This window comes from Nocardiopsis moroccensis, assembly GCF_055763695.1.
In genome coordinates this window covers 3,993,602-4,224,287 of sequence record NZ_CP199747.1, presented here as the reverse complement: position 1 = coordinate 4,224,287, position 230,686 = coordinate 3,993,602, and the positions used below count along the sequence as shown (strand labels likewise).

The following is a 230,686-nucleotide window of genomic DNA, read 5'->3' as shown; positions in this document are numbered from 1 at the left end:
TCTGCGGGCAGAGCGGCGCCGGAAAATCCAGCCTCCTACAGATCGCCGGATGCCTGGCCGAACCGACCCGGGGAACGGTGCGAGTCGACGGCGACGATGTCATCGGCATCGGCGCGAAACGCCGTGCTGACCTACGGCGCCGCCGCATCGGCTACGTCTTCCAGGAGTACAACCTGTTGAGCGTGCTCACAGCGCAGGAGAACGTCGCGCTCCCGCTGGAGTTGGAGGGCGCGCGTGAAGCACGGAGCCGCGCCCTGACCGCGCTGGAGGAACTGGGGGTCGACCGTCTGGCCGACCGATACCCGGGGGAGATGTCCGGTGGTCAACGTCAGCGTGTGGCGATCGCCCGCGCGTTGATCGGCCCTCGCCGGTTGGTCATCGCCGACGAGCCGACCGGTGCGCTGGATTCGGCGGCGTCCCAGGCGGTCCGGGAGGCACTGGTTGCTCGGGCGCGTGAACACGGTGCGGGTGTGTTGGTGGGCACCCATGACCAGGAGTGGTTGGCGCTGGCCGATCGGGTGCTGGTGATACGCGACGGCGCTCTCGGCCCGGCCCGGGGGGACATGCTGTGAACAGGCCGCTCAGTCTGGTCCTGGCTTGGCGCATGCTCAAACAGGACGGCAAACGTGCCCTGCTGGGGGCGGGGCTGCTCGGCTTGCCGGTGGCCGTCGCCGTGTTGGTGCAGATCCTCTACAGCACCGCCGTACCTACTCCTGAGGAGGAACGGACAGCGGCCATGGGCGCCGCCCAAGCGCGCGTGCACGCCGAGACGGACGAAGCCTCCCTCGCACGGCTGAGTCAAGCCCTCCCCGAGGGAGCGAGAGTCGTTGCGGTCTCCAACTCCGTGCTCCCTGTGGCGACCGGGCACGGTTCGGTTCCCACCTCGGTAGTCCTGACGGATGCGGCCGACCCGCTGACCCGTGGTCTGCTGGAGGTCGTCGAAGGTCGCGCCCCCGAACGCGGCGGTGAGGTACTGGCCAGCCGACACCTCACCGAAGCTACGGGGGCGGGGGTCGGCGATCGCCTGACCGTGGGCGAGGACAGCACTGTCACCGTCACGGGGCTGGCGGTCGATCCCACCGACTACGAGCGTGATTTCCTCGTCGCCCTCCCCCAGGGCGGGGTGTCGGCCGCCTGGGACGAGAACACCGGGCCATGGGTGATCGGGGGACTGCCCCCGGAGATGCGTGAACCGGAGCTGGTGGAGCTGCTCGGTCCACTCGGCTTCACCGTGGACCCACGCACTCCTGGCCCCACACCGGACGCACCACCGTCGGCCGAGGACACCACGGGTGACGATGACCGCGCGGTGCTGTTGTTCACCGCCCTGGGCCTGGGCGAGGTCGGACTGTTGGCGGCGGCCGTGTTCACGCTCTCCGCCCAGCGCCGCCGACGGGACATGGCACTGCTCTCGGCGGCCGGAGCCCGCCCCTCCCGGTTGCGCCGGGTCCTGATGACGCACGGTGTGCTGGTGGCGGCGACCGGGGCCCTGGCCGGAACGGCCCTGGGTATCGCGGCCGCGCTGATCGGACAACCGTTGGGAGAGCAGATCACGGGCATGTCCTGGGGGACGCCGGTGATCCGTCCGGATCAGCTCGTGTGGATCGTCCTCCTGGCCTTGGCGGCGGGTCTGGTCGCCGCGTGGCTTCCGGCGAGGTCGGCGGCACGCCGGGGCCCCGCCGTTGCGCTGCGGGACACTCCCCACGCCGTGATCCGTCGGCGCCGCGCGTGGTCGTGGCCGACCCTGGCAGCGGTGGGCCTGGTCATCCTCGTCGGCGGCACAGCAGTGGGGACCGTTCCGCTCGCTGGGGTGGGGGCCATCGCCTACGCACTCGGGTTGCTCGGCTCCTGCGGCTTGTTGTTGCACGCTTTGTCGGCGGTCGCCGCACACCTTCCGGTGCGGACACGGGTGGCGCTACGAGGCCCTGCCCGCAGCCGGTCGCGGTCGCTGCCCCTGGCGGTGGCGATCTGCGCGGTCACGGCCGCGGCCTCGGTGGCCGGAGTGCTCATCCACAGCGCCGACCAGTACAACGCACGTACCTACGTGCCCGAACTCCTCGAAGGGCAGGCCATGGTGAGCGGTCCCCTGCCCTCCGACGACGCCGCGCTGAGTCCACTCACCCAGGCACTGGGTGGAGCGGAGGTCGTCCGGATCCCGTACGCCGCGGCGACCACGCATGACGGTCCGGTGCGCCTCGTCCTGGACAACGCCGCGTGGCGGTGCTCGACCTCCACCGACGGGGGCAGCGCCCCACAGGAGTGCGCACAGGATCTGCCCGCGGGCCTCATACCCATCCAGCCCATCGCGGTGGGGGGCGAGAATCTGGTCTTGGCCCTGTTCCCTGAACAGGGCCAACGGGAACAGGCCCTCCGTGCGCTCCGGGACGGACGGGTCGTCCTGACGGACGATGCACTCCAGCACAGCTCCGGGCAGGCCCTCCTGCGTCCGGGGACCGGTCCCTCGGAGCAAGCCGTGCGGCTGGACGCAGAACTCGTGATCCCCGAGGGGGTCCAGACGCGACTGCCTCACGCCCTGATATCGCAGCAGTCCCTGGTCGAACACGGCCTCGTGGCCGGTCCGGTGCGTGAGGCCCTGCTGGTGACGGAGACGACGCCCACGTCCGGGCAGGTCGACGCAGCGCACGCTGCGGCCAACCGTCACCTGGGGGGTCACGCCAACCTCTACGTCGAACGCGGCTACGACGGAACGGAGATCTCCTACGTCCTGTGGCTGTTCACCGGGTTGGCCGCCGTCACGGCTGTGGGGACCGCGGCCATCGCGGGGGCACTCTCGGCTGCGGAGAACGCCCGTGACGACGAGGCCATGGTGGCGGTGGGCGCGCGGCCCCGGTTCGTGCGCCTCATGGTCGCAGCACGCTTGCTGGCCCTGGCCGTTCCGGCAGCTCTCCTGGGCCTGGTCGGCGGCAGTGTGGCGATGGCCGCGGCCCTGCAGGCGTGGGGCGACTGGCCACCTGCGATTCCCTGGGGGCCACTGGCCGCCATGGTGGCCGTCACCACCGTCGCCGCCTGGCTCACCGGCTACCGGACGACACGGCGATCCGCTGGGGCCGTATGAGGGACGTGTAAATCCCATGCCGCCATGGCAGCGGGCACGCCGAGCCGCTGGAGCAGCGACGGGACCCGCCCCTTCTCCGGGCACGACGGAGAACGGGCCGTGCCGACGGCCCGCAGGGTCGGGTAGGGAAGTCGGGGACAGGGGTCCCGGGGGTGGAGCGGCCACCGCCCGGGACACGGGAGTCGGAACTCGAAGGAGGACCGGAACGGGGAATCCGGAGGGGGGACCTCCCGTGCCCGGGCTATTCGACCTCGACGGTGACCGGCTCGAACTTGTAGCCCAGACCGCGCACCGTGACGATGTACCTCGGGTTGCCCGGGTCCTCCTCGATCTTCGCGCGCAGCCGCTTGACGTGCACGTCGAGGGTCTTGGTGTCACCGACGTAGTCGGCGCCCCACACCCGGTCGATGAGCTGCATCCGGGTGAGCACCCGCCCGGCGTTGCGCAGGAGCACCTCCAGCAGCTCGAACTCCTTCAGCGGAAGCTGTACGTTGTCGCCCCGCACCGTCACCACGTGCCGCTCCACGTCCATCCGGACGGGGCCGGCCTCCAGCGCGGCGGGCAGCACGACCTCGTCCTCGCCCCGGCGGCGCAGCACCGCGCGGATACGCGCCACGAGCTCGCGTGAGGAGAACGGCTTGGTCACGTAGTCGTCGGCGCCCAGCTCCAGACCGACGACCTTGTCGATCTCGGAGTCCTTGGCGGTCAGCATGATGACGGGGACGTTGGACTTCTGCCGCAGGGTCCGGCACACCTCGGTGCCCGACAGCCCCGGCAGCATCAGGTCCAGCAGCACCAGGTCGGCGCCGGTCCGGTCGAAGGTCTCCAGAGCGACGGTGCCGGTGGGGGCCACCGCGACCTCGAAGCCCTCCTTGCGCAGCATGTAAGACAGGGCGTCGCTGTAGGACTCTTCGTCCTCTACTACGAGTACGCGCGTCACTGTGCCGTCTCCTGGTGGTTGTCGTTCCGGGACGCGTCGAGCTCCCGGCTCTCGGGTCTGGGCAGACGCAGTGTGAACGTCGACCCCGACCCCTCCTTGCTCCACACGGTCACTTCTCCACGGTGGTGGGTCATGATGTGCTTGACGATGGCCAGGCCGAGACCGGTACCACCGGTGGCCCGGCTCCGAGCGGCGTCCACACGGTAGAACCGCTCGAAGATCCTCTCCAGGTCCTGCTGCGGGATGCCGATCCCCTGGTCCGCGACACTGATGTCCACGGTGGACCGGGAGACCTCCACGGACACCGCGACCCGCGTTTTCTTCGGACTGTAGGCCACGGCGTTGGCGATGAGGTTGCGCAGGGCGGTGCCGAGCATCGCCTCGTCGCCCAGGACCCTGACCCCCTCGGCCCCGCTGCCGACCAGCTCGATCCCCTTCGCGTCGGCGGGCATGCGCACCGTGTCGATCGCCTCCTCGACGACCGAGCCGAGATCCACCGGGGCGGGTTCGGCGATGGGTTCGGCGCCCTGGATGCGGGAGAGCGTGATGAGGTCCTGGATGACGGCGGTGAGCCGGGAGGCCTCGGTCTGCATGCGCTCGGTGAACCGGCGCACCGCTTCGGGGTCGTCACTGGCGTCCTGTACGGTCTCCGCCAACAGGGACAGCGCCCCCACCGGGGTCTTGAGCTCGTGGGAGATGTTGGCCACGAAGTCCCGGCGGACCGCCTCCACCCGGCGGTGTTCGGTCTGGTCCTCGGCCAGCACCAGCACCAGGCCGGTGCCGCCCAGCGGGGCGACCCGTACGGCGAAGGAGGTGGCGTCGGGTCCGAACTTGCGTACGGCCACCTCGATGTCGGTCTCCCGGATCACCCCGTCGCGCCGGACCTTGCGGGCCAGGGTGAGGAGTTCGCCGATGACGAGTTCCTCGCCCCGGACGATGCCGAAGGCCCGGGCGGCGGAGGAGGCGCGCAGCACCCTGTCACCGGAGTCCAGGACCACGGCGGAGGAGGGAAGCGCGGACAGGACCTCGGCGATCCCGGGTGGGAGCGTGCTGCCGTCGTGGCGCTGTGACGGCGGCTCCTCGCGCGCCCGGGTACGGAAGAGAGGGCTGGCGGCGACGACGCCGATGGCGACGCCCGCGACGAGCCCGATGATGCCGACAACAGCGGCGAGAAGTTCCCCTTGCACGATTCGATCGTAAACGTGCGGACTGGGGCTTTACCCGGTCAGGGCATGCGACACAACCGAGGTTCTTCCATCGTTCACCGAACCTTGGCCGATTCTTCAAACACAGACTGGGAGCATTGACGACATGCGCGATACCTACCATGAGGACCTCGACAGCCTGAGCGAACGCCTCGTCGAGATGACCAGGCTCGCCAGGCACGCCGTCGCGCGTGCCACCACGGCCCTGCTGGACAGTGACCTGAACGCGGCGCAGGAGGTGATCTCGGGCGACGAGGCGATCAACCAGCTCGACCAGGAGATCGAGGACACCGCCTTCAGCCTGATGGCCCGGCAGCAGCCGGTCGCCTCCGACCTGCGGACCATCATCACCTCGCTGTACATGCGCGGCGATCTGGAGCGGATGGGCGACCACGCCGTCCACCTGGCCAAGATCGCCAGGCGCCGCCACCCGGACTCGGCGATCCCCAAGCCGGTCCGCTCCATCGTCCTGGAGATGGGCCACCAGGCGGAGCTGCTGGTCACCAAGGCGGGTGAGGTGATCACCGAACGGGACGCCGACACCGCCCTGGAGTTGGACAAGGACGACGACCGGATGGACCGGCTGCGGCGCAAGCTGCTCCAGCGCATCCTCGCCCCGGGGTGGGAGTACGGGGTGGAGGCCACCATGGACGTCACCCTGGTCGGCCGGTTCTACGAGCGTTTCGGTGACCACGCGGTGCACGTCGCGGACAACCTGGTCTACATGGTCACCGGGGAGAAGAGCGAGGACTACGAGCCCGAGGCCTGACCGGGAACGGCGGTCCGAGCGGCCTCGGGGCGCGGGAGGGTCACGGCCGGGTCAACCCGATCCGAAATTGTGACCTATATCGCTGCGAGCTCTCGCGGAGGGTGTTCGGGCGGGTGCGAACCCTACCCTCCAAGCGCCCTCCGTGGGAACGCGCTTCGGCTGGCCAGCAGGGGTGGAGGCCTCTCCCGGTCCACTCCGGCCGGTTGTCCGACACTCCTCGGGTACACTTTGTCAAGCCCTAAAAAGTGTGGTCTGACCTGCGTGTTCGCAAACCTAATAGGTACGTTAAGTCATGGATTCATGGTATCCTTGTGGTAGCGGAAGGGGTACCTGTCACATGGCTTTCAAGGTCGGCGACACTGTTGTCTACCCCCATCATGGGGCTGCTCGTATTGAAGCGATCGAGACTCGCACCATTAAGGGCGAGGACAGAACCTACCTCGTTCTGAGGGTTGACAAGGGCGATCTGACGGTGCGCGTGCCGGCTGCGAACGCCGAGGATGTCGGCGTTCGTGACGTGGTGGGGCAGGAAGGCCTGGACAAGGTCTTCGAGGTGCTGCGCGCACCTCACACCGAAGAGCCCACCAACTGGTCCAGGCGCTACAAGGCGAACCTGGAGAAGTTGGCCTCCGGCGACGTGAACAAGGTCGCCGAGGTGGTCCGGGACCTGTGGCGTCGGGACAAGGAGCGCGGCCTGTCCGCGGGCGAGAAGAGGATGCTGGCCAAGGCCCGGCAGATTCTCGTCAGCGAACTCGCACTCGCGGAAAAGACCAACGAGGACAAGGCGGAAGCCCTCCTCGACGAGGTTCTGACGAACTGATAGTCGCGGAATCACGTAATTCATGACGAAAATGCCTCGGGTGGGCGTCGGAACCGACGTCCACCCGTTTTCTCCTGGACGAACACTTTTTCTCGCCGGTTTGGAATGGCCGGGAGAAGATGGTGTGAGCGGCCATTCCGATGGTGACGTCGCCGCCCACGCGGCGTGCGACGCGTTGCTGTCCGCCTGCGGGCTCGGCGACCTCGGATCCAACTTCGGCACCTCCGACCCGCGGTGGAAGGGCGCCTCGGGCACCGCACTCCTCGCCGAGACCGTCGCGCGGGTGCACGGGGCCGGTTTCGAGATCGGCAACGTGGCCGTCCAGATCATCAGCAACCGACCCAAGTTCGCCCCCAGGCGCGACGAGGCGGAGAAGACCCTCTCCGCGGTCGTGGGCGCGCCGGTGAGCATCTCGGCGACCACCACCGACGGTCTGGGCCTCACCGGTCGCGGTGAGGGCATCGCGGCCGTGGCCACGGCCCTGTGCGCGCCGCGGGACTGACACACGCACACCCGGGCGGCCGGGCACCGGAAGGATCGGTGCCCGGCCGCCCGCGTGCGTCCTGAGGCGTCCATCCACCCCGCCCACGGGTCGTCCACGGGCTCGGGGACGGGCCCGGCGGACCCCGGGCCGTGCACGCGGCGCCGGTTCCGGGGGATCCTTCGGGCCGGCACCCGCCCGGCCCCTGCTCCCGTCCGGGGTCAGTGTTCGTCCGGCGGCAGGGGCTCGCTGCGTACCCGGCGGGAGGGCGGGCCGGAGGCGAAATCCGACAGGGGCGGGCGCTTCGGTTTGAGGACCATCGGACGCTTCTCCACCGGCTGCCTCGGCTCGGGCCGGGCCGGTGCGGTCGGCTCCGCCACTGGTTCGTGTTCCGGCTCCGTGGACGCCGCGCGCCCGGCCGCCTGCTCCGGTTCCGGGGCGGGTTCGGGTTCGAGGTCCTGGGCGGGCAGTTGTTCGGGTTCGGGCAGCGGCTCCGGCTCGGGGGCCGCGGCACCGGGCGGCACCGTGTCGAAGCGGAATGCGGCGCGCACGTCGGGTCCGGTGTCGTGGTCCAGGGCCGGGGTCCCCTCCACGGAGGGCTCGGACGCCCTCTTGGCCGGGGAAACGGGATCGACGGGGTCGTCGTCCTCGGGCGGGGTCCACACCGGTGGCACGTAGTCGGCCAGGGGCGAGGGAGCGCCGTCGTCGGACGGGGGCTCCCACAGAGGTTCGGTCTCCGGATCGGCCTCCGGCGCGACCCAGCTCCCGGACGGTTCGGATTCCGGTTCGGATTCCGCTACAGGATCCGCCTCGGGTGCGGCTTCGGCCCCGGCGCTGGTTTCGGGCCAGGTCTGCCGCGAGACAGCCTCCTCCGAAACAGCGTCCCCGGGATCTGCCGACACGGGTGTGGGCGCCGGTTCGGTGTCCACGGGGGGTTCCGCGGCAGAAGGGTCGGGGGCCGGCGCCTCGGCCTCGTCCGTGCTGGGGTCGGCGACCGGGGAATCGTGCTCGAAGCCCTCGTCGGCCGGGTGTTCGGGGTCCGCGACGAACGGTTCGGTCCCCGGGTCCGCAGCGGAGCCGGCCCCGAGCCCGGGGCCGAGGGTGGAGGTCTCCTCCGGGGCGGGGGCCGCCGCCCCGGGTACCACCGGAGGCTCCTCGGCCGCGCGCTTGATCGGGTTGCCGCCGTCGCGGGACCGGCGGGGGAGAGGGAGGACGGGCACCGAGGGCTCGTCCGGCTCCTCCGGGTCCCCGGTCCGCTCGACGCGGCCCACGGAGCCGGCCTCGGCGCAGGTCCGGTCCCGAGCCTGTTCACTCTCGGCCCGTTCACGGCCCTCCGCGGCCTCGCGGTCCGCCCGTTCGCGCGTCTCGCGTTCCTCGCGCTCCCGCTCGGCCTGTTCGAGGTCCTCGCCTTCGCGGTTTTCCCCCTCCTCCTGCCCGGCGCGGTCCCGGCGCAGCGTGGAGGTACGGGCGGGCAGGGGCGGGGCCGTCCCGGCGGAGTCGGTCCCCCCTGCGGCGCGCGCCCCGTTCTCCTCCGCCTCCTCCGTCGGCAGGCCGGGGTCGGCGGGATCGTCCTCGTCGGAGCCCAACCGCAGCAGGCGGGTCTGGAGCGTCTCCGCGTCGCGCTCGTCCCGGGCCGTCTCCTCCGGGTCCGGCCAGTCCGTTCGGGCGCCGGTGCGGTCGCGCAGCACGGTGGTGCGGTCGTCGGAGGGCTTCGGGCGGGGGCGCGCGGTGGTGCCGCGCCTGCGGATGTGCGCCCGTACGGCCATCCACAGCAGGAAGGCCACCAACAGCGCGGCCAGCGGAGCGACCGCCACCACGACCTCGACGATCCCCCGATGGTCGGCCGCGATGCCGTCCACCAGGCCCCTGCTGTACAGCACCATCGGCACGGCCGCGGCGAGGACGAGCAGGGGGATGAGGACGAGGTCCACCCACAGGCGGTCGCCGGGCGGGGCCGACCGCAGCACGTAGCTCACCCAGAAGGCCATCAGGACCAGCAGGGTGAAGGTCACCGGGAAGACGTGCGCGAGGAGGGAGCCCCCGCCGTGCACGACCCGGGCGAACTGGTAGATGCCGTGGTAGGCGAGGACGAGAGCGCACAGGGCGATGACACTGACGAACACGGCGCCACCGACGAGAGCACCGGCTCCCGCGCCGCGACCCGCGGTCCGACCGTTACGCGTCCCTGTCTCGGGGGCTTTGTTGAAAGGGGCCATCGTCATCGCAGCGTAGTCGAGCCGGTGCCGCTAACACGAGATTCCGACCGATTCCGGCTGCTTCCCGACGCCGACAGATCAGGGCGTTATGTAGTGTCCTGTCGCAATTGGCAGAGGGTGTCGGCTGGTCCCCCGCCGAAGCCGCCCCGTAATTCCGGGTCATCTCACATGCGTACTCGCCTAATACGGCTCACCCCATATGAGTTCTCCGGACTGTCCTCAGTGCCTCCGGCCACGGCGGGGGGACGCGTCGGAGGGATAACGGTGTTGGCGGTGCCTGCTGGTTTGTGATGCTCCGGTGAGGGGAAAGCGGATAGTCTTGACAACGTGAGTCTGCGCTTCTATGACACCAGTGCCCGACAGGTCCGCGACTTCACCCCGCTGCGTGAGGGGTGCGCGTCCCTGTACCTGTGTGGTGCCACCGTGCAGGCACCACCCCACATCGGCCACATCAGGTCCGGGGTCAACTTCGACATCCTGCGCCGTTGGCTGACCCACCTCGGCTACGAGGTCACCTTCTGCCGCAACGTCACCGACATCGACGACAAGATCATCAGGGTCGCCGCCGACGAGGACGTCCCGTGGTGGCAGGTGAGCGAGCGCAACCAGCGCGCCTTCAGCTGGGCCTACGACGTCCTGGGCTGCCTGCCGCCCACCGTCGAGCCGCGCGCCACCGGCCACGTGCCGGAGATGGTCGAACTGATGCGGCGGCTGATCGACGCCGGGCACGCCTACGCGGCCGACGACGGTTCCGGTGACGTCTACTTCGACGTGCGCTCGCACCCCGCCTACGGCGAACTCTCCAACCAGCGCCTGGACCAGGTCGTGGAGTCCGCCGACTCCGACCCGGACCGGGACAAGCGTGACCCCCGGGACTTCGCCCTGTGGAAGGGCGCCAAACCGGGCGAGCCCAGCTGGGACACCCCCTGGGGCCGCGGCCGCCCCGGCTGGCACCTGGAGTGCTCCGCCATGGCCACCAAGTACCTGGGCCCGAGCTTCGACATCCACGGCGGCGGGCTCGACCTGGTCTTCCCGCACCACGAGAACGAGCAGGCGCAGTCACGCGCCGCGGGTGACGGCTTCGCCCAGTACTGGCTGCACAACGGCATGCTGAAGGTCGGCGGCGAGAAGATGGCCAAGTCGCTCGGCAACTCGATGCGGATCCCGGAGATGGTCCGCAAGGTCCGCCCGGTGGAACTGCGCTACTACCTCGGCCAGGCCCACTACCGCTCCACCATCGACTACTCCGAGGCCGCCCTGCAGGAGGCCGCGACCGCCTACCAGCGCATCGAGGGCTTCCTCACCCGGGCCGTCGAGGTGCTGGGCGCCGTCACCCCGGCCGCCGACGTCCCCGCCGAGTTCACCGAGGCGCTCAACGACGACCTCGGGGTCTCCCAGGGGCTCGCCGTGGTCCACGGCCACGTCCGGGAGGGCAACACCGCCCTGGGGGCCGGGGAGAAGGAGCGGACCCAGGAACTCGCGTCGGAACTGCGCACCATGCTCGGCGTGCTCGGCCTCGACCCGCTCAGCGAGCAGTGGGCCTCCGGCGGCGACCAGGGCCTCGCCGAGGTCGTGGACGCCCTCGTGGCCGTCGCCCTCGAACAGCGCCAGGCCGCGCGCGGCCGCAAGGACTACGCCGCCGCCGACGCCATCCGCGACCAGCTCGCGGAGGCCGGGGTGGTGGTGGAGGACACGCCGCAGGGCCCGCGCTGGGACCTGCGCCGCAGCTGAGAGCCCGGGTACGGCCCCGGCCCGAGGCCTCACCCGGCGCCGGAGGGCCCGACCGGCCGGGCCCCGCCGCCGCGGACGACGCGTGTGGTAGCGCGTCGGCACTAGGCTGGGAGTTTGCCGCCGCCCATCGGCGTCGCGGCTACCCCATCGGCCGGAAGAGCGCTTCCGGCATGCTCGCAACACGTATCGGGAGGCGGCGACCATGCCGGCGAAGAAGAGCAAGAAGGGCCCGACCAAGGGCAGCGGCGGCAAGAACCGCCGTTCCCTGGAGCCCAAGAGCGGCACCCTGCCCGCGGAACAGCGGCACTGGTACGACGGCAAGCAGCGGTCCAAGACCGCCAAGCAGCAGCGCGCCAAAACCGGAGGCCCGGACGCAGGTTCGGACAGCCCCCGCAAGGAGCGCTCGCCCAACCGCCCCGACAACTCCGACCTGCTGATCGGGCGCAACCCGGTCGTCGAGGCGCTGCGCGCGGGCATGCCCGCGATCCGCCTGTTCCTGGCCAACAGCCTCGACCCCGACGACCGCGTCAACGAGGCCGCCAAGCTGGCCGGCTCCCAGGGCGTGGACGTCGTCGAGGTGAACCGCACCGACCTGGACCGCCGCTGCGAGAGCAACGGCCTGCCCGGCGCCACCCACCAGGGCATCGTGCTCCAGGTCCGCCCGTACCAGTACTGGGCGGCCGAGGGCCTGCTCGACAAGGCGCTGGCCTCGGACACCCCGCCGCTGATCGTCGCCCTGGACGGGGTCACCGACCCGCACAACCTGGGCGCCATCGCGCGTTCGGCCGCCGCCTTCGGCGCGCACGGCCTGCTCATCCCGGAGCGGCGCGCCGCCAGCGTGACCATGTCCTCGTGGAAGACCTCCGCCGGGACCCTGGCCAAGCTGCCCGTCGCCCAGGCCACCAACCTGACCCGCACCCTGGAGGCCTACAAGAAGGCCGGGCTGTTCGTCGCCGGACTGGACGCCGGCGGCGACACCCAGCTGCCCGACCTCGAACTGGCCACTGGTCCGCTGGTGGTGGTCGTGGGCTCCGAGGGCAAGGGCCTGTCCCGTCTGGTCCGTGAGTCCTGCGACGTGGTCGCCAGCATCCCGATCAGCGGCGCCGAGTCCCTGAACGCCTCCGTCGCCGCGGGGGTCTCCCTCTACGAGGTCGCCCGCCGCCGCGGGGCCCGGGCCGAGTAACCGCCCCCGGGGCTCCGACGGGACGGTTTCGGTCGGTCCTGCGGGGCGACCGGGGCTGACGCGGCGCCGAGGGCGTTTGTGAGGCCGGTGCCGGTCTGGCAGATTCGGGACTATGCGCGTAGAGATGCTGGGGTCCTTCGGGGTTCGGGACGGTCAGGGGCGGCCGCTGGCCGTGCCCGGGGGGCGTGTGGTGTCCCTGCTGGCCCGACTGGCCCTGTCCCCGGGACAGGTGGTGCCCACCGGGGCGCTGCTGGAGGACCTGTGGGACGGGGCCCCGCCGGACGGCGGCCACAGCACCGTCCAGCGGCTGGCCTCCAGGGCCCGGTCCCACCTGCGCGACCAGGGCGTCACCGACCTCGGTCCGGTGGCGGCGCCGGGCGGGTACATGCTCGACGTCCCGTCCGAAAAGGTCGACTCGCACGTCTTCGAACAGCTGGTCGCCCGGGGCGGGGCCCTGCTGCGCGGCCACGACCCCCACGGGGCGGCCGAGACGCTGCGCCGTGCCCTGGAGCTGTGGCGCGACGAACCCCTGGTGGACGTGCGCGGGCGCTTTGCCGAAACCGAGCGCCAACGGCTGGCCGAACTGCGCCTGAGCGCCACCGAGGACCTGATCGAGAGCGGGATCCGTGCCGGGGACAAGGGCGATCCGGTGCCGGAGCTGCGGGCCATGTGCGACGCCCATCCGCTGCGCGAACGCTGCCACGGCCTGCTGGTGCTGGCCCTGCAGCGGAGCGGCCGCGACGGCGAGGCCCTGGCCGCCTACGAGCGCCTGCGCACCACGCTGGCCGAGGAGCTGGGGACGGAGCCCGCGCCATGGCTCCGTGAACTCCACACGAACATCCTGCGCGCGGTGGCGCCGCCCCGGCACGGCTGGTCCAACCCCTACCTCACCCGGTTCTTCGGGCGTGAGCGGGAGCTCGAATCGATCGGCGCCCTGCTCGGGCGCACCCGGCTGGTGACCCTCTTCGGCCCCGGCGGCGTGGGCAAGACCCGCACCGCGGCCGAGTTCGCCTCCCGCGACGAGGGCGGCGACCGCCCGGTCCACTTCGTGGAGCTGGCGGTGGTCCGCGACAAAAACGGCATCGTCGACGCGCTGGCCGACGCGGTCGGCGTCGGCGGCGGTTCGCTCGCGGTCGGCCAGGACCCGGGGCCCAGCCGCCTGTCCCAGGTGCTCTCCGCGTTCTCCGGCAGCCGGGCCCTGTTGGTCCTGGACAACTGCGAGCACCTGGTGGACGACGTCGCCGCGGTGCTCGTGGGCCTGCTCGCGCACTGCCCGCAGCTGCGGGTGCTCGCCACCAGCCGCGAACCCCTCGCGGTCAACGGGGAGGCGCTGATCTCCCTGGACCCGCTCGGGCTCCCCGAGGGGGACCCCCGGCGGTCCACCGCCGTGGCCATGTTCGTCGAACTGGCCTCCCTGACCAGCCCGGGCCTGGTCTTCGACGACGAGGCGATGGGGACGGTGGCGCAGATCTGCCGACGCATCGACGGGCTGCCGCTGGCCATCGAACTGGCCGCGGCGCGGACCCGGGCGATGTCCCTCCAGGAGATCTCCCGTCACCTGGAGGAGCGTTTCACGCTGCTGTCCACCACCCGCAGGCCGGTCGCGAACCGGCACCGCACCCTGCGCGCCGTGCTGGAGTGGAGCTGGAACCTGCTGACCGACGAGGAGCGCACCGTCGCGTGCCGGATGTCGGTGCTCCCCGGCGGTGTGACGGAGTCCGCGGCCGCCGCGGTCTGCTCGGGCAGCGGTGTCACCCCGGAGGACGTGCCGTTCCTGCTCGCGGGCCTGAGCGACAGGTCGCTGCTGCGCACCGCCGGCTCCCCGCAGGGCCGGACCCGCTACCGCTTCCTCGAAACGACCCAGGCGTACGCGCGCGAACGGCTGCTGGAGTCCGGGGAGTCGGAGAACGCGTGGGCCGGCGCCATCGCCCACCACATGGACCTGGTCGAGGACGCCGCCCGGGAACTGCTCGGGCGCGGACAGGCCGAGGCGCTGCGCTCCCTGGACGAGGAGTACGACAATGTCATGGCGGTGCTCCGGTACGTCTCGGAGCGGGGGGACATGGCGGTGGCCGCCCGCCTGACCCGCGGCCTGAGCTGGTACTGGGTGCTCCGCGGCAGGTATGAGGACGCCTCCCGGTGGACGGGGGAGGTCGCCGACCGGGAGGAGGAGCTCCCCGGGGACACCCGGGACGTGCTCCGGGCGCTGCGGGCCATGCTCCCGGCCCAGGAGGACGCGGGGCGGGACGACACGGGGCAGACCGACGCCGTGCGGCTCGCGACCGACACCGAAGCGCTCTCCGCCTACCCGCCGTTGGCCGTGATCGGTCTCAGGTGCGCGCTGGCCGCCGGGGACTGGGAGCTGGTCGGCTCGGTCATCGACGCCACCCGGGAACACCACCACCCCTGGGTGCGCGCGGCCGGGCTCTCCTACCGGGCGCTGTGGGCGGAGGCCCGGGGGGACTCGGAGAGGGCCGAGGCCGCCACGGAGGAGGCCGCCGGGGCCTTCCGTGCGGTGGGGGACCGGTGGATGACCGCCCAGCTCCTCAGGGCCCTGGCCGAGTACCAGTCGCTCCGGGGCGAGGGGGACCACGCGGTCCGCGGGCTGCGGGAAGCCCTGGAACTGACCGGCTCGGTGGGGGAGAGCGCGAGCCTGGCCGTGACCGTGCTGATCAGCCTCGGTACGGAACAGATGCGCGCCGGCCTCCTCGAGGACGCCGACACCACCTTCGCCCGGGTGCTCGGCGCCGAGCCGGCTCCCATCGTCGAACACCGGATCCAGTGCCTGGCGCGGATGAGCGATCTGGCCCTCGCTCGGGAGCTGACGGGGCAGGCGCGGAGACTGACCTCCGAGGCGCGCGCCCTGCTGGACGACGCCCGCCAGGACACCGCCTACCTGCGAGCCGAGGTGCTGCAGCGCGAGGCCGCGGTCGCTCTGGCCGAGGACGACCCGGAACGGGCCCGGGAGGCGGCCTCGGCCGCGCTGGAACTGGCGGTGGAGCTGGGGATGAACTCCTACTCGGCCTCCGTTCTCGAACTCGTGGCCGGCCTGGAGTCGGCCGGGGGCGACGCGCGTGCCGCGGCCCGTGCGCTGGGCGCGGCCGCGCACACCCGCGGGCGCAGGGACCAGGGCAGCCCCCGGGTCCGCGCTCTGCTGTCGCACCTGGAGAAGGAGCTGGGACGCGAGGAACTCGAGGCGCTCATGGCGGAGGCGGAGCGGGAGCCGCACGGTTTCCGGTGACCGTGCGGCCTACTTCCTGAGGTAGGCCAGGACCGCCTGGACGCGCCGGTGGCCGTGGCCCGGACCGGACAGGCCGAGCTTGCCGAAGATCGCCCCGATGTGCTTGCTCACCGCGGGCGTGGACAGGCCCAGCAGGGCGCAGATGCCCGCGTTGTCGTGGCCCTGGGCCATGAGGTCGAGCACCTGGTGTTCGCGGTCGGTCAGGGAGCTGAGGGGATCGCTGGCCGGGCGCCCGCCGATGAGCTGGTCCACCACCTCCGGGTCCAGGGCGACACCGCCCCGGGCCACCCGGGTCAGCGCCTCCACGAAGTCGCTCACGTCCCCGACCCGGTCCTTGAGCAGGTAGCCGACCCCGTTGGTGCCGCTGCCGAGGAGCTCGCCCGCGTACTCGTCGTCCACGTGCGCCGACAGGACCAGCACCGGCATGTTCGGGACCCGCCGCCGTATCTCGGCGGCGGCGCGCAGCCCCTCGTCGGAGAAGCTCGGCGGCAGGCGTACGTCGATCACGGCGGTGTCGGGCCGGTGCCGATCGAACAGTTCGAGGAAGGTCTCCGCGTCCTGTGCGGCGCCCACCATCTCGAAGCCCTCCACCTCCAGCAGCAGGGACAGGCCCCGGCGCAGGAGGGCGTCGTCCTCGGCGATCAGTACACGCATGGGAATCTCGCTTCCACTGTGGTGGGTCCGTCGGTCGGGCTGGAGATGCTCAGCTCCCCCTCCAGGGAGGCGACCCGTCGGCGCAGACCGGCCAACCCGGTCCCGGCGTGCTCGTCCGCTCCGCCGCGGCCGTCGTCGGTGACGCGGACGAGGACGGAGCCCTCGGTGCGGGTGAGGACCACCGAGGCATGGGAGCCGTGGGAGTGTTTGTGGACGTTGGTGAGCGCCTCGGCCACCACGAAGTACGCGGCGGTCTCGACGGCGACGGGGGCGCGGCCGAACCCGGCCGCGTCCACGGAGCAGGGCAGGGGGCAGCGGGCGGCCAGGGAGGAGACGGCCGAGGCCAGCCCCCGGTCGGCCAGCAACGGCGGGTAGATGCTCCGGACGACGTGGCGGAGTTCGCGCAGGGCCTCGTCGGCGGCGTCCTTCGCGGTCTCCAGCAGGTCCCGTGCCCGTTCGGGGTTCTCGGCCAGTACCCGTTCGAGGAGCCCCAGGTGCACGCGCATGGCGACCAGACGGTTCTGGGTGCCGTCGTGCAGGTCTCGTTCGATGCGCAGCAGTTCGGTCCGGTGGACCTCCAACGCGTCGTCGCGCGAGGCCGTGATCTGCGTGATCCGGGTGAGTAGCCCGCTGTCACCCCTGGTGAGGGTGCGGTGCGCCAGCCGGGCGTGCCAGAGCGCGAGCCGGGGGACCAGGGTCAGGTACAGGGTGAGGTAGACGAGGCCGACGAGCGGGGTGGCCGCGGCCGCCAACCAGGAGTCGACCCGGTACAGGCCCGGGTTGACCGCGTACTCGGCGGGGAGCAGCCACCACCACAGCGGACAGGTGAAGGAGACGACGGCCCCGACACCGAGGACCATCGTCACACAGCCGACCACGGGCCCGGTCACCGAGTTCACCAGGGCCCAGCGCATGGCCGCGAGAAAGGCGGGGCCCTGCTCCCCCCTGCCCTGCGCGCCCGGTTTTTCGTGGCCCTGTGCCCAGAGGTGGGAAACTGCGTATTCGCTGTCCCTGGCCGCGGTCCGGACGAGGCTCGTGCCGACCCATCGGCGCAGTGGATAACCGATGATGAGGGCAGTTGTGGCCTGGGCGAGAAGAAGGAGTACGAGAAGGACCCAGGCGTTCAGGCAGGAGTGGAAAGCGCGGACGACGTACAGGGTTTCCGCAATCGTCCGCCGCCGTACCTCGTGCAGGCGCGCCACTCTGACCGGGGGGATTGCTCTGGTTGCGGAGGGTGTTGTGCTGCTGGTGCGGCTCTTGGTCCTCAACATCTCCCCCTGCCGTCTCCACCTTTCCAGAAAAGGAACGAATCCCTGGAGGGTGTTTTTTGTTTCGTCTTCTGGTGTACGATTCAGGAAAGTCCAACAGGGGGTTTTAATGTCGCCGGTGCATGGGTCGGACGTCGCCGCTGAAAATGGTGGGGAAGTTATTTCAGAGGCGACTGCCAGCCTTCCGCTTCGAATGGACAGAGTGTATCGGAGATACGATTCCGCAGGGAGGTCGGTCACTGCCCTTGCGGATATTTCCCTATCCGTTGCCAAGGGGAGTTTCGTCGTGCTAATGGGCCCTTCGGGTTCGGGTAAGAGCACCTTTCTGCACTGCGCCTCCGGCATGGACCGGCCCACCGGGGGCGAGGTCCGGCTGGGCGGCGTCGCCCTGTCGGGGCTGTCCGAGAACGAGCTCACCCGGCTGCGCCGCGAGCGGGTCGGCTTCGTCTTCCAGGCCTACAACCTGCTGCCCTCGCTCGACGTGCAGGACAACGTCACCATGCCGCTGCGCCTGGCCGGAACACCGCTCGACCGGGACTGGGCCGACCGGGTCCTGGAACGGGTCGGCATCGCGGACCGGCTCGGACACCGGCCCGCGGAGCTCTCCGGCGGCCAGCAGCAGCGCGTGGCCATCGCCCGCGCGCTCATCCACCGTCCGGACCTGGTCCTGGCCGACGAGCCCACCGGCGCACTGGACTCCGACACCGGCGGACGCGTCCTGCAACTGCTCCGCGACAGCGTCGACGAACTCGACCAGACGGTCCTCATGGTCACCCACGACCCGGTCGCCGCCTCCTACGCGGACACCGCCCTGTTCCTCGCGGACGGCCGGATCGTCGACTCCCTGGCCCGGCCGACCGCCCCGGCCGTGGCCGAGCGGATGAGCCGCCTGAGGAGGGGGTGAGGGTGCTCTCCGTCGCAGCCAGGACCCTGCGCGCCCGCAAGGGCGCCTTCGCCGGGACGTTCCTCGCCCTGGCGTGCGCCTCGGCCCTGCTCACCGCCTCCGGAGTGCTGGTCGAGTCTGGACTGCGCGCCTCGGTGGAGCCCTACCGTTACGCCGGGGCCGACGCGGTGCTCGGAGGCGAAACGGAGGCGGACTTCGGGGGACGCCACCGCACCACCAGCGCCGCTCTGTCCGAACCCGTCGGCCTGCCTGCGGGGGCGGTCGGGGAGGCGGCGGCTCTTCCCGGAGTGCGCACCGCGGTGGGCGACCACCGGCTCGCCCTCGACGCCGTGCCCTCCGAACCGGACGAGGACGTGACACCGGTGACCGGGCACGGGTGGGACACCGCCCCGCTGGGCCCCTTCACGCTGGTGGAGGGGGAGGCACCCGGGGGCGCCGGAGAGGTGGTCGTCGACGCGCCGCTCGCCGAGGCCCTCCGGGTCGGGGTCGGTGGCCGGGTCGAACTGGTCGAAGGCGACGGGACCCGGGTCTACGAGGTGAGCGGGGTCGCCCGGCACGGGGACGGCGCCCGGGCGCGGGAGCAGGTGCTGTTCCTGCACACCGGCGAGGCGGCCCGGCTCGCCCCGGACCCGGACTCCTTCCACGCGGTCGGTGTGGTGGCCGCCGAAGGCGCCGACACCGACCGGCTCGCGGACGACCTGGCCGCCGCCGTACCCGACGCGACCGTGTACGACGACGGGGCCGCCAACCGCGCCGAGTTCGCCGACGTCGGTCAGGGGCGCTCGCTCCTGCTGATGGTGGCCCTCGCCTTCGGCGGCCTGGCCGTGCTCATCGCCCTGTTCGTGGTCACCACGACCCTCGCCCTGTCCACCAACCAGAGGTTCCGTGAGTTCGCCGTGCTCAGGGCGATCGGTGCGACCCCCCGACAGGTCGCCCGGATGGTGTGTGCCGAGGCGCTGCTGCTCTCCCTGGCCGCCGGCGTGGTGGGCTGTGTCCCCGGCGCACTGGTCGCCGAGGCCCTGAGGTCGTACTTCGCCCGCCTGGGCGCGGTTCCGGCGGACCTGCCGCTGGCCCTGGGGCCGTTGCCGTTCCTGATCGCCGTGCTGTCGGTCGTGCTCACCGCCGTCGCCGGAACCACCGCCGTGGCCGCGGGCGCGGCGCGTACCCCGCCGGTGGAGGCACTGCGCGAGGTGCGCGCGCCGACACCGCCCGAGCTCCCCGCGTGGCGCCGGAGCCTGGGCCTGCTCTGCCTGGTCCTGGGTGTGAGCGCCGCGATGACCCCGCTCGGCATGCGGACCGAGGCCGGTTCGGCCGGTACGGGCGGGGCCGCCCTCGTCCTGGTGCTGGGCATCGCCCTGCTCGGCCCGGCACTGACGCGACCGATCCTCGGTGCGGCCGGGCGCCTGCTGCGGAGGTCGCCGATCAGCGGGTTCCTCGCGGCGGCGGCCGTCACGGCCGATCCCCGCCGGTTCGCGACCCTGCTCACCCCTCTGGTGCTCTCGGTCGGTTTCACCCTGACCATGGTCACCACCCAGACCGTCCTCGCCGCCGGCGCCGAACGGCAGGTCGAGCAGGGCATGGGCGCGGACGCGGTACTGCGCGCCACCGGGGTCTCCGGGATCGCCCCGGAGACGGCCGCGCGGGTCCGGGCCCTGCCGGAGGCGGGATCCGTGTCGGTCCTGCGGGAGACCTCCGTGATCGTACGGACCAACCTGTTCGGGGACACCGAACCGATGGAGCTCAGGGCGCAGGGTGTGGCCGCCGGTGCCGCCGGGACGCTCCTGGACCCCGGCGCCGGCGAGGGGGACCTGGCCGACCTGGCCCCCGGGACCGTCGCCTTGGAGCGCTCCAGCGCGAACCTGGCCGGGGCGCGGGTCGGCGACGAACTCGAGGTGGTGCTCGGGGACGGGACACCGACCACCGTCCGGCTGGTCGCCGAGTACGAGCGGGGGCTGGGCTTCGGCCAGGCACTGTTCCACGAGGAGGACCTGGCGGGGCACAGCGGCCCCCCGCGGCGCCTGCTGGTGGGCGCCGCCGAGGGGCACGGCCGGGGGCAGCTGGACGAGGCCCTGGCCGCGGTGGTCGCCGACCGCCCCGGCCTGGAAACGGAGGGGACCGACGGCGTCGCCGGGGACAGCCGGCCCGAGGCGCGTGTGGCCGCCTGGATCAACTTCGCCGGGCTCGGCGTCATCCTCGCCTACGTCGCCATCGGTGTGCTGAACTCCCTGGTCATGGCCACCTCGGGGCGATCCCGGGAGTTCGCTCTCCTGAGGTTGATCGGCACGGAGCGCCGCGTGGTGGTGCGGATGGTCCTCCTGGAGGCCGCCGTACTGGTGGCCGTGGCCGTGCTGCTCGGCACCCTCGTCGCCCTGGTCCCCCTCTCCTTGCTCAGCGTCGCCTTCCTCGGCACGCCGTTCCCGCCCGGGCTGGGAGGCCCGTACGCGGTGGTGGCGGGTGCGACCGCGCTCGTCGGCGTGGTGGCGGTCCTGGTCCCCACCCTGGTCGCACTGCGCGCCCACCCCGCCGAAGCGGTGGGTGTCCGCGACTGACGGAGTGTCAGTGCAGCTCGCAGCGTTTTCCGTCGGTCCGCGGACACCGCGGCGGTCACTGCCCGGACCAACCGGTCACGGGTGTCCGCGAACTGACCGGGCACTGACCGCGCGCTCTGTGAGAGTTCCTCCGTACAGAAGGAGGAACACCCATGAACACCTGTATCCAGGCAGAGGGCCTGGTCAAGCGGTACGGGGCGAACACGGCCCTGGACGGGGTCTCGCTCGGTATCCCCCGAGGAAGCATCCAAGGCGTGCTGGGACCGAACGGCGCGGGCAAGACGACCACGGTACGCATCCTCGCGACGCTGCTGCGGCCGGACGAGGGGACCGTCTTCGTCGACGGCCACGACGCGCTGCGCGACCCCGTCTCCGTGCGCGGGATCATCGGGCTGACCGGTCAGTACGCCTCCGTCGACGAGGAACTCACCGGGATGGAGAACCTCGAACTGGTCGGGCGCCTGCTGGACCTTTCCGGACGTCAGGCCCGGGTCCGCGCCCGCGAGCTCGTGGAGCGCTTCGAGCTGGTCGACGCCGGTGACCGCCCGGTCAAGACCTACTCCGGTGGTATGCGGCGCCGTATCGACCTCGCCGCGAGCCTGGTCGGCCGCCCCCGCGTGCTCTACCTGGACGAGCCGACCACCGGGCTGGACCCGCACAGCCGCAACCGCCTGTGGAGCATCGTCCACGGCCTCTCCGACGAGGGCACCACGATCCTGCTCACCACGCAGTACCTGGAGGAGGCGGACCAGCTCGCCGACCGGGTGACGGTCATCGACCAGGGGCGCGTGGTCGCGGAGGGCGCGCCCAAGGAACTCAAGCAGCGCGTGGGCTCCCAGACCCTGCACGTACGCCCGGTGGACCCGGCCGACGTGCGGCGCACCGAGGAGATCCTCACGGAACTGCTGAGCGGGGTGCGCCCCAGCGTCGACGGCGAGCGCGGGCTCCTCAGCGCCCCCGTGGAGGACCCGGTCCTGCTTTCCGCACTGGTGCGGAGGCTGGACGACGCCGCGATCAGCACCGACGAGCTCGGCCTGGGCCTGCCCAGCCTCGACGACGTCTTCCTCACCCTGACCGGCCAGAAGGCCGGCAAGGCAGAGCCGACCGCCGCAGAGAAGGGAAGCAGCACATGAGCGCCACGGCCACCGTCGACGCGCGCCCGTCCGTGGAGCCGAGCCCCCGGATCCGGATCGGCCCCGCCACCGCGGCCAGGCACGGGATGATCCTCGCCAGCCGCAACATCCGCTACCTGGTCCGTACGCCGTCGTCCCTCATCGACACCGTCATCCAACCCATCCTCTTCCTGGTGGTCTTCGTCTTCCTGTTCGGCGGGGCCATCGCGGGGGACTGGCAGGCCTACCTCCAGACACTCGTCCCCGGCCTGATGGTGCAGATCACCATGTACGCCAGCATCGGGACGGGCATGGCCCTGAACACCGACATCTCCAAAGGCGTCTTCGACCGCTTCCGGAGCCTGCCGATCGCCCGCTCCGCACCGCTGGTCGGCGCGGTGCTCGGCGACGTGCTCCGCTACGTGGTCGCGCTGACCGTCCTGTTGCTCCTGGCCTTCGCACTCGGCTTCCGGATCCAGACCGACCCGCTGTCGGCACTGCTCGCCTGCGCGCTGGTCGTGGTCTTCGGCCTGACCCTGTGCTGGATGTCGGTGATCATCGGCATGGTCGCCACCGGGCCCCAGGCGGTGCCCGGCATCGCGATGGCGGTCATCCTGCCCCTGACCTTCGGCAGCAACATCTTCGCCGCACCCGAGACCATGCCCCGCTGGCTGGAAGTCTGGGTCGGGATCAACCCGGTCACCTACTTCGTCGACGCCGTCCGCGGGCTGATGCTCGGCGGTCCCACGGTCATGCCGATCCTCATCAGCCTGGGTGCCGTGGCGGGCATCCAGATCGTTCTCATGCCGCTGGCCCTGCGGGCCTACCTGCGCCGCGTGCGCTGATCCGGCCGCCGAACCGGTCGGTCGAGGAGAAAGGAACGGAGCGTTGTCGAGGATTCACCTCTCCATGGAAGACATCGGTCGGACCCGTGTACACGGTGAGACCCCCATGCTGGTCGAAGCCGCCCTGGCGGCCGGCCCCCTGCGCGGTGACGGTGGCCGGGGCGGGGAGAACTGGGTGCGCCGTGCGCGGGCCGCCCTGTCGTCCGTGCCCGTGGTGCGCTCGGACCTGGAGAAAGTGGAACGCCTCGCCCCGGTGGTCCTGCCCGCGCTGTTGGAAGCCGCCGGCCCCGGTGCAGACGCGTCCCCCGGGCCGGTCGGCGAGGAGGCCCGCTGGGCACTCTCCGTGCTCGGCCGCCTGCACCGCTCCGTCCTGGCACCCGCTGGGGCGGTGCTGCGCGGCCAGCACTCCACCGCCGGGAGCCGGATCGGCCGGACGATGAACCTCTCGGGTGTTCTCGCGGGCCTGGAGTCCGTGGGCGCCCGCGTCCACAACGAGGGCGGGCTCGTGCTCACCGTGGACGACGGCGAGGACCGGACGATACGCCCGGAGGGGAAGGGCATGGTGCTGATGCCCTCGGTCTTCCTCGACGATGCTCCGAGGGCGGTGCACTGGACCGTCCCGCGCGCGGACGGCGACTCCGTCCGCACGGTCCTGCTGTTCCCCGCGCGCGAACCCGGAGAACACCTCGACACACTGCTCTTCGGCACCACCCCGGGGGCGACGTCCCTGGGGCGGCTGCTGGGAAAGACCCGGTCAGCGATCCTGGCCCAACTGGTGGCCCCCTTCTCCACCGGGGAGTTGGCCGCCGCCCTCTACGTCTCCCCGACAGTGATCAGCGAGCACACGGCGATCCTTCGGGAGGCGGGTCTGATCACCACGGCCAGGGAGGGGAACCGTACCCGGCACCTGGCCACCGATTTCGGGCTGGCCCTCCTGGGATGCGGCATCCACGCAGCCAGGACGGCCCCGCCCCGCGCGTCCTCCCGCGCGCGGGAGAGGCGGTGGGTGGCCGAAAAGGTCTGACCGCCCCTCAGCGGAACGGGGGAGGGGCGCCGTGCGAACCACGGCGCCCCTCGGGAGTCCACCGCCCGTCGCGGGCGCGGTTCCGACTCAGTCAGCCGGAACGGCCACCAGGCTGGCGGGCCGCATGTCCGTCCAGTTCCTCTCCACGTACTCCAGGGCCTCGGCCCGGGGGGAGGCGTCCAGAGCGATGTCCCAGCCGTCGGGGACCTCGGCGAAGACGGGCCACAGGGAGTGCTGGCCCTCGTCGTTGACCAGGACGAGGAAACGGGCGTCGTTGTCGTCGAAGGGGTTGCTCATGGTGGTGGTCCTTCCTTGTGGTCGGGTGTGGTTCGGATGCCGGACGGGAACGGCCGGCGTGCTCTGGGCCCGTTCACTCCCGGCGGGCTCGCCCGCGCGGACGCCGGCCGACCGTGTCGACCAGTTCGCGCAGCCCCGAGGCGAAGTCCTCGGCCAGCGCGCGCACGGTTTCGGGCCGGTGGCGGTGCTCGGAGTAGGTCCAGGAGAACACCAACCGGTCGTCGGTGACGCTGCCGGTCACGTCGAGCAGGCTGGTGCGCTCCTCCTCGGGCGCGTGGTCGCCGGCGGGGACCTCCAGGAAGCGGTCGATGAGTCCGCCCCCACCGTGGTCGCCGAAGCGGCCCAGGTAGTTGAAGGTGACCGGGACACGGGTCAGGGGCGCCAGCGGTGCGGCCAGCCGCTCCGGACCGAGATAGCGCAGCGCACCGAAGCCGATCCCGTCGGGAGCGGCGCGCAGCGCCTTCTTGACGGCGGTCACCGAGCGCGCCGCGTCCTGCCCCTCGGGCAGCTCCAGCAGAACCGGGTAGATGGTGGTGAACCAGCCGACCGTGCGGGACAGGTCGACCTCGTCGAACAGGTCCTCGCGCCCGTGGCCCTCCTTGGCGACGAGCAGGCGCGGCACGCCGCTCCACTCGGTGAGGGTCCTGCCCAGGACGGCCAGGAGCACGTCGTCTATCCGGCTGCGCAGCGCGCCGGGGACCCGGCGCAGGAGCAGGTCGGTCTCCTCCGCCGTCAGCCCCGAGGCGATCACGTGCTGGGAGGCGACGTCGTTGGGCCCGGTGTCCAGGTCCACCGGGACCGTGGCGTCCGCGCTCCGGGCGGCCAGGCCGGCCCAGTGCGCGGCGTCGGCGTCGAAACCTCCCTCCGCGGTGAACTCGGTGATCCTGTCCGCCCAGACCGGGAACGGGGTGGTCCCGGTGCCCAAGCCGACCGGAAGCCCGGAACCGAGCTGACCGTAGGCGGTGACCAGGTCCTCCAGCAGGATGCGCCAGGACACCCCGTCCACCACCAGGTGGTGCGCGCGCAGGAGCACCCGCGGCCCCAGAGCGGGACCGGCGTCGAACACCACGGCCTCGAACAGGGGGCCGTCCGCCAACCTGGACCGGGGACGCTCCCGCCCGGCCTCCCGCTCCACGGCGCGCTCCAGGGCAGCGGGTTCGGGAGGGGAGACACCGACCACGCGAACGGATCGCTCCGGGTCCGCGGCGCCGTCCAGGTGCTGGCGCGGCTCGGGCCCGTCGGTGCCGACCCGCAGCCGCAGCATGTCGTGGTGGGCGAGGACCGCCTCGGCGGCCCGGGCCCACAGCTTCGGGTCGGTGTCCGGAGCGGCTTCGAACAGCAGCGACATGTCGAAGTGCTCGGGGCGGCGCGGGTGGGTCTCGAAGAACCACCTCTGGACCGGGGTCAGCGCCACCTCTCCGGTGACCGGCGCGGAGGCTTCGGCGCTCTCCAGGGAACCCGCGCGCTGCTCCAGGGCCGCTGCCAGGTCCGCGACGGTCTGGTGCTGGAAGGTGTCCTTGGTGGTGATCTCCCACCCGGCCTGACGGACGCGGGAGACCATCTGGATGCTGAGGATCGACTCCCCGCCGAGGGCGAAGAAGTTGTCGTCACGCCCGACGCGGTCGATCCCCAGCAGTTCGGCCCAGATCTCGGCCAGACGGGTCTCGGTGGGGCCGCGGGGAGGGGTGTGCGCCGCGCCGTCGGACTCGGGCACGGTCGGCTCGGGCAGGGCCCGCCGGTCGACCTTGCCGTTGGCGTTGATCGGGATGCTCTCCAGCGGGACCACCGCCGCCGGGACCATGTAGTCGGGCAGGTCGGCGCGGAGCTGGTCGAGGACAGCCTCGGGACGGAGCTCGGCCCCCGGAGCCGGGACGGTGTAGGCCACCAGGGACCGTGCCCCGGAAGCGCCGCGGTGGACCTGGACGGTGGCCTGGGCGACCTCCTGCAGGCGCACGAGCGCGGCCTCGACCTCGCCGGGCTCGATACGGAAACCGCGCAGCTTGACCTGAGCGTCCGCCCGGCCCACGTACTCCAGCCGTCCCCCGTTGTTCCACCGGACGAGGTCGCCGGTGCGGTAGAGCCGCCCGCCCGGTTCACCGGGGTCGGCGACGAACCGTTCGGCGGTCGGACCGGGGCGGCCGTGGTAACCGCGGGCGACGTCGCCGCCGACGTAGAGCTCACCGACGGCGCCGACCGGGACCGGGCGCAGGGACTCGTCCAGGACGTGGAACCGGCTGCCGTCCAACGGGCGACCGATCGGAACGGGGTCCGGTGTGGGGCCCTCGGGGACGGTGTGGTGGGCGGCGAAGGTGGTCGTCTCGGTCGGGCCGTAGCCGTTGGCGACCGTGGTGCCGGGGCAGGCGGTGCGCACGAGCTCCACCGCGTGCGGGCTGGCCGCCTCCCCGCCGGTGATGACCTGGACCATGCCGGTGAAACAGGCCGGGTTCTGGGCCGCGTACAGGTTGAACAGGGCGGCGGTGACGAAGGTGGCGGTCACCCCGTGCCGGGCGACGACGTCGGCGAACCCGTCGGCGTCGAGCCGTCCGGGCGGGGCGACCACCACGGTGCCGCCGGTCAGCAGCGGAGCCCAGATCTCGTAGGTGACCGCGTCGAAGGCGTGCGAGGAGTGGAACAGGACCCGCTGCCCGTGGCGCCCGGACCAGCGCCGGTCGGTGGCCAGGCGCACCACGTTGCCGTGGGTGATTGCCACACCCTTGGGCCTTCCGGTGGAACCCGAGGTGTACATGACGTAGGCGAGCCGCTCGGGGTGGATGTCCTCCGGTTCGGGGACCCGGGCGCCGGGGCGCGGGTCCTGGGCGGGATCCGTCTCCTCCGCGTCCAGGTCGAGCACGGCGACGCCCTCCGCCTCCGGCACCCGTGAGGCCATCACGGCGTCGGTGAGCACACAGGGCGCGGAGGTCTCCGCCAGGAGGCGGCGGATCCGCTCGGGCGGGTCGTCGGGGTGGATCGGGACGTAGGCGCCGCCCGCCCGCAGGACCGCGAGCATCGCCGTCACCACACGTGGGCCGCGCTCCAACAGCAGCGGAACGGGGGTCTCCGACCGAACGCCCAGCCCGCGCAGCCGGTCGGCCAGGGACGAGGACAGTTCGTCCAGGCGGGCGTAGGTGAGCTCGGTCCCGTCCCACGCCAGGGCGCTCGCCTCCGGTGACCGGGCGACCTGCCGGGCGAACAGCTCCGGCACCGAGGTGACCGGAGCACCGGCCTCCCCCGTGCTCCAGTCGGCCAGGGCCGCGGCCTCGTCCGGGTCGGGAGCCGTGTCCAGGGCGCGCAGCGGCGCGCCGGGGTGTTCGGCCAAAGCGTCCAGGACCGCGCGCAACAGATGCCCGACCCGGTCCGCGGTGGCCGGGTCGAAGAGGTCGGTGTCGTACTCCACCGCGCCGAGCAGCCGCGCGCCGTCCTCGACGAACTCCACCGTCAGGTCGAACTGCGTGTGCTCCCTGGCGACGGTGTAGTCCGATCCGGACAGGCCCTCGGCCCGCCACGGGGCGCCGGGCGCGTTCTGCAGGGCCACCAGGGCCTGGACCAGGGTGGGACGGGACGGGTCGCGTTCCTGACCGGTCGCCTCGACGACCGTGTCGAAGGGGACGTCACCGTGTTCGAAGGCCGCCAGGACCGTGTCGCGCATGTCCGCCAGGAGGCGCGCACCGGTGTCCTCGGGCCGGACCCGGGCGCGCAGCGCGACCGTGTTGACGAAGAACCCGACGATGTCCTCCAGTTCGGAGCGGCTCCGCCCGGAGGTCACCGTGCCCAGGACGACGTCCCGCTGCCCGGTGAACCGGGACAGGGCCAGGGCCGTCGCCGCGGCCAGCACCATGAACAGGGTGACGCCGTGCTCCGCCTCGAGGACACGGACGCGGGCCATGACGTCCTCGGGGACCTCGAACGTGCGCGTGGCGCCCCGTCCGCGCCGCTGGGCCGGCCGGGGCCGGTCCGTGGGCAGGGCCAGGGGCTCCGCCCCGGAGAGCGCCTCGCGCCAGAAGTCCAGTTGCCTCTCGAAGCCCTCGCTGCGGCGGAACCGGTCCTGCCAGACCGCGTAGTCGGTGTACGCCAACGCGGTCTCGGGGAGCCCGGCGACCGGGGGGAGGTCCGCGGCCCGTGCGTCCGGACGGCTCCGGGCGGCCTCGTAGAGGGCGCCGAGCTCACGGACCAGCACGGACATCGACCACGCGTCGGTGATGATGTGGTGCATGCCGATGGCCAGCACGTGGTCGTCCTCGTCGACCCGGACCAGCAGGATCCTGGTCAGCGGGCCCGCCGCCAGGTCGAAGGGCCGGGAGTCGAACTCCGCCACGAGTTCGGCCAGGCGGTCCTCGCGTTCCGGGCCCGGGGCGCCGTCCAGCACGGTTTCGGACAGGTGCGGGTCCGTGTGCTCCAGGACGACCTGCCGGGGCCGGCCGTCCTCGCTGGGGAAGACCGTGCGCAGGGACTCGTGCCGCAGGAACAGCGCCTCCAGCGCCGTGCGCAGTGCCGTGACGTCCAGGTGCCCGGAAAGGCGCAGCGCGCCGCCGGAGTTGTACGCGGCCCCTCCGGGCGCGTACTGGTCGAGGAACCACATGCGCCTCTGGGCGGCGGACAGCGGGATCGGACCCTCGTGCTCGGCCCGGGTCAACGGGGGAGCGGACTCGCCGCCCCCGTCCTCGTGGAGCTCGGCGAGCCGGGCCACCGTGGGCCGCTCGAACAGGGCCCGGAGCGGAAGCCGGGTGCCGGTCCGGTCCGCGGCCCTGGCGAGCACGCGCACACCGCTCACGGAGTCGCCGCCGACCCGGAAGAAGTCGTCGTGCACGCCGACCCGCTCCAGTCCCAGGACGTCGCACCAGGCCTCGGCGAGCAGGCGCTCCGTCTCGGTGCGGGGCGCGACGTGCTCGGCCTCGGAACGCCCGGCCCAGTCCACGGCCGGAAGCGCGCGGCGATCGGTCTTGCCGTTGGGGGTGAGCGGGATCCGGTCGAGGACGACGAAGGCCGCCGGAACCATGTAGGAGGGGAGAGAGCCGGCCCCGGCCGCGAGCTCCTCGCTGGTGGGGGCGTGCCCGGGCGCGGGGACCACGTAGGCGACCAGCCGCCGTTCGGTACCCGTCCCGTCGACTGTCAGGACCGCCTGCTCCACGCTGGGGAGCGCGGTGAGGACGCCCTCGATCTCGCCCGGTTCGATCCGGTGGCCGCGGATCTTGACCTGGTCGTCCGTGCGCCCCAGGAACTCCAGCTCGCCCCGGTGGCGCCGGACCACGTCACCGGACCGGTACATGCGCCCGCCGGAGGCGCCGAACGGGTCGGCCACGAAACGCCCCGAGGTCAGACCCGGGCGGTTCCAGTAGCCGTACGCCAGGCCGTCGCCGGCGATGTGGAGCTCACCGGGGACGCCGTCCGGGACCGGGCGCAGCCACCGGTCGAGGACGTACAGGCGGGTGCCGGCCACGGTTCCGCCCAGGGGCGGTACGCCGGACCCGGCCAGGGGTTCGCTGATGGTCGCGCAGACCGTGGACTCGGTCGGCCCGTAGGCGTTGTACATCCTGCGCCCCCGGGAGAACCGGTCGACCAGCTCTCCGGGGCAGGCCTCGCCGGCGACGAGCAGGTGCTCGACCGGGCCGAGGTCGTCCGGTTCCAGGCTGGGCAGGAGCGCGGGCGGCAGGGTCACGTGGGTGATCCCGTACGTGTGCAGGGCCCGGACCAGGTCCTCACCGTGCAGGGACTCGCGGGGGAGCAGGACCGACGTGCCGCCGTTGAGGAGGGCCACGGCGAGTTCGGCGATGGCGGCGTCGAAGCTCGGGGAGGCGAACTGGAGCATCCGGGAGCCCGGGCCGACGTCCATCCGCTCGCCCTGGGTGGCGGCCAGCGCCGCCAGCCCGTGGTGCGGGACCAGCACCCCCTTGGGGAGCCCGGTCGACCCGGACGTGTAGATCATGTACGCGGGGTCCGCCGGGCAGACCGGCTCGCGCCACGGCTGCGCGGCGTCGAGGTCGCCCTCCGCAAGGGAGAGGAGGGCCGTCCCCTCGGGCAGCGGGGCGCCGTGCGCCTCCGGCCCGACCACCACCGCGTGCGGCGCGGCGTCCCGGACCATGTGGGCCAGCCTCTCGGCCGGGTACTCCGAGTCCAACGGTAGGTAGACGGCGCCCGCGTACATGATGCCGAGCAGGACCTCGCCCTGGCGGGCGTCGCGCTCCAGGCACACCCCCACGCGGTCGCCGCGGCGCACGCCGCGCGAGCGCAGGTGTCCGGCGATGCGGGCGGCCCGCGCGTCGAGGTCGCCGAACGTCACCGTGCGCCCGGCGTCCACCAGGGCGGGGGCGTCGGGGCGCAGGGCGGCCTGTTCGGCGATCATCTCCGGGAAGGTACGCGGCAGGGGTCCGGCGGGACCGCGGCCGGCCTCCTGGATCCGTCCCTCCAGGTCGGGGCCGGCCAGGGCCAGCGCCCGCAGCGGACGGTGGTCGGCGGCGGACTCCAGGACACGCACCAGGTCGTCCACGAGGCGGGCGACGGTGTCCCGGTCGAACAGGTCGGAGTTGAACTCCGCGCTCGCGGTGACGCCGTCCGGTCCGGGATGGAACTCCAGGGTCAGGTCGAAGACCGACTGTTCACGGCGGATCGGCACCGGGGTCGCGGTCAGGTCCCCCAGGGTGCCGCGTTCCCCCGCTCCGTCGACCGCGTTCTGGTAGACCACGGCGGCCTGCACCAGCGGCGGGACCGCCGGGTCGCGCTCGGTGAGGACCGTGTCGACGACGGTGTCGAAGGGGATCTCGGAGTGGTCGAGGTCGGAGAGGAAACCGGCACGGGTCCGCTCCAGCAGCGCCCCGAAGGAGAGGTTCTCGTCCACCGTCTGCCGCACGGCGAGGGTGTTGACGAAGAAGCCCATGATCCGGTGGAGGCGCTGGTCCTCGCGTCCCGCCGTGACGGTGCCGAGGACGACGTCCTCGGAGCGGCTCCAGCGGGCCAGGGTCACCTGGGCCGCTGTCATCAGCACCATGAAGAGGTTCGCGTTGTGCTTCTCGGCCAGGCGTTCCAGGGTGCGCGCCAGCGCGGGGCCCAGGGTGAACGGCAGGCTGTCGCCGTGGGTCCCGCGGGTGGCGGGGCGGGGGCGGTCCGTGGGCAGTTCCAGGACCGGTGGCTCCGCGAGCCTCTCGCGCCAGTAGGCGACGGAGCGGTCGAACGAGGCGCCGCCGAGCCGTTCCCGCTGCCAGGCGGCGTAGTCGACGTACTGGGCGGGCAGGTCGCCGAGCGAGGAGGCCAGTTCCGCCGGTCCTCGGCCGGGATTCTCCCGGGCTGCCCGGTAGAGGTGGTCCAGTTCGTCCTGGAGGACGCCCAGGGACCAGCCGTCGGTGACGATGTGGTGCAGGCACACCACGAGGACGCTGTGGTCGGCGCTCGCGACCAGCAGCCGCACCCGCAGCAGCGGGCCGGTCGTGATGTCGAAGGGCCGGGCGTACTCCCGGGCGGCCAGCTCCGCCAGCCGGTCGTCGTCGGCGTCGGGCACCGGGGTCCTGCCGAGGTCGACCTCGAAGGGGGCTCCGATGACCTGGCGGCCCTCGCCGTCGACCTCCACGAAGGTCGTGCGCAGGGCCTCGTGCCGGTGCACCAGGGCGGTGAGGGCGCGTTGCAGGGCCTCCTCGTCCAGGTTCCCGCGCAGGTCGAGTGCGAGGGCGGAGTTGTAGTCGGTCCGGCCGGGGATCATCTGTTCCAGAACCCAGAGCCGCCGCTGGGCGAAGGAGAGGGGGCTCGGTTCGTCCCGGGAGACCCTCACCAGGTCCCGGCCGGGTCTCTTACGGTCGCGCAGGCGCCGCAGGACCTCCTCGCGGGCACGTACGCGGTCGCCTCCGGTGCCGGTGCCGGTGCCGGCACCGGTGGTGTCGTTGACGGGCGCTTCGCTCATGGGTTCGTCCTCGTCGTCCGGTGCGGGATGGTCAGGCGTTCGGCTGGACGGTCCGCGCGCTGCGGCGGAGGGTGCGCCCGTTGTACTGAAGGGCCGTGACGCGTGCCGGGCCGGAGTGGTCGGTCAGGAAACGGCCGCTGAAGGAGGCGCCGCCGTACCGGTCGGCGGTGACGGAGAAGGTGGAGTCCGGCCCGGTTTCGAGGACGCCTTCGAACCCGTTGTCGACGGAGAAGCGGTAGGAGTCGCCGGCGGGGGTCACCCGCACCGTCAGTCCGCCGTTGCTGTAGCTCCCGGCGATCTCCGGGAGCTGCGCCATGAGGCCCGTCGAATCCGTGACGGAGGGCTGCCGGTAGTGGCCGACGTCGAGCCCGGCGCTGCGCAGTCCCACGAGGAGGTCTTCCCAGGCCTTGATGCCGGTGGTCGCGTTGGTGGTGAGGGCGAGGGCGGATCCGCCCTGCGGGTCCACCCGGAGGTGGCAGGTGGCGCCGTCGAGCGTGCCGTCGTGTCCGTACCAGAGGCGGTCCCCGGCCAGGTGCAGGGACCAGCCCGCGCCCCAGCCGTCAGCGAGCCCGAACGGGTCGGCCGCGGGGACGGAGCGTCCCATCTCGTGCAGGACGGCCGGCGCGGCGATGTCCCCGTCGAGCCCGGCGTCCCCGGGCTCCAGGAACGCGCGGGCGAAGTCGACCAGGGCGGTCGCGCTGGCGGCGACGCCGCCGGCCGGGGCGAGCGCGGTCTCGATGTGGAAGTCCACGGGGTGGGCGCTTCCGTCCGGTGTGACGGCGTGGCCGCCGACCAGCCCAGGGTCGGCGGAACCGGGCCGCGGGTCGGTGACGAAGGCCAGGTCCAGGCCGGTGGGGTCGCACAGATAGGACTCCACGGTCTCCCACCAGTCCTGCCCGGTGACGCTCTCCACCAGGTGGCCCGCGACGACGTAGCCGGTGTTGGAGTAGGAGAACGCGGTGCTCGGCGGGTTGATGCGGTCGTCGGCGCCGAGGGAGCCGACGTAGCGGCGCACGGAGTGGTCCGGGGCGCCGACCGGAAGGTCGGACACGAGCCCGGAGGTGTGGCTGAGCAGCTGGCGGGCCGTCACGTCGGCCAGCGGGTGGCCGGCCGAGACCGTGCCCGGCCCCAGGTGACGGGAGACGGGTGCGTCGAGGTCGATGTTGCCGTCCTCCACGAGCTGCATGACCAGGGTGGCTGTAATGATCTTGGACACCGAACCCAGGGGGAATCTGGAGTGGACCGTCGTCTCTCCTCCGGTGCCGGTCTTCTCCACTCCCACCGCGAACTGGTGGAGTTCACCGCGGTGGTAGAGGGTCATCTGGGCGCCCGGGACGTGGTTCTCACGCAGGGCGTCCCTGAGGATTTCCGAGAGCTGTTCGTGCCGCACGACTTCTCCTTCGGGGGGTGGGGAATGGAGGGAAACCTTTGGTGAAGACGGGTTTCCGGTGCGCCCGGCGGTGTTACGGCAGTTTGCTGCACCAGTCACGGATACTCACATATACCATTCTTTCTGGCAAGAGATTCGGATGTAACTTGAACTCGTGAGTAACAAGTGCCGGTGGGAGGGCGAGGTTATTGGGTCGTGTGCGGAGTCTGACCTCTGCTTTTGCGGATTCGCCGCTATCCGTGTTCCCGTGCCGGTCCGGTAGGGCCACTGCACCGCTTATGTGATCTTGGCCTGCGAAACCCCGGGTTTACCGCGCAGCCGAAAATTATCGGCCGGATGCGGCCATGTGACCTGGGGCACAGTAGCGAAAATGATCTTGTCGGCCGCCGTGTCTTGTTTTCGCATTTTCACCGAGAGTAATTCTGCGGCTACTGGAAGATTCGGGCCGCGGGCCGGGCTTTATGGTGCTACCCGCGCCGGGCGGACGGGAAAATACCAGAGGTAAAAGGTTGTCGAACACATGAAAACTCCGCCGCGAGGGCGGCGGAGTCGGTAGGCGGGGCTCGGGGGCGGCGGTTCCCTCCGCCCCGGGTGCTGGGTCAGCGCCGCCGGACGTGGTGGACGATCAGGGTGGCGATGGCCGCGACGGTCACGAGGCCGAAGCAGAGGCTGATCGCGGGGTGGAACCCGCCCAGTGACGTGACGCCGTTCCCGGCCAGGCCGAGAACGATGAGCACCCAGAGCAGGGCGCGCAGGCGACTGCCCGGGCGGGACCGCCGCGCGCTCGGGGCGGGGCGGTCGGCGGTGTCCTTGATGCGGTAGGGGTCGGTCATGGCTGCGCTCCTCGGACGGGGTGGCCGGTGGTGAACACGGGCTCCGCGCGTGCTTTCCGTCTTCTGCCTCCAAGGCTAGGGACGCCGGCGGCCCGGGGGCGATCCCGCGAACTGCCCCAACCGTGGTGGTGCAGGCTGTACCACCGGTCTCCACGGCTCCCAGTCGGGGCGCCCGGGGGGTGCCTGTTTCTCCGTCCGCCGTGTTTCCTTTGCGATCGGTCAATGAATACCGATGGGTGACCCTACTCGTTGGAAACATTATTCTCGGTGTTCATGTGGCCTCTTTCTCGTCGTGGTGCGCATCAGTGCGAACCGCATTTCCGGGTGCTGATGGTGGCGTTCCGGCGGTGTCCGGATGTCCTTTGGCGTGTTCCGAGTCACCCTCCCGGGCGGTCCGTCTTTTGCCCCCGGGCCTTCCGGGGCTGCCGTTCCACGGTCCGGGGCCGGAGGAATCCCGGACCGAAAGTGCAGTTCGCAGCGCTTTCCGGTGCTCTTGGTGGTCCCGCACCCGGGACCCGGTCGGGTGCTCTCTTTTTCCCGAGGTCATCAAGGGTTTTGCTGTCCTCTTTGTGGCCGGGTTCGGCCATTTGTGTCTCGCTGTACGGCGGGCGGACCGTCATCATGTGCCTGACCTGCGGAATGAGGATATAGCCGTATCTCTTGCTCTACCCAGGGGTATGGGTGAGTATCGGTTCTGGTCGAACCTGGCTGTCCTATGTCGCGTGGAGCGTCGGGCAATCCACTCTGCAGGAGAACGACAAGCAGCCGTTCCGATGTTTTTCACAGCCCAGTCGCACCTGAATCCAGGAGTTGTCATCGTGATGCCCTCCCAGGGAACCCAGCGCCCCGAGTACGTCGACCGAACTCCGCTGTCTGCTTCGGTTCCGGAGGTGTTTGCGGAGCAGGTGGTGCGGGTGCCGGGGGCGCCTGCTGTGGTGGGTGGTTTTGGTGAGGTGTCGTATGCGGAGTTGGATGCGCTGAGTGCGGGTGTGGCTTCGTTGTTGTGTGGTGGGGGGTTGGCCGCTGAGGGTGCGGTGGTGTTGGTGTTGGAGCGTGGTCCGCATGTGGTGACGGCGATGTTGGGTGTGTTGCGTGCGGGTGGTGCTTATGTGCCGGTGCATGGGGATGATCCGGCGGAGCGTGTGGCGTGGTTGGTGCGGGAGACGGGTGCGCGTTTCGTGCTGACCGATGCGGTCTCTCGTGGTCGGGTGCCGGAGGGGCTGGGTTCGGGTGTGCGGGTGGTGGACCTGGACGAGGAACTCACACCCGGGGCCTCGAAGGAGGGGACTCCGGCAGCGGCGGTGCCGGACGCGGCGGTGCCGGAGGGGCACGGGACCGCGCGGACCGATGAGTCGTGGCGGGAACAGCGGCAGGACCCCGCCTCCCTCGCGTATGTGATGTTCACGTCGGGTTCGACGGGGTTGCCCAAGGGTGTGGCGGTCACGCATGGGGATGTGGTGGCTCTGGCTCGGGATGGCCGGTGGGGTGGTGGTCGTGATGAGCGGGTGCTGTTCCATTCCTCGCATGCTTTTGATGCGGCGACGTATGAGGTCTGGACGCCGTTGTTGCGGGGCGGTGCTGTGGTGGTGGCGCCTGCGGGGCGGATCTCGGCGGAGGAGTTCGGGTCGGTGGCCCGGGAGTTCGGGGTGACGTCGACGTTTGTCACGGCGGCTTTGTTCAACCTGTTCACGGCGCAGGATCCGTCGTGTTTCGCGCCGTTGCGTGAGGTGATGACCGGGGGTGAGGCGGCGAATCCGTTGGCGGTGGAGCGGGTGGTGCGGGCGTGTCCGGGCACGGTGGTGGCCAATGGTTACGGGCCGACGGAGACCACGACGTTTGCTGCGCATTTCGCGGTGGATCCGGGTCGGGTGCCGGTGCGGTCGGTGCCGATCGGTAGGCCGTTGGACGGGATGAGTGCTTGGGTTCTGGATGGGTTTTTGCGTCCGGTGCCTGTGGGTGTGGTGGGTGAGTTGTATGTGGGTGGTGCGGGTGTTGCTCGTGGGTATTTGAATCGTCCGGGGTTGACGTCGGAGCGGTTTGTGGCTGATCCGTTTGGTTCGGGTGGGCGGTTGTATCGCACGGGTGATCTGGTGCGGTGGGACGTCCAGGGTCAGTTGGAGTATGTGGGGCGTGCTGATTCCCAGGTCAAGATCCGGGGTTTCCGGATCGAGCCCGGTGAGGTCGAGTCCGCTCTGTTGGGGTTGTCGGGTGTGCGCCAGGCCGTGGTGGTGGTGCGTGAGGACACCCCGGGTGTGCGGGTGCTGGTGGGTTACGTGGTGGGGGAGGAGCTCGACACCGAGGGGTTGCGCGCCCGCCTGACCGAACAACTCCCCGCCTACCTCGTCCCCTCCGCGCTCGTCACGCTCGACTCGATGCCCCTGAACCAGAACGGCAAGGTCGACCGGCACGCGTTGCCCGCCCCCGAACGCGACACCGCGGCCTACACGGCCCCCCGCACCGACACCGAACGCGTGATCGCGGACGAGTTCGCCTCGGTTCTGGGCGTGGAGCGCGTGGGAGTGCACGACGACTTCTTTGCCCTGGGCGGGGACTCCATCCTCGCTGCCCGGGTCCTGTGGCGCCTCGACGGCCTGCTGGAGACGGACTTCGGCCAGCGCGCCCTGTTCCGCCACCGTACGCCGGAATCCCTCGCGCAGGCGGGTGGGACCGACAACAGGAAGAGCCCCCTCCGGCGGGCCGGCCGGGAACACCCGCTCCCCCTTTCCGCGGCGCAGCGCCGCCTGTGGTTCCTGCACCAGATCGAGGGTGCCAGCGCCGAGTACTACACCGGTGCGGGCTTCCGCATCCGCGGCGCCCTCTCCCCGGAGGCCCTGCGCACGGCCCTCACCGACCTCCAACGGCGGCACGAGGCGCTCCGCACCACCTACGACACGGTCGACGGTGAACCCGTACAGCTGGTACGCGACCCCTGGAACGGGAACGAGCTGCTGTCCGTGGCGGACCTGAGCGGACTCCCCGAGGAGCAGCGCGCCCCCGCCCTGGACGAACACCTCCTGCGCGAGGTGAACACCCCCTTCGACCTGGTGCACGGCCCCGTGAACCGGGCACTGCTCATCGCGCTCGCAGAGGACGAGCACCTCCTCGTGCTGAGCACGCACCACATCGCCTGCGACGGCTGGTCCGTGGACGTCATGGCCCGCGACCTCGCCGCGTTCTACCGTGCGTCCCTCGAAGGGACCGAACCCGGGTTCGCGGAGGAGGAGCCCGACTACGCCGACTTCGCGGTCTGGGAACAGGGCCGCTGGGCGGAGCCGGACGTTCGGGAACGCCTCGCGTACTGGGCGCGCGAGCTGGAGGAGGTGCCGCCGCTCGCCGTGCCCACCGACCGGCCCCGACCGGCCCAGCGCACGACCTCCGGTGCCGTCCACCGCTTCACCCTCTCCCGCGAGCAGGCCCGCGGCCTGGCCGAACTGGGGCGGGAGCAGGGGGCGACGCTGTTCATGTCCCTGACCGCGATGACCCAGATGCTGCTCGCCAACGCCTCCGGAAGCAGGGACGTCGCGCTGGGGATCGCCTCCTCGGGGCGCGACCACCGTCAGGTGGAGGACATGGTCGGGTTCTTCGTGAACCCTCTGGTGATCCGCTCCCGGCTGGTCCCCGGCATGACCGTGGCCGACTTCCTCGGCTCCGTGCGCGACCGCATCGAGGAGGCATTCGAACACGAACTGCCCTTCGACCGGGTGGTGGACGAGGTCGTGGCCGAGCGTGACCCCAGCCGGGGGCCGCTCTTCCAGGCGCTGATGGTGTTGCAGAACGCGCACACCGGCGCACTCGACCTGCCCGGACTGGACGTGGAACCGGTCGAGCTGCCCAGGGCCTCGGCACTGTCCGACCTGGTTTTCGAGTACACGGAGCAGGACGAGGGCATCCGTGTCGCGATCGAGTACAACACCGACCTCTTCGACCACCGCCGTGTCCTCGGTCTGGCCGACGCCCTGTCCCGTCTGGTCTCGCTCGCCGTGGCCGAACCGGAACGGGGCCTGGCCGCGGTCGACCTCCGCACCGAGACGGACCGGGCCGAGCTGACCGCCTGGAGCAGCAACGAGGCCGCTTCACCGCCCGCTTCGGTTCCGGAGGTGTTTGCGGAGCAGGTGGTGCGGGTGCCGGGGGCGCCTGCTGTGGTGGGTGGTTTTGGTGAGGTGTCGTATGCGGAGTTGGATGCGCTGAGTGCGGGTGTGGCTTCGTTGTTGTGTGGTGGGGGGTTGGCCGCTGAGGGTGCGGTGGTGTTGGTGTTGGAGCGTGGTCCGCATGTGGTGACGGCGATGTTGGGTGTGTTGCGTGCGGGTGGTGCTTATGTGCCGGTGCATGGGGATGATCCGGCGGAGCGTGTGGCGTGGTTGGTGCGGGAGACGGGTGCGCGTTTCGTGCTGACCGATGCGGTCTCTCGTGGTCGGGTGCCGGAGGGGCTGGGTTCGGGTGTGCGGGTGGTGGACCTGGACGAGGAACTCACACCCGGGGCCTCGAAGGAGGGGACTCCGGCAGCGGCGGTGCCGGACGCGGCGGTGCCGGAGGGGCACGGGACCGCGCGGACCGATGAGTCGTGGCGGGAACAGCGGCAGGACCCCGCCTCCCTCGCGTATGTGATGTTCACGTCGGGTTCGACGGGGTTGCCCAAGGGTGTGGCGGTCACGCATGGGGATGTGGTGGCTCTGGCTCGGGATGGCCGGTGGGGTGGTGGTCGTGATGAGCGGGTGCTGTTCCATTCCTCGCATGCTTTTGATGCGGCGACGTATGAGGTCTGGACGCCGTTGTTGCGGGGCGGTGCTGTGGTGGTGGCGCCTGCGGGGCGGATCTCGGCGGAGGAGTTCGGGTCGGTGGCCCGGGAGTTCGGGGTGACGTCGACGTTTGTCACGGCGGCTTTGTTCAACTTGTTCACGGCGCAGGATCCGTCGTGTTTCGCGCCGTTGCGTGAGGTGATGACCGGGGGTGAGGCGGCGAATCCGTTGGCGGTGGAGCGGGTGGTGCGGGCGTGTCCGGGCACGGTGGTGGCCAATGGTTACGGGCCGACGGAGACCACGACGTTTGCTGCGCATTTCGCGGTGGATCCGGGTCGGGTGCCGGTGCGGTCGGTGCCGATCGGTAGGCCGTTGGACGGGATGAGTGCTTGGGTTCTGGATGGGTTTTTGCGTCCGGTGCCTGTGGGTGTGGTGGGTGAGTTGTATGTGGGTGGTGCGGGTGTTGCTCGTGGGTATTTGAATCGTCCGGGGTTGACGTCGGAGCGGTTTGTGGCTGATCCGTTTGGTTCGGGTGGGCGGTTGTATCGCACGGGTGATTTGGTGCGGTGGAGTGATGCGGGTCAGTTGGAGTATGTGGGGCGTGCTGATGCGCAGGTCAAGATCCGGGGTTTTCGGATCGAACCCGGCGAGATCGAAACCGCGCTCCTCGGCCTCGACGGTGTCGCGGAAGCCACCGTCCTGGTCCGCACCGCCCCCGCAGGCGGACGACACCTGGTCGCCTACGTCGTCGGGCACGATGCGGGCCTGACCCAGGAGCACGCCGACGAACTACGCGAACGGCTGTCGCGGGACCTGCCCGGGTACATGGTGCCGCACGCCGTGGTGGCACTCGACACCCTGCCTCTGACCCCGAATGGCAAGGTGGATCGGCGTGCGTTGCCCGCTCCCGAGGTTTCGGCGGGTGGTGATTCCTATGTGGCGCCGCGTTCGGAGGTGGAGCGGGTGCTGGCCGGGGTGTTCGCTTCGGTTCTGGGTGTGGAGCGTGTGGGGGTGCACGAGGACTTCTTCGCGTTGGGCGGGGATTCGATCCTGAGCATTCAGGTGGTTTCGCGTGCTCGTCGTGAGGGTGTGGTGGTCACTTCCAAGGAGGTGTTCGGTCGGCCCTCGGTGGCTGCGTTGGCCGAGGTCGCCCAGGTGGAGTCTGCCCAGGTGGCGGTGGGTCCGGTGTCGGGTCGGGTGGGTCCGACGCCGATCACGGAGTGGTTCTTCGCTACGCATCCGGTGGCTCCGGACCATTTCACGATGGCGGTGCTGTTGGATTTGGCCGAGCCGGTCGAGGTCCCGGTACTGGAGCAGGCGCTGGGTGCGTTGGCGCTCCAGCACGACATGCTGCGTTTGCGTGTGGATGGTCAGGGTCTGCGGATCGTGGAGGCGGGGGAGTCCTCGTTCGGTCTGGCGGTGGTGGACCTGGGCGGGGTGGCCCCTGGTGAGCGTGCTGGTGTGGTGCGTGAGCGTGTCGAGGCGGAGCAGGCTTCCTTGTCGTTGGAGCGGGGGCCGGTGGTGCGTGCGGTCCTGTTCCGGGACGAGGGTGCTGAGCGGTTGTTGTTGGTGGCGCATCACCTGGTGGTGGATGGTGTGTCCTGGCGGGTGTTGTTGGAGGATCTGGGGTCGGCTTATCGGCAGTTGGCTGCGGGTGGGGTGGTTGATCTGGGTTCTCGGAGTACGCCTTTCCCGGTGTGGGCGGAGCGTTTGGTGCGGCACACCACCGAAGGCGGCTTCGACGACGAGATGGACCACTGGTCCCGTACCGGCATCCGAGCGGAAATCCCCCGGGACCACGACGCCCCCGGCAACGGCCGGGTCGCGGACCAGTCCGTCGTGACCGTCTCCCTGCCGGAGCGTGTGACGGGGGAGTTGTTGCGTGAGGTTCCGGGGGTGTTCCGCACGCGGGTCAATGACGTGTTGTTGGCTGCTCTGGGCCGGGTGTTGTGTGGTTGGACCGGTGACGAACAGGTGTTGGTGGACCTGGAGGGTCACGGTCGTGAGGAGTTGTTCGAGGGGGTGGACACTTCCCGGACGGTGGGGTGGTTCACCAGTATGTTCCCGGTGGTGCTCTCCTCCGCGGATGGGTGGGAGTCCCAGGTCAAGGGGACCAAGGAGATGTTGCGGTCGGTGCCCCGCCGAGGTGTGGGCTTCGGTGCTCTGCGCTATCTGGGTTCGCCGGAGCAGCGTTCGGTTCTGGCCGGTCTGCCGACCCCGCGGGTGAGCTTCAACTACCTGGGCCGCTTCGACACCGGGACCGGAACGGAGAACCTGTACACCGGGTTCGAGCTCAACCCCGGCGGGGAACACGCCCCGGAGGAGGAGCGCCCCCACCTGATCGACGTCGTCGGCCGCTTCGAAGGCGACCGCCTCACCTTCGACTGGTACCACGCCGAAACCCACCACGACCGGGCCACCATCGAGGAACTCGGCGCGCTGCTCATCGACCGTCTGACCGACCTGGTCGGGTTCTGTTTGGGTGAGGGTGTGGGTGGTGCGACTCCGTCGGACTTTCCGTTGGTGTCGCTGGACCAGGTTCAGGTGGACCGGTTGGTCGGTGACGGTCGGGACGTGGCGGACGTGTGGCCGCTGACGCCGATGCAGCAGGGCATGTTCTTCCATACCTTCCTGGAGCCGAATTCGCCCTCCTACTTCGAGCAGGTGGTGGTCGAGCTCGACGGCGTGGACGACCCGGAGGGGTTGGGTCGTGCGTGGGGTTGTGTGGTGGAGCGGCATCCGGTGCTGCGCACCACGGTGGCCTGGCAGGGGTTGGACGAGCCGGTGCTGCTGGTGCATCGGCGGGTGGAGACCCCGGTGCGGCAGGTGGACCTGCGCGGTCTGGGCGAGACGGAGCGTGAGCGGGCGGTCGCTGATTTCCTTGCCGAGGACGAGGCCGAGGGGTTGGACCTGGTTCAGGGGCCGCTGCTGCGGGTGGGGCTGTTGCGTGTCTCGGACACTCGTGTGGTGGTGGTGTGGACGTTCCACCATCTGTTGTTGGACGGGTGGAGTCTGCCGCTGGTGTTGGAGGACGTCCTCACCGCCTACCGGGGAGCACCGCTACCGGCACGAGCGGACTTCCGCCCCTACCTCGAACTCCTCAGCGAGCAGGACCCCGCCGAGGGAATGCGCTACTGGTGCGAACTCCTGGCCGACGTCGAGGCACCCACCCCGCTGCCCTACGACCACACACCAGGAGACGTCCGCCAGGTCAGCTCCACCGGAAAGTCCGGGCACACCCTGACCCCGGCCCGCACCGATCGCGTGCACGGTTTCGCCCGTGAGCACGGCCTGACGGTGAACGCGCTGGTGCAGGGCGCCTGGGCGCTGCTGCTGGCGGCTCATTCGGGGGAGGACGACGTGGTGTTCGGTGCCACGACCTCCGGCCGGCCCGCCGACCTCCCCGGGGTGGAGTCCACCATCGGCCTCTTCATCAACACCCTGCCGGTCCGCACCGCGCTCAACCCCGCCGACCGGACCGTCGACTGGCTCCGCGACCTCCAGAACGGCCTGGTGGAGTCACGCCGCTACGAACACCTGCCGCTCAACAGGGTGCAGGCCCAGAGCGGACTACAGGGGAACGCCCAGCTGTTCGACAGCATCGTCGTGTTCGAGAACTACCCCGTGGACGAGAAGTCCGCCCGGGCGCACGGCATCACCGTGGAGAGCGTCACCGCGAGAGAGGCCACCAGCTACCCGCTGACCCTGGTCGCCTACGACGGCTCCGCCATCGACCTGCAACTCCGCTACGACCCGGCACTGTTCTCCGCGGCCACCGTCGACCGGCTGCTGGAGCGGCTCGCCCGACTGGTGGACGACATGGTCGCGCACCCCGACCGCCCCCTGGCCGGGCTCGCACTCCTCGACAGCGAGGAACACGACCGGGTCGAGGCCTGGGGCGACGGCGGAGCCCCCCGACAGCTCCGGACGATCCCCGACCTCTTCGCCGCCCAGTTGGCACACCGCCCGGACGCGACCGCGCTGGCCGCACCCGACCGGGAATGGACCCGGGCCGAACTCGACTCACGGGTTCGCGCCATCGCCCGGCGCCTGACTGACCGGGGCGTGGGTGCCGGAGACATCGTGGGGGTGCGCCTCGAACGCGGTCCGGAGCTCATCGCCGCCTTCCTCGGGATCATGAGCGCCGGTGCCGCCTACCTCCCGATCGACCCGAACTACCCCGACGCCCGCCAGCGCTTCATCGCGCAGGACTCCGGGGCGACCCTCGTCATCACCGGGACCGGTCCCGTCGACACCCTGCCCGGGGACCTGGAGCAGGTCCCCGTCGCCGACCTCTGGCGGGTGACGGACGACGGACACGAGGGGAACGGTGACGCCGCCCCCGCGCGGCCGGGATTGGAGGACCTCGCGTACCTCATCTACACGTCGGGTTCCACCGGCACGCCCAAGGGCACCATGGTGACGCACCGGGGCGCTGCGGAGCTGGCCGAATCCATGGCCGAACGCTTCGCCACCACGGAGGACACCCGGGTCCTGCAGCTGGCCTCGCCCAGCTTCGACGCCTCGGTGATGGAAGTCCTCATGGCACTGGGCGCCGGAGCCCCCCTCGTGCTCCCGCAACCGGGTCCGCTCGTGGGCGAGGACCTGGCGGAAGTCCTGCTGCGGGAGCAGATCGGGCTGACGATCATCCCCCCGTCCCTGCTGGCCTCGGTCCCCGAGGGGGACTTCCCCGCACTGCGCACCCTGGTGGTCGGCGCGGAGGCCTGCACCGAGGAACTCGTGCGGCGCTGGGCCCCCGGACGGCGCATGGTCAACGCCTACGGCCCCACCGAGATCACCATCGCGGCCACCCTCAGCGACCCGCTCGTCCCCGAGCGGACCCCGCCGATCGGCCGCCCGGTACTGGGCACCCGACTCCGGGTGCTGGATGGGTTTTTGCGTCCGGTGCCTGTGGGTGTGGTGGGTGAGTTGTATGTGGGTGGTGCGGGTGTTGCGCGTGGGTATTTGAATCGTCCGGGGTTGACGTCGGAGCGGTTTGTGGCTGATCCGTTTGGTTCGGGTGGGCGGTTGTATCGCACGGGTGATTTGGTGCGGTGGAGTGATGCGGGTCAGTTGGAGTATGTGGGGCGTGCTGATGCGCAGGTCAAGATCCGGGGTTTCCGGATCGAGCCCGGTGAGGTCGAGTCTGCTCTGTTGGGGTTGGCGGGTGTGCGCCAGGCCGTGGTGGTGGTGCGTGAGGACACCCCGGGTGTGCGGGTGCTGGTGGGTTACGTGGTGGGGGAGGAGCTCGACATTGAGGGGTTGCGCGCCCGCCTGACCGAACAACTCCCCGCACACCTGGTCCCCTCCGCACTGGTCCGCCTGGACACGGTCCCCCTGACCCCGAATGGCAAGGTGGATCGGCGTGCGTTGCCCGCTCCTGAGGTTTCGGCGGGTGGTGATTCCTATGTGGCGCCGCGTTCGGAGGTGGAGCGGGTGCTGGCCGGGGTGTTCGCCTCGGTTCTGGGCGTGGAGCGTGTGGGGGTGCACGAGGACTTCTTCGCGTTGGGCGGGGATTCGATCCTGAGTATCCAGGTGGTTTCGCGGGCTCGGCGTGAGGGTGTGGTGGTCACTTCCAAGGAGGTGTTCGGTCGGCCCTCGGTGGCTGCGTTGGCCGAGGTCGCCCAGATGGAAACGAGCAAGGCCTCGGTGGTGGGTCCGGTGTCGGGTCGGGTGGGTCCGACGCCGATCACGGAGTGGTTCTTCGCCACGCATCCGGTGGCTCCGGACCATTTCACGATGGCGGTGTTGTTGGACTTGGCCGAGCCGGTCGAGGTCCCAGTGCTGGAGCAGGCGTTGGGTGCGTTGGCGGTCCAGCACGACATGCTGCGTTTGCGTGTGGATGGTCAGGGTCTGCGGATCGTGGAGGCGGGGGAGTCCTCGTTCGGTCTGGCGGTGGTGGACCTGGGCGAGGTGTCCCCTGGCGAGCGTGCTGGTGTGGTGCGTGAGCGTGTCGAGGCGGAGCAGACCGCTTTGTCGTTGGAGCGGGGGCCGGTGGTGCGTGCGGTCCTGTTCCGTGAAGGGGATGCTGAGCGGTTGTTGTTGGTGGCGCATCACCTGGTGGTGGACGGTGTGTCCTGGCGGGTGTTGTTGGAGGATCTGGGGTCGGCTTACCGTCAGCTGTCCGCGGGGGACGTGGTTGATCTGGGTGTTCGGAGTACGCCTTTCCCGGTGTGGGCGGAGCATCTGGCTCGGCACACCACCGAAGGCGGCTTCGACGACGAACTCCCGTTCTGGCGGGCCCTGGCCGAAGAGTCCGCCGACCAACCGCCGAGCCGTACCGAAACCGACCAGAACACCAACGCGACCGAGGACGTCGTCTCGACCCGGCTGCCGGAGCGTGTGACGGGGGAGTTGTTGCGTGAGGTTCCGGGGGTGTTCCGGACGCGGGTCAATGACGTGTTGTTGGCTGCTCTGGGTCGGGTGTTGTGTGGTTGGACCGGTGAGGACCGGGTTCTGGTGGATCTGGAGGGTCACGGTCGTGAGGAGTTGTTCGAGGGGGTGGACACTTCCCGGACGGTGGGGTGGTTCACCAGTATGTTCCCGGTGGTGCTCTCCTCCGCCGATGGCTGGGAGTCCCAGGTCAAGGGGACCAAGGAGATGTTGCGGTCGGTGCCCCGCCGAGGTGTAGGCTTCGGTGCCCTGCGCTACCTCGGTTCGCCGGAGCAGCGTTCGGTTCTGGCCGGTCTGCCGACCCCGCGGGTGAGCTTCAACTACCTGGGCCGCTTCGACACCGGCGGCGAAGGGCTGCACACCAGCATGACCCTCACCGGAAGCGAGTCCCCCGACGAACTCCGCGCACACGAGATCGACATCGTCGGCAGGCTGGAGGACGACCGGCTGGTCCTCAGCGCGGCCTACTCCCGGGCGCTGCACGACACCGCCGCCGTCCAGGACCTCGTCGACCGGCTGGAAGCCGAACTCACCGATCTGGTCGGGTTCTGTCTGGGTGAGGGTGTGGGTGGTGCGACTCCGTCGGACTTTCCGTTGGTGTCGCTGGACCAGGTTCAGGTGGACCGGTTGGTCGGTGACGGCCGGGATGTGGCGGACGTGTGGCCGCTGACGCCGATGCAGCAGGGCATGTTCTTCCACACTTTCCTGGAGCCGGATTCGCCCTCCTACTTCGAGCAGGTGGTGGTCGAGCTCGACGGTGTGGACGACCTGGAGGGTTTGGGTCGTGCGTGGGGTTGTGTGGTGGAGCGGCATCCGGTGCTGCGCACCACGGTGGCCTGGCAGGGGTTGGACGAGCCGGTCCTGCTGGTGCACCGACGGGTGGGGACCCCGGTGTCTCAGGTGGATCTGCGCGGTCTGGGTGAGACGGAGCGGGAGCGGGCGGTCGCCGCTTTCCTTACTGAGGACGAGGCCGAGGGGTTGGACCTGGTGCAGGGGCCGCTGCTGCGGGTGGGGCTGCTGCGTGTTTCGGACAGCCGTGTGGTGGTGGTGTGGACGTTCCACCATCTGCTGTTGGACGGTTGGAGTCTGCCGCTGGTGCTGGAGGACGTCCTCACCGCCTACCGGGGAGCGGCCGTGCCCCCCAGGCCCGCCTTCGACGACTACCTCACCCGGCTCGTCGAGCAGGGCACCGAGGAGGGGTACGCGTTCTGGCTCCGTGAACTCGAGGACGTGGAGGGCCCCACCCCGCTGCCCTACGACCGCGCTCCCGCCCGGGTCCGGGCCGCCCGCTCCGTCGAACGCCGGGAGGTGTCCCTGCCCGCCGAGGACGCCGCGGCCGTCCAGGGTTTCGCCCGTGAGCACGGTCTGACGGTGAACGCATTGGTGCAGGGCGCCTGGGCGCTGCTGTTGTCGGCTCATTCGGGGGAGGAGGACGTGGTGTTCGGTGCCACGACCTCCGGTCGGCCCGCCGACCTCCCCGGTGTGGAGTCCACCATCGGTCTCTTCATCAACACCCTGCCCACCAGGGTCCGGACCGACCCCAACGCACCGGTGGCGGCGTGGCTCCGCGACGTCCAGGAGAACCAGGCGCGGGCCCGCACCTACGACCACCTGCCGCTCAGCAGGATCCAGGCCGGGGTGGGGCTCCCGGGGGACACCCAGCTGTTCGACAGCGTCGTCGTGTTCGAGAACTACCCCGTGGACGAGCGCCCGGCAGGCGATGACGGCCCGACGGCCAGGCTGGTCGCCGCCAACGAGGCCACCAACTACCCGCTGGCCCTCAGCGCCTACGCCTCCGACGGGGTCCGGCTGCTGCTCGGCTACGACCCCGCCTGCTTCGACACCGCCACCGTCGACGTCCTCCTCGACGACCTGGCGAGGATCCTGCTCTCCCTCAGCGAGGCCCCGGACCGCCCCCTGGGCCGGGTGGCCTCCGCGGACCCCCGCCGAGCCCTCGGGTTCAGCGCGGGCGAGGACCCCGACCCCCGTGCGGGGACCGTCACCGGGCTGTTCGCCGACCGGGTCGCCGAGCACCCGGAGGAGCTCGCGGTCACGGGCTCCGGCCGGAAGTGGTCCTACGCCGAACTCGACGCCGAGTCCGGGGAGCTCGCCGAGCACCTGTGCGCGCTCGGCGTGGGGACGGGGTCGAGGGTCCTCCTGCTGATGCCGCGTTCCCCGCGGGTGGTCGTCGCGATGCTCGCCGTCCTCAAGGCGGGCGCCGCCTACGTGCCGCTGCACGACACGGTCCCGACCGAACGGGTCGGGCAGATGGCGCACGGGGTCGGGGCGGACGTCGCGATCGCCGACCCCGCAATGGCGGAGCGCTGCGCCGGCCTCGGATCCGTGGTCCGGTACGGCCCGGACGGCCTGACCGACCCGGAACGCCGCCCCGTCGACCCGGTGACGGTCCCGGCCTCCGCGGCCTACACCATGTTCACCTCGGGCTCCACCGGGGTGCCCAAGGGAGTGGTGGTCGACCACCGCGACATCGTCGCGCTCAGCGCCGACCACCGGTGGACCGAGGGCCACGAACGGGTGCTCTTCCACTCGCCGCACGCGTTCGACGCCGCCACCTACGAGGTGTGGGTGCCGCTCCTCAACGGCGGGACCGTCGTGGTGGCCGACGAGACGGTGTCCGCACCGGTCCTCCGGAAGACGGTCACCGAACAGGGCGTGACCGCGGTCTTCCTGACCACGGCCCTGTTCAACCTGTTCGCCCACCAGGACCCCGCCTGCTTCGAGGGCCTGACGGAGCTGTGGACCGGCGGCGAGGCGGCGGACCCGGCCTCCTTCGTCCGGGTGCTGGAGACCTGCCCCGACACCAGGCTCGTGCACGTGTACGGGCCCACCGAGTCGACCACGTTCGCCACCTGCGGGCCGGTGGACCCCGAGGAGGCCCGCGCCGGGCTGTGCCCGATTGGCCGCCCCATGGACGGCACCGGCACCTACGTCCTCGACGGAGCCCTGCGGCCGGTGCCGCCGGGAGCGGTCGGAGAGCTCTACCTGTCCGGGGACGGTCTGGCCCAGGGCTACGACCACCAGCCCGCACTGACCGCCGAGCGGTTCGTCGCCGACCCCTTCTCCCGCGGCGGGCGGCTCTACCGGACCGGCGACCTCGTGCGCTGGACCCGGGACGGCCGCATCGTCTTCGTCGGCAGGGCGGACGGGCAGGTCAAGCTGCGCGGTTACCGGATCGAACTCGGCGAGATCGAGAGCGCCCTGCTCCAGGGGGAGGGCGTCGCCCAGGCGGTCGCCGTCGTGGCCGAGGCACCTTCCGGCGGACGGCAACTGGCCGCCTTCGTCACCGGGACCCCGGACACCACCGACCTCCGGGAGCACCTGGAACAGCGGCTGCCCGCCTACATGGTGCCGTCGGTGCTCACCGTGCTCCCGGAACTGCCGCTCAACCAGAACGGCAAGGTCGACCGCAGGCGCCTCCCCGACCCCGACTGGCAGGGCGCCGCGGCGCCGGTGCACGTCGCTCCGCAGACCCCCACGGAGGAGGCCGTCGCCGAGGTCTGGACCAACACGCTCCGCCTCGAACGCGTGGGCCGCGACGACAACTTCTTCGACATCGGCGGTGACTCGGTCCGCAGCCTCCAGGTGGTCCGCGAGATCGAGGAGCTGCTGGACGTCAACGTCCCCGCGCACCTGCTCTTCGACCACCAGACGCTGCGCGCCTACGCCGAGGCCGTCGAGGAGGTGCTCATGGAGCAGCTCTGACCTCGCAGAACCCGTGTGACCGGTGCCGGGTGCCGCCGAGTAGGCCACCCGGCACCCGAACCGGTACCATTCTGGTTGGACGCACCGGGGCCCGCCCCGGACGGTCGGCCGACGTAGCTCAATTGGCAGAGCAATCGCCTTGTAAGCGATAGGTTAGGGGTTCAAGTCCCCTCGTCGGCTCTCTCTTTGCCTGACCTGGGACAACACTCCAGGCGAGATCGCTACTGACTAGCGTCGACGCCTGGAGAGCTATCGCCTATGGGTGCTCGGCGTGTGGCCTGGACCGCCCCTGTCTCTGGTGGTCTCCGGAGCCACCACCCATGATCAGGCAGGACCTCCGGCCTCTGGTGCAGAGTGTCCAGCCGATCCGGTCCCACCCTTGGCCGCGGCGGTGCGAACCGGCCCAGCCGCACGGCGATAAGGGACACGACTGACCACCTGTGCCGCTGGCTCCGCGAACCGAAGCGCACACGCCGCTTGGCCCGCAAGGGAGCGGAGTCCTTCCAGCGGTTGGGGCGGCACCGGTGTCATGTCGAGCGGCCCTTGGCCTGGCTGGCCGAATGCCGCCGCCTTCGCCGCTGTTATCAGACGATTATTTCCTGGCCTTCACTGGCATCTCCCACAGGTTGTTCTGTTGCCGCAGGCCCGCCAGATGAGATGAGTGCTTAGGAGTGTAAACCCTTGCTCTCTTGGTGTTGAACCTGCATGCGGCAGGCAGTCGATACCAAGCGCATCCACTCTCCCCCGGATACGCCAATGCTCCCAATGTGTCTATTCTTCGAGTCGCGGACGAAGGCATCGCCGTCAAAGCAAGCGAACTCCACGCATTCTTCGGGATTCGAGTGACTGCTTGTGCGCCAAGAAATATTCGCACTACTGCTCTCCGGCATTCGCGCTCCTTAGGGGGAATATGGGGAAGCGGGACTTTCAGTCCACCCTTACCTATACCCACCCGTCGAGATCGTCCATGCATGGTGGGGCAGAGAAAGCAGGTCTGAAGCGAGTGGGACTCTGTGGCGCATGTTGGCTCGTGTGCTGCGAGGGGCTGACGTTCCCCTTGGAGGTTCGAGCAGTCCTCGGACGGTGCCCCACCGCGCCTGATGGAGTTAGGTGGCCAGAGATTGCTGAATATTTTTCAGCAGGTCGAGTGAATCAAACTTTCCAAGAGCGTAGTTGCTCATCAGGTCGCTGAAATTGTCTTTGCCTTTGCTTATTTCTTCTGGGTCTGAGGTGGTGGCGCAAGAATCGACTGACTCCTTGAAGAGGATGTCTTCAAGGTCGTTCGTGAATGTAAGAATCGTGAACGGCTGTGACATCCCAATGGTCCAGTCGGAATTTTGGGGAATGATGTGGAGTCGGATGTTTTGATCTTTGGGTAGATTTATCAGGTGCTCGATCTGCCTTCGCATGATGTTCGGGTCTTCGGATTTTCCGACATGGCGTCGAAGTGCTGATTCGTCAATGATGTATGTTTCTTTGGGGGGTTGAACTCGGCTGCGGAGATTATTCTGACGCTTTTGTCGGAGATCTACGATTTTTTCAATGACTTCTGGTGCCCTGCACGCGGTAGTGAGCACGCGAGCGTATTCGGGAGTCTGCAGCAGGCCGGGTACCACGGACATCTGTACCTGGCGGATCGAGTTGGACCCGGCCTCAAGGCCGACGAACCTCAGGTAGTCACGGCTTACGTAGGATCGGTAGCTCTTCCACCAAGCGGGCTGGCGTGCACCGTGGCCAAGGTCGACGAGTTCGTCCCCGATCGGGGTGTCCAGTACGCCGTATCGGCGCAGAAGTGCTTCCAGCTCCGTCTTGGGTAGCACCTGTTTGCCGGTCTCGAAGCGCATCATCTTGTGGTACGACCACCCCAGGTCGTCTGCCACCTGAGCCTGAGTCAACTCCTGGGCTTTGCGCAACTGGGTGAGCCGACGGGTCAGCTGTGCTTGCTGAACTGCGGGTCCGCTGTCCGAGGTCATGATCGTCCTTCCGGTTCGATACCTTTGGTGCCACCTTGTGAAGTGATACGTGGCAGGATAGGTATCGATAGGTTCATGGTGCTCTGGTGTCTACGCCGTTAGAAGGGGGTTATGCGTGTAGACCGCACCTGGGGGGAGCCTAGTGGCACGCTGCCATCTAGCACATATGGTACATCTGGTACTTGGAGCGGCCTCGGTGGGGTGGGAGACCCCTGAGTTCCACCGAGCGCGAGCAGGCAACCTGGAGGGCACACCCTCCCTCACGGTGGCCTCCTCCCGCAGCCCCTCCCCGAGCTGGCTCGCCACCCACGCTCGTTCCAGGGGTACAGGCAACGCCGCGTCCCTTCGAACTCCAGTTCGCTCTCTTGGCTTGAAGCCGTCGAGGCCAGCGACGTCGTTTCCCTGATCCGGAACGACGCCGCCGGCGTAGCCGTCTACTAACAGAGAGGAACTCGGATGAAGAAGCGCCGTGTCTGGTACGTGGGCCGCCACCGCAAGAAGCTGGGGTCCTGGGAGGTGCTCGGGTTGGCCGCTCTCTTCTTGGTGAGGCCACTCCTCATCGGAGCTGTTTCAGGCCTGGTCCGAGAGGTGGTCGGGCAGGATCTCGACCTTCAGGAGGTGATCGGATCGATTGAGTCGCTGCTGCCGGGCGGCGGCAGAGGACCCCAGGGGGGCCACTGAGAAGCGGCCTCCACCTGAGGTCCCGCGAGACGAGACCGCGCTCTAGTTTTCGCAGACCTGACGCGGAATCGTCCGTCTAATGCCCCGTGGTGCCTTGCGGCGCTTTGCCTGAGAGAGGCGAGCGACCCCCAGTGCCACGGGGCTCACTTACCATAACTCTCCGCTGGGCGCTGTCGATTCCACGTTTTTCTCAGAAGGGATCGACGGCGCCTTCGGCGTCGACAGATGATGACGTCGGGGCAGTGGGATCGAGTGTGGGTGCCGCGCTGCACCCCTGATGCGGTGTTACTGGCAGGTAGGCTACCGTCCTGCTGGATTTGGGACAACAGTACTACCTATTTTTTGGTGTCCAAAACCGGGGAATATTGGCTTATGGTTACGTTTCGTGTTGGGATCGACACTCTTGGGGTGTTAGTCGAGTCGTGTTTGTGCAGCTAGATCCCTAGAGCCCGCTCTTGGTGTGCCACGGGGCCTACCAATCGGTCCTTCCACTATCGGCCATTCAGGTTTGCCTCCAGGTGACCGAAACCCACGTTTGGGTGGGTCTGTTCTCCCGAGGTGCAGTGCACGAACGGACAGCGCAGTGACGGCTTCGTTGTGGTGCATCACACTTACGGGACATGACAACATAGTTCGCTACCTGGTACAGGACTCTCTGAGACTTTTTACGAAATCAACTGGGTCTCCTGGTGTCAGGTTCATGGGGCCCTTGGGGATGGTCCGTGTCTCGCCGCACGGGGACAAGGTCGCCCCTGCGCTGCTGTGGCTGGACTTCGTCCACGTCCTCACGGGCTTTCCGCCAAGAATCTCGGCTGCGGAAGTGAGGCCGACGGAGTTCCCTGCGCTCCGCCGTGCCCGGGACCCCGGACAGCTCGGCGTCGGCCGGGACGGCCCGCGACCGTGTGCCCGCTCCTGGGAGCGGGCACACGGTCGCCTCGGGCGGGGCCGGTGCGGACGGTCAGCCGCAGACCGTGCCGTTGAGGGTGAACCGTTCCGGGGACGGGACGTGCTCCGACGGGTTGTGGCCCACGAAACCGAAGGTCACCTCACCGCCGGCCGGGATCACGGAGTTCCAGTCCAGGCCGCTGGCGGTCACCACGCGCCCGGCCTGCGCGAGTTCCGAGCTCCACGAGCGGTCCACCGTCTGCCCGCCGGGGAAGGACCAGTCCAGCTCCCAGCCGCTGACGGGCTCGGTCCCGTTGTTGCGGACGGTCACCTGGGTGTTGAACCCGCCTGACCAGACATCGTGCGTCGAGTACTCCACCTCGCAGTCGGAGGAGGCGGGTACGGCCGCTGTGCCCTGGTCGGCGACGAAGCCGGACACCCAGGCCAGGGTCGAGTTCCAGTTGATCGTCAGCTCGTTGGTCGCCCACGCGTCGATGTGGTCGATGTAGCAGAACTGCGGCGCGCAGCCCTCCAGGTTGGCCCGGCTCACCGGGTCCCAGGTGCCGGTGTCGGAGTTGGGCCCGCCGGACAGGGTCCCCTTCGGCGGGTTGGGCAGGGCGGGGTCGAGCTGGTGGGCGTACCAGCGGCTGTGCTGGTTGACCGCGTCGTTGGTGCCGTAACCGGTGACGTAGGACTGGTTGAGCGCGTTGCGCCCCAGGACGTAGTCCATCCCCTCCAGCACGGCGTCGCGGTAGCGTTCGTCGGCGCTGATGTCGTACGCGGTGGCGAGCACGGCCATGTTGTTCAGGACCAGGTTGTTGGAGCCCCAGGCGAAGACCCCGCTCTCGGGGGAGTAGGCCAGGCCGTACGGGTGCTCGCGCACGTTCTCCAGGTACTGCTCGGCACCGTCGAGCACGGAGTCGCGCACCTCGTCGCGGTCGGCCAGAGCGCTGGGCACGGTGGCCAGCTGCAGGCGCCCCAGCGGCGCGGTCCAGCGCCAGTCGAAGCCGTCCGCGGTGAACACCTCGCCGGTGTGCAGGGCGGAGGAGGTGAACGCCTCCTCGTACTCCGCCCCGCCGGTGGCCAGGTAGAGCTCCGCGGCCGCCCAGTAGAACTCGTCGTCCACGTTGTCGTCGTCGTAGGGGCCGCCGCCCGCGCCCTCGGGGTCGGCGTAGCGCTCGGGCTCGGCCACGGCCGCCTCCCAGGCGGTCTCCGCCGCGGTCAGGCAGGTCTCGGCGAAGCCGGAGTCGTAGGGGGCGAACACCCGGGAGCACTGGGCCCCCGTGGCGGCCAGGTTGAGGGTGGCGGCGGTGGACGGCGGGTGCAGGTACCGGGGCTGCGGGTCGTCCGCGGGCATCATCGGCAGCCCCGTCCACTCCAGGTCGTGGACCTTGTGGTGGGCCATGCCGGCCAGCTCCTCGCCCTCGGGCACCTGCATGCTGAGCAGGAACTCCATCTGCCAGCGGGCCTCGTCCAGGACGTCCGGTGCCCCGTTGCCGCTCTCGGGCACCGCCAGGGCGCCGTCCCCGACCCGTCCGGGGTCTCCGGTCGGCGCGGTGTGGGTCCTCTCGTAGGCGCTCATGAGCTGGTGGACGGAAATGCCCCCGTTCACCACGTACTTGCCGTGGTCGCCCGCGTCGTACCAGCCGCCGGAGACGTCCAGTGAGTAGTCGCAGGGCGTGTCCGGGTGGCAGGTCACCTCGGTGTCGCCCTGATTCGGTTCGACACCGGTGTGACCGGCCGCGCGCCCGTAGCCGGGGGCGATCTCGTCGAGGATCTCGATGCCGCTGCGCTGCGTGTAGTAGAAGTTCAGCGAGTCCGTGGCCAGGGCGGCGTAGGGCTCGGCCGTGATGCCGAAGGGGTGGCTGGTCTGGCCGTCGGAGGTCAGCGTGTAACCCTCCCCCTCCGCGGTGAGGTGCCCGAAGTCGATGGTGTGCACGTTCTGCCCGGAGGTGGCGTCCGTGCCGCGGGGTGTGGACGTGCCCTCGGCGACGACTGTTCCGTCGGCGTCGGCGACCTCCCAGGGGAGGCCTTCGGCGGCCTCGGTGACGACCGTCGCCGCCTTGGGTCCCTCGGGCAGGTAGGCGACCTGGTTGACGCGCACGCGCGGTCCGGTGTCCGGCTCGTAGACGGGGGGTTCGGCTCCGCCGACGAGGGAGACCTCGTGCAGGCAGAACGTCCACGCCTGCTCGCTGCCGCCGATCTGGAAGGCCACCTGGGCGTCGTCGCGGTCGGTCGACGCGGTGAACACGTACTCGTGGGTGGTCGGCTCGGCGCTGAGGACCGGGCGCTCGTCGAGCTCGGTGCTCCAGGGGTCCACGGGCTCCTGTACGAGGGAGCGGATGGGGCGCCCCTCCAGGCCGGAGGCGGTGAAGGAGAAGCCGTAGGACTCACCGGCCGTCAGTGCGACGTCGTCCTGGCCGACGATCACCTCCCACGGGTCGCCGGTGCCCCCGGGGACGTCGACGCACAGGACCCCCTCGGCGGCGTCCATCTCCGCTCCGGGGCTGGCCCACCAACCGGCGGTTCCCTGGCTGAAGTCGCCGTTGGAGATCTGCTGGGGCGGTTCGTCGGCGTGGGCGGGGGCCGGGCCGAGCAGGCCCGCGGCGAGCGTTGCTACCGCGCTCAGGGCGACGGCTTTTCGAAGAGGCACGTGGTTCCTTCCGCTGGGGGGTGGCGGCATGGAGTGGGAGCGCTCCCAATAGTGTGATCATTGTTGTGTTCTGGCTCACGTTTGTCAACGGGGGCAACGGTGGCCGCCCCCTCCGGGTCGGGCCCTGTCGCTATGCCTCGCGACGGCATCCGGCGAGGAGGGTCGCGACCATGTGCTTGGCGTCGGCCCTGTCGTAGTCGGGGCCGGTGATGCAGAGGTTTCCGATGGCGCGCATGAGCGTGTAGGCGGTGATGCCGGGGCTGAGTTCGTCGGCGTCGGCGCAGGCGTCGAGCAGCGTCGCGCAGGCCGGGACCAGGGTGTCGAGCATGAGGGCGTGGAGCTTCTCCAGCCCTGGATCACCGGAGCCCAGGGCGGCGCTGAGGCCGTGCTTGGTCACCAGGAACTCCACGAACGCGTCCGCCCAGCGGGTCAGGGCGGTGAACGGGGAGGCCGATTCCTCCAGGAGCTGGGGCGCGAGTGCGGTGCAGGTGTCGATCTGGTGCCGGTAGACGGCGGTGACGAGGTCCGCCCGGGTCGGGAAGTTCCGGTAGATCGTGCCGACGCCGACGCCGGCGCGTTCGGCGATGTCGCGGATGGGGGCTTGGACGCCCTGGTCCACGAAGACCGCCGACGCTGCCGAGAGCACTCCGCTGCGGGTGCGCTGTGCCTGTGCCTGACGTACTCCGACCGGTTCCGGCACGGATCCTCCTTTGCTCGCGGAACAATGTTCCGCTAAGTTGGCGGAACGGCGCTCCGTCAAAGTATGGCAGAGCGATCCATGGAGAAAGCGCAGGTCTCCCATGTCTTCCAGCCACCTCGACCAGCGGATCGTCGCGGTCAAGCCCATCACCGTTCCCGCGCCCGGCCGCAGCCCCGACCTGCAGGTGAAGGTCACCGCCCCGCTGTTGGGACAGAACCTTCCCGTCATCGTGTTCTCCCACGGCAACGCATGGTCCCTGGACGGATACGAACCCCTCGTCGACCGGTGGGCAGCCGCCGGATTCATCGTCGTGCAGCCCACCCACCTGGACTCCCGCCGCAACGGCATCGCGTGGGACGACCCGCGCTTCGCCACCATCTGGCGCGTCCGGATCGCCGACCTCCACGCGGTCGTCGACGGCCTCGGCGACATCCTTCGCCAAGCCGGCGGCCTGGAGGCCCGCACCGACCATGAGCGCATCGCGGTCGTCGGCCACTCCTGGGGAGCCCAGACCGCCGGTGTGCTCCTCGGCGCGCGCGTGCTCGACGCTGACGGCTCTCCCGGAGAGGACTTCTCCCACTCCGCGGTCTCGGCCGGCGCGCTGATCGCCGCGACCGGAACCGGCGACACCCTCACCCCGTTCGCCGCCGAACACCTTCCGTTCATGAGGCCGGACTACTCCACCATGACCACCCCGGCCCTGATCGTCGCGGGCGGCAAGGACCAGTCGCAGCTCTCCACCCGTGGGCCGGAGTGGTTCACCGACGCCTACCACCTCAGCCCGTCCCCGAAAGGTCTGCTCGCCATCGCCGAGGGCGAGCACACCCTGGGTGGCCTCGCCGGCGAGATGGTCGCCGAGACCACCGACGAGGACCCCGCCCGCGTCGCCCTCGTCGCCGACGCGATCTCCGCCTACCTCCTCGACGCCTTCAAGCTCAACGACGATGCGTGGACCGCTCTCAACAACGCTGCTGCGACCGGCGACGGTACGTGGAGCATCACCAGCAAGTGAGCCCGGCCACGTGGCGGAGTCCCGGCGCGGGGCCGGGGCTCCTGTCCGCTCTTCGGTCGGACCGTAGCCGGTCCCGTTCCTTCTCAGTCCTGCGGTTCCCTGGGGTTCACCACGGTCTCGGGCCCCGGGTAGATGACCCGCTCCTCGCCGTCGGCGAAGCGGACCAGGTAGGGCGGGCCGTTGTCGGCCCCTCGGACCTCGATGATCTCGGCGTTGTGCTCGCCCTTGGAACTGGTGACCCCGTGCGTGTGCAGGCGGTCTCCGGCGGTCGCTCGCATCTGCCCTCCTGCTGTTCGACGACCGGCCTCCCCCGGGCCGGCCACAGTCGGGTGGTACCCGCGCCGCGGTCCGGATGAACCCTGTGGAACTGGTGAAACAGCGATCAACCGGACGTCCTACGATGTGCGGGTGAACAAGCTCTCCCCAGTCGTCGCGTTCCTCGTCTTCATGGGCGTGTTCGTGCTCTCGCGCACCGCCACCCGGGACTTCCTGGCCTCCTGGGTCGCCCTGGAGGGGGTGGTCCTCGGGCTGGCCTCCCTGGTGGCGTCCGTGCTCCTGGCCGCCCTCGCCGCGGGGGCGGTGCTCTACGTCTCCCGGCTCATCTCGGGGGAGTAGGCGGCGCCCGGCCGTCCCACCGGGCCTCCCGGCCCGGTGCCACGGGCCCGGTGGCAGGGCTGCCGCCGGGCCCGTGTTCTCTCCGGGGTCGTCTCCGGTTCCCCGCAGCGTCCCGGTTGCCGACTCCACGGAGTGCTGCCATTGATTTCTATCACCAATAGAATACTCTCTACCTGTCATAGAAAACGAAGACGGGGGCGGTATGCCGAAGGGCGAAGAGAGGTCCGGCGACTCCGAGCGGTCGCGCGGGACCAGGGGGCCGAAGGGCGCCCCGGGGACGAAGGACTCCGCACGCGGAACCGTGTCACCGCTGCTCCTGGGCGGCGCGGTCCTGCTCGCCCTGGTGGTCGCGGTGGCCGTGGGCCTGAACCTGGAGGGCGGCGGACGGACCGGGGAACCGGACGCGCCCGAGACCGCCTCCGCTGCCGACCGTGTCGACGAGGAACAGCGTGAGTGGGGCCAGGACCTGGCCCGCCGCACCGCCGACGACCCGATGGCCCTGGGCCGCGAGGACGCCCCCGTGGTCCTGGTCGCCTACTCCGACTTCGCCTGCCCCTACTGCGCGGCCTGGTCCCAGGAGACCCAGCCCGAACTGGTCGAACGCTACGTGGACTCCGGTGACCTGCGGATCGAGTGGCGGGAGTTCCCCTACCTCGGTGAACTGTCGCAGACCCTGTCGGCCGGAGCGGTCGCCGCGGGTGAGCAGGACTCGTTCTGGGAGTACCAGGAGGCCGTGTTCGAACGTCAGGAGGACCTCAAGTCCGCCACCGATCCGGACGGGGTCCTGCAGGAGATCGTCGAGGAGCTGGGCCTGGACGGCGACCGGTTCCAGGAGGATCTGAACTCGGACCGGAGCGGCATCGCCGTCAGCCACGACTTCGTCGAGGGCCAGCAGATCGGGGTGAGCGCCACCCCCGCCTTCGTCATCAACGGTGATCCCGTCATGGGTGCGCAGCCCCTCGACGTGTTCCTCCGCAGCATCGACGCGGCCCTCGCCGCGGCAGGGGAGTGAACACCGTGGACATCGGGTTCGTTGCCGCGGTACTCGGCGGGCTGCTGGCCCTGCTCAGCCCGTGCAGCGCCCTGCTGCTGCCGTCCTTCTTCGCCTACGCCTTCCGTGACCCGGGGCGGCTCCTGTTGCGTACCGGCGTCTTCTACACGGGCCTGTGCTTGACCCTGGTCCCGCTCGGAGCGGGTTCGGCCATGGTGAGCGTCCTCTTCCACGGCCACCGCGACCTGCTCGTCAACGTGGCGGGCGGCCTGCTCATCGCCTTCGGCGCCGCCCAGATCCTGGGGCTCGGCTTCACCTGGGGCGTCCTGGCGCGGGCACAGAGCCGGTTCGCGGGCGGCAGGGGAAACCTGTCCGTCCTGGGCCTGGGCGCGGTCTACGGCCTGGCCGGGTTCTGCTCGGGGCCGATTCTCGGGGCGGTGCTCACAGTGGCGGCGACCGGAACCCCGGGCCGCGGCATGCTCCTCATGGCCGCCTACGGGCTGGGCATGGTGCTGCCGATGTTCTTCCTGGCACTGCTGTGGGACCACTACGATCTGGGGCGCCGCCGCTGGCTGCGCGGCCGGACCGTGGAGATCGGACCGCTGCGCACGCACACGAGCGCGCTGCTGTCCGGGGGACTGTTCGTGGGGATCGGTGTGTTGTTCACGGTCTTCGACGGCACCGCCTCGATGGTCGGCCTCCCCGGCACCGGTTGGATGGCCGGGGTCGCCGACCGGGCCCAGGTGCCGCTCGCACGGCTGGGCGGCTCGACCGACCTGGTGGCCCTGGCGGCCCTGGCCGCGGCGGTCGCCCTGGTGGTGGGCGGTTCCCTCCTGGCCCGGCGCCGGAACCGGGCCGGGGCGGAGACCGGGCGGGACGCGGGGCCCGACGACCCGGAGGCCGCCGGGACCGCGGCCGAGGGGGCAGCCGGACGTGCGGAGTAGGAGCACGGTGCCCGTGGCGCCGACCGCCCCGGCCGCCCGGCCCGGCGGCTGAGCGCCGTGCGGGGATGCCTATTCTTGGACGGACAAGCGCACGAGGAACGGTGGGCCATGAGTAACACGGCTTCCGGGCTCGGATCACTGGAGTCCGCGGTCATGGCGGTCCTGTGGGCCGCCGGGCGTCCGGTGAGCGTGCGCGAGGTGGTCGAGGGGCTGGCCGACCGCGAACCGGCCTACACCACCATCTCCACGGTTCTGGAGAACCTGCGCCGCAAGGGCTGGGTCGACCGGGAGCGCACCGGTCGGCTGTGGTTCTACCGCGCCCTGCGGGACCGGGCCTCACACGCCGCCGACCGCATGCACGGCGCCCTGGACGACAGCGGGGACCCCCGGGTGGCCCTGCTGCGCTTCGTCGACCGGATGGACCCGGACGACCTCGACGTCCTCCGCGGGCTGCTCGCCGACATCCCCCGGACCGAGGACCCGTGACCTGGTCGATGGCGGCGCTCGCCGCCCTGGTGCTGTGGAGCCTCACAGGCCCCCGGGCGCTGCGCGCCCTCCACCGGGGCCTGGGCGCCACCGCCCGGACGATGCTCACCCTGTGGACGCTAGCCACCGCCACGTGGCTGCTGGCCTGCGCCGCCCTGCTCGCCACCCTGGCCACCAGGGTGATGGGTCCCGGAGTGAAGGCGCTGGTCTCCGCCTGCGCCGACCTGTTCCAGGCGGTGCAGCAGAACGGTGCGCAGAACGGGCTCGCGGTCGCGGGACTCCTCGGCGCCGCGGGGCTGGCCCGGCTCACGTGGACGGCCGTCGGACGCCGCAGGGTCCGGGCCGCCCGACGCAGGGAGTACGCCCGGGCCCTGGCCGCCGGAGGACGGCGCCGCACCCTGCACCTGGAGCGGGTCTGGCTGGTGGAAAGCCCCGAACCCGCCGCCTACTGCGTACCCGGCCGCGGGTTCGGTATCGTGGTGACCAGGGGAGCCGTCGACCGGTTGGCCGGGCCCGAGCTGCGCGCGGTCCTCGCCCACGAGCGGGCCCACCTGAATGGCCGCCACCACCTCCTGGTCACCTGGACGCGGCTGCTCGACACGGCCTTCCCCGGGGTGCCGCTGCTCCGCGCCGCCGCGGGGGCGGTCCCCGAGCTCGTGGAGTGGGTGGCCGACGACCGGGCGGCCGGGGAGGCCGGACCGCACGCACTGGCCCATGCCCTGGGGATCATGGCGGCCTCGGGTGCGGACGGTCCCGAACCCGCCCTGTCGGCATCGGGCGCCTGCCCGGTACGGCGGGTGCGCCGCCAGGTCCGGCCGGCGGAACCCGCCGCCGGCTGGGCCGCCCACGCTGGCGCGACGCTGTTCGTGGTGCTGCCGCTGGCCCTGGCGGTACTGGCCACGGTGCTCAACGTCGCCGTGCCGCCGTGCGAATGCGTGGGCTGAGGACGCGGGCCGGAGCCCGCCGGAAGGTGCCCTCGGCGCATCACCCGGCTGCGGCGTCCGCTTGGTCACAAAGTAGGGGTCGGGGGTGCCGGCCACCGGTGCCCGGATGAAAAACTCCGCCCATGCTCGGTATCACTGACCTGCCCACCTACCTGGCAGGACTCGTCCTGATCGTGCTCCTGCCGGGACCCAACTCGCTGTACGTGCTGTCCGTCGCGGCACGCGGCGGAACCCGCACCGGGTACAGGGCGGCCGCGGGCGTGTTCACCGGCGACGCCGTGCTGATGCTGCTCGCCGCGGTCGGCGCGGCCTCGCTCCTCCGAACCACCCCGTTGCTCTTCACCGTGGTGAAGTACGCCGGGGCTGCCTACCTGGTCTGGATGGCGATCGGGATGCTGCGGTCCGCCTATGCCCTGTGGACCTCCCGGCACCGGTGGGCCGAGGAGCAGCGGGCCGCCGACGCCGCTGCGGACACCGCCGCCGTCTCCGCGGGAGGTGCCGGGCCGGGCATCGGCGGAGCGGAGCGCCCCTTCCGCCGGGCTCTCGTGGTCTCCCTGTTCAACCCGAAGGTGATCCTCTTCCTGATCTCCTTCTTCGTACAGTTCGTCGACCCCGCCTACGCCTACCCGGCACTGTCCTTCCTGGTGCTGGGCCTCCTGCTGCAGTTCGTCAGCCTGCTCTACCTGTCGGTGCTGATCTTCAGCGGGACCCGGCTGGCAGCGGCCTTCGGGCGGCGCAGGCGGCTCTCGGCGGGCGCCACCTCCGCGGTCGGGGCCCTGTTCCTGGGGTTCGCGGTGAAGCTGTCCGTCAGCAGCGCCTGACTGTCCCTCCGCGCGGCGGTCGTCGGCGGTGTCCGAGCCGTCCGCCCGCCGGTACCGGACCTGCGGCCCGGCGGGCCGACGGGTCGCGCCCTAACCCTCCGGTGCCCGGCGCGCCCGGGCGAAGACGGGGGCGAGGGCGGCCTCGAAACGGTCCAGCCAGTCGTCGAGGCCGCCCTCCACCCACGGGCAGTCACGGACGAAGTGCGCCCACTCCTGTGGGTCGCAGCACCCCTGCCGGCGCAGGTAGGCCTCGTCCACCAGGTCGGCCTCCGCGCCCATCTCCGGGCGGAGCACCCGCATGAGCAGCTCGTGCGGGAGCGGGTGGGCCTCGGCGAGCAGGACGGCGTCGTAGAGGTCCTTGCCCTGGGGGTACCTGTCGGTGCACAGCCACAGCACCTTCCACGCCAACGACAGTTCGGGGCCCGCGGCCAGCACGGGGACGTCCCCGAGCACGGTGGTCCGAGGGGCTTCGGGCAGGGGCTCCTGGAAGACCACGTCGATCTGGACCGCGCCCGGCGGCAGGGCCGCCTGCGGGCCGGTCCCGTGCACCCAGGGGATGACGAGCCGTCGTCCCGAGGCGCGCTCGTAGGTCCAGATGCTCTCCCGGCGGGTGTGCGCCACGTCGAACACCAGCCCCGTGGGGGGTTCGGCCTCCCCGACCGCCATCACCAGGTCGTCGAGCATCCGTACCGAGTCGTGGTGTTCGGCCGACCTCGTCTCCGGCAGGGTGACGAAGTCCAGGTCGCGGGCCCGGCGGGCCCGGTCCCCGACCCACAGGGGCATCGTCGCGCTGCCGCGCAGCACCAGGCCCTCCGACCATTCGGTGCCGGAGACCGCGCGCAGGACGTGCTCCATGGCCAGCCGGTTGGCCTCCCACCAGCGTTCGGCGAGTGCCGCGTCGGCGAAGGTCGGTTCGCTGGCCCGGTAGGCGTGGCTGAAGTGTTTCAGGGCCGGGTCGAACACCTGCTCCTGGGTGGCGTGCGGTCCGGCGGTGACCGGCAGGTGGGTGGACGGGTAACCCGTCTCGTACCGGGAGTAGCGGAACTGGGGCGGAACCTCCACCGGGGCCTCGTCCAGCCATCCCGCGTCCAGTTCGAGGGCGCTGTCGTACACGACGAACTCCCGCTCGAAGCCGATCACCCCGTTCTCTCCGCTGAAGGCGGTTCCCAGCCCGTACGCCCGCAGCTCTTTCAGCAGGGAGAAGTACAGCTCGTAGGCGACGTGTTTGTCCACGCCGGAACAGCGCTGGGTGACGAACCGTTCCTGGCGCCCGTCCTGTCGGGTGCGTCGGGCGTTGCGGGACAGCCGGGCCCGGTGCGGCGCGACCAGCCGGGAGAGTTCGCCGAGGTCGGCGTCGGCGGGCAGCAGGAGTTTGAGGTGGGTCTCGAAGTAACGGCCCGGTCCGAGCGCGAGCGCCTCCTGACGGTCGTTCGGTACGTCCGCGTTGTGCGGGGAGACCTCGAACTTGACCCTCGTGACCTCGAACCCGCCCTCGGCCAGGCGATCGCCCCAGCTCTCGGCGAGCGCGTGCTGTCCGCTGAGGGTGCCGTGGCCGTGGTAAGTGACCATCGGCTGCGAGGGGCTGTCCCCCCGGTCGAGTTCGATGTGCGTGAACTTGAGCCCCTGCTCGGCCGCCCAGTCGGCGGCGGACGCGATCTCGGCCTCACTCTGCGCGCGCAGGGTCAGGTGGGTCTCGAAGTCACCGGCGAATTCCATGGATTCTTCTTCTCTTGGAGGGATCTGGGAGTTTACGGCCTCCGGTGTGGACGGCGCACCCCGGTTTCGGGGCGTGCCGGGATCGCAGGGGTGCGGGGGACTTCAGGCGGTGCGCGGACTGAGGCCGGTCATCAGGAGGTGGACGACCTCCCGCAGGCTCTCGTCGACGTCCTCGACGGTGTTGTTGGCGCTGAACGAGGCGAAGCCGTGCAGGGTCGACGCCACGGTGAAGGCGATGGCGCCGGGGTCGCCCGCGGTGATCTCCCCGGTGCGCTGGCCCTCGGCGATGGCGGACAGGACGACGTCGAGCATGTCGCCGACGGCCTCGGCGAGCTGGTCGGAGATGTCGCTGTCGTGCTTGCGCGCGTACATCAGGTCCAGCAGGGCGGCGTTGGACAGCGCGAAGTTCGTGTAGGCGCGGGCCAGGGCCAACAGGTACGCCGCGGTGTCCGGCGTGTCCTGGCCGGCCGCGTCCAGCGCTGCCCGCAAACGCTGGAAACCGCTCAGTGCCAGGGCGTCGAGCAGGGCCTGCTTGTCCTTGAAGTGACGGCCCGGGGCCGCGTGGCTGACGCCCGCCTCACGGGCGAGTTCGCGGAGGGACAGCGCGGAGGGGCCGCGCTCGGAGAGAGTGCGCTCGGCGCTGTCCAGCAGGGCGGCGCGGAGGTCTCCGTGGTGGTAGCGACGGTCAGCCATACCGGCCAGCATAGACCGATGTTTACGTTGACATCATTGTTGTCATTGACAACTTTGGGCGGATGCCCCTACTTTGGCCCCATGAGTGAAAACAACGTCAGCCTGCCCGACCTGGCCGGCACAACCGCCGTCGTCACCGGAGCCAACAGCGGCCTGGGCCTGGAGACCGCCAAGGTCCTGGCCGGACGTGGCGCCCGCGTGGTCCTGGCCGTCCGCGACACCGGCAAGGGCGAGGAGGCCGCCCGGCAGATCCGAGGGGAGACCGAGGTCCGCCGCCTGGACCTGGCCGACCTGGCCTCCGTCCGTGAGTTCGCCGACGGATGGAAGGGCGACCTCCACCTGCTGATCAACAACGCCGGCCTCATGGCGATCCCGGAGTCCCGGACCAGAGACGGCTTCGAGACCCAGTTCGGCGTCAACCACCTGGGCCACTTCGCCCTCACCAACCTCCTCCTCGAACACGTCACCGGGCGGGTCGTCACCCTCTCCTCCGGGCTGCACAGGTCGGTCCGCGGCATCCACTTCGCGGACGTCAACCTGGAGGGCCGCTACACCCCCTACCGGGCCTACGGGCAGTCCAAACTGGCCAACCTGCTGTTCACCCTGGAGCTCCAGCGCAGGCTGGACGAGGTCGGCTCGCAGGTGCTGGCCACCGCCGCGCACCCCGGCTACGCCGCCACCAACCTCCAGAGCCGCAGCGGTAAGCCGTTCCTGGACCGGCTGATGCGGATCAGCAACCGGGTCCTCGCGCAGAGCGCCGCCGCCGGGGCCCTGCCCACGGTCTACGCCGCCACCCAGGACGTCCCAGGGGCCGCCTTCGCCGGTCCCACCGGGCTGTTCATGAACGGTGCCCCCGGCCCCTCCAACAGGAGCGCCGCCGCACAGGACCCCGCGGCGGCCCGACGGCTGTGGGACCTGTCCGAGGAGATGACCGGCACCTCGTTCCCGCTGTGATCGGGGCGGCCCCGGAAACGGAGAAACGGCCCCGGGGGCGGCGGGGCCGCCTCCGGAGCCGTTCGCCGGGCCGGGGTGGTGGTCAGGGGACGAGGGTGAGCTCGTCCGTGCCGGCCTCCCGGACCGCCTCCTCGGTCACCGCCCAGGGCAGGGTCTCGCCCCGCGCCCACAGCTCCAACTGGTCGTCGTAGTTGGGGTGGAAGGCGTGGCCGGAGTTGCCGGTCAGGTGGATCCACCTGGAGGAGTCCCGGTCGGCCAGGTCCACGATCATGCGCATGGACGGCACCGCGGTGATCTCGTACCCCTCGGCCGCGTTCCAACCCGTGGCGTTCACGATGCTCGAACCACCGGAGCTCTCGACCGGGCCGCGGTTGAACAGCCACTCCACCGGGCCGATCCCCGAGGTCCCGAACGATTCGTGGGTCGCGGTGAGGGTGTGCAGCTCGCCCCAGCGCCAGTCGGCCGGGGTGTCGCCGAGCAGTTCCGTGAGCTCGGCCGTCGCCGCCTCCATGGCCGCGGCGAGCACCTCGTCCCGGCCGTCGGCCTCGCTCCCCTCCCACCAGGTGGACTCGGGGTCCTCCAACAGCCGGGTCACCACGTACATGCCGCGCGAACTGCTGCTCATGTCGAGTTCGCCGAGCTCGTCGAAGAGCAGCGGCAGCAGGTGGCGCCAGGTGGCGTTGTAGAAGGCGGCCCCGGCGGAGTCGGGTTCGTTGAAGCGGTCCCAGTCCGCCAGCAGGGCCTGGGCCTCGGCGGCGGTGCCGTCGACCTCCACGTCCAGCAGGTGGGGGGTGATCTCCTCCGCCGCACCGTGGTGGGAGTCCATGAGGACGCGTTCCATGTCCTCCACGTCCACCGGCCCGTCCGCGATCGCCTCGTCGAGCAGGTCGTTGATGCGCTGGCTCCGGTACCCGTAGTCCCAGTCCGCGGTCAGGAAGTGTTCGTACTCCTCGTCCACGGCCGACTGGTTGGCGGTGACGATCACCCCGGACTCGGGGTTGAGCACGCTGGGGAGCTCGTCGAAGGGGATGTACTCCTCCTCCCAGTCGTAGTCCGAGACCCAGCCGGGGGCGGGCCAGCGGCCGTCGCCCTCGCCGCGAACCGGGACCAGACCGGGTGCCTGGTAGCCGATGTTGCCCTCGTTGTCCGCGTAGACGAGGTTCTGCGCCGGGACGTCGAACTTGCTCGCCGCCTCGCGGAAGCCGTACCAGTCCCGGGACCGGTTCATGGCGAAGAGGCCGTCGGCCACGGTGCCCGGCTGGAGCGCGGTCCACCGCAGGGACACCTCGTAGGGGGCGTCGTCGCCCCCGTCCGGGTTCTCGCCGATCTCGCGCAGGTCGGCGCCGGCCTCGGTGGTCGACAGGATCGGGCCGCGGTGTGTGGAGCGGACGGTCAGCTCGACGTCCTCGCCGCCGGAGACCGCGATGGTCTCCTCGACGATCTCCAACGGGCGCTCCTCGCCGTCCACCACGTAGTGGTCGCCCTCGACCTGTTCCAGGTAGAGGTCCATCACGTCGGGGTTGAGGTTGGTGAAGCCCCAGGCGATGGACTCGTTCTGGCCGATGACCACGCCGGGCAGGCCGGAGAAGCTGAACCCGCTCACGTCGAACGGGCACTCCTCGGTGAGCTCCGTGCAGTGCAGCCCCATCTGGTACCAGGTGGAGGGCATCGACGCGCCCAGGTGAGGGTCGTTGGTCAGCAGGGGGGCGCCGGTGCCGGTGTGCTCACCGGAGATGACCCAGGAGTTGGAGCCCAGGTCCGGACTGGTGGACGGGCCGAGGAGGTCGGGGACGGCCGCGTGGATGCCGGAGAGCCCCTCGATCGCCGCGAGGGCCTCCTCGGACAGTTCGGGGGCGCGACCCAGGTCGGCCTCGGGGGCGGCCCCCCGGTGCTCGTCGGTGTCGGTGATGGGGGCGTGCTGCCCGGTCGGATAGGCCGGGTAGAGATCCTCGATCATGTCCTCGTCGAGGCCCGCGGCGAGCAGCTGGGCGCGTTCGGTCTCCGCCTGGAGGTTGCCGCCGAGGTCCCAGGCCATGGCCTTGAGCCAGGCGAGACTGTCGGTGGGCGTCCAGGGCTCGACGGTGTAGTCGTCCGCGGTGACGCCGAGGAGTCCGTACTCCAGGCCGGCCTCCAGGCCCTCGTTGTCGTCGATCCAGGCATTCACCCCGGCCGCGTAGGCGTCCAGGTAGCGCCGGGTGTCCTCCTCCAGGAGGTCGTACTCCTGCTCGGCGACCCGGCGCCAGCCCATGGTGCGCAGGTAGACGTCGGTCTCCACCTGGTCCGGTCCGAAGAGCTCGGCCGTGCGGCCCGCCGTGACGTGGCGGCGGAAGTCCATCTCCCAGAAGCGGTCCTGCGCGTGGGTGAACCCCTGCGCCACGAAGAGGTCCTCGGCGTTGTCCGAGTACACGTGCGCCACGCCCCACTCGTCCCGGAGCACGGTCACCGGTGCGGCGAGCTCGGACAGGGACAGTTCTCCGGAGGTAGTCGGGAACGATCGTCGAACCGCCCAGACGCCAAGCAAAGACGCGATCAGAGCAAGAGACGCAACAGTGGCGACAAACCCCAGAAGGACACGAAAAAGGACACGCTTCCGCAATACACCCATGGCGGAACCATAAGGTGTCCTGGCTCACGTGCTCTAGGTCTCAGGCCTGGCGTTCCGAATTGTTACCAACTGGTAGGTCCTTCTTTGTGGGCAGACGGGCCTGGTCGGGGGGCTCAGCGGGGCCCGAGGGCGGGGGTCCGGGGGTCAGCTCAGGGGAGGTCGAACCCGGCGAGATCGCCGGTCCCGGTGAGCTCCAGGGAAGGGAGCGCGGCGAGCTCGTCCAGGATGCCCGCGCGCGCATCCGCCCACCGGTCCCGAAGGTCCGGGACGAAGCTGTTCCACGCCGGGCCGTCGAAGGCCGACTCGGTGTTCGCGGCGAGCGCGGCTGGGTCCCCGTCGGCGGGCAGGAGCCGGGTGGGGCCCGGTCCGATCCGGGGGTGGACGACCGTCCGGGCCGGAACGCGCAGGCCGGGGGTGGCGGAGGGGAACCGCCTTCGGAAGGGGACCGGGTCCACCGCGTACTTTCCGTACGGGGAGAAGGCATGGCCCTCGGGCTCCCCGGTGGCCCCGGCGATCTCCGCCAGCCCGGGGTACTTGGCGACCGTCCCGTAGCCCAGGTGCGGGTAGTCCGGCCACCCCGATGCCAGCAGGGAGCCGTCCGGCTGTCGGCGCACGACCGTCTTGTCGCCGCTCATGATCTCGTGGCCGTGGTGCTCGACCAGTTCGAGCAGAACCGTGCTCTTGCCCGAGCCCTTGGCGCCGACGACCAGTACGGCGGTGCCGCCCCGGTGCGCGGAGGCGGCGTGCAGGACCACCGCACCCCGGTTCTCCTGGTCCTTCAGGAACAGCTCGCGGAGCAGTTCGACCGGTTCCAGCGCGGTGTCGGGGGTGACGGTGACGTCGATACGGCGCGCGGCGGGGTCGAACACGAAGCGGGTCCCGGTCCGCACACACTCCGTGTACTCGCGGCCCCCGGCAACGGCAAGACGGGCGGGGACGGTGAAGAAGGCGCTCGCGCTCTCCCGGACGAAACCGTCGGTCCAGGGGGTCCCGGGAGGAGGCGGGGGTGCGGGTTCCGTGGACACGTGCAGGGTGGCCAGGGGGCCGGGTCCGCCCCCGGGGACCGGGCCGGAGGTGACGTGCGTCCCCAGGAACCGCAGAGTCTCGGTGAGGTCCGCTCCTTGAGCGGTGCACACGTCCACGTGGGTGTCGAGGTAGGTCAGGCGCAGACTCACGCGACGAACCTACCGGGGCCGCCCGCCCGCGGGCGGCCCCGGGCCCCGGAAGAATAGCCGGGGACCTCCGAAAGGCGGGCCCTCAGGTGTGCGGGGAGCCCCGGAACCGGGCGCCCGCCTCGGCGGACTCGGCGTACAACCGGGCGACCAGCTCGGCAGCGGGCAGTTCCCGGGCCTGGCGGAAGCCGGTGCCCGCCCACAGGGCCATGCCCTCGGGGTCGCAGGCCCGGGCCGCGGCGGCCCGCAGCGGCTTGGTCATGTGGTGCACCTCGGGGTAGGCGGCGGGGGCTCCGGGGTGTTCACGCATGAAGCGGTTGGTCAGGCCGCGCGCCGGACGTCCGGTGAACGCCCGGGTCAGAGCTGTCCCGGTGAAGGCGGGGTCGGTCAGAGCGTCCTTGTGCGGGGGTTGCGCCCCGCTCTCCGGACAGCGCAGGAAGGCCGTGCCGAGCTGGACGGCGACGGCCCCGCCCGCCAGGGCGGCGGCCACGTCCGCGCCGGTCATGATGCCGCCGGCCGCGATCACGGGCACCTCGACGGCGCGCACGACCTCGGGCAGCAGTTCCAGGAGGGGGCGGTCGTCACCGTTGGCGGGGTCGAAGGTGGCGCGGTGCCCTCCGGCCTCCACACCCTGGACGCACACCCCGTCGGCACCCCGGGACACGGCGGTACGGGCCTCGTCGACGGTGGTGACGGTGACGACCGTGGCCGACCCCGCCTCCCGCAGACGTTCCAGGACCCCCGCCGACGGGCAGCCGAAGGTGAAGCTCACGAGTGGAACGGCCGCGGAGGCCAACAGGTCGACCTTGGCCTCCCAGGAGTCGTCGTCATGCCTGGCCGGGCCGACCTCCACCCCGTGGCGGCGGGCATCCCCGGCCAGCTCGGACCGGTAGTCGGCGACCACCGGCTCGGGCGCGGGGGCACCGGAGGGAACGAACACGTTCACGCCGAACACGTCCGTCCCCAGGCTCCGGACACCGTCGATCTGCTCGCCCAGTGCTTCGGCGGACAGGTATCCGGCGGCGAGCGACCCCAGGCCGCCCGCCCCGCTCACCGCGTGCACCAGAGCGGGCGTGGACGTACCCCCGGCCATCGGGGCCTGGAGGATCGGACGCGCCCTCAGGAGTTCGGGCAGGTTCATGGTCTCTCGCTTCCCCCCACGTCAGCGGTTCCCGCCTCACTTGGGCCGCAGGCTAACAGCCGGGGACGGACCGGCCCCGGACCGGGCCGGTTCAGGGGCCCTCCCCGGCGTCCTCCCGGGCGTTGTTCCGCCGTACGGCCCAGGTGAAGTCCGCGGACTCCGGGAAGAGCCGGGTGAGGACCATGGCGGCCACCGCCAGCACGAGGGCCACCACGGCCAACGCGGACACGGCGAACGGGATCCCCCACAGCTCCCACAGCCAGCCGAAGGAACCGGTCGTGGCGACGCTCCCGACCAGGGTCGCCACCGTCATCGCCGAGAACATGGTGTTCCGGTTGGCGTCGGTGAACATCAACTGGCTCCACACCCCGGACAGCACACCGCCCAGACCGATCAGGAACTCCGCGACCACCAGCCCGGCGACCAGCGGGACCGCTCCGTACGCGGCCAGGACCAGAGGCAGTCCGATCCCCGTCGAGACCAGCGGCCCCCACAGGTGCGGGCGGTCCCGGTCCACCCAGCGCGCACAGGCCGCCCCCGCGGTCAGGGACAGGCTCATCAGCAGGAGCACCAAGCCGTTCAGGCGCACGTCCTCGCCGCCGTACTCGGCCAGCAGCATCGGCTGCCAGGCCACTACGAGCAGCATCGTGGCCACCATCAGGGACAGCGCCAGGACCACCTGGGGGACGAAGCGCCGGGATGCCACCAGGAGCACCGACTCGAGGACGATCGCGCTGATCCTCCGGTCCGGCCGGCCGGGGGTGGCGGGGAAGCACCAGGGGGCAAGCACCGCCAGCAGCAGTATCAGCACACCTCCCAGGGCGATCATCGTCTCGGCCGGCAGCCACGTCCCCGCCACCATCACCGAGGCCGCACCCAGCACCGAGCCCGTTCTGGCGGACACCGCACCGACCCGCACGATCCGCGCGATCCGCCGGCTCCGGTCGCGGTCACCGACCCGGTTGACCAGGATCGCGATGAGGGTGCCGGACTTCAGGGACGCCCCGACGTTGCCCAGGCACACGCCCACCACGGTCAGCGCGAGCCCTTCGGCGGTCCCGAGGACCACCAGACCCGTGCCCCACACCGCCAGACCGATCGTCAGCAGGCGGCGGTGCCCGTACCGGTCGCCCATGGCTCCGCTGGGCGCCTCCATGAGCAGGCCGAGGAGGTGGCCCGCGGCGAGTGTCGCTCCCACGGCCCACGGGTCGGCGCCGCGCGCGATGATCACCGTGACGAAGACGGCGCCGAACGCGAAGTCGGCCAGGGTGTGGACCGTCGTGTAGAGGCTGAGCCGGGCGAGGAGCGGGAACCCGCCGCCCTCGCCGCTCGGCGGTCGCGGGGGTTCTCCTGGGGAGGGGGTGGTCGCCATGGGCGGTCCGCTTCCGTGTGGACCCGTGTGCGGGCCGGTGGGATTTTGCCGACGGTAACAGCGTCCGGCCCCGTCACTCCACGTGTTTTTCCGGTGGCTTCCCGGCTCGCGCTCCTCGGTTCAGCCGACGGTGGCGAGGTAGGTGCGGATCACCGCAGCGAGGTCGTCCATGTTGTCCGGGTCTTCTGACACGGGGCGTGGCGGATCCTGCGACGGGTTGGCCAGCAGGTCGCCTTCGGGTATCCGGGGGAGGGGAACCAGCGGTCGTGGTTCGGGCGGTGGGGGCATGTAGGGGCGGACCAGCGAGCTCGCGTCCTCGTCCGGGCCGGTATCGCGGTAGCCGTTCGCACAGCGTGCGGATGTCTTCGACAGTCGATGGTCGGGGAAGACGCCGGGTTCGCGCGCGAGGCGCGTCGGAGTGGGTGCGGCAGGCAACCGGGGACGGTCGGGCGCCGGTGGAAGCGCGGTCCGCTCCCACCTGGGTGTCTGGGGGACGAACACGAACGTCAGGGCCGCCGCCAGCAGTGTGGCGGCGACGGCCCATACCTGTTCGGCCAGGGTTCGACGTGGCCTGCGGTGTCGCCCGCTAGGCTGATGCATGATGGCCTCCTGCTTTCTCAGGTGGTTGTCGCGCCCCGGCCCGGTGCTCCTAACACCGGCTGGGGCATCTTCGTGTGTGCTGTTCGGGCGGGTGTCAATGGCCCCTCGGGGCTGCGCTTCCCGCCGATTCGGCGCTCGGGGTTCAGACGTCGTTGAGGTCGCGCTGGGGATCGATGAACGCCCACACCGTCAGCGGACCGTTGGGACGGTTGGTCCACCACCACTTCTTCGAGAGCGCAGTGACCACGGTCAGGCCGTACCCTTCGGCGTTCAGCTCCTCGGAGCAGTTGGGCACGCCGGGGTAGGTGGGCGGTCGGCCAGCGCGGGGCCCGTCGTCGGTCACCCTCATCAGGACGAAGTCGCCGGGCATGACCTCCAGGGTGATCCTGACCCGCCCGCATCGACCTCCGGAGGCCGTGTGCCTGACCGCGTTGGTGACCAGCTCGCTGGCGACAAGTACGACCGGAGCGGCCCGGTCCTCGTTGAACCCGGTGGCCTTCCGGCACCAGGCGCGGATGCGGGCGACCTGTTCCGGCCTCCCGTCGAAGTAGCCCGTGGCCTCCCCGCGCCAACGGTTCCTGGCTCGTGCCGCATCCCCGCGCGGCACAAGCTGGTTATTGTCTGGCCCGCGCCTCGGTCGTGGGATCTCGTATCCGGTCATCCATGCCCTCCGAGCGGCGGTAGGAGTTCGCTCCATCAGACGAAAGCGTGCGAGTTGGGCCCTCGCCGCGCAGAGAGGTCTCCGGTGCGCCAGATCGGTCAGCCGCACCTGAAGCCGCCCTGGGCTGTAACCCTGGGTGTGGAAGAGAACACGCTTGCGATCAGAACCATGATGCAGCTTGAAAATATTCTCTGCAACCTTCTCTAGAAAATATTTTCAGGAAGATGCAAGGGTCATGCGAGACAATGAGCGACGATCTGAGCCAAGCCCGAGCCGATCAGGATGGGTGCACTGATGACCGAACGCCATGCCCCGGCGGCCAGCCGCCGCAAGCTGGGGATACTGCTTCGGCAACTCCGGGAGAGCAACGACTTCACCGGCGAGCAGGTCGCGAAGCAGCTTCGCGTGCGCTCACCGAAGATCTACCGGGTCGAGGGTGGCAAAGTCGTTCCCACTCACCCCGAGCTGACCATGCTCATGGACCTCTACCAGGCCACGGAGGAACACCGGGAAATTCTCCTCCAACTCGCGGAGGAGGCGCGGCGCAAGGGCTGGTACGAGTCCTATGAGAGCGTCCTGCCGCCCAAGTTCGAGACCTATGTGGGCTTGGAGTCGGACGCCACGTCCCTGCGGGCGTACGAGCCCAGCCTGGTACACGGCCTGCTCCAGACGAAGGACTACGCCCACGCCGTTCTCACAGCGGGCAACCCGGCCGAACACCCCGACGACATCGATCTCCTCACCGACCTGCGGCTGCGTCGGCAGGAGCTTCTCACCCGTGAGCACGACCCGCTTCAGTTCTGGGTCGTCCTGGAAGAGATCGTGCTGCATCGTCCTGTCGGAGGTGCTCAGGTCCTCGCCGAACAATTGCGCCACCTGCTCGCCGTCGCCACGGAACTGCCCCACGTGACCATCCAGATCATCCCTACGTCTGTGGGGGCCCACGCGGGGCTCGCGGGCTCCTTCAGCATCCTGGAGTTCGAACCGTCGTCCCCTGAAGTGATCTACGTGGACAGTCACGGAGGCAACCTGACACTGGAGAAAACCCGCGATCTACGCCGCTGTAAGCTCCTCTACAACCACCTTCTCGCCGATGCCCTCTCCACGAAGGAGTCGGTCCAGCTCATCAAGGCCGCTTTGGAGGACACCCGTGAACCGTGAACCCGAAGCCCTCACTATTCAGCACACCGAGCCGGTCACCGCACCCTGGGTCAAGGCGAGCGCGAGCACGAGTGCCCAGGGCTGCGTCCAGGTGCGGGTTCCACGTGCGGGCCTGATCGAGGTCGGAGACACCAAGAACCCCGACGGCCCCACCATCACTGTCTCCGGCGCTGACTGGGAACACTTCCTCACCCGGGTCATCCGAGGCGACACCACCGGTTCCGGACGGCTGAGAGCTGAGTTCCTCCCTGAGGGCGGTTTCACCCTCACCGACACCGCCACTCCGAACTCGCCCGTGCTCGCCTACACCAAGGCCGAGTGGGACGCCTTCAAGCTCGGTGTCGACGCGGGAGAACTCCGCAGTGGCGCCCCGGACGGAACCCTTGTCGGCGGGCGATAGCTACGAACTGGTGCGATAGGCACGCGGAGAACTCGATGCGCGGCCTTGAGTGGCACAAGGGCGAGAGGTTCAGAGGCGCCAGGGTTTATCAGTCCCGGTCTCTTCCAGTCCCTGTCCACAAGCACGAGGGCGGGCCGCGGTACGCCCACCGCGTAGGGGCGGGCGCACCGCGGGCGTCGCTCATTCCATATCGAAGCGCAGGTTGGTGATGGTGGAAAGGTCGATGCCGTAGCGGGCGTAGACCTTGGTGGTGTTCTCCCCCGTCAGCTCCGCCTCGTCGTAGCCGAGCAGGGCCGCGACACGTACCACTTCGGCGCGGCTGTGTGCTTCTATCTCCAGATAGGCTGGGATTCGCGGCCAGGTATCGATCTCCAACTGTGCACCGTCGAGGGTGAAGCTGCGGCGACGGTTCTCCTGGTAGGCCTTGGGGGTGTAGCCGAGCCTGTCCAGGAGGGCGTTGGCGGTCTCGAAGTCGCCAACTTCCGTCTCGGTCTCGCGGGTGCCGCCGATCGCGTCGGAGTCGATCTCCTTGACCGTGAGCGTGACCTGGCTTCCGGTGTCGCGCAGGCGTACCCAGCGAGAGGCGTCGCCGGGTTCGATGTCGTAGACGTAGCGCCGTTGGAGTACTTCCCCGAGGTCGGAGCCGCCCTTGTCCAGGATGAGCCGGGCTACCTCCTCGGGTTCGATGTCCAGGGCTTTGGCCTCGTACTCGATCGCGCTCATGTCGTCGGGTTCCCTTCCTCGCGGTGCGCGGTCACCGGAGCGGTGATGGAGGTGTGTTGTGGGCAACTTCCAGCCTGTCACGGTCTGCCTGGCGGAAGCGGAGGATCTCGGTACTCACGGGCCCGTCGAGGAAGTCCTCGATCGGCTCGCACAGGTCCATGCGTTGCAGGCACACGCCGACCAGATGGTTGCCTGAGCGGTCCCGGTACAGGCGGAGTCCGTAGAAGCCTTCCTGGCAGTCGGCGTCGTTGTTGAACCGGCACCCCTGGCATGTGGTGGGCAGTCGCACGGGACGGATCCATTTGACGTGGATACGACGTCGTCCGCCGTCGATGCGGTAGGTGGTGCGCGCGCCGGAGGCTCCTGCCGTGAGGTGATGGGCCTCGGCTACCGCACCGCGTTGGTCCAGGACCTCGTTGATGGCGTCGATGGATGGCTGGCCGTGGTCGAGGGAGTTGAGCAGGCGCACGGACAGTTCCGGCGCGTAGGTGTCCAGGAGCCGGTGGACACGGCCGATGTGGGTGTGGTCGAGGACCACGATGTTGGCGCTGGCCCGGACTCCGCTGTCGACGCAGGCCTGGATGGAGGCGTTCAGGGCCTCGATCTTGGCTGCGGCCTTGGCTCGGTCACGGAAACGTGTGTGTTGGACCTGGGCGAGTTCTTCGGGGGTCGTGCCGAAGACGGAGAAGTTGACCCGGTCGAGCCCGGCGTCGGCGCAGGCGGGGATCTGCCGGGCCCCGTTCTCGCCGTTGGAGGTCATGCACACCCGGTATCCCTGGTCAGCGGCGAGGCGGACCAGGTCGGGCAGACGCGGGTGGAGAGTGGGCTCGCCGCCGGTGAGGTGGAGTTCGGTGAACCCCATGCTCTTGCGCAACCGGTGCAGGGCGTGGGCGAAGTCCTCGTCGGGTGGGATCGTGCTGGGCAGGAATCTAGTGCCGTTGGTGGCGGCGTAGATCGACGTCCTTCCGGAGCTTCCGGAGATCAGGAAGGGGCCGGGACCGCGGTGACGGTTGTCGACCACGACAGGTGTGCCCTCGTTGTGGCAGAAGGTGCAGGTCATCCCACAGGCGTCGAGGATCTTGACGCGCAACGTGGTGTCGGTGTCGATATGCGCCGGAAGTGAGTCGGCAGCTGAGGAATCATCCATGAACGGGCTCCTGTGACGGCGCTCGCGATGGAGCGGGAGGGTGCGTCACAGGCGACGATCCCGTTTCGGGTGCCGCCCTTCCCATTCCCAACGGATATCCCCCTCGGGATAATCGAGGCCGTGTCCAAGTTCGTCTCCGAAGGGATGGAAGGAAGCGATGCCTGGTCATTCCTGGGGGAGGATCGAAATTCCGGTCCGGGTATGGGAACGGCAGGACGTGCAGCGGCTCCTGCGTGAGCGTGACATCGCCGGCCTGTTCCGGCTGGCGCAGGCGCATGGAGCGAGCCAGACCCGGATCGCCTCGGCGACCGGCATCGCTCAGGGACGTGTGAGCGAGATCCTGAACGGGAGGAGGATGGTCAGCTCACTGGAGTTGATGGAGAGGATCGCCGATGGGCTCGCCACGCCTGACCCCTCCCGGGCACTGCTCGGACTGGCTCCCCGACAGACACCCCTGGCAACAGAGCGCTCTGCCGTCGCTGGAGACACCAACCCTGCCCCTCGTCCAAAGACCTCGGGCGTCGATGAACAGGTACGAGAGCGCCTGGAGATCGCGTCCATCGACAGCGCCCTCGTCCGCCTCTTCGAGGAGCAGACCCAAAACCTACGGCTGATAGACCGCAAGCTGGGTGCCCACTACCTCCTCGCCCAGAGCCAGGCCCATGTCCAGCAGATGCACGAACTGCTGCGTCAATCGATCCCCGGCACCGTGCGGCGCGGTCTGGCTCGTGCCCTGGCCGAGGCGGCGTCCCTGACCGGATGGCAGGCACTCGACGCAGGTCGGCTGGCGACGTCCTGGGGCTACTACGAGATCGCCAAGTCCGCTGCTCAGGAGAGCGGGGATCCGACCGTCCTGGCCCACGTGAGCGCCGAACAGGTCTACGTGCTCCTGGACAGCGGGCGAAACGGTGAGGCACTCGCGGTTCTCAGGGCGACGCATGACGGCGAGGGAAAGTCACTACCAGCATTGTTGCGCTCGTGGTTGTGGGCCGCTGAAGGGGAAGTACGCGCCTCCCTCGGCCAGGAACCGGAATGCCGGAAAGCCTTGGATCACGCCTTCTCGCTGCTTCCCCAACAGCCCGATGACCCATCGCTACCGTTTCTCATGTTGGACGACACCCATCTCATGCGCTGGCGGGGGCACTGCCTGGCGCGTCTTGGGCACAGCGAGGCGATCGAAGACCTCACCCGAGCTCTTGATGACATCGCCCCATTGGGGTTGGGTCGTGCCGAGGCCGGGCTGCGCACCGACCTCGCCGTGGCCTACTCCGCCAGCGGAGACGTCACCCAGGCCCAGCGGCAGGCACGGCGCGCTACCGAACTCTCCGAGCGGTCCGGTTCCGTCCGCCAACGTGCCCGCCTGACCCGGCTCCTGGGACCTTCGTCCCCGTCAGGAGGCCAGGAGGTGGAGCAGGGCGACGAGGGTTCCTGAGCTCTGCACCCGTCCCTCGGCGACCAGGCTACGGGCCTTGGTCAGGGGCACCCACTCGTAGACGCCCTCGTCGAACTCGGTCGGATCCGCCACCAGTTCGGCGCCGCGCCCCACGAAGACGTGGTGAGGGCTTCGGACCGTGCCGATCATCGGCTCGAACGTGGCCACGTGCTCCACCGAGGAGACTCGGTGCCCGGTCTCCTCCAGCGCCTCACGGGCAGCCGTCCGCTCCGGAGCCTCCTCGGGATCCAGTAGACCTCCGGGCAGTTCCCATCCCCACACGTCGGGCACGAACCGGTGCCGGTAGCTCATCAGGACGTGTTCTTCGGCCCGGTCCAGGATCGCGATCACCGCAGCCGATGGCAGGGTTACCGTGTGGTGCTCGAACCTGCTCCCCGAAGGCGTGGTGATGTCGGCCTTGCCCAGCCGTACCCACGGGTTGTCGTACAGGGTGCGCTCACCGTGCACCAACCAGCGGCCCTGGTCGTCCTCGCTGCTCTCCATGCCCCGAAACTACCGTTCGAAGGTGTGCGCAGAAGGACCTGGCCCGGCTCCGTCGCCCCCTTGAGACTGACAGACAGGGTCGCGGCTACCAGTTTCACTCGCTCTACCTTTCGGACGTCCTGAACTAAGCGAATGCCGACCCTGCCCGAGAGTTAATCGGTCGCGATCGACGGTGGCGCGGAACCATCTGGAGACTATGGGAAGGTCCTCATCTGATTGTCGAACATGTCATAGAGTGCGTTGAGAGGGCTATATGGTCTCGTGGCGTATGAGGATCGTCGGTGCTCTCGTCTGTTTCGCACCATCTTCTGCAACCCGACGTCCTGCGACAACAATGGGGAAGAGAACTGGGACTGAGCGTGACTTACGAAATCGCGGCCCCGGAACCGGGCGGCATGGTGGCCTCACTCAGTTCTCTGGGATATTCGCTGCCGGCCGCGATCGCGGACCTAGTCGACAACAGCATCTCCGCAGGCGCACGGAACATCGACGTCGAGTTCACCTGGCATGGACGGGACTCATGGATCGCTGTCGTCGACGACGGCAGGGGGATGACCAAGAAAGAGCTCGTCACCGCCATGACCGTGGCGGCGCGTCCGTTGACACCGCGGGCGCCCACCGACCTGGGCCGCTTCGGGGTCGGCCTCAAATCCGCGTCGTTCTCCCAGGCCAGACAGCTCACTGTGGCCACGGCCACCGAAGGCGTGTGGAACGTCCGGACATGGGACCTGGACGTCGTTGAGGAGTCCGGCGAGTGGCGGCTGCTGCACGGCGCAGACAGCGAGACAACGACGCTTTTGGAGAGGATCTGTCGCTCCCCTGTCAAAGGCACTGTCGTGCTCTGGCGAAAGCTCAACGGCTATCACGTCGACGACGTGACCGAGGACGACGAGCGGACCCAGGGCCAGTTCTACGGAGAGGCCAGACGCACTGAGTCGCACCTCGGCATGGTCTTCGCGCGGTTCCTCTCGGGCGCCCGGCGTCGCAACCTGAGGATTGCCGGTGAACCCGTCGAACCATGGGACCCCTTTCTCGCAGGTCACCCCTCTGTTCAGCGCCTCCCGGTCGAGGAGATCCCCGTCGGTGCCAACTCCGTACGGGTGGAGGCGTTCATCCTTCCCAGCTCCCAGCAGCTCACCGGCAACGACTACGGGAGCGCCGGTGGCCCCAGCGGCTGGTTGGACCAGCAGGGGTTCTACGTCTACCGCCTGAATCGCTTGATCCTGGCGGGTTCCTGGCTTGGACTGCGCGGCATGCGCCGTGAGGAGAAGTTCAACCTGGCCCGGATCGCTGTCGACATCTCCGCTGAGACGGATGCGGAGTGGGGCGTCGACGTTCGCAAGTCCAGTGTCGTACCACCCGTCGGCCTACGCCCACACCTTCGCCGGATCGCTCAGAGGGCACGGGCACAGGCCGCCGACGTCCTGCGTCACCGGAGCCAGATCGCTGCCCGTACACACGGAGATCCCCTTCTGTACGCATGGAAGGTCCGCCGCGCTGACAACCGGGTCACCTGCAGAATCAACCGAAGTCACCCTCTGGTCGCGGCCGCGCTACGTTCGGGCGGTGGTAGCCCGGAAGGCGTGCGGGCCCTGCTCCGCCTCCTTGAGGAAACCGTGCCGGTCACCGCTCTCCGTGTGATGCACGAGACCGACACCAGGGACGACCCGGAGCCTTTCGGGGGACGAGGGGAGGCCGACCCCGAGGCCACGGAAATCGCGCAGCGAATCTACGAGGCGATGGTGTCGGACGGTCGCTCACCCGCCGCCGCGAGGGAGAGACTGAGGGTCATGCCGCCCTTCGACCAACTCCAGGGGTTCTGGAGCGGATGAGTCCGCTGTCGGTGACTCCCTCTACCCTGATCGATACCGTCTCCGTCCCGTTGGAGGTCCCCCAGTGAGCGTCGATCCTGACGAGTCTCTCGAGTCTCTCACCACGGCCAAACGTCTGGTTCTTGCCATGCTGCCACCGGACCGCCAACCGAGCCCGGACGAGGTACAGGACGCAGTCAACTCGGTCTTCGGAATGTTGGCAGGGCAGGGAAGGGTTCTCGACCGGGATCAGCTGGTCAAGGAGATCGAGGTTCTGGCAGCGGTGTTCCAGGAGGGATCCTCGGGACTCCGGAGTGAAGAAGGACACGAGCCATGGTTGCCCGAGGCCAGGAACGACCGTACCTGGGACTTCTGGGATCGCTACAGGTGGTACCTCGAGGACGTTCGGCACATGCCGCGCCAAGTCGTGCGGCGGCTGGACCAGAGCACCGACGAGGTGCTGAGCGAGTTGGAGGACCCGTACCGTCCTGGCCCCTGGCGTCGAACGGGCCTGGTGATCGGTCAGGTGCAGTCGGGTAAGACCGGTCAGTACATCGGCCTCGCCGCGAAGGCCGTGGACGCGGGATACCGGTTCGTCGTGGTCCTCGCCGGTATCCACAACGACCTCCGGAGTCAGACCCAGCTGCGCATTGACGAGGGGCTCCTGGGATTCGACACACAGCACCAGACGCGCTCTAACGAGGACGGTAACTCTCGCCTCATGGGAGCGGGGAAGCTGCCCCTGACCAGGAAACTCGACATCGCCTCACCGACCAACAGCTCGGAGAAGGGGGACTTCGGTCGACAGGCGGCAGCCGCGGTCAACTTCCCCCTCGGGAGCTTTCCGGTCGTCCTCGTCGTCAAGAAGCACTGGCGCATCCTGGAGTACCTGCGCACATGGGTGACGGACGTACACGGTGAGGAGAACGAGGCGGGGCGCAGGATCGTGCGTGACGTCCCGCTGTTCGTTATCGACGACGAGGCCGACAACGCCTCGATCAACACGACCCGTGATCCCGAGGCGGATCCGACCAAGACGAACGCGGCGATCCGTGAGCTCGTGAACAGCTTCGACAAAGCGGCCTACGTCGGTTACACCGCAACTCCCTTCGCCAACATCTACATCGACCCGGACGTCAACCACGCCGATCTCGGAGCGGACCTCTTCCCCGACAGCTTCGTCCGCAGCCTTCCGTCACCCTCGAACTATCTGGGGCCCGAGCGGGTCTTCGGACTGCAGGTCGAGGACGACGACGAGGAGGACACACCGTCACTGCCGCTCGTACGCCACGTAAACGACGCGGATGTCTGGCTGCCGAGCAAGCACAAGTCCGGTTTTGTTCCGTCCGACGACCTTCCACGGTCCCTGCGCGACGCGATCTCTTCCTTCGTGCTCGCGTGCGCGGCGCGCAGAGCCCGAGGCCAGACGAAGGTGCACAACTCCATGTTGGTGCATGTCACCCGTTTCACCGCTGTGCAGGGCATTGTTCGTGACCAGGTGGACGACCATCTTCGACTTGTCGTGGACACGCTCCAGGACCGGTACGGGAAAAGCTCCGAACTCCGAGCGGAGCTCCGGGCCCTCTGGGAGAGGGACTTCGTTACCACCACGACCCACTTCCCTGCGGACGAGGCCGAGGTTCTGGACTGGGAGCAGGTCTCCGGACACCTCCTGCCAGCTCTTCGGAAGATCCAGGTCAAGACGGTGAACGGCACGTCGAAAGACGCGCTCGACTACCACGAGAACCGTAGGAGCGGCCTCTCGGTCATCGCCATCGGCGGACAGAAGCTCTCCCGTGGCCTCACACTGGAGGGCTTGACAGTCAGCTACTACCTTCGTGCCTCCAAGACGTACGACACCCTGCTCCAGATGGGCCGCTGGTTCGGGTACCGGCCGGGCCACGAGGACCTGTGTCGGCTGTACACCACACCCGCGCTCGAAGCCGCGTACGTCGAGGTCACCGCCGCCACCGACGAGCTGCGCAGGGAGGTCGAGGAGATGGCAGCGCTCAACCTCACCCCGAGGGACTTCGGGTTGAAGGTTCGCGCCTCCTCACTGGGCCTTGCGGTCACCGCCGCCAACAAGATGCGGCAGGGCACGAAGGTCATGCTCAGCTACTCCGGAGAGGGGCCGGAGACGGTGCTCTTCGACGTCGCTGACAGGACCGTCGAGCACAACTTCACCGCGCTCGAGAACTTCGTCCGACGGCTCGGGCTCGCCGCCGAACCTGACCAGAAGGTCGCGGGCGGCAACGTGGTGTGGAGGGATGTCTCCCCGGAGATGGTCTCCGACTTCCTCTCCGGATACGAGACCGACCGCATGGCGCAGAGGGTTCGTCCGAGATTCATCGCGAAGTACATCGACCAGTGCGTGAAGGTGGGCGAGCTGAGCAGTTGGACGGTGTGTCTGGTCGGCAAGGTTGCCTCGGACCATCTGCAGGAGATCGCCGGGCACACCGTCGGACTGGTGACTCGCGCACCGCTCAACCCCGGCTTCGAGACGGAAAGGCGGTACACGATCCGTCGTGTGCTCAGCCCGAAGGACGAAAGCCTCGACCTTGACGACGCGCAGTGGCACAGGGCACACCAGGCAGCGATAAAGGTTGCGGAGAAGAAGGAGAAGGAAACGATTCCGAAGGCTCCCTCGGGCAGTTACCTGCGGCGGCAGCGTCGGCCAGACCAGGCGCTGCTGCTTGTCTACCCGATCGAATTTCCGGGATCACAGCCTTCAGGGACGAGGAAGCCGCTCGTGGGCTTCCAGGCGAGCTTCCCCCGCTCCAGGTACCAGTCCGACACCGAGTACGTCGTCAACAGCACCTGGTTGCGAGAGGACATCTACACCGGCGACGAGGAGGACGAGGGGTGACCATCACCGAGGACGAGTGGCGTGAACTGGAAACCCCTCAGGACACCCCCGGGAGGTCCAGGATTCGTCTGTATCCGGACTCGTCGCTCGACATCTTCCTGTCCGTCTCCCATCCCGACCGGCAACGCATGCTTGTTCTCAGAGCCGATGCCCGTTCTGCGGACCACATCGTGCGATCTGTGGGGCGACTTCCGCGGGCGGCCGGACTGGAGATGACCCTGAGTGCGGTGTCCCGTACCGAGTACGAGCTCCAGGTGACCCTGACCGCGAACGAACTCCGCGAGGTGTTCAATCCTCTGGTCACCGACGTCGCCGACACCGCCAGGGCGGCTCCGAGTGCTGCTGCCGCCCTCACCGCCGCGGTGAACAGGTTCGAGAGGTGGCAGGATCTCCTACGTGCGGTCAACAGGAACGGTCTGGGCTTCGAAGCGCGTCTGGGACTGTACGGCGAACTGCTGCTGTTCAGAGACCACGTTCTCCCCGCCCTGGTTCAGGTGGAGGCCGTCGAGACGTGGACCGGGCCAACGGGGGCCAACCAGGACTTCCACCTCCCTGAGGTGGCGATCGAGGTCAAGGCCAGCACCGCCAAGCGCCCTCAGAGCATCCGCATCGCCAGCGAGAGGCAGTTGGACGGTACCGGAACGCCCGCGCTGCTGCTGGCGCTTGTGATGCTCGACGAGCGGCGCGGCGGATCGGGGGAGAGCCTGAACGGGATGGTGGACCACATACGAGAGCAGCTCACCGGTCCAGCCGGACGGGCCCGGTTCGACGGCCGACTCATCCAGGCCGGATACCTCCCCGGGCAGCGCGACCTCTACGACGAACCTCGTTACACCCTGCGCGAACTGCGGTTCTGGCAGGTTTGGGGAGATTTCCCCAGAGTCGTCGAGTCGACTCTTCCCGAGGGAGTCGGCGACTGCACTTACCACGTGAGTACCTCCGGGCTGGAGCAGTACCGTGCCACGACCGACGAGGTGACCGCACTGATCGGGGGAGCACATGCCTGAGACCAACCTCACCGAGTTCTCCCAGGGGCTTGTCGCGGACATCCAGGCAACAGCCGACGCCGAGGGAACCACCACTCCGGAGGCGTTCACACGTCGCGTGTTCGAGGACCTGGAACAGGCCGGCGTCGTGTCCAACACCTTCACCGCCTATCACCGGGCGCATGGACACGAGGTGCACGGGTACGGCATCGGGGAGTCCGGGGGATGTCTCGACCTGTTCGTCACGGACTTCCAGCTGAACCCGTTGGAGGACCGGCTCACGAAGAAGCAGACCGAGGCCCTCTTCAAACGACTCCTGAACTTCGCACGCAGGAGTCGGGACGGGCTTCGACAGCACGTCGACAGGTCCTTCGACGTCTACGACATGTGCGCGGCGGTCGAGAAGGCACTCGCCGAGGTGCAGAGGATCAGGCTGTTTCTGCTCAGCAACCGTGTCAGTACCTCCACCGAACTCCCATCCACCGAATTCGATGATCTCCCGGTCACCCACGAGGTGTGGGACTTGGCGCGGCTGCACCGCCACGAGACGTCCGGCAGCCTCAGCGAGCCCATCATGGTGTCCTTCGACCCGCCGTTGCCGTGCGTCTCCGCGTCCAGCACCGAGCCGGACCACTCCGTGGTCCTGTCGGTGGTGCCGGGGCAGAGGCTCGCCGAACTGTACGGAGAGTACGGCACACGGTTGCTCGAGCTCAACGTCCGCTCGTTCCTGCAGGTCCGTGGTGCGGTGAACCGCGGTATCAGGGAGACACTGCTGCACGCGCCTGGGAGGTTCCTGGCCTACAACAACGGCATCACGGCGACGGCCTCCCAGGTCGACCTCGTTCGCGGCCCGGACGGTGAGGCGACCGGTGTGGCCCGGGTACACGGACTCCAGATCGTGAACGGGGGGCAGACGACCGCCTCCCTGTACCACGCCCTGAGCCGAGACAGGGCGGATCTGTCGCAGGCCCAGGTGCAGATGAAGCTCACGGAGGTGGCCCCGGAGCGCCTGGCGAAGATCGTCCCGAAGATCTCCGAGTACTCCAACACACAGAACCGTGTGACTCTGGTCGACTTCAGCTCGAACCACGAATACCACGTGGCAGTCCAGCGCATCACCCGGTCGCTGTGGGCCCCGGCCATCGACGGGAGCGGGCAGGAGACACACTGGTTCTACGAGCGCGCACGCGGTCAGTACGCGGACGAGGTTGCGAAGGCCCGCACACCCGCGAAACAGCGCCACTTCAAGAAACTGAACCCAACCAAGCAGAAATTCACGAAAGCGGACCTTGCGAAGTTCGTTCACTCGTGGAACCAGTTCCCCTACCTCGTCAGCCGAGGAGCACAGAAGAACTTCTCCGAGTTCATGCTACGCATCGAGGAAGTGCCCCCTCGCGTCGACGTTCAGTACTGTCACCGCGTGATCGCGATGGCGATCCTGTTCAAGGCGGTGGACCGTGTCGCGGCGGCCCACGGGGCTGGCAGCTACAAGAGCATGGTCACCACCTACACCACGGCACGCCTTGCCCTCGCCACGGACAGGCGCGTCGATCTCGACAGAATCTGGCGGGAACAGCGGATCACCCCTGCGCTCGCGGACGCCATCGACAAACTGTGTCCCCGCGTCATGCGGGTTGTGACCAGGCCGAAGGCGGGCAATCACGCGGGTGAGTGGGCCAAGAAGGCCGAGTGCTGGGACGCGGTGTCCCGAATGCCCTGGACTCTGCCCCACACACTGGAGGCGGAGCTGCGGGACAGCCCTCTGGACGAGGCGGCGCTTGCGGGCGGTGCTGGGACCGAAGCGGGTGTGAGCGAGGACGTAGCGCTGATTCCTGTGGAGGAGTGGTACGCGATGGAGAACTGGGCCAAGGAGACCCGGAACCTCGAACCCTGGCAGCGTCAGCTCGCCCAGTATGTCGGTAGGCGACTCGAACTCGATCAGGAGATCCCCGAGACCCACGCACTGCAGGCCGTGCACGCGCGCCATGAGGCCTTGTCCCTGGGTTTCAACCCCTGCCCTTAGACGGTTTGGTGCGCACCCGTCAAAGCTGTTCCCAGCAGCTCGATGGAAGGTTCGGCACGAACTTGGTCGTCGAGCTTGAGGTCAGCTGGCTCCCAAACCAGGTGAAGGGTGTGGCACCCTCCTAATCGTAGGGTTGTCAACACACTGGGGCAGCGGGCATGGCATCAGGTGGTAATGCCGAAGGCGGACGGTGGGTCAGTACCGAAAAGGGCGAACACCTGCGTGGACGACGCGTTCGCGACACCGTTCCCGAGGTTGCTCTCAGGCGAGCTGTGCACAGGCTGGGGCTCAGGTTCAGGCTTCAGCGCAGGGTGGCTGTCCGTTGTACGGCTGACTTCGTCCTTCCAAGGTACGGCGTCGCCGTGTTCGTCGACGGGTGTTTCTGGCACGGCTGTCCCGTCCATGGTCCTACCGTGTTCAGAGGCCCGAACGCGCCTCTGTGGGTGGAGAAGATCGAGACGAACAAGGAGAGGGATCGCCGCAACACGGCGGCGGTCAAGGCCGCGGGGTGGACTGTCATCCGGATCTGGGAGTGCGAGATCCGCGCTGACGTGGGACGGGCTGCACTCAGCGTTGCCGCTCGGTGCACACCGGAATCTCCAGACCTGCGCAGACAGGGCCTTCCTGCTTCTAAAGCTCGCTCGGCGCGACGCTGAACAGGTCGTCCGAGATCTCATTCCTACGAGCGCAGACTGTACTCAGAGGACACTGCGAGCACAGGGGTTGCTTCGGTCGACAGATGCTGTTTCCGATCACACGGAGTGCAGCCATCCGCAGGGTGGCGTCATCACCCGCTCCGACCAGCTTCACCAGCTCAACGCGACCATCGCTGAGTCTGTTCACCTTGTCCGATTCGCTGTTGCTCAGCCTGGCGGCGACGCGCAGCGCTCCCTGGCCCACCCAGAGGAGGTCCACACCGATCAGCAGACGATACAGAGTCGCTTCTGACGGCTTCATGGCCAGATGTACGGGGAGGTTCTCCGGTGCGCTCCACACACTTGTTTCGCCCACTGTTGTGGCCAGCCGTTCGATGCGTGTCTTGGCCGCCGAAGTGGGGGCTGCGTCGAGAAGCGCCAGGTACGCGGTCTCGGTGAGTGACTCCCGTCCCTGGACGACCACCGCCATCTTCTCCAACTGAGCGGGTTTCAGCCTGGTTCCTGAAAGTAGCGCCATCACCGCCGCACTCGGAGGCGACTGAGAACCTCCCGGAAACTGATGCCAGTTGTCCGTCTCGCGCTGACGTTTCGCCCAGATGGTCAAGTCCTCGCGGACCCCGCGCCAGCGCGGCTGAAGCTCGTTTCCGCTTGTCTGGGTCTCGCCTGTGGGCAGCAGAACTTCGGCTGCGGCCTCGCCGAGCATGGGCGGTACAGCGTTGCCGATCTGCCGGAAGGCGTCACTACGCGTTCCCGCGAACCGGAACCGGTCGGGGAAGGTCTGCACCCGTGCGGCCTCCCGCACGGTCAGCGTGCGGTGCTGGTCCGGGTGGATGTACCAGTAACCGTCCTTGGCGATGTGCGCCGTGATGGACCTGCTCAGGTCCTCCCACCCGAGCTTTTTGTACTTGTCAGTGAAGTGGTCCGCCTTGTACCGCCGCTGAGACGCGTGAAGCTCCGAGTACAGGGTCCTGGAGTTCATCTCGGCGAAGATCTCCCAGTCGTCCTTCCTGACCCGCCTCGTCATGTGGTCCCAGACACGGTCTCGTGGAGCTCCCTTGCGCATGTCCTTCACGAATGAGGACTGGCTGGGGGGCTTGCCGTACGGCAGTTCGCGCTTGCCGATGCGCTCCCTGGGTACGACAGGCAGGACCGGCAGGTCACCGATCGCGTCCCGGAGGTTGGTGCGCTCTTCAGGCTCCAGGCTTGGTCGCCATTCGAACTTTTCCACGTCGTTCCTGGCCAGCAGGATCAGGCGTTTCCTGTGCTGTGGCACTCCATAGCGCCATGCGTCAACGAGGCGTACCTGTGTCGCGTAGCCGAGGTTCTCCAGCCGCTGCTCAATCATACGGATGACGACGAAGTCGTCAGTCAGGCCCATGTCAGGCACGTTCTCCATGAGAACCGCACGCGGTCGGATCCGCTCCACGACGTCGAGGTAGGCGCCCCACAGTTCCTTACGGCGATCGTGTGGATCACGTCCGTGGCGGTCGACGAGACTGCGGATCTTGCTTCGCCCTGCCCTGCTGAAAGGTTGGCAGGGGGGCCCTCCAGCTACAAGATCGATCTTTGCTGGTTCCACGAGGCTCACGAGCCTGTCGCGCTCGGCAGGGTCACCAAGGTCCATGTGAAGGCTCATGCCTGGGAAGTTCGCGGCGTGCGTTTCGAGCGCCCGCTTGTCGAAGTCGACCGAAGCCGCAACCGTCCAACCAGCTCGCTCCAAACCGAGACTCAGACCCCCTGCCCCGGAGAAGAGATCAACCGCGAGTCGTTTTTCACTACCGAGGGCATCCAGCCACTCGGGGAACTCCTCCGGATCACAGCTCTTCCGGTGCGGCTCAAGTCTGAGGTTGTCGCTCCGTTCGAGAGGTACGCCGTAGTACTGCTTGGTCACAGCGCAGGCCTCCATGGAAACGAGTTGAACGAGCACCAGGACATCACACATCCACTGGTGGAGCAAGAAACGCGGCAAGTGAAGACCGAAACAAGCCTGCAATCAACCGCAGAGTCGCCTCAGACGGCTGCGTGAGTAGGCGGGAACCAGTATCTGGCCAAGGGAAGGGGCCAGACCAGCTACTCCCTCCAATCTTAGTGGACGGCACGGACAGTTCGCATCCTGCCCCGATTGTTTGGTAGCAGGTCTGATGGAGGCTTTCGGCATGTAGCGGCTTCCACTCTCAGGGACTTCGCTGCGCCGTAGCTTGACGCCGCGCCCTCGTCATGACCTTGGGCAACAACGTGCTGTCTGCTGCCGATGGAATCAGCTCCACACGGCTGAGAAGGTGTACTTCGACGCCCTAGCCGAGCTCAACTCCGGGGTTGGGGCACCGTGTGGAAGAGCGGTACCAGGACCGTGTCCACGATCTCCACCACCAGATCGTCCGGTACGGGCTCCACCCGGAACAGGAAGTGGTTGCGCAGCAGCGCCTGGCCCACATCCAACCGGGGTCCCACCACGGCCTCGGCGGGGATCTCGCCCCGCGCCACGGCCCTTCGGGCGACCTCCGCCATCATCTGCCGCCCCATCCCTTGGGAACGGGAGCGGATCCGCACGGCGTGCTCCGGGTAGGTCAGCGCCTCCCCGAGCAGGCCGCGCAGGGCCTCACCCGCGGGCCCGGAGAGGGTCCGGGCGCTCTGGCGCAGCAGCACCAGCAGGTCGCCGCGGAGCTCCCCGGTGTCGGGGATGTCCGACGGGTCGGGCAGCAGGTGGTACACCGCGTCCATCACCAGCGTGGCGCGGGAGGTCCAGCGCCGGTACAGGGAGGCCTTGCTCGCCCTGGCCCGCTCGGCGACCCCCTCCATGGTCAACGCCGTGTAACCGTGCTCCGCCAGTTCCTCGATGGTGGCCTCGAGAATGGCGTTGACCAGGGCCTCCCCCCGACGTCGGGGGCGTTTTCGGTGATCGGTGCTCTCGGCGGACATGCTCGCATCCTACGAAGCCCTGCTGACGCGGCCGCTGCCGCCGTCCACGGTCACCGACTCCCCGTCGGTGAGGACGGTGGTCCCGGTACCGGTGCCCATCACCGCCGGGATGCCGTACTCGCGGGCCACGATCGCGGCGTGCGAGGCGATCGCCCCGGAGTCGACCACCACCGCCGCCGCCCGCTGGAACAGCGGGGTCCACGCCGGGTTGGTGTACGGGCAGACCAGGACGTCACCCTCGCGCAGACGGTGGAAGTCCTCGGCCCCGCGGATGACCCGGACCGGGCCGGTCACCGTGCCGGAGCTGGCGGGGGAGCCCGCGACCAGCGCGTCACCGGTGTCCCGGCGGGGGAAGACCCGGGCGTGGTCGATCAGCGCCACCCCGGACATCTCGGCGCGTTTGGCCGCCCGGCCCCGGGTCAGGGAACGCAGCCGCTCGGCCTGCGCCGCGGGGATCGCGGTGACGTCCCCGACCTCCACCACCTCCTCCAGCCGCAGGTGGAAGACGTCGAAGGCCTCCTCCAGGACCCCCGCGCCCCGGAGCCGCTCCCCGATCTCCAACAGGGAGCGGCGCAGGGTCGGCAGGCTCGCGGTGAAGTAGAAGTGGCTGTCCTCGCGGAAGGCCACCCCGTCCCGCGCGGCCCGCAGCCACCGCTCGACGCGGGCCCGGGCACGGCGCCCGCGCAGCAGCGGGTGTTCGAGCAGCCGCTCCAGCGCCCGCGCGGACCGGGAGGCGGTGTCCCGGGCCCCCTCGGGCTGGTCGAGCAGGGAGCGCACCAGGCCCAGCACGACCTCGGGGGACTCGACCAGCGTCGGCGGGCTGACCAGCAGCGGAGACGCGGTCTCCCGCCGCCCGTACTCGCGCAGGAAGGATTCGAGGCCGTCACGGAACTCCGCGAACCCGGTGCCGGTCCCCTCCCCGAGCGCGGCCAGGACCTCGGCCGGTTCCCGTTCGGCGAACAGTCGGCGCAGCCCGGGTACGGCCCGCGCCCGGTCGGCCAGCGCCCGCAGCGCCTCGTTCGAGTCCTCGGTACGGGTGCGGGCCCCGCCCAGCAGGTCGGCGAGCAGTTCCCGGCGGCCCAGGAGACGGGTGGCCAGCGCCATCCGGGCGAGGGCCAGCCCGCTGCCGGGCAGGTAGTCGATCCGCAGGTCCCGGCAGGGGGCCATCAGCGCCAGAGCCCGCGCGGGCACCCCGACCAGCTCGGCCCACGGCAGAGCGGGCAGGTCCAGGGCGTCCAGGGCGTCGGCCTCGGAGAGGAACCCCGCCAGCCTCGGGTCCGCGGTCCAGTCGGCGGTCCGGAACCGTCGGGCCCTGCGGGCCAGCCTCCAGGGGGTGAGCAGCATGCGCGGTCCCGGGCGCGGGGAGGGCGGGACGAGCTGGACGACCACGCCGTCCTCCTCGCGCAGGTAGTCCTCGAAGGTCCCCCTCAGGCCGTAGTACGAGGTGACCTCCCGCATCATCCCGGTGGGGCCGTGCTCCAGCCAGGTGCTCATGTCCATGGGGTAGGGGCGGACCGGGAGGTACTCGGTGAGGATGGCCGCCTGGAACCGCTGGCGCCGGTTGAGCGCTACGGGTGGCGGCGGCAGCGCGGTCATCGGCCGCGCCTGCACGATCCGGAACCGCTGGCCGGACAGGGCCCACTCGATGTCCTGGGGGCGCCCGAAGTGTTCGGCGATGGTCCGCGCGTGCGCGGCCAGGACGGACAGCTGCCCCTCGGAGAGCAGGGCCTCCCTCGCGCCCGCTCCGCCGTCGGGCGCGTCCGGCGCGCCGCCGGAGGCGGCCCCCGGCCCCCCGGAACGGGCGGGTTCCCCCGCCGACCGGTCCTCCTGGCGGACCCCGCCGCCCTCGACCGAGCGGATCACCACCTCACCGCGCCCCGGGGCCCACTCCACGACCCCGCCGCGCTCGTCCAGCAGGTAGTGGTCGGGGGTGACCAGCCCGGACACCACCGCCTCGCCCAGGCCCGCCCCCGCGTCCACGACGATCCGGTCGCGCGCCCCGCTCACCGGGTCGGCGGTGAACATCACCCCGGCCACCTCGGAGTCGACCATGGCCTGCACGACGACGGCGATCCGGACCTCCGTCTGGTCCACCGCCCGCTCCCGGCGGTAGGCCACCGCCCGGTCGGTCCACAGCGAGGCCCAGCAGCGGCGGACGGCGTCCACCACGGCCTCGGTGCCGACCACGTTGAGGTAGGTGTCCTGCTGTCCGGCGAAGGCGGCGCCGGGCAGGTCCTCGGCGGTGGCGCTGGAGCGGACCGCCACCGGTACGTCCCCGCCCAGGCGCCGGTAGGCGGCGACGATGCGTTCGCGCAGCCCCTCGGGCAGGGCTGCGCCCGCCACCGCGGCGCGCAGGTCCGCGGGCCCGGGCCGTGGACCGGGGGCCTCGCCGGTGCCCTCCCCGGCCCCGTCCTCCACGGCGGCGACCAGATCCGCCAGGCGCACGGACTCGACGACGGCGGCGTAGGCCTCGGTGGTCACCACGAAGCCCTCGGGTACCGGCAGCCCGGCGCGCAGCAGTTCGCCCAGGTTGGCGGCCTTGCCGCCGACGGTGGGGAGGTCGTCGGCGCCGAAGGCGTCCAGCGGCGCGACGAACGGGATACGGGTTGCGGCGGTGGATGTCACGGGTTCTCCTTGAGGAGTTCGGTCTGCGCACGGGTGCGCAGCGGGAGCGCCGGCAGGGCCAGCGCCAGGAGGAAGGCCAACCCCAGCAGGGGTGCCACGGTCAGGATCGCCGCCGGCACGGCGGCGCCGAAGGCGGTCTCCACCAGCTCCCGCGCGGGTGCCGGCAGTGCGGCGACGGCCTCCGGGGTGAGGCTGCCGCGGTCGGCGACCCCGGAGGGAACGCGTTCGGTGAAGGAGCGGGTGACCAGCGCGCCCATCAGGGCTACGCCCACGCTGGCGCCGACCTGTCTCAGGAAGAGCACGGAGGAGGTGACCGCCCCGAGGTCGGCGGGGTCGGTGGCGTTCTGCGCGGCGAGCATCACCACCTGCATCACCAGCCCGACCCCCAGACCGGTCAGGAACAGCATCGCCACCAGGCCGGGAACGCCCCCGGCGGGCCCGACCAGGCCGAGCAGTAGCGAGCCCAGGGCCATCAGCGCGGTGCCGGTGACCGGGGACCACCAGTACCGGCCGCTGCGGGTGATCAGCCGCCCCGAGACGGTCATGGCGATCAGCGCGCCCGCCATCAGCGCGGTGACCAGGAACCCCGCCCCGGTGGCGGTGGTACCCAGCCCCATCTGGGCGAAGGGCGGTACGTAGGTGAGGGTGCCGAAGAGCGCGAACCCCACCGTGAAGCTGAGCAGGACCGGGACGACGAACCCCCGACGGCGCAGCAGCCGGAGCGGTAGCACGGGGTCCCGGGCCAGGCGGGCCGAGACCAGCCACAGCAGCAGGGCGGTCAGGGTCGCCCCGGCCAGTGCCGGGGCCGCCCATCCCGGCCCTGGCCCGTTCCCGGCGAGCAGGTCGGCCAGGAGCACGGCGCCGACCACGGTCGCGGCGAGCGCGGCGGCTCCGAACAGGTCGACCGGTTGCCGGGCGGTCGGCCGGGGCAGGCGGAGGGTCAGGGCGAGAACGGCGAAGGCGATCACGCCCAGCGGAAGGTGGACGGCGAAGACCCACCGCCAGGAGAACAGGTCGACCAGCACCCCGCCGAGCAGCGGTCCGCCCACAGCGGGCAGCACGGCGAACACGCCGATGATTCCCAGGTAACGGCCGCGCTCCCGAGGGCTGATGATCTCGGCGAGGGTGGCCTGGCCGCCGATCATCAGCCCGCCGCCGCCCACGCCCTGGAGCACCCGGGCGCCCACGAACACCGGGAACGAGGCGGCCAGGGCGCACAGCAGCGCGCCGAGGACGAAGAGGGCCAGGGCGATCAGGAGCAGCGGTTTGCGTCCGAAGCGGTCACCGAGCCTGCCGTAGACCGGGAGCACGGCGGTGGCGGCGACCAGGTAGGCGGTGATGACGGCGGGCATCTGGTCCAGCCCGCCCAGTTCCCCCGCGATCTCCGGCAGGGCCGGGACGACGGAGGTCTGGTCCAGCGGGGCCAGCAGCATCACCAGCAGGAGCCCGGGCAGGGCGGGGGCCACGGATCTCCGGTTCTCCGCCGGTTCCACCGCGTTGCCAGCACTCACTGCGGACCTCCATTCCTCGTCTTTAGAGAACGGTGTGTTTCCTAAGAAGCTAGCCCAACGCTGTAGAAAACGCAACGTTTCCTATTGGGGAGGCGGGTGGCCGAGGAGGTCCCCCGCTTCCCGGCCGCTGCCGCCGACCGCGAACACCCGTTCCGGCGCCGGTCCCGTGGGGCACACCCGCCCCGCCCCCGGGTCCGGCCCCCGGATACGCTCGGCGCGACACCTGACCTTGGGAGGAACCACATGACAGCGACCGCGGTTGTCACCGGAGCCAGCAGCGGGATCGGTGCCGCCACCGCGCGCGGGCTCGCCGCCGAGGGCTACGACGTGGTCCTGGTCGCCCGCCGCGCCGACCGGATCGAGGCGCTGGCCGAGGAAATTGCCGAGAACGGCCACTCGGCCCGGGCTCAGGTCCTCGACGTCACCGACCGCGCCGCCGTCGACGCCTTCGCCGAGGCGCTGGACTCCTGCGACGTGCTGGTCAACAACGCGGGCGGCGCGATCGGCACCGAGACCGTCGCCACCGCCGACCCCGCCGACTGGCGGCGGATGTACGAGGTCAACGTCCTGGGCGTGCTCAACATGACCCAGGCCCTACTGCCCAAACTCATCGCCGGCGGCGACGGCACCGTCCTGCTCGTCTCCTCGGTGGCCGGGCACGTGGTCTACGAGGGCGGCGGCGGTTACGTGGCCGCCAAGCACGGGGCCCACACGCTGGCCGCCACCCTGCGCCTGGAGCTGTGCGGGGAGCCGGTCCGGGTGCTGGAGGTGGCGCCCGGCATGGTCAAGACCGAGGAGTTCTCCCTCAACCGCCTGCGCGGTGACGCGGACCGGGCCGAGGCCGTGTACGCCGGGGTGCCCGACCCGCTGAGCGCCGAGGACGTCGCCGACACCATCGTGTGGGCCCTCACCCGGCCCCCGCACGTCAACATCGACCTGCTGGTGGTGCGCCCCCGGGCCCAGGCCGCGCAGCACCGGATCCACCGGATCGAGGATTAGCGGGGGAAGAGCGGGGAGGGCCCTCGTCCGCGGGCCCTCCCCGCCCCGAGGCCGGGCGGCTATCGGGGGTCGAGCTCCTTGGCCAGCAGGTCGACGAGGCCGTCCAGGGCCTCCTCCGAGCCCTCGTCCGCACAGCTCAGGGTCACGCTCTCGCCGTGGGACGCGCCCATCGACATCACGGAGAGCACGCTGCGCGCGTCCACCGGCTGCTGGCCCCGACGGGCGACCGTCACGGGCAGGCCGGTCTCGTTGACCGCCTGGACGAACAGGGCTGCGGGCCGCGCGTGCAGGCCCAACTGGGATCCGATGACAACGGTGCGCTCGGGCATGTGAGTCCTTGGAGGGTGTCGGGCGGGCCCGGTACTTCCGGTCCCGGTCACAGCTTGCCGATCCACCACGGGGGATCGGGTCCGGCCGCCGGGGTGACGCCCTCGGCGGCCGCGTCGTCGGGTCGGGGGACGGTGGTTCCGGGCGGGGACGCGGCGGCGACCCACCAGGACGGAGCCCGGCACAGGCGCTCCCGGGGACGCTTCCCGGGCGGGGAAGCCCGCGAGCGCGCTGTCGCCCGCGCCCACGGTACTCCGGGTGCTCCCGATCCCGGTCGAGTTGTCCACAGATTCGGGATCCGCTCTGGCGGACCGGGCCGATTCCGGGTTGGCTTGGTGTGTCGGGGAATCCGGAGGACCCGACGACGCGGCAGGCGTCCCCGACCCGGCGCTCACCGTGCGCAGGCCGCCCCGACCGCCGCCCGACCGCCGCCCGACCGCCGACCCCAGCTGTCACAGGAGCACCCCATGGAGCAGACGGAACCCGTTCCGACCCCCGCCGCCGACGCCCCGCGCCCCGCTCCCGTACTGACGGGTATCGCGGCCGGGCCCGGCGGTGCCGTCGCCCCGGTCGCCCGGATGTCCGCCCCGCCGACGCTCCCCGACCGCGAACCCGAGGTCGCCGACCCCGAGGCCGAGGCGGGGGCCGCGCGCGACGCCCTGGATGGTGTGGCCGCCGAGCTGGAGGGGCGCGCCGCGGACCTGGGTGGCGATGCCGCCGCGGTGCTCAACGCCCAGGCGCTCATGGCCCGGGACCCTGAGCTGCGACGACAGGTCGAGGAGGGGGTACGGGACGGCCGCGCCGCCGCCTGGGCCGTGTGGGGGGCGTGCGGTCGCTACCAGGATCTTCTCCTGGCCGCCGGCGGTTACCTGGCCGAGCGCGCGGCCGACCTCTCCGACATTCGGGACCGGGCCGTGGCGGCGCTCCTGGGGCTGCCCATGCCCGGGCTGCCCGACCCCGGCCACCCCCACGTGCTGGTCGCCGAGGACCTGGCACCCGCCGACACCGTCCGCCTGGACGGTGACCGGGTCCTGGCGATCATCACGCGGCTCGGTGGCCCCACCAGCCACACGGTCATCCTCGCCCGCTCCTTGGGCATCCCCGCGGTGGTGGGCTGCGCGGGGGCGGAAAACCTGGCCGACGGCACGGTCGTGGCGGTGGACGGGGACGCGGGCACGGTCGAGACCGCCCCGGACCCGGAGGCCGCCGAAGGGGTCCGGCGGCGCGCGGAGCGGCGCCGGACCCTGCTCCGCGCGTCCTCGGGGCCGGGGCGGACCGCCGACGGAGTCCCCGTGGCGTTGCTGCTCAACGCCGGTGAGGGCGACCCCGGGGAGGCGGCCGCACACGACAGCGAGGGCATCGGCCTGCTGCGTACCGAGTTCCTCTTCCTCGACCGCGCCGAGCCGCCGACCGTCGCAGAGCAGACCGAGGTCTACACCCGGCTGTTCCGGGCCTTCGCGGGACGCGTGGTCACGGTGCGGACCCTGGACGCGGGCTCGGACAAGCCGCTCGCCTTCGCCGCCACCGGGCCGGAGGACAACCCGGCCCTGGGGGTGCGGGGGTTCCGGGCCGCGCGCGTCCACCCGGGCCTGCTCACCGACCAGCTCGCCGCGATCGCTGCCGCCGAGCGCGCCGTCGGCACCGCCGGGCCTGCGGCGCGGGTCCGGGTGATGGCGCCGATGGTGTCGACCCCCGCCGAGGCCGCCGAGTTCGCGGACCTGGCCCGCTCGGCCGGGATCGGGGAGGTCGGGGTGATGGTGGAGGTGCCCGCTGCGGCCCTGCTCGCGGACCGCCTGCTGCCCCGGGTGGACTTCGTGTCCGTGGGCACCAACGACCTCGCGCAGTACACGATGGCCGCGGATCGCACCCTGGGTGCCCTGCCCGACCTGCTCGACCCCTGGCAGCCCGCGCTGCTGAGCCTGGTAGGGAGCACGGGCGGGGCGGGGGAGCGGCTGGGGCGGCCGGTGGGTGTGTGCGGTGAGGCCGCCGCCGACCCGCTACTCGCACTGGTGCTGGTGGGGCTCGGTGTGACGAGCCTGTCCGCGGCACCGCCCGCACTGCCCGCTGTGCGCTACGCCCTGGCCCGGCACACCCGCGCCGAATGCCGCGAACTCGCCGAACTCGCACTCACCGCCGAGGGGCCCGAACAGGCCAGAGAAGCTGTCCGGGGTGCGGCCCACCCGGAGGTCGTCGGCCTCTGACCACCCGAGGGGCCGCGGGCCCCGCTACGGACGGGGCGCCCGGGGCGAGAACAGCACTGCATTCGCCCCGTCCGTCGGGATCGGCACCGCGGCACCGCGTGCCGGTCCCGGCGCGCGGTGCCGCGCGGGCACGCCGAGCGGCGCGGTTCAGGTCGTGTAGTCGGCGTTGATCCTGATGTAGCCCTCGGTCAGGTCACAGCCGTAGACGGTGAACGCACCCTCGGCGATGCCCAGGTCGACGCCGATCACCACCTCGTCGCCCTTCATATGCCGGGCGGCGCGCTCCAGGGTCTCCTCGGTGGCCTCTGCCGGGAAGGTCTCCACGTCCCCGAACACGATCCGTACGTTCTCCGGATGGATGTCGGTCTCCTCGGAGCACTTGCCCACGGCCATCGCGACCCGGCCCCAGTTGGGGTCGGCGCCGTGCACCGCCGTCTTGACCAGGGGCGAGTTCACCACGGCCTTACCGATCCGCTTGGCCTGCGCGTCGTCGCGAGCCCCGGTGACCCGGACCTCGACGAGCTTGCCCGCGCCCTCGCCGTCGGAGGCGATCATCCGGACGAGCTTCAACGCCACCTCGTACAGGGCGGCCTCGAACTCGGCGGCCTCCACCGGCCCGGCCAGTCCGTTGGCGAAAACCGCCGCGGAGTCGCTGGTGGAGGTGTCGGTGTCGATGCTCAGGGCGTTGAAGGTCCGGTCCACGACCCGGCGGAACACCGCGTCCAGAACCGGCTGCTCCAGCTCGGCGTCGGTGAAGAACCAGGTCAGCATGGTCGCCATGTCGGGCTCGATCATGCCGACACCCTTGGCGATCCCGGTGAGGGTCGCCCCGCCCACCGTGGCGGTCGCGATCTTGGGGTGGGTGTCGGTGGTCATCATGGCCGCGGCGGAGCGGTCCAGGTCGGCAGGGGGGAACTCCGTGGGCAGACCGTCCAGGTAGGAGCGGACCTTCTCCATGGGGTAGGGGCGGCCGATGACCCCGGTGGAGGCGATCAGGAGGTCGTCGGGGTCGACACCGGCGGCTCGGGCCACGCCCTCCTGGACCTCACGGGCGTCGGCCGTCCCGATCTGGCCGGTCGCCACGTTGGCGTTTCGGGCGATCACCGTGACCCCGCGGGCGTGTCCGTCCGCCGCGGCCGCCCGGCTGAGCCTGACGCTCGGGCCGGCGAACCGGGACCGGGTGAACACGGCGGAGACCACCGCCGGGGCCTGCGAGACCACCGCGAAGAAGTCGTCCTTGGGGTCCTTGATCCCGATGTTGCCGGCCACGCCGACGAAACCTGCGGGAACGGGGGTCTTGCTGCTCATCGTCCTCCTCGGAGCTTCGTGGGCGCAAGCCTACTTCGCCACGCCCAAAAGCCCCGGTTACGGCCGTGACCTGTGGGGGTTTCGTACTGTGCGGAGACGGTCCGGGTGTGACAAGGCGGAGCGAACGGGGTATCCGCCGAGTGTGGGGTAGACCGCTCGGGGGGAGGCGTGTTGTGCGTGATGGTGACTGGCTCACGGAGACTGGGGCGCGGATCCGCGGTGTCCTGAAGGTGATGGTGGACGCGGGCTGGCTTCCGGGCGGGACCGCCGTGGTCGGGACCGGGGGCATGTGGGAGTTCGTGGCGGTCGGGCGGACCGACAGCGAACACGACACGGCACCGGACGTGTCCTACGACGTCGCGAGCCTGACGAAGGTGATGGCGACCTGGCCCCTGGTGGGCCGGGCGGTCGCCGAGGGGGCCCTGGACCTGAACGCTCCGATGTCGGAGTACTTTCCGGGTGAGGACCTGCCGGGCGCCTGGGTGACGACATGGCAGATCCTCACCCACACGAGCCGACTCAACCAGGTCACCTGGTTGGAGCGCTACGTGGGCACCGACCAGGACCTGGCCGAGGCGATTCTGGCGGATCCGTTGGAGGAGCCCGGTTACCAGTACGTCGACCGCGGGTTCATCCTGCTCGGGCTGCTCCTGGAACGGTTGTACGGCAAGGGACTGGACCGGCTGGCCGCGAGCCTGTGGGACGACCTGGGCATGCGGTCCACCGCCTACGGCCCGTTGGCCAGGTCACCCAGCGTGGCGCCGACCGAGCGCCGCCTCGTCGGCGCGGCGCCCTCCTGGGGCGTGGTGCACGACGAGGCGGCCGCGCTGATGGGCGGCGTTGCGGGGCACGCCGGGGTGTTCAGCACCGCGATCGACCTGGGCGCCTACGCCCGGGAGATGCTCCGCCTGCACGAGGGCGGTGCCGGTGCCGTTCCCGGGTCGTTCGTTCGGGAGAGCTGGTCACCGCAGGTGGACGCGGGCGCTCGGCTCTCGAGAGGACTGGCCTGGTTGGTCACCCCGGAGGGGGTGGTCTACCACAACGGTTTCACCGGGACGAGCCTGTTCATGCACCCGGAGAGCGGACGGTACGTCGGCGTGCTCACCAACGCCGTGCACTACGGGCGCGACCGCACCGGGCTGGTGGACCTGCGCGCGGCCGCGCGTTCGGCGCTCACGCCGCAAGCCCACGAATCCTCTCCGTGAGGCGGCCGAGCAGTTCGGCCAGTCCGGCGGGTCCGGGGACGACCAGGTCGGCGGCGTCGGCCACCGCGGTGACCTCCTCGGAGGAGGAGCACACCGTCAGGCCGGACACGCCACGCGTACGCAGCGCGGCCACCGCCTCGAAGGCGGGCAGGTCGCCCAGGTCGTCACCGGCGTAGAGGACGTGGAGCGCGCCCCTCTCCTCCACCAGGGAGGTGAGGGCCGCACCCTTGTCCACACCCTGTGGGCGGAGCTCGAGCACCATCCGCCCGGGCTCCACCTTGAGCCCCGCGCGTTCGGCCAGCTCCGCCAGGGGACCGCCCAGCAGCTCCAGTGCCCTGTCGGGGTCGGCGGTGCGCCGGGTGTGCACGGCCAACGAGCGGCCCTTGTCCTCGATCCAGGTGCCCTCCGGCGCGCCGGAGGCGTCCACCAGGCCCGGGAGCTCGGCCCGGACCAGGGCCACCCCGGGCGGCGGGTCGGCGGCCACCACACGGCCGTCGGACCAGCGCTCGGCGCCGTAGTGTCCGAGCACGGTGATACCGGGTACCCGGTCCAGGCCGCCGAGGTCCACCGCGGTGGCGGCGCCGCGCCCGGTGATCACCGCGACGGTGCCCACCAGGTCGGCCAGCTCGGTCAGCGCGGCCACGATCCCGGGTTGGGGGGCGGAGTCGCGCGGGTCGGCGACGATGGGCGCCAGGGTGCCGTCGAAGTCGAAGGCGAACAGTGCCCGCGCGGGCTCGGTGAGCAGTGCTTCGAGCGCGGCCCGTCCGGTCGGGGTGGCGGGCTCGGGCAGTCCGTTCCCACCGGTCGGTTCGTTCTGTGCGTGCGGACCGCCCGGCCTGTTCCGCTCGGGCGTTCCGTGCTGTCGGGGCTGAGGCAAGGCAGGACCCTGTCGCTGTCGATGGGGAGGGCGCGCGTGTGCGGGCCCGGACGGGGCGGTGGCCGCCGACGGGGAACGCGCGGGTCGGTGCGTGCGGGCTCGGGGGTTTCCCGGGCGGCCGCACTCGGGACGCCGGTCAGAGGTGGATGCCCAACTGGCGCGCGTTGCGTTGGCGTCGGCGGTCGGCGCGCAGCCGACGCAGACGTTTGACGGTCATGGGGTCGAAGGCGAGCGCCTCGGGGCGCTCGACCAGTCCGTTGAGCAGTTGGTAGTACCGGGTCGCGGAGAACCCGAACTCGTCACGGATCGCCTGTTCCTTGGAGCCCTCGAACTTCCACCACTGGCGTTCGAAGGCGAGGATGCGCTGTTCGCGTTCGGCGAGGGCCGACTGACTGCCTTCGGGCGGACCGATATGCGGCATGGGACACCCCCTGGACGGGTAATTGGTTTGTCCGGATCGGCGCGACTCATGCTAGCGACTCGACATGCCGGATGAGGAACGGAAAACCCAGGACTGGCACCAGGGATACAGTTACGTTTCCTACCCTCCAAGCCACTTGTCCAAGCCTGAATCCTGTGCCCATGACAGAATTGCGAGGGTCCGGGGAGGGCCCGGCGGAATGCCGACCGCAACGTTCGAGGGAGCCTGACGTGCTCGGGGGCAACAGCCGTAACAGGACACACACGCGCCATCTGCTGGGCGCCGCGGCGGGGGCCTGCGCGGCGCTCACCGTACTGGGACTGACGGCGGTTCCAGCCGCCGCCGACGGGGTCCCCGACTTCCGGCCGGAGCAGTGGGCTTTGCAGTCCGTCGGGGCGCAGGAGGTCTGGGAGTCCACCCGGGGCCAGGGCCTCACCGTGGCCCTGCCCGGTGTCTCCGTGAACGAGGAACACCCCGATATCCGGGACAACCTGGAGGTGGACACCGAGTTCGGCGGTAACGGCACCGACACCGAACAGGGCACGGCCGCGGCCTCCCTGGTCGCGGGGCACGGACACGGCATGGACGCGGACGGCGGGGTCCTGGGCGTCGCCCCGGAGGCCGAACTGCTGGTGCTGCCCGGCGACGACCTGCCCGGTGCGATCCGCTACGCCGTGGACGCGGGCGCCCAGGTCGTCCTGTTGCCGGAGGAGATCGGTACCGACGAGGACCAGTCGGAGGCCACCGCGGAGGCGGCCCGCGGCGGGACCCTCGTCGTCGCCCCCGCCGGCGGTGAGCAGGACCCGAACGTCCTCGCCGTGGGCGGTGTGGACGAGAACGGGGAACTCGTCCCGGACTCGCCCGAAACCTCGTCCGTCGAACTCCTCGCTCCCGGGGCCGCACTGGAGGCGGCCGGTACGGACATGGGGCTGAACGAGGTGACCGGAACCCCCTACGCGGCCGCCGTGGCCGCCGGGGCGGCCGCGCTGCTGCGGGCCGAGTATCCGCAACTCGCCCCGGAACAGGTCCGTGAAGCGCTGGTCGGGGGCGCTCCGCAGGGTACGGAGGGGCTGCCGCTCCTGAACCTTCCCGGCGCTGCCGCCCTGGCCGCCGATGTGGCGCAGGAGAACCCGCTCCTCGACGAGGACCTGGTCGAGGAGGACTCCCCGGACGTGCCGGTGTGGATCTGGTTCGCCCTGGCCGGCGTCGTCCTCGCCATGGTCGTGATCCTTCTGGCGCTGTGGGTGCGCCGTTCCAGCAAGGACCCCTACGGCGTGGCAGCCGAGCGGCGGACCCAGGACGAGGAGCTGGCCGCCGAGCGGGCCGAGCGGGCCCGGGCCGAGGAGCGCCCCTCGCGGCGCAGGAAGGGCGGCCGGCGCCGCAGGGGGTAGGGGCGCGGGCGCCGCGGCGGACGGCCGCGGCCCCGTGCGGCCGACAGGGTTCCGAGCACCCGCCCGGGACGGTCCCAGGAGCCCTTCGGGTGCCCCTCCGGCTTTACCATCGCGTACGGTCATGCCTGGTCAACGGTCTGTCATGCAAAATCTGCGCGTGCATATGTAAGCGACACGGAGGGTCTTGACTCGCGCACCGCAGCGGACAAGGCTTTGTGAATGTCCTCCCTCGAAACGCCCTCTCTGCCCTCGCGAGGAGAAAAGGTGATCGGAGCAGACCCCCGGTCACACCATCTCGTGAACGGTCGTGTGCACATCTGCGACCCCGACCCGAAGTGGCCCTACCTGTTCAGGCAGGAGGAGGGGCGGCTCCGCGGCGTCCTGGGCGATCGGGTCCTGTCCCTGGACCACGTCGGGTCCACCTCTGTTCCCGGCCTGGCCGCCAAACCCTGCCTCGACCTGCTCCTGGCGGTCGCCGACTCCGCGGACGAGGCCGCCTACCTCCCCGACCTGGAGGCCGCCGGGTACTCCCTGGCCATCCGCGAACCCGACTGGTACGAGCACCGGGTCCTCAAGGGGCCGGGCGTCAACATCAACCTGCACGTGTTCACCGAGGGGTGCGCGGAGATCGACCGCATGCGGCTCTTCCGCGACCACCTCACCGAGGACACCGGGGCGCGGGAACGCTACACCGCCGTCAAGCGCGAGCTCGCCGAGCACACCTGGGACAGGATCCAGGACTACGCCGACGCCAAGACCGGCATCATCACCGAACTCCTCGACGAGGCCGAGGCCCGTCGGGCCGGGAGCGCCGGGACCGGCTGAGTCCCGGACACCGCCGCAGGGCGTGTCCGGTGAGGGACACGGCCCCGCGACCCTGCCCCGGACGGGCGGACCGCACACACCTCAGGAGCGCAGCCCCAGCGAGCGCAGCTGGTCCTGGAACCAGCGGCGCGGCGGCAGCGCCACGGCTGCCTCCGCCAACTGCTCCCGGCGCTTGCGGCGCTCCGCCTCGGGCATCGACAGGGCCCGGTGCAGCGCCTCGGCGGTCTCCACGGTGTCGTAGGGGTTGACCAGCAGCGCGCCCTCGCCCAGTTCGTCGGCGGCGCCCGCCTCACGGGACAGCACCAGCACGGAGTCCTGTTCGGACAGGACCGGCCCCTCCTTGGCGACCAGGTTCATACCGTCCCGGATCGGGTTCACCAGCAGCACGTCGGCCATCTGGAACGAGGCCAGCGAACGCGGGTAGTCGTCGTTGACCTCCAGGACCAGGGGCGTCCACTCGGGGGTGGAGAACTCCTCGTTGATCTCCTTGACGAGGCGGAGCACCGAGTCCGTGTACTCGCGGTACTCGGGCACGTCGCCGCGGCTCGGGTAGGCGAACGCCAGGTGGGTGACTCGACCCCGCCACTCGGGGTGCGCCCGCAGCAGCTCCCGGTACGCCTCCAGCCCGCGCACGATGTTCTTGGACAGCTCGGTGCGGTCCACCCGCACGATCAGCCGGGTCTCGCCCACCGCCTCGCGCAGCGTCCGGCGCCGGTCCGCCACGGCGGGCTCCGCGGCGCTCGCCCGGAGTCCCTCCTCGTCCGCGCCCAGGGCGTGCACGCCCACCTCGACGATCCGGCCCCCGTGCTCCACCGTGCGCTGTTCGAGGTCCACGTCGGCGCGCAGGATCTCGGCACAGCAGCGCAGGAACGCGTCGGCCCAGCGCGGGCTCAGGAAACCCAGCCGGTCCGCGCCCAGCATGCCCTCCAGCAGCTCCCGGGCCACCTGGGCGGGCAGCATGCGGAAGTACTCCGGCGGCGCCCACGGGGTGTGCGAGAAGTGCGCGATCCGCAGGTCGGGGCGGCGCGTCCGCAACAGGCGCGGTACCAGTGCCAGGTGGTAGTCCTGCACGGCCACGCGGGCGTTGTCGGCGGCACCGCTGACCAGGGCCTCGGCGAAGGCGTCGTTGTAGGCGGTGTAGTCCTCCCAGAGCTTGCGGAACTCCGAGCCGAAGGAGGGCTTGTTCGGGGTGTCGTACAGCATGTGCTGGACGAACCACAGGGTCGAGTTGGCCACCCCGGTGTAGGCGCCCGCGAGGGTGTCCTCCGGAATGTCCAGCATGTGAACACGCATGCCGTCGAGATCGTGCGCCTTGTCCAGACGGGCCTGCGGGGCCTCGGCCGCGGCCCGCCGGTCGGTGTCGGACAGGGCGGCACACACCCAGAGGCTGTCGATCTCGGTGGCCACGGAGATCATCCCCGAGACCAGGCCGCCACCGCCGCGCCGGTGCTCCAGGGAGCCGTCGTCGGCGGTGGAGAAGGAGACCGGCCCCCTGTTGGAGGCGATGAGGATCTGGGCCTTGTCCACGTGGTCGTCCTCTCGAGAAAATCACGGATGTGGTGGCGGGGAGTGGGACGCTTCCCCCGGGGCGTTACGCGGCGGGCTGTGCGCCCGCGGAACATGCCCCTAGGTCTCGCCTGTGGACAGGGGCCCCAAACACCCCCGAGGTCAATGGTGGAGACCGTCACAGGGCGGAAACACGGCGGGTACGGCGGCGGTCCCGCGACCGGCGCCGTCTCATCGCGTCTCACAATATGAGAAGGATGGTGTAATCCGGGTCACCCGTCGTGGAAAAACGGTCAACACGTCCGTTACAGTGACGGTGCGCTCCCCGAGTGGAAGTGCGACAACTTCATATTGCTCATCCAGAGGGGTGGAGGGACCGGCCCTGCGAAGCCCCGGCAACCATCTCGACATGTGGACGCGACCATCGCGGACCCCTCGAGGCAGGTGCCAACTCCGGCCTGGGGTCAAGGTGGCCACCAGGAAAGATGAGGGGAGACGCCTCGCCATGGCGATTACCGCCGCTGAACCCACCTCCGTTCGCGCCTTCGGACCCGGAACCGCCCTGTCCTGCCGGGAGTGCGGCGAGCGGTACGAACTCACACCGATCTTCGCCTGTCAGTTCTGTTTCGGCCCCCTGGAGATCGCCTACGACTTCGGGAACGTCACCCGCGAGGAGATCGAGAGCGGCCCCAAGAACATCTGGCGCTACCGCTCCCTCCTGCCGGTCCCCGACAACGTGGCCGAGCTGCCGAACATGAACCCCGGCTTCACCCCGCTGGTGCGCGCCGACCGCCTCGCCGCCGAACTCGGCCTGAGGTCCCTGCACGTCAAGGACGACTCGGCCAACCCCACGCACTCCTTCAAGGACCGCGTGGTCGCGATCGCCGTCGAGGCCGCCCGCACCTTCGGCTTCACCACCCTCTCCTGCTCCTCCACCGGCAACCTCGCCGGCGCCGTGGGCGCCGCCGCCGCACGGGCCGGCTTCGAGTCGTGCGTGTTCATCCCGGCCGGACTGGAGGAGGGCAAGGTCGTCATGGCCGCCGTGTACGGCGGCAAGGTCGTCGCCATCGACGGCAACTACGACGACGTCAACCGCTTCTGCTCCGAGCTCATCGGGGACGAGGCCGGGGAGAGCTGGGGCTTCACCAACGTCAACCTGCGCCCCTACTACGCCGAGGGCTCCAAGACGCTGGCCTACGAGATCGCCGAGCAGCTCGGCTGGCGCCTGCCCGAGCAGATCGTCATCCCGATCGCCTCCGGCTCCCAGCTCACCAAGATCGACAAGGGGTTCCAGGAGCTGATCAGGGTCGGCCTGGTCGAGGACCGCCCCTACAAGGTGTTCGGCGCGCAGGCCACCGGCTGCTCTCCGGTCGCCAAGGCCTGGGAGAACGGCCACGACGTGATCCAGCCGGTCAAGCCGGACACCATCGCCAAGTCCCTGGCGATCGGCAACCCCGCGGACGGCCCGTACGTGCTGGACATCGCCCAGCGCACCGGCGGCTCGGTCGAGCACGTGGGCGACGACGAGATCGTCGACGCCATCAAGCTCCTCGCCCGGACCGAGGGCGTCTTCGCCGAGACGGCGGGCGGTGTGACCACCGGCGTCCTGTGCAAGCTGGTGCGTGAGGGCAGGCTCGACCCCGAGGCCGAGACGGTCATCGTCAACACCGGTGACGGGCTCAAGACCCTCAACGCCGTCGACTCGGGCGTCACCGCCACGATCAAGCCGTCCCTGGACGCCTTCAAGGCCGAGGGCCTGGCCTGAACCGCAGCCCCGGCCGTATCCCGCCGCACCCACTTCCCAGGAGTACGAACACCATGAGCGCCAGCGTCCGCGTGCCGACCATCCTGCGCACCTACACCGACGACGCCTCCGAGGTCACCGCCGAGGGCGGCACCCTCGCCGAGATCCTCGACGACCTGGAGGCCAACCACCCGGGCATCCGCGCCCGCATCCTCGACGACAACGGCAAGGTCCGCCGCTTCGTCAACGTCTACGTCGGTGACGAGGACGTCCGCTTCGAGAAGGGCCTGCAGACCGAGGTCAAGGACGGCCAGCAGGTCTCGATCATCCCCGCGGTCGCCGGGGGCTGCTGATCACACGAACCGTGTGGAGGGGGCGGGTGCCGACGGCACCCGCCCCCTCCACGTGTCCGGGCCCCTACCCGCGGTGATCTTGCTACCAGGGGCGAAATCGGCGCCGAACTTGCTTCTGGTAGCAAGATCACCGCGGTTTGGCTGTTTCGGGAGCAGCGGGGTGGTGCCGGCGGCGGGTGCGCGCTCCCTGCGTCGCCTGAGCACCTGACCCCCGTGGCGCCTGCCCGGGGCCTTGACGGGGCCCGTGGGGCCGGTGGGACCTGTGGGCCCCACGGGGATCCCCTCGAGTGCGCGCCCAGGGTTCGTCATCTGTTCGCCGAACGCTCAAATCACCAGATAACAGGCTGTCTGTGCAGGTGGGAGGCATGCTCGGGGGTAGGGAAATCGTGACCACATCGTTTGCACTCTCCATGGCCGAGTGCTAAAAAAGGGAGTGGTTAGCACTCACCTCTACCGAGTGCTAACCGGATCGAGGCTGCGAGACCGTGGCCCTCCGGCAGCAGGGTTGCCGGCCAGGACGCGGTCGTCCGTCGCGGGCGCACGCCTCGTCCCATCGCGTATCAGCCCGGTCACGGGAGGACAAGAACTCAATGGCAGCCAAACTGATCGCGTTCGACGAGGAGGCCCGTCGCGGCCTCGAGCGTGGCATGAACCAGCTCGCGGACGCCGTGAAGGTCACGCTCGGCCCGAAGGGTCGCAACGTCGTTCTGGAGAAGAAGTGGGGCGCCCCCACGATCACCAACGACGGTGTCTCCATCGCCAAGGAGATCGAGCTCGAGGACCCCTGGGAGAAGATCGGGGCCGAGCTGGTCAAGGAGGTCGCCAAGAAGACGGACGACGTCGCCGGTGACGGTACGACCACCGCCACCGTCCTGGCCCAGGCCCTCGTCCGCGAGGGTCTGCGCAACGTCGCCGCCGGCGCCAACCCGATCGGCCTCAAGCGCGGCATCGAGTCCGCCGTGGCCCGCATCAACGAGGAGCTCGGCAACCTCTCGAAGGACGTCGAGACCAAGGAGCAGATCGCCTCCACCGCCTCCATCTCCGCCGGTGACACCCAGATCGGTGAGACCATCGCCGAGGCGATGGACAAGGTCGGCAAGGAAGGCGTCATCACCGTCGAGGAGGGGCAGACCTTCGGGCTCGAGCTGGAGCTCGCCGAGGGCATGCGCTTCGACAAGGGCTACATCTCGCCCTACTTCGCCACCGACCTCGAGCGCATGGAGACGGTCCTCGAGGACCCCTACATCCTCATCGTCAACTCCAAGATCTCCAACAACAACGAGTTCCTGCCCGTTGTCGAGAAGGTCCTGCAGTCCGGCCGCCCGCTGATGGTCATCGCCGAGGACGTCGCCGACGGCGCCCTGCAGACCCTCGTGGTCAACAAGATCCGCGGCACCTTCAAGTCCGTCGCCGTCAAGGCCCCGGGCTTCGGTGACCGCCGCAAGGCCCAGCTCGGCGACATCGCCGTGCTGACCGGCGGCCAGGTCATCACCGAGGAGGTCGGCCTCAAGCTCGAGAACACCGAGCTGGAGCTGCTGGGCCGCGCCCGCAAGGTCGTCGTCACCAAGGACGAGACCACCATCGTCGACGGTGCCGGTGACGCCACCGCCATCGCCGGTCGCGTGAACGAGATCCGCAACGAGATCGAGCGCACCGACTCCGACTACGACCGTGAGAAGCTCCAGGAGCGTCTCGCGCGTCTGGCCGGCGGCGTGGCCGTCATCAAGGCCGGTGCCGCCACCGAGGTGGAGCTCAAGGAGCGCAAGCACCGCATCGAGGACGCCGTCCGCAACGCCAAGGCCGCGGTCGAGGAGGGCATCCTGCCCGGCGGTGGCGTCGCGCTGCTGCAGGCCAGCGTCCCCGCGTTCGCGAAGCTGGAGCTCGAGGGCGACGAGGCCATCGGCGCCGACATCGTGCGTCGCGCCATCGCCGAGCCGCTGAAGCAGATCGCGGTCAACGCCGGCCTCGAGGGCGGCGTCGTGGCGGACCGGGTCAAGAACCTGGAGCCCGGTTTCGGCCTCAACGCCGCCACCGGCGAGTACACCGACCTGTTCAAGGACGGCGTCATCGACCCGACCAAGGTCACCCGTTCCGCTCTGCAGAACGCGTCCTCCATCGCTGGTCTGTTCCTGACCACCGAGGCCGTCATCGCCGAGAAGCCGGAGAAGGCGGCGGCCCCGGCCGGCGACCCGACCGGTGGCATGGGCGGCATGGACTTCTAGCAGGTCCGTGACACCCGGGCCCTCGGGCCCGTAGGCGCATGAGGTCCGGATACGCGACCTCGCCCGCGACGACCGGGCGGTCCCCGCAGGGGGCCGCCCGGTTTCGCCGTTACCGGGCCCGGCCGCCCGGACGGACCTCCTCGGCCAGCGGATGCCACCCCCCGGAGCCGGGGAGCGTCTGCGCCGACCCCGGTCCGTGGGAGCCGCGGGCGTAGGGTTGGGGCTCCGTCGCCAGGTCCACCACCGGATCGACGATCCGCCAGGACTCCTCCACCACGTCGAAGCGCACGAACTGCTCCGGGTCACCGGTCAAAGCCCCGTGCAGCACGTGGTCGTAGGCCTCGCGGCCCCGGCCGAGCTGGCGTCCGACGTCGGCGCCGAGCACCAGCCGTGCCGGGGAGCCGCTCTCCGCCCCCGGCTCGTTCAGCAGCATCTCCAAGGTCAGGCCCGCCCGCGGCTCCAGTTGGAACCGGACGAGGTTGGGCGGTCCCGGGTAGAGGTCGACGGCGGGCCGTTTGAGCTCGGCCACCGCCTCCCAGGAGGTGAGCGGCATGTGTTTGCCGGAGCGCACGTAGAACGGCACCCCCGCCCAGCGCGGGTTGTCCACCAGCATGCGCAGTGCGAAGAAGGTCTCGGTGGTGGAGCCGGGCCGCACCCCTGCCGTGTCGAGATAGCCGTGGTAGCGGCCGCGGACGGTGTCGGCCGGTTCGAGGGTGCGGACGGCGCGCAGCAGGCGCAGCTTCTCGTCCTTGAGCGCCGAGGGCCCGGTGGACACGGGGGCGTCCATGGTGAGCAGCGCGAAGACCTGGAGCAGGTGGTTCTGGAACACGTCCCGGACCGCCCCGGTGGCGTCGTAGAACGAGCCCCGGTCCGCCACCCCGAAGTCCTCGGCCATGGTGATCTGCACGTTGTCGACGAACCCCCGGTTCCACACGGGCTCCAGCAGGGTGTTGCCGAAACGGGTCAGCGGCAGCCCGCGCACGGGCTCCTCTCCCAGGAAGTGGTCGACCAGGTACAGGTGGTCAGAGGAGAAGCAGGACAGGAGTTCCCGGTGGAGTTCGCGCGCCGAGGCGAGGTCGTGGCCGAAGGGTTTCTCCACCACCAGGCGAGCGTCCCGGTTGAGCCCGGCCTCGGCCAGGGACCGGGCGACCGTCGTGAACAGGGCGGGGGGAACCGCGAGGTAGTGGGTGGTGTGGGAGTCCTCGTGCAGGGCCTCGCCCAGCTCGGCGTAGGTCCGGGAGTCGTTGAGGTCGCCCGTGACCATGGTCATCCGGTCGGTCAGCCCCTGGAGGACGGACTCGTCGGCGGAGTCGGGTCCGGAGGAGGACTCGGCGAGGTGTTCGGCCACCGCGTCGCGGGTCCGTCGGCGTAGGGCCGCGGTGTCCCAGTCGGACCTGGCCACCCCGACGATCCGGGCGCGCAGCTCGTTCCTCTCCTCCAGGCGGTAGAGGGAGGGCATCAGGTACTTCTTCGCGAGGTCACCGGTGATCCCGAAGACCACCAGGGTGTCGGTATCAGGTCCTGTGCTCATGCTCTCCCCCGTCGTCGGCCCGCGGTGCCCCCGTCCGGGCCCGCCCACGCTGGTCTGGGTACCCGAAGAGGGCGGGCGACGCGCCCAAGGGCGTGCCAAGATTCGGCGGAGCGGGCTCTGGGAACGGATCAGCGGCTGTCGAGCCAGTCCCGGACAGCCTCCCGCAACCGGGGGGTGAGGTCGCTGTCCGGGTACTCTCCGGCGGGCGCCCAGCGGAACGCGGTGTGTTCTCCGGACAGCACCACGGGGGAGCCGTCGTGGGGCAGGGCGAAGGTGAACTGGCGGGTGCGGATCCCGCTTCGGGAGTCGTAGTCGAACCAGGTGACGAAGGGGTCCAGGGCGGGCGGCCCCGGCGGGCGGCCGATCTCCTCGGCGAGTTCGCGCTCCAGTCCCTCGCGGAGGCCCTCACCGTGCTCCACCCCTCCGGAGGGCAGGTCCTCCGTCCCGGGGTAGGAGGTGTCGTCCGGTCGGCGGCGGAGCAGCAGGATCCGGCCGTCCCGGTGGACGATCGCGCCCACCGAGAACCGTCCGATCCCGTCCAGGCGCGCGTTCCCGACAAGCGTTGCGAGGTCCATGGCCCGACGTTAGCGGTACGGGAGCGTGAGGGCCCTCGGACGGTTCTCGGGGCCCGGCCCCGGGGGGCCGGACCCGGTGGTTCAGCGGGTGCGGGTGATGTGGACCGCCACCAGGGTGGCGAGTATCCACACGGCTCCGGCCAGGGCCAGTGTGACCACCGCGGGGGCTCCGGCGACGTGGGCCAGGCCGCCGAGTGCCAGCGGGGGGAGGACGGTTCCGGTCAGTGTGAGGAGCGAGGCCGACGCCCTCTCGGCCGTGGAGCCCGCCCTGGCCCTTCCGTGGAAGCGGCCCCAGGCCCCCTCCGTGCCGATGCCCGCCTCCATCCCGTAGGACACGGGGGTTCTGTCGAAGTCGACGTCGGCCCGCGTGCGCGGAGACTCGTCATCGAGACGGATCTCCTCGGTGTGGGTCTCAACCCGAGTCTCCCGCTCCTGCGGGAGCTGTCCCCGGGGTTCTCCCATAAACCAACCTCCAGCCGTCGAGGTACAGGGGGCGCCGTTCCGGGGTCGGTGGGGGCCTGTCCGTACGGCGCCGGTGACGCCTGAGCGCCGAGTGTCCACATCGTGCACATTACCATGGAGGCTCGTTAGATACATTGATCATGATGATGGAAGATGCATTGACAGCATCTCGTGTCAGGTTGATACACTCCTCCTAATCTGATCAATGACGTGGACAGGATTCCGGAGGGCGCATTGGCGGTGGACGAGTTCAGGCCGCGGGGGTTTCCCGGCCCGTGTGATGACGGGCGGGGTCCTCGTGGCGGGGCGCTGGCCGGTGGTCCGAGCCCTGCCGCCGTGCCCTGTCGGCCTGCGCTGCCCCGCCCTTCCCGCATGTCACCCGCGCGGTGCTTCCGGCTTTCTCCGCGGCTCCCCGCTGATCGAGTCCGCTGCCGTCAAGCCAGAGAACGAGGTTGTGTCATGTCACCCAGGAGCACAGGAAGCGAACTCACCGATGCCTCCCAGGGCCGCGGCCGTCCGGCCGGGCGCAGGACGGGCGCGCCCTCGGCGCGTGTCACCGTGAACCTGACCGCGCGCTCCACCAAGGCGTTGGAGGAGGCCGTCGCCACCACGGGTGACACGCAGACCGACGTCATCAACCGGGCCCTCCAGGTGTACGCCTACCTGGAGTCGGTCATGGCCCAGGGCGACCGCGTCTACGTCGAGAACGCCGAACGCCAGGAGCGGGAACGCCTGCGCTTCTTCTGAGGGCCGCACCTTTCGTGTGCCCGGAACCGGGTCATGTGCCCGGAACCGCGTCCGCACCCGTGGCCTGGCCGGCCACAGGCCGTGCCCGCCTGATCCCGCCCGCGACCACCCCTGCCAGGGGGGGGGGCAGCCTCCGGCCGTGAGCGTCGGGTGTCCACAGCGCCCGCTCCCGGTCGAGCCCCCTCACCCCCGCGCTCCCGGGGGCCGCGGTTCCGGGGTTCCGTCCCCGGCAGCCCGCGGGTGCGTGCCGGTGCGACCCCGGATCAGACCCGGAGCAGGGTCAGGTAGGCGAAGCCCATGGTCTCCCTCTGGCCGTGGACACGGGCGTGCCGGTGCCGGTCGGCCCGGTCGCGGACCTCCTCGAAGTCGGGGGAGCCGGGGTTCTCCAGGAGCCACTCCTCCCAGCCCAGGCAGTGCCGGTTCTCGAACTCGTCCCACTCGTCCACGGTGGTCTCCGCCAGCGCCAGCAGCCGGAAGCCGTGCGAGAGCGCGAAGTCCACGAGCTCGGGCAGCGGGCGGTACTGCTCACGGGGGATGAACGGCATGGCCGCCATCTCGGTTTCGGTCGGCGGTCGCCTCCAGTAGACCTCCCCGAACGCCGCCCTGCCGCCGGGCCGCACCAGGTCGGCCAGGGCCGCCAGGGCGTTCGCGGTGTGCGTGCGGGGATCTCCGCCCCACACGTGGGTGGAGCCGATGTTGAGCACCGCGTCCGCCGGTTCGCCCCGCCACCCGCCGACGTCCCCGGTCACCAGTTCGACCCGGTCGGCCAGCCCGCGCTCCTCGGCGTTGGCCCGGCCGAGCCGGATGTAGTCCTCGTTGAGGTCGATGCCGAACCCGGTCGCGGTGGGTTCACTGGCCAGGGTGCGCAGCAGGAGTTCGGCCCAGCCGCAGCCGACGTCCACGACGCGGCGGCCCTCCAGGGGGCCGAGTGAGCGGATCAGCCGGGCGGCCCGCTCGTCGTTGAGCGGTCCGTTGAAGTCGGTGTCCCGGTACAAGGGGGGAATCTCGGGGGTGGTCATCCGAGCAGGTTCACCCGGCCGGGTGCGGGCTGTCCACCTGTTTTCCGGTGCGAAGAGGAGGCGACCCCTGCTGTACGGCTGCGGCGGTGAGGCGAAGCCGGCCGTGAACGATGCTGCTCCAGCGAGGGGCACCGCGTTGGAACCACCTCTCGATCCCCGGCCGCGGGACGCGTTCAGTCCTCGCCGTGCCAGGCGTGCCACAGTCCGGCGTAGGAACCCCCGCGGTCGAGGAGTTCCCCGTGGGTGCCCAGCTCGCTGACGCCGCCGTCCTCCACCACCGCGACCCGGTCGGCGTCGTGGGCGGTGTACAGGCGGTGCGCGATGGCCACCACCGTGCGGCCCGCGAGCACACCGGCCAGGGAGCGCTCCAACCGGCGGGCGGAGCGCGGATCGATCAGCGAGGTCGCCTCGTCCAGCACCAGCACCCGCGGGTCGGCCAGCACCACCCGGGCCAGGGCCAGCTGCTGGACGTGCGCCGGATCCAGGGGGTCCTGCCCCGACCCCACGCGGGTGTCCAGGCCGTCCGGCAGCGAACGCACCCAGGCGTCCGCGCCCACTCCCGCGAGGGCTCGGTGTCCACTGTTCCGTGTGTCCGGTAGAACTGGATCGCCCCGATCTGACGACTCATGCCACGAGGTATCCCGATGGGACAGACCCCTAACCAACCGCAAGGCCCCTTTCCGTCGGAGCCGGGTCAGCCCCACGGCCCGTGGAGCGGGGGAGGCCCGCCCGCTCCGGGGGCGGCGGCGCCGAAGGGGCGCCGGGGGCTGGTCGTCGGCGCCGTCGCGGGATCCCTGGCGCTGGTGGCGGCCGTCGGTGGCGCCCTGCTGTGGGTGGACTCCGGGCGTGATCTCGTCTCGCTGCCGGACGACTGCTCGGAGGTGGTCGGAGAGGAGGTCCTGCAGGAGGCCTTCGACGGCGCCACCCCCGAGGTCACGGGCGGGTTCGACACCGAGGACACCGACGACCTGGGACTCCACGGGGAGCTGCGGTGCTCCGCGTCCCACGAGGGCGCGAAGTTGGCCGTCACGGTCCTGCTCTCCGACCGGGAGGACGAGAAGAGGCTGGACCTGCGGTTCCAGCAGTACGGTACGCCCGACGCCGAACTGTTCGACGGGGTGCCGGCCGGTGAGCTCACCGAGCACGAATTCGGGGAGGGGACCACCGTCGACGTCCTGTGGGACGAGCCCCCGCTCGGCGAGCGGAGCGTGGTCAGCGTGATCGTCCAGGACTCCGGGGAGGGGGGCTACTTCGTCATGGAGAGCGGTCGGGGCGCGGTGTGGACGGGCAACGCCGTCGTCCTGGTGGGCCTGGACAACTCGATGGCCCCGGAGCCCTCCGGCCTGGACGCGCGGAGCCTCCACGAGCGGGTCGAGTCCCTGACGGCCGCCGTGGTGGAGCAGGTGCCGCGGGTGGCCGAGAAGTAGGGCCGGAGCCGGGTCGTGGACCCGGGACACGGGCTGCTCCGGTTCCCGGGGCACCGCTCCCGGAGCGGTGCGCTACCGGGGCAGCTCGCCCCGTTCGTGCAGGACTTCGACCAGGTCCCGCACCGCCGGGGCGCACAGGCCCCGTTCGGCGTAGGAGATCCACACGGTCTCCAGGATCTCGTTGTCGGGCACGATCTCCCCGTCGTGCTCGGCCCCGTAGCAGAGCAGCCGCACCCGGGTCCCGGGGGCCTGGGCGTGCGCCTCCTGGTCGATGACCGCCACCCGGTGGAAGGTGCCGGGCCGCAGGGCCACGCTGACCTCCTCCAGGGTCTCGCGGGTCACCGCCTCCTCGTCGCTCTCGCCCGGCTCGCGCTTGCCGCCCGGCACGTACAGCAGGTCCTTGCCCTCGGGACGCACGCACAACAGGCGGCCGTCCCGGACGTGAACCCAGGCCAGGGCCTCGATGACGGCGGGGCCGCCGTCGGCGGTGCGGGCGGCGGGGGAGGGCGCGGGAGAGTTCGAGGACATGTGGCCACTTTAGGACGCGGCGGGTGGAGGCGAACCGCTGACCGACGGTGACCCGAGACACTAACCTTTCCGGGTAAGCGGTTGCGTACACGTACGGCCCCGCGCCCACGGCCGGGCCACGGCGAGAGCGGACGAACATGGCATCCTCCACCTCCGGCACCGAACCGGGCCTGGGCCCCGACCCCTCGTCCGGGAGCGCCGGCGAAGGGCTCCGACCGCTCCTCGCCGAGAGCTCCAGCGGCGGTGTGCCGCCCCAGACCACGGAGCAGCGCCAGGCGCGCGAACGCGCCTACAACCTCTACAGCGCCGCGATCGGCGCCTGTCTGGGCCGTCGCGACAAGGATCCCTCGCTGGCGGAGCGCGCCGCCCTCCTGCTGGCCGAGGAGGCCCGCCTGCCCTTCCTGACGCCCGACGAGGTCGCCCGGGCCAACAGCGAGCTTCCCGGCGTGGTCGCCGAGCTGCGCGCCGACCCGGTGCGCCCGCCGGTCGGGGCCGGTCCGGACGTCCTGGGGCGTGAGCTCGACGAGGGCGACCTGGCCGAGCTCTTCGAGCTGGCCCTGCGCGAGCGGCTCACCGGGGCCCCGCGTGAGCGCCCCCGCCTGCTGCTCCTCGGCGGGCAGCCCGGCTCCGGGAAGTCCACTCTCCAACGGCTCCTCCTGCCGGTCCTGCCGGAGGGGACGGTCAGTTACGACGGGGACGACCTGCTGCGGCTCTCGCCCGACTACGAGTGGGCGATGAGCGCCGACGACCGGCTGGCGTCCACCGCGGTGTCCGGGCAGGTGGGCGGTCTGCACGGGTACGCGATGGAGTACGTCCGCCAGGGCCGGTTCGACGTGGTGTGCAGCCACCCGTTGGGCCGCGCGGACTGGGCGGCCTCCTGGGTGCTGGGTTTCCGGGAGGCCGGGTATCGGGTGGAGGTCGCCTTCGTGGCCACCCACACCTCCAACAGCCGGTTCTCCATCTTCGACCGGTACGAGCGGGCCACCCGCGACCAGGGGTTCGGCCGCTGGCTGCCGGAGATCCACCACGATCGCTTCTACCTGGGGGTGCCGAACACCGTCGAGTTCCTGGAGACCCACCACCTGGCGGACTCGGTGTACGTGCTCTCCCGGGAGGGCGAGGTGCTCTACGCCAACCACCGCAGGGGCGGCGAGTGGCGTACCGAGCCGTTCGGCCGGATCGCGTTGGAGGCGGAGAGGGGCCGGCGCGAGCTATGGCACTCCGAGGACACGCCCTAGGAGGCGCGACCCGGGCGGGCCGCCTCCTCCGGGCAGCGCCGGGTCAGGTCTCCAGTTCGGCCATGGCGGCGCGGTCCTCGGCGCCGAACTGCTCCTCCAACTCCTCCGGGGAGGCGTCCAGGTCGATCCGGGCCAGCGGTACCCCGCGCGCGGACTCGATGGCGCCGAGACGGCGCAGGGCGCGGTTGCTCGCGTACTCCAGGAGTTCGCCCGGGGGGAGTTCGTAGCGCTGGAGGGCGGGGTCCCCGGAGGGGGTGTCGCCGCGTTCCACGGTCTCCATCACGTGCGGGAGCAGTTCGTTGAGGCGTTCGCTCACCACGTCCCAGTTGCCGTCGTCGGCGGCCACGTGGCGGCGGCAGGTGAAGGTGCCCCAGGCCATGTGGCGGCGCTCGTCGTCGCCGATCCTGCGGATGATCTCGCGCATGCCGGGGAAGATGTCGCGCACGGTGCACACGTGGTTCCAGGCGTAGTAGCCGGTCAGCGCGAGCGAGCCCTCGATGATGTGGTTGTAGGTGACCGAGGCGCGTACCTGGTTCCGGGGGCCGGGGTCGTCCAGGAGGGCCTCCAGCGATCCGGGGAGCTCCTCGTAGAACAGGGCGCGGTAGGCGGGGTTGGCGTCCACGAAGCCGTGCAGGTCGTCCCGGACGCCGATGGCGTCCAGCCACAGCCGGAAGGCCTGGACGTGTTTGGCCTCCTCGAAGGCGAACTGGGTCAGGTACATCTCGTCGCCCAGGCGGCCCTCCGCGGCCATGGCCCGCAGGAAGGGCTGGAGGTCCTCGGTGACCGCCTCCTCGCCCGCCACGAAGAAGGCGCACAGTCGCAGGATGCGGGTCCTGGCCTCCCCATCGAGCCGCTCCCAGTCCTCGGCGTCCCGGCTGAGGTCGATGTCGACCGGGTTCCAGAATCTGGCGTTGCCCTTGACGAACAGCTTGAGCGGGAGGGAGTCCCAGTTCAGGCCGCCGCCGCGGAGTGAGTGGAAGCCGCTGCGGTGCGCGGGGGCCGGGGCTTGCGTCATGAGGAGTACCTCCGTGGGGGGTGCACTGCACTCATGATTGGACACGGAAGGCTTTCGTGTAAACCCCTGGAGGTGTCCCGGGTCACTGCCGGCCCGCATGCGGGCCGCCCCGATCCGCCCGGGCCGGGGCGGGATCCCCACGGACCGGGGCGGGATCCGGCCGGAGTCAGCGGCGATCCGGCCCCGCCGAAACGGTACGGTCAGGGGAGTACGACCGCATGAACGATCCGATCGGGGGACGACGTGTTCTGTGGTGATCCCGGCAGTTCCGGTTACGCCGCGTGCGCCGCCCAGTCCCAGCTGTTTGCGCTGGCCTCGGTGATCCCCGCGCTGCTCGGCTTCGTGCTGCTGGTGGCCGCCTTCGCCGCGCCCTCCGTGCGGGGGGACCGGATGCTGCGCACCCGGACCCTCAGCTACTCCCTCATCGCCTGGGGCATCGCCGCCGGAACCTACGCCATCGGGGTCATGCCCTCCTTCTGAGCCCGCTCAGATCTCCTCGCCGGCGAGGAGATCGCCCGCGTCGGCGATCCGGTACGCGTAGCCCTGCTCGGCCAGGAACCGCTGCCGGTGGGTGGCGTACTCCTGGTCCAGGGTGTCCCGGGCGACCACCGCGTAGAAACGGGCGGTGCGGCCGTCGGACTTGGGGCGAAGCACACGTCCCAGACGCTGGGCCTCCTCCTGGCGGGAGCCGAAGGAGCCGGACACCTGGATCGCCACCCCGGCCTCGGGAAGGTCGATCGAGAAGTTCGCGACCTTGGACACCACCAGGGTGCGCAGCTCCCCCGAGCGGAAGGCGTCGAACAGCCGCTCGCGCTCCTTGTTGCGGGTCTCGCCCTTGATCACCGGAGCGCCCAGCCGCTCGCCGAGTTCGTCGAGCTGGTCGATGTAGGAGCCGATCACCAGGACCTGCTCCTGCGGGTGGCGTTCCACGATCTTGCGGACCACGGTCGTCTTCGTCTCCGAGGAGGCGCAGAACCGGTACTTGTCCTCGGGCTCGGCGGTCGCGTACGCCAGCCGTTCGGACTCCGACAGGTCCACCCGGACCTCCACGCAGTCCGCCGGGGCGATCCATCCCTGGTTCTCCATGTCCTTCCATGGGGCGTCGTAGCGCTTCGGTCCGATCAGCGAGAACACGTCGCCCTCCCTGCCGTCCTCGCGCACCAGCGTCGCGGTCAGGCCCAGGCGGCGGCGCGCCTGGAGGTCCGCGGTCATCCGGAAGATCGGCGCGGGCAGCAGGTGCACCTCGTCGTAGACGACCAGCCCCCAGTCCTTGGCGTCGAACAGCTCCAGGTGCGTGTACACGCCCTTCCGCCGGGCCGCCATCACCTGGTAGGTCGCGATGGTGACCGGCCTGATCTCCTTGCGGGTGCCCGAGTACTCACCGATCTCGTCCTCGGTCAGCGACGTCCGCCTGAGCAGCTCGGACTTCCACTGGTGCACCGACACCGTGTTGGTCACCAGGATCAGCGTCGTCGCCCCGGTCATCGCCATCGCGGCCGCTCCGACGATCGTCTTCCCCGCGCCGCAGGGCAGCACGACCACACCGGAGCCGCCCGCGTGGAAGCTCTCGGCGGCCTCCCGCTGGTAACCGCGCAGCTCCCAGTCACCGTCGGCCAGGTCGATCTGGTGGGCCTCACCGTCGACGTACCCGGCCAGGTCCTCGGCGGGCCAGCCGATTTTCAGCAGGGCCTGCTTGAGGTTCCCGCGCTCGCTGGGGTGCACCGCGACCGAGTCCTCGGCCAGCCGGTCGCCCAGCATCCCCTTGAGTTTCCTGGCCCGGACGACCTCCTCCAGGACGGCGCGGTCCGATGACTCCAGCACCAGGCCGTGCACCGGGTCGCCGACCAGCCTGAGCCGTCCGTAGCGGTCCATCGTCTCGGCGATGTCCACGAGCAGCGAGTGCGGCACGGGGAACTTGGAGAAGCGAATGAGCGCGTCCACGACCTGCTCGGCGTCGTGTCCGGCGGCACGGGCGTTCCACAGCGCCAGCGGGGTGATCCGGTAGGTGTGCACGTGTTCGGGTGCGCGTTCGAGTTCGGCGAACGGGGCGATGGAACGCCGGCACTCCGGAGCGAGTTCGTGGTCGATCTCTAGCAGGAGCGTCTTGTCGGACTGGACGATCAGGCAGGACACGCGGGACCTTCCAACATGTGCGGAGACGGGGGCGGCCCCAGGTGCAACACCGAAGGCCCTCCGATCATGCCCGCGACCCCGGCCTCCTGACCGTCCCCGGGCCCGCGACGACCCGGACCGGGGGTCAGGAGAGGCCGATCAGCCACGCGACGAGGAGGACGAGGAACAGCACCATGAGCACGGAACCCGCCCCGGTGGTGTACCAGGCGTACCGTGCGTGGCGTGCCGCCCGGTCGTGGTCCCGGACCTCGTCCAGGGAGACGGCGGCGAAGGCCAGGCCGCCGATGGCGAACGGGTTGAGGCACGCGACCGCCAGGATGATGGACACCACCAGGGCGACGACCGCGCTGGTCCGGCTCGGCGGGGGCGTGCCGTGGGGGTACGGGGCGGGGCCGGGTGGCGGACCGCCGTGTCCGGCGGGGGCGCCGTAGCCGCCGTAGCCACCGGTTCCGTGGCTGCCCGGGGCTGTGTACCCGCCGGCGGAGCCCTCGTACCCGTATGACGGGTCGTACGGAGGTCCGGGGGGTTGGCTCGGGGGTCCGTTCTGCCAGTGCTCGCTCATGAGGCTGCTTCCGTGTGCGGGCGCCCTCCGGGCTGCCCGTGGGGGGTCGGGGACGGTCAGGCACCGATGAGAAGGAACAGCACCGCGAGGGCGATCACCGGGACGAGGAAGACCACCGCGAGGGCGGTGTAGGCGAACGTGCACGCCCAGGTGTACCGGATGTACCTCTCCACCGCGGCGGTGTCGGGGATCCGGACCAGGGCCAGGATCCCCAGCACGATGCCGGGGACGTTGGCGGTCAGGACGAAGAACCACAGCCCCAGGGAAACACCCAGGACCGGGATCGCCAGGGTGCACACCGCCACGACCAGGGCCGCGACTGCCCCGCCCACGCGGGGCGGCGGGCCCGAGGGCGCCGGGCCCTGCTGGAACGAGGGCGGCGGTGCGGCGGCCGGGTACGCGGGCCCGGCCGGGTATCCGGCCGGTGCGGGGCGGGCTGGTTGTGCGGGGGCCGCCGGGGCGCCGGCCGGGGGAGCGCCCGTGGGCGGTCCGGTACCGGGAACGGAGGTCCCGCTCCGCTCCCAGAAGGCCCTGGGGTCGCTCCGGTCACCGTTCACCGCTGGTCGTGTCCCCTCACCTGGCCGTCTTCCGATGCTGTGCTCTGCGGGGCGTCCGCCCTCGGGACAGCCACCCTTTCAGTTCGCATACCCGTCCCACTCGGTGGGGACGCGGACGGGGTCGTACTTGTTCACCAAAAAGGGGTCAGAAGTTGACCACGGGGACGATCTGCTGGATCCAGTTCCCCGCCTGGGTGAACACCACGAAGGTCAACACCACCATCACGAAGAACATCACCGCCGCCGCACCCAGGCAGTACCAGGAGTACCGGGTGAGGACCTCGGCCTGTTCCGGGCGGCCCCGGTCACGGGCGTGCGCGGCCCGCACCGCGAAGGTGATCCCCGCGATGCCGAAGATCCAGTTGGCGCAGCACAGGGCCGTGACCGCGTGCAGGATCAGCGCCATGGTCGAACTGTGGGCCCCGCCGGTCGAGCCCGTGGGAGCGGCGTCCCGCCGGTCGTCGTCGCGCTCCCGCTCGGGCGCCCTGTCCCTGCCTTCCGGGGCCCGGTCCTCCAGCCCCCGGTCCCGGGGGGAGGAGGCTCCAGGGGGCAGAGATGCGTCGCTCATCCGAATCTTCCTCCGGCGTCCGGGGGCCAACCGATCTGAGGTCACTCTAGAGCCTGGGGGCCTTGCGGGCAGCGCGGGCCGGGCGGCCACCGGACACCGGCTCCGCGTTCGACTTCCGCGTTCAGCCGCCGTCCCCGAGTTCGGCCACACCGGTGACGCGATGGATCGCGAACCGGTGCACCGCGTCGCGGGTGGTGTCGTAGGCGGTCAGGAAACCGCCGTCCACCCGGGCGGGTTCCACGATCCGGCTGACCTGGCGCCCGTCGGTGTCGGTGTAGCCGATCCACACCCGGCGCCCGCCGTCGGCCGCGTCGGCCAGTACCTCCATGACCGCGTTGGCGCGGGAGCCCGCCGTCCCACCCTCCGGCAGGGACACCGGGATCCGGGCGACGTTCGCGGCCTCGTCGCCGGCCCGCAACGCGCGCACCGCGGCCCGGGCCAGCTCCGGGGCCCGGCCGCCCTCCTCGGGCACGGCGGGCTCGGGTTCGGCCCGGCGGATCTCGGGCCGGCTCAGCCGCATGGTTCCGTCACCGCTCTCGGGCACCGGGTGGTAGCCCAGCTGCCGGAGGCGTTCGGTCAGGGCTGCCCGGTTCAACCCGCTGACCACCACGGTCGGGGCGAGGAGCAGCAGTTCCAGGTCCTTGGCCCGGCGGTCCGCGACCAGCTCCGCCAACAGCGCGGGTTCGTCGCAGCGCAGGTAGCTGCCGGCCGAGCCGGTGCGCAGCCTCCCGTGCCTGCGTCCCACGTCCGAGACCAGGTAACGCAGTGCCTGCGGCAGCGGGGTGCGCGAATGGCGTTCCAGCAGCCCGGTGATGTCGGAGACCCCGCGCCCGGCGTCCAGTGCACGGCGGACCGACTCCTCGGTGAAGCGGTACACGGTGGCGCCGCCGGTGGACTCCACGTCGGCGACCAGGGCGAGTTCGCGGGCGAGCCCGGTGACGAGCGGGCCCGGTGCCACGGCGGTCAGGTCGCCCTGGACGAGGATGTGGTCCAGGGGCTGCGGCAGTTCGGCGGCCAGGACCTCGGCGGCGGCGTCCGTCCCGGCGGCGGCACCTTCCGCGGTGAGCAGGGGGCGCGTGTGCTCGGCGAGCGCTCCCCTGCCGGTCAGCCCGAGAGCGGCGGCCTCGGTCACTGCGGCCCCCGCCAGTTCGGTGTGCACGGGGGACTGGCGGCGGGGGCGCCGCCAGGCCAGCCGGGCGGCCAACGACCCTTCCTCCGGGGCCAGGCCCGGCTCGGCCTCGGCCATCTCGGTGAGGACGTCGAGGCGTGCCCGGGGCGCGGCCGGGCGCACCAGGCCGGGGCCGAGTACGTTGCGTACCCTCCCGCCCGCGTCACGCGAACCGGTCAGCGAGGCGACCCGGTCCGAATCCAGCCAGGCCAGGGCCAGCCGCAGCCAGCGGTGCTCCGGTGAGCGCTCCCGCCACAGGTCGTACTCACGGGTCGGCAGCCACTCGCCCGTCACCCGGTTGTCGGTGCCGATGAGCCCGGCGGCCCGCAGGACCTCCAGGTAGAGGGCGGCCGTGTCCTCGTCGGTGTCCATCGCCTGGGCGGCGCGGCGCAGGTCGCGCACGCCCAGACCGCCGTTGCGCAGGACGGCGGCGGGCTCCTGGGACCAGCGCTCCAGGAGCTCCTCCACGGCGCGCAGCACGGTGAAGGCCTGTCCGGCCGCGGCTCGGGCGACGGCCTCCGGGGGGACCCGGCGTCCCTCGAAGGCGGGCGGGGCGGTGCTGACTTCCTGGAAGAGCACCCCCGCGCGCAGGTGCAGGCCGACCTCGCGGGGCAGTGTCAGGGTGTCGTCCCCGGTGGCTACGAGCAGGCCGCGGGCGATGAGCTCCTCCACCGGCGAGGTGGCCGTGGCCAGGCCGACCTCCCGGCGGGCGTCGGAGACGGTGCCGTTGGGCGGCCCCCAGGCGAGGTTGTCCAGCAGGCGACGTGCGGGAGCTCCGACCTGGCCGACGAGGGCGGCGACCCGATCGGGGTCGGAGAGAGCGGTGGCGACGGTTTCCACGGGTGTGGTGGCGGTGCTGTGCGGTACCAGGTCGTCGGCCAGCCGTTTGACGGTTCCGTGCGGCAGCGCCGCCAGCAGGGCCCGGGCGGGGGGACCCAGCTGCGCGGGGTGGGGCAGGAGTTCACGCAGCACCTGGACGGGGCGCAGGCGGCCGTGGTCCGGCCAGACCAGGGCGAGGCGGAGCAGGGTGTCCAGCGCCTCGTCCAGCGGCTCCTTCCCCGCGGTGCCGGAGGGGGTCAGGCCGAGCCCATGGGCGATCTCGGCGGGCTGCGCCCCCACCGGCTCGGACAGCCGGTCGTCCCCGAGGGCGACCACGGACTCCAGGACCTGGAGGGTGAACCGGTCCAGACGCTCCAGGGCGCGCAGCGCCGCGTTGCGCGAGGTCGCGCGGTGGGCCAGGGCGCCGATGTCGGCGGGTACCGGTTGGGCCAGGTCGGGTCGGGCGGTCAGCAGGGCGGTGAGCTCGCCGTCGGAGCGGGAGCGCAGCCAGGAGGTGAACGTGGGGGGACGCCCCGGCGGGCCGCCGTCGGGGTCGTCGCTGCTCCGGCCGGGCCCGGGTCGTGCGTTGTCGGTCATCGGGTCAACGCTAAGCGATGGCGCTCCACGGCTCGTACCCGCTCCCCTTCGGTCCCCCGTTCACCACCTTTGGCGGCGGCCTGAGCCGTATCAGGGGAGAAGCCTCCGTCCGAAATTGGGAAAGAGGGGTTAAAAGGCAGGTCATTGTGGGCCAATATGGGTCCATGACCCAGCGCTCGGAACAATTGGTACTCGACTACCTCTCCGAGGTCGGACTCGCGCTGCACGGTCGTTTGACACCCAGGGAACGGACCGCCTACCTGAGGGGCCTGCGCGCGCGTATCGACGAGCGCCGTCAGGCGGCCGAGAACGACGAGGTCGACACCGTGCGGCGGATCCTCCGCGGCTTCGGCTCCCCCGAACACCTCGTGCGGGAGGAGCTCACCGGCCGGGAGCTCGACCTCGAGGACGACGAGATGATCCCGCCCAAACCCCGGCACGCCGACCGGCCGCCGCCGCCCTGGCGGGGCGGCCCCAGCCAGGGCTTCCTGGCCCTGCTGGAGGGCCCCGGCCAGACCGACCAGCGGATGGGCGGACGGACCGCCCGCAGGACCGGGGCGGTCCGCAACTACCGCCTGATCCTGAGGCACCACCCCGCCGAAGCCGTGGCCCTGGCCGTGCTCGTCCTGGCCGGGGTGTGGTGGGACGTCGCCTTCCTGTGGGTGCTCGGCGCCGTCCTGATCGTGCTCAGCCAGGTGTGGGGCGCCCGGGACAAGTGGATCGGCGCGGGTGTGCCCCTGGCGGCCTGCGTCGTCGGGACGGCCCTGTGGGAGGGAGAGGCGCAGTTCGTCGACCAGTACATCCAGCAGGCCCTGCCCGCCACCGGTGTCGTCGGGCTGGGGCTCGCCTCACTGGCGTGTGTGCTCTACCTCTTCCCGAAGGCCGCCCGCGCGGCCCGGGCGGCGGAGCGTGCGGACGGAGACAGCCCGGACCGTCATCGCTTGGCAAACCCTGAGGAATAACCTTTCCGGTCGGCCCGTTACCGGGCGTCCCCAGTGGTTGCTTCGGGTAGTCATATCGGTACACCGCCGCTTTCGCTTCGCGGCGGCCGCGTCGGGTGGTCCGGCCGCCAGCCCGGACACCGGCCCGTGGGCAGCGTCCCCGGCTCCGCCGAGTTCCGTCCCGTTTCTCCGCGCCCAGCGGGGCGGGGGCGATGCCGAAGCCACGGGGCCCGGGTGAGCCGTATCCGGGCCCCGTTCCGCGTGTTCGCGGTGCGGACGCGGGAAAGCGCGGGCACGAGCGCAAGCGCGGGAAAACGGCCCCGCCAATACCCTCTCGCGTTGACGAGCCCTCGGGGACTAACCTGGTGCGCACCCATGGAAACCAGGGGCCGCCCGGGGCGGAGGAAAGGGTGGACGGCACCGTTTCCGCTGTTCCCGCGGCCCGTCAGTGAAAGCATGAGGTCTCTACGTGCCCACCGGCAAGGTCAAGTGGTACGACGACGACAAGGGTTTCGGCTTTCTCACCCGGGACGACGGAGGCGAGGTCTTCGTGCACTCCACCTCGCTGCCGCCCGGAACCGCCTCGCTGAAGCCCGGCCAGCGGGTCGAGTTCGGCGTGGCGGAGGGGCGCAAGGGCGCCCAGGCGCTCCAGGTGCAGCTTCTGGAGACGCAGCACTCGGTGGCCAGGGCACGGCGCAAGAAGCCCGACGAGATGGAGCTCATCACCGAGGACCTCATCAAACTCCTGGAGAACCTCTCCAACGGTTACCGGCGCGGGCGCCACCCCGACAAGCGCGAGGCGGCCAGGGTCGCCGCCGTGCTGCGCGTGGTCGCCGACGACCTGGAGGCCTGACCTCCCCTCCGGGGCCGCGGCGGACGCCTCCGACTTCCACCGCGGCCCCGGCACCGCGAAACACCCGGACCGGTCCGGTGTTCCTCCCGGGTACAGAATGAACCGGACAAAAGGGAAGGATGGCCGCCCTCGTCGCGGAACCCCGGTGTCTCGGGGCGCACAAGACTCCGTCAAGAGGGTGTATCGGGCGAACCTTGACCCGCGTTATGGTCAAATCGGTGCCCGCGATCAGTGAGAATGGGGAACGTGAGCCCTTCTCGACGTTCTCCTGTACCGGACAAGGCATGTATCGACGCGGTGGATCTGGCCCGCTCGGTTGCGGCGGAGGTCGGGCGACCCGAATGGGTCGGTGAGCACCTCACTGCCCAGGCCGAGGACACGCGCCTGGTCACCCACTACTTCGAGTGCCTGGACCCCTCCTACCCGGGATGGACCTACTCCGTCACCGTCGTTCGCGCCTCGCGCGCCAAGAACGTCACGGTCAACGAGGTGGTCCTGCTTCCCGGCGAGGGTGCCCTCGTCGCGCCCGAGTGGGTGCCCTGGAAGGAACGCCTGCGCCCCGGCGACGTCGGTGTGGGGGACCTGCTCCCCACCGAAGAGGACGACGAACGACTCGTCCCCGGTTACGCGCAGGTGCCCGAAAACGACCTCGACGCCGAGGGCATGGACAAGCAGATGGTGTGGGAGCTGGGACTCGGCCGTCGCCAGGTCCTCTCCGAGACCGGACGCGAGCAGGCGGCGGAACGCTGGTACAACGGCGAGGCCGGACCGCGGAGCCCGATCGCCACGGCCGCCCCGGCACGCTGCTCCACCTGCGGGTTCTTGACCCCGCTCGCCGGGGAGCTGCGGCAGATGTTCGGTGTGTGCACCAACGAGTACGCCCCCGACGACGGCAAGGTCGTCTCACTCGACCACGGGTGCGGAGCCCACTCCGAGGTCCGCCGACCCGCCTCGCAGAACGAGCCGGTCGCACCGGTCGTCGACGAGGTGGGGTACGACCACATCGTCTTCGACGACACCACGGAACTGGAACTGGTATCCAGCGACTCCTGACCGAAACACCGGTCACAGCAGGCCGATCCACCGGACGAACGGGCCCCGTCGCCAGCGCGACGGGGCCCGATTCCGTCCCTGTCCGCGTCCGCGCCACGCACCCCGGCCAGAACCTGACCCGACCCCGCCGTCGGCTAGGGTCGACCTACCATCACGCTCGCCCTGCCCGGCCCGGTACGTGTCCGCGAACACGCACCGGGCCGATCGGACCGCGCGCCCAGCGCAGGAGGAGACCATCATGGCCGAGCCGGTGACCGCTTCGGCGGCCGACCCATTCAACACCGCCGAACTGCGCCGACGCGTGCTCTCGGCGTGGGCTGACGCGCCCGCCCGGTTCCGGGAGGACGCCAATGCCGAAGAGGACTTCGCGCTGGGCGGCTACCGGGACCGCGTGGTGGTCGAACTCGCGCAGAACGCCGCCGACGCCGCCCGCCGCGCGGGAGTCCCCGGCCGTCTCCGGCTGGCCCTGGACGGCGACCGCCTCACCGCCGCCAACACCGGAGCCCCCCTGACCCCGGAGGGTGTGGAGTCACTCGCCACCCTGCGGGCGTCCACCAAACGCGACGACCACGGTTCCGCCGGCCGGTTCGGGGTCGGGTTCTCCGCGGTGGTGGCGCTCAGCGACGACGTCGTCGTGGACTCCGGCGGTACGGCCGTGCACTTCTGTGCCGAACGCGCCCGCGCCGTGGTCACCGACCTGCTCGGCGCCGACGGCACCCACGCCGACCTCGCCGAGGAGGTGGGCCGCCGCGCGGGACACGTGCCGATGCTGCGCCTGCCGTTCCCCGCCGACGTCGTGCCGGAGCGCCCCGCCCCCGGATACGACACCGTCGTCACGCTGACGCTCCGCGACGAGAACGCCCGGGAGCGGGTTCGGGAACTGCTGGACCGCACCGGGGAGGCGCTCCTCCTCGCCCTGGACGGGCTGTCCGAGGTACGGGTGGCCGCTGACGGGGCCGAACGGGTCCTCACCCGCGAACCCGGGGACGAGGACGCCGGGATCGACCTGGTCACCACACACGACGACGGCAACGGCACCCGGGTCACCCCGTGGCGGACCGTCAGCCGCTCCGGCGAGTTCGACCCGAACCTGCTCGCGGACCGCCCCACCGAGGAACGCGACCGGGCCGTGTGGTCGCTGACCTGGGCCGTCCCGGTCGACCCCGACGGGGGAGCGGGCACGCTGCCCGCCGACGTCGAGCACGTCGTGCACGCGCCGACCCCCACCGACACCGAACTCGACCTGCCTGCCGTCCTCATCGGCACCTTCCCCCTGGGGTCGGACCGGCGCGACGTCCAGCCGGGCGCCGCCACCGACCTGCTGCTGATGGAGGCCGCCACCGCCTACTGCGCGCTCCTGCGCCGTTTCGACCCCCGGGCCGCACTCGACCTGGTTCCCGCCACCCGGGTGGGCGGCGGCGCTGTCGACGCGGTCTTCCGTGCCCGGGTCGCCGAGCCCCTCCTGGACACCCCGTTCCTGGTCACCGCGGTCGGGCTCCCCGTCGCCCCGCGTGAGGCCGTCCTGTTGGACACCGGCGGCGCGAGCGGCGCAGCCGAACTGGTCGACCTGCTCGCCGAGCTTGTCCCGCCGCTGCTGCCCGGCTCCTGGAGTCCCCGCCACCCGGCCATGGCCGCGCTGCGGGTGCGGCGCCTGGGCCTGGCCGACCTCGCCGACCTGCTCGGCGACACCCAGCGGCCGCCGCAGTGGTGGTCCTCCCTCTACGCCGCCCTGGGCAGTGCCGGGGGCGGTGGCGCCGACCTCGACGAGCTCGGCGCGCTCCCGGTCCCGCTGGCCGACGGCCGCCTCGTCCGGGGGCCGCGCTCGCTGCTGCTGCCCACCGAGGACTGGGTGAAGGTCGCCGACGCCGAGGGCAACCGGCTCGACCCCGCGGCCCTGGCCACCCTGGGCGTGCGCGTGGTGCACCCCGAGGCGGTCCACCCGCTGCTCCTGCGCCTGGGCGCGGTGGAGGCCGGGGCCGCCACCGTCCTGGCCGACCCCAACACCGAGGCGGCCGTCCGGAGCTCGCTGGACGCCGAGGACCCCGAGCCCGTCGCCGAGGCCGTCCTGGACCTGGTCGCCGCCTCCGGGACGACCGTCGAGGACGCGCCCTGGCTGTCCGAACTGGCCCTGCGCGACGACGAGGACAGCTACTCGATCGCCGCCGAACTCCTCGTCCCCGGGGCTCCCCTGGCCGGTCTGCTGGTCGAGGACGCGCCCTTCGGCACCGTCCACGAGGACCTCGTCAGCCGCCACGGCACCGACACCCTGCGCGCGGTGGGCGCCCTGTGGGGGCTGACCGTGGTCCGTGCCGAGGAGGCCGCGCTCGGTGAGGACCTCGCGGAGGCCTTCGACGGCGCGGCCGGGGAGGACGGCCCCGACGGCCTGGAGGACTGGGCCGACGAGGTCCTCGAACGCGTCGGAGACCCCGAACTCCCGCCCGTCGTCCCCGAACTGGTGTGCGTCGCCGACCTCGACTACATCGCCGACGAGGCCTGGCCCCGGGCCCTGGCCATGCTCTCCCGGGGGCCGCTCCGCGCGGCCGTCACCGAACCCGCGCGGCTGCTCATGCCGGACGGCCGGGTCGTCGACGTGCCCTCCTACACCTCCTGGTGGCTGCGCAGCAGGGCGCTGTTGGACGACCGGGCCCCGGTCGAGCTGCGCACCGCCGACGCCGAGGACGCGCTCCTGGGCCTCTACGACGAGGTTCCGGCCGAGGTCGACCCCGAGTTCGCCCGGGCGCTCGGCGTCCGCACGACCCTCGCCGACCTGCTCGCCGACCCCGACGGCGCCGACGACCTGCTGAACCGGCTCGCCGACCCGGCCCGCCACGTCGGCCGCACCGCCCTGCGCCGGCTGTGGACGGCCCTGGCCGACGTCGACACCGACCTGGTCACCCCGCCCACCGTGGTCCGCGCGGTCAGGGGAGGGGCGATCGTGGTGGCCGACGCCGAGGACGCCGTGGTGGTGGACTCGCCGGACCTGCTGCCGCTGGTGGCGGACCGTCCGCTGGTGCTGGCCGCCGCGGACACCGCCGAGCGGCTCGCCGACGTGCTCGACCTGGACCTGGCCTCGGAGAGCATCACCGGGAAGGTGAACTCGGCGGGGCGGATCCGTGCGGTCCCCGACGAGGCCGCGCTGTTCCTCGCGGGCGGTGACGAACCGGACCGCACCTACCTGCACCACCAGCAGCTCACGGTGGACGGCGTGGAGGTGGACTGGTACACCGGCGACGGCTCGGTGCACGCCTCGGGCACGGAGGGGTTGGCCCGCGCCCTGTGCTGGCGGGCCGGGCAGTGGTCCCGCCGCCACCTGCTCGCCGCGGTGCTGCGGGACCCGGAGCACGCCGCGTACCTGCTCGCCGAGGCCGACCTGGAGTAGGAAACGCCTCCCTTCCGCGGTGATCTTGCTACCAGAGGCGAAATGGGCGCCGAACTTGCCCCTGGTAGCAAGATCGCCGCTGTCAGGGGCGGGCGGTCCAGCGGGCGGGCAGGTCGCCGCCGGAGCGCAGCGCGTCGTCGAGGTACCCGAAGACCGCTTCGGCGGAGATCAGCCGGGTGACCGCGTCGGCGGCGAGGCCGGGATCGTTGAGGAGCCGGGTGAGCCGGTGGGCCAGGGTGTCGGTGTGCTCGTTCACGCGGCCACCTTCTTCCAGGCGGACTCCCAGGCCAGGTAGGGGCCGCGCACGATCTCCGTCTGGGGGAACTCCTCGTATCGGCTGTCCTCGACCGGCTTCCGGGGTGCGGGCACCAGCGGAGTGGGGTTCGTGGGTCCGGTGGGCTCGGGTGCGGTGAACGGGTGCACCGGGGGAGCGGTCGGCAGGAGAGCGGGTTCGATGGACGCGGACCCGACGGGGGCGAGCGCCTGGACGTAGCGGCGTACCCGGCGGGAACGGTTGCGCCGTGCTTCGGCTCCCAGCTCCCACAGGTAGCCGCACGGGCTGGTGTGCACTCCGCGGGAGGGCCTGAGAAGCCGTGCGAGCACGGCGAACGGGGACAGTAGGGTATTCACGTCTGCCTGCCTTTTCCAGGTGGACCGGGCCCCGGACGTGCCAGCGTCGCGGGGCCGCTTTCATATTCAAGGATCGATAATAGACCAGTTCAGATATAGCATGCTAGGCGTTCTTGGATTGCTGGGAATATGTGGTCTGCCTAGCGTGCTCAAGATGGAGTGGAAAGAAGGTCTCCCGCGCTGGGTTCAGATCACCGATGAGCTGGAGAGACGTATCCGGGCGGGCGAGTACGGGCCGGGGGATCGGGTCCCCTCCGTCCTCAGCATCATGCAGGAATACCAGGTGGCTTCCGCGACCGCGCAGAAGTCCCTGGTCGGTCTGCGGAGCCGGGGCCTGGTCGAGACCTTCCCCGGCATGGGCTCCTACGTGAAGCGCCCCGAATCCTGAGAGCCGGGGCCAGCGGGCTGAGCACGGACGGCATCCGCCCGCGGCACGGAACGGCCTCTGAGCCGAGCGGGAACCAGGGCTCGTAGCCGGGCGGGACCTGCGCTGCGGGCAGGTCCATCGGGGCCAATGACCGGGCGGTCAGCCGGTGGCCGCGGCCAGCCTCGGCCCCAGACCCTGCTCGGGCTCGGCCCACTCGGTGACGTCCAGGGCGTCGCCCACGGAGACGGTGCCGGGAGCGGTCACGGCGAACTTCGAACAGAACGCCACCCCGCCGTCGTCCGCGCGCCGGTACCCGGCCAGGGTGCGCAGCGGCTCGGGGCCCCGCTTCTCCCCGGTGCCCTGGTCGACCGTGGTGACCGCGCACCGGATGCACACCTTGGCGTACCCCAGCTCCGCGCTGCCCAGACGGACCGCCCGTACCCGGTCCTCGGTGTGCGCCTCGGGCCAGCCGGACACGACGATGTTGGGCCGGAAGCGGTCCATCGGTAGCGGGTCGCCGCCGGCGGCGAGGACGCGCTCGTTCAGCAGGTCCAGGGAGGACAGCGACGCCATCACGGCGGCGTGCCCGTCGGCGAAACCGGTGGTGCCCCGGGTGAGTCCGCTGGTCTCGCGCCGGTGGTCGTCGGGGACCCGCACCAGGCGGCTGGGTTCCCCGAGGAACTCGGTCAGCCACCCGGCGGCCTCCTCGCCCTGATCCACGCCCACCAGGGGCTTGCTGTGCACGGTCACCTCCAGGCGGCGGCCCCCGGGGTCCACGTCGACCTTCACCGGGGCGAAACCCTCGGTGTGCAGCACCAGCCTGCTGCCGTCCGCGTCGAGTTCGGGCACGATCCGCGCCATCCTGGGGTCCCTGCGCTGGCTGCGGAAGTCACCGGAGTCGTCGACCACCATGAACGAGCGGTCGTGGGCGATCCCGGCCGGGGTGATCTCGGCGGTGTCCAGGGCGAGCCCGGCGCACCCCTTGACGGGGTAGGCGGCGAGGGCGGACACGCGGGCCGTGGGAGTGGGACTCATGGCCGAAACGCTACCGGTACCGCCGACGGGGGGACCGCACCAGCCCGTGGGGAAGCGGCCGGAGGCGCCCCCGGTCGGACCGCGTCCGGGGCCCTCCGCCCCGGAAGATACAGTCACCGGATGCGACCGAGTGCGAGAACCCTCATCCCGGACATCACGGACACGCGGTTCGGGGTCGAGGGCGCGGGTGGGCGTCGGTGAGCGAGGCGATCAGAACGGGGGACCAGTCGGCGGACGACCGACCGCTCTCCAGAGCCAGGCGCTGGCTGGTCCTGGCCGCGGTCTCGGCCGGACTACTGCTCATCTCGGTCGACATGACGATCCTCTACACCGCGCTGCCGACCCTCAGCGCGCAGCTCGACGCCGGTGCCTCGGACCGGCTGTGGATCATCAACGCCTACCCCCTGGTGATGGCGGGCCTGCTGCTGGGCGCCGGAACGCTCGGCGACAGGGTCGGCCACAAACGGATGTACCTGATCGGGCTCGTGCTCTTCGGCGCGGCCTCGCTGACCGCCGCCTACGCACCTGACCCGGCCGTGCTGATCGCCGCACGCGCCTTCCTGGCCGTGGGCGCCTCGGCGATGATGCCCGCGACCCTGTCGCTGATCCGCATCACCTTCACGGACGAACGGGAACGCGGGATCGCGATCGGGATCTGGGGAACGATGGCGATGGTCGGTTCCGCGATCGGGCCGATCGCGGGCGGTGCGCTGCTGGAGTTCTTCTGGTGGGGCTCGGTCTTCCTGGTGAACGTGCCGATCGTGCTGGCTGCGCTGGTCCTGGCCGCCGTGGTCGCGCCGGGCGGCTCGGGCAGCCCCGACCGGCCTTGGGACCTGCCGGCCTCGGTCCAGGTCATGGCCGGTCTGGTCGGGGTGGTCTACGCGATCAAGGAGACCACCGGTCCGGAACCGTCCGCGCTCGCCGTCGCGGCGGCTCTGGCCGTGGCCCTCCTCGGCTTCTGGAGCTTCGTACGGCGCCAGCGCGGGCAGGTCCACCCGCTGATCGACTTCGCGCTCTTCCGCGACCCCCGCATCCTCATCGGTGTCCTCGCCGCGGGGATGGGGATGTTCGCGCTCGCCGGGGTGCAGCTGGTCCTCACCCAACGCCTCCAGCTGGTGCTGGGCTACTCACCCCTGCACTCGGGGCTCACCGTGGCCGCGACGGCGCTCGGCGCCCTGCCGGTGGGCGTCACCGTCGGCGCGCTGCTGTACCGGCTGGGCGCCCGGCCGGTGATGGGCGCGGGCCTGCTGGCCACCGCCCTGGGCACTGTGGGCGTGCTGCTGTCCACCTCGGCACCGCTGGTCTGGACGGTCGCGGGGCTGCTGGTGATGGGCGCGGGCACGGGTGCGGCGATGACCGCCGCCTCCACCGCGATCGTGGGCAGCGCCCCCGCGCACCGGGCGGGGATGGCCGCGTCGGTGGAGGAGGTCTCCTACGAGCTCGGCAGCCTGACCGGCGTCGCGGTCCTGGGCAGTCTGATGGCCGCCGTGTACACCCGGACCGTCGCTCTGCCAGGCCAGGCGCCCGTCTCGGCGGCCGAGGGGCTGGACGAGGCCCGCACCGCCGCCGAGGGGATGGACACGGCGGGCGCGCGGGCCCTGCTGGAGGCGGCCACCCAGGCCTTCGACAACGGCTACCGGGCGACGCTGGTCGTCGCCGCCACCGCGCTGTTGGCGGCGAGCGCCTTCAGCTTCCTGCACAAACGGGGCGCGCCCGTACCGCCGTCCCCGGCCCAGGACACGTACGGGGCGGCGGTGCCGGGCGAGTAGGCCGCGGCGGGCGCCCGGGTCGCCGGTCCCGCCGGCCGCCCCGGCCGTTCGGCCCCTCCGTCAGCGGGCGACGCGGAAGAAGCCCTCGGAGATCAGGGTGCGCAGGGCCTCCGGAGTGCGTTCGCGGAGCAGGGCCGGATCCTCACCCATGAGTTCGGCGATGGCGTCCAGCAGCGGGCCGACCGGCATGGTGCCGTCGCAGACGCTGGCCAGGGCCGCCTCCACGGTCCCGATGCGGGCCACCCGGCGCAGCCCCTCGCGCTGGCGCAGGACGATCTTCTCGGGGTCGGGCGCTCCGGGCACGGCCACGCGCTCCTCGACCACGCCCGGCGCCAGGGCGACGTGGGCGGACAGCAGGGCCGCGTCGGTGAGGCGGTGGGCGGTCATCGCCCCGTCCACCACGTCCGGCAGGTACGGCCCGACCGGCTGCTCGACCTCGTGCCTCAACTCCTCCACCTTCACGGTGGCGTCCTGGGCGACGTCGTTGCGCAGGCTGATCCAGCCGAAGCCGATGCCCTTGATGCCCTCGCGGTCGAAGTAGTCCAGCCAGGCGTCGTAGCGCCGGGTGTACTCGGGGGTGCCGTGCTCGCAGGAGTCGCGCAGCCACAGCTCCACGTACTCGGCGGGGTCCTGGACGTCGCGCTGCACGACCCAGCCGGAGCACCCGGTGCCGGTGATCCAGCCGCCGACCCGGTCCTCCCAGTCGTCGCCGTCGGTATGCGTCCAGTTCGCCAGGAACTGGGCCCAGCCGCCCTCGGTGAGGTGCGCGGGGGCCTGCCGGACCAGCTCCGCGCACACGGTGTCACCGGGCAGGTCGGACTCGCGGTAGGTGAAGCGGGCCGACTCGGGGGTGATGACGAACGGCGGGTTGGACACGATCAGGTCGAAGCGCTCGTCCCTGACCGGCTCGAACAGCGAGCCCTGGGCCAGCCGGGCGTCGGTGACACCGGACAGGGCCAGGCTGATCCCGGCCAGGCGCACCGCACGCGGATTGAGGTCGGTGGCGATCACCTCGCGGGCCCGGGAGGCCAGGTGCAGGGCCTGGACCCCGCAGCCGGTACCCAGGTCCAGGGCGCGTTCGAAGGGGCCGTCCACGATCAGCCGGGAGAGGTTGGCGGAGGCGCCGCCCGCACCGACCACGTGGTCGTTCCCGGGGACGGCTCCGCTGCCGGGGCGCACCTTGGGGTCGGAGACGACGAAGCCCGGGCGGTCGTCCTCCAGCTCCCAGGGGCCCAGGTGGACGAGGGCGCGGACGGCGGGCCCGTCGGGCCCCTCCTCCACGGTGACCAGCCCGGCCTCGGCGAGTTCGTCGACGGGGAGGATGGAACGGGCCGCGCGCGCCGGGATCGGGGTCTGGAGCCACCACAGGCGCAGGAGCAGTCCGAGGCGTTCCTCCCCGCCCGTGGCGCGCAGTGCGGGCACGAGCTGCTCGCGGGCCAGGGCCTTCGCTGCGGCGTCGCCGAGGCGGTCGCGGACACCGGACACCGTGTAGTCGGCGTCGACGAGGATGTCGCGTAGGCGGTCGGCGAGACCGCGCGGGAGTGGGAATTCTGTCTCAGACACCCGCCCATTATCGGGCAGGCGGCAAAGTGCCCCGGTGGGTGCGGCGATCCGGTTCAGCGGGCCCCGGAACCGTCGGCCGTCCGTTCGGTGACCCGATCCGCCGCCTCGTCGCGTTTGCGGAGCAGGCGCGGGATGTAGAGGAAACCGAAGACGCCGAGGGCGATCCCGGTCACACAGACGCCGATCCACCACCGCTCCGAGGAGGGCAGGCCGTCGCCCATGGCGAGGAGCACCACGAGCGCGATCGCCCATGCGAGGGTGCCGAGGGCCGCCGGAACGCGGTAGTCGCTCTCGTGGACTTCGGGGTCTGGCTGGCGAGGTTTGGGCACGGGACCAGGCTATCCGCTGGTGTGTCGTCAGGGGAGGGGAGCAGCCGTCGCCCCTGCTCGGGGCGGGGATGTGTTGGTCACAGCCAAGGAGCGGATCATCCCACCATATGGCGTTTTCTATGAAACCGATGTGAAACACGTGGCCTGTGTTGTACGAAGATGCAACTAATCTGGCGCAGAATCCTTGTTGTCCAGTAACACGACCAGGTCAGGCTGACGACGTGAACTCACCGAATCCATCCCCCTCCGACGTACCTGCCCAGGACCGAGTCCCCAAGGGCTCGGGCAGCTTCTTCCGCATCTCCGAGCGCGGCTCGACCCTGGGCACCGAGATCCGCGGCGGTCTGGCGACCTTCTTCGCCATGGCCTACATCGTCGTCCTCAACCCGCTGATCATCGGCACCGCCGAGGACGTCAACGGCGAGACCCTGGGCATCCCCGGCGTCGCCGCCATGACCGCCCTGGTCGCCGCGCTCTCCTGTGTCCTCATGGGCGTCGTCAGCCGCTACCCGTTCGCCATCGCGGCGGGCATGGGGCTGAACGCCGTCGTCGCCTACGGCATCGCGCCGCTCATGCCCTGGGCGGACGTGTTCCTGCTGATCATCATCGAGGGCGTCCTGCTCCTCATCCTGGTGCTGACCGGTTTCCGTACCGCGGTCTTCGCCGCGATCCCGCCCGGTCTGAAGGTCGCGATCGCCGTCGGCGTGGGTCTCTTCCTCGCCCTGATCGGTCTGGTCAACGCCGGTTTCGTGCAGGCCGGCGACGGCACCCCGGTCCAGCTCGGCTCGGGCGGCCTCAACGGCTGGCCGATCCTGATCTTCGTCATCGGCCTGCTGCTGAGCATCGCCCTCTACGTGCGCAACGTGCGCGGTGCCCTCCTCATCGGCATCGTGGTCACCACCGTCATCGCGATCGTGGTCGAGACCCTCCTGGGCAACGGCGGCGACCGCCTCGGCTGGGGCCTGACCGTCCCGAGCCTGCCCACCAGCGCGGGCGACCTGATCGCCCTGCCCGACCTCTCCCTCCTCGGCCTCTTCGCCGAGGGCGGTCTCGCGGGCCGCTTCTCCGACGTCGGCGTCGCCACCGTCGTGATGCTGGTCTTCACGCTGCTCCTGGCCGACTTCTTCGACACCATGGGCACCATGGTCGGCGTCGCCCACCAGGGCGACCTGGCCGACGAGGACGGCAACATCGAGGGCGCCCGCGGCGTCCTGACCGCTGACGCCTTCGGCACCCTCCTCGGCGGTATCGGCTCCGCCTCGGTCGCCACCCTCTACGCCGAGTCCGCGGCGGGCGTCGGTGAGGGCGCGCGCACGGGTGTCGCCCCGATCGTCACGGGCGGGATGTTCCTCGTCTCGACGCTCTTCACCCCGCTGGTCACCCTGGTCCCCTTCGAGGCGGCCACCCCGGTCCTGGTCATCGTCGGGTTCATGATGATGACCCAGGTGACCGGAATCGACTTCAAGGACCCGGCGATCGGCATCGGCTCCTTCCTGGCGATCATCATGATGCCGTTCACCTACTCGATCGCCAACGGCATCGGGTTCGGCCTGCTCGGCTACGCCTTCGTCATGCTGGTCACGGGGCGGGGCCGCCGGGTCCACCCCCTCCTCTGGCTGATCTCGGTCATCTTCCTGATCCACTTCGCGGAGGCGCCGATCTCCGCGTTGATCAGCTGATCCGGTCCCCGGGGCGGACCCTCCGCCCCGGGGAATGCGGGGCCCGGTGGACGGCGTTGGCACAGATGATGAGTCAACGCCGTTTACTTCTCTTTCCCCGAAACCACTCCACGGTGGTCGTTTCAGTCCCTCCCCGGCGCGGAGCCGCCACGGGGAGGGAGTGATGCGCCGTATCGCGATGTTCCGTTCCCTGGCCGTCCGCAACTACCGGATCTACGCCCTCGGCCAGCTCGTCTCCAACCCCGGCACCTGGATGCAGCGCATCGCCCAGGACTGGCTGGTCCTCCAGCTCAGCGGCGGCAGCGGCATCGCGCTGGGGATGACCACGGCCCTGCAGTTCCTGCCCACGCTCCTCTTCGGGCTCTGGGGCGGCGCCATGGTGGACCGCTTCGACAAGCGCAAACTGCTGGTCCTCACCCAGTCCACCATGGGCGTGCTCGCGGTCGCCCTGGGCGTGCTGGCCACACTCGGAGCCGCCGAGGTCTGGCACGTCTACCTGTTCGCCTTCGGCCTGGGCATGATCACCGTGCTCGACAACCCGGGACGGCAGGCCTTCGTCCCGGAGATGGTCGACCGGGAGATGCTGCCCAACGCGATCGCCCTGAACAGCGCCAGCTTCCAGCTCGGCCGGGTCACCGGCCCCGCCGTAGCCGGGCTGCTCATCGGGCTGATCGGTAGCGGCCCCGTCTTCATGATCAACGGGCTCTCGTTCGCCTTCACGATCGTCGCCCTGCTGCTGATCCGCACCGCCGACCTCAACCCCACCGAGCGCATGCCGCGGGGCAAGGGACAGATCCGGGAGGGGCTGCGGTACATCGGGGGCAGACACGACCTCGTTCTGCTGCTGGCCCTCGCCGCCGCCGTGCAGTTCTTCGGCGCCAACGTGCAGAACCAGATCGCCCTGATGGTCAACAACGTGTTCGAGACCGGGGCCGAGGCCTTCGGGGTCGCCGCCGCGGCGCTCGCGGTGGGTGCCCTGGTCGGCGCCCTCCTGGCCGCTCGCCGCGAGTACCCGCGGCTGCGGCTGGTGCTGATCGGTTCGATGGGCTTCGGCGCGGCCCAGCTCACTGCGGGCCTGATGCCCGGTTACGTGGCGTTCGTACTGGTCCTGGTCCCGATGGGGGTGCTCTTCATGACCTTCGTGACCACGCTCAACGCCACCTTCCAGCTCAGCGTCGACCCGCAGATGCGCGGCCGCGCGATGAGCATGTTCCTGCTGGTGTTCATGGGCGTGGCCCCGATCGGAGCCCCGGTGGTGGGCCTGATCGCCGACGCCTTCGGCCCTCAGACCAGCCTGACCGTCGGCGGCGTGGTGACCATCGCGGTGGTCGGTGTGATCTCCGTGCTGCTGATGCGGGTCAAGGACGTCCGGGCCCGGGAGCTGTTGCCCCGGAGACGGCGCGCTCCGCGTACCGGTGAGACCGGGAAGCCCGAGGTGCCCCGGGAGACCGAGACATCCGGCAGGCCCGGGGAGGACGGAAGAACCGGGCGGGCCGGGGAGGCCGAGCACGCGGCGCCGCAGCAGTTGCGCGTCCGACCTGTGGAAGAGGCCGCCGCCCGGGAACGCCCCGACCGGGGGACCGAGCCACAGCAGGGCGCCGACCTACGGCGTTGACGGCCCCGGTGGGAGGATGCTCCCATGAGCCTCTTCGTCGCGTTGTGGCCGGCGCCGCCGGTTCGCGGACAATTGGAGTCCGCGGTGCGCGCGGCCCGGCCCGCGGCCCGGGGACTGCGCTGGAGCCCTCCGCGGGAATGGCACCTCACCCTGGTGTTCCTCGGCGAGGCCGGGGACCGGCTCCCCGAACTCACCCGGGCGCTGGACCGCGCGCTGACGGGCCGCCCCGCCCTCGACCTCTCGCTGGAGGACTGGGGCACTTTCCCCCTCCGGGCCGATAGGGCCTCGGTGCTCTGGGCCGGGGTCGGCGGGGAGGGGCTCCACGAGCTCGCCGAGGTCCTGGGGGAGGCCGCCCGCGCCGCGGGCGTGCCCGTCGCGTCACGTCCCTTCGTGTCGCACATCACCCTGGCCCGGGCCAGGCCGCCCCGGGACGCCGCCGAGACCCTGCGCGCACTCGGCCCCGCGCCCTCCGCCGACTGGCCGGTGGACCGGGTCGACCTCGTGGAGAGCCGACCAGGAGACCCCGACCGCTACCGGACCGTTCGGACCTGGGGTCTACTCTGGGGTAGCGAATCCCAACGAGACCCGGAGCGGGGCACGTCATGAGCATGCTCACCAACAACCGCAAGCAGCGCTGGCTGCTGCCCGTGGTGCTCGGCTCGATCATGCTCATCGTGGTCCTGGGCACCCTGCTCGGCTGAGTCCGACCTCCACGCCCCGGCTCCCCACGCGGCCGCGCGGCCCCTCCCGGCTTGACCCTGACGCCGGTGTCAAGGTTCTAGCGTGCCGCCATGTCCACCCACACACTCCGCTCCGGCTGGCTGGCGTGCCTGGCCCTGACCGCCTTCGCGGTCGGGACCGACGACCTCGTCATCGCCGGACTCCTGCCGGTCATCGCCCAGGACCTCGACGTCGGCGTCGCCGTCGCCGGACAACTGGTGACGGTCTTCTCCCTCACCTACGCCGTGGCGGCCCCACCGCTGGCGGTGGCCACCGCGCGGGCACCACGCCGGTCCCTCCTCCTCGTCGGGCTCGCCCTGTTCGCACTCGCCAACCTGGTGACCGCCCTCGCCCCCACCTACGCCGTCCTGATGGCGATGCGCGTGGTTGCCGCGCTGATCGCCGCGACCCTCACTCCGGCCGCCTTCTCCATGGCGGCCAGGCTCGCCCCGCCCGAGCGGACCGGACGCGCCGTGGGGGCGGTCGCGGCGGGTCTGACCGTGGCCCTGTTCCTCGGGGTTCCGATCGGCGCATTCCTGGGCTCCGCCCTCGGATGGCGTTCGGCCTTCGTGGCCGTGGCCCTGCTCACCTGCGCGGTCCTCGCCGCCTCGGCCCTGCGCCTGCCCGGACTGCCCGGGGCACCGGAGACCGGGGTCCGCGAGCAGTTGCGCCACCTGGGACGCCCGGCTCTCCTGCTCTGCGTCACCGGCACCGTCATGGGCGCCACCTGCGGGTTCATGACCTACACCTATATCGCCCCGATCACCCTGGACCTCACCGGGGCCACCGGGGCCGCACTGTCCCCGTTGATCGCGGTGGTGGGGGCGGCCGGGGCGGTCGGCACCCTCCTGTGCGGGCGGGCCACCGACCTCTGGGGCGCCGACCGCGTCCTGCTCGCCGCCTTCGGCGGCATGGTCGCGACCAGCCTGGCCCTGGCAGTCCTCGGACGGTTCGGCGCGGGCGCTGCCCCGGTGTGGGCCCTGGGGTGCGTGCTGGCCCTGTGGGGGTTCGCGGCCTGGGGGTTCGCCGCCCCGATGAACGCCCGACTCCTCCGTCTGGCCGGGGACGCGGGCACCGAGGCCCTGGCCCTGAACACCGGCGGGCTCTACGTGGGCACCGCGGTGGCGGGCGCCGTGGGCGGCACGGTCGTCGCCGGGGCCGGAGGTTCGGGGGTGCCGATCGTCGCCACCGCCATCGGCCTGGCCGCCCTCGTGGTCATGGTGCTCTCCGTCCGGTGGTTCCCCGCCCCGGCCCCGGCACCCGCCGAACCGAGCCGGGCCGACGCGGACTGAGCGGGGCCCGTAGGCTTGCGGGTACGTGTGACGCCGGCGCGTGCCCGCGGAGTCGCCCCGGAACACGTGTCCGCAGCAGCACTCGTTGACGGAAACGGAGACGGTATGCGCATCGGAGAACTCGCCGAACGCACGGGTGCCAGCCCCCGGTCCCTGCGGTACTACGAACAGCGCGGTCTGCTCTCCTCCGAACGGGCGGCCAACGGCTACCGGGAGTACGGGGCCGAGGCGGTCGAACGGGTGCGTAACATCCGCCTCCTCCTCGAATCCGGCCTGACCTCGCAGGACGTCCAGGAACTGCGGGCCTGCCTCGAACTCGACCTGGTCCGCGAACCCGATTGCGCCGAGGCCGTCGCCCTCTACGAACAGCGGCTCCAGGCGGTCCGGGAGCGCATCGACGCCCTTTCCGCCACCGAGCAGCGGCTCGAACGCCGGCTGGCCGAAAGAGCGCAGACGTAGAGCCGCCGGGCGTTCAGCCGTCCCCGGGCGCGAACACGGGCGTCCCGGACCCGTCTGCCCCGGCGGAGGCGAGCACGGGCCCGCCCGCGACACCGGGCGGTCCTGGTTCAGGCGGAGGCCAGCGTGAGCGCGTGCGCCACCAGCTCCGCGTTGTCGTGCGCCTCCGTACCGTCGGGCAGGCGCATCGTGTCCTCCAGCCCGATCCGGATGTCCAGCCCCGCGTCCAGGGCGTCCTCCAGCATCGGCCAGGCCGTCGCGTCCGCGCCGTGCAACAGGCGGGGGACGCCCACCTTCGCCCGGTCCAGCAGGGAGTTGATCGCGTCGGCGTTGCGCCGGGCGTCATCCGCCGCGACCTGGGTCGGCTCCACCAGCACGGTCGCGACCTCCACCCGGGTGGCGACCAGGATCCGTGCGGCCTCCACCGTCCACACCCCCGCCTCCACGGCCACACGGCGGTCGCCCAACAGCTGGATCAGGTCCACCGAGCCCGCTTCGTGCAGGTTCACCGAAACCGAGTCCGGTAAGGCCGGGGAGGCCCACCGCTGCACCAGGTCGTAGCGCCGCCACGGGTCGGACTCCGCGGACAGGGACGTGGTCAGCGACACCGGGACGTCCGGGATCTCGGCGCGCATCCGCTCCATGAGCTCCGAGACCACCTGGGGCTCCAGGGACTCCGCGCCCCCGTGGTCGCGCGGGTGGATGTGCACGGCGGTGGCGCCCGCGGCCACCGCCGAGCGGGCGTCGGTGACGAGCTGGTCGACGGACACGGGCAGGGCCGGGTGCGCGCCCGGACGGCGATCCCCGTTGAGACAGGCGACGATCCTCATGGGTCCCTCCTCGCGGCACTGCGTGTAAGCCGAATGTGCCCGCTCGCACCCGGGTGCAAGCCACCCGGGACTTCTCCTGGCAGGATGGCGGGCATGAGAAGACCTCTGGCCCTCGTCACGGCCGTCCTGTTCGCACTCTCCCCGGCGGTACCCGCCACGGCCGAGCCCGTGGACCCCGAGGGCGGTACGGGCGGGCCCGACTACCCGCGCGGCAGCGAGGGACCGGAGGGTTCGGAGGTCGCCTTCGAGTTCCAGGACGAGCGGGTCGCCGAGTCCAGCGGACTGGCGCCCTCGCTGCGGCACGAGGGCGTGTGGTGGACGCACAACGACAGCGGTGACTTCGCGCCCGAGGTGTACGCGGTGAACGAGGAGGGCGAGACGGTCGCGACCATCGCCCTGAACGTGGAACTCCGGGACTGGGAGGCGATCACCGTCGCCCTGGGCCCCGGGGGCGAACCGGCGGTGTTCGTCGGCGACATCGGCGACAACTTCGGCGGTAGCTGGCCGAACGTCCGCGTCCACCACTTCGCCGAACCCGAGGTCCTGGCCGACACGACCGTCGATCCGGCGGTGCTCACCTTCACCTACGAGGACGGGGGCCGCGACGCCGAGGGGATGATGATCGACCCGCGCGACGGACGCTTGTACGTGGTGTCCAAGGAGTTCGCGGGCAGTGTGTACGCGGCTCCGGAGAACCTGGACCCCGACGGCGAGAACGTCCTGGGCAGGGTCGACTCCGCGCCGCTGTTCGCCACCGACGCCGCGTTCAGCCCCGACGGCAGCCGTTACGCCATCCGTACCTACTGGGGCGTGACCCTCTACGACGCGACCAACGGGGTGCCGGGCGCCTCGGTGGGCTCCTTCGACCTGCCGGAGACGGAACAGGGCGAGTCGGTGGCGTTCACCCCGGACGGCACCGCGCTGATGGCCGGGACCGAGGGCCCCGGCGCCGAGGTCTGGTGGGTCCCCCTGGAGGGCGAACAGCTCCCCGACTCCGCCGCCGGGGCTGCGGGGGAGGAGTCCCCCGCCGAAGCGGCCGGGGGCGGGGACTCGGGCGGGGACACCGGGGACGGAGGCACCGGGGACGAGGAAACGTCGAACGGCGCCGCTCCGCTCATCTTCGGCGGGGTCGCGGTGGCCGTCGTGCTGATCGGCGGCATCGTCCTCCTGGTCCGCCGGACCTGACCCCGCACGGGCGCGGCGGCTGAGCCGCACCGGGAGGCGCCCCGGACCCCGCGCGGGCCCGGGGCCGCGCCGCTATCCGACCGGCTGGGGGTCCAGGAAGTGCTCCCGGCACAGGAAGGCGTGCCGGGAGAAGTCGGAGAACACGCCGTCCACCCCGGCCTCGAAGAAGGCCTCGTACTCGGCGGCGAAGCCCCCGTAGTCGTGGGGGTCGCCGTCCGAGCGCAGCTCGGCGGGGAGGAAGTGGTTCTCGCTGCGGAACGTGTAGGGGTGCACGAGCAGGCCGGCCTCGTGGGCGTTCTCGACCAGGTCGGTGGGTTCGCCCAGGGAGCCGTCCTCACCGGTCGGCACGACCAGGCTCTTGTGCGGGCCGATGGCGTGCGCGAACGCCGCCACCTCTGCCAGGCCGTCCGGGGTCGTGTAGTGCAGCCAGTGCTCCTCGGTGCCCATCAGGTACACCAGGGGCAGCCCGGTCTCTGCGAGCTTGCGCAGGCTCTCTGCCTCGAAGGACTGGAGGAAGACCGGTACCCTCGGCTCCTCGCCGACCAGCTCCGCCTCGCGCAGTGCGGCGATCAGCTTCGGCTCCAGCTCCAGGCCCTGTTCCACGTGGTAGGCCGGGTGCTTGGTCTCGGGGTAGATCCCGATCGGGCGGCCCAGTTCCTCGGTGAGGGCCAGGGCCAGATCGATGACCTCCTGGAGGGTCGGGATCTGGTAGGTCCCGTCCATCACGGCGTTGTCCGGGCGGACCTCGGCCATGCGTTCCCGGGCGCGCAGGCTCTTGATCTCCTCGAGGGTGAAGTCCTGTGCGAAGAACCCCTCCGCCTCGTGGCCGTCGACGGTCCGGGTGGTGCGCCGGTCGGCGAACTCGGGGCGGTCGGCCACGTCCGTGGTCCCGCCGATCTCCTGCTCGTGGCGGCAGATCAGGTGGCCGTCCCTGGTGGCGACCAGGTCCATCTCGATGAAGTCGCCGCCGTGCCGGGCCCCCAGTTCGTAGGAGGCCAGGGTGTGCTCGGGCCGGTGCCCGGAGGCGCCCCGGTGCGAAATGATCTTGATGGGGAGTTCGGTCTTCTTGTTCCTGCGCACAGTGGAACCGTCCTGACAAGCGATGAGCGTGAGTGCGAAAAGGAGGCCGACCCACGTGCGGCGGGTCGGCCTCCATTCTCCAACGTCGGCGGACCGGTTCGGGACGGTCCTGCGGGAGCCCCCGTCTCAGGAAAGCTTGGTCAGGACGTGGTCGATGCACTCGGTGAGCGCGTTGACGTCACTGGGCTCCACCGCGGGGAACATGGCGACCCGGAGCTGGTTGCGGCCCAGCTTGCGGTAGGGCTCGGTGTCCACGATGCCGTTGGCCCGCAGGATCTTGGCGATCTGGGCGGCGTCGACCTCGTCGGAGAAGTCGATGGTGCCGACCACCTGGGAGCGCTGGGTCGGGTCGGTGACGAACGGCGTCGCGACCGGGGAGCGGTCCGCCCAGTTGTAGAGGATGGAGGAGGACTCGTGGGTGCGGGCCACGGTCCACTTCAGGCCGCCCTGGCTGTTCATCCACTCCAGCTGTTCGGCGAGGAGCAGCAACGTGGCCACGGCCGGGGTGTTGTAGGTCTGGTCCTTGGCGGAGTTGGCGACCGCGGTGGGCAGCGAGAAGAACTCGGGAACGTAGCGGCCGCTCGCGGCGATCTCCTCGACCCGGGCCAGCGCCCTGGGCGACATGACCGCGATCCACAGGCCGCCGTCGGCGGCGAAGCTCTTCTGCGGGGCGAAGTAGTAGACGTCGGTCTCGGAGATGTCGACCGGCAGGCCGCCCGCGCCGCTGGTGGCGTCCACGAGCACGAGCGCGTCCTCGTCGGCTCCGGCGACCCGTTCGATCGGGGCGGCCACACCGGTGGAGGTCTCGTTGTGGGTGAGGGCGTACACGTCCACCCCGGCCTCGGCGACGGCCTTGCCGTGGGTGCCCGGGTCGGTGGTGATGACCGTCGGGTCCTCCAGCCAGGGGGCGCCCTTGGCGACCTTCGCGAACTTGCTGGAGAACTCGCCGAAGGCCAGGTGCTGGGACTTGGTGCGCAGCAGGCCGTGGGCGGCGATGTCCCAGAAGGCGGTGGTGCCGCCGTTGCCGAGGACCACCTCGTAGCCCTCGGGCAGCGAGAAGAGTTCGCTCACACCGGCACGGACCCGGCCGACCAGGGACTTGACCGGCTTCTGCCGGTGGGAGGTCCCCATGTACTGGGGGCCGGAGGCGGCGAGGGCGTCGAGCTGGGCGGCACGGACTTTGGAGGGGCCGCTTCCGAAACGGCCGTCGGCGGGCAGCAGGTTCGCGGGAATCTGAATCTCGGTCACGTCGAACAGCGTAGTGGGGGGCACCGCGATGCCGCCGGTCAGGGCGGCAATTGCCGCCGTGAAATCACGTGACGGCTCCAACGCATTCTCACACCCGAGGTTCTGGCCGATATGGGTCAGCGTTAATACCGGCAAAAGGGATGAACCCCGGGTCCCTTTTGCTGTCTAATGGGGCGGCTGTCAGGGGGGTGGCGAGCACGGTACGAGCGTGGAGGGAGGTTCCGAGTGCCCGACCAGACACCCGGCACCCAGAAGGAGCAGCCGGACAGACCCACCTTCATCCGGGTCTTCGAGGACCTGCGCCGACGCCCGCCACGCTCGGAGCACACCAGGATCCGGCGGATGGAGCGCCGGGTGGCCCGTCGGCACCCCGCCCAGAAGGGCGAACTCCAACGCTCGGACGTCGCCGAACCCCCGCCCGTCCTGGACCTGGCGGTCGAGAGCCCCTCGGACCGCGCTGCCGTCCAGCGCATGCTGGTACGCGAGTGCGCCGTCGGCCCGGTGTGGCTGCTACCGGAGGGAATCCCCGAGGAGGGCGGCGGAACCGGCGGGAAGGACCCCGACACCACGGGCGCCCCCGGCGGTGAGGCCCGCGGCGCCCGGGGGGCGCGGCCCCCCGCGGGGCGGGGTCCGCGCTGGCCCTGGTGGACCCGCAGCGCCGAAACCGGCTCGCCCCCGCCGCCCCCACCTCCCCGCCGGCGCCCGGAGGACGAGGACTCCGACGTCACCACCAGGGAGCTGTACGACCTCCTGGAACGGCTGGTGGACGGCGGTTTCGCGTGGATGGACGATCCGCCCGAGCTGCCGCGCGGACGCAAACCCGTGCCCGCGCCCCGGTTCGCCCGGTCCCGTTCCCTGCTATGGCTCCGGCGCTGCGACCTGAAGAGCGTCCGGGACCGGTTCGCCAAGGGTGAGACCACCGAGGAGCACGGCACCCTCCAGAACAGCAGCAGGGCGCAGGTGGAGGTGATCAACGAACTCCGCCAGGTCCGCCTGGACAGCGCCCGCGCACGCAGGGACGAACTCCTGGACCGTGCCCAGCGTGCCGCCGAGGCGCCGGGGGCCGTGACGGCGCCCAGCCGCTGGGAACTGGTCCGCAGCCGCTTCGTGGTCTACTGGCGGGCGCTCGCCCGCAGCGCCGCCCAGACCTCCCGCCTGGTCACCCAGGCCTCCGGCAAGGCCACCTTCGGCTTCCTCGACGAGAAGGTCCTCACCCCGCTCGCCTTCGTCGTCTCCCTGGTCGTCGCCGCGGCCCCCTTCACCTTCGCCTTCGTGGGCCTGGCCGCGAAGCAGGTCAACGAGCTCGTCTCGGTCCTGGTCGGCGCGGTCCTGGTCGCCGTCTACCTGCTCACCGTGTTCTTCTTCTTCCTCCCCTGGCGGTCCTACTTCTGGCTGCACCGCCACCGCTACGTCATGGACCAGAACGGCAGGAGCGGCTCCGACCAGGACGCGGAGGAGGGCGCGACGGGCCGCCACCGTGCGCACGGGGTCCACCTCCTCAACCAGCTCAACAACCCCGCCCGCGACCGCGCGCGCATCGACGGGGACACGCGGCCGCCCGGCACCCACCGGATCGCGGTCAACGCCCTTCTGGACGACCTGCACCAGGCCTACGGTGCGAACCGGCGGCGGCTGCGCCACCGGCGCAGGTCCAGGCCGGTGCTCGTGTACGACCAGCAGCGCCTGGGCCGGGTCGGCCGCTACCTGGTCTGGCTGATCGAGGAGGAGCGCCTGCGCAGGGCCTTCCCCGACCCCCTGCTGCTGGTACAGGTACGCGACGTCGGGACCGAACCGCTGGTCGGCGGCGCCGTGGACGCCACCCGCCACGAGTCCCTTCCCGAGTTCACCGGGACGGGGCGGGGGACCGGGGCGGTGCGGGCGTGGGCCCGCCGGCGGTACCTGGCCGGGGTGCTCGGCACCGAACGCCTCGTCTCGCAACCCGTCGCGCCGTTGCCGCAGGGGCTCAGGGAGCGGTCGTGGCGCAGCACCCCCGAGTGGGTGCTGAGCGGTCCGGTCCTCGCCGGGGCGTGGACCGCCGGCATCGCGGGGGCGACCGCGGTCGCGATCCTGCTCGGGGTGGTGTTCGTGCCCGCTCAGGTGCAGGCGCTGCGTCCCTGTGTCCAGGACGGGGTCAGCCAACCCGACGGCATCACGCGCATGGGCAGGCAGTGCGTCGGGGTCACCTTCGGTGACTTCGTGTTCCACGATCGGCTGGAGGAGGTCACCGAGCTCATCCACGAACAGAACGAGGCGGTGAGCGCCAGCGGGGACCCCTACGTCACCATCGCCCACATCGCAGAACTGAATGTCGCCGACCCCGCCGACCCCAACCTCGCGGGGGGTCAGGGCGAACTCCTGGGACTCGCGTACCAACAGCGCGAGCACAACCGGATCAAGGACGCCAGGTACCCCCGGATCAAACTCCTCATCGGCAACGCGGGACGGGACTGGGAGCACTCCCTGGTGACCGCCCAGGAGATCGTGGACCGTGCCGAGGACGAGGGCCTGGGCATGGACCGCCCGATCGCCGCCGTCGGGTTCGGCCACAGCGTCGTCCCCAACAGCCGCGCCATCCGGAAGGTGGGCGAGGCCTCGATCCCCATGGTGGGGACCACCGCCACCTTCGACGACGTAGCCCAGTACGGCGCGCGGGAGCACAGCGAGTTCTACTTTCCGATCGCCCCGGCCAACACACGTGTCGCGGAGCAGGCCGCCCACTGGGCCAGACAGGGGGTGCCCTGGAGCGGGACCGACGGGGTGGAGCGCGGGCTGGAGGCGCACGAGACCGCGGTGGCCATCGCCAGTGCCCAGACCGACGCCGAGGGCGGCAAGCACGAACAGTACGGTCCGCACCTGGCGAGGGAGTTCATCGCGGCCTTCCGGGAGGGCGGCGGCACCGTGTGGGAGGGCGCGGAGGGGCTCGACGGCGACGAGTACGACGGCGAGGGCGTCCTGCTCTACCAGACCGGCGACCCGGAGACCGACACCACCTACGCGGAGCAGCTGGAACGCCTGTGCACCGACGACGACCCACCGGACCTGCTCTACTACGCGGGCCGCTCCGACGACTTCACCGGCTTCTACCGCAGGTTCATCCGAACCGGCGGCCAGGACTGCGTCGACGGGCACATGACCATCCTCGGCGGTGACGACATCTCCAAGTTCGTCTCCGACGAGGAGGGGCTCATCGGTAGCAACGCCGACCACCACTCGGTGTTCTACACCCCGTTGGCGCCCAGCGGCCCCTGGGGCGGCCAGGAAGGCGTCCCGGGGAACGACGCGGGCGGCAGCGACCAGGGGTTCTACGAGGACATCGACACCCTGGTGAGTGACCTGTACGAGAAGGAGGACGAGGACGGGGAGGTGGTCCTGGCGCCCAAGACGGACCTGCCGTCGATCGCGCACGCCGCCGTGGCGAGCGACGCCCTCCTCGTGGTCTCCGAGGCGCTTCCGGTCACCGGCCTTACCCGGGAGGAGCTGACGGCGAAGAGCCCGCTGCGGTGGATCGGGCTGGACCGGCACCCGTACCTGCGGACCCGGGAACAGTACGAGGAACAGCGCGACCTGCTGCACGGGGCGATCAAGGACACCGGCAACCTCACCGGGGTCTCCGGTTACATCGAGTTCGACGCCGACAACGACGGCAACTGGTTCGACGGCCGGATGGTGCAGCTGGTGCTGGTCGGCCCGGCGGTGCGCAACCCCGAGACCGGGGAGCGGCAGCGCCAGCACGTCGTCCAGCGGTGCGGGATGCGTAACGCCAACACCGCCGAACCGGGCGCCCAGTGTCTGCCCGTGGTCCCCGAAGGTGCGCGATGACCGGCGTGAGAGTATGCGTCGTGTGGATCACCAGAACCCTGCCGAACTGCGGAAACCGTACATGGGTGAGCCTCTGCGCCGTTCCGGTCTCGCCGACCTCCCGATGAAGCAGTTCCACCTGTGGTTCGACGAGGCCTGCGAATCGGGTCTCGCCGAACCCAACGCGATGGTGCTGTCCTCGGTGGAACCCTCCGGGATGCCGCGCTCGCGCACGGTGCTGATGAAGGGCTACGACGGTGCGGGGCTGCGCTTCTTCACCAACTACACCTCGCGCAAGGCCCGGGCGCTGGACGCCGATCCCCGTGCGTGCGTGGTTTTCCCCTGGCACGCGATCCGCCGCCAGGTCCTGTTCGCGGGCCGGGTGGAGCGGCTCGGCGACGAGGAGAACGACCTCTACTTCGCCTCCCGCCCGCGCGGTTCCCAACTGGGGACCTGGGCGAGCGAACGCCAGTCCCAACCGGTCGCGGACCGGGACGAACTGGACCGTCTCTTCCACGAGTTCGACTCGGTGTGGGCCGCGGACGAACCCATCCCCAGGCCCGCCTACTGGGGCGGCTTCCGGCTCTTCCCCTCGGAGGTGGAGTTCTGGCAGGGCGGTGAGGACCGCATGCACGACCGCTTCCGCTACCTGCTGGTCGAGGACGGCGGCTGGGAGATCGAGCGCCTGGCGCCCTGAGGCGCGGCCCGGGTGAGCACAGCCGGCCGGTCAGGGGTGCGGGGAACGCCGGCCGGGGGTGATGTTGGTCGCGTCGCGGGCGGGTTCGGGAGATGATGGGGCCTGCAGGGGAGATCCGCAAGGGTCTTTTGGATAATTCACGTTTCAACCAGATACCCTGCACGCCTGTGACCTCGGACCCTTGCCCGGCCGGGGTCGCCCGGGCCGAGTGTGTCCGCATCGTGAGACGGCGTCGAAAACCAGGCCCGTCGCACCGCGATATGCTTGGCGTATCGGTGGTCGCTCCCGCGGTCCTGCGGACGCCCCGGTCCCCACTCGGCCCCAGGGAATCACGTGGTCCCGGCCTGTGTTGTGAGAGACCTGCCGTGCCCGCCGTGACCGCGCGCCGGGCGCAGAGCCTTGGGAGGGGAGTCTTGACCGCACACGGGCTGATCGACACCACGGAGATGTACCTCCGTACGGTCTTCGAGCTCGAAGAGGAGGGCATTGTCCCGCTTCGGGCCCGCATCGCCGAACGCCTGCACCAGAGCGGCCCCACGGTGAGCCAGACCGTCGCCCGGATGGAGCGTGACGGCCTGCTGCGGGTCGAGAACGACCGACACCTGGTGATGACCGCCGAGGGCCGCAGGCTGGCCACCCACGTCATGCGCAAGCACCGGCTCGCCGAGCGCCTGCTCGTCGACGTCATCGGGCTGCCCTGGGAGGACGTCCACATCGAGGCCTGCCGCTGGGAGCACGTCATCTCGGAGGCCGTGGAGGAGCGTCTGGTCACGCTGCTCAACGCCCCGTCGGTGTGCCCGCACGGCAACCCGATCCCCGGGCTGGAGGAGCTCGGCCTGGAGGGCTACGCACCCGAGCCGTTCACCGACGACTCCATCGTGCCGATGATCGACGCGGCCTCGAAGACGGAGAGCACCGTCACCGTGCGCCGCATCAGTGAACAACTCCAGCCGGACGCCGACATCATGCTCACCTTGCGCAAATCCGGGGTACAACCGGGGCAGGAAGTCGTACTGCGAGCTTCGGACGACGGAGTGCGCGTCATCGGCGAAGGTGAGGACACCGAGATCCCCGCCGACGTCGCGGGGCACATCTTCGTCGCCAAGCCGTGAAACGTCCGTACACGTTGATTGGTTGCTCATCGGGATTGTCTCATTGCGCTGCGGGAACATTGGCGGTGTTGCTACGCTCGCCCCAAGGTGCGGTCGTTCGGAGTACCCGGAGCGGGCATGTGCGCAGCTCATGACGGCGAGGTGGCGGCTAGATGACACGGTGGGGTGAGCCCTTCCGGGAGAGCGGCGCGCTAGCCAAGGCCGAGGTCGTCGACCAGGCCCAGATCGCCATCGTCGTCATCGACCGGTTCAGCCTCCTTCGCTACTGGAACCCGTACGCGCGCGAACTCTTCGGGTTCGTCGGCGGACGCGACTATGTCGGCCTGTCCCTGCTGGACATCGGCATCCACGAGTCCGACCGCGAACACGCCTCCCAGCTGGCCCGCCGCGTCCTGCGCGGCGAACCCTGGGAGGGCACCTTCGCCGTGCTCAAGGGCGACTCCACCTGGATCCACGTACGGGCCCAGGCCGTTCCCATGCACGACAACGCAGGCGAGATCGACGGCATCGCCCTGATCGCCCGCGAGGCCCTGCGCAGCGGCCGGGTCGAGGAACAGTACGGCCTGCTCGAACGGATCGGCAGTCGCCTGGCCAGTTCGCTGGAGTTCGACTCCACGGTCAAGGGCGTGGCCGGGATCCTGGTGCCCCAGTTCGCCGACCACTGCTTCATCGACCTCTACGACCACGACCGCCTGGTCAGACAGGTCTCCGTGCACGCCGAGGGCTGGTCCCCGCCGCCCCGGACCTGGTTCGACGTCGGAGACGAGGTCCGCTACCCCGAACGCCACTTCGTCACCCAGGCGATGCGTCGCCTGGAGACCGTCGTCAGCAGCGACTACCTCTACGAGAACTCACCCAACGACCGTTCCGACCGGGTCTCCCGGCAGGTCGGCGTCACCTCCGCCATCGCCGCCCCGCTGCGGGCCCGCGGCGAGGTCCTCGGTGTGCTCACCCTGGCGCTCTCCGGCCTCTCGCCCCGGCAGAAGACCACCTACGGCGGCTTCGACCGGGACCTGGTCGGCGCCATCGCCTCCAGGGTCGCGCTGGCCATCGACAACGCCCGCCTCTTCGAGGAGGAGCGCAGCACCGCGCTCGCCTTCCAGAACAGTCTGCTGCCCAGCCACTTCCCACCCCTGGACGGGCTGACCCTGGCCCACCGCTACCTGCCCGCAGGGCCGCTCCAGGCACACGGGCACGGCGTCCAGACCCAGGTCGGCGGCGACTTCTACGACGCGATCCCGCTCTCCGCGGGCCGCGTCGGCCTCGTCATCGGCGACGTCGAGGGCCGGGGGCCGCACGCCGCCGCCGTCATGGGGCAGTTGCGTGCCGCCCTGCGCGCCTTCGCCCAGGCCGACCGGGAGCCCGCGGACATCCTGCGCGAACTCGACGAGTGGGTACGCCAGCTCGGCACCCCCGACGGGAACGGCGGCGTCTGGATCCCCAGCGTCAGCTGCCTCTACATGGTCTACGACGCCTGGTCCCGGGAGCTGTCCTACGCCAACGCGGGGCACGCCTCCCCGCTGCTCATCACGTCGGAGTCGGTCGAGGCCCTCGACCTGGAGGTCACCGACCGCATGCTGGGCGTGCGCGCCAGGGGCGGCTCCGGTGAGGACATCGTCTACCACCAGGCCGACCTGCGTCTTCCCTTGGGCGCGACCCTGGTGATGTACACCGACGGCATGGTGGACCGGCGACCGGTCGGCGGGAGGGCCGACCCCGAGCGCGCGCTGGCCCGGCTGACCGAACGGGTCTCCGAGGTCGCCGACAAGGACGTGGAACAGATCGCCGAGGCCGCGGTGCACAGCGTTCCGGGCGAACTGGACGACGACACGGCGCTCCTGGTCGTGCGCACCCACTCCGAGGAGCTCGCCCTGCGCGAGGGCTGGTTCCCCTCGGAGGCGTCCACGGTGGGCGCGGCCCGGCACCTGGCGGCCGACACCTTCAAGGAGTGGGGCGTCGACCGCGACCAGGCCGAACTGGCCTGTCTGCTGGTCTCGGAGATCGTCACCAACGTGGTCATCCACGCCACCCCGCATCCTGTGCACCGGGAGTTCACCGGTAGCGGTGTCCTGGACTCGGAGTCCCCGCTCGACCCGGGCGGCGCGGTAGACGAGTTCGACGAGGACTGGAGCGACCTGCTGGAGGCGGTCGCCGAGGAGGACGAGTCCAGCGACGACCCGGGGGACAAGGAGTTCCTGCTCCGACTCCGCCGGGGGGCCAGCGCGGTGTGGGTGGAGGTCTTCGACCACGACCTGCGCCTGCCCCGGATCCGCAGCGCCGCCGCCGACGACGAGGGCGGTCGTGGTCTGTACCTGGTCGAGCAGCTCGCCAGCCGCTGGGGCTCCCGGCCCACCCCGGACGGCAAGGCCGTCTGGTTCGAGATGCCCATGCACGGCGATGACGGGGTCGAAGAGGCGGAGAAGGACGACGAGGAGTAGGCGGCGGCCCCGCCGGGCCGCACCCTCCTTTGCCGGCAGCCGAGGCCGGCCGCTCCGTTCCGGGTCCTTTTCCCTGGTCGGGGACCGTACGGACGTAAACCCGTTTCAGCCTGCGAAAAAAATGCAGCGAACCCTCCTTGATTGCTTGTAGTCGGCTGGTTACTTTATCCAGTGGTAAAGGGTCGATCCGGCTGCTCGAATGGTGGTGCGCGCATTGTCTTCCGGGGGAGTGAAATCGGTTCCGGGCTCCCCGGATCCCTTCATGGAACAAAGTCCCGATAGGTTCTCGGGATCCGGTCGGTCCCTGTTGGGGTCCGGTCTGCGCGGCGGCGTGTCCCTCCTCGGGGCGCTGGGTCTGGTGGTCGCACTCGCCACCCCGGCCTTCGCGGCGCCTCCGCCCGCTCTTCCTGCGAATTCGTCCGAGGCCGAAGCGAAATGGCAGCCCGCCTTCGACTACGACACGGACGGTTGCTATTCCACCCCGGCTGTCGGCCCGGACGGAAGTATCGCCGGAGGGCTCAAGACCACGGGGGCGCTGAACGGAAACTGCCGGGACCGGTCCGACCTGGACAACACCAATTCCTATTCCCGTGCCAGCTGTGACGGCAGCGGGTGGTGCGCCTACATGTACGCGCTCTACTTCGAGAAGGACCAGGTCCTGCCCGGTTGCTGCGGCCACCGGCACGACCTGGAACACGTCGTCGTGTGGGTGCTCGACGACGAGGCCCGGTACGTGTCCGCCTCCGCCCACGGCGACTACGACACCCGGGCCGCCGAGGACGTCCTGTGGGAGGGCACCCACCCCAAGATCGTCTACCACAAGGACGGCTTCTCGACCCACGCCTTCCGGTTCGCCGCCCATCACGACGACCCGCCGGAGAACCACCACGGCGAGTGGCAGTACCCGGCCCTGGTGGGCTGGGAGGGCTACCCCGAGGGCATCCGGGACGTCTTCGTGACGGCCGACTACGGGTCCGCCCAGCTCGACCTCAGGGACGACCGGTTCGGTGGCGCCCTGGCCAGGGCGCTCCCCGACGGCGTCGACTTCGCCCCGTACGCCCCCTGATCCCCTGACCACCGCGGCCGGGTCCGGCCGTCCGGTCCTTACCCGCCTTCGGACCGTCCACCGGGCCCAGCTCTCCCTCCGGACGCCGTCAAGGCCCGCCACTCCTCGGGGCGGCGGGCCTTCGGTGCGGGTTCAGCGGTTGGACCAGGCCCACAGCAGCAGGCAGACGAAGATGAAGAAGACCACGATGCCGCTGGTCGCCCAGGGGATGTGGATCCTCGGCCGGAGCTTGCGCACGGCGATGACGAGCAGTACCACCAGCAGCCCCATCACGATGAGGCCGTCCCACGCTCCGCTCATGCTCCGGACCCTTCGGGTTGGGGGGTCTACAGTCCCAGGCCCCGGCCCACGATCTCCTTCATGATTTCGGTGGTGCCACCGTAGATCGTCTGGACCCGGGTGTCCTGCCATGCCCGTGCCACGGGGTATTCCATCATGTACCCGTACCCGCCGTGAAGCTGAAGGCACCGATCCATGACCCGGTTGCACATTTCGGTGGTCCACCACTTGGCCTTGGCGGCGTCCTCGACGGTCAGTTCACCCTTGTTGAGCAGCTCGACGCCCCGGTCGACGTAGGTGCGGCCCAGGTCCACCTCGGTCGCCAACTCGGCCAGGACGAAACGGGTGTTCTGGAAGCGCCCGATCGAACGGCCGAAGGCGGTGCGCTCCCTGCAGTAGTCGATGGTGTGCTGGAGCATCTGGTCGGCCGAGGCGACCGCGCAGGTGGCGATGGACAGCCGTTCCTGGGGGAGGTTCTGGAGCAGGTGGATGAAGCCCTGGCCCTCGGTGCCGATCAGGTTGGCGGCCGGGACGCGCACGTTGTCGAAGAACAGCTCGGCGGTGTCCTGCGCCTTCATGCCGATCTTGTCGAGGTTGCGGCCCCGGTCGAAGCCGGGCATGTCCCGCTCCACGGCGAGGAGTGAGAAGCCCTGCGCCCCGGCCTCGGGGTCGGTCTGGCAGACCACGATCACCAGGTCGGCGTTGATGCCGTTGGTGATGAAGGTCTTGCTGCCGTTGAGGACGAACTCGTCCCCCTCGCGGACCGCGGAGGTCCTGATCCCCTGGAGGTCGCTGCCGGTGCCGGGTTCGGTCATCGCGATGGCGGTGATCAGCTCGCCGCTGGCGAAGCCGGGCAGCCAGCGCCTCTTCTGCTCGTCGTTGGTCAGCCCCACCATGTACGGCGCCATGACGTCGTTCTGCAGGGTGATGCCCAGCCCGCTGGCGTGTGCTCGGCAGATCTCCTCGTTGACGATCTGGTTGTAACGGTAGTCGTGCAGCCCGGTGCCGCCGAACTCCTCGGGCACGCCGTGGCCGAGGAGGCCGACCCGGCCCGCCTTGACCCACACCTCGCGGGGCACGATGCCGTCCTTCTCCCACTGGTCGTGGAAGGGAGCCACGTCCCTCTTGAGGAACTCGGCCACCGATTCGCGGAAGAGGTCGTGGTCGGCGTCGAAGAGTTCCCGCTTCATGCGCTGCTCCGGAGGGTGTCGGGGATCACTGGTGTTCCCACACGGTAACCGAATCGAATTCGGTTTTGAAGAGACGGGGGCAAGCCGGGGCAAAGTTCCTGGTCGGCTGGGCGGTTCCCGGTGGTCCGGCGGGGTCGGGTTCCTAGTCTGGCCGCAGCGGGGTCGTCGGAGATCCGGGCACGGCCCGACCAGGGGGAGGCGATTCGATGGCCAGGGAGAGTACGGCCGACCAGCGGGACCGGGGTGAGTACCGCGGGGGGCGGATCGCGCTGATCATGACCGCCCTCATGCTCACCGTCCTGCTCGCGGCCCTGGACCAGACCATCGTCTCCACCGCCCTGCCCACGATCGTCTCCGACCTCGGCGGCCTCAACCACCTGTCCTGGGTGATCACCGCCTACCTGCTCGCCGTCACCGCCAGCACCCCGCTCTGGGGCAAGCTCGGCGACCAGTTCGGCCGCAAGAGGCTGTTCCTGTGGTGCATCGCGATCTTCCTCCTGGGCTCGGCGCTGTGCGGCATGGCGCAGGACATGCTCCAACTGGTACTGGCCAGGGGGTTCCAGGGGATCGGCGGCGGCGGACTCATGGTGCTCGCCTCGGCGCTCATCGGCGACGTCGTCTCACCGAGGGAACGAGGCAAGTACCAGGGCCTGTTCGGGGCGGTCTTCGGCATCTCCAGTGTGGCCGGACCCCTACTGGGCGGCCTGTTCGTGGACCACCTGTCCTGGCGGTGGGTGTTCTACGTGAACCTCCCGCTGGGGCTGGTCGCCTTCCTGACCGTCCTGGCCGTACTGCCCCGGCAGGTCCCGGTCGGCCGCCGGAACATCGACTACGCGGGCATCGTGCTGCTCGCCGCCACCGCCGTCTGCCTCACCCTCGTGGCCTCCTGGGGCGGCGGTGTCTACTCCTGGCTGTCCTGGCAGATCATCGCTCTGGCCGCGGGCGGTCTGGTCCTGGGCGTCGGCTGGTGGCTCACCGCCCGCCGGGCCAGCGACCCCGTCATGCCGCTCAGCCTGTTCCGCGACCCGACCATCGTCGTCGCCATGGCCATCGGCTTCTGCGTGGGCTTCGCGATGATGGGTTCGATGGCGTTCCTGCCGCTGTTCCTCCAGGTCGTCCACGGACTCTCGCCGACAGCCTCGGGCCTGCACCTGCTCCCGATGGTGGCGGGCATGTTCCTCACCTCGATCACCAGTGGCCGCCTGGTTACCCGGACCGGTCACTACAAGGCCTATCCGATCGCCGGTATGGCGCTCACCTCGGCCGGGCTCTTCCTGATGTCGGGGATGGGGCAGGACAGCTCGATGCTGGAGATGAGCGCCTACTTCTTCGTCCTCGGCTCCGGGCTGGGGTTGGTGATGCAGGTGGTGGTCGTGGTAGTGCAGAACGCCGCCTCCTACGACGACCTGGGGGTGGCGACCTCCTCGGCGACCTTCTTCCGGTCGATCGGCGGCTCCTTCGGTACAGCGGTCTTCGGTGCGGTGTTCGCCGGCCGGCTCGCCGCGAACCTGGCCGAGCGCGCCGGCCGTGTCCAGTTCCCGCCGGGGGTGGATCCGAGCTCCCTGGAGAGCGACCCGAGCGCCATCGACCGGCTGCCGCCGCAGGTCCAGGCGAGCTTCCTGGGCGCCTACGCCGACGCCATCGACACGGTGTTCCTGTGGGCGGTTCCGGTCGCCCTGGCCGGACTGGTCCTGGCCCTGTTCCTCAGGCAGGTACCGCTGCGCACCACCATCCGGGCACCGGACCTGAACGAGGCGGTGTCCCCGGTGGCCTCGCCCAGCCGCAGCGCCATGGAGCAGGTGGAGCGCGAGGTCTACGCGGCCTGTGGCGCCGAGGGGGCGGAGACCATGTACACGCGGCTGCGCGAGGCCGCGGGTCTGGAGGTCTCCACCGAGGCCTGCTGGGCGCTCAGCCACCTCGGGGTCAGGGGGTCGCTGACCGTGGCCGATCTGGTCCGGATGTCCGGGCTGGACGCCTCCCGTTGGCGGGACGTGCACCAGGAGATGCTGGAGGCGGGCTACCTGGCCGACGAGGGTGAACCGTGGGAGCTCAACTGGCGGGGCGAGGACGCCGTGCGGAGCCTGTACGAGGCCCAGCGGACGGCGTTGCGCTCACTGCTGGCCGACTTCGGCCCCCGGGAGCACCCGGACGTGGTCGAGGTTCTGGAGCGGGTCACCGGCGGCACCCTCGGCGACGAGGACGACGCCCCAGGCCAGGGCCAACGCCGCTTCGACCGCGGCCCGCACTGAGGCAGCGCCGCCGCGGCCGGCCTTCCGAGCCACACCCGCCCTGAACTGGGCGGGAACCCGAAAGACGGGGGCGGGGTCTTGCCAGGGAGGCAAAACCGAATACAGTTCGGTTCAGCAGGACGTCACATTCCACGCCCCTTGGAGGACCCCGTGGCCGAGGCCTACATCGTCGGAGCAGTACGCACCCCCGTCGGCACGAAGAAGGGTGCGCTGGCCGCCGTGCACCCGGCGGACCTGGGGGCGCACGTCCTCAAGGAGCTCGTCGAGCGCACCGGGGTCGACCCGGCGGCGGTCGAGGACGTCATCATGGGCGTCGTCAGCCAGGCCGGTCCGCAGGCTCTGGACCTGGCCCGCACCGCGTGGCTGTCCGCCGGTCTTCCCGAGACCGTTCCCGGCGTCACCATCGACCGCCAGTGCGGCTCCTCCCAGCAGTCCATCCACTTCGCCGCACAGGGCGTCATGTCCGGCGCCCAGGACCTGGTGGTGGCGACCGGCGTGGAGAACATGGGCATGGTCCCCATGGGCGCCAACGTCCAGTTCGCCATGGACAACGACCTCCCGCTGTACGGCGAGGGCTGGATCGAGCGGTACGGATTCCAGGAGATCTCCCAGTTCCGCGGCGCCCAGCTCATGTGTGAGAAGTGGGGCTACAAGCGCGAGCAGCTGGAGGAGTTCGCGCTGGAGAGCCACAAGCGTGCCGCCGCCGCGCAGGAGGCCGGTTACTTCGACTCCCAGATCGCCCCGATCGCCGGGGTGAGCAGTGATGAGGGCATTCGCCCCGACACCACCCTGGAGAAGATGGCCGGGCTCAAGCCGCTGCGCGAGGACTGGGATCTCACCGCCGCGGTCGCCAGCCAGGTCTCCGTGGGCGCCGGCGCGTTGCTCATCGCCTCCGAGCGCGCCGTGAAGCAGCACAACCTGACCCCGCTGGCCCGCGTCGTCCAGCTTTCGCTGGTCGGCGACGACCCGGTCTACATGCTCACCGCCCCGATCCCGGCGACCAGGATCGCCCTGGAGAAGGCGGGCCTGAGCATCGACGACATCGACGTCACCGAGATCAACGAGGCCTTCGCCCCGGTCCCGATGTCCTGGATCGACGAGCTCGGCGCGGACCCGGCCAAGGTCAACCCGAACGGCGGCGCCATCGCCCTGGGCCACCCGCTGGGCGCCACCGGCTCCGTCCTGATGACCAAGCTGGTCAACGAGCTGCACCGCACCGGCGGCCGCTACGGCCTCCAGACCATGTGCGAGGGCGGCGGCCAGGCCAACGTGACCATCATCGAGCGCGTCTGACCCCGGTCCCCGAACGCTGGGCCGCACCCCGGCCCCGGGGTGCGGCCCAGCGCCGTGCCGACTGCGGGGAACACTCTTGCCTGCAGGCATGCATGCATCTAGGCTGCGGTCATGAGTCAGATGACGTGGAGAGCCGAAGAAGAGCTGATGCGCAGGGTCAAGTGCTCTGCCGAACGCCGCGGTGTCAGCCTGAACGAGTACGTGACCCGGGTGATGCGGGCGGTGACCGATCCGGACCTGGAGGGCGACGAGGCACGGGCCGTCCGTGCCAAGCTCGCGCAGGCCGGGCTGCTGGACTCCTCGGGCACCCAGCGCTCCCGCCCCAGCCGTGAAGCCGTCGAGAGGGCCCGCCGGGCAGCGGGCGGGGGGACCCAGCTGGAGGACCTCGTGGCGGAAGGGCGCGAATGAGCGTTTTCGCTGACACGTCCGCTGTGGTCAAGCTGTACGCGGACGAGTACGGCAGCCAGGCCGTTCGGGACCTGGCGCAGCCGCTGGTGGTGTCGCAGATGACCAGGGTCGAGGTCCCCGCCGCCCTCTGGCGCAAACACAGGATGGGGGAACTGGGCGCCGAGGACACGCGGGTCCTGGTGGCCGAGTTCGAGGCCGACTACTTCGGCGCCCCCGGTGAGGAGCGGCGCCTCTCGGCGGTCAGGGTCACAGCCGATATCCTCGAGGAGGCGGTTCGGTTGACGGCGGTGCACGGCCTGAGAGCTTACGACGCCGTGCAGCTCGCCTCCGCCAAGGCCGTTCGGTCGGCCGACCCGGGATGTACCTCATGCGCTGTGTTCGACAAGAACCTGCGTGCCGCCGCGGCGCTGGAGGGTTTCTCCCCGCTGCCGGAGGAAGCCTCTCTGTATGGCCCCCGCATCGAGCGCGTCTGACCCCGGTCCCCGAACGCTGAGCCGCACCCTGGACCCGGGGTGCGGCCCAGCGTCACGTTCCGCATCAGGGGACCGTCACCAGCAGGTCGTCGAGGAAGGCGTCCACGTGCTCCTGGCCGTCCTCCCAGGAACCGGTGGGCATACCGCAGGACTGGACGAAGCGGAGTTCGTCGTCGCCGTGCCAGAGGACTCCGGCCCGGGAACCGGCGTCCGTCTCCTCGTTCACCGTCTCCACGGCGGTGAACTCCACGCTCTCCCCGTCGTCTGTGGGGACCTCGACCGGGTCGAGCGGGGTGATGGGGGTGTCGGTCAGGTCGTCGCCGAACACGTCCCCCGGGGCCGTGAGCCACAGCAACGCGCTGTCCTGGGGGTCGCGGCCCAGTTCCTCGGACTGCTTGGCGTGCCCCTCCATGAGGTTGAGGGTGACGCTGCACCCGTCCCGGACGAAGACCGCCAGTCCCTCTTCGCCGCCTCCGCTGTCCGTCCACGCCGGAAGGTCCTCGGGGACGAGCCAGGCGAGCTCGCCGTCGGCCGGGATGGAGGTGTACTCCCGCTGCGGCTCCTCGGCCGCTTCCTCGGTCTTCTCCGTTTCCACCGCGGCCTCCACCTCGGGAGCCGCCTCGTCCGTCTCCTCGCCCTGGGCACAACCAGCGGTCAGGAGCAGGGTCGCGGCTCCGGGGAGGAGGGCCAGTCTTTTCGCCGTGTCTGGAATCTCTGGCATGCACCAGATCATGGCAGACCCGGCCCGCGCATTCGGGGCCGTTTCCGGATCACCTTCGGGGGGAGTCCAGCCCCTCGCCACCGACGCCGTTCTCCAGGCCCAGCCAGGCGGCCATCTCCTTCAGCTGCTCCACCAGTTCGGGCACGGTCTCGGCGGGGGCGTCCTCCTCCAGGGTGACCCGTCGGGCGAGCAGGGTGCCCGAGGCGCGGTCGGCCTTGAGGTCGACCCGGGCCACCAGGTCCTCGCCCAGCAGGAACGGCAGCACGTAGTAGCCGTGCACCCGCTTGGCGGCGGGCACGTAGATCTCCAACCGGTACCGGAAACCGAACAGCTCCTCGGCGCGGTCGCGCGTCCACACCAGTGAGTCGAAGGGGCTCAGCAGGGCGCGGGCGTCCACCCGGCGGGGGACGCGGGCGTCCTTGTGCAGGTAGGCGGGGCGGCCCCAGCCGCGCACGGTGACCGGGACGAGTTCCCCGGAGTCCACGAGGTCGGCGACGGCGGCACGGGACTCGCTCCCCTTGAGTCGGAAGTAGTCACGCAGATGGGGCTCGGTGGCGATCCCGTGGGCGCGGGCGGCGATCGCCACCAGCTCGCGGTGGGCCTCCTCCGGTGACGGGTGGGGCAGTGCGTGCACCTCGGCGGGCAGAACACGTTCGGGCAGGTCGTAGCGGCGCTCGAACTGGGTGTTGCGGCCGTTGGAGGTGAGGTCGCCGATCCAGAACAGGTACTCCAGGCACTTCTTGACCTCGGACCAGTTCCAACCCCAGTGGTCCTTGGCGCGCGGCACGTCGTGGGCCAGGGCGGCCTCGACCTCGCGGGCGGTGGCCGGACCGATCCGGGCCACTTCCTCGTGCACCGCCTTGACCAGTTCGGGCCTGTCCTCGCGGATGCCGTTCATCCACCCCACCCGCTCCTGGGCGCGGTTGCGTTCCATGCGGTACCGCATGAGGCGGTGGGTGGCGGGCGGTACCAGGCTCGCCTCGTGCGCCCAGCACTCGACCAGCCGCGCCGGGCTGTTGCCCGCCGTGGTGGTGGCGGCCCGGTCCAGCAGCGCGGGATCGTAGCCGCCCAACCGGGCGAACACGGGCAGGTACTGGCTGCGGGCCAGCACGTTCACGCTGTCGATCTGGAGCAGCCCCACTCGGCGCACGACGCGCGCCAGATGGGCGAGGGTGGGCTCGGAGCCGGGGCGCGGGTCGTGGAAACCCTGGGCGGCCAGGGCGATCCGACGGGCCTGGGACAGGGAGAACTCCGCGTCGCGGCGGGGGTGCGGTGCAGGCATCTGATCACCGTAGGCCCAGCCGACGACATTCCCGGGGACAGGATCCCCGGGCGGGAGTCAGCCCATCCGGCGGTGCTGGTCCTCCTTCTCGGAGGGGCCGGGTGCGGCCGGGGCGATCAGCGGACCGGGGAGCGACGGGTCGAGGACGCCCTCCTCCAGCCAGGTGTAGGAGTCGTCCATCAGGCGGCGGGCGAGCTTGCCGTCCAGCTCGTCGGTGTTGGACCACAGCCCCTCGAAGAGGGTGTCGATCCGTAGCCGGGCCTGGTGGCAGAACACGTCGGCCAGCTCGAACGGGGTGGTGTCGCGCTCGGGGTGCGCGTCCGTGTCGGCGCGGGCGCGTACGACCACGGCGCTCATCGCGAACAGTTCGGCGCCGATGTCCACCACACGCCCGAGGAAACCCTGTTTGACCTCCATCTTCCCCTGCCAGCGCGACATCGCGTAGAACGTGGACCGGGCCAGCCTGCGCGAGGAACGCTCGACGAAGCGCAGGTGGGCGGCGAGCGGTCCGAACTCCGCGAAGGCCGAGGGCACCTGTCCCTGGCCGACCACGAGGGTCGGCAGCCACCTGGCGTAGAACCCGCTCGCCCGGGCCACCGCGCGTGCCTTGTCGGACCGGCTGGTGTCGGGGTCGATGATGTCCCCGGCCACGGACAGGTGCGCGTCCACCGCCTCGCGGGCGATCAGGAGGTGCATGATCTCCGTGCTTCCCTCGAAGATCCGGTTGATCCGCAGGTCGCGCAGCAGTTGCTCGGCGGGCACCCCGCGCTCGCCGCGCGCGGCCAGGGAACCGGCGGTCTCGAAACCGCGCCCGCCGCGGACCTGGACGAGTTCGTCGGCGATCGTGTACGCCATCTCCGAGGCCCACAGTTTGGCGATGGCCGCCTCGATGCGGATGTCGTGCCGCCCGTCGTCGGCCATCTGGCTGGACAGGTCCAGCATGGCTTCCATGGCGTAGGTGGTGGCGGTGATGAGGGAGAGCTTCTTGGCCACCTCCTCGTGTCGGCCCACCGGTCGCCCCCACTGGACGCGTTCACGGGCCCACTCACGGGCGACCTTGGTGGCCCACTTGCCTCCGCCCGCGCACATGGCGGGCAGGGACAGGCGGCCGGTGTTGAGGGTGGACAGGGCGATCCGCAGCCCGTGCCCCTCCTTGCCGATCCGGTTGGCGGCGGGCACCCGCACCCGGTGCAGGCGGGTGACGCCGTTCTCCAGCCCCTTGAGCCCCATGAAGCGGTTGCGGTGTTCCACGGTGATCCCGGCCGAGTCGCCCTCGACGACGAAGGCCGTGACGCCGCCGCGGTGGCCGCGGCCCTCGGGCACACGGGCCATCACCACGAGGAGCTCGGCGACCACGCCGTTGGTGGTCCACAGCTTGACCCCGTCCAGCACGTACTCGGAACCGTCCTGCGCGGGCGTGGCCGTGCAGCGCAGCCGCGCCGGGTCGCTGCCGACGTCCGGTTCGGTGAGCAGGAACGCGCTGATCGCGCCTTCGGCGCAGCGGGGGAGGAAGGTGTTCCTCTGCTCCTCGGTGCCGAACATGGCGACCGGTTGGGGGACGCCGATGGACTGGTGCGCGGAGAGCAGGGCGCCGATCGCCGGTGAGACGGAGCCGACCAGCATCAGGGCGCGGTTGTAGTAGACCTGGGTGAGGCCGAGCCCGCCGTACTCGGCGGGGATCTTCATTCCGAACGCGCCGATCCCGCGCAGGGCCGCGATGGTCTCGTCGGGGATGCGCTCCTGGAGTTCGATCTGCTGGGGGTCGATGCCCTCGCAGACCTGCCGTAGCTCGGCGAGGAAGGCCTCACCGCGCCGACGGGAGGGTTCGTCGGGTTCGGTGAGGGGGTGGATCAGGTCCAGGCGCAGGCGGCCCAGGTACAGCTCCTTGGCGAAGCTGGGCTGGCTCCAACCGCTCTCCCGGGCCTGTTCGGCCACCTGGCGTGCCCTGCGTTCGTCGACCTCGGGTTCGGGGTCCTGGTTGGTGCCGGAAGCGGGTTCGACCGTCGACATGGGCGCGTTCACCTCACTGAGGGAATGGCGGTTGTGGTCCGTGTCACAGCCGTACCCGTGGTCGTGGTGTCTGACGCCCGTTGCCGTCAACCGGCCCCCGCCGTCCCGTGCGGTCCGGTTCGACGGAGTCCCTGATCACGGCTCCGCGGGCGGTTTTCTCCCCATTTCCGGGGAAAAACCTTGCGCGCAATGCGAACCGTTTGGGTGGGTCGGCCGTCCAACGGGGCGCGACGGAAACCAACCGTGCATGTGCCGGGAGTCGCCGAACCCCGGTGCGGAGGACGGCCGCACCGGGGTTCCTCCGTGTCCGGCCAGGTCGTCGGCGCGATCCTCTAGCCTTTGGCTGTGCGTATCGCGACATGGAATGTGAACAGTGCCCGTGCCAGGGCCGAACGGATCGGCGACTGGTTGGACCGGAGCGAGATCGACGTCCTCGCCGTCCAGGAGACCAAGGCCCGTGACCACCAGTTCCCCGAGTCGGTCTTCACCGACCGCGGGTACGAGGTCGCCCACCACGGCCTCTCCCAGTGGAACGGGGTCGCGATCGCCTCGCGCGTGGGGCTGGAGGACGTCCGGATCGGCTTCCCCGGCCAGCCCGGCTACGGGGATCCCGAGGAGCCCGAGGCCCGCGCCATCGCCGCCACCTGCGGCGGCGTCCAGGTGTGGAGCCTGTACGTGCCCAACGGCCGCGAGGTCGACCACCCCCACTACGCCTACAAGCTTCGCTGGCTGGAGGCCCTGCGCCAGGCGGGCGCCGAGAGCCTGGCACAGGACCCCGAGGCGCAGATCGCCTACACCGGCGACTTCAACATCGCCCCGCAGGACGAGGACGTGTGGGACCCGGCCGCCTTCGAGGGGCTCACCCACGTCACCGAACCCGAACGGGCCGCCTTCGCCGGGCTGGTCGACGCCGGTTTCGCCGAGGTGGTGCGCGATCACACCCCCGGCCCCGGTGTGTACACCTACTGGGACTACAAAGGGCTGGCCTTCCCCAAACGCAAGGGCATGCGCATCGACTTCGTGCTGGCCTCGCCCGCGCTCCGGGCCAGGGTGAGTGGCGCGAGCATCGACCGTGAGGAGCGCAAGGGCAAGGGCGCCTCCGACCACGCCCCGGTCATCGTCGCCCTTGACGGTGCCGACAGCCGGCCGGTCGAGCGGCCCAGGAAGTGAGCGGAACAGTGAGCAGCGAAGTGGGTTCCCGGATGAGTACCGAAGCGGACGCGGCGCCGCGCCTGGCCGTCCTCGGCAGCGTGAACATGGACCTGGTGGCCTACGTGGACGAGGTGCCGGACGGCGGTGAGACCGTCACCGGCACCGGTTTCCGGCAGGTTCCCGGCGGCAAGGGTGCCAACCAGGCGGTGGCGGCCGCGCGGGCCGGGGCCGAGGTGGCCTTCCTCGGCGCTGTCGGTGACGACGCCTTCGGCAGCGAACTGCGTGCCAACCTGGCCCGGAGCGGGATCGACGCCACCGGACTGCGCACGGTTCCCGGGGTGTCCGGGATCGCGCACATCGTCGTGGACGGCCACGGCGGCAACCGCATCATCGTCGTGCCCGGTGCCAACGGCGAGGCCGGGGTGGCCGAGGGCGACGAGGCTCTGGTGAGCGGAGCCGCGGCCTTGCTGCTCCAACTGGAGCTGCCGATGGCCGCGGTGGTGGCCGGCGCTCGTCTGGGCCGGGGCCTGGGCGTACCGGTCTATCTGACGCCCGCCCCCGCCCGGGAGCTGCCCGAGGAACTCCTGGAGAACGTGGACGTCCTGGTCCCGAACCAGCACGAGGCCGCCGCGATCACCGGGCACACCGAACCGCGCGCCGCTCTGGCGGCGCTGCTGGAGAGGGTTCCCGAGGTGCTGCTGACGCTCGGCGAGGACGGGTCGCTGTACGGGCGCCGGGGCGAGGAGCCGGTCCACGTTCCGGCGCGCCGGGTGGAGGCGGTGGACACCACGGCGGCCGGCGACACCTTCTGCGGTTCGTTCGCGGTCGCCAGGGCGCAGGGACGGACTCCGCGTGCGGCGATGGAGTTCGCCGCGGCCGCTGCCGCGATCTCCGTGGGACGGCACGGAGCCAGCTCGTCGATGGCCTCGCGGGACGAGGTCGAGGCCCTGCTCAGGGGCTGAGGCGCGGGACCGCCGTGTGTGGTCGGGCACGTGCTCCGGGCGGTGCGCTCAGGGCGTGTGTCCGATCTGCTCGAGGAACGGCGCGGGGTCCTGGTTCTGGAGGCGGACCTCCAGCACGATGTCGACGGTGTCGCCGACGATACGGCCGCCCCAGGGGGTGCCGCCGCCGTCGCCGACCCCGAAGTCGGCCAGGCTGATCTGGGTCGTGGCGGAGAAGAAGTGGCCGTGGGTGTCGTCCGGGGAGCCCAGGTCGGGGGCTTCGCCGACCCACTCGGAGTTCAGGACCACGGGCACGGTCGTGCCGTGCAGTTCGAGGTCGCCGTGCAGGCGGAAGGAGTTCTGTCTCCTGACCGGCTCGACGCCGGTGGAGGTGAAGCGGATCCGGGGGTGGTGGTCCACGTCCAGGAAGTCGGCGGAGCGCAGGTGCGCGTCGCGGGCGTTGACCCCGGTGTTGAGGCTCGCCGCGTCGATGACGACCTCCACCGAGGACCGCGTGGGGTCCTCGGCCACGTGGACCTGTCCCTCGGCCTGGCCGAAGGCGCCCTGGACCCGGCCGAAGCGCAGGTAGTGGGCGACGAAGATCAGACTGGAGTGCAGCGGGTCGAGGTGCCAGGTACCGGTGCCCGGGCCGAACCTCGTCGGAGCGGATGTCATGGGCAATAACTCCCTTTTGTCCGATGTAAGACATTGGTCAGCACACTTTAGGTCCGCCCCCTGACCACGACCCTGGGTTCCGCTCCGACCTGCGGAGAGACATTCGACTCGCCTTGCCCGGGAAGTCCCGGAACCGCCTCTGGCACGGCGGATCACCCCTTGCCGGAGGGCCTCGGACAGCCAGGGGGATTTCGGTCACGGTCGGGTCCGGCCGCCCCGTCAGCACGGACACGCGATCGGCTGCACGGACACACGAAGGGAGGGCCGGGGGCGCACTGCCCCGGCCCTCCCGAGTTCGACCGGTCGGCGGGCCCGTGCGGCCCGCCCCGGTCCGCTACATGTGCTCGGGCGATTCCACGCCGAGCAGGTCCAGCCCCTGGACCAGCACGCGCAGCGCCACGGAGACCAGCGCCAGCCGCGACTCGCGCTCGGCATCGGTCCCGGCGGTCAGCACCGGGCAGTGCTCGTAGAAGACCGTGAGGCTCTGCGCCAGCTCGAACAGGTACGTGGCCAGGCGGTGCGGCTGGAGGAGGTCGCCGACCTGCGCCACCACGGCACCGAAGCCCAGCAGCTTGAGCGCGAGCTCGCGCTCGGCGTCCTCGGACACGGTGATCCGGCCGTCGATCCGCTGCGGGTCCACCCCGCCCTTGCGGAAGATGGACCGGATCCGGGCCTGCGCGTACTGCAGGTACGGCCCGGTGTTGCCGGTCAGCGCCAGCATGCGGTCGAAGTCGAAGACGTACTCGGTGTCGTGCGAGACCGACAGGTCCGCGTACTTCACCGCGCCGATGCCGACCTTGTAGGCGATCTCCGCCTGGCTCTCGGCGTCCAGGTCGGGGCGGTTCTGGGCGACCACGGTCGCGGCCCGCTCGATCGCCTCGCCCAGCAGCGCCATCAGCCGGACCGGCGCGCCGCTGCGGGTGCGCAGGATCTTGCCGTCGCTGCCCAGCACGTTGCCGATCTGCACGTGCGTGGTCTCCACGCCCTCCGGCAGCCACCCGGCCTTGCGGGCGGTGGCCCAGACCATCTTGAAGTGCATGGCCTGCGGGGCGCCGACCACGTACAGGATGCGGTCGGCCTTGAGGTCGTCCACCCGGTACCGGACGGTGGCCAGGTCCGTGGTGGCGTAGCCGTAGCCGCCGTCACTCTTGCGGATGATCAGCGGAACCGGCTTGTCCTCGCGGCCGGTGAAGCCGTCCAGGAACACGCACAGGGCGCCGTCGCTGACCTCGGCGATGCCCTTGGCCTCCAGCTCCTCGCACACGTCGGCGAGCATCGCGTTGTAGCTGCTCTCACCGGCCAGGGCCTCGTCGTCGAGGGTCACACCGAGCTTGGCGTACACCTTGTTGAAGTAGACCCTGGACAGGTCCACCAGCTTGCGCCACAGGCGCAGCGTCTCCTCGTCGCCGCCCTGCAGGGCGACCACCCGGCGGCGCGCACGGGCGGCGAAGTCGTCCGGGTCCTCCCCCGCGGAGTCGAACTTGGTCCGGGCCGCCTGGTAGAAGGCGTTCGGGTCGGTGGTGAGCAGGTCGGCCTCGGCGGACTCCTCGCCGACCTCCAGCAGATGCTCGATGAGCATGCCGAAGGGGGTGCCCCAGTCACCGATGTGGTTCTGCCGGATGACGTTGTGGCCCAGGAACTCCAGGGTTCGGGCCAGGGAGTCGCCGACCACCGTGGTGCGCAGGTGCCCGACGTGCATCTCCTTGGCCACGTTGGGCGCGGAGTAGTCGAGCGGGATGTTCAGGCGCTCCTGCACGGGCACGCCCACGCGGGGGTCGTCGAGGAGCCGGCGGGTCTGGTCGGCGATCCAGTCCTCGCGCAGCGTGAGGTTGATGAAACCCGGACCGCTGACCTCGACGTCACGGCAGACGTCGGACACGTCGAGGTGCTCCATGATCGCCGCGGAGACCTCGCGGGGCTTTCGGCCCAGGCGCTTGGCGAGCGCGAGTGCGGCGTTCGCCTGGTAGTCAGCGAACTGGGACGGGCGGATGACGGGGTCGGTGTCGGCGAACTCGGGGCCGAAGGCGGCGCCGAGAGCGGACTGGACCCGTCGCGAGAGTACTTCCTGCGGGTCGGCCATGGTGCTAAGCCTACCGACCGGCCGTGCCCTTCCAGCCAGTCGTTTACCGGGCCGCATCGCTCCCCTACGGGGCCGTGGCGGCCCGATATCTTCTTCCGATGAGTGATCGCAAGAGTGATCCGTGGCAGCCGGGGGCCGCCGGGCTGATGAGGCTGCCCTCGGGCCGGGTCGTCCGCGGCCGGGGGCTGGGGTACCCGCTGCCGGAGGGGCCCGGGCCCCAGTTCGCCCTGTACCTGTTGGGCCACGAGCCGCCGACGTTCCCGTGGACGTACCACTGGGTGCGCTGGGAGGACTTCGGACTGCCCACCGACGCCGCCGACGCCAGGGCCCGGTTCCGCCAGGCCCTGGAACGGGCCGGGCGGAACCGGGTGGAACTGGCCTGCCTGGGCGGTCGCGGCCGCACCGGGACGGCGCTGTCCTGTCTGGCGGTGCTGGACGGGCTCCCCGCCGGGGAAGCCGTGTCCTACGTGCGCGAGCACTACTCCCCGCACGCGGTGGAGACCCCGGAGCAGGAGGCCTACGTGCGCGCCTTCAGACCCTGACCGGGTCCCGGTCAGCGGTCCTCGCTGCGGCGGTGCAGCCAGTTCGGGGAGCGGGGGTGCACCCTCCGGCGGATCTGGTCGACCAGGCGGCCGCCCGACAGGTCGTGGGCGAGCCGGCAGGCGTGCGCGATGCCCTCGGGGTGGCTGTCGCCGTGCGCGATGACCACCGTGCCGGTCAGGCCGAGCAGGGCGGCGCCGCCGTAGGTCTCGCTGTCGAACCGCTCGCGCAGCCTCCTCAGGGCGCCGCGCTGGAGCAGCGCACCAGCCTTGGCCGCGGTGGACGAGGTGAGCGCCTCCCTGACGGCGTCCATGGTGAAGGCGGCGGTCCCCTCGATGGTCTTGAGGGCCACGTTGCCGCTGTGGCCGTCGGTGACGACCACGTCGACCTTCCCGGAGAGCAGGTCGTTCCCCTCGATGTTGCCGCGGAAGTCCATGGTCTCGGAGCCCTCCGCGGCGCCGGCGAGCAGCTCACCGGCCCTGCGGATCAGCTTGTTCCCCTTGCCCGGCTCCGAACCGATGTTCAGCATGCCCACCCGGGGCCGCTCCACGCCGAAGGCGGTCTGCGCGTAGGCACAGCCCAGGTGCGCGAACTGGACCAGCATCTCCGGTTTGGCGTCGGCGTTGGCCCCGGCGTCCACCATGATGGTGGGCACCCTTCCGGTGGGAAGGGTCACGGCCAGGGCCGGGCGCAGCACGCCCGGCTGGGTGCGCAGCCGGACCGTGGAGGTGGCCACGATCCCGCCGGTGGACCCGGCGGACACCAGCGCGTGGGCGTCGCCCCGGCGGATCAGCCGGCAGGCCACCGCGGCGCTGGAGCGGGGACGCCGCCAACTGGCCAGGGCCCCTTCGTGCATCGCGATGTCGTCCTCGGCGTGGACCACCGGGATGTCGCGCAGCGCACCCTGCTCGGCGAGTATCGCGGCGATCTCGGTCCGCCGCCCCACGAGCAGGACGCGCAGGCCCAGCTCGCGCACGGCCCTGACGGCACCGTGCACGATCTCCTGGGGGGCGTTGTCGCCGCCCATGGCGTCCACCGCGATGATCGGCGGTGACGTGCGCGGGGCCGGGGCGTCCGCGTCGGGAGTGCCAGTCACTGCTTCCTCACACGGTCGGTCGGTGTTGGTGGGTGGGGTCTGCGGGGCGGGGTAGTGTGTGCCGTTCGCACGCTTTCGGGTGTGTTTGCGGCAGGGGCGAGCGAGCCCCCGCCGGGCCGCGCTGGATGGTGTGGTGACACGCTATCGGGTCGCCCCCGCTCCGCCCGCGGACGGCACGTTCCCGCGCCCGCCTGCGCCCATGCGAGGATACTTGCAGTATGTCCAGGTCAGGGCTGGATATTGCGCAAGGTGGGTACAAATCCCCTAGTCGGGGTATATCCGCTCGCTGGCTCGGTCGCCCGAAAAGCCCCGAGCGCAGACGACAACCAAATTTTCATCCCACGGTGGTCCCCCGGTACCCGTATGCCGGAACCGCCGGATCAGGGCTGCCCTCCTCCCAGGGGAGGCCCCTGGTGAACCAGCAGGAGAGGAGAGGCGTGAGCGTTACGCCTGACGTGGCACAGTCCCCGTCCGCCGGACGTCGGTTTCGTGCCTACACGACGAAACACCTTGACGAGCTCACGGCGCGAGCCGGTCTCGCGGCTGACGAGCAGCTCGCGGTCAAGGCGGTGGCCCATGTGCTTCCGTTCCGGGTCAACAGCTACGTCATCGATGAGCTGATCGACTGGGACGCCGCTCCCGACGATCCGATCTACCGCCTGGTCTTCCCCCAGGCGGACATGCTGCCCCAGCACGATGTCTCCAGGATCGCCGACCTGCTGTCCGCGGGCGCGGGGCGCAAGGAGTTGAACGAGGCCGCCAACCAGGTCCGGGCCAAGCTCAACCCGCACCCCGCGGGCCAGATGGACCTCAACGTGCCCACCTCGGGCAACGAGGAGCCCATCCCGGGGATCCAGCACAAGTACAAGGAGACGGTGCTCTTCTTCCCGAAGCAGGGGCAGACGTGCCACGCGTACTGCACCTACTGCTTCCGCTGGGCGCAGTTCGTCGGCGACGCCGACCTGAAGTTCGCCTCCGGTGAGATCGACCAGATGGTCGACTACGTGCGCTCGCACCCCGAGGTCACCAGCGTCCTGTTCACCGGCGGCGACCCGATGATCATGGGTGAGGGGGTCATCTCCCGCTACATCGAGCCGCTGCTGGAGATCGAGCACCTGGAGGCCATCCGGATCGGGACCAAGGCGCTGGCCTACTGGCCGCAGCGCTTCACCACCGACCCGGACGCGGACGACACGCTCCGTCTGTTCGAGAAGGTCGTGGCCTCGGGCAAGAACCTCGCGTTCATGGCCCACTTCTCGCACCCGAACGAGATGAACTCCGAGCTCGTGCAGGACGCCGTGCGCCGGATCCGCGCCACGGGGGCGGTCATCCGCACCCAGGCACCGCTGATCCGCACGATCAACGACGACTCGGCCACCTGGGAGAGCATGTGGCGGACGCACCTGCGCCACGGCATGGTGCCCTACTACATGTTCGTCGAGCGCGACACCGGTCCGCAGGACTACTTCGCGGTGCCGCTGGCCGAGGCCTACGACATCTTCCGCGGTGCCTACCAGCGGGTCTCGGGCCTGGCCCGGACCGTGCGGGGTCCGTCGATGTCGGCGACGCCGGGCAAGGTGTGCGTGGACGGTGTGACGGAGATCTTGGGAGAGAAGGTCTTCGTCCTGCACTTCATCCAGGCGCGTGATCCGGAGCTGGTCGGCAAGCCCTTCTTCGCCAAGTACGACGAGAAGGCCGCCTGGCTGTTCGACCTGAAGCCGGCGCTGGGCGCCACCCACTTCCCGTGGGAACAGGCCCCGGTCGGCGACAACGGTCTGGTCGACCCCACCCGCCTCTAGGGCGGGGGCCGCGAAGCGGCCGGTAGTAAAACGGGCGGAGCCCGGCACCTGGTGGGTGCCGGGCTCCGCTCGTGTCCGCTCCGTGGACGGAAACAGGCCGCCGCGGGACGGGAGTGGACCGCGAGGCCCGACGGATCGGACACGTTTCCTGGGCTGGTCTGTCGGTGGGGGAAGGGCCCAGGGGTCAGGGGACGGAAGGGGCGCGGGGTCAGTCCAGGAGGGCGTCGAAGTCGCCGGTCTTGGCGCCGCGGACGAAGGCCCTGATCTCCGCCGGCGTGTACACGAGCGCGGGGCCCTCGGGGTCACGCGAGTTGCGTACGGCGATGTCTCCTCCGGGAAGCGTGGCGACCTCCACGCAGTTCCCGTCCGGATTGCTCCAACTGCTCTTGGTCCATGCGACCTTCAACCGGTCCGCGGGGACGCCGTTGTAGATCGGGTGCATCTCAACCTCCTGGAACTTCGGGGACGTGTGAGCGGGGTCCACAAGCGGCTCCAGTGCGCCGTACTCGTCGGGCTGGACCATCCTGACCTTCGCCCGCCGTGTCCCAGGACGGGCAGGGTCGTGCACGATTGATCCGTTCGTCCCCGTGCAAACCCAAAGCGTAGTGCATGCACGTGCATACGTGCTTGCATCAGTAAGTTCTCGCGGGCTGGCCGAGAGTGAACCCATGGTGGAACCGCATGTCACGCCTAACGCTTCGGGGGTCCCGGCGGTTCAGCGTTCCAGGATCGTTTCCCAGTCGTGGCCGAATGCGGACATGCCGACGGCCCCGAGGGCACTCAGGGCGTTCGCGGCCTCGCCCGGGGTTGCCGGTCCGGCCGGGTCGGTCCGGGGGCGGGGCGGGACCGGTGGCGGGGGCGCGTCCCCGGCGGGCGGGGACCGCTCGGGGCCTCGTCGGTCAGGAGCCGTAGCGTTCGAGGAAGCCTTCGAGGATCTCCTCGGTGGAGCCCGGCAGGGGGGCCTGGGTGGCGAGGTGGTCCATGGTCTGCGCGTAGCGGCTGGTGTCGTCGAACTTGTCGAAGTAGAGCGCGCTGCTCAGCTGCTCCAGGTAGACCACGTCGGGCAGTTGGGGGGTCGGGAAGCGCAGGATGCTGAACGGGCCGCCGGCGGCGGGGTGGCCACCCATGGCGAACGTGGCGATCTGGATGGTGATGTTGGGGCGGCGGGACATCTCCAGGAGGTGTTCGATCTGGCCGCGCATCACCTCTGCGTCACCGTAGGGCCGGTGCAGGACCGCCTCGTCGATGACCGCCCACAGGCGCGGCGGATCGCCCTCGGGCGAGGTGAAGCGCAGCTGGCGGCGCATGCGCATGTTCACGCGACTGTCCACCTCCTCGTCGGAGGTGGCCGTGCGCGAGAGTTTGATGACCGATCTGGCGTACCCCTCGGTCTGGAGCAGCCCGGGCACGAACTGCACCTCGAAGGTACGGATGACCGACGCGGCCTCCTCCAGGCCCACGTAGACGCCGAACCACTGGGGGAGCACGTCGCCGTACTTGTGCCACCAACCCTGCGCGTTGGCGCTGGAGATCATTCCGACCAGGGCCTCGCGCTGCTCGGGATCGTCCACTCCGTACAGTTTCAGCAGGTCGTCGACGTCCCGGTGCTTGAAACTGACCTGGCCCAGCTCCATGCGGCTGATCTTGGCGTGGGAGGCACGGATCGCGTATCCGGCGTCGTGCCGGGAAATGCCCTTCTCCTTGCGCAGGCGGCGCAGCTGGGTGCCGAGCAGAATGCGCAGCACGGTGGGGCCGCCACTGGAATTGGCGAGGAAATCCTGCGTGACCTGGTAGTTCGGCATTGGGTCGGCGACCACTTCGCCTCCCTGGGAGTGGTATTGGCGCGAGCGACCGCTCAGTATACCGATGTGGTTCTTCCGCGCCAGGCCCGGATCCGGCCCGGGAAGCGGGGAAGTGTGCCAACCGGAATCGCCGGTGAGCGGGGGGCGAATTCTTCGTGAGGGGGCCTACCGAAAGCAGGACAGAGTCCTATAGTCTTGCCGAACGTTGATCTGCACGTGCATCTGTGGCTTACGTATGTAACTAACGGGGCATAGCGGACAGGCAGGCGTGAACTCGAGGGTTTCCACGCGAGGAGAGAGATGAACACAGAGCTGATGCTCTCGGAGCTCGACGCCGGGGCATCCTGGAGCCACCCCCTCCCGGCGCAGGCGCCCGGAGGAGTGTCGGCCGGGCGCTGGGACCCCGCGCTCGGGCGGCTGGGGATCGGGGAGCGCACGCGTACCCTCGACGCCGCGGCCGCCTCCTACCGCGCGGTGCCGGACTCGGTCCGCTCCGCGCGTGAGTTCGGTGTCGAGAGCCTGTTCGCGTGGCGGATGCCGGAGTTGGCGGAGAACCTCCGGCTCGTCGTCTCCGAACTGGTCGGGAACGCCTGCAGGCACGCGGTCTCGGCCGACGGTCCCGAGCACACGCGCATCACCCTCCAACTGAGACCCCTGCCCGAACAGGGCACCGTGGTGTGCATGGTCGCCGATCCCAGTCCGCGGGGCCCGGTCCGGGTCGACGCGCACCATTTCGCGGAATCCGGCCGCGGGCTCAGCCTGATCGCCGCTTTCAGTCGGGAATGGGGCTGGGGCCCCGCCCTCGGGCACGGAAAGGTCGTGTGGGCGGTCTGCGCTTCTGATCCGCTCTGACGGATCCCCTGATCCCCGGAGGAGGGGCTGTTCCTGTGACTCGGACCGGTGGTGGAGTCCGCCGGGCCGAGTAGGCTGTCAAGGCATGTCGGCATTTGGCCGACGGCGGCAGAGAAACCCCCCGACCCCGAGCCCGGGAGTAAGGCGTGGCCGTACTGGATCCGTACCAGGAACGCTTCCGGTGCGACGGTATGACCGTCGTACACCTGAAGGGCGAAATCGATATCGCCACGGCCGAGGGCGTGTTCACCCGGCTGGCCTCGGCCGCACTCGACAACTGCACCGTCGTCGACCTGTCCGCGGTGGAATTCATCGACGCCTCGGGCGTCAACGCGCTGGTCGGCGCGGTCCGGTCCGCCACCGGCGCCCAGAACCACCTCCTGTTCGCGAGTCCGCCCCGGCAACTGCTCCGGATCCTGGACGTACTCGACCTGCACGGGGTGCTGCCGACCCACCACGACACCGCGGCCGCCTGTACCGCGCACCGCACCGACCACGCGGTGCACTGAGTTCGGAGCGCGCCGCTTCCCCGGACACCCGAGTGCCGTGGGCGCCCCCGGGAACACGGACGGGGCGCGCCGGGCGGGGACGTACCCTGCACCCGACACGCCCCGCACACCGGGGGACGCGGGCCCGGCCTACTCCACGGTCACGCTCTTGGCGAGGTTTCGCGGCTGGTCCACGTCGTTGCCCTTGGCCAGGGCGAGCTCGCAGGCGAAGACCTGCATGGGGATCGTCGAGACGATCGGCTGCAGCAGGGTCGGCACCGCCGGGATCTCGATGAGCACGTCCGAGTACGGCCGCACCGCCTCGTCGCCCTCCTCGGCGATCACGATGGTGCGGGCGCCGCGGGCGCGCACCTCCTGGATGTTCGACACGATCTTGTCGTGCAGCACGCTGCGCCCCTTGGGCGAGGGCACCACGACGACCACCGGCAGGCCCTCCTCGATCAGCGCGATCGGTCCGTGCTTGAGCTCGCCCGCGGCGAACGCCTCGGCGTGCATGTACGCCAGCTCCTTGAGCTTGAGCGCACCCTCCATCGCCACCGGGTAACCCACGTGGCGGCCGAGGAACAGCACGGTGTCCGCATCGGCCAGCGAACGGGCCAGCTCCCGGACGGGCTCGACCGTGTCCAGGACCCTCTCGACCTGCTCCGGCATGGTGGCCAGCTGCGCGATCACGGCGTTGATCTCGTCGCCGAACTTCATCCCGCGAACCTGGGCCAGGTACAGGCCGACCAGGTAGCAGGCGGCCAGCTGGGTGAGGAAGGTCTTGGTGGCGGCCACCCCGACCTCCGGCCCGGCGTGCGTGTACAGCACGCCGTCGGACTCACGCGGGATCGTGGACCCGTTGACGTTGCAGATCGCCAGTACGCGGGCGCGCTGCTCGCGGGCGTAGCGGACCGCCATCAGGGTGTCCATGCTCTCGCCGGACTGCGAGATCGCGATGACCAGGGTCTGCTGGTCCAGGATCGGGTCGCGGTAGCGGAACTCGCTGGCGACCTCCACCTCGCAGGGGACCCGGCACCAGTGCTCGATCGCGTACTTGGCGATCAGACCCGCGTGGTAGGACGTGCCGCAGGCGATGATGACGACCTTCTCGACCGACCGCAGTTCCTCCGGGGTCAGTCGCATCTCGTCCAGGGAGAGCTGTCCCTCGACCGAGACCCGGCCCAGGAGGGTGTCGGCGACGGCCTTCGGCTGCTCGACGATCTCCTTGAGCATGAAGTAGTCGAAGCCGTCCTTCTCCGCCGCGGAGGCGTCCCAGTCGACGTGGTACTCGCGCACGTCCACGGGGTTGCCGTCGTAGTCGGTGACGACCACGGAGTCGGCGCGCAGCTCGACGACCTGGTCCTGGCCGAGCTCGACCGCGTCACGGGTGTGGGCGATGAACGCCGCCACGTCGCTGGCCAGGAAGTTCTCGCCCGTACCGCGGCCGACGACCAGCGGGGAGTTGCGGCGGGCCGCGACGACCAGGTCGGGGTCGTCGACGGAGATGGCGACCAGGGTGAAGGCGCCCTCCAGGCGCTTGCACACGTCGCGCATGGCCCCGGCGAGGTCACCGTCGCCGCGCCGGTCCAGCTCGGTGCTGAGCAGGTGGGAGGCGACCTCGGTGTCGGTCTCGGAGAGGAACTTGCAGCCCTGCTCCTCCAGTTCGAGCCGCAGGGCGGCGAAGTTCTCGATGATGCCGTTGTGGACCACCGCGACGCGGTGGTCGTTGTCGACGTGGGGATGGGCGTTCACGTCGTTGGGCGCGCCGTGCGTGGCCCAACGGGTGTGGCCGATCCCGGCGCCGTCACCGGAGACCGGACTCTTCTCCAGGGCCTGGCGCAGGTTGGCGAGCTTGCCCGCCCGCTTCTGTGAGCGCAGGGTTCCCTCGCCCAGCACAGCGATACCCGCGGAGTCATATCCGCGGTACTCCAACCTCGCGAGGCCGTCAACGACAACCTCAAGCGCCGGTTGCGGCCCGACGTAGCCAACGATTCCGCACATAGCCGCCAGCGTAAGCGAAAAGCCGTGTCGAATCGACCAACCAGTGCCCCATACCACTGGTTGTTTTCCCAGGTAACGGTATAGACCATTTGGTGCATCGGAACCAGACCGCGCAGGTGGGGGCCCAGGGCGGGCTCCGAGTGGAGCCGATTCCGCCTCCCCGGGGGCCGACCAAAAAAGCTTTCGTGTCGGCCGGATGAACGTGTGGTTTCCGGCACGTTCCGCTCCGGATCCGGGTAATGGGGGTACCGCCTGCCCGGAGCGGGGGAGCACCTCGTCTAGTGTGGTCAACCGTGTCTCACGCGACGAAGAACGGCATCTCCTCGCCGTACGTGGAACTGGACCGAGCGGCCTGGGCCGCCCTCCGGGCCTCCACACCCCTGTCCCTGACCGAGGCCGACCTCAGCGACCTGCGGGGTACCAACGACCCCACCTCGCTGGAAGAGGTGCGCGACATCTACCTGCCCCTGTCGCGGCTGCTCAACCTGTACGTGGGCGCCACCCAGCAGCGCCACGCCGCGGTACGCGCCTTCCTCGGCGAGGCCGACCGGCCCTCGCCGTTCATCATCGGTGTGGCGGGCAGCGTCGCCGTGGGCAAGTCCACCACGGCCCGCCTCCTGCGCTCCCTGCTCGCCCAGTGGCCCAACCACCCGGACGTCGAACTCGTCAGCACCGACAACTTCCTCCACCCGAACGCCGTCCTGCAGGCGCGCGGCCTCATGCGCCGCAAGGGCTTCCCGGAAAGCTACGACCGCCGGGCACTGGTCCGGTTCGTCTCGGAGATGAAGGCCGGGGCCGAGCGCCTGGAGATCCCCGTCTACTCCCACCTGCACTACGACGTGGTGCCGGGCGAGCGCCAGACCGTCCACCGCCCCGACATCCTCATCGTCGAGGGCATCAACGTGCTCCAGCCCGCGACCGCGGGCCGCCTGGCCGTCGCGGACTTCTTCGACTACTCCATCTACGTCGACGCCAAGGTCGCGAACATCCGCGACTGGTACCTCGACCGGTTCCGCGAACTGCGCCGCACCGCCTTCTCCGACCCGCGCTCCTACTTCCACCACATGGCCACGACCATCGAAGAGGACGAGGCCCTGGACTTCGCCGCCAACACCTGGCAGACCATCAACGAGGTCAACCTGGTGGAGAACATCCGCCCGACCCGCGGCCGGGCGACCCTCGTCCTGTTCAAGGGCGACGACCACCGCGTCAGCAGGGTCCGCCTCCGCAAGACCTGACGCGAACACCACCTCGGCACACCTCGCACCTCGGGTAGGATCGCCGGCTCGGCCTCGCCACCCCCCGGGGTCGTGGTGCGCGCTCATGGATCGGAACGAACCGGGCCTGTCAAGGCGACCGGGGCGGGACCGCGCGCACGCGCGAAGCCGCGTCCTGTCCCGCCGAAACCCGAGGTCCCGCCATGACCACGACCGATCCCACAGCCGTGCCCGCCGACCCCGAACTCCTCGCCGAACGCGAGGCCCTGCACGAGGCCCGCGCCGCCCTGCGCCGCATGCGCGAGGAGGTCGACGCCACCGAACTGCTCTTCGGTGACGCCGCCAAGGACAAGGTCACCGACGCCGCCCTGCGCCGCGGCCGCGAGCGCCGCCTGGCGGCTCTGGCCGACATCCCCGGCGCCCCCCTGTACTTCGGGCGCCTGGACTTCGAGCCCGGCACCGTCTTCCTCGACGAGGACGCCGACGACGGGGGCCCGTCCCCGGTCGGCCGGCCCGCCGACGAACCCGACCGGATCCACATCGGCCGCCGCCACGTCCACGACGGCCGGGGCCGCCCCGTGGTCCTGGACTGGCGCGCGCCCATCAGCATCGCCTACTACCAGGCGTCGCCCAGTGAACGGATGTCCGTGCGGGTCCGGCGCCGGTACGGTTTCGGGACCGTCACCGGCTCCGACGGCCTGCCCGAGTCCGTCCTGACCGCCTTCGAGGACGAGGACCTGCTCGTCGGCCCGGACGCGCCCGAGGCCTCCCTGGGCAGTGAACTCCTGAACTCGGAGATCGAGCGCCCCCGCACCGGGCCGATGCGCGACATCGTCGCCACCATCCAGCCCGAACAGGACGCGCTGGTCCGCGCCCCGTTGGAGACCACCCTTTGCGTGCAGGGCGCCCCCGGCACCGGCAAGACCGCGGTCGGCCTGCACCGCATCGCCTTCCTGCTCTACAGCGAGCGTGAACGGCTCTCCCGGTCCGGTGTGGCGATCATCGGACCCAACCGGTCCTTCCTGTCCTACATCCGGGACGTGCTCCCCGCCCTCGGCGAGGTGGACGTCCACCAGACCACCGTCCGCGAACTCCTCACCCGGGACCTGCCGGAGCGCCTGCGACCCGCCCAGGGATGGGTGCGCCGCACGGAGGCCCCCGAGGCCGCGCGCACCAAGGGGTCCGCGGTGATGGCCGAAGTGCTCCGCCGCGACCTGTGGGCCCACCTGCGGCCCCCGGAGGAGACCGTGATGGTGCGCCGGGGCTCGCGCCGCTGGCGCCTGTATCCGGAGGACGTGCGCCCGCTCCTCGACGAGCTCGCGGCGCGCGGTGTCGCCTACGGGTCCGGCCGCGAACTCCTGTCGCACCGCATGGCGCACGCGATCCTGACCCTGATGGAGGCCGAGGGCGAGGTCTGCGACGACCGCACCCACGCCCAGGTCCGCCGGGACCCGGCGGTGCGCGCCGCGGTCACCGCCCTGTGGCCCAAGGTCGAGCCGCTCAGGCTGGTGCTCGGCCTGCTCACCGACCCCGGGCGCCTGGCCCGCGCCGCCGGGGGGCTGCTCACCACGGAGGAGCAGCAGGCCCTGCTCCTGCCGGGGAAACCGCGTGGTCCCAGAACCGCGAAGTGGTCGGAGGAGGACCTGGCCCTGGTCGACGAGGCCGCGGCGCTGATCGAACGCCCCTCCGGGCTGGGGCACGTCGTCGTCGACGAGGCCCAGGACCTGAGCCCGATGCAGTGCCGGGCGGTCGGACGGCGCGCGGGCGCGGGTTCTCTCACGGTGCTCGGCGACATCGCCCAGGGCACGAGTCCGTCGGCGGCCCGGAACTGGTCGACGCTCATGGAACACCTGGGCAAGCCCACCGGTCACCTGCACACCCTGGACCGGGGGTACCGGGTCCCCGCGCAGATCATCGACTTCGCCGCCCGCCTGCTGCCCACGATCGCCCCGCTTCCGCCCGCCGCGCCCGATCGCCCCGGGTCGGAGGCCTCAGGCTTCGGGTCCCATCCCTTCGCGCCGGTCGCGGTGCGCCGCTCACCCGGTGCGCTCCGGTTGCTCCCGGCCGCCGGGGAGATCGCCCCGGCCCTGGCACGGGGCTGTCGGGAGGCGCTCCGGGGGGAGGGGTCGGTGGGGCTGATCGCCGCCGACCACCAGCTCCCCGCGCTACGCGAGGCACTGGCCGCGGAGGGGCTGGACGCCCCGCTGCTCGGCGAGACCGGGATGGACACCGCCCGCCTGGTCGCCGTCCCGGCCAGTCTGGCCAAGGGGCTGGAGTTCGACGCGGTGGTGGTCGCCGAGCCGGCCGCCATCGTCGAGGCCGAGGAGCGCGGCGCGAACCGGCTGTACGTGGTGCTCACCCGCGCGGTCAGCACCCTGCACGTGGTGCACGCCCGTCCCCTGCCCGCCGAACTCGCCTGAGCGGTCCGCGACGGCTCGGACCGGCGCCGTACTGGCGCCGGTCCGGGCGGACTTCAGACAGCGGTCCGGGTCGCGGCCTCCGTCAGTCGGCGGGGCGGGCGGTGCTCCGGTGCTCGCGGCGGCGCTTCCACTGTCCGGGCACGACCCCGACGGCCAGCAGCCACAGGGCGACGGTGACCAGGTGGGCCCGTTCGGCGAGACCGAGGGCGACACCGGGGGAGCCGTCCCCCGAAGAGGCGTACGCCAGGGCTGCCAGGACCAGGACGGCCGCGGCGGCCACCGCCTGCGCGAGGGTGATCAGCGCCAGGGCGGGCCAGGCGCGCTCCCGGGCCCGTCGCCGGTCCCGGGCCAGGGCAGCCGAGGCCAGCAGCGCGGACAGAACGGCGACCACGGCCAGGACGGTCTGTGTCACTGTCGCGCCCTGTGTCCCCTCCACCAGGGACTCCACCGCGCAGGCCGCGTCCGTGGACACGACGCACCGGCCGGGCAGCAGGGAGGCGGTGAGCGATGCGGCGCCGAACACGGCCATCGACCACCAGGAGACGGTCAGCCAGCTGTGGGGGCGTTTGGCGCCCAGGGTCAGGCCCAGTCCGGCGGCGAGGACGACCAGGATCGCGGCGGTCCGGTGCGCGCTGTCCAGCACCAGGCCGAGGGTGGAGTCGGGGTCGGCGAGGGCGCCCGTGGCGGTGTCCGGTCCACCGGGCAGGATGATCTCAAGGGTCCACATGCTGTAGACCACGGCGGCGACCACGGCGGCCACGCGGCCGTCCCGGTAGTCCCAGTGCAGTGTCGCGGTGTTCGAGTAAGGCATGGCGCCCCCAGTTTCCGCTGCTGACTCTTCTGTGTCTCTCGGACGCACCGGTACGCTTCCGCGTTCCCCACTCCGCCGGGACACCGCCCGTTCTGGGACCCTACGTCAGCCAACTCGCGTCGGCACTGTTATCCACGGGTGCGTGTTCACACGGCATCATCGTGGAACACAACGGGAACACGGGCTGGCGGGTCCGGGGACCGCGAGGGTACCGACGACCTACGGAAGGGCGCACGTGATGAACGGCGCAGCCACGGCACGATGGGTGATCGTGGGAGTGGACGGCACCGACTCCAGCAGGCACGCGCTGGAGTGGTCCGCGCACCAGGCCGTGCTGCGCGGTCTCGGGGTACGTATCGTCGCTGCGGCGAGCCCGCTGGCCACGGAGGACTTCGGGGTCTGGGACGAGGCGGAGGAGAACGACGGGGGCGGGCCGGGGGCGGGTGCCCGGCGGCTGCTCGACCACGCCCGCGACTGGGTGTTGCGGCTGTTCCCCGAACTCTCCGTCCAGACCCGCCTGTCCTTCTCCCGGCCCGCCGAGGCGCTGGTCACCGAGGCGGCCTCGCCCGGGGCGGTGGCGGTCGTGGTGGGCTCGCGCGGGCTGAGCGGGATCGCCGCGGCCTTCGTCGGCTCGGTGGGGATCGAACTGGCCGCCCGCGCGGCGGTGCCGGTGATCGTCCTGCCGAGGGACCACGCGGCCGCACACGGGGTCCGCAGCAGGGTGATCGTGGGGGTGGACGGCTCCGAACCCAGCCGCCGCGCCCTGGAGTTCGCCTTCTCCCAGGCGGAGTTCGCCGACACCGACCTGGTCGCGGTCAACGCCTGGCAGCCCCTGGTGGCCTTCGCGGCGGCGACCGGGCCGATCCCACCGGAGCTGTTCGACGACGCCACCGCCGCCGAGGCGGCCCGTCAGGCCCTGGACGAGGAGCTCGCCGACCTGCAGCTGTTCCACCCCGGGGTCCGGGTGCAGACACGGGTGGTGCGCGCCCACCCGGTGGTCGCGCTCCTGGAGGAGGCCACCCCGGCCGACCTCATCGTGGTGGGCTCGCGCGGCCGTGGGGGTTTCCGCGGCCTGCTGCTGGGCTCGGTCAGCCACTCGGTGCTGCACGGTGCGCGGGGCCCGGTCGCCATACTGCGCTGAGTCGCCGGACGGAGCCGCAGGGCGTTGCCGGGGCGGCCATCATTGGTCTAATCCGTTGGACCCGGCGGTCGACTTCTGCTGTGTGACGAACGGCACCGTGTGTTGGTGCTGGTGGGGCACTTGCCTGCAATGCAGGGAAAAGCGGACCCGAACAGCGCGGGAGCCCTGCCCGCGCGGGCACGTTCCGGCGCGACTTCGGGACGTCGAAAACCCTTGCTGTGCAGCGCAATCCGGCTTTCTGTGCCAACGCGTATAGACCACTGGGCTAGACCAATTGGTCAGTGTCGGCACTCGTCGTTCATGATTCGAGGGATCTCGTAATTCGATGAGGAGCCGTTGTGACTGCTGACGTGGGTACTGATGTGGGCGCCGCCCCCACCAAGAACGAGGAACTCGTCTCCTGGGTACGTGAGATCGCTGAGCTCACCCAGCCGGACGAGGTCGTCTGGTGCGACGGTTCCGAGGAGGAGTGGACCCGCCTGACCGACCAGCTGGTCGAGCAGGGCACCTTCACCCGCCTCAACCCCGTCAAACGCCCGAACAGCTTCTACTGCAAATCGGACCCGACCGACGTCGCCCGGGTCGAGGACCGCACCTTCATCTGCTCCGAGCGCGAAGAGGATGCCGGCCCCACCAACAACTGGATCGCCCCGGACGAGATGCGCGCCACCTTTGGCGAGGTCTTCAAGGGCGCCATGCGCGGCCGCACCATGTACGTCGTGCCCTTCTGCATGGGCCCGCTCGGCGGCGACATCTCCCAGCTCGGCGTCGAGATCACCGACTCCCCGTACGTCGTCGTCTCCATGCGCATCATGGCCCGCATGGGCTCGGCCGCCCTGCGGCTGATCGAGGAGCGCGGCGAGTTCGTCAAGGCCGTCCACTCCGTCGGCGCACCCCTGGAGCCCGGCCAGCAGGACGTCGCCTGGCCGTGCAACTCCACCAAGTACATCTCCCACTTCCCCGAGACCCGCGAGATCTGGTCCTACGGCTCCGGCTACGGCGGCAACGCCCTGCTCGGCAAGAAGTGCTACGCGCTGCGCATCGCCTCGGTGATGGCCCGCGACGAGGGCTGGCTCGCCGAGCACATGCTGATCCTCAAGGTGACCTCGCCCGAGGGCAAGTCGCACTACGTCGCCGCCGCCTTCCCGAGCGCCTGCGGCAAGACCAACCTGGCGATGCTCCAGCCGACCATCCCCGGCTGGAAGGTCGAGACCGTCGGCGACGACATCGCCTGGATGCGCTTCGACGCCGACGGCCAGCTGCGGGCCATCAACCCCGAGGCCGGCTTCTTCGGTGTCGCTCCCGGCACCGGTGCCAAGACCAACGCCAACGCCGTGGAGACGCTCTGGGGCAACAGCATCTTCACGAACGTCGCCCTCACCGAGGACGGCGACGTGTGGTGGGAGGGCCTCACCGAGGAGGCGCCCGCGAACCTCACCGACTGGAAGGGCCGCCCCTGGACCCCGGACTCCGACGAGCCCGCGGCCCACCCGAACTCCCGCTTCACCACCCCGGCCGGTCAGGCTCCGACCATCGCCGACGAGTGGGAGGACCCGGCGGGCGTCCCGATCTCCGCGATCCTGTTCGGCGGCCGCCGCGCCTCCGCGGTGCCGCTGGTCACCGAGTCCTTCAGCTGGCAGCACGGCGTCTACCTGGGCGCCAACGTCTCCTCCGAGAAGACCGCGGCCCAGGAGGGTTCCGTCGGCGAGCTGCGCCGCGACCCGTTCGCGATGCTGCCCTTCTGCGGCTACAACATGGGCGACTACTTCGCCCACTGGGTGAAGCTGGGCCAGCGGGCCGACCAGGCCAAGCTGCCGAAGATCTTCTACGTCAACTGGTTCAAGAAGAATGCCGACGGCAAGATCGTGTGGCCGGGCTTCGGTGAGAACAGCCGCGTCATCAAGTGGATCGTCGACCGCCTCGAGGGCGACGCCGCCGCGGTCGAGACCCCGATCGGCTACCTGCCGACCGCCGACGGCATCGACACCGAGGGCCTGGACCTGTCCGCCGAGGACATGGAGTTCGTCCTCGACGTCGACACCGAGGTCTGGAAGCAGGAGGCCGCCCTGGTCCCCGAGTTCTTCAAGACCTTCGGCGACGACCTGCCCGGCGAGCTCTGGGACGAGTACCACGCGCTGCTGAACCGTCTGGAGAGGTAGCGAACCCGACCGGCCCCGCCTTTTCCGCGCGAGGGGGCCGGTCGCACCCGGAGGGGGTGCGGGCACCGAGTGCCCGCACCCCCTCCGGCGTTCCGGTTCGGAGAAGGAACCTTGGGGTAGTATCAATAGTGATACTTTGCGGCCATGGCCAGCCTTGAGAAGATCCTCGCGCGGATGCGGGATCAGCCGAAGTCGATCCGGTTCGCGGACCTGGCGAAGGTGTGTGAGCACTACTTCGGTCCGCCGCGCCGGAGCGGGACCTCCCACCAGGTGTACAGGATGCCCTGGTCGGGGGACCCGAGGGTGAACATCCAGAACGACCACGGAACGGCCAAGGCCTACCAGGTGAGACAGGTCCTCGCCGCGATCGACAAGCTGGAGGAGGAGCGGTGAACGGAGCAGAGCACTACGCCTACCGTGTTCGTTGGTCGGCTGAGGACGAGTCCTACGTCGGAACCGTCGCCGAGTTCCCCTCCTTGTCGTGGGTCGCCCGCACGAGTTCCGAGGCTTTCGAGGGGATCCGCGGCCTCGCCGAGGACACCGTCGAGGACATGGTCGTCTCCGGTGAGGAACCGCCGCTACCGATCGGGGAGCGCAGCTACTCGGGGAAGTTCCAGGTTCGTGTCCCCCCGGAACTGCACCGGCGGTTGGCCATCGAGGCCGCCGAACAGAACGTGTCGCTCAACCGGCTAGCCGCGGTGCGGTTGGCCGCGCGCCCGTGACCAGGGGGCCGGTCGCACCCGGAGGGGGTGCGGGCACCGAGTGCCCGCACCCCCTCCGGCGTTCCGGTCCCGCAGGTGCGGACTAGCGGCAGCTGATGTACCCGTTCCGGAAGGTCTTGTCCTGCTCATGCACGTACATGCGGCCCTGGACGTTCCCGAAGCTTCTGGTGCTGAACGTGTAGCTGCGGGTCTGACCGGCGACGATACCGATGCCGGGGCCGTTCTTGGTGCCGCTGCCCAACTGGGCGAGGGAGAACCTGATGGTCAGTTCCGAACCGCTGCGCTTGCTGTAGCTGACGGTCGCGCTCTCGCAGCGGGTGGTCCTCGTGGTCAGGACCCCGTGGGTCAAGGGGAGCGAGTTGGTGGCCAGGGTGCCGACGCCCTCGGGGTCCTCCACGGCGGGCCCGTACTCGGGGTTCTCCACCAGGAACGCGTCCAGGCTCTCCACGTCCTCGCCGACCTCGTAGACACCCTCCTCGGTGAGGATGACCTCCTGGCTCTCGGTGCGGACCTGGCCCATTTCGGCGAAGGCGGTGCCGGGTACGAGGAACACCACCGACGCGGCCAGGGCGGTCAGGGTGGTCAAGCGGGACGTGTGCTGCGCTCGTCCGGGGGAGAGGGACACGGTGTCCTCCTAGGGGGTTTCGTCAGGGGCGCTGCGAACGTACCCCCGGCGGACCGGGACACCAAGGCCTTTGGTCCTCACGGGGAGTGCAGGCGCAGCACCGCGTGCTCCGCCCACTCCGGGGGCCTGGTGAACCGGGACACGGCCATCATCGTCAGGAAGGCCAACGGGATGGTCCAGGCGGCGGGCTGGGCCAGCAGCACCGTCACCCAGCCCTCGGGGGTGTCGAGCAGGATCGACCAGCCGATGGTCCCGGTGGCGGTCACACCGCCGACGATCAGGCCCGCGGCCGCACCCGGCAGGGTGAGGCGCCGCCACCAGATACCCAGCACCAGCAGGGGACAGAAGGTCGAGGCGGCCACCGTGAACGCCCACACCACCAGCACGTTGATGTCGATCATCTGCGCGGGCAGGGCCAGCAGTACGGCCACGCAGGCGCCGACCGCCACGGCCAGCCGCAACCGGGGCACGCTCCCCTGGAACAGGTCGTGGGACAGGCCCCCGGCAAGGGCCAGGAGAAGCCCCGAGGAGGTCGACAGGAACGCCCCGAAGGCCCCCGCCGCCACCAGCGCGGTGAGGACGGTGCCCATCGATCCCGGGACGGCCTGGGCGGGCAGGACCACCGCCACGGTGTCGGTGCCCTGGAGCATCACCAGCTGCGGTGTGAGCACCCGGCCCAACAGCCCGTAGACCGTGGGGAACAGGTAGAACAATCCCAACAGGGCGATCACGCCCACCGCCACCCGGCGGGCGATCCGCGCGGTCGGGCTCGTGTGGAAGCGCATGATGACGTGCGGCAGGCCCATACAGCCGAGAGTGATCGCGAGCAACGTCGACCAGGTCTCGAACAACGGGTAGCCGCCCACGTCCAGCAGGGGGGTGCTCCACCGTTCGCTGCCCAGCTCCGGCAGGCCGTCCGGGTGCGGGATGGTGCCGCCCGCCGGGAACACGTACTCCGTGCCCCGTTCGACCGAGTGTGCCCCGGGCTCCAGCTCCAGCTCCTCGCCCTCGGCGGTGGTCACGGTGACCGGTTCGTCCAGCCGGAAGTCCGTGGCGACGGTGAACTCCACCGGGGTGGCCCGGGGGAAGTGGGTCCCCCACTCCGGGTGCAGGGCCTCGGCCCGCGTGTCGGCACCCGCGTGCACCACGAGGTAGACCGCGGGCACGGCGAGGAAGAGCAGTTTGACGACGTAGTGGAAGGCCTGCACGTAGGTCGCCGAGCGCATCCCGCCCGCGGCGATCGAACCGCTCACCACCAGCCCCGCCAGGAGCACCCCCACCCAGTAGGGGGTCCCGCTGACCAGGCTCAGCACCACGCCGGCGCCTTTGAACTGCGGTACCAGGTACAACAGCATGATCACCAGGACCACACAGCCGCAGAGCTTGCGCAGCCGGGGCGCGCCCAGTCGGTACTCGGCGAAGTCCGGCACGGTGAACGCCCCCGAACGGCGCATCGGGCCCGCCACCAGGGCGACCACGGCGACGTAGCCCGCGGTGAAGCCCACGGCGTACCACATGGTGCCCAGGCCGTTCTTGAGCAGCAGCCCGGCCAGGCCCAGCACCGAAGCGGCCGACAGGTACTCACCGGCGATCGCCAGCGCGTTCCAGTTGGGCGACACCCGTCGCGAGGCCACCAGGAAGTCCGAGGTGGAACGGGCCGCCCGCACCCCGTACACCCCGATGAACAGGCTGGTGGCGAGTACCAGGCCTATCGCGATAACCGCCGTGCTCACGGCGTCCCGTCAGGTTCGGTGCCGGACTCCGGGCGACGAACCCGGTCCTGCCCCCGGCCCGGGTCCCGGTCCCGCGCCAGGCGCTCTGCCCGGTCCTCCAGACGTTCGGCCGCGCGTACGTGCCACAGCGCCAGGCCGAACAGCGCCGGGTAGATCGCCACCGTCAGCAACAGCCACGACACCGGAACCCCCGCGAGACGGACCTGCCCCAGGGCCGGGAACAGGGCGAAGGAACCGCTCAGCCCGAACAGCACCGCCGACAGCAGCGAGACCGTGCGCACGGCCGTGCGCCGCTGGGCCCGGAAGAGACGTCGTGCCGCCTCGGTGTCCACCGGTTCGGGTACCGGGAGCAGGTGCTGCACGGGACGGTTTCCCCGCGCCAGCGCGATGCGGGTCTGCGGGCTGGTGAGCTTCTCCCTGCGCGGGCTCACGGCCATTCCTTCCGACTCGGGGTCACGGCTGTTCCTTGGCCGTCCCCGGAGGGCGGGCCGAACGGCCCAACTGGTCGCGCTTGGCCGCCTCCAGGAGCTGTTCCCGCAGGTGACGGCCGTGCCTGCGGCTCACCGGGACGTCCCCGGCGGGTGTGCCCGCGACCAACCCGGACGAGGAGGTCACCCGCAGGTCCCGCACCCACGGGATGGCGACGAGGAAACCGCGGTGCACCCGTACGAACCCGGCCGAGACCCAGACCTCCTCCAGGTAGGACAGCGACAGCCGGATCAGGTGGGTGCCCTCGGCGGTGTGCAGTCGTACGTAGTCGCCCTGCGCCTCCACGAACTGCACGTCGTCGCGTTTGACGAACACGGTGCGTCGACCGGTGTCGATCTGCACCACGTGCAGGTCCTCGGCCGGGGGCGCCGAACCGCTGGCCCGGCGCAGTTGGGCGATCCGCCCCACTGCCTCGGCCAGCCGCTCCGGGCGGATGGGTTTGAGCAGGTAGTCCACCGCTCCGATCCCGAAGGCCTCCACGGCGTGACTCTCGGACGCGGTCACGAACACGATCGACGGCGGCTCCGACATCACGCTCAACACCCGGGCCACGTCCATGCCGTCCAGCCCGGGCATCAGGATGTCCAGGAACGCGGCGTCGATGCTGGTGGTGCCCAGCAGGCGCACGGCGCTGGCGCCGTTGGACGCGACCAGGACCTCCGACACCTCGGGCATGTCACCGAGGAGGGAGGCCATCTCCTGGCGGGTGGACGCCTCGTCCTCCACCACCAGTACACGGAGTTCGGGTCTCACCGGACCACCACCCCGGGTGCGAACCTCGGTACGCGCACGGTCACCTTCGTCCCTTCTCCCAGCGCGGTCTCGATCACCAGACCGTACTCCGGTCCGTAGACCGCCCGCAGCCGCTGGTCGACGTTGGCCAGGCCGACACTGCGCGACTCCGGCCCGGTGCCCGCCAGCAGGGCACGGGCCAGCTCCGGGTGCATGCCCACGCCGTCGTCCTCGATCTCGATCACGCACAGGGGACCCTCGCCGAAACCGGACACGCTGATGTGCCCCCGGCCCTCCTTGCGTTCCAGCCCGTGCCGGATCGCGTTCTCCACGATCGGTTGCACGACCAGGAAGGGGATGGCGACCGGCAGTACCTCGGGCGCCATCCGCACGGTGATGTCCAGGCGGTCGTGGAAGCGGGCCCGCTGGAGTTCGAGGTAGGTCTGGGTGGCCTCCAGCTCGTCGGAGACGGTCGCGTAGTCGCCCTTCTCCGAGAACCCGTACCGCAGGTAGTCGGCGAAGTCCGACAGCAGGTGGCGGGCCCGGTCGGGGTCGGTGCGCACCAGGGCGGCGATCACCGCCAGCGCGTTGTGCACGAAGTGCGGTGAGATCTGGGCGCGCAGGGTGCGCAGGTCGGCAGCGGCGATCCGGGCGCGGGCCCGGCGCAGCGCGGCGTGGTCCAGGCAGTCCGAGACCAGCGCCGCGGCCGCCTCGACGTCCGCCTCCACGGGGTCGCCGGAGGCGAGCAGCGCCCCGGAGAGTTCGTCGGCGACGGTCAGTGGGACGGCGCACACCGAGGACCCGTCGGGCAGACGGGAGCGGGCGCCGCCCCCGTACTCGAAGACCTGGGAGAGCAGTCCGGCGACCTCGTCGGTGTCCGGGCACCTCCCGTGGGAGGCCACCGGTCCGTCGAGGTCGGCGAGGAGCACCCCGTCCACGGCCAGGACCTGGCGCAGGCGCCGGGCGGCGGAGTTCACACCGCGCCCGTGCAGCCCGTCCTGGAGGTCGACGCCCAGAGCGTGGACCTGACGCATCAGGTCCACACTCGCCCGGCGTTCCGAAGACGTGGGGCGCCGGGAGGGGGAAAGCCACGACAGCCACCGATAGGACACGGAACGATCTTATCTCCGCAGAATGTGTCGACACTCACGTTGCGGGTGCTGCCTTCCTCCATGGGGAGGGCCCGCCGTCCCGGAGGACGGCGGGCCCTGTGGGCGGGGGTCCGGGCCTGCGGCGCCGGGCGAGGGTGCGCGCCCGGGGGAGTGGCCGCCGGTGACCGGTGGCCCGGACCCCTTGGCAGAGTCGTCCTAGTGGTCGCCCGCCTTCTCGGCTCCGGCGCCGGTGAGGGCGCGGACCTGGAGCATCGCGAATTTCTCGAAGTCGCGTTCCTTGGACATGTACGTTCCGACGACCGCGCACAGGATGCTGATCGGCACCGAGACCAGAGCCGGGTTGGGCAGCGGGAACCAGGCGAAGTCGGCGTTCGGCATGAGCGCGTTCTCCGAGCCGGAGACGACCGGGGAGAAGAACACCAGGCCCACCGCGCTGATCAGGCCGCCGTAGATGCCCGCCAGCGCGCCGGCGGTGTTGAAGCGCTTCCAGAACAGGCTGAGCAGCAGGGTGGGCAGGTTCGCCGAGGCCGCGATCGCGAACGCCAGCGCCACCAGGAAGGCCACGTTGAGGTTCTGGGCGAAGATCGCCAGGAGGATAGCGACGGAGCCGATCACCAGGGCGGACAGCTTGGCGACCTTGACCTCCTCGGACCCGGTGGCCCTGCCCTTGCGGATCACCGAGTTGTAGAAGTCGTGTGCCAGCGAGGAGGACGAGGCGATGACCAGGCCGGCCACGGTGGACAGGATCGCGGCGAAGGCGGCGGAGGCGATGAGGGCCAGCAGGACCGCTCCGGCCATGTCGCCGCCGATGGTCGTCCCGACGACCTGGGCCAGCTGCGGCGCCGCCGTGTTGCCCGCGGCGTCCTGGGTGGTGATGGCCTCGTGGCCGACGAGCGCCGCGGCGCCGAAGCCCAGCACCAGGGTCATCAGGTAGAAGGTGCCGATGAGGCCGATGCCCCAGTTGACGGACTTGCGCGCGCTTCCGGAGTCCGGAACCGTGTAGAAGCGGATCAGGATGTGCGGCAGACCGGCGGTGCCCAGGACCAGGGCCAGCCCGAGGCTGATCAGGTCCAGCTTGTTCCACATGGTCTGCAGCGGGTCGCCCGCCACCTCGACGCCGTAGCGCAGGCCCGGCTCCAGGAACCCGGCCGCGTTGCCGTTGGCCGCCGCCTGGCTGGCGTTGGCCGCGTCGGTCATCAGGGAGCCCAGGTTGAAGCCGTACAGCGACAGGGTGAGCAGGGTGAGCAGGGCGGCGCCGCTCATCAGGATGACGGCCTTGGTGATCTGCACCCAGGTGGTGCCCTTCATGCCGCCGAACGCCACGTAGATGGTCATCAGCAGACCGACGACGACGATGCCGGCGATCTTCGCGGTCGGGGCGTCCATGCCGAGGAAGGTCTGCCCCTCCTGGATGCCGAGCAGCAGGGCGATGAGCGCGCCCGCGCCGACCATCTGGGCGAGGAGGTAGAAGATCGACACCACCACGGTGGAGACCGCGGCGGCCGTGCGCACCGGGCGCTGCTGCATCCGGTAGGAGAGCACGTCGCCCATGGTGTAACGGCCGGAGTTGCGCAGCAGCTCGGCGACGAGCAGCAGGGCGACCAGCCAGGCCACCAGGAAGCCGATGGAGTAGAGGAAGCCGTCGTAGCCGAACAGGGCGATCATGCCCGCGATGCCCAGGAAGGACGCGGCGGACATGTAGTCGCTGCCGATGGCCAGGCCGTTCTGCAGCGGGGAGAACCCGCGCCCGCCGGAGTGGAAGTCGGTGGCCGAACGGGTGTTGCGGCTGGCCCAGACCGTGATGCCGAGCGTCGCCGCGATCATGAGCGAGAAGAGGACGATGGTGACCATCCGGCTGCTCTCGCTGACAGCCTCTTGCGCGAGGATCATCGGTCGTCCTCCCTCTTCTGGGCGTTGGCGCCGTTCTGGAGCTCGTCGCGCAGCTCTGCGGCGGGCCGGTCGAAGTTGCGGTTCGCGTACCTCGTGTACAGGACCGCGATCCCGAACGTGGACACGAACTGGAGGAGGCCGAACAGCAGAGCCACGTTGACGCTGCCGAAGAGGTTGGTGCCCATGATGTCGCGCCCGAAGGCCGACATGAGTACGTAGAGCAGGTACCAGGCCATGAAGGCGATGCTCATGGGGAAGATGAAGCGGTACAGGCGCCGCTTCAGGTCGATGAACCTCGGGTCGCCGTGCATGGCGACGAAGGTCGCGTTGCTGATCGGCTCGTCGCCGCCGTTCCCGTCGGGGGGTGTCGGATCCTTTGTCGGCCTGTCGCTTGCCATGGTTTTCGGTACCTCCGGGGGATGAGCGGGAACGGTGCTGCTGGTGAACGCAGGTTTCCGCGGTATGTCCGGTTTATGTGACCTGCGTTACTCGGCACTGTAAGGAGCGACACTACGGATGAGCAGGGGGCGTGCCGGGGCGCGCGCCGAACGCGGGAGGGGAGCGGCAAGCGGTCGCCCACCGTGCGACGAACGGCTCCGTGGTGCGGCGAACGGTCGCCGGGCGGTCATCCCCTTACGTGGTGATCTTGCTACCAGGGGCAAGTTCGGCGCCGATTTCGCCCCTGGTAGCAAGATCACCGGGGTGGAGACCCCGCACCGGCGACGCTTCCGGTCGGCCCGCTAGGGGTGCCGCTGGTCCGCCCGGTCCGGGGCCGGGCCGGGGTCGTTCGGTTCCTCCCCCAGGAGGACGCGGTGCCTTCCTGCGTAGACGTTCATGGAGTTGCCGCGCAGGAACCCGACGAGGGTCAGGCCCGCCTCCGCGGCCAGGTCGACGGCGAGGGAGGAGGGGGCCGAGACGGCGGACACCACGGGAATCCCCGCCATCCACGCCTTCTGGACCAGCTCGAAGGAGGCGCGCCCCGAGAGCATCAGCACGCTCTCGCGCAGCGGCAGCCGACCCGAGCGCAGGGCCCAGCCGACCAGCTTGTCCACCGCGTTGTGCCTGCCCACGTCCTCGCGCAGGGCGAGCAGCTCCCCGTCCGGGGTGAAGAGCCCGGCCGCGTGCAGGCCCCCGGTGCGGTCGAACACCCGTTGCGCCTCGCGCAGCCGGTCCGGCAGCACGGCCAGGGTGTCCGCGCCGACCCGCGGGCCGTCCCCGCCGACCGGCCAGCGGGCCCTGGTCCGTACGGCGTCCAGGCTCGCCTTGCCGCACAGGCCGCACGAGGAGGAGGTGTAGAAGTTGCGTTCCAGCGAGGTGTCGGGCCGGGGGACACCGGGGGCCAGGGACACGTCGAGCACGTTGTAGGTGTTCGACCCGTCCTCGGTGGCCCCGGCGCAGTAGCGGATCGCGGTGATCTCGTGCCTTTCGGCCACCACACCCTCACCGACCAGGAACCCGGCGGCGAGGTCGAAGTCGCTCCCGGGGGTGCGCATGGTGATGCTCAGGGGGTCGCCGTCCAGCCTGACCTCCAGGGGCTCCTCGACCACGAGCGTGTCGACCCGCTCGCTCGCCGCCCCGTCCCGGATCCGCAGGACCCGCTCGCGTACGGTGACCCGTCCCACCCTCACCACTGCCTTCCGGTGTCCTCACTGCTCTTCTCACCCATGATGACGCCGTGCGGCCGTGCGGACGGCAGCCGCCCCGGCGCACCGGCGTCCTGCCCGGCCGCTCGGGGCCCGGGCACGCGGTGTCCGGTGGCCCGTGTCTCCACCCCCACCCGGAACCCCCGGCCCGTCGGAGGTGTTGTATGTTCCGAGGACCTGAGGACCCCGGACGAGGTGCGCCGTACCCGGTCAGGACAAGACGGCGCGGACACTGTTCGCACGTCTTGGAGGTAACGGGTCATGGCATGGATCGTTCTGGTGGTCTCCGGCCTGCTGGAGACCGCGTGGGCCGCCGCGCTGCACGCCTCACAGGGCTTCACCCGCCTCTGGCCGTCGGTGACCTTCCTGGTCGCCCTCGCCCTGAGCATGGCCGGTCTGGCCTACGCCCTGCGCACCATCCCGCTCGGTACGGGTTATGCCGTCTGGGTGTCCGTCGGGGTCGTGGGCACGGCCCTCGTCGGTATGTTCTTCCTCGGTGAGGGCTTCAGCGTGCCCAAGGCCCTGTGCCTGATCGCGATCGTGGCGGGCGTGGTGGGCCTCAAGGTCCTCGGCTGACCGCTTCCGGCCGCGGAGCGGCTACGGGGAGCCCGGACCAGTCCCCGGTCACTAGGCTCTCGGGATGAGTCTGGGAACCGTCGACCAGTGGGTCGTCAACGCCGTCGAACCCTCCTCCCTCGCCCGCTTCTGGGCCTTCGTGCTCGGCGGGGACATCGCCGAGGCCGCACGGGCGGCGGTGGAGCGCGGCGCGAGCCCGCTGGGGGAGGCGGTCACCGACGACCAGGGTGCGTTCCAGGTCCTCCAGGACCCGGAGGGCAACGAGTTCTGCCTGGTCGAGCCGGTGCGCTGACGGCCGGGGGCGCCGGAGCCGCCCGAACGCGGCCCCAGCGCCGGGTCTCACCCGTGGCTCCTGGTCAGGCGGTACACGCTGCCGTCGTCCTCGCGGTCGAGGAAACCCTCCTCGACCAGGTAGCGGCGCATGGCGGAGTGGTCGTCGAAGCAGGTGCGGATGGCCGCGTTGACCTCCTTCTCCGTGTACTCCTTCCCCGGGGCGAACAGCCGCCCGCTGATCCGCTCCAGTACCGCCAGCCGCAGTTCACGCCTGGCCGGCATCGTGGTGAGGCGCCCCTGGCGGAAGAGCGCGTCCACCGGTTCACCCGTGCTGTTCTCGTCCCGGTGGGACCGCATGGCCGCGGCGAACACCTCGGTGACCGCCACCAGCCGCACGCCCCCCGCGCCCGACCCCTCCTCCCGGACCAGGCCGTCGCGCACCAGGCGTGCCAGGCGCTTGGCGGCCCTGGCCCCCTGGAGTTCGGCGGCGTCCAACCCCTCGGGCCCGGCGGTGACGATCCGGGCGTACAGCGCGAGCCGTTCGGGTGCGGCGAGCGAGGAGACGAGCTGGGTGGGGTGCGGCACGGCGGGTCCTCGAAAACTCGGGAACTACTGGTCCCTGCCACGTTAGGCGCCGCACCGCAGCCGTAGCCAACGATTATCAGTGCCCAGAGCCACGGGTCAGGCCTGCTCCAGCAGGCTCTCCACCACGCGGCCCACACCGTCCTCGAAGCTGGAGGGGGCCACCTTCAACCCCAGCGCGGGGTCGAGCAGCTCGGGGTGTCCGCTGGACATCGCGTACCCGGAACCGGCCCAGGTCAGGGCGGACCGGTCGTTGGGCATGTCACCGAAGGCCACGACCTCCTCGCTGGACACGCCCCAACGCTCGCACAGCATCGCGAGCGTGCTGCCCTTGTTCACTCCGGGGGCGCTCAGCTCCACGAGCCCCGCGCGGCCCGAGTAGGTCGCCTCCGCGAGCGGACCCACCGAGGCCACCGCCGCCTCGTACATCAGGTGCACCGGGTGTGTGCTGGAACGGGCGATGAGCTTGGTGACCGGGGTCGCGGCCTCCAACAGGGCGTCGGTGTCCTCCAGCACCCCGCTCACCCACTCGCGCGGTACCCACGGTTCCAGGTGGTAGTCGGCGTCGTGGTAGAAGCCCGCGCCGGTCTCCACACCGAAGCCCAGTTCGGGCAGGGCACCCCGGAGTTTGGCCACGATCGTGCCGGAGGTGTCGCGGTCGATGGCCCGCACCAGCGGCGACGCCTCCCCGGGCAGTCGGGTGTGGGCTCCGTTGCCGCAGACCACGGCGGCGCAGTCGAACATGTCGGCGAAGACCTCGGTGGTGCGCGGCGGGCGGGCGGTCACGATGACCACCTTGATCCCTGCTTCCACGGCGGCGGTCAGGGCTCGGCGGTTGCGGTCGGAGACCTCACCGCTCCGGCCGAGCAGGGTTCCGTCGAGGTCGGTGGCGATGACTCTGGGAAGGACCATGGGATGGATTATCTCGTCCGCAGGCGACGGTTTCGATGGGTTTTCGGGACCCGCGGAGGAAGGCCGGCGGAAGTTCACCGGCCGCCCGTGCCGGCCGGGATCCGCTCGATCACCCCGCCCCGGAACACGTCGTACAGGTCCAGGGTCTCCAGGTGCACGTAGCCGATGTGGCAGTCGCAACTGGTCAGCGGGCACGGGGCCGGTCCCAGGCGGGCCGCGAAGGACCCGTCGTAGAGGTTGCCCAGAGGGGTGTCCACGAAGTGGCAGCGGCGCACGTCGCCGTCCCCGTTCACGGACAGCACACTCTCACCCGTACGACAGGGCAGCCCGCGGCTGGGGTGCGGCAGGCGACTGTAGTGGAAGTGCGGGTCGACCTCCTGCCAGGAGGCCGCCTCGGCGTCGGTGTAGACGGCCCCCTCGGCGGCGTTCACCCACAGGTACACCTCCTCGGGCAGGTCGGCGCGCATCCGCACCGCCGCCTCCAGGTGCTCGGGCTGTCCCACCACCCCCACGCTGAACCGGATCCCCATCGCGGAGAGTTCGCGCGCCTTGTCCAGGAAGCGCTCGTGGCTGACCTCGCCCGGGTGGTAGGTGGTCCACAGGGCCACCGAGTCCCGGTCGCAGTCGGCGAGCCAGGCCGTGCGCCCGCTCAGGTTGGTCTGGATCGCCACCCGCTCCACGTGCGGCAGCCGGCTCAGCCGGACCATCGCCCGCCGGTACCAGGAGCGGGTCAGCCCCTCGCCCCAAGGGGTGAACAGCACCGAGAATCGGGTCCCGGGTGCTTCCTCGGCCCGGGTGGCCACCCAGTCGGTGAACCGCTCCAGGGCGGCCCGGTCCGCGCGCAGGGTCCCGGGGCTGTCCCGGCGCTTGGCGAAGGGGCAGTACGGGCAGTCGTAGTCGCAACTGGCCAGCGGCCCCCGGTACAGCAGGGTGAGGTGCCCGGGCAGGGCCCGCGCCATGGCGGGGCGGGCGAGCGCGGGATCGGGAAGGTCGACGGGGCCGCAGGTGCTCATGCGGCTCACCCCGCCTCGTACTCGGCCATCAGCCGGTTCACCCGGCCGGAGAAGAAGTCCGGGCCGATCGCGTCCGAGTGCGCCAGCCCCTCCTCGGTGAGCCGGAGCAGCCCGGTGCTCCCGGAAGCGCGAGTCCCGGCGTCCCGGGCACCTTCTTCGCCCCCGCCTTCCGGTTCCAGCCAGCCGCGTTCGGCCAGCGCCGCGAACTCGACGGGGAAGTCCGCCACCGGGTGCGCGGCGAACCGGGCCGTGTAGTCGGCGACCGCCAGCCCCTCCACGCGCAGCAGCGACTGCAACACGTGCCTCCGGCGCCGCTCGCCGGAGTCCAGGGCGAAGCCGACCTCGGCGCGGGCGAACTCGGCCGCGTCGCGCCCCACGTAGTCGGAGATGATCGACCGCACCCTGCCCACGCCCACCGCGTAGTCGAAGGAGTAGTGGGTCGAGGCGGTGTAGGAGCGGGCGCCGCAGCCCAGGCCGACCATGCCGTCGGTCTGGCAGCAGTAGTCCGGGGCCGCGGCCGCCGCGCCGTGCCCGGCGGACTCGGGGGCGTCGGCCCGCCGGAACATGCGCATGGACACCTGCTCGTAGCCGCGTTCGCGCAGGTGGTCACGGCCCTGGCGGTACAGCGCCAGCCGGTGGTCGTCCCAGGCGCGGGCGCGGCGGCCCAGCCCGGTGAGCGGCCGGACGTACAGCGGGTAGAGGTAGATCTCCTCCGGTTCCCAGGACAGCGCGGTGTCCAGGGAGTACTCCCAGGTCTTCGGGGTCTGCCGGTCGATGCCGTAGATCAGGTCCACGTTGAGTCCGGCCCGGGCGTGCTCGCGGATGTCGGCCAGCGCGCGGTCCACCTCACCGCGTTTCTGCGGGCGTCCGGCGGCGTGCGCCTCGGAGTCGACGAAGCTCTGCACGCCCATGCTGATCCGGGTCGCGCCGCGTTCGTCCAACACCTGCAGGCGGTCCGGGGTGGCGGTGGCCGGTGAGGTCTCCACCGACACCGGGATCGCGGCGAGGTCCACCCCGAAGGAACGTTCGACCAGGTCGCAGACCCGGATGAGCTCCTCGGCGGTCAGGTAGGTGGGGGTGCCCCCGCCCAGGGCGGCCCGGGCGAACGAGGCGCCGGCGGGCAGGGCGGAGGCGACCGTCCCGGCCTGGCGCTCCAGGGCGTCCAGGTAGGCGGTGACCTGCTCCGCCGGGGGAGTGGAACGGGTGAAGAGGTTGCAGAACCCGCAGCGCATCTCGCAGAACGGGATGTGCGCGTACAGCGAGAGCGAGCTGACGTCCTCCTCCCGCCACAGGTCGGCCAGGGCGGGCCGCTCGGTGAAGGGCCGGTAGGCGCTCTTGTGCGGGTAGGCGTATACGTACGAGCGGTACGGGGAGTCCGCGCGGACGGGTTCGGCCATCGGGATGACGCTCATGCGTCCTCCTTCTCGGGCTGCTCGGATGCGGGATCGGCGCCGTATCCGCGGGGGAGGACGGCGTGGGTGTAGGGGACGGTCCAGACGGTCTCGTGGCCGATCCGGTGGCCGGTGTAGCCGTCCTCGCCGTAGGCGGTGCCGTGGTCCGAGCACACGATCGCGAAGCAGGGACGGCGGGTGGACAGCGCGGCGAGCAGCGGGGGGAGGTGGCGGTCGACGTACTCCAGGGCCGCCGCGTGGCTGGCCCGGGTGTCCCCGCCCTCCCTGGTCGCGCCGGGCAGGTGGAACCAGTTGGGCTGGTGCAGGGCGGCCGCGTTGAGCAGCAGGAACAGGGGTTGTTCCGCGGGGGTGGCGGCGGCCACCTCGACGGCGCGGTCCACCTGGTTCTCGAAGGAGCGCGGGTCGGCGACGCCGAAGGACTCCTCCCAGTGGCTTTCGGCGAACAGGTCCGGCAGCACCGAACCCAGCTCCGACCTGCGGTTGAAGAAGCCGGTTCCGCCCACGCAGGCGGTGTGATAACCCGCCCGGGCCAGGCCGGAGGCGAGGTCGGGCGCCTCGAACGTCCAGGTGCCGGGTGCGGTGGAGACGCTGCCGGGGAAGGACGCGGCGAACAGGCGCGGGTGCGGGCCGGGTGAGGCTGGGGTGGGCAGGAACCCGGCGAGCATGGCCAGGTGGGCGGCGTAGGTGAAGCTCGCGGGGGAGTGCCGCTCCTCCCAGCCGCCCTGGGGCAGCAGCCGGGCCAGGTTCGGGGTGCGTTCGGCCCCGGCGAGCTCGACCGCCACGTCGTGGCGCAGGGTGTCCAGGGTGAGCAACAGGATGTTGTGCGTGCCGACCACGGTGTTCATGTCGGGCTGCGCCAGACCTGTATCCGAGCTGGGTCTGGCGGTACTGGTGGTGCTGGTGTTCATCGGGTTTCCATGGGAGAGGACGGCTCGGGAGAGGCCGGGAGGCGGGACGGGACGGGCGGGGGTACGGGGAAGCGGTCGGTCGCGAGGGCGTGCAGCTGTTCTGCGTGGGTGCTTCGGCCCTCGTACACGACCCCGGGCAGGAGGTCGCCGAACGCGTTGACCTCGCAGACCGTGAACTGCCGCCAGCCGGGCGAGGCCATCAGATCCACCCCGGCGTGCAGGGTGCCGGGGAAGACCGCCGCTGCCGCCTCCGCCGTGGCCAGGGCCTCCCGCCATGCCCGCGGGCCCACGCTTTCGCGCAGGGCAGCCAGGTCGCCGCGGGCGTTGCCCAGGTGCAGGTTGGTCATCGGGGAGCGGGAGGAGCGCACCACCACGTGGGTGGCGCGCCCGGCGACCACCAGGACGCGCAGGTCCACCACGCGCCCGTCGAAGCCCGCCTTGGGCACCCAGCGTTCCACGTGCAGGCCGTCGGGGGCGAGCGCGTCCACGACCGCCGCCACCTCGGCCTCGGTGGTGTAGGTGCGCAGTCGCAGCGAGTTGTACAGCGCCACCGACCCCTCGCCGTCCCGCACGAGGTCGGCCGAGGTGACCGCCCTGATCCGGCCGCCCGAACCGGTGGCCAGCGCGACCACCCCGGAGGCCGAGGAGCCGTGTGCGGGTTTGACGAACACCCTCGACCAGCGGTGCTCGGCCATCGCCGCGCGCAGCGGGTCGTAGCCGGTTACCGGTCCGGGCAGGGCCGGGGCGACCGGGATCCCCGCCGCGTCCAGCCGGGCGTGGCAGCGGCGTTTGTCGCACAGGTCGACCAGGTCACCGGGGGCCTGGAGCAGGTGCGCGCCGGGGGTGGCCGCGACAGCCCCGGACAGCCGTCCCAGGGCGCGGACGAACCCCCGGTGCTGGTCGGCGGTGCCCTCGGCGCGGTGGAGGTCGGGGTCACGGTCCCAGCCGCGAAGCAGACGGGCGGTGGCGGCGTCCTCGCCCGCCGAGTCCACCCGGACCAGGGCGCCCTCGGGCAGGCTGACCGGTCCGGCGGCCGGATCCGCGAGGTCGCGCCAGGGGAGCGCGACAGGGTCGGCGAGCCCGGCGGCCCGAGCGGCCGCGGTGAACAGCGCCGGACGGCGGTTGCCCGGTACGCACACCACGACCAGCGGCCGGTCGAGCGGGGGTGGAGGGGCCGGGCTCACTCGGAGACCGCCGTGTAGTAGCGGAGGACCCCCTTGTAGGGGCTCCACTCGGGCTCCTCACGGCCGGAGAGGTCGTGCTCGACACCGGAGGCGGTCAGGGCGGCGCGCAGCCGCTGCTCCATGTCCTCGGACAGGTAGTGGTGGTGCAGGTCCAGGCGCTTGAGGCCGTGGAAGACGGGGGAGTCCAGGATGGTCCGGGCACCGGTGTCGGTCAGAGTGCCCAGGGACAGGTCCAGCTCCTCCAAGGCCGGGGTGACCGGGGCTTCTGCCAGGACCGCCACCCAGGTGTCGGTGTGCTCGGTGTTGCGCAGACCCAGGGAGCGCAGGTGTGGGAAGGCGGTTCCGGACAGGACCGGGGCGAGGTCCTCGGTCGTGGTCCTCCCGCCGGCGTACTCCTCCGTTCCGAGCCACAGTTCCAGGTGCTCCAGCTCGGGGAGAAGCGAGGCGCACACGTCACGGACCAGTTCCGGACGCAGCCCGCCCGACTGCACGGCCAGGTTCCGCAGACCGTGGGGTTCGGTGATCCGCAGACCGAGGTCGGAGCTGCCGCCGCGCACGGTGAAGGAGGTCAGCCGGGGGAGGGCGGCGAGCAGCGGGGCCATGTCGCCGTGCTCGATCCAGGAGAGCTCGTTCTCCTCCTGGAGGATGTCACCGAAGAACAGGGACCGCAGACCGGTGTACTCCGGTGCGCGCCGGAGCAGTTCACCGAGGATCTCGCTGTTCTCCGGGGCGTCGTGCTCGGTGTATCCGACCACCAGAGCACTGACGACCTCGGGCGGTACGAGTTGGGCGAACAGGTTCAGGTACTCGGTGAGGTCCTGCGAGGCGCGGTTGGTGTAGCTCGGCTCCTCCGTGCGCAGGCGCCACGCCACCGAGGCGGGGGCGCTGAGCGCCTCGAAGAGCCGCTCGTACGACGGCGGCAGGCTCGGGTGCCGCTCACCGCGGTTCCTCGCCCACGACATGGCGATGTGGAACTCACGGCGGACGGCCTCCCAACCGGTGAACTCGACCACGGGCAGCCCCGCGTACTCGCTCAGGTGGCTTCCGTTGGGCATGGGGTTCCTGTCAGGGGTAGGGGAGCGGGTGGGTGCGAAGCCGACAGGTGCGGCCGGACCTACTCGCCGACGGCCGGGTAGTAGTCGTAGTCGTCCTCTTCCTGGTCCTCGGTCTCCTCGTCGTCCTCGCCGTCCCCCTTGCGGTCGGAGAGGTCGACCCGGACGCCCGCTTCGGTGAGGGCCGCCCGCACGCGTTCGGTGTTCTCCTCACTCAGGTAGTGGTGGTGCAGGTCCAGGCTCTCCAGGTGCGCGAACGCGGGCACGGCGGCCAGCAGGGGCTCGGCATCGCGGTTGCGCAGGGATCCCAGGGACAGATCCAGGGAGGACAGGTGGGCGGTGACCGGGGCCCCGGCCAGGGCCCGCACCCACACACCGGTGCGCTGGGAGTTGCGCAGGCCCAGGTGGCGGAGTTCGGGGAGGGCCTTCCCGGACAGCAGGGGCGCGAGGTCCTCGGGGGTGGCGTCGCCGCCGTAGTCCTCCACGCCCAGCCACAGCTCCAGGCGTTCCAGCGCGGGCAGCCCGGACGAGAGCACCTCGCGGACCACCCGGCCGGGCAGGCCGCCGCTCTGGAGGGTGAGCGAACGCAGGGCACGGTGTTCGGGAACGTGCAGGGAGAGCGTGCCGGCGCCCTGGTAGGTGTCACCGACCCCGCGTACGGTCAGCGCCTCCAGACGGGGGTAGGCGGCCAGGAGAGGGGCGAGGTCGCACTGCTGGATCCAGGAGATCTCGTTCTCCTCGAAGGTGACGTCACCGACGAACAGTGAGCGCAGCGCCGGGAAGGCCTCGGCGTGTCCGATCAGAGCGTCCCGGAGGCTACGTGAGGAGAGGTCGCTGCCGTCACTGAACCCCCAGTCGCCGATCACCAGGGCCCGCACCCGGGTGGTGTCCACCTCCTCGACGAACCTGCCCAGGTAGGGGACGAACTCCTCCCTGTAACTGCTGAGCCGCAGCCGCCACGCCACCGAGTCCGGCTCCTTCCCGGCCTCCTCCATACGGCCGCGGTGCGGGGTCGAGGCCGGGGGATCCTCCCCCGCCCTGCGCGCCCTGTTGGCGGCCATGCGGAGGAGGTTCTCCTCCGCACCCGCGTCCAGGAACTCGACCACGGGGAGCCCGGCGTACTCGGTGAGGTGTTCTCGGATCATGGCGCTCTTCTTCTGTCCGGCGGGCGGGTGTGCGACATGTCTAGCAGTGGCCGGGGACAGGACGCGGAACACACCGCCACCTCCCGCACCGCCCCCGCCCTACTTCCCGCCGGCCCCCGAAGTCCCCACCGTGCCCACGGCGGCGGTGCCCTCCGGGATCCCCCGGGCTCCCGGGCACTCCAGAAGGTTCGGGTGCCGGCACGCCATGCCGTGTTCCAACATCTCCATCGCCTCGCGCAACTGGTCCATGCGCTGCGCCAACTCCGCCAGGTGGGCGCCGAGCAGGGACCGCAGGGTCTGCTGGTCCGGGGCGTCGAGGGCCTCGCGGATACGCGCCAGGCTCATCCCCGCCCGCTGCGCCCGAAGGATCAGCTCGACCTGACACCGCTGCTCGTCCGTGTAACGCCGCTGCCCGCCCGTACGCCGGGCCGGTGCGAGCACACCCACCGACTCCCAGTGCCGCAGAACGTGTGTGGCCAGCCCGAAGGACCGGGCCAGTTCGCCGATGGTCAGTTCCCCGCCGGAGCGCCCGTCGACCGGGCGGCTCCCGTTGCTTGACTTCATGTCCACATGAACTTCCAGACTGGGGTTCCTGTCAAGGGACGGCTCGAGGAGGCCATCGTGGACGAGAGAACCGAACAGGTGCGCAGGAGGTACGACCGGATGTCCGGCGGTTACGACCGGGGTGAGTCGCTCCAGCGGTTCATGATCGGTGGCGCCCGCTCCCGGCTGTGCGGCCGGGCCGAGGGGAGGGTCCTGGAGGTGGCCGTCGGCACCGGACAGAACCTGGGGTACTACCCGCCCGGTGTGGAACTCACCGGTGTCGACCTGAGTCCCGGCATGCTCGCCAAAGCCAGGACCCGTGCGTCCGGACTCGGCCTGCGGCCGGAACTGTCCGAGGGCGACGCCCAGGACCTCGCCTTCGGGGACGGGTCCTTCGACACCGTGGTCTGTGTCCTGGCGCTGTGCGAGATCCCCGACCAGTGGCGGGCGCTCGCCGAGATGCACCGTGTGCTCCGGCCCGGAGGGCTCCTGCTGCTGATCGACCACATCGAGTACACCCGCTGGCCCTTCCGGCTGCTGGAGGCGCGCAGGGAACGGCCGCGCCGCCTGCCGAGGGCTGTGGCGGCGGAGGTGGGGTTCGAGGTTCGGGAGCACGGCCGGACCACACTCGGGTTCGTGGAACACGTGGTCGCCCGCCGGAGAGGGTGAGCGGGTCAGGGCGGGACGAAGCGGGAGGGCGGCGGGTACGGAGCGTTGGCCGCCGGGAAACCGGGCAGGTCGGCGGTGCGGCAGGACAACGGGGGCGGCCGGTGTGAAAGTGGTTTCATGGCTACCCACAGTGAACTCCGTGACTTCTGGGAACACCGGCTCGAAGACGACTGGACCGAGAGCGGCGTCGGCTACCGGGCCCTGGGACGGCCCTTCAACAGCTGGATGTACCGGGTGCGCGAGGAGGTCTTCCTGCGCGAGGTCGGACGGCTGGGGCTGGACGGGGCCGGCGTGCTCGACGCGGGCAGCGGCACCGGTTTCTACGTACGCCAGTGGGAGCGCCTGGGAGCCGGGGACGTCACCGGCTGCGACATGACCGACGCCGCCGTCGAACGGCTCCGCGGACGCTTCCCGGAGCACCGCTTCGTCCGCCAGGACGTGTCCGAACTGGACGCCTTCGAGGACGCCGCCTTCGACGCCGCCTCCTGTATGGACGTGCTCTTCCACATCACCGACGACGACCGCTACGCCGCGGCCCTGCGCAACCTCGGCCGGGTGGTGCGTCCGGGGGGCACCCTCGTCATCTCCGAGAACTGCCTCCAGCGCCCCGAGCAGCGCGGCGAACACCAGGTCAACCGGACGCTGGAGACGATCTCGGCGCTGGCGGACAAGGCCGGGTTCGACATCGTGCGCAGGGTCCCCATGCTGGTGCTGATGAACGCCCAGGTCGACGCCTCCCTGCCGTGGCGCAAGGTGTGGGGAGGCCTGCTGCGCGCGGCCACGGTCACCGCACCGACGGGATGGCTCGCCGGAGCCCTCCTCTACCGGGTGGACCGGCGGCTGGTCCAGGGCCGCAGGGAGAGCCCGACGACCGAACTGCTGGTGCTGCGGCGACGTGCCCGGGACTGAGCGGTTCGTGCCCGGTGCCGGGACGCGTGCCGGGTTACGGTGGAGTTCCACCTTGTGCCGGGGTGGCCGCTACGCACGGGGCCGTAGCGGACTTCCTGTTGGGGAGGCGACCGCATGCTGAGACGTTCGACCGTCACGACCTGGGCCAAACGGGGGCTGCTGGGACTGTTGGCCACCCAGGTGGCGGTGGTGGCGGCCCTCGTGGGGGTCGACCACTGGCGCAAGAGGGTGCGTCCGCACCGGGTCAACTTTCCCCGCACCGAACCGGCCTCGATCCCGGTCGGCGAGACCACCGCCACGGTCTACACCTACGGGGAGAACCTCTTCGAGGACATGCTCGACGCGATCCGTGCAGCCCGCCGCCGGATCCTGTTCGAGTCCTACATCGTCAAGTCCGACGCGGTGGGCCGGGAGTTCAAGGCGGCGCTGATCGAGGCGGCCGAACGGGGCGTCGAGGTGTACGTCGTCTACGACGGTTTCGCCAACCTCGTCGTCCCGCGCTCCTTCTTCCGGTTCCCGCCCTCGGTACAGGTCCTGCGCTACCCGGCGTTCCGCCCCGGGGTACTGCTGTTGAACGTGCGCAAGTCCGGTCGGGATCACCGCAAGATCCTCTCCGTGGACGGCCGGATCGGTTTCGTCGGCGGGTTCAACGTGGGCTCCACCTACGCCATCGAATGGCGTGACACCCACCTGCGGTTGGTCGGACCCGCGGTGTGGGAGCTGGAGAACGCCTTCGCGGACTTCTGGAACGCCAACCGGCGCTCGGACCAGCCCGCCCTGGAGAGCTTCGGCACGGCGGAGTGGGACTCGCGCATCCGGGTCCACCGCAACGTCCCCGAGCTGCTGATCTACCCGATCCGGGCGATGTTCCTGGAAGCTGTGGACCGCGCCAAGGACCGGGTAATCTTCACCCAGGCCTACTTCATCCCGGACCGGGAGCTCGCCAACGTCCTCATCGAGGCGGCCCGGCGCGGTGTGGACGTCAACGTGCTCGTGCCGGAGAACTCCAACCACGTCGTCGCCGACTGGATGGCGCGCGGCAGGTACTCGGAGCTGCTCCGGGGCGGGGTGCGGCTGTGGCTGTACCAGGACGCGATGGTGCACGCCAAGACCGCGACGGTGGACGGCAGGTGGAGCACGATCGGCACCGCCAACGTGGACCGGCTCAGCCTCACCGGGAACTACGAGATCAACGTGGAGATCTTCGACGAGGGCGTGGCCAAGCACCTGGAGACGGTCTTCGAGACCGACCTCACCAACGCCCGCGAACTCACCGAGGAGGAGTGGAGCGGGCGCCCGTTCGCGGCCAAGTTCAGCGAGATCGTCCTGGCGCCCTGGCGCGGTTTCCTGTAGACCCGTCGTCTCTCGGGCCCGCCGGGCCGCCGGGCCCGCGCCGAAACGGGCCCGCGTGCGGTCCGGCTCCGTGCCCCCGCCGGGCGGGGCGGCTAGATGTCGTTCGGGGACAGGCGGGGGAACTTCCGCGGGAAGAACACGTCGGGCTCGGCTCTGCGCGGCCGGGGCCCGCCCCAGTGCTGCGGCCCGGGCTGGGGATCCTTCTTGAGCGCCCCCGAGATCGCCGAGGGCGAGCCGCCCCGCTGCCGGGCCCTGGCGGTCCGCGCCGGTTCCTGCTCCGGCTCCCGTGCCGTTTCCCGGCCCGGCCTGCGTCCCGGTCCCTCTCCTCCGGTCGCCTTTCCGTCGGTCACGTCATCTCCCCCCCTGGTCAGCCTGGTTCCCATGATCGACGCAGAGGGCGCCCGAAGCCGGTCCCGACACGAGTGACGGGCGAACTCCGTCAGAATCCGCTCCGGGCCCGGTACGTGGACACCGCTGCGGCGGCCGGTCGGCGGGGTGGTTCACCGGGGGAGAGCACCTGCGGCGAGGGCTGGGGGAGGGACGCGCGGGCACCCGCGGTGACTTGACCGGAACGAGGGGGAATCCTGACCCGTGGAAAGACGTCGGGGTGCCCCCTCCGCGGAGGGGGCACCCCGACGTTCAGGCGCGGCCCCGGCAGGATTCGAACCTGCGACACCTGCTTTAGGAGAGCAGTGCTCTATCCCCTGAGCTACGGAGCCATGGGTGCAGCCAGAACCGGATGTTACCCGGTTGCAGGGCCCACCCTAACCCAGGATGGGGATGCATGGGGTTCGGATTGGCGTCGCCCCCCGCCGGCGAAGCCCTCCGCGTGCGTGGCGGAGTACGCTGACCTACGATTGGTTGTCCTGGCAACGGTGTGATGTTGTTCATGTCGCGTGTCGCGATTATGGCTGCTTGCGTGCCTGGGTCACTGTTGGCGAATGGGTGCGACTGTCATCAGGACCCCGATGACCAGGTTTTCCGCCGGATATCGGGCGAGAGAGTCACAGGAGCGGGAGCCAACCGTCCTCAGGTGCGGCCGTCGGGCCGTATCGTCCAGTGTGTCCGCATGTGGACATGTAGTACGTTGCCTTGCGGTCACGAGTAGGTGTTCGAGGAAAATGCAGCCGGAGGATCATTCGTGCCGTTCACTTCTGATTCGGCGCGGCGGAGGTCCCGCGCACCGGGTAGCGGGGTGCTGACCGTTCTGGGGGCGCGCCACCGGATCCGGATCGCGCAGGCGCTGACACTCGTGTTGGCCACCTCCCTGCTCGTCGTTCCCTGGTCCGACGCGGCGATCGCCCCGGCGTCGGCCGAGGCGAGCCTGGACGAGCTCCGTGAGAACGCGGAGAACGCCGCCGATGCCCTGGAGGAGGCGACCGACGAGTACGTCGAGCGTGAGAACGCCCTGGAGGAGGCGCAGGAGGAGTTGATCTCGACCCTCCACGACCTCCAGCAGATCGAGGGCGACCTCAGCGACATGCGCGAACCGCTCGCCCAGTTGGCCAGCAGCATGTACCAGCGGCCGGACGCGGGCGTCCTCGGCACCCTCGCGGCGGGTGAGCTGGACGACGATCTCCAGACGCAGGCCTACGCGGCCAAGTTGTCCGAGGACAACCAGGCGCTCATCCAGGAGGCCACCGACCTGCGTGAGGAACAGGTGGGGCTGGCCGGTGAGGCGCAGGAGCTCCAGACCTTCACCCAGCTCGAACAGGCCGAACTCGCCGCCGAGGTGACCGCGCTGCGCGAACAGTCCGAGGCGAGCATGAACGAGCTCACCCAGGAGCTGGAGGACCGGGGGCTGGACCCCGAGGCCTACATGGCGGCCGCCGACTGCGATCCGAACGCCGCCTCCAACGCGGACGGCTACCCCAACGGGCTGCTGCCGCAGGAGGCCCTCTGCTCGCTCTACGACGACAAGTTCCTCAGGGCCGACGCCGCCGTCGACTTCCTGCAGTTGAACGTGGAGTACGTCGAGGAGTTCGGCGAGAACATCTGCATCACCAGTGCCTACCGTGACCTGCCGAACCAGCACCGCGTCTACGCCGAGCAGCCGCCCGGGTTCGCGGCGGTCCCCGGGACCAGTAACCACGGTCTGGGCCAGGCGATCGACCTCGGCTGCGGTATCCAGAACTTCCGCTCGGAACGGTGGAACTGGATGGAGACCAACGGCGCCAAGTACAACTGGATCCACCCGGCCTGGGCGAAGTCCAGCCCGTTCGAGCCCTGGCACTGGGAGTACGAGGGTTAGGGCGCGTTCACCGGACGCGCCCCGGGCCGACGGTACCGTCGGCCGAACCGTCAGGGCGGCCCCGCGGGGCCGCCCTCGCGCGTGCGGGGCCGGGCTTCCCGGCCCTGCTCCCTAGACCGCGACCTCCGGGGCGACCTCACTGGTGCAGTGGGCGCACTTGGTGGCCTTCTTGTTGATCTCGGTGCAGCAGTGGGGGCACGTGCGGGTGACGGCCTCCTCCGCCTTGGCGAACCTCAGCATCAGCTTGCCCATGGGCATGACCACGAAGAAGTAGAGGATCGCGGCGGTGATCAGGAACGAGATCAGGGCGTCCACGAAGGCGCCGTACAGGAACTGGCTGCCGTTGATCTCGAAGTAGAGGTCCGCGAAGCTGGGGACGCCGCCGAAGATGCCGAGGAGCGGGGTGACGAACCCCTCGGTGAACGCGGAGATGAGGGTGGCGAAGGCGGCGCCGATGACGACCGCGACGGCCAACTGCACCAGGTTGCCCTGGAGCAGGAACTTCTTGAAGCCTTCCATGGAACTGCCCTACGTGTTCGTGGTTTCTGATGCGCCCGGTCGGGCGCCCCGACAGCTTTCACCACCTTTGGTCATCGGTCAACCGCGGATAGTGACGGACAGTCGTGAAGTGGCTGCGTGACCGGCCAGTGCCCTCGCCTCCTCCGACGTGGCGGCGATGAGGATCAGCGCTCCCCGTTCCCCGCCCCCGTCGCCCTCGGAGGGCACCGCGAGCACGGGACGGTTCCCGACCACCTCGACCGCCGGTCCGGCTCGGGAGGGCGGGCCGACCGACCCGTCGTGGCCCGAGGCGGCCAGCACGTCCACCCGGCTGCCGGGGGAGAGCAGACCGACCGCGCCCGGGTCGGCCACCCGGACCGGGACCGCTACCAGACCGGGCCCGTAGGGGCGGGCCGGAGGGTCGCTCAGACGTGCGTCGGTGAGTACCTCGCCCCGCCGTAGCGGTGCGTTCGGCGCGAGCCCGGCGGTCGGCTCCTCCACTGCCAGCGCCCCGTCCGGGACGGAGCGGTCCGGTAGGGAGCGGACGGTGAGGTCCCCCTCCGACAGGGGCGCCATGGCGTCGAGGTCCCGTGCGGCGACGAGGACGTCGGTGCTCGGTTCGGGGGGAGGTCGTAGGACGAGGACGGCACTGATCGCGGCCAGGGCGGTCAGCGCCGCGGCGACGGCGCGCCGGTACCGGTCGAGCAGGCGGACCAGGCCGCGCCGGTGCCGGTAGAGGGGCGGGGTGTGGGCCATGCCCGTAACGCTAGGCCGGCCCGGGGCGCTCCGGTCGGTTGTCCACAGGGTGAATTCTCCAGTGGCCGGGGCAACCTGCCGGGGGCGCACCCCGAACGCCGCGCGGACCGGCCTCGCGGTCCGCTCTCGGGCGGAGGCGGAAAAAAGCGCCGCCGAGGGGTCTCGGCGGCGCGTCCGCGGTCAACGGTGCGGTGGCTCAGCTGCTGGTCGCGGCGGTGCTGCCGCTGGTGCTCTTGCTGCTGGAACTGTCGCTGCCACCGCTGGTGGAGGCTGCGGGGGTGCTGGAGCCGGAGTCCGCGGCGGACTTGGCGGAGTCGGTGGAACCGCCGTCGTTGCCCCCGGTGCCGCCCTTGCTCTCCGCGCCGCCGTCGGCGGAGTTGGAGCCGGTCATGGCAGAGCTGTTCGTCGTGCTCTTCCCGCTGTCGGTGCGGTAGAAGCCCGAACCCTTGAAGACGATGCCGACCGCGGAGTACACCTTGCGCAGGCGTCCCTCGCACTCGGGGCAGACCGTCAGCGAATCGTCGCTGAAGCTCTGCACGACCTCCATCTGGGCGTCACACTCGGTGCACGCGTACTGGTACGTAGGCACTGTTCCGGGTCCTCCTTGCTGGCACTCACACCCGTTGACTGCTAAATAGTACGCGTTCGCCGAACACGGGCGCGACAGCCCCTCACCCGCTCCGCGCCGGCCCCGGTGCTCCGGGAGGCCGACCGCACGGCGGGCCCGGAGCCCGGGGAGGGGCGTCCGAGGCGGACGTACCGGTCGGGGTGTGGGGTCGCGGACCCCTTCGGGACACGACCGCCAGCAACAACGCTCCGGGTGGTCGGCTTAATCCCCGCTCCGGCCCCGCCGGAACCGGATCACCCGGCGGACCAGACCGCCGCGCCGGGCTCGAACACGTGCAGTCCGCCGCTCGGGGTCACCACCGCGTCCACGGGGCGGTCGTGCGGCTCCGTGGGCAGCTCCCCGACGAACTCCTCGTCGTGGACCACCGCGATCGCCGGGGTGCGCGGGCCCTTGTGGGCCAGGGCCCGGTCGTAGCAGCCCGCACCGCGGCCCATCCGGTTCCCCCGCCGGTCCACGGCCAGCGCCGGGCAGACCACCGCGTCGGCGTGTTCCAGCACCCGCGGCCCGTGCCGGTGTCCGACGGGTTCGACCAGGCCCCGCCCGGCCGGTGCGAGGCTGTCGGGACCGTCGAAGACCGCCCAGTCCAGGGAGCCGCCGGGGAGGAAGACGGGGAGGATGACGTGGGTGCCGCGTTTCCACAGCGCGTGCACCAGAGCGCGGGTGTCGGGTTCACCGCCGACGGAGTAGTAGCAGGCCACGGTTGAGCCCTCGGCCAGCCAGGGCAGTGCCAGGAGGGTTTCGCGGACCGCCGAGCCTGTCCGCTCCCGCTCGGGCGCGCCCCTGGCCCGCCGTGCGGTGAGCAGGCGTGCGCGCAGCTCGCGCTTGTCCGGTCGGCTCCGACCGTTCGGGGCACTCATGGGCCCAGTGTGGCACCCGGTCCGGTCCGCTCCGAAGGGGCACGGCCCTGCCCCGAGGGGGTGAACGCCGGGTTGCGTTTTGCACGCCTTCACCCGAAACGACGGGGACTTCTCGGCCATCGGACCGCGTTCGCCCACGTAAGCCGCTTCGTCTGTCCTAAAGTGCCGTTCATGAGCGCAGACACCGACCAGACGCGACCCCGTAACCACTCCGCCCCCGTCACCAAGGCGGTCGTGCCCGCGGCGGGTCTGGGCACCCGATTCCTGCCCGCGACCAAGGCCACGCCGAAAGAGATGCTGCCGATCGTGGACAAGCCCGCGATCCAGTACGTGGTGGAGGAGGCCGTCGCGTCCGGGCTCCACGACGTCCTGATGATCACCGGGCGCAGCAAACGCTCCATCGAGGACCACTTCGACCGGGCGTACGAGCTGGAGGAGGCGCTCGCGGCCAAGGGCGAGGAGGGCAAGCTCAGGTCGGTCCGCGAGTCCAGCGAGCTCGCCCAGGTCCACTACGTCCGCCAGGGTGAGCCCCGAGGTCTGGGGCACGCGGTGCTGTGCGCCGAGGCGCACGTCGGCGACAACCCCTTCGCGGTCCTCCTCGGCGACGACCTCATCGAGTCCGCGGACCTGCTCCGCCGGATGATCGAGGTTCGGGAGAGGCACGGCGGCAGCGTCGTGGCGCTCATGGAGGTGGAACCCGAACAGGTCTCCCTCTACGGCTGCGCGGCGGTGGAGGCCACCGGCGAGGACGACGTCGTCACCGTCACCGACCTGGTCGAGAAGCCCTCTCCCGAGCACGCGCCGAGCCGTTGGGCGATCATCGGTCGCTACGTGTGCGACCCGTCGGTCTTCCCCATCCTGCACACCACCCCGCCCGGGCGCGGCGGTGAGATCCAGTTGACCGACGCCCTGAAGGAGCTGGCCGGTACCGGCCCGGAGGACGGCGGAGGGGTGCGCGGGGTGCTGCTGCGCGGCAACCGCTACGACACCGGGAACAAAGCCGAGTACATCCGTACCGTGGTCGAGTTCGCCTGCCGCCGCCCCGACCTCGCCGACGAACTCCTGCCCTGGCTGAAGGAGTTCGTGGACCGTCAGGCGCAGCTCCGGGGCTGAGCCCGGCGGCCGGATCCGGGGCATCCGCTCCGGGGGTGGTCACAATGGGACCGGAGCCGCCCGCCGTGACGGGTGGTGCGCTCCCCGCGCGTACACGACCCGGAAGGACCCATGAAGAGCGTCGAACAGCACATCCTTGATCTTCTGGGGTTGGTCGCCACTCCCGAAGCCACCGAGCTGGACCTGCTCCAGGCACACGGGACCGTGCTCGCCGAACCCGTGACCTCCCCGGTGTCCCTGCCGGGCTTCGACAACTCGGCCATGGACGGGTACGCCGTCCACGCGGCCGACCTGGCCGGGGCCACCGCGGAGGCTCCGGTCGCACTGCCGGTGGTGGCGGACATCCCGGCGGGCGACCCGGAGCCGGCCGCGATCCGCCCCGGCCTGTGCGCCCGCATCATGACCGGCGCCCCCATGCCCACGGGCGCCGACGCGGTCGTTCCCGTGGAGTGGACCGACGGCGGCGCGGTCGAGGTGCGGATCGACCGCCCGAGTGCTCCGGGCAGTTTTGTCCGGCGCCGGGGGGAGGACGTGGCGGAGGGCGCGACGGTGCTGCGGGCCGGGGCCCGTGTCGGAGCCGGTGAGATGGGGGTCCTGGCGGCCGTCGGGCGCCGTACGGTCCCGGTCCTGCCCCGGCCCCGCGTGGTGGTGCTCTCCACCGGCGAGGAACTGGTCGAACCGGGCCGCCCGCTCGGGCCGGGCCAGATCTACGAGTCCAACAGCTACATGATCGCCGCCGCGGCCAAGGAGGAGGGCTGCGAGGTCCACCGCCACGGCTTCGTCGGGGACGACCCGGCCGTGGTCTGGGACACCTTGGAGGGGCTGCTGATCCGGGCGGACGTCGTGATCACCACCGGCGGGGTGAGCATGGGCGCCTACGACGTGGTCAAGGAGGTGCTGACCCGGCAGGGCACCGTGGAGTTCACCCAGGTGGCCGTGCAGCCGGGCAAGCCCCAGGGCTTCGGGACGATCGGTCCGGACCGGACCCCGATCCTCACGCTTCCGGGCAACCCGGTGAGCGCGTTCGTGTCGTTCCAGTTGTTCGTGCGGCCGGTCCTGCGCGCCCTGCGCGGCCTGGCCCCGGACCCTCTCCCGAGCGTGCGCGCCCGGCTGACCACACCGGTCAGCTCACCACTGGGACGCCGCTCCTACCTGCGTGCAGTCGTGGCGGGCGCCGCCGGGCCGGACGCGCTCCCCGAGGTCTCCCCCGCGGTGCGGCAGGGTTCGCACCAGTTGTCCGCGCTGGCGGACGCCAATGGGCTGCTGGTGGTCCCGGAGGAGGTCACCGAGATCCCGGCGGGTGCGCCGGCGGAGGTCCTGCTGCTGCCCGACCGCTGAGCGCGGGGAGGGCGCCCGGCCGCTGAGCCGCTGTCGTAGCGGAACGGTAACGTCATCGTGGGACGCGTCACCCCGCGTCCCCGCGGTCGGCCGCCCCGGCGGGCCGCGAGCCCGCACCCGACGACGATGAGTGGTCCCACGCCATGACCGACAGCCCTCAGCCGGAGGCGCACCCCTCCGGCCTCACCCACCTCGACGAGTCCGGTGCCGCGCGCATGGTGGACGTCTCCCGCAAGGACGTCAGCGCCCGCACCGCCACGGCCACGGGCCGGGTGCTGCTGAACCCGGAGACGGTCGCGGCCCTGCGCGGGGGCGGGGTCCCCAAGGGCGACGCCCTCGCGGTCGCCCGGATCGCGGGGATCCAGGGCGCCAAGCGCACCCCCGACCTGGTTCCCCTGTGCCATCCGATCGCCGTGCACGGGGTCGACGTGGACCTGACGGTCGCGGACGACGGGGTGGACGTCAGCGCCACGGTGCGCACCGCCGACCGGACCGGGGTCGAGATGGAGGCGCTCACCTGCGTCATGACGGCGGCTCTCGGACTGGTGGACATGGTCAAGGCGCTCGACCCCGAGGCCGAGGTCACCGGGGTGCGGGTGGAGGAGAAGACCGGTGGGAAGAAGGGGCACTGGAGGCGCGGTGAGTGACACCGTTCACCGGGTCGCTGTGGTGACCGCCTCCAACCGGGCCGCGGCCGGGGTCTACCCGGACCGTTCCGGCCCGGTGGTGGCCGAGCGGCTCCGGGCCATGGGTTGTGAGGTGCTCGGCCCCTGGGTGGTGCCGGACGGTGTGCCGGTCGCCGACGCGATCGAACGGGCCCTCGCGGAGCGGGTGGACGCCGTGCTGACCACCGGGGGCACCGGGCTCACCCCGCAGGACCTCACCCCCGAGGCGACACGCCCGCTGCTCACCCGTGAGATCCCCGGGATCGCGGAGGCGCTGCGCGCGGCGGGTCGGGAGAAGGGCGTGCCCACGGCGATCCTCTCGCGCGGTCTGGCCGGGGTGGCCGAACGAGCCGGGCACCGGGCGCTGGTGGTGAATCTGCCCGGCTCCAGAGGTGGTGTGCGCGACGGGATGGACGTGCTGGAACCGGTTCTGGGCCACGCGATGGACCAACTCCGGGGCGGGGACCATCCCAGGCCCGAATGACACCGGACAATGACCGGAATCACATCCGGGGCATTCCGGGGGAAGGGAATTCCTTGACCTTCGGCCGGATTTCGGTGCAGGAGTGAATGGAGTTTGGAATCGTCCGATTCTTGTGTGGTGGGGGTGACGGCCGCCACCCCACGCGGTCGGAGTGGAATACTGGAAGGCGTCACCGACGAAGGGTGCTCCTGCAGGCGCCAAGGGCCGGTGTCGCATCCGTACGGGACGGTGCAGAGGGCCTCGGAGGGACGGACGTGAATCGCAGACAGGGGTGGCCCGCCACCCTTCAGGAGGGGCCGATCGCGCTTCGCCCGCTGCGCCTTCGCGACGCCCCCGTCATGCGGGAGACCAGGGCCCGCAACGCCGAGTGGTTGCGGCCCTGGGAGCCCACCTACCCGGAGATGCCGCTGCGCACCACCGGGCTCACCCCCTACCTGGCGATGCTCCAGGCGATCCGCCGCGAAGCCCGCCAGGGCCTGTCCATGCCGTGGGCGATCACCTACCAGGGGCGTTTCGTGGGACAGCTCACGGTCGGCGCCATCGTCTGGGGGTCCGCCAGGTCGGCGCAGGTCGGATACTGGGTCGACAGCGCCTACGCGGGGCGCGGGATCACCCCGACGGCGGTCGCCCTGGCCGTCGACCACTCCTTCTTCAACGTCGGACTCCACCGGATCGAGGCCAACATCCGTCCCGAGAACCGTGCCAGTCGGCGCGTGGTCACCAAGTTGGGATTCCGGGACGAGGGCGTGCGCATACGCCAGCTCCACATCGACGGGGACTGGCGTGACCACATCTGTTACGCGCTCACCGCCGAGGAGGTCCCCCGGGGGGTCCTGCGGCGCTGGCACGACGGGGCGCCTTCCGGTCCGCCTGGTGAGGGGGGTTCCGGCCCGGGTTCCGCTTTGGGGCCACAGGGCCCAAACGGTGGTGGGGATGCGCGGGATCCGGCGGGGCCGTACTCGGGGTCGAACTGATCATGACAGCATCACGGGTGCCTTCGGAGCTTAAACCCCTCTTTAAGCACAATGATTCATTACTTTGCGTTGAATTGGCGCTGCGCTCCGCAGTCGGTGCCTGACCTGGTATTTCAAGTGGGAGGGTGCGACGACCGAAACTGATGGTCCACAATCTTGCGACACTCCGGTCGGAATGTGACGCATTTATGGACACGGGGTCGTACCGTGCGGAACATAGACGCATTGACGATGCGGGCAACGCGTGGATAAGGCACACGGGAATCGTCCCGGTCCGAGGGGGCCGGGAACGATGTCCTTCCGGGAGACGTCTCTGCTCCCGGAGGGGCGACCAGTCACACGCGGCGCGGTGTCGACGAGGTGTCGATCAACGTTCAGTGGCCGTCATCGTGAGGAGGGGTGATGAGCAGCGCTCCTCTGTACCTGGCCATCGTGGTGGTGTGGCTCATCGTCCTCGTCCCGATGCTGCTGAGGAAGGACTCCGCGGAGACCGCCTACGACGACCTCCGCCGCGAGGGCGAGGACACCGGTGCCGTCGAGGAGGTCGAGGAGGCCGAGCACGGTTCGGAGGGACTCCCGAACGACGAGGAGGACCCGGACCTCACCGAGACCCGGGTCATGGCCCGGCCGGGCCTCAGCGGCGAACACACGGCTGCTGAGGAGGTGCCGGTGCGGGACCGGCGCCCCGCGGAACCGAGGACCCGGCCCCGCCCCACGGGCGAGCCCAGGGCTCGTGTCATCGCCCGCCGGCGCCGCCGCACCAGTGCCCTCAGTCTGCTGAACATCGCCACCGTCGTGGCGGTCGCCTTCGGGCTGGGGCCCTGGTGGGTGGTCGCACCGCCGGTCCTGCTGCTCACCGGGCACCTGGCGCTGCTGCGGGAGGCGGCCAAGGCCGACGCCGAACACCGCGAGGCCCGGGTCAGGGCCCGCCGTCAGGCCGTCCTGCGGGCCCGGGCCCAGGCGGAGGAGGTCCGCGAGGCCGAGCAGGAGGCGGAGCGCGAGGCGGAACGGAAGGCCGAGGTCATCGCCCTCATCGAACGCCGGAACCAGGTCTACGACCAGTATGCCGACGCCCGCCTGCGGGCCGCCGGAGACTGATCGGCCGGCCCGCGCGCACGGTGTGTGTTCGGACCACCCGAACTTTCCTGCTAGGCTTTGTCTCGTCTTCAGGGGCTATGGCGCAGTCCGGTAGCGCACCTCGTTCGCATCGAGGGGGTCTGGGGTTCAAATCCCCATAGCTCCACCGAAGATGGCGGCCCGTGTAGGTCGGTGAACACAGTTCATCCTCCGCACGGGCCGCTTCTTTTTGTGCAGGGGCGAGGTCCCCGGGAAGGACGCGGGGCGCGCAGGAAGACGGTGCGCGCAAGAGAAGGGCCCGATCCAGCGGATCGGGCCCTTTCCCGTGCTCCGGCCGTGTCGGACGGGTGCTTGCTGTTCCCTGGTGCGGGCGGTCTCGTCCGGACCGGAGCCTCGAGTCTCACCGGCGAAGCGTCTATCCCCTGCGGCGGGGCGGGCCGGTTCGGGGACGAGCCTACCCCCCCGGGCGCCGGAGCCGCCAAGGGTCCCGAGGCGGGACGGTCGTATCTCCGCGACGGAAACTTGCCAGTATATAGTTTCGGGCATGGCAGACGGATACCACCACGGAAACCTGCGGTCCGCCGTTCTGGAACGGGCCGCGGAGGTCATCGGGCGAGAGGGTCCCTACGCCTTCAGTCTGCGGTCCCTGGCGGCCGACATCGGGGTGAGCCACACGGCCCCGAGATACCACTTCGGTAGCCGGGAAGGCGTTCTCAACGCCCTGGCGACCGAGGGGTTCACCGAGTTGGCGCGCCGGTTGCGGGCCAACCGGGAGGCGGACGGTGGATTCCTGGAATCCGGGGTCGAGTACGTCCGCTTCGCCACCGACCACCCGGCGCACTTCCAGGTGATGTTCGCGCCGACCCTGCTCGACGAGGACGACCCCGAACTGGCCGCGGCCCGGGCGGCGGCCTTCGGCGAACTGCGCGCCGGGGTGGAGTCCACGGCCCCGGAGGGCCGGCCGGTGGAGGACGCGGCTGCCGGAGTGGTGGCCGGCTGGTCCATCGTGCACGGCATCGCCACCCTGGCGCTCACCGGGAACCTGGACAGTTCCGGGGTCCGGGCCCTGCTCGGGGACGCCGATCTGCTGACCATCACCCGGCGCAGCGCCGGACTCCTGTTCGGCCCCCCGGGTCCACCTCCCGCGACACTGCGGGGGTGAACCCACCCCCGTCGGCCTTCCCGCGTCCGCCGGGCGGCCCGGAGCTCAGGTGATGTACTCGGCGCGGACGGCGTAGATGGCGGCCTCGGTCCGGGAGTGCACCTGGAGTTTCTCCAGGATGTTGCGGACGTGGTTCTTCACGGTGTTCTCGGTGATGAACAGCCGCTCCCCGATCTCCCGGTTGTTGAGGGAGCGGGCGAGCAGTTTCAGCACCTCGGTCTCGCGCGGGGTGAGTTCGGGGATCTCCGGTCGGCTGGGCGGGGAACTCTCCTGTTTGGCCAGGCCGGCGAACTCACCGATCAGCTTGGTCGCCATGGACGGGTTGATGAAGGACCGCCCCTGGGCGATGGAGCGGACGGCGCGCGCGATGTCGGTGACCGCGATCTCCTTGAGCAGGTATCCGGTGGCCCCGGCCTTGAGCGCCTCGAAGAGGTCGGACTCCTCGTCGCTCATGGTCAGCATCACGAACTTGACCTCGGGGACCTTCGCGCGGATCCGGGGGCAGGCCTCGATCCCGGTGGAGCCCGGCATCATCACGTCCATGAGGATCACGTCCGGGCGCAGTTCGGCGGCGAGGCGGACGGCCTCCTCCCCGTCTCCGGCCTCGTCGACCACGTCGATGTCCTCCTCCTCGTCCAGGACCGACACCAGGCCCCGCCGGAACAGGGCGTGGTCGTCGACGACGAGGACGCGGATCGAGGACGGTGGTGCGACGGGCTCCTCGGCCGCGTGGGGAAGCCGGACGGGCGAGGGGGGGTGGGGACTCACCAGAACTCCTTTTATGTGTGAACCTAAATGTGTCCCATTCGGGGGTGCGCACCCACCCTTTCCTGCCCCTCGCCAAAGAGGGGGTTTTCGCGCACCGAAGCCTCGGGGTGGTTCGGTTTGCTGGAAGACTCGCAGGTCAGGGTGCTTGTGGGAGGGTGCAGGGGCAGCGGAAAGGAAAAGGCATGAAATGCTCCTGGTGGGGCGTCCGCCCATTCTCTCATGTGCTGGTCGGATTGTGTCGCGTGGTTGGAAATTGTCTGCGCTTCGGTGTGGCGTGCTTCCGTGCGGAAGCCGGTGGACGGACGGCGGGGGTCGGTCACACCGTCGAGCCGCTGTCGCGTCTTTGGGTGCGGCGCTGCAGGAGTAGGCCCATCAGGGAGACCACCGTCGCGAGCAGCAGGGCCCACTCGAGCGCGGCGACCCACGCCGGGACCAGGGACAGCGGGAAGCCGTTCCCGTAATCACAGGTCACCTGCTGCGGAAAGGGCTCGTAGTGGAGGTGTGCCCGCTCGTTGAGGTACCGGGTGCCGAGCCCGCATCTGTTCGGGTCCACGAGGGTGGGGACGAAGGCCAGCAGGAGTACGCAGGCGTAGAGGCTCGCGAGCAGCGTGGGGAAGACGGCCGCGAAGAGGGGGAAGCGGCCGTCGAAACCTTCGTGCGTCAGGCCGAGGAACTCCAGGGCGAACGCCGTCAGTGCACAGACCACCACGAGCACCACGCAGACCCACCACACGAACACCAGGGGCCCGGCGCTGGATATCGACTCACCGCCGGGATAGACGCACGTGATGTTGGGCGGGTAGGAGCTCCGCTCCACCTCGTGCCATCCGCCCGGGCCGACCATCCCATGCGAACACCGTTCGTCCAGTTCACTGATGCCGGTGGTCAACCCGGCCACGATCCAGACGCCGACCAGGGCGGCCAGGAGGACGAGAGTGGCGAACCAGGAGCGGTTCGCGGCACGGCGGAGGGCCTTCTGCGGTGTCTGCATGGGGGAGGAGCCTACTGGGCCGGATACAGGGCCGCCGAGTGCTCGGGGTGGTATGCGGTGGAAGGCGCGGGTCGAAGGGCAGTGCAGAATACGCCTCTTCATGCATGACCGAAACCTCCTCATTTGGGTGGGGGAGGCCGCCATCCCCGAAGGAACCCGGCCTCCCTCCGGGCACACAGGGTGACCGTCCTTCTTCTGGTGATAAGCCGGAGAAGATATGTTCTGTGGTGTTTCCTTCCTTGATGTCCCTCGTGGGTTGATCGTCATGACGTCGAAATACGTACCGCCGCCATCGGTGTCCACGGGGGAGGGACGTCTCCTCGCGTGTCGGGTCACAACGGCCCAGTTCTCACTCTCCGTTATGTCGGAGTTCCGGGATTTTGCTCCTCGGGGGTCTTGTTTTTGCAGGTCATCGGGGAGGGGGTGTTTGGCGCGGGACAATGGAAACTCGCCTGAACTGCGAAGACAGTGACTTGTGCGGCCTTTCGCGGTGTACCGTTGCAACCTTTGGTCGAGACACGCCCAACGAATGGCGAATATTCATCGGCAGCCCTTGTGGAGCGTCCCGGGATAGGACATCTTGGTTGCGGGATGGGCCAGAGACCGAAAGAAAGGTGGATGCCATGACCATGCACGCGAAGGCCACGCGCAGGAACAACGGCTGGAGCTGGTGGTAGACATCAGCGCGCACTGACCGTTCTTCCGAGAACTCAGGCGATCAGGAGGGCCCGTTCGACACTGTCGGCGGGCCCTTCGGCGAGTTCGCGCCGGCTCGCCCCGAGGCGCGGGGCCCACGGGATATCGGACACCTCGACCGCGTCGCGGGATTTGACCGATGACCACACCGGGTAAGAGGCCGTTACACAGCGGGCCGACACAGGCCGGGACCGATTCAACCGTGAAGGGGCGCACCCCCCGTGTCCGACTCCCCCCAGCACCCAGGCGGATACCACCAGCCCGAGGAACCGGAGGGCGGATACGAACGCCCGCCGACGCCTGAACCGGGACCGGTGGTCCCACCCTCCGGGCGCGCCCCGCAACCGGAGGGGCACCAGCCGGTTGCCGCCGAACGCTTCCGCCGTACCACCAGAGCCAGGAGCAAGGTCATCCCGGCCGAGCGCAGCAGGGGTTTCTGGCGCCTGGGCACGGCGACCGTCTTCTACGTCGTGGTCATCGGGGGCATGGCCGACTACGTCGCACCGGACGTACGCATCCTGGCCCACCTGGCGTTCTGGGTGATGATCGGACTGGGGTTCCTGGTCGCGCTGGCACGCGAACGCCGCCACGACTGGGCTCCCCGGCCCCGGTGGCCCTGGCTCGCCGCCGCGCTGGGCGGCGCGGTGACGGCGGAACTGCTCATCCTGGCCCTGGGATCACCCGCGATCATCATCGCGGGCGTGGTCCTGTTCGGACTGGGGGCGTTCTTCCTGATGCTGGTCGGCTGAGGCTCCGCCGACCAGTCTCCGGCCGGCGCCCTGCCGCAAACGCCTAGGTCGCCTCGCTGTCGAAGGGCGGGCGCTTGCCGTTCAGGCGGGAGACGGGCTTGCGCTCCGACTCCTCGTCCTCCCAGAAGTGCTTCTGGATGAAGCGCTTGGGGTTGAGGTCCTGCACGTCGAAGTCCTTGTACTCCGGGCCGAGCCCCTCCTTGATGTCGTTGGAGGCGGAGTTGGCCATCGTGCGGAGCTGCCGCAGGACGCGACCGACCTGCTGCGCGGCCTTGGGGAGCTGGTCGGGGCCGAAGATCAACAGAGCGAGCAGAAGAAGGAGGACGAACTCCCCTCCACTGATGCCGAACATGTTCCATCCTCGCTCTTGGTGTACCGACCGGCTTCAAGCAGGTTAACCGGTATCGCCTGGCTTGGGTAACCGTGTCCCGTCCGTGCGCGGTCCCCTGCCGCAGCGCCCCCCCGTACACGAACCAGCCCCCCGCTCGGGGAGCGGAGGGCTGGGGAAACGCACGTGTGACGGTCAGACCGCGCGAACGTCCGCCGCCTGCGGGCCCTTGGGGCCCTGGATGATGTCGAACTCGACCTTCTGGTCCTCTTCCAGGTTCCGGAAGCCGGTACCCGCGATCGCCGAGTAGTGCACGAACACGTCGGGCTGACCACCCTCGACGGCGATGAACCCGAAACCCTTCTCAGAGTTGAACCACTTCACGGTGCCCTGAGCCATGTGCTCTCCCTTGGGGACTACGACGGGACCGCACCCTGCTGGTCCCGGGTCGCCGGGCGCTGGACCGACGAAGGGTAATCCCGGATCGACAAGCGCCCACGTGAAGTTCCGCGAGGCGCCTGGGGCATCCATGGAAACTACAACAGCAACCAGTTGCAGACAGTACCAGGGGAGTGGCTTCCTGCCGAGGCTTTTCCGGCAGGAATCCGAGCTTTCCAGGTGTCCTGTTTCGGCTACTCGAAACTGTTGCTTTCCAGCCCTTCTGGCACTAATAGCGATGTGTTCCGGGAAACGGTTTCGACCCGCGCTCCGACCCTCCCCCCGCTTCGGGTGTCAGGAGGCGTCCCGCCCATAGATCCACACGTCGAACCAGAGCCGGTCCCGCCAGCTCTCCTCCGGTACCGGATAGGCCGAGAGCACCGGGTAGAGGTAGGCGAAGTGGGCGATGACCAACAGGAGCACCACGCCGAAGACCACTCCGCCCAGGGCCCGCAGGTAGGGCGCGAAACGGGGATTCTCCTCCCCGGCGCCCGTCAGCAGGCCCAGCATCAGCACCACGGCCAGGACCAGGAAGGGCAGGAACGGCAGCGCGTAGAAGAGGAACATCGGGCGATCGGGGTAGGCGAACCAGGGCAGCCATCCGGCCGCGACCGCGAGCAGGACCGCACCCGCGCGCCAGTCCCGGAAGGTGACCCACCAGCCGAACATCACGACCAGCGCGATGATGCCGATCCACCACACCACCGGGGTGCCGATGGAGACCACCGAGGTCACGCAGTCGCCGGAATCGCATCCCACGGCCTGGCCCTGGTAGTGGAACATCACCGGCGTTCGCATCACCAGCCACTCCCACGGGGCCGAGATGTAGGAGTGGTCGCTGCTCAGGTTGGAGTGGAAGTCCATCATCCGGTCGTGGTAGTCGACCAGGCTCCACAGGGCCCTGGCCGGTTCACCCAGGAAGTCCGGTACCCACCCCGGAACCAGACCGTCCGCGAAGTCACGGTTGTAGCCCCCGCGGGTGAACAGCCAACCCGACCACGAGACCAGGTAGACGACCCCCGCGACCACCACGGTCTGGAAGAACGCCGGAACGGCGTCGAAGCCGAACCAACGGCCCACCGGACGCTGCTGTCCGACACTGCGCCGGGCTCCGTAGTCCCAGGCGACGGTGAGCAGTCCGAAGGCGGCCACGAAGAACAGCGCCGACCACTTGGTGCCGATCGCCAGGCCGAAGCACAGCCCCGCCGCCAGGCGCCACCAGCGCATCCCGAGCCAGCCCACGGCGGCCAGGTCGGTCCCGGCCTCGCCGAGCCTGGCCAGCCGTTCCCGGGTCCTGTCGCGGTCGATCACCAGACAGGTGAACCCGGCCAGGATCCACAGGGTGAGGAAGATGTCCACCATGGCGATACGGCTGAGCGTGAAGTGCAGGCCGTCCAGCGCCAGGACGAGACCGGCCGTGCAGCCGAGCAACAGCGAGCGGGTCATGCGGGTGGCCAGCCGGACGAGGATGAGAACGGAGATCATCCCGGCCAGGGCGGAGGCCGTCCGCCAGCCCTCGGGGGTCACGGACGCACCGAACGGCATGATCGAGTACAGCCAGTCGCCGAGTGCGATCATCCACTTCCCGACCGGCGGGTGCACGATGAAGTCGCCGCCGCCGTCCCAGATGTTCGGGTCGCCCTGGGCCAGCAGGGAGTCGGAGTCGTCCAACGTGTCGTGCTCGTAGCCGAACTGCCAGAGCGCGTAGGCGTCCGTGGCGTAGTAGGTCTCGTCGAAGTAGATGCGGTCGGGCTCGCCGAGGTTGAAGAACCTCAGGGCGCCGGCGAACAGGGCGACGACCGAGGCCCCCAGCCAGCCGAGCCACCGGGGGCCGGGCATGCGGGGAACGAAGCGGGAGCGGACGCTGGACGGTTGGGCCTGGCCCGGGGGGTTCGAGGGCTCTGCCTCGCTGTGAAGTGCGGTGCTGGTCATCTCGGCTCGTAGGTTGGGGTCAGAGATGGAGGTCCGTTGCGGACGGGCCGCGAAACCGGGTTTCGGGTGGCGTGATAGTGCCAACCGTAGCGCGACAGGACGGGGAGAACAGTGGTTGAGGACGTCGGTGGAACGCGGGACTCCGGGAGGCTCGTCCTGGCCGGGTTGCCCATCGGAAACGTGGAGGACGCGCCGCCCCGGCTCCTGCACGCCCTGGAGGGCGCACGGGTGATCGCGGCGGAGGACACCCGGCGGCTGAAGCAGTTCGCCTCCCGCGCGGGCATCCGGTTGGGCGGCGCTTCCGGGGCCCGCATCGTCTCCTACTACGACGCGAACGAAAGCCGCCGGAGCGAGGAACTCCTCACCGACCTCAGGAGGGGGGAGGAGGTCCTGGTCGTCACCGACGCCGGCATGCCCGGGGTCTCCGATCCCGGATACCGGCTGGCCGCGGCCTGTGCCGACGAAGGCATCCCCGTCACCGCGATCCCGGGACCGTCGGCGGTGACCACCGCCCTGGTGGTGTCCGGACTGCCCACCGACCGATTCTGCTTCGAGGGCTTCCCGCCGCGCAAGGGCCTCAAGGGATACCTGGCCGAAATCGCGGGGGAGCGCCGCACCATGGTCTTCTTCGAGAGCCCGCACCGGATCGCCGCCACCCTGGAGGCGATGGCCGACGCCTTCGGCGCGGATCGCCGCGCCGCGGTGTGCCGCGAGCTCACCAAGACCTACGAGCAGGTACGCAGGGGCGGTCTCGGAGAGCTCGCACAGTGGGCCGCGGACGGGGTGCGCGGTGAGATCTCGGTGGTCGTGGCGGGGGCCCGGCCCAGGGCGGAGCTCACCAGCGACGGCGAACTGGTCGCCGCGGTGGCCGAACTGGAGGACGAGGGCGTGCGCCGCAAGGAGGCGATCGGCAGGGTCGCGAAGGAGACGGGTGTGCCCAAGCGCCGGGTGTACGACCTCGTGCACGGGGTGGTCGGGGCCGAGTAGGCGGAACCTTTTCCGGCGCGCGGCGTCGAACAGGGCAGAGCCCGTGAACGAAGGAGAAGGCCCGCATGCGCAGTGAACTCTTCCAGGACGCACAGGAAACCCAGCGATTGGGTATGCACCGGCAGAACCGGAAGATGCTGAGAGTCGGCCTGAACGGTGAGTTCTACGCCCGCCGCGGGTCCATGTCCGCCTACCAGGGAAGCGTCGACTTCTCCTTCCAGGGCGCCGGAAGCGTCGGCCGGTTCTTCAAGAAGACCTTCACCGGCGAGGGCCTGCCGCTGATGCGCGTTTCGGGGCAGGGCGACGTGTTCCTGGCCCACAACGCCTGGGACGTCCACCTGGTCGACCTGGAGGGCGACTCCCTCACCGTCAACGGGGACAACGTCCTCGCCTTCGAGTCGACGCTGGAATGGGACATCCGCCGGGTCCAGGGCTTTGGCGGCATGGTCTCGGGAGGGCTGTTCAACACCGTCTTCACCGGGCAGGGGCGGGTGGCGATCGTCTGCAACGGGGCACCGGTGCTCCTCAACGTCGACCAGCCGACCTTCGTGGACACCAAGTCCGCCGTCGCCTGGAGCAGTTCCCTCTCGGCGGGCATCCGCAGCACGGTCAAGGCCGGCGCCGTCATCGGTCGCGGTAGCGGTGAGGCCTTCCAGCTGGCGCTGGAAGGGCAGGGGTTCGTGCTCGTCCAGCCCTCGGAGGGGGCACCGGTGGCCTACAACGGCTGAGCCGGTCCGGTACCCGGACAACCCGGTACACCGACAACGGGAGGGCCCCGGTCCGCGCGGTACGCGCGGACCGGGGCCCTCCTCCGTTTCCGTCGGTCCGAGCCGACGGGGGTGCTCCGGGCGCCCCTAGACCACGGCCCCGTCGTCGGAGTCGCGGGCGGCCTTGGCGGCCACCTTCTGCTTGGCCTTGCGCTCCTTGAGCACGTGCGGGGCGGCCGTCCTGTCCCACCTCTGCAACCAGATGGCCAGCGGCACCGCGACGAAGACGGTGGAGACCACACCGGTGGACAGACCGACCAGCATCGCGATCGAGAAGTCCTGGAGCGAGGCCCCGCCGAGGAAGGTGAGGAAGCTCAGGATGATCAACGCACCGACGGTCGTGTTGACCGTACGCGGCAGGGTGTTGATCACGGCCCGGTTGGCGATCTCCTTGAACGAGGACTTGTCGTCCCTCGCCCACTCGTCCCGGACCCGGTCGAACACCACCACCGTGTCGTTGACGGTGAAACCGATGACACTCAGGATCGCGGCGAGGAAGACACCGTCGATGGGCTTGCCCAGCCAGATGAACAGCCCGATGACCAGCACCATGTTGAAGGCCAGTGACAGCATCGTGGAGAGGCCGAAGGACCAGCGGAAACGCCAGGCCAGGTAGACCATCTGCAGGGCCAGGGCCGCACCGAGCGCGATCAGTGCCCGGTTGCGCAGCTCGTCGCCCATGCTCGGGCCGATCAGCTCGTCACTGACCAGCTCCACACCGCCGGTCGCCTCGTCCAGGGACCCGGCGACGGCCGCCGCGTCGGAGTCGGAGATGTTGCCGGTGCGCACGGAGATGTCGCCGTCACCGGACTCCTGCACCACCGCGGTGTCCGCGCCCGGGAAGTCCAGCGTTCCGATGACGTCCCGGGCCTCGTCCACGGAGAGGTCCTGCTCCCCGGTGATCTCGTACTCCAGGACACGGCCGCCGGTGAACTCCACGCCCCAGTTGGGCGTGCGGACCATCGGGGCGGCGATCGCGGCGACCACGACCAGGGCCGCGACGATGAGGCCGACCCTGCGGAAGTCCATGAGCTGCGGGTTCTTCTCGACCAGCCAGGCGCGGACCCGACCGATCCCGTTGAGGCCGGTGATCGCCGGGTGCTTCTTGATGACCGAGCGACGCACGGCCCACTCGACGAACACGCGCGCGATCAGGAGCGCGGAGATCATCGAGGCGATGGTGCCGATGCTCAGCGTGACACCGAAGCCCTGCACGGTGCCGGCGGCGAAGAAGAACAGCAGACCCGCGGCGAGGAGCGTGGTGACGTTGGTGTCCAGGACCGCGCTCCAGGCCTTCTGCGTGCCCTGCACGAAGGCCTTCTCCAGGCTCGGCGGGACCGCCCGGCGACGGCGGCGCGCCAGTGCTCCGGTCTCCTGGGCCTCGGTGGCGTCCTTCATCCCCGCGGACTTGTTCGCCTTGTACGTCTTCTGCTGGCGCTGGTACTCCTCGCGCGCGCGCTCGAAGATCAGCACGTTGGCGTCGATGGCCATACCGATCGCCAGCACGAAGCCCGCCAGGCCCGGCAGGGTGAGCGTCGCCCCCAGGGCGACCAGCGCCCCGTAGGCGATCAGGGTGTACACGCCCAGGGCGATCGACGCCAGGAACCCGGCGAGCCGGTAGACCAGCGTGATGTACAGGGCGGTGAAGGCGATACCCAGGACCGCGGCGATGGCGCTGGCCTGGATGGCGGCGGCGCCCAGGGTCGGGCCGACCGTCTGGCGCTGGACCTCGGTGACCGGCAGTGGCAGCGAGCCGCCCTCGATCAGCACGGCGAGCTCGTTGGCGCTCTCGCTGGTGAAGTCCTGGCCGCTGATGGTGGTCTGGCCGCCGGCCATGCCCACCTCACAGGCGGTTTCGGCGGTCACCTGCGGGGCGGAGATGATCTGCTCGTCCAGAACGATCGCCACGCGGCGCCGGGGGTCGCCCTCCTGGTAGCAGGCGGCCTGCCCGGTCAGCTCCTGCCACTGGTCGCGGCCCTCGCCGCGGAAGCTGACGTTGACGACCCACCCGGCACCGGTCGCGTTGTCGAGCGCGGCGTCGGCGCTGGAGACGCGGTCCCCCTGGATGAAGGTCTCACCCAGCTGGAGCATGGTGCCGTCCTGGTCGGGCAGGGTGACCGCGACGTCCTCGGGGTTCTCCGCCGAGGGGCCGGCCGGGGCCTGCGGCATGCCGCCCTGGCCGCCCTGGCCGTTGAGGAGTTCCTCCATCTGCTCCTGGGTCACCTCGGGGGCCTCGCCCTCGGCGGGTGCCTCCTCGTCGGCACCGTCGGAGGGGGCGCGGGCCTCGTCCGCGGGCGCGTTCGCGAAGTCGCCGCCGGGGGCCTGCGGCATGCCGCCCTGGCCCGCCTGGCTGGCCACGCCGAGAACGGGGTGGAAGGACAGCTGGGCGGTCTGGCCGACGATCTCCGCGGCCTCCGTCGGGTCCTGCACGCCGGGGAGTTCGACGATGATCCGGTTCTCACCGGAACGCGACAGGGTCGACTCGGCCACGCCCAGGCGGTCGATGCGCTGGCGCAGCACCTCGACGACCTTGTCGGTGTTCTCCGAGGTGGCCTCGGTGCCGTCGGCTCCGTCCTGCGTCTCCAGGACGATCTGGGTGCCGCCGCTGAGGTCGAGCCCCAGCCGCGGTGGGATGAACCAGGCCGCGCCGAACGCGACGAGGATGACGAGAAGAGCGATGAGCGCGCGTGTCCAGCGCACTCCCGCTCCCGTTTGACTGGACAAGGGGTGAACCTCTCACTGCGGATGGTGGGTACCGGTCGCGTGCCCGTTCGTTCCGGGCGGGGGGTGCGTGAGGGCCGGGCCCGACGCCGCAGGGGCGCGCGGGAACGGCCGACCGGGGTGGTCAGACGATGGTGTGCGCGGTGAGAGGCGGCCCCCGGGTGGGCGGCAGCCCTTCCGCGTCGACCTGTTCGGGGACGGGGTCGTGGTGCGGGAGGGGCAGCGGCCACCACGGTTGGTCCCACACCGCCAGGCGCAGGGCGCACGCGGGGACGGCGTCGGGCAGGTCCCGCAGCACCGAGCGCTGGTCGCAGGTGGAGGCGGGCGGCCCGAGGGCGACCGTCTGGGGCCCGGGGTAGGGGCGTGCCTCCTCGGCCGCCTCGTGGGCGGCGCCGTCGGGTCCGTCGTCGGAGCTGACCACGGGGACGCCGACCGCGCCGTGCGCGGGCAGCGCCATGGTGTCCTGCTCCCCGGCCAGGCCGGAGGCCACCGGGAAGGACAGGATGACCAGCAGGACCACGCTGGTGATCAGCGATCCGGTCCGCAGGGCAGGACGGGGTACGGCACGGGTAACCGTGGTGACCACCGCCTCAGGGCCGGATCGGAAGGGTCGTGCTGACTCCGGCCGGTGCCCGCCGGCACACGGCCTCGTTCAGCAGAGCATAAGGGCACCCACCCCTCCCGGGGAATCGTGCGGTCGCCCCTGTGGACGACCGCGCCTCCTCCCGGCGAAGGAGCCGGTCCGGTCGCGGCTCCTCCGCCGCGAACGGACAACAAGTGGATCTCGGAGGCCGCCCCGGCCCGGTGCGGGGGCGAGCGGGTGCCCGGCCAC

186 protein-coding genes, 3 tRNA genes, 2 pseudogenes and 2 riboswitches (1 of these 193 only partly in view) are annotated in these 230,686 nt (G+C 70.7%); of the genes and pseudogenes, 95 read left to right on the top strand and 96 right to left on the bottom strand.

Features of this window, described 5'->3' with window-relative positions:
- Both ACUKCB_RS18670 and ACUKCB_RS18665 read left to right on the top strand, forming a co-directional pair.
- Window positions 1-572, top strand: partial view of an ABC transporter ATP-binding protein gene (locus tag ACUKCB_RS18670; RefSeq protein WP_473036890.1) — the 3' portion only. 97 nt of this gene lie to the left of the window's left edge; 572 of the gene's 669 nt are visible here — the last part of the coding sequence; its start codon lies off the left edge, out of view; the stop codon is at window positions 570-572.
- Entirely contained in the window at window positions 569-3,076 is a 2,508-nt protein-coding gene (locus ACUKCB_RS18665) for an FtsX-like permease family protein (protein WP_473036889.1), read from the top strand. The genes ACUKCB_RS18670 and ACUKCB_RS18665 overlap by 4 nt, the downstream gene beginning before the upstream one ends.
- 241 nt (window positions 3,077-3,317) lie before the next feature.
- On the opposite strand, the gene ACUKCB_RS18660 is transcribed toward ACUKCB_RS18665, so the two are convergent.
- Complete coding sequence (locus ACUKCB_RS18660) at window positions 3,318-4,016, bottom strand: response regulator transcription factor (protein WP_017581312.1); 699 nt, start codon at window positions 4,014-4,016, stop codon at window positions 3,318-3,320.
- On the bottom strand, window positions 4,013-5,203 hold the full coding sequence (locus ACUKCB_RS18655) for a sensor histidine kinase (protein WP_473036888.1): 1,191 nt from the start codon (window positions 5,201-5,203) through the stop codon (window positions 4,013-4,015). Before ACUKCB_RS18655 ends, ACUKCB_RS18660 begins: the two co-directional genes overlap by 4 nt.
- A 124-nt stretch (window positions 5,204-5,327) precedes the next feature.
- Here ACUKCB_RS18655 and phoU point away from each other — a divergent pair, with 124 nt between their 5' ends.
- The 3 genes from phoU to ispF all read left to right on the top strand — a co-directional run bounded on the left by phoU (window position 5,328) and on the right by ispF (window position 7,312).
- Window positions 5,328-5,990 (top strand): phosphate signaling complex protein PhoU, encoded by a 663-nt coding sequence (gene phoU, locus ACUKCB_RS18650; protein ID WP_191276163.1) that lies wholly within the window; start codon window positions 5,328-5,330, stop codon window positions 5,988-5,990.
- Window positions 5,991-6,327: 337 nt separating this feature from the next.
- Entirely contained in the window at window positions 6,328-6,810 is a 483-nt protein-coding gene (locus ACUKCB_RS18645) for a CarD family transcriptional regulator (RefSeq protein ID WP_026129182.1), read from the top strand.
- Between the two features lie 31 nt (window positions 6,811-6,841).
- Complete coding sequence (ispF, locus tag ACUKCB_RS18640) at window positions 6,842-7,312, top strand: 2-C-methyl-D-erythritol 2,4-cyclodiphosphate synthase (protein ID WP_473041066.1); 471 nt, start codon at window positions 6,842-6,844, stop codon at window positions 7,310-7,312.
- A 200-nt stretch (window positions 7,313-7,512) separates the two neighbouring features.
- On the opposite strand, the gene ACUKCB_RS18635 is transcribed toward ispF, so the two are convergent.
- Window positions 7,513-9,414: a DUF2637 domain-containing protein gene (locus tag ACUKCB_RS18635; RefSeq protein ID WP_473036887.1), complete on the bottom strand. Its 1,902-nt coding sequence runs from the start codon at window positions 9,412-9,414 to the stop codon at window positions 7,513-7,515.
- A 420-nt stretch (window positions 9,415-9,834) separates the two neighbouring features.
- Between ACUKCB_RS18635 and cysS the strand changes: the two genes are divergently transcribed.
- The 3 genes from cysS (at window position 9,835) to ACUKCB_RS18620 (ending at window position 15,662) form a co-directional block, all read left to right on the top strand.
- Window positions 9,835-11,238 (top strand): cysteine--tRNA ligase, encoded by a 1,404-nt coding sequence (cysS, locus tag ACUKCB_RS18630; RefSeq protein ID WP_473036886.1) that lies wholly within the window; start codon window positions 9,835-9,837, stop codon window positions 11,236-11,238.
- Window positions 11,239-11,440: 202 nt separating this feature from the next.
- Window positions 11,441-12,421, top strand: a complete 981-nt coding sequence (rlmB, locus tag ACUKCB_RS18625; RefSeq protein WP_473036885.1) for a 23S rRNA (guanosine(2251)-2'-O)-methyltransferase RlmB — start codon at window positions 11,441-11,443, stop codon at window positions 12,419-12,421.
- A gap of 112 nt (window positions 12,422-12,533) precedes the next feature.
- Entirely contained in the window at window positions 12,534-15,662 is a 3,129-nt protein-coding gene (locus ACUKCB_RS18620) for a BTAD domain-containing putative transcriptional regulator (protein WP_473036884.1), read from the top strand.
- Window positions 15,663-15,671: 9 nt separating this feature from the next.
- Here ACUKCB_RS18620 and ACUKCB_RS18615 read toward each other — a convergent pair whose 3' ends face one another.
- Window positions 15,672-16,316, bottom strand: a complete 645-nt coding sequence (locus ACUKCB_RS18615) for a response regulator transcription factor (RefSeq protein ID WP_473036883.1) — start codon at window positions 16,314-16,316, stop codon at window positions 15,672-15,674.
- Window positions 16,304-17,584, bottom strand: a complete 1,281-nt coding sequence (locus ACUKCB_RS18610; protein WP_473036882.1) for a sensor histidine kinase — start codon at window positions 17,582-17,584, stop codon at window positions 16,304-16,306. The genes ACUKCB_RS18615 and ACUKCB_RS18610 overlap by 13 nt, the downstream gene beginning before the upstream one ends.
- A 109-nt stretch (window positions 17,585-17,693) precedes the next feature.
- Between ACUKCB_RS18610 and ACUKCB_RS18605 the strand changes: the two genes are divergently transcribed.
- The 5 genes from ACUKCB_RS18605 (at window position 17,694) to ACUKCB_RS18585 (ending at window position 24,018) form a co-directional block, all read left to right on the top strand.
- The gene (locus tag ACUKCB_RS18605; protein ID WP_473036881.1) at window positions 17,694-18,488 is read left to right on the top strand and encodes an ABC transporter ATP-binding protein; all 795 of its coding nucleotides are present in this window, start codon (window positions 17,694-17,696) and stop codon (window positions 18,486-18,488) included.
- A 2-nt stretch (window positions 18,489-18,490) separates the two neighbouring features.
- Window positions 18,491-21,037 carry an ABC transporter permease gene (locus ACUKCB_RS18600; protein ID WP_473036880.1) on the top strand — a complete coding sequence of 849 codons (2,547 nt, stop codon included), beginning with the start codon at window positions 18,491-18,493 and terminating at the stop codon, window positions 21,035-21,037.
- Window positions 21,038-21,189: 152 nt separating this feature from the next.
- Window positions 21,190-22,170: an ATP-binding cassette domain-containing protein gene (locus tag ACUKCB_RS18595; protein ID WP_473036879.1), complete on the top strand. Its 981-nt coding sequence runs from the start codon at window positions 21,190-21,192 to the stop codon at window positions 22,168-22,170.
- Entirely contained in the window at window positions 22,167-22,994 is an 828-nt protein-coding gene (locus tag ACUKCB_RS18590; RefSeq protein ID WP_473036878.1) for an ABC transporter permease, read from the top strand. Before ACUKCB_RS18595 ends, ACUKCB_RS18590 begins: the two co-directional genes overlap by 4 nt.
- Window positions 22,995-23,058: 64 nt before the next feature.
- A complete protein-coding gene (locus ACUKCB_RS18585; protein ID WP_473036877.1) occupies window positions 23,059-24,018 on the top strand; it encodes an ArsR/SmtB family transcription factor in 960 nt (319 codons plus the stop codon).
- An 87-nt stretch (window positions 24,019-24,105) separates the two neighbouring features.
- Here ACUKCB_RS18585 and ACUKCB_RS18580 read toward each other — a convergent pair whose 3' ends face one another.
- The 4 genes from ACUKCB_RS18580 to ACUKCB_RS18565 form a co-directional block, all read right to left on the bottom strand.
- On the bottom strand, window positions 24,106-24,315 hold the full coding sequence (locus ACUKCB_RS18580) for an MbtH family protein (protein WP_473036876.1): 210 nt from the start codon (window positions 24,313-24,315) through the stop codon (window positions 24,106-24,108).
- Window positions 24,316-24,388: 73 nt separating this feature from the next.
- A complete protein-coding gene (locus ACUKCB_RS18575; RefSeq protein WP_473036875.1) occupies window positions 24,389-32,197 on the bottom strand; it encodes an amino acid adenylation domain-containing protein in 7,809 nt (2,602 codons plus the stop codon).
- 31 nt (window positions 32,198-32,228) lie between these two features.
- On the bottom strand, window positions 32,229-33,587 hold the full coding sequence (locus ACUKCB_RS18570) for a serine hydrolase domain-containing protein (protein ID WP_473036874.1): 1,359 nt from the start codon (window positions 33,585-33,587) through the stop codon (window positions 32,229-32,231).
- Window positions 33,588-34,186: 599 nt separating this feature from the next.
- The gene (locus ACUKCB_RS18565) at window positions 34,187-34,420 is read right to left on the bottom strand and encodes a hypothetical protein (RefSeq protein ID WP_473036873.1); all 234 of its coding nucleotides are present in this window, start codon (window positions 34,418-34,420) and stop codon (window positions 34,187-34,189) included.
- A 677-nt stretch (window positions 34,421-35,097) separates the two neighbouring features.
- Here ACUKCB_RS18565 and ACUKCB_RS18560 point away from each other — a divergent pair.
- The 3 genes and pseudogenes from ACUKCB_RS18560 to ACUKCB_RS18550 all read left to right on the top strand — a co-directional run.
- Window positions 35,098-49,272, top strand: coding sequence for an amino acid adenylation domain-containing protein (locus ACUKCB_RS18560; protein ID WP_473036872.1), 14,175 nt, complete (start codon window positions 35,098-35,100; stop codon window positions 49,270-49,272).
- Window positions 49,273-49,379: 107 nt separating this feature from the next.
- Window positions 49,380-49,452, top strand: a tRNA-Thr gene (locus ACUKCB_RS18555).
- A 100-nt stretch (window positions 49,453-49,552) separates the two neighbouring features.
- Window positions 49,553-49,928 (top strand): annotated as a pseudogene (locus tag ACUKCB_RS18550) (transposase family protein); the annotation flags it as partial.
- A gap of 9 nt (window positions 49,929-49,937) precedes the next feature.
- Here ACUKCB_RS18550 and ACUKCB_RS18545 read toward each other — a convergent pair.
- Window positions 49,938-50,162, bottom strand: coding sequence for a DUF397 domain-containing protein (locus tag ACUKCB_RS18545; RefSeq protein ID WP_473036871.1), 225 nt, complete (start codon window positions 50,160-50,162; stop codon window positions 49,938-49,940).
- Window positions 50,163-50,378: 216 nt separating this feature from the next.
- Window positions 50,379-51,245, bottom strand: a complete 867-nt coding sequence (locus tag ACUKCB_RS18540; RefSeq protein ID WP_473036870.1) for a helix-turn-helix domain-containing protein — start codon at window positions 51,243-51,245, stop codon at window positions 50,379-50,381.
- A gap of 456 nt (window positions 51,246-51,701) precedes the next feature.
- On the opposite strand from ACUKCB_RS18540, the gene ACUKCB_RS18535 reads away from it, so the two are divergent.
- Entirely contained in the window at window positions 51,702-51,926 is a 225-nt protein-coding gene (locus ACUKCB_RS18535; protein ID WP_473036869.1) for a hypothetical protein, read from the top strand.
- Between the two features lie 958 nt (window positions 51,927-52,884).
- Here the strand turns inward: ACUKCB_RS18535 and ACUKCB_RS18530 are convergent.
- Window positions 52,885-55,494: a glycoside hydrolase family 9 protein gene (locus ACUKCB_RS18530; RefSeq protein ID WP_473036868.1), complete on the bottom strand. Its 2,610-nt coding sequence runs from the start codon at window positions 55,492-55,494 to the stop codon at window positions 52,885-52,887.
- A gap of 100 nt (window positions 55,495-55,594) precedes the next feature.
- The gene (locus tag ACUKCB_RS18525) at window positions 55,595-56,164 is read right to left on the bottom strand and encodes a TetR/AcrR family transcriptional regulator (RefSeq protein ID WP_473036867.1); all 570 of its coding nucleotides are present in this window, start codon (window positions 56,162-56,164) and stop codon (window positions 55,595-55,597) included.
- Between the two features lie 100 nt (window positions 56,165-56,264).
- On the opposite strand from ACUKCB_RS18525, the gene ACUKCB_RS18520 reads away from it, so the two are divergent.
- Window positions 56,265-57,176 carry an alpha/beta hydrolase family protein gene (locus tag ACUKCB_RS18520; protein ID WP_473036866.1) on the top strand — a complete coding sequence of 304 codons (912 nt, stop codon included), beginning with the start codon at window positions 56,265-56,267 and terminating at the stop codon, window positions 57,174-57,176.
- 83 nt (window positions 57,177-57,259) lie between these two features.
- Here ACUKCB_RS18520 and ACUKCB_RS18515 read toward each other — a convergent pair whose 3' ends face one another.
- Entirely contained in the window at window positions 57,260-57,454 is a 195-nt protein-coding gene (locus tag ACUKCB_RS18515) for a DUF1918 domain-containing protein (protein WP_191276188.1), read from the bottom strand.
- Between the two features lie 130 nt (window positions 57,455-57,584).
- Between ACUKCB_RS18515 and ACUKCB_RS18510 the strand changes: the two genes are divergently transcribed.
- The 6 genes from ACUKCB_RS18510 to leuE all read left to right on the top strand — a co-directional run bounded on the left by ACUKCB_RS18510 (window position 57,585) and on the right by leuE (window position 61,977).
- Window positions 57,585-57,791, top strand: a complete 207-nt coding sequence (locus tag ACUKCB_RS18510; protein ID WP_473036865.1) for a hypothetical protein — start codon at window positions 57,585-57,587, stop codon at window positions 57,789-57,791.
- Window positions 57,792-57,993: 202 nt separating this feature from the next.
- Entirely contained in the window at window positions 57,994-58,803 is an 810-nt protein-coding gene (locus tag ACUKCB_RS18505) for a DsbA family protein (RefSeq protein WP_473036864.1), read from the top strand.
- A gap of 5 nt (window positions 58,804-58,808) precedes the next feature.
- Window positions 58,809-59,726, top strand: coding sequence for a cytochrome c biogenesis CcdA family protein (locus ACUKCB_RS18500; protein WP_473036863.1), 918 nt, complete (start codon window positions 58,809-58,811; stop codon window positions 59,724-59,726).
- Between the two features lie 108 nt (window positions 59,727-59,834).
- Entirely contained in the window at window positions 59,835-60,212 is a 378-nt protein-coding gene (locus tag ACUKCB_RS18495; RefSeq protein ID WP_473036862.1) for a BlaI/MecI/CopY family transcriptional regulator, read from the top strand.
- The gene (locus ACUKCB_RS18490) at window positions 60,209-61,156 is read left to right on the top strand and encodes a M56 family metallopeptidase (protein WP_473036861.1); all 948 of its coding nucleotides are present in this window, start codon (window positions 60,209-60,211) and stop codon (window positions 61,154-61,156) included. The genes ACUKCB_RS18495 and ACUKCB_RS18490 overlap by 4 nt, the downstream gene beginning before the upstream one ends.
- A gap of 122 nt (window positions 61,157-61,278) precedes the next feature.
- Complete coding sequence (gene leuE / locus ACUKCB_RS18485; RefSeq protein ID WP_473036860.1) at window positions 61,279-61,977, top strand: leucine efflux protein LeuE; 699 nt, start codon at window positions 61,279-61,281, stop codon at window positions 61,975-61,977.
- A gap of 90 nt (window positions 61,978-62,067) precedes the next feature.
- Here the strand turns inward: leuE and ACUKCB_RS18480 are convergent, their stop codons facing one another.
- Window positions 62,068-63,693 (bottom strand): nucleotidyl transferase AbiEii/AbiGii toxin family protein, encoded by a 1,626-nt coding sequence (locus tag ACUKCB_RS18480; protein WP_473036859.1) that lies wholly within the window; start codon window positions 63,691-63,693, stop codon window positions 62,068-62,070.
- Between the two features lie 102 nt (window positions 63,694-63,795).
- The gene (locus ACUKCB_RS18475) at window positions 63,796-64,386 is read right to left on the bottom strand and encodes a TetR/AcrR family transcriptional regulator (RefSeq protein WP_473036858.1); all 591 of its coding nucleotides are present in this window, start codon (window positions 64,384-64,386) and stop codon (window positions 63,796-63,798) included.
- Between the two features lie 81 nt (window positions 64,387-64,467).
- On the opposite strand from ACUKCB_RS18475, the gene ACUKCB_RS18470 reads away from it, so the two are divergent.
- The gene (locus ACUKCB_RS18470; RefSeq protein WP_473036857.1) at window positions 64,468-65,340 is read left to right on the top strand and encodes an oxidoreductase; all 873 of its coding nucleotides are present in this window, start codon (window positions 64,468-64,470) and stop codon (window positions 65,338-65,340) included.
- A gap of 82 nt (window positions 65,341-65,422) precedes the next feature.
- On the opposite strand, the gene ACUKCB_RS18465 is transcribed toward ACUKCB_RS18470, so the two are convergent.
- From ACUKCB_RS18465 to ACUKCB_RS18440, 6 genes are all read right to left on the bottom strand, one after another.
- The gene (locus ACUKCB_RS18465) at window positions 65,423-67,945 is read right to left on the bottom strand and encodes a penicillin acylase family protein (RefSeq protein ID WP_473036856.1); all 2,523 of its coding nucleotides are present in this window, start codon (window positions 67,943-67,945) and stop codon (window positions 65,423-65,425) included.
- A gap of 149 nt (window positions 67,946-68,094) precedes the next feature.
- Window positions 68,095-69,120 (bottom strand): hypothetical protein, encoded by a 1,026-nt coding sequence (locus tag ACUKCB_RS18460; RefSeq protein ID WP_473036855.1) that lies wholly within the window; start codon window positions 69,118-69,120, stop codon window positions 68,095-68,097.
- Between the two features lie 82 nt (window positions 69,121-69,202).
- Window positions 69,203-70,258, bottom strand: coding sequence for a nitronate monooxygenase (locus ACUKCB_RS18455; RefSeq protein WP_473036854.1), 1,056 nt, complete (start codon window positions 70,256-70,258; stop codon window positions 69,203-69,205).
- Window positions 70,259-70,349: 91 nt separating this feature from the next.
- Entirely contained in the window at window positions 70,350-71,630 is a 1,281-nt protein-coding gene (locus tag ACUKCB_RS18450; protein WP_473036853.1) for an MFS transporter, read from the bottom strand.
- Window positions 71,631-71,750: 120 nt separating this feature from the next.
- Window positions 71,751-72,230: a hypothetical protein gene (locus ACUKCB_RS18445; protein ID WP_473036852.1), complete on the bottom strand. Its 480-nt coding sequence runs from the start codon at window positions 72,228-72,230 to the stop codon at window positions 71,751-71,753.
- A gap of 142 nt (window positions 72,231-72,372) precedes the next feature.
- On the bottom strand, window positions 72,373-72,837 hold the full coding sequence (locus ACUKCB_RS18440; protein WP_473036851.1) for an ATP-binding protein: 465 nt from the start codon (window positions 72,835-72,837) through the stop codon (window positions 72,373-72,375).
- Window positions 72,838-73,185: 348 nt separating this feature from the next.
- Between ACUKCB_RS18440 and ACUKCB_RS18435 the strand changes: the two genes are divergently transcribed.
- The gene (locus ACUKCB_RS18435) at window positions 73,186-74,052 is read left to right on the top strand and encodes a helix-turn-helix domain-containing protein (protein ID WP_473036850.1); all 867 of its coding nucleotides are present in this window, start codon (window positions 73,186-73,188) and stop codon (window positions 74,050-74,052) included.
- Window positions 74,042-74,452 carry a DUF397 domain-containing protein gene (locus ACUKCB_RS18430; RefSeq protein WP_473036849.1) on the top strand — a complete coding sequence of 137 codons (411 nt, stop codon included), beginning with the start codon at window positions 74,042-74,044 and terminating at the stop codon, window positions 74,450-74,452. Before ACUKCB_RS18435 ends, ACUKCB_RS18430 begins: the two co-directional genes overlap by 11 nt.
- A gap of 180 nt (window positions 74,453-74,632) precedes the next feature.
- On the opposite strand, the gene ACUKCB_RS18425 is transcribed toward ACUKCB_RS18430, so the two are convergent.
- Both ACUKCB_RS18425 and ACUKCB_RS18420 read right to left on the bottom strand, forming a co-directional pair.
- Entirely contained in the window at window positions 74,633-75,175 is a 543-nt protein-coding gene (locus ACUKCB_RS18425; protein ID WP_473036848.1) for a class IV adenylate cyclase, read from the bottom strand.
- A 31-nt stretch (window positions 75,176-75,206) separates the two neighbouring features.
- Complete coding sequence (locus tag ACUKCB_RS18420) at window positions 75,207-76,322, bottom strand: radical SAM protein (protein WP_473036847.1); 1,116 nt, start codon at window positions 76,320-76,322, stop codon at window positions 75,207-75,209.
- Window positions 76,323-76,479: 157 nt separating this feature from the next.
- On the opposite strand from ACUKCB_RS18420, the gene ACUKCB_RS18415 reads away from it, so the two are divergent.
- The gene (locus ACUKCB_RS18415; protein WP_473036846.1) at window positions 76,480-77,754 is read left to right on the top strand and encodes a helix-turn-helix domain-containing protein; all 1,275 of its coding nucleotides are present in this window, start codon (window positions 76,480-76,482) and stop codon (window positions 77,752-77,754) included.
- Here ACUKCB_RS18415 and ACUKCB_RS18410 read toward each other — a convergent pair.
- Window positions 77,713-78,258 carry an NUDIX hydrolase gene (locus ACUKCB_RS18410; protein ID WP_473036845.1) on the bottom strand — a complete coding sequence of 182 codons (546 nt, stop codon included), beginning with the start codon at window positions 78,256-78,258 and terminating at the stop codon, window positions 77,713-77,715. The two genes, ACUKCB_RS18415 and ACUKCB_RS18410, sit on opposite strands and share 42 nt — an antisense overlap.
- Window positions 78,259-78,617: 359 nt before the next feature.
- Here ACUKCB_RS18410 and ACUKCB_RS18405 point away from each other — a divergent pair, with 359 nt between their 5' ends.
- From ACUKCB_RS18405 to ACUKCB_RS18385, 5 genes are all read left to right on the top strand, one after another.
- The gene (locus ACUKCB_RS18405; protein WP_473036844.1) at window positions 78,618-80,090 is read left to right on the top strand and encodes an ATP-binding protein; all 1,473 of its coding nucleotides are present in this window, start codon (window positions 78,618-78,620) and stop codon (window positions 80,088-80,090) included.
- Window positions 80,091-80,154: 64 nt separating this feature from the next.
- Window positions 80,155-82,935, top strand: a complete 2,781-nt coding sequence (locus ACUKCB_RS18400) for a Z1 domain-containing protein (RefSeq protein WP_473036843.1) — start codon at window positions 80,155-80,157, stop codon at window positions 82,933-82,935.
- A complete protein-coding gene (locus tag ACUKCB_RS18395) occupies window positions 82,932-83,942 on the top strand; it encodes a PD-(D/E)XK motif protein (protein WP_473036842.1) in 1,011 nt (336 codons plus the stop codon). Before ACUKCB_RS18400 ends, ACUKCB_RS18395 begins: the two co-directional genes overlap by 4 nt.
- Window positions 83,935-85,944: an AIPR family protein gene (locus ACUKCB_RS18390; RefSeq protein WP_473036841.1), complete on the top strand. Its 2,010-nt coding sequence runs from the start codon at window positions 83,935-83,937 to the stop codon at window positions 85,942-85,944. Before ACUKCB_RS18395 ends, ACUKCB_RS18390 begins: the two co-directional genes overlap by 8 nt.
- A 158-nt stretch (window positions 85,945-86,102) precedes the next feature.
- Window positions 86,103-86,600 (top strand): very short patch repair endonuclease, encoded by a 498-nt coding sequence (locus ACUKCB_RS18385; protein WP_473036840.1) that lies wholly within the window; start codon window positions 86,103-86,105, stop codon window positions 86,598-86,600.
- Here ACUKCB_RS18385 and ACUKCB_RS18380 read toward each other — a convergent pair.
- The 4 genes from ACUKCB_RS18380 to ACUKCB_RS18365 form a co-directional block, all read right to left on the bottom strand.
- Window positions 86,575-88,491, bottom strand: coding sequence for a DNA cytosine methyltransferase (locus ACUKCB_RS18380; RefSeq protein ID WP_473036839.1), 1,917 nt, complete (start codon window positions 88,489-88,491; stop codon window positions 86,575-86,577). The two genes, ACUKCB_RS18385 and ACUKCB_RS18380, sit on opposite strands and share 26 nt — an antisense overlap.
- A 413-nt stretch (window positions 88,492-88,904) precedes the next feature.
- Window positions 88,905-89,519: a TetR/AcrR family transcriptional regulator gene (locus tag ACUKCB_RS18375; RefSeq protein WP_473036838.1), complete on the bottom strand. Its 615-nt coding sequence runs from the start codon at window positions 89,517-89,519 to the stop codon at window positions 88,905-88,907.
- A 9-nt stretch (window positions 89,520-89,528) separates the two neighbouring features.
- Window positions 89,529-92,144: a PEP/pyruvate-binding domain-containing protein gene (locus ACUKCB_RS18370; protein ID WP_473036837.1), complete on the bottom strand. Its 2,616-nt coding sequence runs from the start codon at window positions 92,142-92,144 to the stop codon at window positions 89,529-89,531.
- Complete coding sequence (locus ACUKCB_RS18365; RefSeq protein ID WP_473036836.1) at window positions 92,141-93,655, bottom strand: MFS transporter; 1,515 nt, start codon at window positions 93,653-93,655, stop codon at window positions 92,141-92,143. Before ACUKCB_RS18365 ends, ACUKCB_RS18370 begins: the two co-directional genes overlap by 4 nt.
- 243 nt (window positions 93,656-93,898) lie before the next feature.
- Between ACUKCB_RS18365 and ACUKCB_RS18360 the strand changes: the two genes are divergently transcribed.
- Complete coding sequence (locus ACUKCB_RS18360; RefSeq protein WP_473036835.1) at window positions 93,899-94,654, top strand: SDR family NAD(P)-dependent oxidoreductase; 756 nt, start codon at window positions 93,899-93,901, stop codon at window positions 94,652-94,654.
- Between the two features lie 59 nt (window positions 94,655-94,713).
- On the opposite strand, the gene ACUKCB_RS18355 is transcribed toward ACUKCB_RS18360, so the two are convergent.
- Complete coding sequence (locus ACUKCB_RS18355) at window positions 94,714-94,983, bottom strand: HPr family phosphocarrier protein (RefSeq protein WP_473036834.1); 270 nt, start codon at window positions 94,981-94,983, stop codon at window positions 94,714-94,716.
- Between the two features lie 465 nt (window positions 94,984-95,448).
- Between ACUKCB_RS18355 and ACUKCB_RS18350 the strand changes: the two genes are divergently transcribed.
- Window positions 95,449-97,182, top strand: a complete 1,734-nt coding sequence (locus tag ACUKCB_RS18350; protein ID WP_473036833.1) for a phosphoenolpyruvate--protein phosphotransferase — start codon at window positions 95,449-95,451, stop codon at window positions 97,180-97,182.
- Between the two features lie 147 nt (window positions 97,183-97,329).
- Here ACUKCB_RS18350 and argJ read toward each other — a convergent pair whose 3' ends face one another.
- Entirely contained in the window at window positions 97,330-98,490 is a 1,161-nt protein-coding gene (argJ, locus tag ACUKCB_RS18345) for a bifunctional glutamate N-acetyltransferase/amino-acid acetyltransferase ArgJ (RefSeq protein ID WP_473036832.1), read from the bottom strand.
- A gap of 173 nt (window positions 98,491-98,663) precedes the next feature.
- On the opposite strand from argJ, the gene ACUKCB_RS18340 reads away from it, so the two are divergent.
- Window positions 98,664-99,695 (top strand): serine hydrolase domain-containing protein, encoded by a 1,032-nt coding sequence (locus tag ACUKCB_RS18340; protein WP_473036831.1) that lies wholly within the window; start codon window positions 98,664-98,666, stop codon window positions 99,693-99,695.
- Here ACUKCB_RS18340 and otsB read toward each other — a convergent pair.
- Entirely contained in the window at window positions 99,664-100,485 is an 822-nt protein-coding gene (gene otsB / locus ACUKCB_RS18335; protein ID WP_473041065.1) for a trehalose-phosphatase, read from the bottom strand. The genes ACUKCB_RS18340 and otsB overlap by 32 nt on opposite strands.
- Before the next feature lie 223 nt (window positions 100,486-100,708).
- On the bottom strand, window positions 100,709-100,993 hold the full coding sequence (locus ACUKCB_RS18330) for a DUF3263 domain-containing protein (RefSeq protein WP_473036830.1): 285 nt from the start codon (window positions 100,991-100,993) through the stop codon (window positions 100,709-100,711).
- Between the two features lie 230 nt (window positions 100,994-101,223).
- On the opposite strand from ACUKCB_RS18330, the gene ACUKCB_RS18325 reads away from it, so the two are divergent.
- Both ACUKCB_RS18325 and ACUKCB_RS18320 read left to right on the top strand, forming a co-directional pair.
- Window positions 101,224-102,384: a S8 family serine peptidase gene (locus ACUKCB_RS18325; RefSeq protein WP_473036829.1), complete on the top strand. Its 1,161-nt coding sequence runs from the start codon at window positions 101,224-101,226 to the stop codon at window positions 102,382-102,384.
- 219 nt (window positions 102,385-102,603) lie between these two features.
- Entirely contained in the window at window positions 102,604-103,209 is a 606-nt protein-coding gene (locus ACUKCB_RS18320) for a GrpB family protein (RefSeq protein WP_473036828.1), read from the top strand.
- 81 nt (window positions 103,210-103,290) lie between these two features.
- On the opposite strand, the gene ACUKCB_RS18315 is transcribed toward ACUKCB_RS18320, so the two are convergent.
- Window positions 103,291-104,736 (bottom strand): alpha,alpha-trehalose-phosphate synthase (UDP-forming), encoded by a 1,446-nt coding sequence (locus tag ACUKCB_RS18315; protein WP_473036827.1) that lies wholly within the window; start codon window positions 104,734-104,736, stop codon window positions 103,291-103,293.
- 331 nt (window positions 104,737-105,067) lie between these two features.
- A riboswitch (SAM riboswitch) is annotated at window positions 105,068-105,207 on the top strand.
- 13 nt (window positions 105,208-105,220) lie between these two features.
- Here ACUKCB_RS18315 and thrC point away from each other — a divergent pair.
- The 3 genes from thrC (at window position 105,221) to groL (ending at window position 109,034) form a co-directional block, all read left to right on the top strand.
- Window positions 105,221-106,480 (top strand): threonine synthase, encoded by a 1,260-nt coding sequence (gene thrC / locus ACUKCB_RS18310; protein ID WP_473036826.1) that lies wholly within the window; start codon window positions 105,221-105,223, stop codon window positions 106,478-106,480.
- 53 nt (window positions 106,481-106,533) lie between these two features.
- Window positions 106,534-106,812 (top strand): ubiquitin-like small modifier protein 1, encoded by a 279-nt coding sequence (locus tag ACUKCB_RS18305; protein ID WP_191276270.1) that lies wholly within the window; start codon window positions 106,534-106,536, stop codon window positions 106,810-106,812.
- A 590-nt stretch (window positions 106,813-107,402) separates the two neighbouring features.
- A complete protein-coding gene (gene groL / locus ACUKCB_RS18300) occupies window positions 107,403-109,034 on the top strand; it encodes a chaperonin GroEL (protein WP_191268925.1) in 1,632 nt (543 codons plus the stop codon).
- A 109-nt stretch (window positions 109,035-109,143) separates the two neighbouring features.
- Here the strand turns inward: groL and zwf are convergent, their stop codons facing one another.
- The 3 genes from zwf to ACUKCB_RS18285 form a co-directional block, all read right to left on the bottom strand.
- Window positions 109,144-110,565: a glucose-6-phosphate dehydrogenase gene (gene zwf / locus ACUKCB_RS18295; protein ID WP_473036825.1), complete on the bottom strand. Its 1,422-nt coding sequence runs from the start codon at window positions 110,563-110,565 to the stop codon at window positions 109,144-109,146.
- A gap of 128 nt (window positions 110,566-110,693) precedes the next feature.
- Complete coding sequence (locus ACUKCB_RS18290; protein ID WP_473036823.1) at window positions 110,694-111,140, bottom strand: NUDIX domain-containing protein; 447 nt, start codon at window positions 111,138-111,140, stop codon at window positions 110,694-110,696.
- 81 nt (window positions 111,141-111,221) lie between these two features.
- Window positions 111,222-111,602, bottom strand: coding sequence for a hypothetical protein (locus ACUKCB_RS18285; protein ID WP_473036822.1), 381 nt, complete (start codon window positions 111,600-111,602; stop codon window positions 111,222-111,224).
- Between the two features lie 459 nt (window positions 111,603-112,061).
- On the opposite strand from ACUKCB_RS18285, the gene ACUKCB_RS18280 reads away from it, so the two are divergent.
- Window positions 112,062-112,349 (top strand): ribbon-helix-helix domain-containing protein, encoded by a 288-nt coding sequence (locus tag ACUKCB_RS18280; protein ID WP_191268917.1) that lies wholly within the window; start codon window positions 112,062-112,064, stop codon window positions 112,347-112,349.
- Window positions 112,350-112,612: 263 nt separating this feature from the next.
- On the opposite strand, the gene ACUKCB_RS18275 is transcribed toward ACUKCB_RS18280, so the two are convergent.
- Together ACUKCB_RS18275 and ACUKCB_RS18270 are read right to left on the bottom strand one after the other, a co-directional pair.
- The gene (locus tag ACUKCB_RS18275; RefSeq protein ID WP_473036821.1) at window positions 112,613-113,368 is read right to left on the bottom strand and encodes an SAM-dependent methyltransferase; all 756 of its coding nucleotides are present in this window, start codon (window positions 113,366-113,368) and stop codon (window positions 112,613-112,615) included.
- Between the two features lie 173 nt (window positions 113,369-113,541).
- A pseudogene (locus ACUKCB_RS18270) lies at window positions 113,542-113,940 on the bottom strand (ABC transporter ATP-binding protein); the annotation flags it as partial.
- 72 nt (window positions 113,941-114,012) lie between these two features.
- Between ACUKCB_RS18270 and ACUKCB_RS18265 the strand changes: the two are divergent.
- A complete protein-coding gene (locus ACUKCB_RS18265; RefSeq protein WP_473036820.1) occupies window positions 114,013-114,795 on the top strand; it encodes a hypothetical protein in 783 nt (260 codons plus the stop codon).
- 72 nt (window positions 114,796-114,867) lie between these two features.
- On the opposite strand, the gene ACUKCB_RS18260 is transcribed toward ACUKCB_RS18265, so the two are convergent.
- Window positions 114,868-115,323: an NUDIX hydrolase gene (locus tag ACUKCB_RS18260; RefSeq protein WP_473036819.1), complete on the bottom strand. Its 456-nt coding sequence runs from the start codon at window positions 115,321-115,323 to the stop codon at window positions 114,868-114,870.
- Window positions 115,324-115,460: 137 nt separating this feature from the next.
- On the opposite strand from ACUKCB_RS18260, the gene ACUKCB_RS18255 reads away from it, so the two are divergent.
- A complete protein-coding gene (locus tag ACUKCB_RS18255; RefSeq protein WP_473036818.1) occupies window positions 115,461-116,561 on the top strand; it encodes a zeta toxin family protein in 1,101 nt (366 codons plus the stop codon).
- 43 nt (window positions 116,562-116,604) lie between these two features.
- Here ACUKCB_RS18255 and ACUKCB_RS18250 read toward each other — a convergent pair whose 3' ends face one another.
- Window positions 116,605-117,576, bottom strand: coding sequence for a R2-like ligand-binding oxidase (locus ACUKCB_RS18250; RefSeq protein WP_473036817.1), 972 nt, complete (start codon window positions 117,574-117,576; stop codon window positions 116,605-116,607).
- A gap of 243 nt (window positions 117,577-117,819) precedes the next feature.
- Here ACUKCB_RS18250 and ACUKCB_RS18245 point away from each other — a divergent pair, with 243 nt between their 5' ends.
- Window positions 117,820-118,056, top strand: coding sequence for a hypothetical protein (locus ACUKCB_RS18245; RefSeq protein WP_473036816.1), 237 nt, complete (start codon window positions 117,820-117,822; stop codon window positions 118,054-118,056).
- Between the two features lie 6 nt (window positions 118,057-118,062).
- On the opposite strand, the gene ACUKCB_RS18240 is transcribed toward ACUKCB_RS18245, so the two are convergent.
- The 5 genes from ACUKCB_RS18240 to ACUKCB_RS18220 all read right to left on the bottom strand — a co-directional run bounded on the left by ACUKCB_RS18240 (window position 118,063) and on the right by ACUKCB_RS18220 (window position 123,980).
- Window positions 118,063-119,709, bottom strand: a complete 1,647-nt coding sequence (locus ACUKCB_RS18240) for a DNA repair helicase XPB (protein WP_473036815.1) — start codon at window positions 119,707-119,709, stop codon at window positions 118,063-118,065.
- 124 nt (window positions 119,710-119,833) lie between these two features.
- Window positions 119,834-120,271, bottom strand: coding sequence for a hypothetical protein (locus ACUKCB_RS18235; protein ID WP_473036814.1), 438 nt, complete (start codon window positions 120,269-120,271; stop codon window positions 119,834-119,836).
- Between the two features lie 56 nt (window positions 120,272-120,327).
- Window positions 120,328-120,828 carry a hypothetical protein gene (locus tag ACUKCB_RS18230; RefSeq protein WP_473036813.1) on the bottom strand — a complete coding sequence of 167 codons (501 nt, stop codon included), beginning with the start codon at window positions 120,826-120,828 and terminating at the stop codon, window positions 120,328-120,330.
- A 145-nt stretch (window positions 120,829-120,973) separates the two neighbouring features.
- On the bottom strand, window positions 120,974-121,396 hold the full coding sequence (locus tag ACUKCB_RS18225) for a hypothetical protein (protein WP_473036812.1): 423 nt from the start codon (window positions 121,394-121,396) through the stop codon (window positions 120,974-120,976).
- Between the two features lie 121 nt (window positions 121,397-121,517).
- Window positions 121,518-123,980, bottom strand: coding sequence for a helicase-associated domain-containing protein (locus tag ACUKCB_RS18220; RefSeq protein WP_473036810.1), 2,463 nt, complete (start codon window positions 123,978-123,980; stop codon window positions 121,518-121,520).
- A 164-nt stretch (window positions 123,981-124,144) separates the two neighbouring features.
- Here ACUKCB_RS18220 and ACUKCB_RS18215 point away from each other — a divergent pair, with 164 nt between their 5' ends.
- From ACUKCB_RS18215 to ACUKCB_RS18200, 4 genes are all read left to right on the top strand, one after another.
- Window positions 124,145-124,942, top strand: coding sequence for a hypothetical protein (locus ACUKCB_RS18215; protein ID WP_473036809.1), 798 nt, complete (start codon window positions 124,145-124,147; stop codon window positions 124,940-124,942).
- Window positions 124,943-125,390: 448 nt separating this feature from the next.
- Window positions 125,391-125,774, top strand: a complete 384-nt coding sequence (locus ACUKCB_RS18210) for a cold-shock protein (protein WP_473036807.1) — start codon at window positions 125,391-125,393, stop codon at window positions 125,772-125,774.
- 297 nt (window positions 125,775-126,071) lie between these two features.
- The gene (locus ACUKCB_RS18205) at window positions 126,072-126,827 is read left to right on the top strand and encodes a DUF3027 domain-containing protein (RefSeq protein ID WP_473041064.1); all 756 of its coding nucleotides are present in this window, start codon (window positions 126,072-126,074) and stop codon (window positions 126,825-126,827) included.
- Window positions 126,828-127,065: 238 nt separating this feature from the next.
- Window positions 127,066-130,206 carry a sacsin N-terminal ATP-binding-like domain-containing protein gene (locus ACUKCB_RS18200; RefSeq protein WP_473036806.1) on the top strand — a complete coding sequence of 1,047 codons (3,141 nt, stop codon included), beginning with the start codon at window positions 127,066-127,068 and terminating at the stop codon, window positions 130,204-130,206.
- An 82-nt stretch (window positions 130,207-130,288) separates the two neighbouring features.
- Here ACUKCB_RS18200 and ACUKCB_RS18195 read toward each other — a convergent pair whose 3' ends face one another.
- Together ACUKCB_RS18195 and ACUKCB_RS18190 are read right to left on the bottom strand one after the other, a co-directional pair.
- Window positions 130,289-130,462, bottom strand: a complete 174-nt coding sequence (locus tag ACUKCB_RS18195; protein ID WP_473036804.1) for a hypothetical protein — start codon at window positions 130,460-130,462, stop codon at window positions 130,289-130,291.
- Window positions 130,459-130,836, bottom strand: a complete 378-nt coding sequence (locus tag ACUKCB_RS18190; RefSeq protein WP_473036803.1) for a hypothetical protein — start codon at window positions 130,834-130,836, stop codon at window positions 130,459-130,461. Before ACUKCB_RS18190 ends, ACUKCB_RS18195 begins: the two co-directional genes overlap by 4 nt.
- A gap of 154 nt (window positions 130,837-130,990) precedes the next feature.
- Between ACUKCB_RS18190 and ACUKCB_RS18185 the strand changes: the two genes are divergently transcribed.
- Complete coding sequence (locus ACUKCB_RS18185; protein ID WP_473036802.1) at window positions 130,991-131,224, top strand: GntR family transcriptional regulator; 234 nt, start codon at window positions 130,991-130,993, stop codon at window positions 131,222-131,224.
- A gap of 138 nt (window positions 131,225-131,362) precedes the next feature.
- Here the strand turns inward: ACUKCB_RS18185 and ACUKCB_RS18180 are convergent, their stop codons facing one another.
- Window positions 131,363-132,238 (bottom strand): MOSC domain-containing protein, encoded by an 876-nt coding sequence (locus tag ACUKCB_RS18180; RefSeq protein WP_473036801.1) that lies wholly within the window; start codon window positions 132,236-132,238, stop codon window positions 131,363-131,365.
- A 197-nt stretch (window positions 132,239-132,435) separates the two neighbouring features.
- Here ACUKCB_RS18180 and ACUKCB_RS18175 point away from each other — a divergent pair, with 197 nt between their 5' ends.
- Complete coding sequence (locus tag ACUKCB_RS18175) at window positions 132,436-134,007, top strand: MFS transporter (RefSeq protein WP_473036800.1); 1,572 nt, start codon at window positions 132,436-132,438, stop codon at window positions 134,005-134,007.
- Between the two features lie 60 nt (window positions 134,008-134,067).
- On the opposite strand, the gene ACUKCB_RS18170 is transcribed toward ACUKCB_RS18175, so the two are convergent.
- Both ACUKCB_RS18170 and ACUKCB_RS18165 read right to left on the bottom strand, forming a co-directional pair.
- Window positions 134,068-135,570, bottom strand: a complete 1,503-nt coding sequence (locus tag ACUKCB_RS18170; RefSeq protein ID WP_473036799.1) for a DUF7059 domain-containing protein — start codon at window positions 135,568-135,570, stop codon at window positions 134,068-134,070.
- Between the two features lie 53 nt (window positions 135,571-135,623).
- Complete coding sequence (locus ACUKCB_RS18165; RefSeq protein ID WP_473036798.1) at window positions 135,624-135,899, bottom strand: DUF2530 domain-containing protein; 276 nt, start codon at window positions 135,897-135,899, stop codon at window positions 135,624-135,626.
- Between the two features lie 221 nt (window positions 135,900-136,120).
- Here ACUKCB_RS18165 and ACUKCB_RS18160 point away from each other — a divergent pair, with 221 nt between their 5' ends.
- From ACUKCB_RS18160 to ACUKCB_RS18140, 5 genes are all read left to right on the top strand, one after another.
- Window positions 136,121-137,578, top strand: coding sequence for an NCS2 family permease (locus ACUKCB_RS18160; protein WP_473036797.1), 1,458 nt, complete (start codon window positions 136,121-136,123; stop codon window positions 137,576-137,578).
- A gap of 163 nt (window positions 137,579-137,741) precedes the next feature.
- A complete protein-coding gene (locus tag ACUKCB_RS18155) occupies window positions 137,742-139,193 on the top strand; it encodes an MFS transporter (RefSeq protein ID WP_473036796.1) in 1,452 nt (483 codons plus the stop codon).
- A 24-nt stretch (window positions 139,194-139,217) separates the two neighbouring features.
- Complete coding sequence (gene thpR, locus ACUKCB_RS18150; protein ID WP_473036795.1) at window positions 139,218-139,799, top strand: RNA 2',3'-cyclic phosphodiesterase; 582 nt, start codon at window positions 139,218-139,220, stop codon at window positions 139,797-139,799.
- Window positions 139,800-139,984: 185 nt separating this feature from the next.
- Window positions 139,985-141,205: an MFS transporter gene (locus ACUKCB_RS18145; protein ID WP_473036794.1), complete on the top strand. Its 1,221-nt coding sequence runs from the start codon at window positions 139,985-139,987 to the stop codon at window positions 141,203-141,205.
- Window positions 141,206-141,310: 105 nt separating this feature from the next.
- Entirely contained in the window at window positions 141,311-141,664 is a 354-nt protein-coding gene (locus ACUKCB_RS18140; RefSeq protein ID WP_473036793.1) for a MerR family transcriptional regulator, read from the top strand.
- Between the two features lie 107 nt (window positions 141,665-141,771).
- Here ACUKCB_RS18140 and ACUKCB_RS18135 read toward each other — a convergent pair whose 3' ends face one another.
- Window positions 141,772-142,491, bottom strand: a complete 720-nt coding sequence (locus ACUKCB_RS18135) for a 3-keto-5-aminohexanoate cleavage protein (protein WP_473036792.1) — start codon at window positions 142,489-142,491, stop codon at window positions 141,772-141,774.
- A gap of 93 nt (window positions 142,492-142,584) precedes the next feature.
- On the opposite strand from ACUKCB_RS18135, the gene ACUKCB_RS18130 reads away from it, so the two are divergent.
- Window positions 142,585-143,676, top strand: coding sequence for a hypothetical protein (locus ACUKCB_RS18130; RefSeq protein ID WP_473036791.1), 1,092 nt, complete (start codon window positions 142,585-142,587; stop codon window positions 143,674-143,676).
- A 72-nt stretch (window positions 143,677-143,748) separates the two neighbouring features.
- Here the strand turns inward: ACUKCB_RS18130 and ACUKCB_RS18125 are convergent, their stop codons facing one another.
- Window positions 143,749-144,756 (bottom strand): glycerophosphodiester phosphodiesterase family protein, encoded by a 1,008-nt coding sequence (locus tag ACUKCB_RS18125; protein ID WP_473036790.1) that lies wholly within the window; start codon window positions 144,754-144,756, stop codon window positions 143,749-143,751.
- Between the two features lie 126 nt (window positions 144,757-144,882).
- A complete protein-coding gene (gene serC / locus ACUKCB_RS18120; protein ID WP_473036789.1) occupies window positions 144,883-146,004 on the bottom strand; it encodes a phosphoserine transaminase in 1,122 nt (373 codons plus the stop codon).
- Window positions 146,005-146,229: 225 nt separating this feature from the next.
- Between serC and ACUKCB_RS18115 the strand changes: the two genes are divergently transcribed.
- From ACUKCB_RS18115 to ACUKCB_RS18095, 5 genes are all read left to right on the top strand, one after another.
- The gene (locus ACUKCB_RS18115) at window positions 146,230-149,823 is read left to right on the top strand and encodes an ABC transporter substrate-binding protein (protein WP_473036788.1); all 3,594 of its coding nucleotides are present in this window, start codon (window positions 146,230-146,232) and stop codon (window positions 149,821-149,823) included.
- A gap of 22 nt (window positions 149,824-149,845) precedes the next feature.
- Window positions 149,846-150,499, top strand: a complete 654-nt coding sequence (gene pdxH, locus ACUKCB_RS18110) for a pyridoxamine 5'-phosphate oxidase (protein WP_473036787.1) — start codon at window positions 149,846-149,848, stop codon at window positions 150,497-150,499.
- Between the two features lie 413 nt (window positions 150,500-150,912).
- Entirely contained in the window at window positions 150,913-151,611 is a 699-nt protein-coding gene (locus ACUKCB_RS18105; protein ID WP_473036786.1) for an iron-dependent transcriptional repressor DtxR, read from the top strand.
- 152 nt (window positions 151,612-151,763) lie between these two features.
- On the top strand, window positions 151,764-154,049 hold the full coding sequence (locus tag ACUKCB_RS18100; RefSeq protein ID WP_473036785.1) for a SpoIIE family protein phosphatase: 2,286 nt from the start codon (window positions 151,764-151,766) through the stop codon (window positions 154,047-154,049).
- 262 nt (window positions 154,050-154,311) lie between these two features.
- Complete coding sequence (locus tag ACUKCB_RS18095; RefSeq protein ID WP_473036784.1) at window positions 154,312-155,115, top strand: NPP1 family protein; 804 nt, start codon at window positions 154,312-154,314, stop codon at window positions 155,113-155,115.
- Window positions 155,116-155,247: 132 nt separating this feature from the next.
- Here ACUKCB_RS18095 and ACUKCB_RS18090 read toward each other — a convergent pair whose 3' ends face one another.
- Together ACUKCB_RS18090 and ACUKCB_RS18085 are read right to left on the bottom strand one after the other, a co-directional pair.
- Complete coding sequence (locus ACUKCB_RS18090; RefSeq protein WP_191268851.1) at window positions 155,248-155,415, bottom strand: hypothetical protein; 168 nt, start codon at window positions 155,413-155,415, stop codon at window positions 155,248-155,250.
- Window positions 155,416-155,441: 26 nt separating this feature from the next.
- A complete protein-coding gene (locus ACUKCB_RS18085) occupies window positions 155,442-156,584 on the bottom strand; it encodes an acyl-CoA dehydrogenase family protein (protein WP_473036783.1) in 1,143 nt (380 codons plus the stop codon).
- Window positions 156,585-156,790: 206 nt separating this feature from the next.
- Between ACUKCB_RS18085 and ACUKCB_RS18080 the strand changes: the two genes are divergently transcribed.
- From ACUKCB_RS18080 to ACUKCB_RS18065, 4 genes are all read left to right on the top strand, one after another.
- Entirely contained in the window at window positions 156,791-158,833 is a 2,043-nt protein-coding gene (locus ACUKCB_RS18080; protein ID WP_473036782.1) for an MDR family MFS transporter, read from the top strand.
- A 150-nt stretch (window positions 158,834-158,983) separates the two neighbouring features.
- Complete coding sequence (locus ACUKCB_RS18075) at window positions 158,984-160,126, top strand: acetyl-CoA C-acetyltransferase (protein ID WP_473036781.1); 1,143 nt, start codon at window positions 158,984-158,986, stop codon at window positions 160,124-160,126.
- A gap of 111 nt (window positions 160,127-160,237) precedes the next feature.
- Window positions 160,238-160,534 (top strand): toxin-antitoxin system HicB family antitoxin, encoded by a 297-nt coding sequence (locus tag ACUKCB_RS18070; RefSeq protein ID WP_191268842.1) that lies wholly within the window; start codon window positions 160,238-160,240, stop codon window positions 160,532-160,534.
- Window positions 160,531-161,007: a type II toxin-antitoxin system VapC family toxin gene (locus ACUKCB_RS18065; RefSeq protein WP_473036779.1), complete on the top strand. Its 477-nt coding sequence runs from the start codon at window positions 160,531-160,533 to the stop codon at window positions 161,005-161,007. The genes ACUKCB_RS18070 and ACUKCB_RS18065 overlap by 4 nt, the downstream gene beginning before the upstream one ends.
- A 64-nt stretch (window positions 161,008-161,071) precedes the next feature.
- On the opposite strand, the gene ACUKCB_RS18060 is transcribed toward ACUKCB_RS18065, so the two are convergent.
- The 3 genes from ACUKCB_RS18060 to ACUKCB_RS18050 are packed head-to-tail and all read right to left on the bottom strand — an operon-like array spanning window position 161,072 to window position 165,020.
- The gene (locus ACUKCB_RS18060) at window positions 161,072-161,728 is read right to left on the bottom strand and encodes a hypothetical protein (protein ID WP_473036778.1); all 657 of its coding nucleotides are present in this window, start codon (window positions 161,726-161,728) and stop codon (window positions 161,072-161,074) included.
- Between the two features lie 49 nt (window positions 161,729-161,777).
- Window positions 161,778-163,010, bottom strand: a complete 1,233-nt coding sequence (locus tag ACUKCB_RS18055; protein ID WP_473036776.1) for a winged helix-turn-helix domain-containing protein — start codon at window positions 163,008-163,010, stop codon at window positions 161,778-161,780.
- Between the two features lie 57 nt (window positions 163,011-163,067).
- Entirely contained in the window at window positions 163,068-165,020 is a 1,953-nt protein-coding gene (locus tag ACUKCB_RS18050; protein ID WP_473036775.1) for an acyl-CoA dehydrogenase family protein, read from the bottom strand.
- A gap of 345 nt (window positions 165,021-165,365) precedes the next feature.
- On the opposite strand from ACUKCB_RS18050, the gene ACUKCB_RS18045 reads away from it, so the two are divergent.
- Both ACUKCB_RS18045 and ACUKCB_RS18040 read left to right on the top strand, forming a co-directional pair.
- Complete coding sequence (locus ACUKCB_RS18045; RefSeq protein WP_473036774.1) at window positions 165,366-166,190, top strand: exodeoxyribonuclease III; 825 nt, start codon at window positions 165,366-165,368, stop codon at window positions 166,188-166,190.
- Window positions 166,191-166,222: 32 nt separating this feature from the next.
- Entirely contained in the window at window positions 166,223-167,134 is a 912-nt protein-coding gene (locus tag ACUKCB_RS18040; RefSeq protein ID WP_473036773.1) for a ribokinase, read from the top strand.
- Between the two features lie 48 nt (window positions 167,135-167,182).
- Here ACUKCB_RS18040 and ACUKCB_RS18035 read toward each other — a convergent pair whose 3' ends face one another.
- Window positions 167,183-167,788: a YceI family protein gene (locus ACUKCB_RS18035; RefSeq protein WP_473036771.1), complete on the bottom strand. Its 606-nt coding sequence runs from the start codon at window positions 167,786-167,788 to the stop codon at window positions 167,183-167,185.
- Window positions 167,789-168,122: 334 nt separating this feature from the next.
- The gene (gene argS, locus ACUKCB_RS18030) at window positions 168,123-169,868 is read right to left on the bottom strand and encodes an arginine--tRNA ligase (RefSeq protein WP_473036769.1); all 1,746 of its coding nucleotides are present in this window, start codon (window positions 169,866-169,868) and stop codon (window positions 168,123-168,125) included.
- Window positions 169,869-169,966: 98 nt separating this feature from the next.
- Here argS and ACUKCB_RS18025 point away from each other — a divergent pair, with 98 nt between their 5' ends.
- Window positions 169,967-170,410 (top strand): protein-tyrosine phosphatase family protein, encoded by a 444-nt coding sequence (locus tag ACUKCB_RS18025; protein WP_473036768.1) that lies wholly within the window; start codon window positions 169,967-169,969, stop codon window positions 170,408-170,410.
- An 11-nt stretch (window positions 170,411-170,421) separates the two neighbouring features.
- Here the strand turns inward: ACUKCB_RS18025 and plsX are convergent, their stop codons facing one another.
- Window positions 170,422-171,504, bottom strand: a complete 1,083-nt coding sequence (gene plsX, locus ACUKCB_RS18020) for a phosphate acyltransferase PlsX (protein WP_473036767.1) — start codon at window positions 171,502-171,504, stop codon at window positions 170,422-170,424.
- A gap of 455 nt (window positions 171,505-171,959) precedes the next feature.
- Between plsX and ACUKCB_RS18015 the strand changes: the two genes are divergently transcribed.
- Window positions 171,960-173,303: a KamA family radical SAM protein gene (locus ACUKCB_RS18015; RefSeq protein WP_191269104.1), complete on the top strand. Its 1,344-nt coding sequence runs from the start codon at window positions 171,960-171,962 to the stop codon at window positions 173,301-173,303.
- Window positions 173,304-173,511: 208 nt separating this feature from the next.
- On the opposite strand, the gene ACUKCB_RS18010 is transcribed toward ACUKCB_RS18015, so the two are convergent.
- Window positions 173,512-173,745 carry a DUF397 domain-containing protein gene (locus tag ACUKCB_RS18010; protein ID WP_191268812.1) on the bottom strand — a complete coding sequence of 78 codons (234 nt, stop codon included), beginning with the start codon at window positions 173,743-173,745 and terminating at the stop codon, window positions 173,512-173,514.
- Between the two features lie 457 nt (window positions 173,746-174,202).
- The gene (locus ACUKCB_RS18005) at window positions 174,203-175,105 is read right to left on the bottom strand and encodes a helix-turn-helix domain-containing protein (RefSeq protein WP_473041063.1); all 903 of its coding nucleotides are present in this window, start codon (window positions 175,103-175,105) and stop codon (window positions 174,203-174,205) included.
- A gap of 300 nt (window positions 175,106-175,405) precedes the next feature.
- On the opposite strand from ACUKCB_RS18005, the gene ACUKCB_RS18000 reads away from it, so the two are divergent.
- Together ACUKCB_RS18000 and ACUKCB_RS17995 are read left to right on the top strand one after the other, a co-directional pair.
- Complete coding sequence (locus ACUKCB_RS18000; protein WP_473036766.1) at window positions 175,406-175,957, top strand: ATP-binding protein; 552 nt, start codon at window positions 175,406-175,408, stop codon at window positions 175,955-175,957.
- A gap of 146 nt (window positions 175,958-176,103) precedes the next feature.
- Window positions 176,104-176,466, top strand: coding sequence for an STAS domain-containing protein (locus ACUKCB_RS17995; RefSeq protein WP_473036765.1), 363 nt, complete (start codon window positions 176,104-176,106; stop codon window positions 176,464-176,466).
- A 129-nt stretch (window positions 176,467-176,595) separates the two neighbouring features.
- Here the strand turns inward: ACUKCB_RS17995 and glmS are convergent, their stop codons facing one another.
- Entirely contained in the window at window positions 176,596-178,449 is a 1,854-nt protein-coding gene (gene glmS, locus ACUKCB_RS17990) for a glutamine--fructose-6-phosphate transaminase (isomerizing) (protein ID WP_473036764.1), read from the bottom strand.
- 332 nt (window positions 178,450-178,781) lie between these two features.
- On the opposite strand from glmS, the gene coaA reads away from it, so the two are divergent.
- Both coaA and ACUKCB_RS17980 read left to right on the top strand, forming a co-directional pair.
- Window positions 178,782-179,687: a type I pantothenate kinase gene (gene coaA / locus ACUKCB_RS17985; protein ID WP_473041062.1), complete on the top strand. Its 906-nt coding sequence runs from the start codon at window positions 178,782-178,784 to the stop codon at window positions 179,685-179,687.
- A gap of 182 nt (window positions 179,688-179,869) precedes the next feature.
- The gene (locus ACUKCB_RS17980) at window positions 179,870-182,086 is read left to right on the top strand and encodes a HelD family protein (protein WP_473036763.1); all 2,217 of its coding nucleotides are present in this window, start codon (window positions 179,870-179,872) and stop codon (window positions 182,084-182,086) included.
- Window positions 182,087-182,168: 82 nt separating this feature from the next.
- On the opposite strand, the gene ACUKCB_RS17975 is transcribed toward ACUKCB_RS17980, so the two are convergent.
- Window positions 182,169-182,897 (bottom strand): DUF998 domain-containing protein, encoded by a 729-nt coding sequence (locus ACUKCB_RS17975; RefSeq protein WP_473036762.1) that lies wholly within the window; start codon window positions 182,895-182,897, stop codon window positions 182,169-182,171.
- A 238-nt stretch (window positions 182,898-183,135) separates the two neighbouring features.
- Between ACUKCB_RS17975 and ACUKCB_RS17970 the strand changes: the two genes are divergently transcribed.
- From ACUKCB_RS17970 to ACUKCB_RS17955, 4 genes are all read left to right on the top strand, one after another.
- On the top strand, window positions 183,136-184,038 hold the full coding sequence (locus ACUKCB_RS17970) for a universal stress protein (RefSeq protein ID WP_473036761.1): 903 nt from the start codon (window positions 183,136-183,138) through the stop codon (window positions 184,036-184,038).
- Between the two features lie 350 nt (window positions 184,039-184,388).
- Window positions 184,389-186,197 carry a phosphoenolpyruvate carboxykinase (GTP) gene (locus tag ACUKCB_RS17965; protein ID WP_473041061.1) on the top strand — a complete coding sequence of 603 codons (1,809 nt, stop codon included), beginning with the start codon at window positions 184,389-184,391 and terminating at the stop codon, window positions 186,195-186,197.
- Between the two features lie 144 nt (window positions 186,198-186,341).
- The gene (locus ACUKCB_RS17960) at window positions 186,342-186,590 is read left to right on the top strand and encodes a toxin HicA (RefSeq protein ID WP_452541010.1); all 249 of its coding nucleotides are present in this window, start codon (window positions 186,342-186,344) and stop codon (window positions 186,588-186,590) included.
- Window positions 186,587-186,919, top strand: coding sequence for a type II toxin-antitoxin system HicB family antitoxin (locus ACUKCB_RS17955; RefSeq protein WP_473036760.1), 333 nt, complete (start codon window positions 186,587-186,589; stop codon window positions 186,917-186,919). The genes ACUKCB_RS17960 and ACUKCB_RS17955 overlap by 4 nt, the downstream gene beginning before the upstream one ends.
- A gap of 82 nt (window positions 186,920-187,001) precedes the next feature.
- Here the strand turns inward: ACUKCB_RS17955 and ACUKCB_RS17950 are convergent, their stop codons facing one another.
- From ACUKCB_RS17950 to fdhD, 8 genes are all read right to left on the bottom strand, one after another.
- Entirely contained in the window at window positions 187,002-187,505 is a 504-nt protein-coding gene (locus tag ACUKCB_RS17950) for a hypothetical protein (RefSeq protein ID WP_473036759.1), read from the bottom strand.
- Window positions 187,506-187,621: 116 nt separating this feature from the next.
- Window positions 187,622-189,277: a sodium/solute symporter gene (locus ACUKCB_RS17945; protein ID WP_473036758.1), complete on the bottom strand. Its 1,656-nt coding sequence runs from the start codon at window positions 189,275-189,277 to the stop codon at window positions 187,622-187,624.
- On the bottom strand, window positions 189,274-189,708 hold the full coding sequence (locus tag ACUKCB_RS17940; RefSeq protein ID WP_473036757.1) for a hypothetical protein: 435 nt from the start codon (window positions 189,706-189,708) through the stop codon (window positions 189,274-189,276). The genes ACUKCB_RS17945 and ACUKCB_RS17940 overlap by 4 nt, the downstream gene beginning before the upstream one ends.
- Window positions 189,709-189,730: 22 nt before the next feature.
- Entirely contained in the window at window positions 189,731-190,519 is a 789-nt protein-coding gene (locus ACUKCB_RS17935; RefSeq protein WP_473036756.1) for a LytR/AlgR family response regulator transcription factor, read from the bottom strand.
- On the bottom strand, window positions 190,516-191,532 hold the full coding sequence (locus ACUKCB_RS17930) for a sensor histidine kinase (protein ID WP_473036755.1): 1,017 nt from the start codon (window positions 191,530-191,532) through the stop codon (window positions 190,516-190,518). The genes ACUKCB_RS17935 and ACUKCB_RS17930 overlap by 4 nt, the downstream gene beginning before the upstream one ends.
- A gap of 273 nt (window positions 191,533-191,805) precedes the next feature.
- Entirely contained in the window at window positions 191,806-193,500 is a 1,695-nt protein-coding gene (locus ACUKCB_RS17925) for a solute symporter family protein (protein WP_473036753.1), read from the bottom strand.
- Window positions 193,497-193,898 carry a DUF485 domain-containing protein gene (locus tag ACUKCB_RS17920; RefSeq protein ID WP_473036752.1) on the bottom strand — a complete coding sequence of 134 codons (402 nt, stop codon included), beginning with the start codon at window positions 193,896-193,898 and terminating at the stop codon, window positions 193,497-193,499. Before ACUKCB_RS17920 ends, ACUKCB_RS17925 begins: the two co-directional genes overlap by 4 nt.
- 342 nt (window positions 193,899-194,240) lie before the next feature.
- A complete protein-coding gene (gene fdhD / locus ACUKCB_RS17915) occupies window positions 194,241-195,122 on the bottom strand; it encodes a formate dehydrogenase accessory sulfurtransferase FdhD (protein ID WP_473041060.1) in 882 nt (293 codons plus the stop codon).
- 184 nt (window positions 195,123-195,306) lie between these two features.
- A riboswitch (guanidine-III (ykkC-III) riboswitch) is annotated at window positions 195,307-195,373 on the top strand.
- Window positions 195,374-195,404: 31 nt separating this feature from the next.
- Between fdhD and ACUKCB_RS17910 the strand changes: the two genes are divergently transcribed.
- Both ACUKCB_RS17910 and ACUKCB_RS17905 read left to right on the top strand, forming a co-directional pair.
- Window positions 195,405-195,719, top strand: a complete 315-nt coding sequence (locus ACUKCB_RS17910; RefSeq protein WP_452541026.1) for a DMT family transporter — start codon at window positions 195,405-195,407, stop codon at window positions 195,717-195,719.
- Window positions 195,720-195,783: 64 nt separating this feature from the next.
- Window positions 195,784-196,011, top strand: coding sequence for a VOC family protein (locus tag ACUKCB_RS17905; protein WP_473036751.1), 228 nt, complete (start codon window positions 195,784-195,786; stop codon window positions 196,009-196,011).
- 47 nt (window positions 196,012-196,058) lie between these two features.
- On the opposite strand, the gene ACUKCB_RS17900 is transcribed toward ACUKCB_RS17905, so the two are convergent.
- From ACUKCB_RS17900 to ACUKCB_RS17860, 9 genes are all read right to left on the bottom strand, one after another.
- A complete protein-coding gene (locus tag ACUKCB_RS17900) occupies window positions 196,059-196,577 on the bottom strand; it encodes a DUF2087 domain-containing protein (protein ID WP_473036749.1) in 519 nt (172 codons plus the stop codon).
- Between the two features lie 96 nt (window positions 196,578-196,673).
- Window positions 196,674-197,486 (bottom strand): HAD family hydrolase, encoded by an 813-nt coding sequence (locus tag ACUKCB_RS17895; RefSeq protein WP_473036748.1) that lies wholly within the window; start codon window positions 197,484-197,486, stop codon window positions 196,674-196,676.
- Window positions 197,487-197,560: 74 nt separating this feature from the next.
- Entirely contained in the window at window positions 197,561-198,445 is an 885-nt protein-coding gene (locus tag ACUKCB_RS17890; protein ID WP_473041058.1) for an STM4011 family radical SAM protein, read from the bottom strand.
- 59 nt (window positions 198,446-198,504) lie between these two features.
- Window positions 198,505-199,911 (bottom strand): STM4012 family radical SAM protein, encoded by a 1,407-nt coding sequence (locus tag ACUKCB_RS17885; protein ID WP_473036747.1) that lies wholly within the window; start codon window positions 199,909-199,911, stop codon window positions 198,505-198,507.
- Window positions 199,908-200,756 (bottom strand): STM4013/SEN3800 family hydrolase, encoded by an 849-nt coding sequence (locus ACUKCB_RS17880; protein ID WP_473041056.1) that lies wholly within the window; start codon window positions 200,754-200,756, stop codon window positions 199,908-199,910. The genes ACUKCB_RS17885 and ACUKCB_RS17880 overlap by 4 nt, the downstream gene beginning before the upstream one ends.
- A gap of 59 nt (window positions 200,757-200,815) precedes the next feature.
- Window positions 200,816-202,003 carry an STM4014 family protein gene (locus ACUKCB_RS17875; protein WP_473036746.1) on the bottom strand — a complete coding sequence of 396 codons (1,188 nt, stop codon included), beginning with the start codon at window positions 202,001-202,003 and terminating at the stop codon, window positions 200,816-200,818.
- Window positions 202,000-203,058, bottom strand: coding sequence for an STM4015 family protein (locus tag ACUKCB_RS17870; protein WP_473036744.1), 1,059 nt, complete (start codon window positions 203,056-203,058; stop codon window positions 202,000-202,002). The genes ACUKCB_RS17875 and ACUKCB_RS17870 overlap by 4 nt, the downstream gene beginning before the upstream one ends.
- Before the next feature lie 59 nt (window positions 203,059-203,117).
- The gene (locus tag ACUKCB_RS17865; protein ID WP_473036743.1) at window positions 203,118-204,200 is read right to left on the bottom strand and encodes an STM4015 family protein; all 1,083 of its coding nucleotides are present in this window, start codon (window positions 204,198-204,200) and stop codon (window positions 203,118-203,120) included.
- 99 nt (window positions 204,201-204,299) lie between these two features.
- A complete protein-coding gene (locus tag ACUKCB_RS17860; protein ID WP_473036742.1) occupies window positions 204,300-204,764 on the bottom strand; it encodes a helix-turn-helix domain-containing protein in 465 nt (154 codons plus the stop codon).
- 57 nt (window positions 204,765-204,821) lie between these two features.
- Between ACUKCB_RS17860 and ACUKCB_RS17855 the strand changes: the two genes are divergently transcribed.
- The 3 genes from ACUKCB_RS17855 to ACUKCB_RS17845 all read left to right on the top strand — a co-directional run bounded on the left by ACUKCB_RS17855 (window position 204,822) and on the right by ACUKCB_RS17845 (window position 207,674).
- Window positions 204,822-205,412, top strand: coding sequence for a class I SAM-dependent methyltransferase (locus tag ACUKCB_RS17855; RefSeq protein WP_473036741.1), 591 nt, complete (start codon window positions 204,822-204,824; stop codon window positions 205,410-205,412).
- 117 nt (window positions 205,413-205,529) lie between these two features.
- Complete coding sequence (locus tag ACUKCB_RS17850; RefSeq protein WP_473036740.1) at window positions 205,530-206,321, top strand: class I SAM-dependent methyltransferase; 792 nt, start codon at window positions 205,530-205,532, stop codon at window positions 206,319-206,321.
- A 114-nt stretch (window positions 206,322-206,435) separates the two neighbouring features.
- Window positions 206,436-207,674, top strand: coding sequence for a phospholipase D-like domain-containing protein (locus tag ACUKCB_RS17845; RefSeq protein ID WP_473036739.1), 1,239 nt, complete (start codon window positions 206,436-206,438; stop codon window positions 207,672-207,674).
- A 92-nt stretch (window positions 207,675-207,766) separates the two neighbouring features.
- Here ACUKCB_RS17845 and ACUKCB_RS17840 read toward each other — a convergent pair whose 3' ends face one another.
- A complete protein-coding gene (locus ACUKCB_RS17840; protein ID WP_473036738.1) occupies window positions 207,767-208,024 on the bottom strand; it encodes a hypothetical protein in 258 nt (85 codons plus the stop codon).
- Between the two features lie 296 nt (window positions 208,025-208,320).
- A tRNA-Arg gene (locus tag ACUKCB_RS17835) sits at window positions 208,321-208,393 on the bottom strand.
- 476 nt (window positions 208,394-208,869) lie between these two features.
- On the opposite strand from ACUKCB_RS17835, the gene ACUKCB_RS17830 reads away from it, so the two are divergent.
- Complete coding sequence (locus ACUKCB_RS17830) at window positions 208,870-209,925, top strand: D-alanyl-D-alanine carboxypeptidase family protein (protein WP_473036737.1); 1,056 nt, start codon at window positions 208,870-208,872, stop codon at window positions 209,923-209,925.
- A gap of 111 nt (window positions 209,926-210,036) precedes the next feature.
- Here ACUKCB_RS17830 and mscL read toward each other — a convergent pair whose 3' ends face one another.
- The 4 genes from mscL to ACUKCB_RS17810 all read right to left on the bottom strand — a co-directional run bounded on the left by mscL (window position 210,037) and on the right by ACUKCB_RS17810 (window position 212,664).
- Window positions 210,037-210,444 (bottom strand): large conductance mechanosensitive channel protein MscL, encoded by a 408-nt coding sequence (mscL, locus tag ACUKCB_RS17825; RefSeq protein WP_473036736.1) that lies wholly within the window; start codon window positions 210,442-210,444, stop codon window positions 210,037-210,039.
- Window positions 210,445-210,522: 78 nt separating this feature from the next.
- Window positions 210,523-211,179, bottom strand: coding sequence for an SAF domain-containing protein (locus ACUKCB_RS17820; RefSeq protein ID WP_473036735.1), 657 nt, complete (start codon window positions 211,177-211,179; stop codon window positions 210,523-210,525).
- A gap of 196 nt (window positions 211,180-211,375) precedes the next feature.
- Window positions 211,376-211,768 (bottom strand): FmdB family zinc ribbon protein, encoded by a 393-nt coding sequence (locus ACUKCB_RS17815; RefSeq protein ID WP_473036734.1) that lies wholly within the window; start codon window positions 211,766-211,768, stop codon window positions 211,376-211,378.
- A gap of 272 nt (window positions 211,769-212,040) precedes the next feature.
- Window positions 212,041-212,664, bottom strand: coding sequence for a 5-formyltetrahydrofolate cyclo-ligase (locus tag ACUKCB_RS17810; RefSeq protein ID WP_473036733.1), 624 nt, complete (start codon window positions 212,662-212,664; stop codon window positions 212,041-212,043).
- A 171-nt stretch (window positions 212,665-212,835) separates the two neighbouring features.
- On the opposite strand from ACUKCB_RS17810, the gene galU reads away from it, so the two are divergent.
- The 8 genes from galU to ACUKCB_RS17770 all read left to right on the top strand — a co-directional run bounded on the left by galU (window position 212,836) and on the right by ACUKCB_RS17770 (window position 219,477).
- Window positions 212,836-213,777, top strand: coding sequence for a UTP--glucose-1-phosphate uridylyltransferase GalU (gene galU, locus ACUKCB_RS17805; RefSeq protein WP_473036732.1), 942 nt, complete (start codon window positions 212,836-212,838; stop codon window positions 213,775-213,777).
- Window positions 213,778-213,888: 111 nt separating this feature from the next.
- Complete coding sequence (gene glp / locus ACUKCB_RS17800) at window positions 213,889-215,115, top strand: molybdotransferase-like divisome protein Glp (protein WP_473036731.1); 1,227 nt, start codon at window positions 213,889-213,891, stop codon at window positions 215,113-215,115.
- Window positions 215,116-215,258: 143 nt separating this feature from the next.
- Entirely contained in the window at window positions 215,259-215,762 is a 504-nt protein-coding gene (gene moaC / locus ACUKCB_RS17795) for a cyclic pyranopterin monophosphate synthase MoaC (protein ID WP_473036730.1), read from the top strand.
- On the top strand, window positions 215,755-216,264 hold the full coding sequence (locus tag ACUKCB_RS17790) for a MogA/MoaB family molybdenum cofactor biosynthesis protein (protein ID WP_473036729.1): 510 nt from the start codon (window positions 215,755-215,757) through the stop codon (window positions 216,262-216,264). The genes moaC and ACUKCB_RS17790 overlap by 8 nt, the downstream gene beginning before the upstream one ends.
- A 254-nt stretch (window positions 216,265-216,518) precedes the next feature.
- A complete protein-coding gene (locus ACUKCB_RS17785; RefSeq protein WP_473036728.1) occupies window positions 216,519-217,238 on the top strand; it encodes a GNAT family N-acetyltransferase in 720 nt (239 codons plus the stop codon).
- A gap of 402 nt (window positions 217,239-217,640) precedes the next feature.
- Complete coding sequence (gene sepX / locus ACUKCB_RS17780) at window positions 217,641-218,336, top strand: divisome protein SepX/GlpR (RefSeq protein ID WP_473036726.1); 696 nt, start codon at window positions 217,641-217,643, stop codon at window positions 218,334-218,336.
- A 71-nt stretch (window positions 218,337-218,407) separates the two neighbouring features.
- Window positions 218,408-218,481: transfer RNA gene (locus ACUKCB_RS17775), tRNA-Ala, on the top strand.
- Between the two features lie 378 nt (window positions 218,482-218,859).
- Entirely contained in the window at window positions 218,860-219,477 is a 618-nt protein-coding gene (locus ACUKCB_RS17770) for a TetR/AcrR family transcriptional regulator (RefSeq protein WP_473036725.1), read from the top strand.
- A 45-nt stretch (window positions 219,478-219,522) separates the two neighbouring features.
- Here ACUKCB_RS17770 and ACUKCB_RS17765 read toward each other — a convergent pair whose 3' ends face one another.
- Together ACUKCB_RS17765 and ACUKCB_RS17760 are read right to left on the bottom strand one after the other, a co-directional pair.
- A complete protein-coding gene (locus ACUKCB_RS17765; protein ID WP_473036724.1) occupies window positions 219,523-220,245 on the bottom strand; it encodes a response regulator in 723 nt (240 codons plus the stop codon).
- Between the two features lie 316 nt (window positions 220,246-220,561).
- The gene (locus ACUKCB_RS17760; protein ID WP_473036723.1) at window positions 220,562-221,236 is read right to left on the bottom strand and encodes a hypothetical protein; all 675 of its coding nucleotides are present in this window, start codon (window positions 221,234-221,236) and stop codon (window positions 220,562-220,564) included.
- Between the two features lie 917 nt (window positions 221,237-222,153).
- Between ACUKCB_RS17760 and ACUKCB_RS17755 the strand changes: the two genes are divergently transcribed.
- Window positions 222,154-222,681 (top strand): hypothetical protein, encoded by a 528-nt coding sequence (locus ACUKCB_RS17755; RefSeq protein ID WP_473036722.1) that lies wholly within the window; start codon window positions 222,154-222,156, stop codon window positions 222,679-222,681.
- A gap of 43 nt (window positions 222,682-222,724) precedes the next feature.
- Here the strand turns inward: ACUKCB_RS17755 and ACUKCB_RS17750 are convergent, their stop codons facing one another.
- From ACUKCB_RS17750 to ACUKCB_RS17740, 3 genes are all read right to left on the bottom strand, one after another.
- Window positions 222,725-223,033, bottom strand: a complete 309-nt coding sequence (locus tag ACUKCB_RS17750; protein WP_452541070.1) for a sec-independent translocase — start codon at window positions 223,031-223,033, stop codon at window positions 222,725-222,727.
- 171 nt (window positions 223,034-223,204) lie between these two features.
- Complete coding sequence (locus tag ACUKCB_RS17745; RefSeq protein WP_017543917.1) at window positions 223,205-223,408, bottom strand: cold-shock protein; 204 nt, start codon at window positions 223,406-223,408, stop codon at window positions 223,205-223,207.
- 333 nt (window positions 223,409-223,741) lie between these two features.
- Window positions 223,742-225,379, bottom strand: coding sequence for a dolichyl-phosphate-mannose--protein mannosyltransferase (locus ACUKCB_RS17740; RefSeq protein ID WP_473036721.1), 1,638 nt, complete (start codon window positions 225,377-225,379; stop codon window positions 223,742-223,744).
- A gap of 111 nt (window positions 225,380-225,490) precedes the next feature.
- On the opposite strand from ACUKCB_RS17740, the gene rsmI reads away from it, so the two are divergent.
- Both rsmI and ACUKCB_RS17730 read left to right on the top strand, forming a co-directional pair.
- Window positions 225,491-226,366, top strand: coding sequence for a 16S rRNA (cytidine(1402)-2'-O)-methyltransferase (gene rsmI, locus ACUKCB_RS17735; RefSeq protein ID WP_473036720.1), 876 nt, complete (start codon window positions 225,491-225,493; stop codon window positions 226,364-226,366).
- Window positions 226,367-226,431: 65 nt separating this feature from the next.
- Entirely contained in the window at window positions 226,432-227,094 is a 663-nt protein-coding gene (locus ACUKCB_RS17730; RefSeq protein ID WP_473036718.1) for an AIM24 family protein, read from the top strand.
- Window positions 227,095-227,220: 126 nt separating this feature from the next.
- Here ACUKCB_RS17730 and secD read toward each other — a convergent pair whose 3' ends face one another.
- Window positions 227,221-229,857, bottom strand: coding sequence for a protein translocase subunit SecD (secD, locus tag ACUKCB_RS17725; protein WP_473036717.1), 2,637 nt, complete (start codon window positions 229,855-229,857; stop codon window positions 227,221-227,223).
- A gap of 121 nt (window positions 229,858-229,978) precedes the next feature.
- Window positions 229,979-230,440: a hypothetical protein gene (locus ACUKCB_RS17720; protein WP_473036716.1), complete on the bottom strand. Its 462-nt coding sequence runs from the start codon at window positions 230,438-230,440 to the stop codon at window positions 229,979-229,981.
- Between the last annotated feature and the right edge of the window lie 246 nt (window positions 230,441-230,686).

Excerpts from the sequence above, each read along its gene's own strand:
- ACUKCB_RS17980 (WP_473036763.1), top strand. The coding sequence starts at position 179,870 with ATGACCACGACCGATCCCACAGCCGTGCCCGCCGACCCCGAACTCCTC.
- ACUKCB_RS18360 (WP_473036835.1), top strand. The coding sequence starts at position 93,899 with ATGACAGCGACCGCGGTTGTCACCGGAGCCAGCAGCGGGATCGGTGCC.
- ACUKCB_RS17925 (WP_473036753.1), bottom strand. The coding sequence starts at position 193,500 with ATGATCCTCGCGCAAGAGGCTGTCAGCGAGAGCAGCCGGATGGTCACC.
- argJ (WP_473036832.1), bottom strand. The coding sequence starts at position 98,490 with ATGAGCAGCAAGACCCCCGTTCCCGCAGGTTTCGTCGGCGTGGCCGGC.
- ACUKCB_RS18620 (WP_473036884.1), top strand. The coding sequence starts at position 12,534 with ATGCGCGTAGAGATGCTGGGGTCCTTCGGGGTTCGGGACGGTCAGGGG.
- ACUKCB_RS18000 (WP_473036766.1), top strand. The coding sequence starts at position 175,406 with ATGAACACAGAGCTGATGCTCTCGGAGCTCGACGCCGGGGCATCCTGG.
- ACUKCB_RS18465 (WP_473036856.1), bottom strand. The coding sequence starts at position 67,945 with ATGGGTGTATTGCGGAAGCGTGTCCTTTTTCGTGTCCTTCTGGGGTTT.
- ispF (WP_473041066.1), top strand. The coding sequence starts at position 6,842 with ATGCCTCGGGTGGGCGTCGGAACCGACGTCCACCCGTTTTCTCCTGGA.
- ACUKCB_RS18450 (WP_473036853.1), bottom strand. The coding sequence starts at position 71,630 with ATGGCGACCACCCCCTCCCCAGGAGAACCCCCGCGACCGCCGAGCGGC.
- glmS (WP_473036764.1), bottom strand. The coding sequence starts at position 178,449 with ATGTGCGGAATCGTTGGCTACGTCGGGCCGCAACCGGCGCTTGAGGTT.
- leuE (WP_473036860.1), top strand. The coding sequence starts at position 61,279 with ATGCTCGGTATCACTGACCTGCCCACCTACCTGGCAGGACTCGTCCTG.
- mscL (WP_473036736.1), bottom strand. The coding sequence starts at position 210,444 with ATGGAAGGCTTCAAGAAGTTCCTGCTCCAGGGCAACCTGGTGCAGTTG.
- ACUKCB_RS17810 (WP_473036733.1), bottom strand. The coding sequence starts at position 212,664 with ATGAGTGCCCCGAACGGTCGGAGCCGACCGGACAAGCGCGAGCTGCGC.
- ACUKCB_RS18515 (WP_191276188.1), bottom strand. The coding sequence starts at position 57,454 with ATGCGAGCGACCGCCGGAGACCGCCTGCACACGCACGGGGTCACCAGT.
- ACUKCB_RS17930 (WP_473036755.1), bottom strand. The coding sequence starts at position 191,532 with ATGCGTCAGGTCCACGCTCTGGGCGTCGACCTCCAGGACGGGCTGCAC.
- ACUKCB_RS18010 (WP_191268812.1), bottom strand. The coding sequence starts at position 173,745 with ATGCACCCGATCTACAACGGCGTCCCCGCGGACCGGTTGAAGGTCGCA.
- ACUKCB_RS18095 (WP_473036784.1), top strand. The coding sequence starts at position 154,312 with ATGGAACAAAGTCCCGATAGGTTCTCGGGATCCGGTCGGTCCCTGTTG.
- rlmB (WP_473036885.1), top strand. The coding sequence starts at position 11,441 with ATGCCGGCGAAGAAGAGCAAGAAGGGCCCGACCAAGGGCAGCGGCGGC.
- ACUKCB_RS18545 (WP_473036871.1), bottom strand. The coding sequence starts at position 50,162 with ATGCCGGAGAGCAGTAGTGCGAATATTTCTTGGCGCACAAGCAGTCAC.
- ACUKCB_RS17750 (WP_452541070.1), bottom strand. The coding sequence starts at position 223,033 with ATGTTCGGCATCAGTGGAGGGGAGTTCGTCCTCCTTCTTCTGCTCGCT.
- ACUKCB_RS17730 (WP_473036718.1), top strand. The coding sequence starts at position 226,432 with ATGCGCAGTGAACTCTTCCAGGACGCACAGGAAACCCAGCGATTGGGT.
- ACUKCB_RS18055 (WP_473036776.1), bottom strand. The coding sequence starts at position 163,010 with ATGCCTGCACCGCACCCCCGCCGCGACGCGGAGTTCTCCCTGTCCCAG.
- ACUKCB_RS18185 (WP_473036802.1), top strand. The coding sequence starts at position 130,991 with ATGGAGTGGAAAGAAGGTCTCCCGCGCTGGGTTCAGATCACCGATGAG.
- ACUKCB_RS18540 (WP_473036870.1), bottom strand. The coding sequence starts at position 51,245 with ATGACCTCGGACAGCGGACCCGCAGTTCAGCAAGCACAGCTGACCCGT.
- ACUKCB_RS18645 (WP_026129182.1), top strand. The coding sequence starts at position 6,328 with ATGGCTTTCAAGGTCGGCGACACTGTTGTCTACCCCCATCATGGGGCT.
- ACUKCB_RS18135 (WP_473036792.1), bottom strand. The coding sequence starts at position 142,491 with ATGAGGATCGTCGCCTGTCTCAACGGGGATCGCCGTCCGGGCGCGCAC.
- ACUKCB_RS18255 (WP_473036818.1), top strand. The coding sequence starts at position 115,461 with ATGGCATCCTCCACCTCCGGCACCGAACCGGGCCTGGGCCCCGACCCC.
- ACUKCB_RS18455 (WP_473036854.1), bottom strand. The coding sequence starts at position 70,258 with ATGAACCTGCCCGAACTCCTGAGGGCGCGTCCGATCCTCCAGGCCCCG.
- ACUKCB_RS18470 (WP_473036857.1), top strand. The coding sequence starts at position 64,468 with ATGAGTGAAAACAACGTCAGCCTGCCCGACCTGGCCGGCACAACCGCC.
- ACUKCB_RS18265 (WP_473036820.1), top strand. The coding sequence starts at position 114,013 with ATGGGACAGACCCCTAACCAACCGCAAGGCCCCTTTCCGTCGGAGCCG.
- ACUKCB_RS18065 (WP_473036779.1), top strand. The coding sequence starts at position 160,531 with ATGAGCGTTTTCGCTGACACGTCCGCTGTGGTCAAGCTGTACGCGGAC.
- ACUKCB_RS17820 (WP_473036735.1), bottom strand. The coding sequence starts at position 211,179 with ATGGCCCACACCCCGCCCCTCTACCGGCACCGGCGCGGCCTGGTCCGC.
- sepX (WP_473036726.1), top strand. The coding sequence starts at position 217,641 with ATGAGCAGCGCTCCTCTGTACCTGGCCATCGTGGTGGTGTGGCTCATC.
- ACUKCB_RS18220 (WP_473036810.1), bottom strand. The coding sequence starts at position 123,980 with ATGACCGACAACGCACGACCCGGGCCCGGCCGGAGCAGCGACGACCCC.
- ACUKCB_RS18575 (WP_473036875.1), bottom strand. The coding sequence starts at position 32,197 with ATGAGCGAAGCGCCCGTCAACGACACCACCGGTGCCGGCACCGGCACC.
- ACUKCB_RS18215 (WP_473036809.1), top strand. The coding sequence starts at position 124,145 with ATGACCCAGCGCTCGGAACAATTGGTACTCGACTACCTCTCCGAGGTC.
- groL (WP_191268925.1), top strand. The coding sequence starts at position 107,403 with ATGGCAGCCAAACTGATCGCGTTCGACGAGGAGGCCCGTCGCGGCCTC.
- ACUKCB_RS18580 (WP_473036876.1), bottom strand. The coding sequence starts at position 24,315 with ATGAGCAACCCCTTCGACGACAACGACGCCCGTTTCCTCGTCCTGGTC.
- ACUKCB_RS17845 (WP_473036739.1), top strand. The coding sequence starts at position 206,436 with ATGCTGAGACGTTCGACCGTCACGACCTGGGCCAAACGGGGGCTGCTG.
- ACUKCB_RS18290 (WP_473036823.1), bottom strand. The coding sequence starts at position 111,140 with ATGGACCTCGCAACGCTTGTCGGGAACGCGCGCCTGGACGGGATCGGA.
- ACUKCB_RS18590 (WP_473036878.1), top strand. The coding sequence starts at position 22,167 with ATGAGCGCCACGGCCACCGTCGACGCGCGCCCGTCCGTGGAGCCGAGC.
- zwf (WP_473036825.1), bottom strand. The coding sequence starts at position 110,565 with ATGAGCACAGGACCTGATACCGACACCCTGGTGGTCTTCGGGATCACC.
- ACUKCB_RS18535 (WP_473036869.1), top strand. The coding sequence starts at position 51,702 with ATGAAGAAGCGCCGTGTCTGGTACGTGGGCCGCCACCGCAAGAAGCTG.
- phoU (WP_191276163.1), top strand. The coding sequence starts at position 5,328 with ATGCGCGATACCTACCATGAGGACCTCGACAGCCTGAGCGAACGCCTC.
- ACUKCB_RS18355 (WP_473036834.1), bottom strand. The coding sequence starts at position 94,983 with ATGCCCGAGCGCACCGTTGTCATCGGATCCCAGTTGGGCCTGCACGCG.
- ACUKCB_RS17970 (WP_473036761.1), top strand. The coding sequence starts at position 183,136 with ATGAACGGCGCAGCCACGGCACGATGGGTGATCGTGGGAGTGGACGGC.
- ACUKCB_RS17880 (WP_473041056.1), bottom strand. The coding sequence starts at position 200,756 with ATGAACACCGTGGTCGGCACGCACAACATCCTGTTGCTCACCCTGGAC.
- ACUKCB_RS17860 (WP_473036742.1), bottom strand. The coding sequence starts at position 204,764 with ATGAAGTCAAGCAACGGGAGCCGCCCGGTCGACGGGCGCTCCGGCGGG.
- ACUKCB_RS17850 (WP_473036740.1), top strand. The coding sequence starts at position 205,530 with ATGGCTACCCACAGTGAACTCCGTGACTTCTGGGAACACCGGCTCGAA.
- ACUKCB_RS18305 (WP_191276270.1), top strand. The coding sequence starts at position 106,534 with ATGAGCGCCAGCGTCCGCGTGCCGACCATCCTGCGCACCTACACCGAC.
- ACUKCB_RS17745 (WP_017543917.1), bottom strand. The coding sequence starts at position 223,408 with ATGGCTCAGGGCACCGTGAAGTGGTTCAACTCTGAGAAGGGTTTCGGG.
- ACUKCB_RS18260 (WP_473036819.1), bottom strand. The coding sequence starts at position 115,323 with ATGTCCTCGAACTCTCCCGCGCCCTCCCCCGCCGCCCGCACCGCCGAC.
- ACUKCB_RS18435 (WP_473036850.1), top strand. The coding sequence starts at position 73,186 with ATGACCGAACGCCATGCCCCGGCGGCCAGCCGCCGCAAGCTGGGGATA.
- ACUKCB_RS18085 (WP_473036783.1), bottom strand. The coding sequence starts at position 156,584 with ATGAAGCGGGAACTCTTCGACGCCGACCACGACCTCTTCCGCGAATCG.
- ACUKCB_RS18385 (WP_473036840.1), top strand. The coding sequence starts at position 86,103 with ATGGCATCAGGTGGTAATGCCGAAGGCGGACGGTGGGTCAGTACCGAA.
- ACUKCB_RS18320 (WP_473036828.1), top strand. The coding sequence starts at position 102,604 with ATGTCCTCCCTCGAAACGCCCTCTCTGCCCTCGCGAGGAGAAAAGGTG.
- ACUKCB_RS17960 (WP_452541010.1), top strand. The coding sequence starts at position 186,342 with ATGGCCAGCCTTGAGAAGATCCTCGCGCGGATGCGGGATCAGCCGAAG.
- ACUKCB_RS18480 (WP_473036859.1), bottom strand. The coding sequence starts at position 63,693 with ATGGAATTCGCCGGTGACTTCGAGACCCACCTGACCCTGCGCGCGCAG.
- ACUKCB_RS18445 (WP_473036852.1), bottom strand. The coding sequence starts at position 72,230 with ATGCATCAGCCTAGCGGGCGACACCGCAGGCCACGTCGAACCCTGGCC.
- ACUKCB_RS17770 (WP_473036725.1), top strand. The coding sequence starts at position 218,860 with ATGGCAGACGGATACCACCACGGAAACCTGCGGTCCGCCGTTCTGGAA.
- ACUKCB_RS18495 (WP_473036862.1), top strand. The coding sequence starts at position 59,835 with ATGAGTAACACGGCTTCCGGGCTCGGATCACTGGAGTCCGCGGTCATG.
- ACUKCB_RS18005 (WP_473041063.1), bottom strand. The coding sequence starts at position 175,105 with ATGCCGAACTACCAGGTCACGCAGGATTTCCTCGCCAATTCCAGTGGC.
- ACUKCB_RS18350 (WP_473036833.1), top strand. The coding sequence starts at position 95,449 with ATGGAGCAGACGGAACCCGTTCCGACCCCCGCCGCCGACGCCCCGCGC.
- ACUKCB_RS18080 (WP_473036782.1), top strand. The coding sequence starts at position 156,791 with ATGGCCAGGGAGAGTACGGCCGACCAGCGGGACCGGGGTGAGTACCGC.
- ACUKCB_RS18090 (WP_191268851.1), bottom strand. The coding sequence starts at position 155,415 with ATGAGCGGAGCGTGGGACGGCCTCATCGTGATGGGGCTGCTGGTGGTA.
- ACUKCB_RS17920 (WP_473036752.1), bottom strand. The coding sequence starts at position 193,898 with ATGGCAAGCGACAGGCCGACAAAGGATCCGACACCCCCCGACGGGAAC.
- ACUKCB_RS18585 (WP_473036877.1), top strand. The coding sequence starts at position 23,059 with ATGGAAGACATCGGTCGGACCCGTGTACACGGTGAGACCCCCATGCTG.
- argS (WP_473036769.1), bottom strand. The coding sequence starts at position 169,868 with ATGGCCGACCCGCAGGAAGTACTCTCGCGACGGGTCCAGTCCGCTCTC.
- ACUKCB_RS18250 (WP_473036817.1), bottom strand. The coding sequence starts at position 117,576 with ATGACGCAAGCCCCGGCCCCCGCGCACCGCAGCGGCTTCCACTCACTC.
- ACUKCB_RS17910 (WP_452541026.1), top strand. The coding sequence starts at position 195,405 with ATGGCATGGATCGTTCTGGTGGTCTCCGGCCTGCTGGAGACCGCGTGG.
- ACUKCB_RS18280 (WP_191268917.1), top strand. The coding sequence starts at position 112,062 with ATGTCACCCAGGAGCACAGGAAGCGAACTCACCGATGCCTCCCAGGGC.
- ACUKCB_RS18070 (WP_191268842.1), top strand. The coding sequence starts at position 160,238 with ATGAGTCAGATGACGTGGAGAGCCGAAGAAGAGCTGATGCGCAGGGTC.
- thrC (WP_473036826.1), top strand. The coding sequence starts at position 105,221 with ATGGCGATTACCGCCGCTGAACCCACCTCCGTTCGCGCCTTCGGACCC.
- ACUKCB_RS18200 (WP_473036806.1), top strand. The coding sequence starts at position 127,066 with ATGGCCGAGCCGGTGACCGCTTCGGCGGCCGACCCATTCAACACCGCC.
- ACUKCB_RS17890 (WP_473041058.1), bottom strand. The coding sequence starts at position 198,445 with ATGGCGCGGGCCCTGCCCGGGCACCTCACCCTGCTGTACCGGGGGCCG.
- ACUKCB_RS18285 (WP_473036822.1), bottom strand. The coding sequence starts at position 111,602 with ATGGGAGAACCCCGGGGACAGCTCCCGCAGGAGCGGGAGACTCGGGTT.
- ACUKCB_RS18520 (WP_473036866.1), top strand. The coding sequence starts at position 56,265 with ATGTCTTCCAGCCACCTCGACCAGCGGATCGTCGCGGTCAAGCCCATC.
- ACUKCB_RS18155 (WP_473036796.1), top strand. The coding sequence starts at position 137,742 with ATGCGCCGTATCGCGATGTTCCGTTCCCTGGCCGTCCGCAACTACCGG.
- ACUKCB_RS18025 (WP_473036768.1), top strand. The coding sequence starts at position 169,967 with ATGAGTGATCGCAAGAGTGATCCGTGGCAGCCGGGGGCCGCCGGGCTG.
- glp (WP_473036731.1), top strand. The coding sequence starts at position 213,889 with ATGAAGAGCGTCGAACAGCACATCCTTGATCTTCTGGGGTTGGTCGCC.
- ACUKCB_RS18100 (WP_473036785.1), top strand. The coding sequence starts at position 151,764 with ATGACACGGTGGGGTGAGCCCTTCCGGGAGAGCGGCGCGCTAGCCAAG.
- galU (WP_473036732.1), top strand. The coding sequence starts at position 212,836 with ATGAGCGCAGACACCGACCAGACGCGACCCCGTAACCACTCCGCCCCC.
- ACUKCB_RS18180 (WP_473036801.1), bottom strand. The coding sequence starts at position 132,238 with ATGAGTCCCACTCCCACGGCCCGCGTGTCCGCCCTCGCCGCCTACCCC.
- ACUKCB_RS18605 (WP_473036881.1), top strand. The coding sequence starts at position 17,694 with ATGTCGCCGGTGCATGGGTCGGACGTCGCCGCTGAAAATGGTGGGGAA.
- ACUKCB_RS18145 (WP_473036794.1), top strand. The coding sequence starts at position 139,985 with ATGTCCACCCACACACTCCGCTCCGGCTGGCTGGCGTGCCTGGCCCTG.
- ACUKCB_RS17865 (WP_473036743.1), bottom strand. The coding sequence starts at position 204,200 with ATGATCCGAGAACACCTCACCGAGTACGCCGGGCTCCCCGTGGTCGAG.
- ACUKCB_RS18560 (WP_473036872.1), top strand. The coding sequence starts at position 35,098 with ATGGGTGAGTATCGGTTCTGGTCGAACCTGGCTGTCCTATGTCGCGTG.
- ACUKCB_RS18390 (WP_473036841.1), top strand. The coding sequence starts at position 83,935 with ATGCCTGAGACCAACCTCACCGAGTTCTCCCAGGGGCTTGTCGCGGAC.
- ACUKCB_RS17885 (WP_473036747.1), bottom strand. The coding sequence starts at position 199,911 with ATGAGCGTCATCCCGATGGCCGAACCCGTCCGCGCGGACTCCCCGTAC.
- ACUKCB_RS18130 (WP_473036791.1), top strand. The coding sequence starts at position 142,585 with ATGAGAAGACCTCTGGCCCTCGTCACGGCCGTCCTGTTCGCACTCTCC.
- ACUKCB_RS18235 (WP_473036814.1), bottom strand. The coding sequence starts at position 120,271 with ATGAGCGAGCACTGGCAGAACGGACCCCCGAGCCAACCCCCCGGACCT.
- ACUKCB_RS18410 (WP_473036845.1), bottom strand. The coding sequence starts at position 78,258 with ATGGAGAGCAGCGAGGACGACCAGGGCCGCTGGTTGGTGCACGGTGAG.
- ACUKCB_RS18505 (WP_473036864.1), top strand. The coding sequence starts at position 57,994 with ATGCCGAAGGGCGAAGAGAGGTCCGGCGACTCCGAGCGGTCGCGCGGG.
- ACUKCB_RS18420 (WP_473036847.1), bottom strand. The coding sequence starts at position 76,322 with ATGGATGATTCCTCAGCTGCCGACTCACTTCCGGCGCATATCGACACC.
- ACUKCB_RS18275 (WP_473036821.1), bottom strand. The coding sequence starts at position 113,368 with ATGACCACCCCCGAGATTCCCCCCTTGTACCGGGACACCGACTTCAAC.
- ACUKCB_RS18330 (WP_473036830.1), bottom strand. The coding sequence starts at position 100,993 with ATGCCGCATATCGGTCCGCCCGAAGGCAGTCAGTCGGCCCTCGCCGAA.
- ACUKCB_RS17975 (WP_473036762.1), bottom strand. The coding sequence starts at position 182,897 with ATGCCTTACTCGAACACCGCGACACTGCACTGGGACTACCGGGACGGC.
- ACUKCB_RS18035 (WP_473036771.1), bottom strand. The coding sequence starts at position 167,788 with ATGACATCCGCTCCGACGAGGTTCGGCCCGGGCACCGGTACCTGGCAC.
- ACUKCB_RS17760 (WP_473036723.1), bottom strand. The coding sequence starts at position 221,236 with ATGCAGACACCGCAGAAGGCCCTCCGCCGTGCCGCGAACCGCTCCTGG.
- ACUKCB_RS18595 (WP_473036879.1), top strand. The coding sequence starts at position 21,190 with ATGAACACCTGTATCCAGGCAGAGGGCCTGGTCAAGCGGTACGGGGCG.
- ACUKCB_RS17905 (WP_473036751.1), top strand. The coding sequence starts at position 195,784 with ATGAGTCTGGGAACCGTCGACCAGTGGGTCGTCAACGCCGTCGAACCC.
- moaC (WP_473036730.1), top strand. The coding sequence starts at position 215,259 with ATGACCGACAGCCCTCAGCCGGAGGCGCACCCCTCCGGCCTCACCCAC.
- ACUKCB_RS18140 (WP_473036793.1), top strand. The coding sequence starts at position 141,311 with ATGCGCATCGGAGAACTCGCCGAACGCACGGGTGCCAGCCCCCGGTCC.
- ACUKCB_RS18425 (WP_473036848.1), bottom strand. The coding sequence starts at position 75,175 with ATGAGCGCGATCGAGTACGAGGCCAAAGCCCTGGACATCGAACCCGAG.
- ACUKCB_RS18565 (WP_473036873.1), bottom strand. The coding sequence starts at position 34,420 with ATGACCGACCCCTACCGCATCAAGGACACCGCCGACCGCCCCGCCCCG.
- ACUKCB_RS18225 (WP_473036812.1), bottom strand. The coding sequence starts at position 121,396 with ATGAGCGACGCATCTCTGCCCCCTGGAGCCTCCTCCCCCCGGGACCGG.
- ACUKCB_RS18050 (WP_473036775.1), bottom strand. The coding sequence starts at position 165,020 with ATGTCGACGGTCGAACCCGCTTCCGGCACCAACCAGGACCCCGAACCC.
- ACUKCB_RS18475 (WP_473036858.1), bottom strand. The coding sequence starts at position 64,386 with ATGGCTGACCGTCGCTACCACCACGGAGACCTCCGCGCCGCCCTGCTG.
- ACUKCB_RS17895 (WP_473036748.1), bottom strand. The coding sequence starts at position 197,486 with ATGGTCCTTCCCAGAGTCATCGCCACCGACCTCGACGGAACCCTGCTC.
- ACUKCB_RS18615 (WP_473036883.1), bottom strand. The coding sequence starts at position 16,316 with ATGCGTGTACTGATCGCCGAGGACGACGCCCTCCTGCGCCGGGGCCTG.
- ACUKCB_RS18530 (WP_473036868.1), bottom strand. The coding sequence starts at position 55,494 with ATGCCGCCACCCCCCAGCGGAAGGAACCACGTGCCTCTTCGAAAAGCC.
- ACUKCB_RS17740 (WP_473036721.1), bottom strand. The coding sequence starts at position 225,379 with ATGACCAGCACCGCACTTCACAGCGAGGCAGAGCCCTCGAACCCCCCG.
- ACUKCB_RS18375 (WP_473036838.1), bottom strand. The coding sequence starts at position 89,519 with ATGTCCGCCGAGAGCACCGATCACCGAAAACGCCCCCGACGTCGGGGG.
- thpR (WP_473036795.1), top strand. The coding sequence starts at position 139,218 with ATGAGCCTCTTCGTCGCGTTGTGGCCGGCGCCGCCGGTTCGCGGACAA.
- ACUKCB_RS18060 (WP_473036778.1), bottom strand. The coding sequence starts at position 161,728 with ATGCCAGAGATTCCAGACACGGCGAAAAGACTGGCCCTCCTCCCCGGA.
- ACUKCB_RS18040 (WP_473036773.1), top strand. The coding sequence starts at position 166,223 with ATGAGTACCGAAGCGGACGCGGCGCCGCGCCTGGCCGTCCTCGGCAGC.
- ACUKCB_RS18415 (WP_473036846.1), top strand. The coding sequence starts at position 76,480 with ATGCCTGGTCATTCCTGGGGGAGGATCGAAATTCCGGTCCGGGTATGG.
- ACUKCB_RS17870 (WP_473036744.1), bottom strand. The coding sequence starts at position 203,058 with ATGCCCAACGGAAGCCACCTGAGCGAGTACGCGGGGCTGCCCGTGGTC.